This window comes from Micromonospora sp. NPDC004704 (genome assembly GCF_053601675.1).
The window spans coordinates 55,780-229,565 of sequence record NZ_JBSGCD010000012.1 but is presented as its reverse complement, the minus strand read 5'-3'; the positions used below and the strand labels follow the sequence as shown (position 1 = coordinate 229,565).

At 71.2% G+C, this 173,786-nt stretch carries 149 protein-coding genes, 1 tRNA gene and 3 pseudogenes (1 of these 153 running past the window's edge); 72 read left to right on the top strand and 81 right to left on the bottom strand.

The features are described 5' to 3' along the window. The 3 genes and pseudogenes from ACWEFB_RS19215 to ACWEFB_RS19205 all read left to right on the top strand — a co-directional run. Positions 1-95, top strand: a pseudogene (locus ACWEFB_RS19215) (molybdopterin-dependent oxidoreductase); the annotation flags it as partial. Between the two features lies 1 nt (position 96). Then, positions 97-825, top strand: coding sequence for a ferredoxin reductase (locus ACWEFB_RS19210; RefSeq protein WP_452287130.1), 729 nt, complete (start codon positions 97-99; stop codon positions 823-825). Position 826: 1 nt separating this feature from the next. After that, complete coding sequence (locus tag ACWEFB_RS19205; RefSeq protein ID WP_326557043.1) at positions 827-1,108, top strand: DUF6510 family protein; 282 nt, start codon at positions 827-829, stop codon at positions 1,106-1,108. A 10-nt stretch (positions 1,109-1,118) separates the two neighbouring features. Here the strand turns inward: ACWEFB_RS19205 and ACWEFB_RS19200 are convergent, their stop codons facing one another. After that, positions 1,119-1,700, bottom strand: coding sequence for a mismatch-specific DNA-glycosylase (locus tag ACWEFB_RS19200; RefSeq protein ID WP_452287128.1), 582 nt, complete (start codon positions 1,698-1,700; stop codon positions 1,119-1,121). Positions 1,701-1,831: 131 nt separating this feature from the next. On the opposite strand from ACWEFB_RS19200, the gene ACWEFB_RS19195 reads away from it, so the two are divergent. Next, the gene (locus tag ACWEFB_RS19195) at positions 1,832-3,199 is read left to right on the top strand and encodes a class II 3-deoxy-7-phosphoheptulonate synthase (protein WP_452287126.1); all 1,368 of its coding nucleotides are present in this window, start codon (positions 1,832-1,834) and stop codon (positions 3,197-3,199) included. Positions 3,200-3,244: 45 nt separating this feature from the next. On the opposite strand, the gene ACWEFB_RS19190 is transcribed toward ACWEFB_RS19195, so the two are convergent. Genes ACWEFB_RS19190 through ACWEFB_RS19175 form a run of 4 tightly spaced genes read right to left on the bottom strand, consistent with a single transcriptional unit; the run spans position 3,245 to position 8,905 of the window. Next, positions 3,245-6,349, bottom strand: a complete 3,105-nt coding sequence (locus ACWEFB_RS19190; RefSeq protein WP_452287124.1) for an SUMF1/EgtB/PvdO family nonheme iron enzyme — start codon at positions 6,347-6,349, stop codon at positions 3,245-3,247. Positions 6,350-6,402: 53 nt separating this feature from the next. After that, positions 6,403-7,152 carry an SDR family NAD(P)-dependent oxidoreductase gene (locus ACWEFB_RS19185; protein WP_326557040.1) on the bottom strand — a complete coding sequence of 250 codons (750 nt, stop codon included), beginning with the start codon at positions 7,150-7,152 and terminating at the stop codon, positions 6,403-6,405. A 35-nt stretch (positions 7,153-7,187) separates the two neighbouring features. Then, positions 7,188-8,090: a DMT family transporter gene (locus ACWEFB_RS19180; RefSeq protein ID WP_452287121.1), complete on the bottom strand. Its 903-nt coding sequence runs from the start codon at positions 8,088-8,090 to the stop codon at positions 7,188-7,190. Next, on the bottom strand, positions 8,087-8,905 hold the full coding sequence (locus ACWEFB_RS19175; RefSeq protein WP_452287119.1) for a hypothetical protein: 819 nt from the start codon (positions 8,903-8,905) through the stop codon (positions 8,087-8,089). The genes ACWEFB_RS19180 and ACWEFB_RS19175 overlap by 4 nt, the downstream gene beginning before the upstream one ends. Positions 8,906-8,985: 80 nt before the next feature. Between ACWEFB_RS19175 and ACWEFB_RS19170 the strand changes: the two genes are divergently transcribed. Beyond that, complete coding sequence (locus ACWEFB_RS19170; protein WP_326557037.1) at positions 8,986-9,168, top strand: hypothetical protein; 183 nt, start codon at positions 8,986-8,988, stop codon at positions 9,166-9,168. A 3-nt stretch (positions 9,169-9,171) separates the two neighbouring features. Here the strand turns inward: ACWEFB_RS19170 and ACWEFB_RS19165 are convergent, their stop codons facing one another. After that, the gene (locus ACWEFB_RS19165) at positions 9,172-9,678 is read right to left on the bottom strand and encodes a pyridoxamine 5'-phosphate oxidase family protein (RefSeq protein ID WP_452287117.1); all 507 of its coding nucleotides are present in this window, start codon (positions 9,676-9,678) and stop codon (positions 9,172-9,174) included. 458 nt (positions 9,679-10,136) lie between these two features. Here ACWEFB_RS19165 and ACWEFB_RS19160 point away from each other — a divergent pair, with 458 nt between their 5' ends. Further along, positions 10,137-11,120, top strand: a complete 984-nt coding sequence (locus tag ACWEFB_RS19160) for a zinc-dependent alcohol dehydrogenase family protein (RefSeq protein ID WP_452287115.1) — start codon at positions 10,137-10,139, stop codon at positions 11,118-11,120. Positions 11,121-11,569: 449 nt separating this feature from the next. Here ACWEFB_RS19160 and eno read toward each other — a convergent pair whose 3' ends face one another. Further along, a complete protein-coding gene (gene eno, locus ACWEFB_RS19155; protein WP_452287113.1) occupies positions 11,570-12,835 on the bottom strand; it encodes a phosphopyruvate hydratase in 1,266 nt (421 codons plus the stop codon). A gap of 118 nt (positions 12,836-12,953) precedes the next feature. Here eno and ACWEFB_RS19150 point away from each other — a divergent pair, with 118 nt between their 5' ends. Continuing rightward, positions 12,954-13,856 (top strand): MerR family transcriptional regulator, encoded by a 903-nt coding sequence (locus tag ACWEFB_RS19150; protein ID WP_452287111.1) that lies wholly within the window; start codon positions 12,954-12,956, stop codon positions 13,854-13,856. A gap of 87 nt (positions 13,857-13,943) precedes the next feature. Here the strand turns inward: ACWEFB_RS19150 and ACWEFB_RS19145 are convergent, their stop codons facing one another. Then, positions 13,944-14,744, bottom strand: coding sequence for a hypothetical protein (locus ACWEFB_RS19145; RefSeq protein ID WP_452287109.1), 801 nt, complete (start codon positions 14,742-14,744; stop codon positions 13,944-13,946). 63 nt (positions 14,745-14,807) lie between these two features. Continuing rightward, on the bottom strand, positions 14,808-15,170 hold the full coding sequence (locus ACWEFB_RS19140; protein ID WP_452287108.1) for a hypothetical protein: 363 nt from the start codon (positions 15,168-15,170) through the stop codon (positions 14,808-14,810). Positions 15,171-15,324: 154 nt separating this feature from the next. Here ACWEFB_RS19140 and ACWEFB_RS19135 point away from each other — a divergent pair, with 154 nt between their 5' ends. Beyond that, complete coding sequence (locus ACWEFB_RS19135) at positions 15,325-16,239, top strand: AfsR/SARP family transcriptional regulator (protein WP_452287106.1); 915 nt, start codon at positions 15,325-15,327, stop codon at positions 16,237-16,239. Here ACWEFB_RS19135 and ACWEFB_RS19130 read toward each other — a convergent pair. Continuing rightward, complete coding sequence (locus ACWEFB_RS19130) at positions 16,236-17,282, bottom strand: hypothetical protein (RefSeq protein ID WP_452287104.1); 1,047 nt, start codon at positions 17,280-17,282, stop codon at positions 16,236-16,238. The genes ACWEFB_RS19135 and ACWEFB_RS19130 overlap by 4 nt on opposite strands. 252 nt (positions 17,283-17,534) lie before the next feature. Here ACWEFB_RS19130 and ACWEFB_RS19125 point away from each other — a divergent pair, with 252 nt between their 5' ends. The 4 genes from ACWEFB_RS19125 to ACWEFB_RS19110 all read left to right on the top strand — a co-directional run bounded on the left by ACWEFB_RS19125 (position 17,535) and on the right by ACWEFB_RS19110 (position 22,134). Continuing rightward, complete coding sequence (locus ACWEFB_RS19125; protein ID WP_452287102.1) at positions 17,535-18,134, top strand: (2Fe-2S)-binding protein; 600 nt, start codon at positions 17,535-17,537, stop codon at positions 18,132-18,134. 15 nt (positions 18,135-18,149) lie between these two features. Next, the gene (locus ACWEFB_RS19120) at positions 18,150-19,157 is read left to right on the top strand and encodes an FAD binding domain-containing protein (protein WP_452287100.1); all 1,008 of its coding nucleotides are present in this window, start codon (positions 18,150-18,152) and stop codon (positions 19,155-19,157) included. A gap of 1 nt (position 19,158) precedes the next feature. Continuing rightward, positions 19,159-21,366, top strand: coding sequence for a xanthine dehydrogenase family protein molybdopterin-binding subunit (locus ACWEFB_RS19115; protein WP_452287098.1), 2,208 nt, complete (start codon positions 19,159-19,161; stop codon positions 21,364-21,366). Between the two features lie 258 nt (positions 21,367-21,624). Then, the gene (locus ACWEFB_RS19110; RefSeq protein WP_452287143.1) at positions 21,625-22,134 is read left to right on the top strand and encodes a DUF1223 domain-containing protein; all 510 of its coding nucleotides are present in this window, start codon (positions 21,625-21,627) and stop codon (positions 22,132-22,134) included. A 253-nt stretch (positions 22,135-22,387) separates the two neighbouring features. Here ACWEFB_RS19110 and ACWEFB_RS19105 read toward each other — a convergent pair whose 3' ends face one another. The 3 genes from ACWEFB_RS19105 to ACWEFB_RS19095 form a co-directional block, all read right to left on the bottom strand. Further along, complete coding sequence (locus tag ACWEFB_RS19105) at positions 22,388-23,374, bottom strand: helix-turn-helix domain-containing protein (RefSeq protein ID WP_452287096.1); 987 nt, start codon at positions 23,372-23,374, stop codon at positions 22,388-22,390. 9 nt (positions 23,375-23,383) lie between these two features. Then, positions 23,384-24,364 carry an alpha/beta hydrolase gene (locus ACWEFB_RS19100; RefSeq protein ID WP_452287094.1) on the bottom strand — a complete coding sequence of 327 codons (981 nt, stop codon included), beginning with the start codon at positions 24,362-24,364 and terminating at the stop codon, positions 23,384-23,386. Between the two features lie 231 nt (positions 24,365-24,595). Then, on the bottom strand, positions 24,596-25,531 hold the full coding sequence (locus ACWEFB_RS19095) for an NADP-dependent oxidoreductase (RefSeq protein ID WP_452287092.1): 936 nt from the start codon (positions 25,529-25,531) through the stop codon (positions 24,596-24,598). A gap of 279 nt (positions 25,532-25,810) precedes the next feature. Between ACWEFB_RS19095 and ACWEFB_RS19090 the strand changes: the two genes are divergently transcribed. Both ACWEFB_RS19090 and ACWEFB_RS19085 read left to right on the top strand, forming a co-directional pair. Continuing rightward, positions 25,811-26,095 carry a YbhB/YbcL family Raf kinase inhibitor-like protein gene (locus ACWEFB_RS19090; protein WP_452287090.1) on the top strand — a complete coding sequence of 95 codons (285 nt, stop codon included), beginning with the start codon at positions 25,811-25,813 and terminating at the stop codon, positions 26,093-26,095. Between the two features lie 417 nt (positions 26,096-26,512). Then, positions 26,513-29,266 carry a helix-turn-helix transcriptional regulator gene (locus tag ACWEFB_RS19085; RefSeq protein ID WP_452287088.1) on the top strand — a complete coding sequence of 918 codons (2,754 nt, stop codon included), beginning with the start codon at positions 26,513-26,515 and terminating at the stop codon, positions 29,264-29,266. 227 nt (positions 29,267-29,493) lie between these two features. Here ACWEFB_RS19085 and ACWEFB_RS19080 read toward each other — a convergent pair whose 3' ends face one another. Continuing rightward, a complete protein-coding gene (locus ACWEFB_RS19080) occupies positions 29,494-30,504 on the bottom strand; it encodes a zinc-binding alcohol dehydrogenase family protein (protein ID WP_452287086.1) in 1,011 nt (336 codons plus the stop codon). Positions 30,505-30,784: 280 nt separating this feature from the next. Between ACWEFB_RS19080 and ACWEFB_RS19075 the strand changes: the two genes are divergently transcribed. Both ACWEFB_RS19075 and ACWEFB_RS19070 read left to right on the top strand, forming a co-directional pair. After that, positions 30,785-31,510, top strand: coding sequence for an alpha/beta fold hydrolase (locus tag ACWEFB_RS19075; RefSeq protein ID WP_452287085.1), 726 nt, complete (start codon positions 30,785-30,787; stop codon positions 31,508-31,510). Then, positions 31,507-32,313 carry an alpha/beta fold hydrolase gene (locus ACWEFB_RS19070; protein WP_452287083.1) on the top strand — a complete coding sequence of 269 codons (807 nt, stop codon included), beginning with the start codon at positions 31,507-31,509 and terminating at the stop codon, positions 32,311-32,313. The genes ACWEFB_RS19075 and ACWEFB_RS19070 overlap by 4 nt, the downstream gene beginning before the upstream one ends. Positions 32,314-32,686: 373 nt before the next feature. Here ACWEFB_RS19070 and ACWEFB_RS19065 read toward each other — a convergent pair. Next, positions 32,687-32,760 (bottom strand) — tRNA-Met (locus tag ACWEFB_RS19065). Positions 32,761-32,884: 124 nt separating this feature from the next. On the opposite strand from ACWEFB_RS19065, the gene ACWEFB_RS19060 reads away from it, so the two are divergent. Both ACWEFB_RS19060 and ACWEFB_RS19055 read left to right on the top strand, forming a co-directional pair. Continuing rightward, positions 32,885-33,433 (top strand): hypothetical protein, encoded by a 549-nt coding sequence (locus tag ACWEFB_RS19060; RefSeq protein WP_326557022.1) that lies wholly within the window; start codon positions 32,885-32,887, stop codon positions 33,431-33,433. A 175-nt stretch (positions 33,434-33,608) separates the two neighbouring features. Further along, positions 33,609-34,100 carry an Hsp20/alpha crystallin family protein gene (locus tag ACWEFB_RS19055; protein WP_452287080.1) on the top strand — a complete coding sequence of 164 codons (492 nt, stop codon included), beginning with the start codon at positions 33,609-33,611 and terminating at the stop codon, positions 34,098-34,100. A 215-nt stretch (positions 34,101-34,315) separates the two neighbouring features. On the opposite strand, the gene ACWEFB_RS19050 is transcribed toward ACWEFB_RS19055, so the two are convergent. The 3 genes from ACWEFB_RS19050 to ACWEFB_RS19040 form a co-directional block, all read right to left on the bottom strand. Beyond that, complete coding sequence (locus ACWEFB_RS19050; RefSeq protein ID WP_452287078.1) at positions 34,316-35,110, bottom strand: hypothetical protein; 795 nt, start codon at positions 35,108-35,110, stop codon at positions 34,316-34,318. Between the two features lie 239 nt (positions 35,111-35,349). Further along, positions 35,350-36,474: an SPFH domain-containing protein gene (locus ACWEFB_RS19045; protein WP_326557019.1), complete on the bottom strand. Its 1,125-nt coding sequence runs from the start codon at positions 36,472-36,474 to the stop codon at positions 35,350-35,352. Positions 36,475-36,479: 5 nt separating this feature from the next. Continuing rightward, positions 36,480-36,950 carry an NfeD family protein gene (locus tag ACWEFB_RS19040; protein ID WP_326557018.1) on the bottom strand — a complete coding sequence of 157 codons (471 nt, stop codon included), beginning with the start codon at positions 36,948-36,950 and terminating at the stop codon, positions 36,480-36,482. A gap of 119 nt (positions 36,951-37,069) precedes the next feature. On the opposite strand from ACWEFB_RS19040, the gene ACWEFB_RS19035 reads away from it, so the two are divergent. Further along, positions 37,070-38,395, top strand: coding sequence for a serine hydrolase domain-containing protein (locus ACWEFB_RS19035; protein ID WP_452287076.1), 1,326 nt, complete (start codon positions 37,070-37,072; stop codon positions 38,393-38,395). A 40-nt stretch (positions 38,396-38,435) separates the two neighbouring features. On the opposite strand, the gene ACWEFB_RS19030 is transcribed toward ACWEFB_RS19035, so the two are convergent. Next, positions 38,436-39,275 carry a CPBP family intramembrane glutamic endopeptidase gene (locus ACWEFB_RS19030; protein ID WP_452287074.1) on the bottom strand — a complete coding sequence of 280 codons (840 nt, stop codon included), beginning with the start codon at positions 39,273-39,275 and terminating at the stop codon, positions 38,436-38,438. A gap of 67 nt (positions 39,276-39,342) precedes the next feature. Beyond that, a complete protein-coding gene (locus tag ACWEFB_RS19025; protein ID WP_452287072.1) occupies positions 39,343-40,158 on the bottom strand; it encodes a DUF3097 domain-containing protein in 816 nt (271 codons plus the stop codon). A gap of 98 nt (positions 40,159-40,256) precedes the next feature. Here ACWEFB_RS19025 and ACWEFB_RS19020 point away from each other — a divergent pair, with 98 nt between their 5' ends. Continuing rightward, the gene (locus ACWEFB_RS19020; RefSeq protein WP_326557014.1) at positions 40,257-41,048 is read left to right on the top strand and encodes a hypothetical protein; all 792 of its coding nucleotides are present in this window, start codon (positions 40,257-40,259) and stop codon (positions 41,046-41,048) included. 21 nt (positions 41,049-41,069) lie between these two features. Here ACWEFB_RS19020 and ACWEFB_RS19015 read toward each other — a convergent pair whose 3' ends face one another. From ACWEFB_RS19015 to fabG, 4 genes are all read right to left on the bottom strand, one after another. Then, complete coding sequence (locus ACWEFB_RS19015; protein ID WP_326557013.1) at positions 41,070-41,849, bottom strand: HAD-IIA family hydrolase; 780 nt, start codon at positions 41,847-41,849, stop codon at positions 41,070-41,072. A 48-nt stretch (positions 41,850-41,897) separates the two neighbouring features. Then, complete coding sequence (locus ACWEFB_RS19010; RefSeq protein WP_452287069.1) at positions 41,898-42,926, bottom strand: ferrochelatase; 1,029 nt, start codon at positions 42,924-42,926, stop codon at positions 41,898-41,900. Positions 42,927-43,014: 88 nt separating this feature from the next. Further along, positions 43,015-43,782: an enoyl-ACP reductase FabI gene (gene fabI / locus ACWEFB_RS19005; RefSeq protein WP_326557011.1), complete on the bottom strand. Its 768-nt coding sequence runs from the start codon at positions 43,780-43,782 to the stop codon at positions 43,015-43,017. A 61-nt stretch (positions 43,783-43,843) separates the two neighbouring features. Continuing rightward, positions 43,844-44,545, bottom strand: a complete 702-nt coding sequence (gene fabG, locus ACWEFB_RS19000) for a 3-oxoacyl-ACP reductase FabG (RefSeq protein ID WP_452287067.1) — start codon at positions 44,543-44,545, stop codon at positions 43,844-43,846. Between the two features lie 271 nt (positions 44,546-44,816). Here fabG and ACWEFB_RS18995 point away from each other — a divergent pair, with 271 nt between their 5' ends. The 4 genes from ACWEFB_RS18995 to ACWEFB_RS18980 all read left to right on the top strand — a co-directional run bounded on the left by ACWEFB_RS18995 (position 44,817) and on the right by ACWEFB_RS18980 (position 49,097). Continuing rightward, positions 44,817-46,064, top strand: a complete 1,248-nt coding sequence (locus ACWEFB_RS18995) for a sensor histidine kinase (RefSeq protein ID WP_452287065.1) — start codon at positions 44,817-44,819, stop codon at positions 46,062-46,064. Further along, positions 46,061-46,723 (top strand): response regulator, encoded by a 663-nt coding sequence (locus ACWEFB_RS18990; protein WP_452287063.1) that lies wholly within the window; start codon positions 46,061-46,063, stop codon positions 46,721-46,723. The genes ACWEFB_RS18995 and ACWEFB_RS18990 overlap by 4 nt, the downstream gene beginning before the upstream one ends. Positions 46,724-46,842: 119 nt before the next feature. Continuing rightward, complete coding sequence (locus ACWEFB_RS18985) at positions 46,843-47,817, top strand: alpha/beta hydrolase (protein WP_452287061.1); 975 nt, start codon at positions 46,843-46,845, stop codon at positions 47,815-47,817. Beyond that, positions 47,814-49,097: an acyltransferase family protein gene (locus tag ACWEFB_RS18980; protein WP_452287059.1), complete on the top strand. Its 1,284-nt coding sequence runs from the start codon at positions 47,814-47,816 to the stop codon at positions 49,095-49,097. The genes ACWEFB_RS18985 and ACWEFB_RS18980 overlap by 4 nt, the downstream gene beginning before the upstream one ends. A gap of 363 nt (positions 49,098-49,460) precedes the next feature. On the opposite strand, the gene ACWEFB_RS18975 is transcribed toward ACWEFB_RS18980, so the two are convergent. The 3 genes from ACWEFB_RS18975 to ACWEFB_RS18965 are packed head-to-tail and all read right to left on the bottom strand — an operon-like array spanning position 49,461 to position 52,524. Further along, a complete protein-coding gene (locus ACWEFB_RS18975) occupies positions 49,461-50,411 on the bottom strand; it encodes a VWA domain-containing protein (RefSeq protein WP_452287057.1) in 951 nt (316 codons plus the stop codon). Then, positions 50,408-51,436: a DUF58 domain-containing protein gene (locus tag ACWEFB_RS18970; RefSeq protein WP_452287141.1), complete on the bottom strand. Its 1,029-nt coding sequence runs from the start codon at positions 51,434-51,436 to the stop codon at positions 50,408-50,410. The genes ACWEFB_RS18975 and ACWEFB_RS18970 overlap by 4 nt, the downstream gene beginning before the upstream one ends. Then, positions 51,415-52,524, bottom strand: a complete 1,110-nt coding sequence (locus ACWEFB_RS18965) for an AAA family ATPase (RefSeq protein ID WP_326557004.1) — start codon at positions 52,522-52,524, stop codon at positions 51,415-51,417. The genes ACWEFB_RS18970 and ACWEFB_RS18965 overlap by 22 nt, the downstream gene beginning before the upstream one ends. 403 nt (positions 52,525-52,927) lie before the next feature. Here ACWEFB_RS18965 and ACWEFB_RS18960 point away from each other — a divergent pair, with 403 nt between their 5' ends. The 5 genes from ACWEFB_RS18960 (at position 52,928) to ACWEFB_RS18940 (ending at position 56,619) form a co-directional block, all read left to right on the top strand. After that, positions 52,928-53,158, top strand: a complete 231-nt coding sequence (locus tag ACWEFB_RS18960) for a hypothetical protein (RefSeq protein WP_442791990.1) — start codon at positions 52,928-52,930, stop codon at positions 53,156-53,158. 70 nt (positions 53,159-53,228) lie between these two features. Next, positions 53,229-53,792, top strand: a complete 564-nt coding sequence (locus ACWEFB_RS18955) for a PH domain-containing protein (protein ID WP_442791989.1) — start codon at positions 53,229-53,231, stop codon at positions 53,790-53,792. Then, positions 53,789-55,222 carry a PH domain-containing protein gene (locus tag ACWEFB_RS18950; protein ID WP_452287054.1) on the top strand — a complete coding sequence of 478 codons (1,434 nt, stop codon included), beginning with the start codon at positions 53,789-53,791 and terminating at the stop codon, positions 55,220-55,222. The genes ACWEFB_RS18955 and ACWEFB_RS18950 overlap by 4 nt, the downstream gene beginning before the upstream one ends. A 165-nt stretch (positions 55,223-55,387) precedes the next feature. Then, positions 55,388-55,792, top strand: coding sequence for a thioesterase family protein (locus tag ACWEFB_RS18945; protein WP_326557003.1), 405 nt, complete (start codon positions 55,388-55,390; stop codon positions 55,790-55,792). Beyond that, the gene (locus ACWEFB_RS18940) at positions 55,789-56,619 is read left to right on the top strand and encodes an MBL fold metallo-hydrolase (protein WP_326557002.1); all 831 of its coding nucleotides are present in this window, start codon (positions 55,789-55,791) and stop codon (positions 56,617-56,619) included. The genes ACWEFB_RS18945 and ACWEFB_RS18940 overlap by 4 nt, the downstream gene beginning before the upstream one ends. A 29-nt stretch (positions 56,620-56,648) precedes the next feature. On the opposite strand, the gene ACWEFB_RS18935 is transcribed toward ACWEFB_RS18940, so the two are convergent. Then, the gene (locus tag ACWEFB_RS18935) at positions 56,649-57,587 is read right to left on the bottom strand and encodes a carbohydrate kinase family protein (RefSeq protein ID WP_452287051.1); all 939 of its coding nucleotides are present in this window, start codon (positions 57,585-57,587) and stop codon (positions 56,649-56,651) included. Between the two features lie 452 nt (positions 57,588-58,039). Here ACWEFB_RS18935 and ACWEFB_RS18930 point away from each other — a divergent pair, with 452 nt between their 5' ends. After that, positions 58,040-59,131 carry a lytic polysaccharide monooxygenase auxiliary activity family 9 protein gene (locus ACWEFB_RS18930; RefSeq protein WP_452287139.1) on the top strand — a complete coding sequence of 364 codons (1,092 nt, stop codon included), beginning with the start codon at positions 58,040-58,042 and terminating at the stop codon, positions 59,129-59,131. A gap of 91 nt (positions 59,132-59,222) precedes the next feature. On the opposite strand, the gene asnB is transcribed toward ACWEFB_RS18930, so the two are convergent. After that, positions 59,223-61,184 (bottom strand): asparagine synthase (glutamine-hydrolyzing), encoded by a 1,962-nt coding sequence (gene asnB / locus ACWEFB_RS18925; RefSeq protein ID WP_452287049.1) that lies wholly within the window; start codon positions 61,182-61,184, stop codon positions 59,223-59,225. Between the two features lie 111 nt (positions 61,185-61,295). Here asnB and ACWEFB_RS18920 point away from each other — a divergent pair, with 111 nt between their 5' ends. From ACWEFB_RS18920 to ACWEFB_RS18910, 3 genes are all read left to right on the top strand, one after another. Continuing rightward, a complete protein-coding gene (locus ACWEFB_RS18920) occupies positions 61,296-62,795 on the top strand; it encodes an aminopeptidase P family protein (protein WP_452287047.1) in 1,500 nt (499 codons plus the stop codon). Positions 62,796-62,886: 91 nt separating this feature from the next. Further along, positions 62,887-64,614, top strand: coding sequence for a RyR domain-containing protein (locus tag ACWEFB_RS18915; RefSeq protein ID WP_452287045.1), 1,728 nt, complete (start codon positions 62,887-62,889; stop codon positions 64,612-64,614). A 20-nt stretch (positions 64,615-64,634) separates the two neighbouring features. Then, a complete protein-coding gene (locus tag ACWEFB_RS18910; protein WP_326556997.1) occupies positions 64,635-65,117 on the top strand; it encodes a hypothetical protein in 483 nt (160 codons plus the stop codon). 33 nt (positions 65,118-65,150) lie between these two features. On the opposite strand, the gene ACWEFB_RS18905 is transcribed toward ACWEFB_RS18910, so the two are convergent. Beyond that, complete coding sequence (locus ACWEFB_RS18905; protein WP_452287043.1) at positions 65,151-65,861, bottom strand: hypothetical protein; 711 nt, start codon at positions 65,859-65,861, stop codon at positions 65,151-65,153. A gap of 17 nt (positions 65,862-65,878) precedes the next feature. Between ACWEFB_RS18905 and ACWEFB_RS18900 the strand changes: the two genes are divergently transcribed. Further along, complete coding sequence (locus tag ACWEFB_RS18900; protein ID WP_452287041.1) at positions 65,879-66,049, top strand: hypothetical protein; 171 nt, start codon at positions 65,879-65,881, stop codon at positions 66,047-66,049. A gap of 412 nt (positions 66,050-66,461) precedes the next feature. Beyond that, the gene (locus ACWEFB_RS18895; protein ID WP_452287039.1) at positions 66,462-67,241 is read left to right on the top strand and encodes a C39 family peptidase; all 780 of its coding nucleotides are present in this window, start codon (positions 66,462-66,464) and stop codon (positions 67,239-67,241) included. Positions 67,242-67,340: 99 nt separating this feature from the next. Here ACWEFB_RS18895 and ACWEFB_RS18890 read toward each other — a convergent pair whose 3' ends face one another. Continuing rightward, positions 67,341-67,910: a hypothetical protein gene (locus tag ACWEFB_RS18890; RefSeq protein ID WP_452287037.1), complete on the bottom strand. Its 570-nt coding sequence runs from the start codon at positions 67,908-67,910 to the stop codon at positions 67,341-67,343. Positions 67,911-68,157: 247 nt separating this feature from the next. Between ACWEFB_RS18890 and ACWEFB_RS18885 the strand changes: the two genes are divergently transcribed. After that, the gene (locus tag ACWEFB_RS18885; RefSeq protein ID WP_452287035.1) at positions 68,158-70,962 is read left to right on the top strand and encodes an aconitate hydratase; all 2,805 of its coding nucleotides are present in this window, start codon (positions 68,158-68,160) and stop codon (positions 70,960-70,962) included. A gap of 109 nt (positions 70,963-71,071) precedes the next feature. Here ACWEFB_RS18885 and ACWEFB_RS18880 read toward each other — a convergent pair whose 3' ends face one another. From ACWEFB_RS18880 to ACWEFB_RS18860, 5 genes are all read right to left on the bottom strand, one after another. After that, the gene (locus tag ACWEFB_RS18880) at positions 71,072-71,938 is read right to left on the bottom strand and encodes a S1 family peptidase (protein ID WP_452287033.1); all 867 of its coding nucleotides are present in this window, start codon (positions 71,936-71,938) and stop codon (positions 71,072-71,074) included. A 91-nt stretch (positions 71,939-72,029) separates the two neighbouring features. Then, positions 72,030-73,247 (bottom strand): cytochrome P450 family protein, encoded by a 1,218-nt coding sequence (locus tag ACWEFB_RS18875; RefSeq protein WP_452287031.1) that lies wholly within the window; start codon positions 73,245-73,247, stop codon positions 72,030-72,032. Between the two features lie 124 nt (positions 73,248-73,371). Next, on the bottom strand, positions 73,372-75,018 hold the full coding sequence (locus ACWEFB_RS18870; RefSeq protein ID WP_452287029.1) for a pectate lyase family protein: 1,647 nt from the start codon (positions 75,016-75,018) through the stop codon (positions 73,372-73,374). A gap of 4 nt (positions 75,019-75,022) precedes the next feature. Continuing rightward, positions 75,023-76,717, bottom strand: a complete 1,695-nt coding sequence (locus tag ACWEFB_RS18865) for a pectate lyase family protein (protein ID WP_452287027.1) — start codon at positions 76,715-76,717, stop codon at positions 75,023-75,025. Between the two features lie 405 nt (positions 76,718-77,122). Next, a complete protein-coding gene (locus ACWEFB_RS18860) occupies positions 77,123-79,351 on the bottom strand; it encodes a transglycosylase domain-containing protein (protein WP_452287025.1) in 2,229 nt (742 codons plus the stop codon). A 181-nt stretch (positions 79,352-79,532) separates the two neighbouring features. Between ACWEFB_RS18860 and ACWEFB_RS18855 the strand changes: the two genes are divergently transcribed. After that, positions 79,533-79,778 (top strand): DUF2630 family protein, encoded by a 246-nt coding sequence (locus ACWEFB_RS18855; protein ID WP_326556984.1) that lies wholly within the window; start codon positions 79,533-79,535, stop codon positions 79,776-79,778. A gap of 97 nt (positions 79,779-79,875) precedes the next feature. Here the strand turns inward: ACWEFB_RS18855 and ACWEFB_RS18850 are convergent, their stop codons facing one another. From ACWEFB_RS18850 to ACWEFB_RS18840, 3 genes are all read right to left on the bottom strand, one after another. Then, entirely contained in the window at positions 79,876-80,814 is a 939-nt protein-coding gene (locus ACWEFB_RS18850; RefSeq protein WP_452287023.1) for a serine protein kinase RIO, read from the bottom strand. 189 nt (positions 80,815-81,003) lie between these two features. Beyond that, entirely contained in the window at positions 81,004-81,648 is a 645-nt protein-coding gene (locus tag ACWEFB_RS18845) for an HAD family hydrolase (RefSeq protein WP_326556982.1), read from the bottom strand. A gap of 78 nt (positions 81,649-81,726) precedes the next feature. After that, positions 81,727-82,587 (bottom strand): carbon-nitrogen hydrolase family protein, encoded by an 861-nt coding sequence (locus ACWEFB_RS18840; protein ID WP_452287021.1) that lies wholly within the window; start codon positions 82,585-82,587, stop codon positions 81,727-81,729. Positions 82,588-82,669: 82 nt separating this feature from the next. Here ACWEFB_RS18840 and ACWEFB_RS18835 point away from each other — a divergent pair, with 82 nt between their 5' ends. Genes ACWEFB_RS18835 through mug form a run of 7 tightly spaced genes read left to right on the top strand, consistent with a single transcriptional unit; the run spans position 82,670 to position 87,900 of the window. Further along, positions 82,670-83,263, top strand: a complete 594-nt coding sequence (locus tag ACWEFB_RS18835; protein ID WP_326556980.1) for a TetR/AcrR family transcriptional regulator — start codon at positions 82,670-82,672, stop codon at positions 83,261-83,263. 39 nt (positions 83,264-83,302) lie between these two features. Further along, positions 83,303-84,190, top strand: coding sequence for a TIGR04222 domain-containing membrane protein (locus tag ACWEFB_RS18830; protein WP_452287019.1), 888 nt, complete (start codon positions 83,303-83,305; stop codon positions 84,188-84,190). Between the two features lie 42 nt (positions 84,191-84,232). Beyond that, positions 84,233-85,159, top strand: a complete 927-nt coding sequence (locus ACWEFB_RS18825; protein WP_452287017.1) for a TIGR04222 domain-containing membrane protein — start codon at positions 84,233-84,235, stop codon at positions 85,157-85,159. Further along, positions 85,156-85,977 carry a DUF692 domain-containing protein gene (locus tag ACWEFB_RS18820; protein WP_452287015.1) on the top strand — a complete coding sequence of 274 codons (822 nt, stop codon included), beginning with the start codon at positions 85,156-85,158 and terminating at the stop codon, positions 85,975-85,977. The genes ACWEFB_RS18825 and ACWEFB_RS18820 overlap by 4 nt, the downstream gene beginning before the upstream one ends. Next, on the top strand, positions 85,974-86,441 hold the full coding sequence (locus ACWEFB_RS18815; RefSeq protein ID WP_452287013.1) for a hypothetical protein: 468 nt from the start codon (positions 85,974-85,976) through the stop codon (positions 86,439-86,441). Before ACWEFB_RS18820 ends, ACWEFB_RS18815 begins: the two co-directional genes overlap by 4 nt. Positions 86,442-86,473: 32 nt before the next feature. Continuing rightward, the gene (locus ACWEFB_RS18810; protein WP_452287011.1) at positions 86,474-87,235 is read left to right on the top strand and encodes an SDR family oxidoreductase; all 762 of its coding nucleotides are present in this window, start codon (positions 86,474-86,476) and stop codon (positions 87,233-87,235) included. A gap of 2 nt (positions 87,236-87,237) precedes the next feature. Then, the gene (gene mug / locus ACWEFB_RS18805) at positions 87,238-87,900 is read left to right on the top strand and encodes a G/U mismatch-specific DNA glycosylase (protein WP_452287009.1); all 663 of its coding nucleotides are present in this window, start codon (positions 87,238-87,240) and stop codon (positions 87,898-87,900) included. Here mug and ACWEFB_RS18800 read toward each other — a convergent pair. From ACWEFB_RS18800 to ACWEFB_RS18770, 7 genes are all read right to left on the bottom strand, one after another. Further along, positions 87,834-89,795: an ABC transporter ATP-binding protein gene (locus ACWEFB_RS18800; protein ID WP_452287137.1), complete on the bottom strand. Its 1,962-nt coding sequence runs from the start codon at positions 89,793-89,795 to the stop codon at positions 87,834-87,836. The two genes, mug and ACWEFB_RS18800, sit on opposite strands and share 67 nt — an antisense overlap. A gap of 127 nt (positions 89,796-89,922) precedes the next feature. After that, positions 89,923-90,687: an enoyl-CoA hydratase/isomerase family protein gene (locus ACWEFB_RS18795; RefSeq protein ID WP_452287007.1), complete on the bottom strand. Its 765-nt coding sequence runs from the start codon at positions 90,685-90,687 to the stop codon at positions 89,923-89,925. A gap of 45 nt (positions 90,688-90,732) precedes the next feature. Next, positions 90,733-90,960 (bottom strand): helix-turn-helix domain-containing protein, encoded by a 228-nt coding sequence (locus ACWEFB_RS18790; RefSeq protein WP_007462679.1) that lies wholly within the window; start codon positions 90,958-90,960, stop codon positions 90,733-90,735. Between the two features lie 543 nt (positions 90,961-91,503). Continuing rightward, complete coding sequence (locus ACWEFB_RS18785) at positions 91,504-93,108, bottom strand: ABC-F family ATP-binding cassette domain-containing protein (RefSeq protein ID WP_326556972.1); 1,605 nt, start codon at positions 93,106-93,108, stop codon at positions 91,504-91,506. 185 nt (positions 93,109-93,293) lie between these two features. After that, positions 93,294-93,764, bottom strand: coding sequence for an Rv0361 family membrane protein (locus ACWEFB_RS18780; RefSeq protein WP_326556971.1), 471 nt, complete (start codon positions 93,762-93,764; stop codon positions 93,294-93,296). Positions 93,765-93,920: 156 nt separating this feature from the next. Beyond that, on the bottom strand, positions 93,921-94,586 hold the full coding sequence (locus tag ACWEFB_RS18775; protein ID WP_452287005.1) for an acVLRF1 family peptidyl-tRNA hydrolase: 666 nt from the start codon (positions 94,584-94,586) through the stop codon (positions 93,921-93,923). Between the two features lie 130 nt (positions 94,587-94,716). Then, positions 94,717-95,355 carry a LysE family transporter gene (locus ACWEFB_RS18770; RefSeq protein WP_452287003.1) on the bottom strand — a complete coding sequence of 213 codons (639 nt, stop codon included), beginning with the start codon at positions 95,353-95,355 and terminating at the stop codon, positions 94,717-94,719. A 134-nt stretch (positions 95,356-95,489) separates the two neighbouring features. Between ACWEFB_RS18770 and ACWEFB_RS18765 the strand changes: the two genes are divergently transcribed. After that, positions 95,490-97,409 (top strand): S8 family serine peptidase, encoded by a 1,920-nt coding sequence (locus ACWEFB_RS18765; protein ID WP_452287001.1) that lies wholly within the window; start codon positions 95,490-95,492, stop codon positions 97,407-97,409. 1,641 nt (positions 97,410-99,050) lie between these two features. Then, positions 99,051-102,311, top strand: a complete 3,261-nt coding sequence (locus ACWEFB_RS18760; RefSeq protein ID WP_452286999.1) for a penicillin acylase family protein — start codon at positions 99,051-99,053, stop codon at positions 102,309-102,311. A 95-nt stretch (positions 102,312-102,406) separates the two neighbouring features. Here ACWEFB_RS18760 and ACWEFB_RS18755 read toward each other — a convergent pair whose 3' ends face one another. From ACWEFB_RS18755 to ACWEFB_RS18720, 8 genes are read right to left on the bottom strand one after another with little or no spacing between them, the layout of a single operon-like run. Then, entirely contained in the window at positions 102,407-102,847 is a 441-nt protein-coding gene (locus ACWEFB_RS18755) for a metal-sulfur cluster assembly factor (protein WP_326563237.1), read from the bottom strand. Between the two features lie 23 nt (positions 102,848-102,870). Further along, entirely contained in the window at positions 102,871-103,344 is a 474-nt protein-coding gene (gene sufU, locus ACWEFB_RS18750) for a Fe-S cluster assembly sulfur transfer protein SufU (RefSeq protein ID WP_452286997.1), read from the bottom strand. Then, on the bottom strand, positions 103,344-104,648 hold the full coding sequence (locus ACWEFB_RS18745) for a cysteine desulfurase (protein WP_452286995.1): 1,305 nt from the start codon (positions 104,646-104,648) through the stop codon (positions 103,344-103,346). The genes sufU and ACWEFB_RS18745 overlap by 1 nt, the downstream gene beginning before the upstream one ends. A gap of 20 nt (positions 104,649-104,668) precedes the next feature. Then, complete coding sequence (gene sufC / locus ACWEFB_RS18740) at positions 104,669-105,442, bottom strand: Fe-S cluster assembly ATPase SufC (RefSeq protein ID WP_326556964.1); 774 nt, start codon at positions 105,440-105,442, stop codon at positions 104,669-104,671. Beyond that, a complete protein-coding gene (locus ACWEFB_RS18735; protein WP_363602364.1) occupies positions 105,439-105,765 on the bottom strand; it encodes a non-heme iron oxygenase ferredoxin subunit in 327 nt (108 codons plus the stop codon). Before ACWEFB_RS18735 ends, sufC begins: the two co-directional genes overlap by 4 nt. Continuing rightward, positions 105,765-106,907, bottom strand: coding sequence for a Fe-S cluster assembly protein SufD (sufD, locus tag ACWEFB_RS18730; protein WP_452286993.1), 1,143 nt, complete (start codon positions 106,905-106,907; stop codon positions 105,765-105,767). Before sufD ends, ACWEFB_RS18735 begins: the two co-directional genes overlap by 1 nt. A gap of 52 nt (positions 106,908-106,959) precedes the next feature. Next, positions 106,960-108,390, bottom strand: coding sequence for a Fe-S cluster assembly protein SufB (gene sufB, locus ACWEFB_RS18725; protein WP_452286991.1), 1,431 nt, complete (start codon positions 108,388-108,390; stop codon positions 106,960-106,962). Beyond that, positions 108,387-109,076, bottom strand: coding sequence for a helix-turn-helix transcriptional regulator (locus ACWEFB_RS18720; RefSeq protein WP_452286989.1), 690 nt, complete (start codon positions 109,074-109,076; stop codon positions 108,387-108,389). Before ACWEFB_RS18720 ends, sufB begins: the two co-directional genes overlap by 4 nt. A 201-nt stretch (positions 109,077-109,277) precedes the next feature. On the opposite strand from ACWEFB_RS18720, the gene ACWEFB_RS18715 reads away from it, so the two are divergent. After that, positions 109,278-110,237, top strand: coding sequence for a COX15/CtaA family protein (locus ACWEFB_RS18715; RefSeq protein WP_452286987.1), 960 nt, complete (start codon positions 109,278-109,280; stop codon positions 110,235-110,237). A gap of 192 nt (positions 110,238-110,429) precedes the next feature. Here ACWEFB_RS18715 and ACWEFB_RS18710 read toward each other — a convergent pair whose 3' ends face one another. The 3 genes from ACWEFB_RS18710 to ACWEFB_RS18700 form a co-directional block, all read right to left on the bottom strand. Then, entirely contained in the window at positions 110,430-111,338 is a 909-nt protein-coding gene (locus tag ACWEFB_RS18710) for an ATP-grasp domain-containing protein (RefSeq protein ID WP_452286985.1), read from the bottom strand. Between the two features lie 5 nt (positions 111,339-111,343). Next, positions 111,344-111,679, bottom strand: a complete 336-nt coding sequence (locus tag ACWEFB_RS18705; RefSeq protein ID WP_326556958.1) for a hypothetical protein — start codon at positions 111,677-111,679, stop codon at positions 111,344-111,346. A gap of 299 nt (positions 111,680-111,978) precedes the next feature. Beyond that, the gene (locus tag ACWEFB_RS18700) at positions 111,979-112,944 is read right to left on the bottom strand and encodes a heme o synthase (RefSeq protein WP_452286982.1); all 966 of its coding nucleotides are present in this window, start codon (positions 112,942-112,944) and stop codon (positions 111,979-111,981) included. Between the two features lie 269 nt (positions 112,945-113,213). On the opposite strand from ACWEFB_RS18700, the gene tkt reads away from it, so the two are divergent. The 6 genes from tkt to pgl are packed head-to-tail and all read left to right on the top strand — an operon-like array spanning position 113,214 to position 121,591. After that, positions 113,214-115,352, top strand: coding sequence for a transketolase (gene tkt / locus ACWEFB_RS18695; protein WP_452286980.1), 2,139 nt, complete (start codon positions 113,214-113,216; stop codon positions 115,350-115,352). A gap of 14 nt (positions 115,353-115,366) precedes the next feature. Continuing rightward, entirely contained in the window at positions 115,367-116,545 is a 1,179-nt protein-coding gene (gene tal / locus ACWEFB_RS18690) for a transaldolase (RefSeq protein WP_452286979.1), read from the top strand. A 2-nt stretch (positions 116,546-116,547) separates the two neighbouring features. After that, on the top strand, positions 116,548-118,194 hold the full coding sequence (locus ACWEFB_RS18685; RefSeq protein WP_452287135.1) for a glucose-6-phosphate isomerase: 1,647 nt from the start codon (positions 116,548-116,550) through the stop codon (positions 118,192-118,194). 1 nt (position 118,195) lies between these two features. Next, the gene (gene zwf, locus ACWEFB_RS18680) at positions 118,196-119,743 is read left to right on the top strand and encodes a glucose-6-phosphate dehydrogenase (RefSeq protein WP_452286977.1); all 1,548 of its coding nucleotides are present in this window, start codon (positions 118,196-118,198) and stop codon (positions 119,741-119,743) included. 43 nt (positions 119,744-119,786) lie between these two features. Then, complete coding sequence (locus tag ACWEFB_RS18675; protein ID WP_452286975.1) at positions 119,787-120,824, top strand: glucose-6-phosphate dehydrogenase assembly protein OpcA; 1,038 nt, start codon at positions 119,787-119,789, stop codon at positions 120,822-120,824. After that, complete coding sequence (gene pgl / locus ACWEFB_RS18670; protein ID WP_452286973.1) at positions 120,821-121,591, top strand: 6-phosphogluconolactonase; 771 nt, start codon at positions 120,821-120,823, stop codon at positions 121,589-121,591. The genes ACWEFB_RS18675 and pgl overlap by 4 nt, the downstream gene beginning before the upstream one ends. A 52-nt stretch (positions 121,592-121,643) precedes the next feature. Here the strand turns inward: pgl and ACWEFB_RS18665 are convergent, their stop codons facing one another. The 8 genes from ACWEFB_RS18665 to rapZ form a co-directional block, all read right to left on the bottom strand. Further along, positions 121,644-121,982, bottom strand: a complete 339-nt coding sequence (locus tag ACWEFB_RS18665) for an RNA polymerase-binding protein RbpA (RefSeq protein WP_326556951.1) — start codon at positions 121,980-121,982, stop codon at positions 121,644-121,646. A 135-nt stretch (positions 121,983-122,117) separates the two neighbouring features. Further along, on the bottom strand, positions 122,118-122,375 hold the full coding sequence (secG, locus tag ACWEFB_RS18660; RefSeq protein ID WP_326556950.1) for a preprotein translocase subunit SecG: 258 nt from the start codon (positions 122,373-122,375) through the stop codon (positions 122,118-122,120). Positions 122,376-122,423: 48 nt separating this feature from the next. Next, positions 122,424-123,215: a triose-phosphate isomerase gene (tpiA, locus tag ACWEFB_RS18655; RefSeq protein ID WP_452286971.1), complete on the bottom strand. Its 792-nt coding sequence runs from the start codon at positions 123,213-123,215 to the stop codon at positions 122,424-122,426. Continuing rightward, positions 123,215-124,414 (bottom strand): phosphoglycerate kinase, encoded by a 1,200-nt coding sequence (locus ACWEFB_RS18650; RefSeq protein ID WP_326556948.1) that lies wholly within the window; start codon positions 124,412-124,414, stop codon positions 123,215-123,217. The genes tpiA and ACWEFB_RS18650 overlap by 1 nt, the downstream gene beginning before the upstream one ends. Next, the gene (gene gap, locus ACWEFB_RS18645; protein WP_452286969.1) at positions 124,411-125,415 is read right to left on the bottom strand and encodes a type I glyceraldehyde-3-phosphate dehydrogenase; all 1,005 of its coding nucleotides are present in this window, start codon (positions 125,413-125,415) and stop codon (positions 124,411-124,413) included. Before gap ends, ACWEFB_RS18650 begins: the two co-directional genes overlap by 4 nt. Positions 125,416-125,717: 302 nt before the next feature. After that, a complete protein-coding gene (gene whiA, locus ACWEFB_RS18640; protein ID WP_326556946.1) occupies positions 125,718-126,698 on the bottom strand; it encodes a DNA-binding protein WhiA in 981 nt (326 codons plus the stop codon). A gap of 51 nt (positions 126,699-126,749) precedes the next feature. Further along, positions 126,750-127,727 (bottom strand): gluconeogenesis factor YvcK family protein, encoded by a 978-nt coding sequence (locus ACWEFB_RS18635; protein ID WP_452286967.1) that lies wholly within the window; start codon positions 127,725-127,727, stop codon positions 126,750-126,752. Next, positions 127,724-128,596: an RNase adapter RapZ gene (gene rapZ, locus ACWEFB_RS18630; protein WP_452287133.1), complete on the bottom strand. Its 873-nt coding sequence runs from the start codon at positions 128,594-128,596 to the stop codon at positions 127,724-127,726. The genes ACWEFB_RS18635 and rapZ overlap by 4 nt, the downstream gene beginning before the upstream one ends. Before the next feature lie 184 nt (positions 128,597-128,780). Here rapZ and ACWEFB_RS18625 point away from each other — a divergent pair, with 184 nt between their 5' ends. From ACWEFB_RS18625 to ACWEFB_RS18585, 9 genes are all read left to right on the top strand, one after another. Beyond that, on the top strand, positions 128,781-128,990 hold the full coding sequence (locus tag ACWEFB_RS18625; protein WP_452286965.1) for an MbtH family protein: 210 nt from the start codon (positions 128,781-128,783) through the stop codon (positions 128,988-128,990). A 512-nt stretch (positions 128,991-129,502) separates the two neighbouring features. After that, positions 129,503-135,487 carry an amino acid adenylation domain-containing protein gene (locus ACWEFB_RS18620; RefSeq protein WP_452286963.1) on the top strand — a complete coding sequence of 1,995 codons (5,985 nt, stop codon included), beginning with the start codon at positions 129,503-129,505 and terminating at the stop codon, positions 135,485-135,487. 48 nt (positions 135,488-135,535) lie between these two features. Further along, on the top strand, positions 135,536-138,823 hold the full coding sequence (locus tag ACWEFB_RS18615; RefSeq protein ID WP_452286961.1) for an amino acid adenylation domain-containing protein: 3,288 nt from the start codon (positions 135,536-135,538) through the stop codon (positions 138,821-138,823). Beyond that, the gene (locus tag ACWEFB_RS18610; protein ID WP_452286959.1) at positions 138,820-140,202 is read left to right on the top strand and encodes an FAD-dependent oxidoreductase; all 1,383 of its coding nucleotides are present in this window, start codon (positions 138,820-138,822) and stop codon (positions 140,200-140,202) included. Before ACWEFB_RS18615 ends, ACWEFB_RS18610 begins: the two co-directional genes overlap by 4 nt. A gap of 7 nt (positions 140,203-140,209) precedes the next feature. Continuing rightward, a complete protein-coding gene (locus tag ACWEFB_RS18605; protein WP_326556940.1) occupies positions 140,210-140,959 on the top strand; it encodes a DUF6875 domain-containing protein in 750 nt (249 codons plus the stop codon). Beyond that, a complete protein-coding gene (locus tag ACWEFB_RS18600; RefSeq protein WP_452286957.1) occupies positions 140,956-144,270 on the top strand; it encodes an amino acid adenylation domain-containing protein in 3,315 nt (1,104 codons plus the stop codon). Before ACWEFB_RS18605 ends, ACWEFB_RS18600 begins: the two co-directional genes overlap by 4 nt. Then, the gene (locus ACWEFB_RS18595) at positions 144,267-148,733 is read left to right on the top strand and encodes a non-ribosomal peptide synthetase (RefSeq protein ID WP_452286955.1); all 4,467 of its coding nucleotides are present in this window, start codon (positions 144,267-144,269) and stop codon (positions 148,731-148,733) included. Before ACWEFB_RS18600 ends, ACWEFB_RS18595 begins: the two co-directional genes overlap by 4 nt. Beyond that, positions 148,726-150,066, top strand: coding sequence for an MFS transporter (locus tag ACWEFB_RS18590; protein WP_452286953.1), 1,341 nt, complete (start codon positions 148,726-148,728; stop codon positions 150,064-150,066). Before ACWEFB_RS18595 ends, ACWEFB_RS18590 begins: the two co-directional genes overlap by 8 nt. 43 nt (positions 150,067-150,109) lie before the next feature. Beyond that, the gene (locus ACWEFB_RS18585; protein WP_452286951.1) at positions 150,110-151,162 is read left to right on the top strand and encodes a methyltransferase; all 1,053 of its coding nucleotides are present in this window, start codon (positions 150,110-150,112) and stop codon (positions 151,160-151,162) included. On the opposite strand, the gene ACWEFB_RS18580 is transcribed toward ACWEFB_RS18585, so the two are convergent. Together ACWEFB_RS18580 and ACWEFB_RS18575 are read right to left on the bottom strand one after the other, a co-directional pair. Continuing rightward, complete coding sequence (locus ACWEFB_RS18580) at positions 151,163-151,756, bottom strand: GNAT family N-acetyltransferase (RefSeq protein ID WP_452286950.1); 594 nt, start codon at positions 151,754-151,756, stop codon at positions 151,163-151,165. It lies immediately after the preceding gene. A gap of 70 nt (positions 151,757-151,826) precedes the next feature. Next, on the bottom strand, positions 151,827-152,315 hold the full coding sequence (locus tag ACWEFB_RS18575; RefSeq protein WP_452286948.1) for a GNAT family N-acetyltransferase: 489 nt from the start codon (positions 152,313-152,315) through the stop codon (positions 151,827-151,829). 58 nt (positions 152,316-152,373) lie between these two features. Between ACWEFB_RS18575 and ACWEFB_RS18570 the strand changes: the two genes are divergently transcribed. Together ACWEFB_RS18570 and ACWEFB_RS18565 are read left to right on the top strand one after the other, a co-directional pair. Continuing rightward, positions 152,374-152,895 (top strand): GNAT family N-acetyltransferase, encoded by a 522-nt coding sequence (locus ACWEFB_RS18570; RefSeq protein WP_452286946.1) that lies wholly within the window; start codon positions 152,374-152,376, stop codon positions 152,893-152,895. 30 nt (positions 152,896-152,925) lie between these two features. Then, positions 152,926-153,633 (top strand): class I SAM-dependent methyltransferase, encoded by a 708-nt coding sequence (locus tag ACWEFB_RS18565; protein WP_452286944.1) that lies wholly within the window; start codon positions 152,926-152,928, stop codon positions 153,631-153,633. Between the two features lie 148 nt (positions 153,634-153,781). Here ACWEFB_RS18565 and ACWEFB_RS18560 read toward each other — a convergent pair whose 3' ends face one another. After that, a complete protein-coding gene (locus ACWEFB_RS18560) occupies positions 153,782-155,050 on the bottom strand; it encodes an MFS transporter (RefSeq protein ID WP_452286942.1) in 1,269 nt (422 codons plus the stop codon). A gap of 69 nt (positions 155,051-155,119) precedes the next feature. On the opposite strand from ACWEFB_RS18560, the gene ACWEFB_RS18555 reads away from it, so the two are divergent. Together ACWEFB_RS18555 and ACWEFB_RS18550 are read left to right on the top strand one after the other, a co-directional pair. After that, complete coding sequence (locus ACWEFB_RS18555; protein WP_452286940.1) at positions 155,120-155,647, top strand: MarR family winged helix-turn-helix transcriptional regulator; 528 nt, start codon at positions 155,120-155,122, stop codon at positions 155,645-155,647. Then, positions 155,637-156,236, top strand: a complete 600-nt coding sequence (locus ACWEFB_RS18550) for a YdeI/OmpD-associated family protein (protein ID WP_452286938.1) — start codon at positions 155,637-155,639, stop codon at positions 156,234-156,236. The genes ACWEFB_RS18555 and ACWEFB_RS18550 overlap by 11 nt, the downstream gene beginning before the upstream one ends. A 47-nt stretch (positions 156,237-156,283) precedes the next feature. Here the strand turns inward: ACWEFB_RS18550 and uvrC are convergent, their stop codons facing one another. From uvrC to rsgA, 5 genes and pseudogenes are all read right to left on the bottom strand, one after another. Next, positions 156,284-158,281 (bottom strand): excinuclease ABC subunit UvrC, encoded by a 1,998-nt coding sequence (gene uvrC / locus ACWEFB_RS18545; protein ID WP_452286936.1) that lies wholly within the window; start codon positions 158,279-158,281, stop codon positions 156,284-156,286. A 63-nt stretch (positions 158,282-158,344) separates the two neighbouring features. After that, positions 158,345-159,088 (bottom strand): MBL fold metallo-hydrolase, encoded by a 744-nt coding sequence (locus tag ACWEFB_RS18540; RefSeq protein WP_452286934.1) that lies wholly within the window; start codon positions 159,086-159,088, stop codon positions 158,345-158,347. Positions 159,089-159,151: 63 nt separating this feature from the next. Further along, positions 159,152-159,637 carry a Rieske (2Fe-2S) protein gene (locus tag ACWEFB_RS18535; protein WP_452286932.1) on the bottom strand — a complete coding sequence of 162 codons (486 nt, stop codon included), beginning with the start codon at positions 159,635-159,637 and terminating at the stop codon, positions 159,152-159,154. Positions 159,638-159,838: 201 nt separating this feature from the next. Then, positions 159,839-162,823, bottom strand: a pseudogene (uvrA, locus tag ACWEFB_RS18530) (excinuclease ABC subunit UvrA); the annotation flags it as partial. A 270-nt stretch (positions 162,824-163,093) separates the two neighbouring features. Further along, positions 163,094-164,149, bottom strand: coding sequence for a ribosome small subunit-dependent GTPase A (rsgA, locus tag ACWEFB_RS18525; protein ID WP_452286930.1), 1,056 nt, complete (start codon positions 164,147-164,149; stop codon positions 163,094-163,096). 195 nt (positions 164,150-164,344) lie between these two features. On the opposite strand from rsgA, the gene ACWEFB_RS18520 reads away from it, so the two are divergent. After that, positions 164,345-165,061, top strand: coding sequence for a maleylpyruvate isomerase family mycothiol-dependent enzyme (locus ACWEFB_RS18520; RefSeq protein ID WP_452286928.1), 717 nt, complete (start codon positions 164,345-164,347; stop codon positions 165,059-165,061). A 9-nt stretch (positions 165,062-165,070) separates the two neighbouring features. Then, positions 165,071-165,721, top strand: a complete 651-nt coding sequence (locus ACWEFB_RS18515) for an MBL fold metallo-hydrolase (RefSeq protein WP_452286926.1) — start codon at positions 165,071-165,073, stop codon at positions 165,719-165,721. Positions 165,722-165,805: 84 nt separating this feature from the next. Here the strand turns inward: ACWEFB_RS18515 and ACWEFB_RS18510 are convergent, their stop codons facing one another. From ACWEFB_RS18510 to ACWEFB_RS18495, 4 genes are all read right to left on the bottom strand, one after another. Then, entirely contained in the window at positions 165,806-166,261 is a 456-nt protein-coding gene (locus tag ACWEFB_RS18510) for a hypothetical protein (protein WP_452286924.1), read from the bottom strand. Between the two features lie 13 nt (positions 166,262-166,274). Beyond that, on the bottom strand, positions 166,275-166,466 hold the full coding sequence (locus ACWEFB_RS18505; RefSeq protein ID WP_452286922.1) for a type II toxin-antitoxin system HicA family toxin: 192 nt from the start codon (positions 166,464-166,466) through the stop codon (positions 166,275-166,277). Between the two features lie 167 nt (positions 166,467-166,633). Further along, positions 166,634-166,948, bottom strand: a complete 315-nt coding sequence (locus tag ACWEFB_RS18500; protein WP_326556920.1) for a type II toxin-antitoxin system PemK/MazF family toxin — start codon at positions 166,946-166,948, stop codon at positions 166,634-166,636. Then, positions 166,945-167,196 (bottom strand): hypothetical protein, encoded by a 252-nt coding sequence (locus ACWEFB_RS18495; protein ID WP_452286920.1) that lies wholly within the window; start codon positions 167,194-167,196, stop codon positions 166,945-166,947. Before ACWEFB_RS18495 ends, ACWEFB_RS18500 begins: the two co-directional genes overlap by 4 nt. A 172-nt stretch (positions 167,197-167,368) precedes the next feature. On the opposite strand from ACWEFB_RS18495, the gene ACWEFB_RS18490 reads away from it, so the two are divergent. After that, positions 167,369-167,968: a YgjV family protein gene (locus tag ACWEFB_RS18490; protein ID WP_452286918.1), complete on the top strand. Its 600-nt coding sequence runs from the start codon at positions 167,369-167,371 to the stop codon at positions 167,966-167,968. A gap of 19 nt (positions 167,969-167,987) precedes the next feature. Here ACWEFB_RS18490 and ACWEFB_RS18485 read toward each other — a convergent pair whose 3' ends face one another. Continuing rightward, positions 167,988-168,665 carry a class I SAM-dependent methyltransferase gene (locus tag ACWEFB_RS18485; protein WP_326563233.1) on the bottom strand — a complete coding sequence of 226 codons (678 nt, stop codon included), beginning with the start codon at positions 168,663-168,665 and terminating at the stop codon, positions 167,988-167,990. Positions 168,666-168,829: 164 nt separating this feature from the next. On the opposite strand from ACWEFB_RS18485, the gene ACWEFB_RS18480 reads away from it, so the two are divergent. After that, positions 168,830-169,033 (top strand): cold-shock protein, encoded by a 204-nt coding sequence (locus ACWEFB_RS18480; RefSeq protein WP_326556917.1) that lies wholly within the window; start codon positions 168,830-168,832, stop codon positions 169,031-169,033. Here ACWEFB_RS18480 and ACWEFB_RS18475 read toward each other — a convergent pair. Beyond that, a complete protein-coding gene (locus ACWEFB_RS18475; protein ID WP_326556916.1) occupies positions 168,984-169,625 on the bottom strand; it encodes a DedA family protein in 642 nt (213 codons plus the stop codon). The genes ACWEFB_RS18480 and ACWEFB_RS18475 overlap by 50 nt on opposite strands. A gap of 188 nt (positions 169,626-169,813) precedes the next feature. Here ACWEFB_RS18475 and ACWEFB_RS18470 point away from each other — a divergent pair, with 188 nt between their 5' ends. Next, positions 169,814-170,923 carry an NAD(P)/FAD-dependent oxidoreductase gene (locus tag ACWEFB_RS18470; protein WP_452286916.1) on the top strand — a complete coding sequence of 370 codons (1,110 nt, stop codon included), beginning with the start codon at positions 169,814-169,816 and terminating at the stop codon, positions 170,921-170,923. 102 nt (positions 170,924-171,025) lie between these two features. Here ACWEFB_RS18470 and ACWEFB_RS18465 read toward each other — a convergent pair. Together ACWEFB_RS18465 and ACWEFB_RS18460 are read right to left on the bottom strand one after the other, a co-directional pair. After that, positions 171,026-172,261 (bottom strand): annotated as a pseudogene (locus ACWEFB_RS18465) (MFS transporter); the annotation flags it as partial. Then, positions 172,258-172,833 carry an ArsR/SmtB family transcription factor gene (locus tag ACWEFB_RS18460; protein WP_452286914.1) on the bottom strand — a complete coding sequence of 192 codons (576 nt, stop codon included), beginning with the start codon at positions 172,831-172,833 and terminating at the stop codon, positions 172,258-172,260. The gene ACWEFB_RS18460 and the pseudogene ACWEFB_RS18465, both read right to left, overlap by 4 nt. Before the next feature lie 147 nt (positions 172,834-172,980). Between ACWEFB_RS18460 and ACWEFB_RS18455 the strand changes: the two genes are divergently transcribed. After that, a protein-coding gene (locus ACWEFB_RS18455) for an NAD-dependent epimerase/dehydratase family protein (RefSeq protein ID WP_452286912.1) crosses the window boundary here: on the top strand, positions 172,981-173,786 show its 5' portion. It continues 220 nt past the right edge of the window; the window shows 806 of its 1,026 coding nt (coding positions 1-806); the start codon lies at positions 172,981-172,983; the stop codon falls past the right edge of the window.

The window sequence follows — 173,786 nt, the reverse complement described above, 5'->3', positions numbered from 1 at the left end:
AGTTGTTGTTGACCGACGAGCCGGGTTTCTGGGAGACGGCCGGATATCACGACTACGGTGACCCGTGGCGCGAGCAGCGGTACCAGGGCGACTGAGATGGCGACGTGGCGCCTCGCCCACCTGGTCGAACACCGGGAGGAAACCTCCACCGCCAGCACCCTGGTGCTGAAGGTGGACGACTGGCCCGGACACGTACCCGGTCAGCACGTCGACGTGCGCCTGACCGCCGCCGACGGCTACCAGGCGGAACGTTCCTACTCGATCTCGTCTGCCCCGGACCGGAACCTGATCGAGCTGACCGTACAGCGGGTGCCCGACGGTGAGGTCTCGCCGTACCTGATCGATGTTTTCGCCGTCGGCGACCCGGTGGAGATCCGCGGACCGGTCGGTGGCTGGTTCGTCTGGCGTGACACGGACACCGCGCCGGTCCTGCTGGTCGCCGGTGGCTCCGGCATCGCGCCACTGATGGCGATGGTACGAGCGCGACGAGCCATCGGCAGCCGGGTCCCGTTCCGCCTGATCTACTCGGTACGGACCGAGCATGACGTCTACTTCGCCGACGAACTGCGCCGACGGGTCCGCGACGACCAGGGGCTGGACGTCAGTTACGTCTACACCCGGCAGGCGCCCGACGGCTGGCCGGGATCGCCCCATCGACTCGGTGTCGCCGACGTCAACAACCACGGCTGGCCACCGGACCTCGAACCGCAGTGTTTCGTCTGCGGCCCGACCGGGCTGGTGGAGGCCGTCGCCGACATCCTCGTGGCCGTCGGTCACGACGCCCAGCGGGTCAAGACCGAGAGGTTCGGCCCAACCGGAGGTTGAGATGACCGACCAGCAGCAGTACGTCGACGGGAACATGCTCGCCGGCCCGATGCGGGAGATCTTCGCCGTCGACCTCACCGCCGCCATGCAACGGTGCGCCAACTGCGGCTCGACCAAACCACTCGCCACGGTGCGGGTCTACTCGCACGCACCCGGCCTGGTCGGCCGCTGCCCGAGCTGCGAAGAGGTGGTGATGCGACTGGTACGCACACCGACGAGCGCCTGGCTGGACCTGCGCGGGGCGGTCTACCTGCAGGTGCCGATGCCACCTCCCACCCTGTGACGGCGCGCTGTCACGGGGAATTGTCGACAAGCTCGATCCCGGCCACCAGAGCGACCTGACGGTATGCGTCGGCCAGTCCGGCGAGGGTGGCGTGGGCGTTCAGCCCGCTCGGATTCGGCACCACCCAGAGCTGCGCCCCACCGATCTCGTACGGCTGGCGGCCGACCAGCGCCTTCGGACGTTCGAACGCGATCCGGTACGCGGTGATGCCGAGCACCGCCACCACCCTCGGACCGATCCGGGCGACCCGCTCCGCCAACGCCCGAGCCCCCGAGGTCAGCTCCTGCACACTGAGTTCGTCCGCCCGAGCCGTTGCCGCCGCGACCAGGCTGGTGATACCGATCCCCCGCGCACTCAGGTGCTCCCGGTCGTCCGGTAGGAATCCGGCGGAGGCGTCGATGAGCCGGTCCACGATCCCGGCCCGGAACAGCGCCGGATAGAACCGGTTGCCCCGCCTGCCGAAATGGGCCTGTACCGCAACCGTACGCAGGCCGGGATTGACGCCGACGAAGAGCAGCCGCACCCCCGGCTCGACGAGGTCCGGCAGCGTCCCGCCCCGGAAAGCCGCCAACTCGGCGCGGCTGAATCTCACCACCAACACTCTAGGATATTCATCCCTAACCGGACATCGCGGGGACACCCGGGATCGGGAATCGGTGCCGGCAGGTGGGACAACCCGGGACCGCCCACCGTCGACCGCCGGCACTACGTACCGTGACATCCATGGCGATTGGTGAGGCCCGAGTTGGCCTGTCCGGGCAGGTGACGACCGAGGCCGATCTCGGGCTGGACGAATGGCGGGGGCTGCCGCGTGCCCATACGCCACCCTGGCCGGACAGCGCCGCCGTGGACGACGCCACCAAGACGCTGACCAGCGTCGCGCCGATCGTCGCCCCACACGAGGTCGACGACCTGCACGCCCAGCTCGCACGGGTGTGCGCGGGCGAGGCTTTCCTGCTCCAGGGTGGTGACTGCGCCGAGACGTTCGCCGACAACACCGAAAGCCACCTGCTGGCGAACGCGCGGACGATGCTGCAGATGGCGGTGGTGCTGACGTACGGGGCCTCGCTCCCGGTCGTCAAGGTAGCCAGGGTCGCCGGTCAGTACACCAAGCCCCGCTCGGCGGACACGGACTCCCTCGGGCTCCCCGTCTACCGCGGCGACATGATCAACTCCCTGGAACCCAGCGCGGAAGCCAGGGTCGCCGACCCGTACCGGATGATCCGCGCGTACGCCAACTCCGCCGCCTCGATGAACATGCTCCGCGCCCACCTCGGCGGTGGACTCGCCGACCTGCACTCGGTCCACGAGTGGAACAAGACCTTCGTCCGCCACTCCCCCGCCGGCCAGCGCTACGAAGCCATCGCCCGGGAGATCGACCGGGCGATGGCGTTCGTCAGGGCGTGCGGGATAGGCAGCGACCGGACCCTGCGGACCACCACCCTGTACGCCTCCCACGAAACCCTCGCGCTGGAGTACGACCGGGCACTGACCCGCATCGTCGGGACCACGGCGTACGCGCTGTCCGGGCACATGCTCTGGGTGGGCGAGCGCACCAAGCAACTCGACGGCGCGCACGTCGACTTCGTCTCCCGCATCGCCAACCCGATCGGTGTCAAGATCAGCGCGGCGAACAGCCCGGAGCAGGTCGTGGCCCTGTGTGAACGACTCAACCCCGACAACCGGCCGGGACGGCTCACCCTCGTCGCCCGGATGAGCAACCACCACGTACGGGACGCGCTCCCCCCGATCGTGCAGGCGGTCACCGCCGCCGGACACCGGGTCGTCTGGCAGTGCGACCCCATGCACGGCAACACCCACGAGTCGTCCAACGGCTACAAGACCCGCCACTTCGACCGCATCATGGACGAGGTCCTCGGCTACTTCGAGGTGCACCGCCGCCTGGGCACCCATCCCGGCGGCCTGCACATCGAGTTCACCGGGGAGAACGTCACCGAATGCCTCGGTGGTGCCCAGGACCTGAACGACGCCGACCTGGCGGGGCGGTACGAGACCGCGTGCGACCCACGGCTGAACACTCAGCAGTCGCTGGAGTTGGCGCTGGCCGTCGCGGAGATGCTGCGCGGCTGAGAACGCCGCCCGCCTCGACCGCTGCCGCATCCGGCCGCGTTACGGTCACCGGTCGCGAAGGATCCGGAATCCGAGGTCGTCGTTGCGTACGAAGCACTGGCCGCGTCCCCGGTAGGCGGCCCGAGCCCGCAGTTGGTGGTGGCGCCACGACCCGCCGCGACAGACGCGTACCGCGCCGGGGTCGTCGGGTCCGGGCCGCCCGTGCGGATGCGGGTACGGGGTCGCCGGGCTGGCGGTCCACTCGAAGACGTTGCCCGACAGGTCGTCACAGCCCGCAACGGATCGGCCCTGCGGGAAGACCCCGACCGGTGTGGTCGTCCGCACGTGCGACTCGAAGGCGTTCCCGGCCCACGGATCGAACGAGTCCCCGTACGGGAAGACCTGCGCGTCGGAACTCGCCGCCGCCTCCCACTCGTACTCGGAGGGTAGGCGGATGGTCGTTCCCGTGACGTGGGAAAGCCAGGCGCAGTACGCCTCCGCCTCGTAGACGCTGACCCCGACCACCGGCTGACCGCCCTGGTTGAGCCGACTGTCCTCCCAGTACGCCGGCGCCCTGGGAGGTTCGGATCCGTAGATCGCGGTCAGCGCCTCGACGATCTCGACGTCGGACATGGCGGTGAGTTTGACCATGCTGACGGCCTGTTGCAGGGTCGCGGCACCCGTACGGAGCATGTTGACCGGCAGTTGGGGCCGACGACGGAGGTTGTCGCGCTTCTTGACCCACTCCGCGGCGATGAGGGCGGTGAGCCCGTCGCCCCGACGCCAACGACGGGCCGCCTCGGTCCGCCACCAACGGTCGTCCAGGTAGCCGCCGGCCGCGATGAAGCAGCCGTACTCGGCGTTGGTGACGGGAGTACGGGCGAGTTCGAAACGGGGCAGGGAAACCTCGTGCACCGGGCGTTCCAGCGGATACGGGCTGTCCTGCGTACCGATGCGCCAGACCCGTGCCGGGATGGTCACGAACACGGGCAGCAGCGCGATGCCGCCGTCGTGGTCGATCCGGGTCAGCCTGGGGTCGCCGAGCGCGGTGAGGGCGTGAGCCGTCTCGATCCGGGCCCGCAGGTCCTGCTCCGGGTCTTCGACCGCGGCGACGAGCACGTCCGCGACGTGCCGCTTGAGTGCCGGCGTGGCGGCGACATCGCCGGCGGCGGCACACCGGCCGGCGAGCGCGGGATTGACCGCGAGGATCGTACGGATGTAAGCGTCGGGGTCGCGGGTGAGCGCCGCGGCCATGGTCGCGGTCTCCTCCCAACCCGTGGTGGGCAGCGGCGGTAGCGGCTCCCCGGGAGCCAGTTCCGCGATCGCCTCCGGCAGCGAGGGACGCACCTGGTCGCGCCGGGTCGGTACCGCCACCAGGCCCGGTTGGAGTCCCTGGGCCAGTTGGCGAGCGGCGAAGAACTCCTGCAGAAGCTGGTGGAAGAACCGGATCGACTGGTCGCGTTCGTCGAGGATGCCGGTGTCGAGGCCGACCCGCAGGGACGACTCGGCCAGTCGGGCCAGCCCGTTGAGCAGGTCGACGGCCGTGTCGTAGTCGACCACCACCACACCCTTGTCCGCCCCGCTCTTGGCCCGCTGCATCTGGTACGCCAACCGGGTGAGGGCGGGAATGAGCTGACCCCGCTCCGGTAGCCAGTGCGGATCGCCACCGTGTTCGCGCAGTTGCCGCTGCTCCCGGTCGGTGAGCATCGCCGGATCGGTGAGGCGCTGGTTGCCGGCGAGTATCTCCCGGCGGAGCAGTTCGCGGACCATGCTCTGGAAGGCGTCGGCGCGGCCGACGGGCACGGTGCCGACCGCGCGGACCTGGCCGACGAGCAGGCGCAGCATGTACGGGGTGCGGTAGAACGACAGGATCCGCTGGTCCCGGGTGAGGACGCCGGTCACCAGGGCGGCGTGCTCGGGCAGGTTGACCCGGACGTACTCGATGACCTGGGCGGGGCTCATCGGTTCGAGGCGGATGTGCGGCACCCCGACGTCCTTGCTGGAGAGCATGGCCCCGTAGTCGAGGGTGCGGCAACTGAAGACGGCACGGTTGCCGGGGACGTCGCGGATGTGCTCGTAGAGGAAGGCCCGCCAGGCCGCAACCCGGCGGCGCAGGTCGGCCTGGTCGGTGTGCGCGAGTTCGTTGAGCCCGTCGAGCAGCAGCAACAGGCGCCCGCCGGCCAGGTGCTCGCGTAGCGGTGGCAGGTGCGGGTTGCGGGTCGTCCACCGTTGCTCCAGCCACTGCAGGGGCGGGGGTGGTGCGTCGTCGCTGCCGTAGCCGTACTCGGCCAGGGACACACCGAACGGGATCACCGGGTCACTCGGGTCCACCAGCCCGTCGCGGGCGATGTCCATCTCCAGCCGGCGCAGCAGCGTGGTCTTGCCCGCGCCCGGAGCGCCGAGCAGCACGTACGCGAAGGACTCGGCATCGGTGATCAGCTCGCGCAGGTCGGTGCTCTCCCTGGTGCTGGGAGCGGTCGCCCACCGGTCCGCGATGTTGGTGCCCTCGTCGTACACCAGGGTCAACCGGATGAACCGCCGATCGAGCTGGTGGGCGGGTCCGCACCAACGGGCGTACCGGGTGAGGAGGTATTCCCGTACGGAACGCGCCAGGTGCTGGTTGATCTCCTGGAGTTGCTGGTCGCTGAGGGCGACCGGACGTTGCGGGTGTCGCACCGCCTGTTCGAGTGCGACCAGCGCGCCGGGCAGGGACCGGGTCGGCGCGAAGGGCGTGGTGACCACGGGCGCGACATCGTCGGTCGGCCACGTGTAGGTGCCACGCAACTGGCCGACGAGTTCGTCGAGCCGGTCGTGCCACGGTGGTCCGAGCGGATCGGACCAGTCGAGTCGTTGGAACGGCAGGAGTTGGTAGTGCGGCTCGCAGTCGTCGAGGCGGATCAGGTGGAGGGGCTTGTGGTGCTGGTAGAAGTAGAACCACTCGTTGAACACCTCGACCGCGGCGACCGCCCGGTGCGTGAGCAGGACGATCATCCGATCCGCGGCGGCGAGGGCCCGCTGGATGGTGACCGGCCACCGATCGCTGGGCCGGATCTGCTCGGTGTCCAACCAGACGTCGAACCCCTGGGCGATGAGGTCGGCGCGCAGCCGCAACGCGACGGACGCGGACTCCCGCTGGTACGAGACGAAGATGTTGTTGCCCGGCGGTGCCACGTTTTCTTCCCCCTCGGACGCGCGGCGAACCCTCCTGGAGCGGGGCGTTCGACTCAGCCGCGCCCGAGCGTGAACCCGGCGTCGGCGGTCAGGATCGTCCCGGTGACGTACGGCGCCTCGGCGAGGTACACGTACGCTGCGGCGATCTGGTCCGGGTCGATGAACTTCCGCAGCGGGATGTTCTCCAGCCAGGTCCGCTTCATCGTCTCGTCGACGCGATCGAGATAGGAGGTCGCGACGAACCCGGGCGCGACGGCGTTGACCCGGATCCCGGGGGCCAACTCCTTGGCCAGCGTACGGGTGAAGTTGTTCAACGCCGCCTTGGCCGCGGAGTAGGCCATCACGCCCTCGCGTCCGTTGGCGTCGAAGCCGCGGATCGACGACGTGTTGATGATCGCGCCACCACCCCGACCGATCATGCTCTTGGCCGCGCGGAGGGAACAGAGGACCGCGGACATGAGATTGACGTTGAGCATCTGGGTCCAGTGCTCCTGGGTCGATTCGAGAATCGGGACGGCGTCGGTACGCCCGGCGTTGTTGACCAGGACATCCACCGGACCGTAGAGCTGTTCGGTGGTCGCGAACAGGCGTTCCACCTCGGCGCGATCGGTCACGTCGGCCTGGATGAAGCTGGCGGCCCCGCCACGATCACGAATCTCCCGAGCGGCGGTCTCGCCGGTCGCCGTGTCCGAACGGGAATTCAGCACCACGGTGGCGCCCCGGCTGGCGAACGCATCCGCCACCGACCTGCCGATTCCCCGGGACGACCCGGTCACCACGGCTATCTTTCCGGCGAGCGCCACGCCATTCCTCCAGGTCCGGCAAACATGCGTGTGACTTATAGTAATCGACGGGTGACGGGTTTTTGATCCCCGCGGGCCGACATCGTATTGATCGTCACCAGAACACCCGCCACGATCACCAGGGCGGCCCCGAGCACCGTTGCGGGGGTCAGCTCCTCGGCCAGGAACACGGCACCGGCGACCAACGCGGACACCGGTTCGAGGTAGAGCAGCGTGCCGGAGGTGGTCGCCGACAGCGACCGCAGACCCCAGAGATAAACGAGCTGCGCGGCGGCGCTGTACACCACCCCCAGGACACCGAGCAGGAACAGGTCCCCGGCGGTCAACGCGACCGGATCGAGCAGCGCGGCCGGCGCGAGCAGGACACCGACCAGACCGAGCTGGATCGCGGTCACCGTGAGCGGCGGGGTTCCGGCGAGCGCACGCTTGCTGGCCAGGATCGACCCGGCGTACGCCAGCGCGGAGAATCCGATCAGCGTCGCCCCGGACCAGCCGCCGGTCTGCTGTGGCCGGAGGATGAGCACGCTGCCCGCGAGTGCGATACCCAGTGCGACCACCTGCCGGGTGGTGACCCGCTCACCGAGTGCCGGGCGGGCGGCTGCGGCGATGACGAGCGGGGCGAGGTAGATCCCGAGCAGGACGGTGCCGATCGGAATCCGTTGCAGCGCCAGGATGAACGTCCACCAGTGCACGGCCAGCAGCACCCCGGAGACCGTCAACGCCGGCCACCCCGCCGGCCGTCTCCACGACGCCCGGCCGAACGGCGTCAGCAGCCAGGCCGCCAGGGCGAGGGCACCGATCGACGCCCGGGCGCAGGCGATCTGGGCGGCGGTGAGGTCCAGGTATCGGACCAGTACCCCGCTCGTGCCCCAGAGCGTCGCGACGGTCACGGTGCCGGCCACCGGGGCGAGTCCGTACCACCGCCCGATCGGGCTCATGCCGACACGAGGTCCACCGGGTCGCGCTGGTCGCGGACCACCAGGCACAACTTGCGGACAAAACCGGTGACATCCGTACGGTGATAGGTCTGTCGACCGAAGCACACGCCCGCCGCACCGGCCGACATCGCCCCGTACGCGTTGTCGAGCGCCTGCCGGACGGACGTGCGCGGGCCTCCGGCGATGACCACCGGTACGCCCAGCGACACCTCCACCACGGTCGCGAAGCTCTCCGGGTCGCCGGTGTACTGCGTCTTGACGATGTCGGCGCCGAGTTCGACGGCGATCCGGACGGCGTGCCGGACGAGCCGCGCGTAGCCGTCCCGGTTGGTGGCCTTGAGTTCCAGGTAGTTGTCGTCCGTGCCGTCGCGGTGCACCCGGCGCGGATACATGATCGCCAGCAACGGCATGTTCCACTGCTGGCAGGCGTCGCTGACGGCGCCCAGCGTGCCGAGCATCTCCCCCTCGCGCCCGTCGGTGACGTTGACGTGTACGGCCACACCGTCGCAGCCGGCGCGAACCGCCGCCTCCACCGACCCGACCACCGTTTTCCTGGTGTGCGAGGAAAGCACCGTGCTGGCGGTCAGGTTGAGGACGAACGGCACGAACAGCCCGCGTGCCGAACAGCGGTCATGCAGGGCACGGAACCCCATTATCGCGTTGGCACCACCGTCGGCCACCTCGCGCGCTCGGACGACCGTGTCGACGAGGCCACCGTACGGACCGCTGATCAGTGCGTCGTCGAACGGCACCAGCACCGAACGTCGGTCAGGAATGAGTCGGGACAATCGGATCAGTCTGCCGGCACTGGTCACCCGTCCTCCTCTCGACGGCGTCACGATGGAAAAGTGTATAGTGATCGTCATCACTGGACATCCATATTTCGAGAGACGCGATGATCCCCGATCAAGGACGCACCGACTGGGTACGCCGGCTTCAGGACGGCACCCTGCCAGCGGAAATCGACCCGCTCACCGAACTACGTACCCTTGCCGCCGACCTTGATCCGGCGGACAGTTTGGCGGTCTTCGCGAATGTTGACGTACCGGAAATCGACGTCACGGGCGACGAGTCGTGACCGTCAGCGGACCACGGTCGCCTGCAGGTAGTTCCGGCGCCCGAAACGGGGCTCGTCGAGCAACGTCAGATCGTCGACCACGAACCGGTACAACCCCGCTCGTCCCTCGCCGCGCAGGAAGGTCTGCTGCACGTCCGTGGTAGGGGCGAAGTCGGTGAACCGCCGCCGGTAGATCGACAGGGCGGTGGACCGGTGCTCGGGCCGCACCTCGGCGGCCGAGCCGTGCAGTTGCACCCCGCGCAGCTGCTCGCCGTAGACCGGCGGCTCGACGAACACCGCGCCCGAGATCCGGTCATCGGTGGCCAGCCCACCCGTGTGCCGGGTGGTCCGTTCGCCGACGAAGTAGAGCGTCAGGTCGTCGGCGGCGAAGAACACCGGACTGGCGTGCGGGCCCCGTGGGCCGGCCGTGGCGAGCGTGATGAGTCGAGCCTCCGCCAGAATCTCCTCGACGGCGACACGGACGTCGGTCGCCGACACGGCACCCCCGGCGATTTCCAGGTCGTAGCTCACTGCGCCCCCATTCCGGTCAACAGGATTCCTTACCCGCGGCCGCACCCGACAGCCTATGTCAAAGACGGCCGACATCCACCCGACGAAAAGGCTCCGCGATCACGCCCGACGGACCGAATCGTCGGCGGGCGTCCATTTCCGTAGCCTCGGTCATAGCCGTCCCGCAGGGCCAGTGGTGAGATCGCAACAAATGGTCGCGCCGCTTCAGTCACTTACGGTGGTGAGTTTCCGTAGCGGCATTACTGGCGTGGACGCAGGCCCCTGGCTCCGGCAGATCGGTCTTCCAGGGTGCCGCGCACCCCGGAAGACACGCCCTTCTGCCATCCGTACGGCCAGCGGATCGTTGAACGTACGGCGCGTGCCGAAGCCGAGCACCAGGAACTCGGCCCGGCTGCCGCAGGACCGGGCTGTGGTGGATGAGCCGAACCATATCGGAAGCTGGAAAACGAGGTAGTGACATGCGCGCGGTAGTGCTGAAGGAGTTCGGCGGCCCGCTGACCCTCGAGGAGATCGAGAAGCCGGTGCCGGGTCCCGGACAGGTGCTGGTCCGGGTCGCGGCGAGCGGTGTCAATCCGCTGGATACCAAGATCCGCGCGGGAAAGGCCGCGCACGCGCGGGTCCGTCCACCGGCGGTACTCGGGATGGACCTGGCCGGAGTCGTGGCGGAGGTCGGCCCGAGGGTCACCGACCTGGCGCCCGGCGACGAGGTGTACGGACTGACCGGCGGCGTCGGTGATCTCCAGGGATCGCTCGCCCAGTACGCCGCCGTCGATGCCCGGTTACTCGCCCGCAAACCGGAGTCGCTGGGTCCGCGTGAGGCGGCGGCCCTGCCGCTTGCCGTCATCACCGCCTGGGAGGCGCTGGTGGACCGGGCACGGGTGACCGCCGGCCACCAGGTGCTCGTACACGGGGGCGCCGGTGGTGTGGGACAGGTCGCCATCCAGATCGCCCGGGCCCGGGGCGCCCGGGTCTTCGCCACCGGATCACCCCGAAGCCTGGCGACGATCGCACGTCTCGGGGCGACGCCGATCGACTACACCACCACACCGGTCGAGGACTACGTCGCCGAACACACCGACGGCGAGGGCTTCGACGTCGTCTTCGACACCATCGGCGGCGCCACCCTCGATCTGTCCTTCACCGCCGTCCGCACCTACACCGGGCACGTCGTCAGCGCGCTGGGCTGGGGTACCCACAGCCTCGCTCCGCTGTCGTTCCGTGGTGCCACCTACTCCGGGGTCTTCACCCTGATGCCGATGCTGACCGGTCAGGGACGCGAGCACCACGGGGAGATCCTGCGCGAGGCCAGCGCCCTGGCCGACACGCAGGCGCTGCGACCGCTCCTCGATCCCCGACGGTTCACCCTGTCCACCGTCGACGACGCCCACGCCATCGTGGAGAACGGCACCGGTAACGGCAAGATCGTCATCGACGTCGACTGACAGAGATGATGTTCGCGAGCACCTCCGCCGGGGGCTGACCCATCGACTGACTGACTTCGGGTCCTTAACCGGATTTGTCGTCCCCGGTCGGGAGGTGCTCGTGCACTCACCGGACGTGGCGTTGTGACTTCATAGGAGCCTGGCCAGAGGCCCCATCTCTGTCTTGTCCGCGTTGCCCGGCTGGTGCGTGCCGCCCTGCCCCAGTCACGAACGACAGGACGACGATGCCTCCTATTACACCTGACGAAGCCGCGATCGAGATCGTCGGTGGAGTCGACACCCACCAGGACAGCCACACCGCGGCGGTGATCGACCTGACGGGAGGAACCGTCGGGCCCGCTCAGCACCGCCACCGTGGTCGACGTACCGAAGTCGACGCCCAGGCGAAAACCGTCCACGATCACCCGACCCACCCTAGGGACGACGAGCCAGTCCACCCAGCGGCGGTCTCAACGGTGGCCCGGGTAGAGCGCGCGGTCGCCGAGTTCCTCTTCGATGCGGATGAGCTGGTTGTATTTCGCCGTGCGGTCCGAGCGGGACAGCGACCCTGTCTTGATCTGACCGCAGCCCACGCCCACCGCCAAGTCCGCGATCGTGGTGTCCTCGGTTTCGCCGGAGCGGTGCGACATCACCACCCGGTAGCCTGCCTTGTGGGCGGCGTCCACCGTCGCCAGGGTCTCGGTGAGCGTGCCGATCTGGTTGACCTTGACCAGGATCGCGTTGGCGTAACCGCCTTCGATGCCGTCGCGCAGCCGGTTGACGTCAGTGCAGAAGACGTCGTCGCCGACCAGTTGGACCCGCTCACCGGCCAGGGCCGTGAGCCGCTTCCAGCCGGCAAAGTCGTCCTCGGCCATCGGGTCCTCGATCGAGCTGATCGGGTACCGGGAGACCAGGTCGAGAAGGTAGTCGACGTGCTCTTCCACGGTGCGGTCGCGGCCCTCGCCCACGTAGCGGTAGACGCCGTCGCGGAAGAACTCCGAGCTGGCCGGGTCGAGGCAGATCGTGATGTCCCTGCCGGGCTCGTAACCGGTGTCCTCGATCGCGCGCAGCACGAACCGCAGCGCCTCCTCGGCGGTCGCGAAGTTCGGCGCGAAGCCGCCCTCGTCGCCGACGTTGGTGCTGTGCCCGGCCGCCGCCAGGGATCGGCGCAGGGTGTGGAACACCTCGGACCCCATCCGTACGGCCTCGAAGAAGCTCGGCGCGCCGACCGGGGCGATCATGAACTCCTGGAAGTCGAGCGGGTTGTCGGCGTGCGCGCCGCCGTTGACGATGTTCATCATCGGCACCGGTAGCAGGCGGGCACCGACCCCGCCCACGTAGCGGTGGAGCGGTTGGCGGTGGGCGAGCGCCGCGGCCTTTACCGTGGCGAGGGACACACCCAGGATCGCGTTCGCGCCGAGGCGGCCCTTGTCCTTCGTGCCGTCCAGCTCGATCATCGTTCCGTCTACCAGCGCCTGGTCCTCCGCGTCGAGGCCGAGCACCGCCTCGGCGATCTCGCCGGTGACCGCGGCGACGGCCTTGCTGACGCCTTTGCCGTGAAAGCGCGTGGGGTCGCTGTCGCGCAGTTCGACCGCCTCGTTCGCCCCGGTCGACGCGCCGGACGGCACGGCGGCCCGGCCGGTCGAGCCGTCCGCGAGGACCACGTCGACCTCGACGGTCGGGTTGCCGCGGCTGTCGAGGACCTGCCGGCCGACCACTCGGCTGATAGCCGTCATCACGTACTCCCTGCTCTCGTGGTGTCTGTGGGGTCAGACTGGCAGAGAACGGCGGTCGTGCCACCGCGACGATGAACACCTTGACCCGTACCCTGGGGTGCGGGTTTAGGGTGGCCGGATGCGGGTGGGTGAGCTGGCACGCCGGACCGGGACGACCGTGCGTGCCCTGCGGTATTACGAGTCGGCTGGGCTGGTCGTGCCGCGGCGGCTCGGCAACGGCTACCGCGAGTACGACCCGATCGCGGTACGTCTGGTCGCACAGATCCGCGAGCTGATGGCGCTGGGCCTCAGCGTCGAGGAGACCCGCCCGTTCGTCGAGTCGATCGCCGACGGATCCGACGACGCCGATGTGTGCGCGGCGGCGCTGGCGACGTACCGGAGCACCGTCGCCGCCCTACAGGAACGCATCGGGAAGTTGACCGCCCAGCGCGGCGCCCTCGACGCGCGCCTCGACGCGGCCGCGAGCCAGCTGGTGACCGGTGTCCCTGCCGTCGGCGCAGACCCCGCAGACCTGGTCGGCAAGCCGTTACCGCCGCTCGGCTTCTACGCCACCGACGGGCGGCCGGTCGATCTCGGCGCGCTCGGTCCCGGCCGCAGCGTCATCTTCGTCTACCCGCTCACCGGCCGACCGGGCGTCGACCTGCCCAACGGACTGCTGGAGATCCACGGCGCGCGTGGCAGTACCGAACAGGCCACCTGGCTCCGCGACCACCACGCGGAGATCCTCACCGCCGGGGCGGCACGCGTCTACGGGTTGTCCGCGCAGTCGACCGGCTATCAGCGCGAGCTCGTGCACCGGCTGCGGCTGCCGTACCCACTGATACCCGACCCGCGGCTGACCCTGGCCGCCGCACTCGGACTGCCCACCTTCACGGCCGGCGACATGACACTCTACGAACGGCTGACCCTGATCGTCACCGACGACGTGGTGGAACACGTTTTCCACCCGATCCCGGAGCCCGCGTCACACGCACTGGACCTCATGCGATGGCTCACCAAACGACGCCAGACCACCCGATAGTCCGCCCGACGCCCAGTGAGTGAACGAAACGCCCTGGTGGGATGGTTGGTCCACAGCCAGGGCGTTTCGCTTCGGGGCGGCTGTCTGTCAGGTGCCGCCGACCACCACGACCGCGTCCGTTGCTGCCTCGACGCGGTGGATCGGCACGAACCACGAGGCGTTCACTGAATTGCCGCAGGCGTGGCTGCCCACTGCCACGAGATCGGTCGTGTCCGAGGTGCCCGTGTTCCATCGGGTAACGGGGGCCCCGGAATCACCACCGAGGGTGGCACCGTCGTTGGGGTGCCCGGTGTCGGTGTCGATGACGACCATCTGCTCGCCGCCGCAGGTACCGCTGGTTGACGTCACCAGGCCGTAGACCAGTCCGCCGTTGGAGCCGGAGACATAAACCGCCGAACCGACAGCGGGCCAGGTGGTGTTCTTCCCGGAAACCGGGTTTGCGGTCGTGGCGTCCCTGCCACCGAACCACGAGTAACGGCTGAAGTATCGATCGCCGATCGGAGCCAGCATCGCGACGTCGGTGCCGGAGGATTCGTAGTTCGAGCTGACACGGACAGCGTTGCCACCCGGGTGCCAGAACTGCGTTCCGTTGGCGCCACAGTGGCCAGCGGTGGTCACCCAGTTGCTGTTGGTCCCACCCCGGGTCATCCGGAAGCCGGTGGTGCAGTACGCGTTCGCAGTGGCCGGGCTGCCCGTGCTGCCCGCCCAGATCGCCAGGCCGCCGTAGTAGGGAGCCGTATCCGACCGGCGGCTCTGATCAGCCGGGCCGGTCGGCGAGACGACGACCCGCGGGGTGATTCCCGTGGCCTTCGCCGCCGCCGCGGTGAGCGCTTCCGCCGCACCAGCAGCCTCGATGACGATGCGGTCGGCGAGTTCGTCGAGACGCACCTGGTGCACCATCGCGGCCTGCGGACCGGCCCAGCCGCGGTCGTCGTTCAGGCTCCTGGTCGCCTACTCCAAGCGGTGCAGCGAGATGGTGGTCGCCTCGTACCGCACCGGGACATCACCGGCCTGGGCACGCAAGGTGTTGCCTGTCGCTCGCAGCGCGGCACCGTCCTCGTTGTCCACGTACCTGACGACGAGTTGGCCGGTGGCCTCGTCGAAGTACGTGCTCCCCGCGCCCTCCGGGTGAGCGGCACCCATGGCCTTGAGGCGGTGGAACTGCCGGGTCATCGCCTCGGTGTCGACGGCCGCCGCGAAGCCGACGGTCGACATGTTCTCGGCTGCGGCGGTGGAGACTTGCGCCTGGACGGCTGACGTCGTGCCCGTGACCGCTACGAGTACGCAGCTCACGAACGCGATTCGTCTACGCATGAGACCTCCTGTTTCAAGAAGCGCCTGGACGTTACGAACGCCCGTACCTTCGCGTCGCGCGCTTGCAAACCGCTTGCACCCCGGCCCAATGCACTCACCTCCGTCGATGGAACAGGGCATAATGAACGAACGGATGCCAATCGGGGGGTAGCCGATGAAGTTCCAGATCCTGGGCAGCGTCGAGGCATGGGCAGGCAGGAAACAGATCAACCTCGGCTCACGCAAGCAGCGTCTCGTGCTCGCGGTGCTGCTACTGGAGGCCAACCGCCTGGTGTCGATGGACCGCCTGGTCGACCTCGTCTGGGAGCACAACGTGCCCGCTTCCGCGCGGGCCTCGATCCAGACGCTGGTATCGCGCCTGCGTGCGGCGTTTCGGCAGGCAGGCGCCGCTGGGCCGGAGATCGTCAATCAGGGAGCCGGGTACGTTGCCCACATCGACCCGCTGGCGATCGACGCGCACCGGTTCACCGGCCTGGTCGGCGCGGCAGGCGCCGCGGACGACGAGCGCGCCGTCGATCTGCTCGACGAGGCACTCGCCCTGTGGCACGGCGAGCCGCTCGCCGGCGTGGCATCCCCGGATGTCGCGGAGCGGTTGTGCAGCCATCTGCGTGAAGGTCGCTGGGTCGCGTTGGAGGACCGCATGGATGCCCATCTGCGGCTGGGCAGCGGCCGACGCCTGCTCGCCGAGCTCACCGGCCTCGTGGCCGAACATCCCCTCCGGCAACGGCTGGTGGGCCAACTCATGCTGGCCCTCTACCGCGATGGCCGCAGCTCCACGGCACTCGATGTCTATCGCACGCTGCGGACGCGGCTTGCCGGAGAGCTCGGCCTCGACCCGGCACCCGAGCTGGTGCAACTGGAGTCCGCGATCCTGCGTGCGGACGCGTCGCTGGACCCGGTCACCCGGATCGAGGAAGCGGCCGATCCCCGGCTGATCCCGACGGACGTGGGTGACCGGGCCGCCCTGCTCCGCTCGCTCCTGGCAGATGAAAGCGTCCTGCTGATGCTGAGTGGCACACGTGACATCGACCGGGTGACCGCAGTGATCCCGCGGGCGGGCGCGGCCTAGCCGAACAGGTTCATCGCGATCCCGTGGCTGAGCGCGTTCGTGCTCTGCAGACCGTCGATCTTCACCGGCTGGCCCGAGACGTGCGTGACGACGATCCGCATGATGAACAACCGGGTCCCGCAGGTCGGGTCGATCGTCACCCGTGGCAGGCTGAAGTAGGCGGCGTAGTGGTGGGCGTCGTCGCGGATCGTGTGCCGGGTCGTGGCGGTCGCCGTGTTGCGGCAGGTGTGCGCCGTCGGGTCGAGTTGGATCAGCTCCAGCCGGGCGTCGATGACCGCGTTGGTACCACGGGCCTTCTGGTACGGCGCGACGCTCGGCCGCTGGCACGAAGCCGTATTCAGGTAGCAGGTGGTGACGGTCATGTTGGCCAGCGCCTGCACCGCGGTCGCGCCCGGATCCGCGGCCCACTTGTAGACCGGCGTCCCGTCGTTGTAGAACACGTGCACGGTCGAGGCGCCGGCGCCGATGTAGCTGCATGTCGACGACGTGCCGGTGCTGTTGCAGACCGGGTTCTGCCACCAACGTGAGCCGACCTGGTCGGTGTCGCTCATCTCCAGCCAGGTGCTGCCGGGCACCGCCGTCAGATGGTACGAACTGCTGGCGCTGGACGCGGTGTAGCCGTACACACCACAGGTGTAGGTACCCGCGGCCGGCGCGGTGAACAGCAGATCGGCGTAGAGGGGCAGGTGCCCGTCTATCGCGTACGACGTGGTGTCGGATCCCTCGTGGTTGCGCGAGGTGACGCCCTGCACGCCAACCTGCGCGCCGCCGGAGTCGAGACAACGCACATGGTCGTTCATGGCGGCAATCGAGGTCATGCTGCTGGTGGCCTCGAACCGGCCCGTGACATGTCGGGACTCACCGGCGGCCAGCGTGACGGTGCGGCTGACGAGCAGAGTCATCACACCAGGGTTGACATCGCGCGCGCTGCCCAGCGTCACCCGGGTCACCGACCCCTGGTCGGCCTGCGCCACCGCGGGCCAGACGGACAGCAGCCCCGCGGCAACCGCGGTCACCATCGTGGCACGCAGAAATCGGCGCACAGCCCCTCCAAAGATGTTCACCTGCGGCAGCCATGGAAGGGTACCGATCCGCGTCCGTTCACGTGGACCCCGCGCAGTCCGTCGGTCGATGGGGAACGGGCGGCCCGATGTCCGGATCAGAGGTGCTCTCAGTGTTCTTATTCGTTATACCCCTTTTGTTCTACGTTCCGGATATTCTGGCCCTCGTGTGCCGGTCGGGCCAGGGCCGGTCAGCTCCTCGCCGCCCGGGCGACCAAGCGGAGGAAAAGCGGGATGACCAAACCCACGACGGCCACCGTCGACCGGGAGTACGGCGGATCCCCGGCGGACCGGACCGACCCGACGGCGTGGCCCGGGCCAGTCATCGTGGTCGACCTGACGGTGAACGGGGACGCACGGCGGGTCCTCGTCGACGTCCGCAGCACCCTGCTCGACCTCGTCCGCGAACAACTCGACCTGACCGGCTCGAAGAAGGGCTGCGACCACGGCCAGTGCGGTGCCTGCACGATGCGCGTCGGCGGCAGCACGGTCCTGTCCTGCCTCACCCTGGCGGTCGCCGTACGCGAGCCGGTCGAGACGATCGAGTCCCTCGCCGCACCGGACGGAACCCTGCACCCGATGCAGCAGGCGTTCATCGACCAGGACGCCTTCCAGTGCGGCTACTGCACACCCGGCCAGATCATGTCCGCCATCGCCTGCGTCGAGGACGGCAAAGCGGACTCCGACCACGAGATCCGGGACCACATGAGCGGCAACCTGTGCCGGTGCGGCGCGTACCCGCACATCGTCGCCGCCGTGCGGCAGGTCCGGGACGCGACATCGGCACCGGACAAGACGCCGGCCACCCACCGCACCGCGACCGGGCGGGGCTGAACGTTGCGCCCATTCGTGTACACCAGGGTCGACACCGCCGAGCAGGCCGTCGCCCGCGCCGCGGTGGTCGACGGTGCGCTCGGCCCGACCAACTCCCCGATCCAGTTCCTGGCCGGCGGCACCAACATCGTCGACTATCTCAAGCTGTCCTGCTGGACCGCCGACGAGCTGGTCGACATCAACGGGCTCCGGGACGTGCACGGCTCGGTCGAGGTGACCGCGGAGGGGATCCGGTTCGGCTCGCTCGTCCGCCTGCACCAGGCCGCCGACCACCCGGTGGTCGGCCGGGACTACCCGGTCATCGCCGAGACGTTGCAGCGGGCCGCCAGTCAGCAGATCCGCAACATGGCCACGCTCGGCGGCAACCTGCTGCAACGCACCCGGTGCACCTACTTCCGGGACGTCGACTACGACGAGTGCAACAAGCGCCGGCCCGGCTCGGGCTGCGCCGCGATCGGCGGGAAGAACCGGATGCACGCGGTGCTCGGGGTGAGCGACCGGTGCATCGCCAGTTATCCCGGTGACCTGGCCCAGGCACTCGTCGCGTTGGACACCCGGGTGGAGACCCTCGGCCGGGACGGCGTACGGACCTTCCCGCTGCGGGACCTGCACACGGGTGCGGACCGGCCGGAGGTCGAGACCATCCTCGCGCCGGGCGAACTGATCACCGCGCTGTTCGTACCGTCGGGTCCGCACACCCGGCGCTCGACGTACCTCAAGGTACGCGACCGGGAAAGCTACGAGTTCGCGGTCGCCAGCGCGGCGGTCGCGCTCGACCTCGCGGGCGACGGAACCGTCACCGACGTGCGGATCGCCCTCGGCGGACTGGCCTACCGGCCCTGGCGGGCGGACGCGGCGGAGGCGTTCCTGCGCGGCCGGGCGTTGACCACCGACAACGCGGCGCAGACCGGGCGCGTCGCCCTCGCCGGGGCCGTCACCCACGGCGACAACAACCACTCCCCCGAACTCGGCGCCCGCACGGTCGCCCGAGCCCTGATGCAGGCAGCGGAAATGCGGGTGTGACGTGACGGCCCCACCAGACGGCAGGCCCACCCGCATCGGCACGCCCACCTCGCGGGTGGACGGCTGGCTGCGAGTCACCGGCGCGGTCAGGTACGGCTCCGACTTCGCCGTCCCGCACCAGGCGTACGCCTACCTGCGGACCAGCGCGATCGCCCGGGGCCGGATCACCGGCATCGACGAGACCGAGGCACGGAGCCTGCCCGGAGTGCTGGAGATCCTCACCTACCGCAACGTGGGCGACGCGATCAAGCCCGGTCGGGACTTCCAGCGGCAGGGGGTGATGGACTCCACCATCGCCCCGCTCGCCTCCGACCAGGTGTGGTACGCCGGCCAGATCGTCGCGATGGTGATTGCCGAGTCGTTCGAGCAGGCCCGCGACGCCGCCGGCCGGCTCTGGATCGACTACACGGCGGAAACCCCGAAGTCCACCTTCACCGACGACGACTTCGTGGCCGCCGAACAACCGGGCGGGGACCAACGCTCGGGTACGGCCGACCCGGCCGAGACCGATGGCGTCGGTGACCCGGACCGTGCGCAGGCCGACGCCCCGGTGACCATCGACGCGTGGTACCGGACCCCGACCCAGCACCACAACCCGATCGAACTGTTCACCACCACCTGCACCTGGACCGGCGACAAGCTGACCGTCTGGGAGTCGTCCCGGAACGTGACCGGGTTCCGCAACGGGCTGGCCGAGCAACTGAGCATCGACCCCGCCGACCTACGCGTGCTCTCGCCCTACATCGGGGGCGCGTTCGGGTCCCGCGGCTTTCTCAACCAACGGACCGCGATCGTGGCGCTCGCCGCCCGGCGACTCAAACGCCCGGTCCGGCTGGCGGTCACCCGGGCGCAGGGGTTCACCACCACCACGTACCGGGCCGAGACCCGCCAGCACGTCCGGCTCGGCGCGGACCGCGAAGGTCGACTGCTGGCCCTGAGCCACAAGGGCTGGGAGATCAGCAGCCGGGCGGACAACTTCAAGGTCGCCGGTACGGAGTCCTCGACCCGTCTGTACCACTGCCCGAACGTGGGCTCCGCGGTCACCGTCGTGCACGCCGACCGCAACACACCGGGGTTCATGCGTTGCCCGCCCGAGGTGCCGTACCTGTTCGCGATCGAGTCCGCGATGGACGAGCTGAGCTACGCCCTCGGCATGGACCCGGTCGAACTGCGCCGGATCAACGACACCATGGTCGAGCCGGTCAACGGCCGCCGCTACACCTCCCGGAACCTGGTCGCGTGCCTCGACGCCGCCTCCGACGCCTTCGGCTGGGCCGACCGCGACACGCGACCGGCCAGCATGGTCGACGGGGACTGGCAGGTCGGGTACGGCTGCGCCGGCCTGTCACTCATCACACTCGCCGGACCGGCCAGCGCGCGGATCACGGTGTCGTCGCAGGGCTGGGTGCGGGTGCAGACCGGCGGACACGACGTCGGCGGCGGCCTCGGCACGGCGATCGCGATCATCGTCGCGGACCTGCTGGAGGTGCCGCTGGACCGGATCACCGTCGACCTCGGCGACAGTGACCTGCCGCCGGCTTCGATCGCCGGCGGCTCGATGTCCACCGCGAGTGTGTGCAGCGCGGTGGCGAAGGCGTGCGAACAGATCCGGGCCCGCCGGGCCGAGCGGGCAGGCAGTGACGGCGACGGCGCCGTCGAGGAGTACGCGGAGTTCCTGCCCCACGGGGCGCCGCACAACGGGATGCAGTTGCTGTACCAGGGCCGTCGCGTGGCGACCGGTGGTTACCTGATGCCGGACCGGGCCGAGTGCTCGTTCGGAGCCGTTTTCGTGGAGGCGCGCGTCCACCGGCAGACCCGCGAACTGCGCCTGCCCCGGATCGTCGGCGCGTACGCGGCCGGACGGATCATCAACCCGAAGGCAGCCGAGAGTCAACTGATGGGTGCACAGATTTTCGGGGCCGCCATGGCCCTGTACGAGGCGACCGACATCGACGACCGGTACGCCCGCTACACGAACACCAACCTCGCCGACTACCACATCCCGGTGAACGCCGACGTCATCCACCATCAGGCGATCATCATCCCGGAGACCGACGACTCGCTCAACGAACTCGGCGTCAAGGGCATCGGCGAACTCGCCACCAGCGGCGTGAACGCCGCCATCGCCAACGCCGTGCACCACGCCACCGGAATCCGGATCAGGGAACTGCCGATCCGGCTCGAGAAACTGCTCCCCACACACGCCTGACTGCGAGGACGCGGAGGTCATTTCAGTGGCAGTGGGGTGGTAGCTGTGGGCGCGACTCCAAGCTTGACTGGTTTCGGTGCCTTCGAGCGGACTCGTCCGCCCGCTCCAACGACCCGAACACGTCCCCGCCGAAAGCAGTCAGGTCATCCCGAAGGCGGCGTACCTCGACCTTGTTCGCAGCGGTGTCAACGAGGCTGATTCACCTATCCCCACACCCTAACCAAAACGGTGAGAAAGCACTGTCAGGCGGCTGCGGTAATGCGATCCGTGTTGAGGGGACGGGGCACGGCCGCTCGACCTCGGCGGTGCCCCGGGTCAGCCTGCGCTATGACGGACGCTACGCCCACGGGATCGAGTTGTGCCCGTCCGGTGGATTCGCCGGCGGAAGTGGGGGGCGCCTGGGCATCAGACCCCGGCTTCGCCATTATCGAGATGTTCACCTCGCAGGGGTGCTCGAGTTGTCCTCCCGCGGAGGAGGTGCTGAGCGAGATCGAACGCGATGCCCGGGAGCGGGGACAGCGTGTCTTCGCGCTCGGATTCCACGTGGACTACTGGGATTACCTCGGCTGGGCCGACCCGTTCGCCGACGAGGCGTACACCGCCCGGCAGCAGGCATACGCGCGTGCCTTCGGCGCCGGGCAGGTGTACACCCCATCCGGCGCGCCGGTGAAACGCGGTCGAGGTTCGTGTTCACCCGGCGCTGAGCGTTGTCCCCGGGACAGAAACGCAGGCCACCATCCGGCCCGACAGGGTCACGATCATCGATGACGTCTACAACGCCAGCCCCGACGCGATAAGCGCACGGTCTGCTGACCCGTGTCGCCCGGTGGCGTCTCGTGTGCCCGGACTGTGCCCGAAATAGGGATCAAGAGCCGGGTGTCGGCTGCGATTCCGTTCAGGGACGACGCCCCACGCGGTGTCGTCACCGATGTAGTAGCTGTCCACCGTCGACCTGCTCGATGACCCGTCGGACCACGTCGGCGTCAGCCGCGCGGTACAACTTCGGCGCCGCCGCACGAGGCTAGGGCGACGACGGGTGGCGGTGTAGGCGTCGAAGGGTCAGCGCCAACTGCAGGCGCAACCGGCCCTGCGGCTCCCGCACACTCCAGCCAAGCAGGTGCTCCGCGTGCCCGACACGGTCCTGCAGCGTCGAATGATGCAGGCGCAACACCGTCGCCGCCGCACGCAAGCTGACGGTCGACGCCACCGCATGCAGCGTGGTCAGAACCCAGGACGCCCCGCCCGCCGCATGTTCCAGCGCCCGCACGTCCGGCACCCCAGCCGGCTCGGGTACGGAAGCGAGCACAACCAGCCCACCCAACTCCTCGAAGTGCACCAACGTCTCGCCGGGATCCTCGTCGGTGCCTTCGGCCGCGAAGCGCAACGCCGTCCGGGCCGCCCGGTGGGACTCGGGCAGGTCGAGCAGCGGCACCGCCGGACCGATTCCGGCCCGAGCCCGAGTGGTGGGTGGCGGTGTGCCGGCCGCCGCCAGCCGGGACTCCCCCGAGGCCAGAGCCACCGCGTACGCCCTACCATCGGCGGGCAGGCCCAGCCAGCGGGCCGCCTGCAGGCGTACGTCGGCGGGCGCGGACGCTTCCACGACCAGCTCGACCGCCGCCGGGTCGGCGGCGGCCGGGGCCCGGCCGCGGGTACGGTCCAGCACAGCACCGGCGGCGCCCGCCGCCCGCTCCAGCACCATCGCGTCCACCGGACCGGGCGCCCCCGAGCGTTCCAGCCGCAGCATCGCCGTGCCGACCGGCTGGCCGGGCCAGCTCCCGTCCGGTGGGCCCGGCAGCGGGGCGGCGATCCCGTCCGGCAGCATCCGGATGTGCACCCGGCGGGCGTCGTCGTCCAGCCGGGCCGGGCAACCGGCCAGCACGGCCGCCCCACGAACGATGCTCTGCAGCCCGGCGCGCCCCTCTACCAAGCCATCGAAGTAGGCGATGACCTGCAGCGCGGCACCCGCGTCCGCGTCCAGCGCGGCGAGCCGGACAGCCAGGTCTCTCATCAGCTCAGGCTATGCGTTGAACAGCCGGTTCAGCCAAGCAACGCGGGCTCGCTTCGCGTCCTGGGAGATCTGCGCAGTTGGCACCGTCACGTCGAAACCGTGGAAGGCGCCCGGCCAGACGTGCAGTTCGGCCCGCCCACCGGCCTGCCAGATCCGGCTCGCGTACGCCACGTCCTCGTCCCGGAAGGTTTCGGCACTGCCCACCTCGATGAAGGCGGCCGGCAGCCCGGAGAGGTCCTCGGCACGCGCCGGTGCGGCGTACGGCGAGACGTCCGGCCCGCCCGCTGCGTCGCCGAGCAGCGCCCCCCAGCCCGTCTGGTTGGCGGTGTGGTCCCATACCCCCACGCCGGCCATCTGCTGCGTCGACGGGGTGTTGTTGTGGTCGTCCAACATCGGGTAGAGCAGCATCTGCCCGAGCAGCGCCGGGCCGCCCCGATCGCGGGCCATCAGGGCGACCGCCGCGGCCAGTCCACCACCCGCGCTTCCCCCGGCGACGATCAGCCGGTCCGGATCGAAACCGAGGTCGCCAGCGTGCTCAGCGGTCCAGAGCAGCCCGGCGTAACAGTCGTGGACCGGACCGGGGTGCTGGGTCTCCGGAGCGAGCCGGTATTCGACCGACACCACGACGAGATTGAACTCCTCCGCCCAGTCGAGCAACATCTCTCGCACACCGGAGCGGTTGTCACCGAAAATCATGCCGCCGCCGTGGATGTGGTACAGGCATCCCAGGGTGCCGGTGGGGGCGGTGGGCCGGCAGATCAGCAGCGATATGTCCGGATCCCCGTCCAGGCCGGGTACGACCCGCTCCTCGATCTCGAACCGGCCGTCACGCCGCAGTTCCTCGTCGGTGGCCCGTGGCCCGGCGCCGAGTTCGCGCAGGGCCGGAATCATGTCCGGCGTCACCGCAGGCGGGAGGAAATCGGCCATGGCCGCGAGTGCGGCGCCGAGCTCCGGGTCGAACGGCGGCGGGGGAGCCTTGAAGGTAATCATGCGTTGCCTCCGAATGGACAGCGATCACGGGCGTAACCGCTGCTACCAGCATGGCGGCCCGTATCGGCCTGATCGAGCGCCACGTGGCGGAAACCTCCCGCCAGCTGGCGGGTGACCGACCGCGACTGTGGCAACGTCCCCAAGGCGGGTCGACCCCGGCCGTGCCGCAGGACGTCCGGCGTACCCGCAGCCGGATCTCCATCCGCCCCCCGCCGGGGCGGGATTCAGACGTCAGACGCCCGCCGACAGGACGACCTTGTTCTTCACCTTGCCGCTCTCCACCATCTCGTGCGCCCGCGCCGCCTCGCCGAGCGGCACCACCGCGCCCACCTCGACGGAGAGCCGTCCACGCTCGACGAGATCGGTCAACGCCAACAAACTGGAACGGTCGGGTTCGACGAGGAAGTTCATCACTCGAACTCCGGCGGCCGCACCGCGACGGATATCTTCGCTGTCGACGGGGGACGGCACGTGGACAACAACTCCGCCACGGTGCACGAGAGGCACGGAACGCGCCGTGTAGTCGCGGCCGACGAAGTCGAGTACCGCGTCGACCGGATCGACCACATCCTCGAACCGGACCGAGGTGTAGTCCACGATCTCGTCCGCACCCAACGCCCGCAACCGGTCACGGTCACTGCCCTTGGCCACCCCGATGACGTGCACGCCGCGCGCCTTCGCGACCTGCACGGCCAATACACCCACGTGACCTGCGGCACCGTGAATCAACAACCGCTGACCCGCGTCCAACCGGATCGTGTCCGTCACCAACTGCCACGCGGCGAGCCCGGCCAACGGCAACGCAGCCGCCTCGGCAAACGACAGGGATGGAGGCTTCGGGGCGAACTGGCGCGAGGGCGCGGTGACGTACTCCGCGTAACCGCCGGCCTGCCGCGGGAACCACGGCATGCCATAAACCTCGTCGCCCGGCGAAAAGATGGTGACGCCGAATCCAACCTCGGCCACCACACCCGCGACATCCCAACCGAGGATCATAGGAAAGGACGAAAGCGGACCCTGCCCCTGACGCTGCTTCACATCAGCCGGATTGATGCCCGCAGCACGAACCTCCACGAGCACCTCGGTCGGCTGCGGTAACGGCTTCGCCAACTCCACCGATTGGAGCACCTCCGGGCCTCCGTAGCGGTCCATGCTCATCGCAAGCATGTCGCGTATACCTCCGTACCTTCGCCAGTACCACCCAGGCCCGTCGATCAGCCACGGAGGTCTCGCACGAGAGGAGCACATGGGGCCAAAAGTCGCCGGACCACCGGAATCGAGAGCTCTGGCAGTCGGCCCGTTGACTCCCCGAATGATACGCCCCAGCCATCGGAGCACTACGACAACGACAGAATCGAGGCCCTTCGAAACATCTACACGACTCAAATTACTCGAAGCCATCAAGAGTAACGGAATGGCAACGCGTTGGCCTCGGGTGCACCTACGATGACAGACATCCGCGGCGACGTCGGCCGCCATTGGCGCAATGGCCGCGCGAGGTCAGGATACGCGACCCCGGCATGGCAGATGGCCAACGACGCCCGTATGCGTCGCTACATCGGCGCGGCTCCGCCGCCAGGCAGCGGCCGACACGACTACTTCATCGCCGTGCACGCGCTCGACGTCGAAACCCTCGGTGTCGACAAGGACGCCACGCCAGCCTTCCTCGGTTTCAACAGGGCGGGCCACACGCTCGCCCGCGCGGTCATCACACCCTGGCTCGGGGCATAGGGCTACCGGGCTTCCGTACCACGCTGGCGCGACCCGGTGCCGTAACTTCGTTCGCACCGAACCGCCGGTCCCGGCCCGTCGCGGGAACGGCAGTCTCACGTTCCGTGAAACCGCTGCCGCCTTTCCCTTTGTTCCGAGCTTCCCTTACTCCGAGTTGTAGGACGGCCCGCCCGGATCGGAACGGCCGACTGGGACGAGTTGAAACGCGACGTCAAGCCGATTCCACCGTAGTGGATGCCACCACGGGTCGGGGCCGCGCTCGACGACCCGCCGAGCAGTAGGTGGGCCGGACACCCGCAATGATCCGGCTCCGGGGCCAAGGGCGACTCGGGACGGTCCGCCGTGGGTGCGGCCGGACGCCTGGTGGGCTGAGGTGGTCGGATGGGCTCTCCGTGCGGGCGGCATAGGGTGGGCACGGTGAGATCGAGAACGGGGGGCGCGGTGACGGCGTCGGGGGCGCAGGCGGCGACCCGGCCGCTGCGGGGCCGCGCCGCCGAGCTGGACGTCGTACTCCGGACGTTGCGCCAGGCTCGGGACGGCCAGGCGGCCATGGTGGTGATCCGGGGCGAACCGGGCATCGGCAAGAGCGCGTTGGTCGCCGCCGCGATCGAGCAGGCCGCCCGACTCGGCTACACGGTGGGTGCCACCGCCGCGCACGTCGGCGACGACATCGCGCCCCTGGCATCACTCGGCCCGGCCCTGCGCACCGGCACCGCACCGCTGATCGGTTCGGCGGACTTCCTGCGGCTCGCCTCGGTGATCGAGCAGCCGCTCTGGCTCGCCGAGCACATCGCCGCACTCCTGGAACAGCGATCCGGGTCCAACCCACTGTTGATCGTGCTGGACGATCTGCACTGGGCCGACCCGCTCAGCGCTTTCGTGCTACGCATCGTCCCGTCCCGGCTGGCGTCCGTACCGATTGTCTGGCTGCTGGCCACTCGGGACGTCGCCGCTGGCCCACTCGAACCGATCACCTCGACCACGGCCGACCTGCCGGTGCGCCTGATCGAGCTGGGACCGCTGGCAGCCGACGCCGTACGCGCGATCGCGGCCGACCGATTGGGGTACCCGGCCGACCCGGCGCTGGTCGGGACATTGAACGACGCTGGCGGCAATCCCTTCCTCGCCGTCGCGCTGGTGGAGGGCATGCTCGCGTCGGTCGGCGCGGACACCGGGGCCAGCCAGCTGCCCGCCGGACTGCGCGACGGGGTCCGGCACCGGCTCGCGCTCTCCTCCGAGCGGTGCGCCGCCCTGGTCCGGGCCGGCGCGGTGCTCGGTGCGCGCTTCCCCCTCGACGACGCCGCCTGGCTGCTCGGCGAGCCGGCCTCGGCGCTGACCGCGCCGCTGGCCGAGGCGATCCGGGCGGGCCTGCTCGCCGACGACGGCACCGTCGTCAGGTTCCGTCACGAGTTGCTACGCCGGGCCGTCTACGAAGAGGTCCCGCCGTCCGCCCGCCGGGCCACTCACCGGTCGGTCGCCGAGCATCTGCTCGCATCGGGACGTACCTCGGCCGAGGCTGCGCCGCATCTCATGGCGATCGCCGAGCCAGGAGACCCGACCACGATCAGCGTGCTGCGTCGGGCTGCGCACGAACTCCTTGACACCATGGCGGTGACCTCGGTGGCGCTGATCCGGCAGGCGTTTGCCCTGTCGAGCGAGGACGACCCGGAGCGGACCACGATCGGGCGGGAGGTGGTGTCCGTTCTGGTGCACGCCCGTCGCTACGACGAGGCCATGGCGTTCGCCGCCGACCTGCTCCGCACCGAGGTGTCCCCGGACGAGGCGGCCCGGATCCGACTGACGCTCACGGCGCGGATCTGGGCCGCCTACGGGAAGACCGATCTGACCTGCTGGCTGCTTGATGAGCGGGACGACCGGGCGTCGCCGCAGTTGCGGGCGCGGCTGGCCGCGTACGCGGCGCTCGTCGGTGGTCCGACGGCCCACGCGCCTGCCCTGGCCGAGCAGGTGGGCGATCCGGCGGCGCTCGCGGTGGTGGCGTTCGCGGCGGGTGTCCGGTCCGAGTCGGCCGGGGAGTACCACGTGGCGCGGAACAGCTACGCCGAGGCGCAGACGGCGACGCGGGCGGCAGCCGGCGCGATCGGCACCCCGTCCGCCGGCCACATCGGGCTGCGCGAGGTCGTCGTGCAGGCGCAGTCGGACGACATCGACGGCGCCCGCCACCAGCTGGCCGACGGCGCGACGGTCAACCGGCTCACCGACTCGTGGCAGGCACCGGGGTTGGCCTGGGCCGGGGCGTACCTGGACTTCGGCGCGGGCCGGCTGGACGACGCGATCGCGACCGCCCGAGGTGCGCTACGACTGATGGACGAATTGCACGACCACTCCGCCGAGGCCCAGGTCCGGTACATCCTGGGCAGCGTCTCGCTGCTCCGTGGTGACCTGATCGAGGCGCGGATCCAGCTGACCAACGCCGAGCGGCGCGCTGGTCCGATGCCGCTGCTGCGGGCCCTGCTCGCCGGTGCGGAAGGGGAACACGATGCCCCCGCGATCCTGCTCGGCGCGATCGAGGCGGAGGTACTGCCGCCGTGGCGGGAGGATCTGCTCGTACAGGTGGCCTGCGCGGCGGTCCGGAGCGGGGACGCGGCCACGCTCCGGGCCGCGAGCGCCGCGCTGACCGATCTCGCCGCCCGCAATCCCGCAGTGGCCAGCGTGGCGGGTGCGGCGGCGCTCGCCCAGGGGCTCGGCAGCGGCGACCTGGCGCCGGCGGTCGCGCTGCTGCGGCAGGCGCCACGTCCGCTACTGCTGGCGCGGGCCGAGTCCGAGTACGGCCGGGTCGCGCTGGCCGCCGGCGACCTGACCGGCGGCCTCGCCGCACTCGAACGGGCTGAGCAGGTGTTCGAAACCTGCGGCGCGAGCGCTCCGGTCGCCGGGATCCGACGGATACTGCAGGCCGCCGGGGTACGGCGGCCGCGTCGGCCGGCGACCGAACGGCGACCCGAGACCGGCTGGGCGGCGCTCACCGCCACCGAGCGCCGGGTGGCACAGCTGGTGGCGAACGGGCACACGAACAAGTCCGCCGCCGCCGAGCTGTTCCTCTCGCCGAGCACGATCAACTCCCACCTCCGCGCCGTCTTCGGCAAGCTCGGCGTGAACTCGCGAGTCCAGTTGGCCAAGGTGGTGCTACGCACGACCGATGACGCGGGCGGCTGAGCGCCCCACCGAACAAGGCCGCAGGCATTCCCTTGATGTCTCCGTCTGTGGCCGGACCTTCCGGAGGGCTGCGGTCGGACCCGCGTCGACGCCAGTTCCCTGATGAGGTCGGGGCCGGTCAGGGTACGAGGAGCGGGCTCACGTCGTCCGCCCGGCCGGTTACGGTCGCCGGCAACCAGCAGGTCCGGCGCGACCTGTCCAGCCCAACAGGCCGCGCCGGATCCGCCTCACCGGTCGAAGCCGGCGATGACCACCTTGCCGATGGTCGCGGAGCTTTCCACCAGTTCGTGTGCCCGGCGCAGGTTGGCCGCGTCGATCGGACCGAGCTGAGTGGTCAGCGTCGTCCGGATCCGGCCCTCGTCGACCAGCCGCGCGGTCCGCTCCAACAGATCGTGCTGGGTCGGGTCGGTCGGCAGGAACAACGGCCGGGTGAACATGAACTCCCAGTGCCAGCTGATGCTCTTGGCCTTGAGCGGCAGCAACTCCAGGCCCTCCGGCTCGTCGATCGCGACGATGTGCCCCCGGGGACGGACGATCTCGGCGTACCGCTCGATGTTGCCAGCGGTGAACGGGCTGATCAGATAGTCGACCCCGGCCGGGGCGACCGCGCGGACCGAGGCGACCAGATCCCGGTGATCGACCACATGGTGGGCACCGAGATCCTCGGCCCACCGGCGGGACTCCGGCCGGGAGGCGGTGGCGACAACGGTGAGGTCGGTGAGGACCCGCGCCAGCTGGATCGCCATCGAGCCGACGCCGCCGGCCGCCCCGAGCACCAACAGCGTGCCGGTGCTCCCCTCGGTCAGGGCGAACGAGTCGAACAGGGCCTCCCAGGCGGTGATGGTGGTCAGCGGCAGGGCCGCCGCCTCGGCGAAGGTGAGGGTGGTCGGCTTGTGCCCGACCACGTGCTCGTCAACTGCGTGGAACCGGGCGTTGCTCCCCGGCCGGCCGATCGAACCGGCGTAGTAGACCTCGTCGCCGACCGCGAACCGGGTCACCCCGGACCCCACCGCCACCACCACACCGGCCGCGTCGTAGCCGAGCACCTTGACCTCGCCGTCGACCGGACCGACGTTGGCCCGGACCTTGGCGTCGGCCGGGTTCACCGACACCGCCTCGACCCGTACCAGCAGGTCATGCGGGCCCGGCACGGGCACCGGAAGTTCGACGTCGACGAGGCTTTCCGGGTCGCTGACAGGAAGGTTGCGGCGGTAACCCACCGAGGGCATCAGATCCATGCCCCGCACGTTATGCCCTGGTAAGTGGTGGTCGCCAAGTTACCCAGAGTATTCGCTGGGCGGTACGCGCTGCATGCGCGCTCAACGCACACCGGCTCGTGTGAGCCGGGCCACGATTACGCTCGGCAATCTCCTACGTTCGCGTCAGGGCTCCCCGACGCGCCAGGCATCGGCGATCGGGGCCGGAGCCGCAATCCCGACGTTCACGTGATCCGTACCCGTGACGCCTGCGGTTGCATTGCAGGCACCGGTCAAACCGGCACGAGAGAGGTGTACAGCGATGAACGAGAAGAAGCCCACTGCGGTCCTGGTACACGGCGCGTTCGCGGACATGTCAAGCTGGGCCGGGGTGGTGGCGACGTTGCGGGACGCGGGCGTGGATGTCCGCGTCTTCGCCAACGAACTACGCGGCGGGCGGGTCGACGGCGGACACCTCGCCAACTTCGTCCGGGCCATCGACGGTCCGGTGGTCCTGGTCGGGCACTCCTACGGCGGCATCGTCATCAGCGAGGCGGCCAGCCGGGCGGACAACGTAACCGGCCTGGTCTTCGTGACCGCGTTCGCGCTCACGGAGAACGAGACCGCCCTCGGATACCTCGGACAGTTCCCGGCGACCGAGCTGGGTACGTCACTGGTCGAGAGCCACTTCACCACCGCGGACGGCGGCGACGAGGTGGAGCTGTTCATCGCCCCGGACAAGTTCCATCAGATCTTCGCGGCCGACCTGCCAACCGGGGTGACCGACGTACTCGCGGTGAGCCAGCGGCCGATCCTGGCCCGAGCGTTCGGCGAGCCCGCTGGCAAGGCCAGCTGGACCGACCTGCCCACCTGGTACGTGGTGGCCACGCGCGACGGGTCGATCCACCCCGAAGCGCAGCGCGCCATGGCCCGCCGCAGCGAATCCATCACGGTAGAGATCGACGCCTCACACTCCGTCGCCGGCTCCCAGCCGGCCCGGGTCGCCCGCGTCATCATCGACGCGGTCGAGGGCGGTGAGCACAAATGAGTCGACGCACACGCTGGGCGGCGGCGGTCGCCGGCACCGTACTGCTGACGGTCGCGAGCGGCGGGGCCGCCCTCGCCGCGGACCGGGGACACGAGCGGCCGAAGCCGACTGTGGTGCTCGTACACGGTGCACTGGAGGACGCCTCGGCCTGGCACGACGTCATCACCCGGCTGCAGCACGACGGGTACCCGGTGGTCGCGCCGGCCGTGCCGCTCCGCGGTCTGAAGACGGACTCGGAGTACCTGGCCAGCGTGCTCGACAGCATCGACGGGCCGGTGGTCCTGGCCGGACACTCGTACGGCGGCATGCTGATCAGCGAGGTCGGCGCAACCGATCCGGACGTCAAGGCGCTGGTGTACGTCGCCGCGTTCATCCCCCGCGCCGGGGAGAGCGCCGGGCAGCTCAACAACCAGTTCCCCGGCACCCTACTCGGCCCTGACACCACGTTCACCCGTACCACCCCGGACGGCGTGACCGATCTCTACGTCAAGCCGGAGAGCTTCCGGGCGGTGTTCGCCGCCGGCACACCCGCGTCGGAAGCCGCCGCCGCGGCGGCCAGCCAGCGGCCGATCAACGCGGCCGCGTTCGACGACAAGGCGACCAGGACCGTCCCGTCGTCGGTCCGCGAATACGCCCTCGTGGCGACAGAGGACCGGGCGATCCCACCGACCGCCGAGCGGTTCATGGCGAAGCGGGCCGGCGCGACCACGGTCGAGGTACGCAGCGCGCACAACGTTCCAGTCGCCCACCCGGCGGCCGTCGCCGACCTACTGGAGAAGGCAGCCGACTCAACCCGCCGCTGAATCACCGAACGGACGGATCCCGCCGCTCGCTCCTGGAGCGGATCCGGATCCGTCCGTCGGCACTGCTACGCCTCACTGATGCTCGGTGCATGTCCGACTTCGATGAGGCCGCCGCCACGTCCATTGCCACGAGGGGTGCGGCCCAGGTCGCCGCTCGTCACAAGCAACCACTCGAGATGGGCCTGGAGACGGTCGAGATCCTGATCAGCGGCGCGGCACTGGCCGCTGCCGTCGAGCCCTCACCGCCCGCGAGCACCCACCGTCGCCATTTGCCACGTCGTGACGCTCCGTTCGCCCACCTATTGCCCACCGAACAAGCAAGAGCCCGCCTCCCAAACTTGCAGGAGACGGGCTCTGAACTGGTCTTACTCTGTAGCGGGGACAGGATTTGAACCTGCGACCTCTGGGTTATGAGCCCAGCGAGCTACCGAGCTGCTCCACCCCGCGTCGCTGGACTGAACACTAGCGCATCCGTGCCGTTAACCCCGCATCGGGCCTGCCGTTACCCGGCCTCAATGGACCCCGAGGGTCCACCCGCGAGCGGTCCGGACGACGGTTGTACGGTCCCGGGATGCCCGACGTCGAGCGCCTGACATTGATAACCACCACACCGTGGCTCGCCGATCTCCTGGCCAGCCTCTGCGACCTGGACTTTTCCCGTACGGAGCACGGGCCGGTGGAGCCGGTCCGGCTGGCGGGCGGGGAACCGTTGGAGATGTTCGCCGGGGACGCGTCCGGTGGCGCGTTCCTGTTCGCCGGGAGCGGCGGCGAGGAGCGGCCGGTGGTGTACGCCGGGTCGGAGGGCGAGGGTGGGCTGATCGCGATCGGGTTGGCCGACGCCCTGGCCGCCGTGATCGAACTGCCGAGCCTGCACGACGCACTGTCACTGCCGTACGGCACCGATGGCGGCGCCGCCCTGCGGGAGCGGCTCGACGAGGCCGAGAGGGAGATCCGGGAGGACTGGCCGGACCTCGACGCGCAACGGGCACGGTTGCGTGACGCCCTGCACCTGCCACCGCCGGACGGCGTGCTGGAGCGGCTGCACGCGGCTGCCGCCGATCACGCCTACCTCCCGGTCAGCGAGCACGGCACGTACGAGCCGATGCTGGTTACGGCCTAGGTTGTCACGAGGCCAGCCGGAAGGCCGGCGCCGGCGACCCGGCCGACAGTTCGGGTCCGGCCACGATGGAGGGACCGTGACCTGCGCCACGGACAGGAATTGAGTCGGGTCGACTCAAGTTGTACCGGGTGCCGGTCGAAGAGGGACCGGCCCAGTGGCACCCGAGGAGAAACCGATGAGCACTCTCTCGCTGTGGACCCGGCGCGACCCGTTCGCGGAGTTCGACGCCCTGGTCCGTAATGCCTTCGGCCCGGTCGTGACGCGACCCGCCAACCAGCCCGCACGTTTCACGCCGGCCGCCGAGATCAGCCGGGACGGGGACGACGCACTGGTCCGGGTCGAGTTGCCCGGACTGGACATCGCCAACGACGTCTCGGTCGAGGTCGACCGTGGTCTGCTGGTCGTCAGCGGTGAGCGCCGCGACGAGCGGACCGGGGAGCAGGGCGGCCGGAGCCTGCGCGAGCTGCGCTACGGCTCGTTCCGCCGATCCTTCACCCTGCCCACGCACGTGACGGCCGACGCGGTCAGCGCGTCGTACGACGCGGGCGTGCTGAGCGTCCGGGTGACCGGCGCGTACGCCGGGACCGGACCGCAGCGGATCACGGTCACCGCCGCCACCCCGGCCGTCGGGCCCACTGAGGCGCCGGCCGACCAGCCCGGAGTCTGAACCCGGGACGCCGGTGACGTAACGCCGGCAGGGCGGGACAACGGGCCCGGTCACCAGTTGGTGGCCGGGCCCGTTCGTCTGTCCATGGTGACCCAACCGGGCCGGGGCCCGCAGCAACGGCATCGCCGCCGGACCCCGGGCGAGCCCGGCCGTCCGCGAGACCGGAAGTGCCGGCTCTTCGCTGCCGAGCCGGACCGCCGACCGCCCGCGCCCGGTTACGGGCCGGCGAGTTGGCTGCCGGACGCGACCTTCGCCGCGACCGCCTCGGCCCCGTCGGCCATCGCCTCCACGAGTCGGGGCCGACCGACCGGGGGCAGCAACCGGCCGGCCCGCCAGGCGATCCCGATTCCGGCAGCCAGCACCAGCAACGCGCCGAGTGTCTGGAGCAGACCGATCGCCATGCCGCCGACGCCGACCATCGGCGCGGCGAACATCAGCAACCATCCGTCGGAGTAACTGAACACCCCCGAGTGCAGCACCGCCCAGCCGGACAGCACCCAGCCCAGGGTGTAGAAGCTGGCGCCCGTCAGGGCCAGCGCGCGTCCGGCGCCGCCGTACAGCGTGGTTTCTTCGGGCAGTCCGGCGAAGGGCAGCATCAGCATCGCGCCGGCGAGGGCCACCAGCAGGCCTGCGGTCGCGGTGCCCCGGCTGCGCGCGGTCACCAGCAGCCCCGTGATCGCCATCAGTCCCAGCAGGCTCAGCAGGGTCGCGATGACCCACAGGACCAGCGGGAACGAGTGGCCGTCGGCCGAGGCTGGTGTCGGACCGTCCCCGACGAGGGTGACGACGCCGTACAGGACGGCGGATCCGGGCAGGATCCAGACCGCCCCGCGGGCGAATTTGCGCAACGACCAGGCCCAGGTGGTGTCGGTGGCGGGTTGGGGCTCGGCGCCCTCCTCGAAGAAGGGAAGCAGGTCGAACCCGCCGCCCGGCCTGGTCGGGCGGGCCGGTGACCGGCGTACGGACGACGGCCCCGTCACCGATCGCTTGGGCTTCATCGGGTGGCTCATGCGTCACCTCGCTCCACTGGCCGGACGGTCGCGCCGGGGATCGATCCGACTCCGGCGACCCGAACCCGGTCGCCGCCCCCGGCTCCAGCCCGATCGTGACAAACCCCGAAGTAGCGGCGCGCGGCTTCGCCGTTTTCCGCCCCACTCGTTTCCCGGACCGTGCCGGGTTCGTACCACGGTGGGCATAAACGAACCGCCCCGGTCTGGTGACCGGGGCGGTGCTGTCCTGCGGCGAGCGGTCAGGCCCGTTCGTTGGGCTCCTGGCTGGCGGTCGTGTCACCAAGCAGGCTGGCCGGCGGGACCGGCTCCGGGGCGGGCAGCCCCTGCGGCTGGGCGGCCGGTCGGGAACTCACCTGCGCCTCGGCTGCGCGTACCTGGTCGTGCACCTCCTGGGCGGCTGCGGCGGCGGCCCGTGCCGCCTCGGCGGCCTCGCGCTCGACGGCGCTCGCGTCGCTCTCCGCCTCCGGTGTGGGCACGTCATGCGCGGCCCCGGCCAGCCCGCCGAGCGCGCCGCCGAGTCCTTCGAGCGCCTTGGTCAGCTCGGCCGGTACGACCCAGATCTTGCTGGCCTGCCCGTTGGCGATCTGCGGCAACGCTTGAAGGTATTGGTAGGCGAGCACCTTCTGGCTCGGGTTCGACTGGTGGATCGCCGAGAAGACGGTACGGATGGCCTTCGCCTGCCCCTCTGCCTGGAGGATCTGGGCCTGCCGGTTACCGTCGGCGCGTAGTACGGCGGCCTGCTTCTCACCCTCGGCGGTGAGGATCTGGGACTGCTTCTGCCCCTCGGCGTTCAGGATCGCGGCCCGGCGGTCCCGCTCGGCGCGCATCTGCTTCTCCATCGAGTCCCGGATGCTGGCCGGCGGCTCGATCGCCTTGATCTCCACCCGGGTGACCTTGATGCCCCACCGGCCGGTGGTCTCGTCGAGCACCCCGGACAGGTGCCGGTTGATCTCCTCGCGGCTGGTCAGCGCCCGCTCCAGGTCGAGCGAGCCGATGACGTTACGCAGGGTGGTGACGGTGAGCTGCTCGATCGCCTGGAGGAAGTTGGAGATCTCGTAGGTCGCCCGGACCGAGTCGACCACCTTGAAGTAGAGCACCGTGTCGATCGAGACGACCAGGTTGTCCGAGGTGATCACCGGCTGGGGCGGGAAGCTGACCACCTGCTCGCGCATGTCGACCTTGGTGCGTACCGCGTCGATGAACGGCACCAGCAGGTTCAGCCCCGGGTTCAGGGTGCGCTTGTATTTTCCGAGCCGTTCGACCACATCCTGCCGCTGCTGCGGCACGATCCGTACCGCCTTGGCGAACGTGATCACGACGAGCAGAGCCACGGCGGCGAACAGCACCGCTATCGCCACATCCATACCGCTCACCTTTTCGTATCTGGTAGTGCGTCGGTAGATGAATCATCCCGCCAGACCATGGCGGTGACACCTTTGAGCTCGATCACCCGGACCCGTTCTCCGGGCTGGAACACCTGGGTGACGTCGTAGGAGCGGGCGGTCCAGATCTCACCGTCGATCCTGACCACCCCGTGGTGGGTGTCCACCTGCTCCAGCACCAGGGCATCCGACCCCTCGATCGCCTCGACCCCGAACGGCGTCTCGCCGCTCTCCAGCGCCGATCGTCGGTGCCGCCGGATCACCGGCCGGACCGCGACCACGCTCAGCGCCGACACCACGGCGAAGACGAGCACCTGCACCGCGACCGGTGCACCGAGGGCGGCGACGCCTGCGGTGGCGAGCGCGGCGATGCCGAACATGAGGAGGAAGAGCGTCGTGGTGAAGATCTCGGCCACCAGCAACCCGACGCCCAGGATGATCCACAGCAGGGGTTCCACCATTGAATCCTGTCACGGCCGCGCACGTCGTGCCGACCGCCGAAGATCGTCCGGGTCGGTAGGATCACCGCTTGCCGTACCCGGTCGCCGTCCGGCGTCGACCCAGGGAGCCGATGATCATGGCACTGTTGCTCGAGACCACCCGACGCCTCGACAACCTGGTGATCCGTACCCAGGCGGACGCGGCGGTGCCGACGCTCGTCGCCGGGGTGGTCCGCGACGGGGTGCTCACCCACGTGAGCAGCGCCGGTGAACCACCCCAGGACCCGACCACCCAGTTCCGGATCGGCTCGATCACCAAGACCATGACCGCCGTCCTGGTGCTCCGGCTGCGGGACGAGGGCCGGGTGGACCTGGACGACCCGCTCGACCGGCACCTGCCCGGCACCCCCGTCGGCCGGGTCACCCTCCGGCAACTGCTCGGGCACGCCAGCGGCCTGCAACGCGAACCCGACGGGAACGGCTGGTGGGAACGGTCCGAGGGCGTGGACCTGGACAACCTGCTCGCCGGACTCACCCCGGCCAAGCTCGCCCACCCGCCGCACCGCACCTACCACTACTCGAACCTGGCGTACGGGCTCCTCGGCGGCGTACTGGAGCGGCTCACCGGGCAGTCGTGGTGGGAGCTGATCCAGGAACGCCTGCTCGGCCCGCTGGGGATGACCCGCACGTCGTACCGGGCGCAGGAGCCGTTCGCCCGTGGTTACCTGGTCCACCCGTGGCACGGGACGCTGCGCGAGGAACCCCGTACGGACACCGGTGCGATGGCGCCGGCCGGGCAGCTCTGGGCCAGCGTGCCCGACCTGGCCCGGTGGGCGGCGTTCCTGGCCGACCCGGACCCGGCCGTGATCGCACCGGAGACGGTGACCGAGATGTGCGTTCCGGTGGCGATCGGCGACCCGGAGTCGTGGACCTCCGGGCACGGGCTCGGCCTGGAGCTGTACCGCACCGATGAACGGGTCTACGTGGGGCACGGCGGTTCGATGCCCGGCTACGTCGCCGGTCTGGCGGTGCACCGGCGGTCGCGGACCGGGGTGGTCACCTTCGCCAACGCGTACGGCTTCCGCAGCGGCTCGATCGGCGCCACCACCCGTCACCTGCTGACCGAGGTGCTCGACCACGAACCCGAACCGGTCAAGCCGTGGCGTCCCGCCGCCGGACCCCCCGAGCCGACGGTGGCCGAGCTGACCGGCCGGTGGTGGTGGATGGGTCGGGAGTTCGAGGTGTCCTGGGACGGTGCGGCGGAGGAACTGGTGTTCTCCCTGCTCCGCCCGGCCGGGGCGGCGCCGTGGCGGTTCGGCCGGGTCGACGCCGACCACTGGCGGGGCAGGTCCGGGATGAACGACGGCGAGATCCTGGCCGTACGCCGGGACCCGGCCGGCGCGGTACGGACGCTGGACATCGCGACCTTCGTCTTCACCCGCGACCCGGACCGGCTCGACTGACCCAGGCCCGGCTCGGCGCGCCCGGCCGCGACCGCTCGGCTCAGCCGATCGGGGCCGGGTCCGGTTCACGGGCGGTCTGGTCGACCGCCGGGTGCCGGTGCAGCAGGCGGATGGCCACCGCACCCAGGCCGATCGGGATCGTGCCGAGCGCGGCGATCTCCAGCGTCTCCCGGTTGGTGACCGTGACCAGGTCCCAGTCCGGGCCGGCGAGCTGCGCGCAGGTCTGGAACAGCAGGTGGAAGCCGATCGGGGCCCACAGGCTGCCGGTCACCATCCGGATCAGGCCGAGGACGAACCCGAACCCGAGGAAGATCACCGCCCGCCCGGCGTCGGCACCGAGAGCCAGGCCGAAGAGGCTGAACAGGACCGCCTGGGCACACACCGCCAGCCACGCCGGCACCGCGGTCACCAGGTTTCGGTAGAGGTACCCCCGGAAGATCAGCTCCTCGGGCAGCGCCTCGTAGAGGAGGACGAGCAGCAGCAGCCCGGCGGCGGACAGGACCACCTCGCCAACGGAGGCGTGCACGCTCAGCGTCGCCCAGCCGAGCCCCAGGACCACGGCCAGGCCGATCGGGAGCGGGACGAGGTACGCGGCGGCACCGACCAGCAACGGCCGCCAGCCCTGCGACGGCGGGGCGAGTCGCAGGCCGGCCCACGGGCGCCGGTCCAGGAACCGGCGGGCCAGCACCACCATCGGTACGACCAGCGCGGTGATCGCGACCGCCCGGAACACGTGACCGGCGCGGTCGTACCCCGAGCCGAAGATCCACTCGGCGACCCCGTAGACCGATCGCCAGATCACCACCCCGGCGACCAACACGATCAGCACCCGCCACCCGAGGCCGATCCGCCGGTCCCCGCCCACGTCCCCCGTATGCATGGCCATCAGTCTCGGCCCACGGGTCAAGGGGCGACGGTCCCGGTTCGGTTCCGGGGACGGTGACGAATCAGTCCTGCGGGACGGTGACGAAGTCGATCAACCGCTCGACCGCGTTGATCAACGGGGTCTCGACGTCGTGGAAGCTCGACACCCGCGACAGGATCAACCGCCACATCTCCGCCGGCTCGGCCACCCCGAGCGCCGCACAGACGCCCTCCTTCCACGGCTGCCCCGGCGGCACCACCGGCCACGCCCGGATGCCCAGCTTCGCCGGCTTCACCGCCTGCCACACGTCGACGTACGGATGCCCGGTCACCAGCACGTGCGGGGAGGTCACCCCGGCCACGATCCGGCTCTCCTTCGAACCCGCCACCAGGTGGTCGACCAGGACCCCGAGTCGACGCTGCGGGGAGGGCCCGAAGTCGCGTACGTGCGCGGCCAGTTCGTCGATGCCGTCGAGGGGCTCCACCACCACACCCTCGATCCGCAGGTCGTCGCCCCAGATCCGCTCCACCAACGCGGCGTCGTGGATCCCCTCGACCCAGATCCGGCTGGCCTTGGCCACCTGGGCGCGTACGCCGGCCACGGCGACCGAACCGGAAGCGGTGCGTTGGCGCCCGGCCGGAGGCTTGGCCGGCGCTGGCCGGCGCAACGTGACCGGCGAACCGTCGAGCAGGAACGCCGCCGGCAGCAACGGGAAGTTGCGTCGCCGACCCCGCCGGTCCTCCAGCACCACCGCACCCGACTCGAACCCGACCACGGCGCCACAGAACCCCGAGTCGGCGTCCTCCACCACCAGGTCCGGCTCGGCGTCCACCTCCGGCACCGTCCGGCGTCGCCGCCAGTCACCGGCGAGCACATCCTTGCCGTACATCCTCCCCATGCCGGGGACGCTAACCCGATTCGGGTGAGCGGTGATGCAGACGCGCCGCCGGGCCGGGGGCCGAGACAGGGCCGCGGTGAACACGTACCCTTGCCTGCATGTCCCCCGCAACGGGCGCGGCGACCCTTGCGCCGCGCCGGTCGAGCCGGTTCGTGGCCTGGGTACGCGCATGGCGCGCCGGGCTGGTGCCGTATGACGAGGTCGCCGACGAGGTGGCCGGTGACGAGGAACATCTCGTCGCCGACGCTCCCGGCACCTGGACCGACGTGCCGCTCGCCGACGCCCTGCCCACCCTGTCGAAGCTCTCCCCGGACGAGATCCGGCTGGTGCTGCCCGCGCCCGGCGATCCGCGCGGCCTGCCCGGCCCCGGACCGTTCGCGGGTGCGGCGCTGGTCGCGGGCGAGGCGGTGGTCGCCGGCACGCTGGGGCTGATCCCCGAGGTGCGGAATCACACCTCCGGCTCCGGGGTGACCTTCGAAACCGTGCTGTGGCGGGTCTACCCGCTGCCGGAGACCGCGCCCGCCGCGGCACTCGGCAGTCCCGGTCCGGCCGAGGCCGAGGCCGATCTGTCCACCGCCCTCGCCGAGGCGACCGCGGCGCTGACCCGGCTCGACGTGGCCCACTGGCGGCCCGAGCTGGCCGGTGCCCTGGCCGCGCTGCGCCGGCCGGACGGCGGGACCGACCTGCCGCCGGGCTTCGACCCACGGGCCCGCCGGCTGTTCGCCCGGGCCAGCGTGCTCGACCAGGTGTTGGCACTGGCCGAACACGTCGCACCGGGCGGTGCGGTCAACGGGTACGAGGCACAGCAGCGCGACGCCGCCCTGCGTCCGCTGACGGTGGCCTGCCGGCGTGCCCTGGTGGCCGCCTGCAACGCCCCGCTGGCCGCCTGACCCGACCCACCCGCGCTCGGGTCAGATCTCGTCCATCAGGTCGACCACCGAGTTGATGATCCGCGACGGCCGGTACGGGTAACGCTCCGCCTCGATCTTGGTGCTGATCCCGGTGAGCACCAGGATGGTTTCCAGCCCGGCCTCCAGTCCACAGAGGATGTCGGTGTCCATCCGGTCGCCGATCATCGCGGTGGACTCGGAATGCGCGTTGATGGTGTTCAGCGCCGACCGCATCATCATCGGATTGGGCTTGCCGACGAAGTACGGCTCCACCCCGGTCGCCTTCGAGATCATCGCCGCGACCGAACCCGCGGCCGGCAGCAAACCCTCGTTCGACGGCCCGGTCACGTCCGGGTTGGTGCAGATGAAACGGGCCCCGGCCTCGATCAGCCGGACCGCCTTGGTGATCGCCTCGAAGCTGTACGTCCGGGTCTCCCCCAGCACCACGTAGTCCGGGGCGAAGTCGGTGAGGATGTAACCGACCGCGTGCATGGCCGTGGTCAGCCCCGCCTCGCCAATCACGTACGCGGTGCCGCCGGGGCGCTGGTCGGCGAGGAACTGTGCGGTGGCCAGCGCCGCCGTCCAGATCGCCTGCTCGGGCACCTCGAAGCCCATCCGGGCCAACCGGGCCTGGAGGTCCCGTGGGGTGTAGATGGAGTTGTTGGTCAGCACCAGGAACGGCTTGCCGGACGAGCGCAGCCGGTTGATGAACTCGGGCGCCCCCGGTACCGGCTGTCCCTCGTGCACCAGCACGCCGTCCATGTCGGTGAGCCAGCTCTGCACGGGCTTCCGATCCCTCATGCCGTCCCCTCGCTACGCCTCGTCCCGCCCGCGGTCCCGACCCGGTGGTCAGGGGCGCCGGGCAGGCACACAGCAACCCGCCGGGCAGGTGTCCCAGACCGGGAGCGTACCCAGGCGACGTCGCGGCGACGTATCCGGCGGGTTAACCCGCTCGATGACCAGCTCCCGCACCATGGCGACGAACCGGGGATCGGTGCCGGGGGTGGCGGCGCGGGCGTAGTCCAGCCCGAGCTGCTTCGCCGTGGCGGCAGCCTCGGTGTCCAGGTCCCACACCACCTCCAGGTGGTCGGAGACGAACCCGATCGGGCTGACCACCACCGAGCTGACCCCGTCGGCGGCCAGCACCGCGAGGTGGTCGTTGATGTCCGGCTCCAGCCACGGCACGTGCGGCGGGCCGGACCGGCTCTGCCACACCAGGTCGTACGGCAGGTCGGGGGCTGCCGCGGCGGCGACCAGGGCGGCGGTCTCGCGTAGCTGTGCCACGTACCGTCCGCCCTGGGGTCCGGCGGCGGCGGCCATCGCGGTGGGCACCGAGTGGGCGGTGAAGACCAGCCGGGTGCTGGCCCGGCGGGCCGGGTCGAGCGTGCCCAGCGCGGCCCGGACCGCGTCGGCGTGCGGCTCGACGAAGCCGGGGTGGTCCCAGAACTGGCGCAGCTTGTCGATCATCGGCGCCTCCGGCCCGACCGCCGAGCGGGCGGCGACCAGGTCCTCCTGGTACTGCCGACACGAGGAGTAGCCGCCGTACGCGCTGGTGACGAAGGCGAGGGCGGTGCCGATCCCGTCGGCGCGCATCTCGGCCACGGTGTCGGCGAGCAGCGGGTGCCAGTTCCGGTTGCCCCAGTAGACCGGAAGGTCGACCCCGTTCGCGGCGAAGTCGGCCCGGATCGCCGCGAGCAGGTCACGGTTCTGCTGGTTGATCGGGGAGACGCCACCGAAGTGCTGGTAGTGCTCGGCGACCTGGGCCAGCCGCTCGGGGGGCACGCCACGGCCTCGGGTCACGTTCGCCAGGAACGGCAACACGTCGTCGGGCCGTTCCGGGCCGCCGAATCCGACCAGCAGCAGTGCCTCGTACGCCATGGAACGTATTCTCGCGCGGCCACGCGCGCGGCGTGGCAGGACCCCGGGCCGGAGCGAGCGCGGTTACCCCGGGGCCCTACCGGACGCGTCAGGCGCCGAGGGCGTGGTATCCGCCGTCGACGTGCACGATCTCACCCGTGGTGGCCGGGAACCAGTCGGAGAGCAGCGCCAGGCAGGCCCGCGCGGCCGGTTCCTGGTCGGTCAGGTCCCAGCCCAGCGGGGCGCGCTCGGCCCAGGCGTTCTCGAACTGCTCGAAACCGGGGATCGACTTGGCCGCCATGGTGCGCAGCGGACCGGCCGAGACCAGGTTGCTGCGGATCCCCTTCTTGCCCAGGTGCAGCGCCAGGTAGCGGGAGGCGGACTCCAGCCCGGCCTTGGCCACGCCCATCCAGTCGTAGACCGGCCACGCCTTGGTGGCGTCGAAGGTGAGCCCGACCACCGAACCGCCGGACGACATCAGCGGCAGCGCCGCCATCGCCAGCGACTTGTACGAGTACGTGGAGACGTGCAGCGCGGTGGCCACGTCCTCCCACGGGGCGTCGAGGAAGCCCCCACCGAGGCAGCTCGCCGGCGCGAACCCGACCGAGTGCACCACCCCGTCGAGGCCGTCGACGTGCTCGCGTACCCGGTCGGCGAGCCCGGCCAACTGCTCGGCGTTCGTCACGTCCAGCTCGATCACCGGCGCGGGCGCCGGCAGCCGCTTGGCGATCCGCTCGACCAGCGAGAGCCGCCCGAACCCGGTGAGGACGACGGTCGCGCCGTTCTCCTGGGCGAGCTTCGCCACCGAGAAGGCGATCGACTGGTCGGTGATGACACCGGTGACGAGCAGCCGCTTACCGGCCAGGAGTCCAGACACGTGTAGCTCCTCCAAAGGTTGGGTGCGTGTTGTCGAGCGCGTGCGGGTGGTCCCGTCCGGCTCAGTGGCCCATGCCGAGGCCGCCGTCGACCGGGATGACCGCGCCGGTGACGTACCCGGCGGCGTCGCTGGCCAGCCAGGTGACGACGCCGGCGACCTCGTCCGGGGAGGCGAACCGGCCGGCCGGGACCGACTTGCGGAACGCCGCCTTGAGGTCCTCCGACAGCTCGGCGGTCATGTCGGTGTCGACGAAACCGGGGGCGACGACATTGGCGGTGATGTTACGGGTGCCCAGCTCGCGGGTGATGGAACGGGCGACGCCGACCAGCCCGGCCTTGCTCGCCGCGTAGTTGACCTGCCCGGGGTTGCCGGAGAGGCCGGTGACCGACGAAATGAAGATCATCCGGCCCCAGCGGGCCCGGACCATCTTGGTGGCCGCCCGCTTCGCGACCCGGAACGCGCCGGTCAGGTTGGTGTCGACCACGTCGGTGAACTGCTCCTCGGACATCCGCATCAGCAGCGTGTCCTTGGTGATGCCGGCGTTCGCGACCAGCACCTCGACCGGGCCGAACTCGGCCTCCACCGCGGTGAAGGCGGCGTCCACGGCGGCGGCGTCGGTGACGTCGCACTGGACGCCGAAGAAGTCGGCCGGAGGCGTGCCCCGGTAGGTGACGGCCACCCGGTCGCCCTGCTTGGCGAACGCCTGCGCGATGGCCAAACCGATGCCGCGGTTGCCCCCGGTCACCAGCACGGTGCGGGCCATGGTCTCTCCCCCTTGCTCTGCGTACGGGACTGCTCTACGTACGGGTGGTGCACGATCTTGCTTCCGGTACGGGTGGTGCGGGTTGGAGATTAGGCGCTACCGGTAGGTAAGCAGTAACGCGGGCCAGGTCAGAACGGGCCGCGCCACACCGACCCGGCAACTGGTCCGGTCCGGCCACCGACCCGAACCGGTCCGTCATACCTGGGTACGACGAGCAGGATCGCACCCGAGCGTGACGACCGGTCGGAGCCCGCGCCGTAGCGTTCGGGGGATGGAGCAACCCGACGACCCGGTCCGCGCCGCAGTGGGGGACCTGCGCCGGCTGCTCGTCGGCCCGGACGAGCGGCACCGGCCGGGGAAACCGACGCGCCGGTGGGGACGGTTGCGGCGGGTGCTGATCCCGGTCGCCGTGCTGGCGCTGACCGGCCTCACCTTCGTCGCCATCGGGTACCTGATCGACACTCGTGACCTGCCCGGCCCGTACGCGATCGGGCTGGCGATCGGCTCGACGCTGCCGGTGGCGCTGGCGCCCCGCCGATCACTCTGGGCCTGGCGGATCGCCTACCCCCTGCTCTTCCTCGGCACCGTCGACGCCACCCCGGACGAGCCCTGGCCGTGGAACCCGGTCCAGATCGTCGGCTTCCTGTTCGTCCTCGTCGTGCTCGCCTCCCGGGTGCCGACCGGGGTCGCCGCCTGGGCCGGTCTGCTCACCCTGGTCCCGGTCTTCGCGACCGTCCCGGAACGCGGAAACGCGTACGGGGTGGTGGTCCTCGTGGTCGCCGTACTCGTCGTCGGGGACCAGATCCGGCGGCGCCGGATGAGCCAGCAGGCCCTGGCGGAGCAGGCCGAACTCAGCGAGCTGGCCCAGGCGCGGCGGGCGGTGCTGGAGGAACGCACCAGGATCGCCCGGGAGATGCACGACGTGGTCGCCCACCACATGTCGATGATCGCGGTGCAGGCGGAGACGGCGCCGTACCGGCTCGACGCGCTGCCGGAGCCGGCGCGGGCCGAGTTCACCGCGATCGCCGCCTCGGCGCGCAGCGCCCTGACCGACATGCGGCGACTGCTCGGCGTGCTGCGCAGCGAGTCCGGCACCCCGCAGACCGCACCGCAGCCGGGACTCGCCGACCTGCCGGAACTGGTCGACACCGCCGGGCGGGCCGGCATGACGGTGACCCTGGAGCAGGGCACCCCGCCGGCCGGGGCACCGGAGCCGCCGGAGGCGGTCGGGCTGGCCGCGTACCGGATCGTCCAGGAGGCGCTGGCCAACGCCGCCCGGCACGCCCCGGGCGCGCCGGTCCGGGTCACCCTGCGACCGGGCGAACAGGATCTCGGCGTACGCGTCGACAACACCGGCGGTACGCCCGGCCCGACCGAGTCACCGGCCGGGCACGGGCTGATCGGGATGCGCGAACGGGCCCGACTGCTCGGCGGTACGTTCACCGCCGGGCCGACCGTGGACGGCTTCACCGTGACCGCCGTGCTGCCGTACCAGACCACCGAGGGGGAAGCCCGATGATCCGGGTGCTGATCGCCGACGACCAGGCGATGGTCCGGCAGGGCTTCGGCGCCCTGCTCGCCGCCCAGCCCGACCTGCTGGTGGTCGGCGACGCCGCCAACGGTGCCGAGGCGGTCAGCGCCGCCCGCCGGCTCGACCCGGACGTGGTGCTGATGGACGTACGGATGCCGGTCCTCGACGGGCTGGCCGCGACCCGGCAACTGCTCGGCGACCGGGCCGCCGACCGCCCCCGGGTGCTCATCCTGACCACGTTCGACCTGGACGACTACGTCTTCGAGGCGCTCCGGGCCGGAGCCAGCGGCTTCCTGCTCAAGGACGCGCCCGCCGCCGAACTGGTGCACGCGGTCCGGGTGGTCGCCTCCGGTGACGCCCTGCTCGCCCCGGCGGTGACCCGCCGACTGATCGCCGAGTTCGCCGCCCGCCCCGCCCCGGACCGGCCCCGGCCGACCTCGTTGGCCGCGCTCACCGCGCGGGAGACCGAGGTGCTCCGGCTGATCGCGCGCGGCCGCTCGAACGGGGAGATCGCCACCGACCTGGTGGTGGCGGAGCAGACGGTCAAGACCCACGTCGGCCGGATCCTGGCCAAGCTGGGCCTGCGCGACCGCGCCCAGGCGGTTGTCGTCGCGTACGAGTCGGGCCTGGTCGCCGCCGGGGAGTAGCACCGTGGAGGTACGCCGGGAACGGCTCTCCGGAGTGACGCGGAGGCGGTGGCCGAGTCCGCATTCTTCCGGTCCACGCCGACCGATCCGGGTCGGTGACGACCGGACGGGGATTCGCGATGACGCGACGGGCGACGATACGACGACTACCGCTACGCGGGTCGGTGGTGCTGCTGCTGGGGCTGGGACTGCTCGGCTCACCGCCGGCACTGTTGCGCCCACCACCGGCTTCGGCAGCCGGGACGCAGGCAGTCGGGACGCAGGCAGTCGGGACGCAGGCAGTCGTCGGCGGGTTCGTCGGGGCGTACCCGGTGGTGGCCTCGGCGATGCGGGCGGCGGGTGCGCCGTACGCGGGGTGGGTTGACGCGGGACGCCGGTTCCTGGCCTTCGACCCACGCGGCGACGGGCTCGCGGTCGAGGTCCTCGGCGACCTGGCCACCGCCGACCGGATAGTGGTCCTGGTGCCGGGGGTGGACACCACGCTGCGCGACTTCGACCGGGGGTTGGGCGGGGTCGCCCGCCGCGCCCCGGCGACGCAGGCCCGTCACCTGTACGACCAACTGCGCGCCGACGACCCCCGCGCTCGGGTCGCGGTGCTCGCCTGGCTCGGTTACGACCCGCCGGACGGGCTCGGCTGGGCCGCCGTCCGGGAGAGCAGGGCACGGTCCGGCGCGGCGAGGCTGACCGCGCTGACCGAGTCGCTGGCGGCGCACCGGCCGGCGGCGACGATCACGCTGGTCGGACACAGCTACGGGGCGGTGGTGGTCGGCCTGGCCGCGCCCGGCCTGCCGGCCCAGGTGACCGACCTGGTGACCGTGGGTGGCATCGGTATGGGTGCCGATCGCGTGGGCGACCTGCACAGCACGGCCCGGGTGTGGGCGGCCGAGGCACCGGCCGACTGGATCCGCCGCATCCCGCAGGTACGGCTGCTCGGCCTCGGGCACGGCACCAGACCGGCCGATCCGGCGTTCGGGGCCCTGACCCTGCCGACGGACGGGGTGACCGGACATGACGGTTACCTCGTCCCCGGCACCGGTGCCCTGAGCGCGATCGCCCAGGTCGCGCTCGGCCGTGGGGCGGAGGTGTCCCGGTGAGCCGGGACCGGGGCATCGACGGGCTGCGGGCGTACGCGATCGGCGGGGTGGTGCTCGGCCACTGGCTGGTGACCGCGCTGGTACTCACACCGGCGGGAACGCTCACCCAGGCCAGCCCGCTCGCCTCGATGCCGGCGCTGGTGCCGGTCACCTGGCTGCTCCAGACCCTCGGCCTGTTCTTCTTCACCGGTGGTTACGCCTCGGTCCGCTCCCTCGACTCGTCCCGCCCCCACAACGACGCGAGGGGCGGTTACCGGCTCTGGTACGGGCGACGGCTGGGGCGGCTGGTCGGGCCGGTCGGCGTACTGCTCGGCTGCTGGGGTGGCGTACTGGCGGTCGCGGTGCTGGGCGGTGTTCCGGTGGCGACCCTGCGGACCGTGGCGACGCTGGTGGTCAGCCCACTCTGGTTCCTGCTGCCGTTCGTCGCGCTGGTGCTGCTCACCCGACCACTGCGCGGGGCACTGCGGCGGGTGGGCGTGCTCGGCGTGGTGCTGCCGGCGGTCGTACTGGTCGCGGTGGTCGACCTGACCGGGCGGGTGCGCCCCGGTGGCGTACCGGGCTGGGTGGTGCCGCTGGGCGTGGTCGGCGCCTGGCTGGTCCCGTACACGATCGGGGTGGCGTTGGCCGGCGGGGAGCCGCGCGATCGGCGGACCGGAACCCGGTTGATCCTCGGTGGGGTTGCCGGGATGGCCGCGCTGGTCCTGGTCGCCGGCTACCCGGCGAGCGCGGTCGGTGTGCCGGGTGCCGGCCGGTCCAACCTCGACCCGCCGTCGCTGTTCACGGTCTGTCTCGCGCTCGCCCAGGTCGGCTGCGCACTGCTGCTCCGGCCGGGACTGGCCCGGCTGCTGGAACGGCCCCGGTGGTCGGCGCCGGTCCTGGCCGTCAACGGCGCGTCGATGTCGGTGTACCTGTGGCACCAGACGGCCCTGGTGACGGTGACCGTGCTCGGTGCCCGGCTGTCCGGCGGCGCCGCCCTGACCGGCCTGCACACCGTCCCGGACCGTCCGCTCTGGGTGGTCGCCCGGCTGGCCTGGCTGCCGCTGTTCGCCACGGTCCTGGCGCTCCTGGTCAGCCGCCGCCCGGACCGCCCGGCACGGTCCCGGCGCGCGCGTGGGCAGGCCGTTCAGGGAGGGTACGGACCGGATGATCGGCGGAATTCGTCCCAGCGCGGGGCGGGTGTACGATCGTTGCGTTCCGGTCCGGTTCGACAGGTGGAGGTGATCGCTGTGCGAAGTAGCGATCCTCCTAGTCGTGGCCGGGCCGCTCGTCAGTCCCGCTGAGCCACGACTCGGCCGGTGAACTGACCCAGCCCCGCTTCTCGCACCAACCCGTCCACCCCGGCTCCGGCCGGCGGTGGACGCAGTGTGGTGTGAACCCCGCCGCGGTGTGCGTCGGGGATGCGTGGAGCCGCCCGGTCACGACTTCGTGTGTGCGTCCTTTCCCTCAGGCCCCGCCGGCCAGGACTTGCCGGCGCCGGCCGTCTGAGCCGCCACCGGGGAGTCAAGCCATGCACCGTTTTGTTGCCCCACTGGGCTTCACCCTTGCCGCTATGTGGGTCTTGGTCCTGTTCGTCCTGGTCAGCGGAACCCCCTGACCGGCCGGCCGACCGTCAGGTCGGCCAGCCCGTCAGGGACATACCGTCGTCAGGGCAGCCGGGACGTCCACAGCAGACTCATCGCCGCCGCACAGAGCGCGAAGAGCAGGGCGAATCCGGCGTACCACTGGGTGACCTCGCGGGCTTCGGTCCGGAACCCGATCGACGACCCCATGTCCTGGTAGACCTGCTTCAGCTCGGTCACCGACGCGGCCTCGTAGAAGAAACCCCGGGTGGTCTCCGCGAGCTGGGCCAGGGCCATCCGGTCCACCGGCACCCGCTGGACCTGCCCACCGATGTCGACCTGACCCGAGTCGGTGCCGAAGGCGATGGTGGAAACCGGTACGTTCGCCGCCGCCGCCGCCGCGGCCGCCTCCTCCACCGACCGTCCCGAGGTCCGGAAACCGTCGGAGAGCAGCACGATCCGGGCCGGCGGAATCCCCTGAGCCCCGTCGGCCGGCACCGACCGGATCGCCTCCAGGGAGGTGAACACCGCCTCACCGGTCGCGGTCGCCTCGGCCAGCACCAGCCCGTCGATCGCCTGGGTCACCGCCGGCCGGTCCTTCGACGGCGGCACCAGCACGTTCGCCGACTTCGCGAACGCCACCAACCCCAGGTTGTACGACGGCGGCAGCTCGGCGACGAACTGCTTGGCCGCCTCCTGCGCCGCCTCCAACCGGTTCGGTGCCACGTCGTCCGCCTCCATCGACAACGACACGTCGATGGCGAGCATGACGGTGGCCCGTTCGAGCGGCTCCTCGGTGTCGATCGACGGTCGGGCCATCGCGGTCGCCAGGATCGCCAGGCTGAGCAGGAACGCGCTCGCCGCAGCGTGCCGGCGCCAACCCAGACCCTTCGGCGCCAGGGTCCGCAGCAGGTCCACATTGGTGAACCGGACGGCGTACTCGCGGCGGCGCAACTGCCGCCAGACGTACGCTCCGGCGACGGCGAGCACCGGCAGCAACGCCAGCAGCCACAACGGTTGCAAGAAACGGATCATCGAGTCGTCCCCCTGGTACGTGCGTGCCGCTGCGCGGCGACGAAACGCACCATGTCCAGCAGCCAGTCTGAGTCGGTCCGCAGCCGCAGGTGCGCCGCCCCGGCGGCGCGCAGCTGGTGGGCGATCGCCGCCCGTTGGGCCGACGCGGCTTCGGCGTACCGACGCCGCAGTCGGGGATCGGCCGTCTGCACCTCGTGCAGTTGGCCGGTTTCCGGGTCGACCAGCGCGAGCACCCCGACGTCGGGCAGCTCCAGTTCGCGCGGGTCCACCACCTCGATCGCCAGCACGTCGTGCCGGACGGCGAGCTTGCGTACCGGCCGGCCCCACTGTTCCGGCGGCGACAGGAAGTCGGAGATCACCACCGCCACCCCACGGCGGCGCGGGGGCCGGTTGAGCATGTCGACCAGGGCGCCCAGGTCACTGCGACCCGGTTTGATCTCGGTGTGCGCGATCGCCCGGAGCAGGACCTGCGCCTCCTTGCGGCCCGGTCGGGCGGGCAGCCGGAGCACGTTCGGCGGGGTGGGGGTCCCGGTCCGGCCGGCGACCGGACGGGTGGTCCCGCCGAAGCCACCGGTGCCGACGACGGCGCCGATCCGGTTCCCACCGCGTACGGTCAGGTGCGCGACCGCGGCCACCGCCGCGACGACCAGGTCCCGTTTGAGCCACTGCCCGGTGCCGAAGTCGAGGCTGGCCGACAGGTCCACCGCCAGCCAGGTCTCCAGTTCCCGGTCGGCCACCGTACGCCGGACGTGCGGCAGGGTGGTCCGCGCCGTCACCGGCCAGTCCATCCGGCGTACGTCGTCACCCGGGCGGTACTCCCGGGACTCCCCCGCCTCACTGCCCGGCCCCGGCAGCAGGCCGACGTAGTCCCCCTGCAACAGGCCGTCGAGTTTGCGGGTGACCAGCAGTTGCAACCGGGAAAGCACCGCATCGGCCCGCGCCGAGGTGGCCGCCGAGGCCGCCGATCCCGCGCCCGACGTCGCCGGTCCGGCGGCGGCAGGCGTCACGGCAACCGTCCGGGCCAGGCACCGGCCGGTTGCGCGGGGGTGGGCGGCACCGGGGCGGCGTTCTGCCGGGGGGTGACCGAGGGCAGCGGGATCGTGGACATCACCCGGCCGACGATGTGGTCGGCCGGCACGTCGTCGGCGAGCGCGTCGTAACTGAGCACCAACCGGTGGCGCAGGATGTCCGGGGCGATGTCCTGCACGTCCTGCGGCAGCGCGTAGTCCCGCCCGCGCAGCAGGGCCAGTGCCCGGGTCGCCCGGACGATGCCGAGCGAGGCGCGCGGGCTGGCGCCGTACTGGATGAGCTGCGCCACGTCGGGCATCCCGTGCTCCGCCGGCGTACGGGTGGCCAGCACCAGCCGTACGGTGTAGTCGACCAGCGCGTTGTGCACGAACACCTGGTCGGCCTTGCGTTGCAGGGCGATCAGTTCGGTCGGGCTGAACACGGCCACCGGCTCCGGCGGGCTGACCCCCATCCGGTAGACGATCTCGCGTTCCTCGGCGTCGGTCGGGTAGCCCACCAGGATCTTCATCAGGAACCGGTCGCGCTGCGCCTCGGGCAGGGGGTAGACCCCCTCCTGCTCGATCGGGTTCTGGGTGGCCATGACCAGGAACGGGTTCGGCACCTGGTGGGTCTGCCCGCCGATCGAGACCTGCTGCTCCGACATCACCTCCAGCAACGCCGACTGCACCTTGGCCGGGGCCCGGTTGATCTCGTCGGCGAGCAGGAAGTTGACGAACACCGGACCGAGTTCGACGTCGAACTTCTCGCTCGACTGCCGGTAGATCCGGGTGCCGACGATGTCGGCCGGCACCAGGTCCGGGGTGAACTGGACCCGGGAGAAGGTGCCGCCGACGACCTTGGCGAGGGTCTCCACCGCCAGGGTCTTGGCCACCCCGGGCACCCCCTCCAGGAGGCAGTGCCCGCGGGCGAGCAGGGCGACGAACATCCGCTCCACCATCCGGTCCTGACCCACGATCACCCGCTTGACCTCGAACAACGCGCGTTCGAGCAGGGTCGCATCCTCCGCCGGGGTAGTGCCCTTGGCGGGGCCGCCGTTGGCGGATTCGGTCGGTGTCGGGGCATCGGGCGTGGTCGGCTGGGCCACCGGTCCTCCACAGCGGGGTCGCGTGATCGAAAAGTTCGGCGAGGGACTGCCGCACCAAGCCTCGCACGTCCGGCTGAGTGACCGGGTGGCGAGAAGACGTTTTATCGCGGGCCGGTCGCGGCGGAACCGGGGACCGCCGCGCCGCGGCGGTCCGCCGCCCACCGGCGGAACGCGAAACGTCGGGCGCGGGTAGACAGGACGGGGCAGGTGACGTGTACGATTCAGCCGTCGCCGGGCGGCTCCCCCCGTGGTCGCCCGGCGATCTTATTGCCCTTGCCGTGTCCGGGCCGCCTTCCTCGACGCACGCCGTCCCCTTCGACAGGCGCCGTCTTCTTCGACACACCCCGCCGCGACCGGCGCTGCACGCCCCGACCCGTGCGCCGTGCCTCCGTACACTCGCCGGGTGACCGACTCCGAGCCGTCCCCGATGATCCCGGTCTGCTCGGCGAAGGGTTGCCGGGCGACGGCGATCTGGGCCCTGCGCTGGAACAATCCCCGGCTGCACGACGCGCAGCGACGCAAGACCTGGCTCGCCTGTGCCGACCATCGGCAGAGCCTCGGCGACTTCCTTGGCGCGCGCGGTTTCCTGCGTGAGGTGGCACCGGTGGACCCATCGCCTACGCTCGAACCGTGAGCGAGCAAAACGATCTCCTCCGGGGCCGTGCCACGGCCAGCGGCGGTCACCGGCACCGCCTGGTGACCCGGTGAGCCACCCGGGCGGACCCGGCCCGGCACCGCAACCGGCCGGACCGGACCAGCCGGGCCCGTCAGCCGGTCCGACCAGCCCGCTGGAGCCGTGGCCGGAGACCGTACGGTGGCAGCCGGTCTCCGGTGACCTGATCTGGGTCGAGTTGCTGCGGCTGGCCGCCGGCATGGTGGTGGTGCTCGCCGCGCTCGGCGTCGGCTGGGCGTTGACCGGCCACTGGCTCTTCGGGCTCGCCCTGGGCCTGGCCGCGCTGCTCACCGGCTGGCGGGCCATTGCCATCGTCCGGGCCGTACGCGCCTGGGGGTACGCCGAGCGCGACCACGACCTGCTGGTCCGGCACGGCCTGCTGGTCCGCCGGTTGTCGATCGTGCCGTACGCCCGCATGCAGTTCGTCGACGTCAGCGCCGGTCCCCTGGAACGCGCCTTCGACCTGGCCACCGTGCAGTTGCACACCGCCGCCGCGGCGAGCGACGCCCGGGTGCCGGGGTTGCGTCCGGCCGAGGCGTCCCGGCTGCGCGACCGGCTCACCGCGCTCGGCGAAGACCGCGCGGAGGGACTGTGACCGAGCCGCCGGTACCCGAACCGCCGCTCGCCCAGCCACCCGCGACCGCGCCACCCCGCACCGAGCCGTCGTTCACCGAGCAACCGCTGGTCGAGCCTCGGCAGCGGCTGCATCCACTGAGTCCGCTGCTGCACGGCGCGAACTCCCTGGTGGTGATCGTCGCCGCGCTCTCCTGGCAGACCCTGGGCCGGGTGGGACTGGGCTGGTACGCCGGGATGGTCACGGTGCTGCTGCTCGGCGCCGTCGTGCTCTCCCTGGTGAGCTGGTACAACACCGGTTATCACGTGGTCGGCCGGGAGCTGCGGATCCACGAGGGCCTGCTGTGGCGGCGTACCCGGGCGATCCCGCTGGAGCGGCTCCAGTCCGTCGAGGTGGTCCGTCCGCTGCTCGCACAGCTCACCGGCCTGGCCGAACTGCGGCTGGAGGTGGTCGGCGGGGGCAAGACGGAGGCACCGCTGGCGTACGTCGCGGTGGCCGACGCGGTCGCGCTGCGGGAACGGCTGCTCGGCCTCGCCGCCCGTACGCCCGCACCGGCCCGGCCGGGTGTCGAGCGGGTCGAGTCACCGACGCCGGTCGAGATGCCCCGCCGGCACCTGCACTCGGTCGCCAACCGGGACCTGCTGATCAGCCAGTTGCTCACCCCGCAGGCGATGCTGCTCCCGTTCGGGGTGGCGTTCGTCGTGATCCAGTTCCTCAACGAGGGGTCCTGGTCGTTCATCGCGGTGGCCAGCACGCTGACCGCGATGGCCGGTGTGCTCCTGCAGCCCCTGCGCCGGGTCCTCGCCGACTGGAGTTTCCAGCTCGCCCGCGACGACACCGGCGGCGGGGTCGGAGCCGATCAGGGTGGCGACGGTGCCGGGCGCCTGCGCGTACGGCACGGCCTGTTGGAGACCCGCGCGCAGACCGTACCGCTGGACCGGTTGCAGGCGGTCGGGGCGACCTGGCCGCTGCTCTGGCGGATGAAGGGTTGGCTGCGGTTGCGGCTGGAGGTGGCCGGGTTCTCCGTCGAGGCGGACGCGAACCAGCGCGCCGACCAGTTGCTGCCGGTGGGTGACCTGCGAACCGGGCAAATGATCATGGCGGAGGTGCTGCCCGGTGTCGATCTCGGCGTGCCGTTGCCGCCGCCGCCCCGGCGGGCCCGCTGGGTGCATCCGCTGGCCCAGCCGGTGCTCGGTGCCGGGCTGACCGACCGGGTGTTCGCGGTCCGCAGCGGGCTGTTGACCCGCCAGCTCGTCGTGGTGCCGTACGCGCGGATCCAGAGTGTCCGGGTGGTGCAGGGGCCGTTGCAACGGCGGCTGCGGTTGGCGACCGTACACGCCGACACCGCCGGTGGGGCGGGTGCCGCCGCCCTGGACCGGGACCTGGCCGAGGCGTGGGCGCTCGCCGCCGAACTCACCGCCCGCGCACGGGCCGCCCGCAACGCCGGCTGACCGGCACCCGGGTCGCCGGGCCGAGCCGGTCATCCGGCGGCAGGACACGACCGGGCGCCGCTGCGACCGACGGTGGGACACGACCGGCTGTGCCGCTGCGACCGGCGGCGGGACACGGCCGGCATGCCGATCATCCGGCGCCGGGTCACGGCCTAAGCTGCACCCATGGAACAACCGCCGGATCCCGGCTTCGCGCCCGGCCTGACCGCCCGGGTTGAACTCACCGTCACCGACACCGACACCGCCCTGGCGGTCGGCTCCGGTGACGTGCCGGTACTCGGCACCCCGAGGGTGCTGGCGCTGGCCGAGGCGGCCACGGTGGCGGCCACCGCGACCCGGATGCTGCCCGGCATGACCACGGTGGGTCTGCGGGTGGAACTCGACCACACGGTGCCCACCCCGGTCGGCCGGACGGTTGTCGCCCAGGCGTGGCTGACCGAGGTGAGCGGCCGGCGGCTGCACTTCGACGTGAGCGTGACCGACGGCTCGGCGACCGTGGCGAAGGGCCGGGTGGAGCGGGCACTGGTCGACCGGCTCCGGTTCGTGGAAAGGGCGTCGCGCACACCATGACTATCGAATTCGAGGAGATCGGCGAGCGGGTCTACCTGCTGCGCCATCCCGCACTCGCGGTCAACGTGACCCTGGTCGTCGGCGACGGCGAAGCCCTGCTGGTGGATACGTTGTCGAACGCGACCCAGGCCGGGGAGCTGGCGGCGGCGGCACGCACGATCACGCCGTACCCGTGGACCCTGGTCAACACCCACCACCACTTCGACCACTGCTTCGGCAACGCCACGCTGGCCGGCGAGCCGGCCCGGCCGATCTACGCCCACCAGGCCGCCGCGGCCCGGCTGCGGGACCATCCCGAGCTGGTGCGACAGCAGGCGTACGACGAGATGCGCGAAACCGAACCGGTGCTCGCCGCCGAGCTGTCCCGTACCACGATCCTGGCGCCCAGCCACCCGGTGCACCTGGAGTCCACCCTGGACATCGGCGGTCGTACCGTTGTCCTGCGGCACCTCGGACGTGGGCACACCGACGGCGACCTGGTGGTGCACGTGCCCGACGCGGACCTGCTGGTCGCCGGCGACCTGGTCGAGGAGAGCGGCCCGCCGTCGTTCGACGACAGCTACCCGCTGGAGTGGCCGGAGACGGTCGCGGAACTGCTGCGCCTGGCGACCCGACGCACCATGGTCGTGCCGGGGCACGGCGGCATCCTCGGCATCGACGGCGTACGCGCACAACACGAACAGCTCGCCACCCTGGCCTGGCTGATCCGTGACGGGCACGCCGACGGCGCTCCCGCCGAGCGGGTCGCCTCCCGGGCTCCGTTCACCCCGACGGTGACCCTGCCGGCGATCCGGCTCGGCTACGCGGAACTCTCCGGCGACACCTGATCGTCCCCTCCGACCGTCGCCGATCCGGGTCACCCGGTCGGGAACCGGGCGACCACCTGCTCCCGGTTCGGCATGGCGACCGCCCCGCCGGGCGCCTCGCAGACCAGCCCGGCGACCCGGAGCGCGTACGCGACCCGCGCCGGCCAGCCGCCCGGTGCGGGCGGGCCGCTCAGGAGCAGGTCGGCGACGAGGGCGGCCATCACCGAGTCACCGGCCCCGGTCGCGTCGACCGCGTCGACCACCGGCGCGGGCACCGCCACCGGCTCCGTGTCCGCCCCGGCGCAGACCAGCGCCCCCTCCGGCCCACGGGTGAGCACCACCGCGTCGGCGCCGAGCGCCCGCAGCCGCGCCGTCACCCGGTCCACCGGCTCGTCGGGATAGAGCAGGTCGGCGTCGACGGCACTGAGTTTCACCAGGTCGGCGGTGGCGGCGAACTCGGCCACCACGGCCCGGAAACCGTCCAACGCGCCCTCGTCCGGCATCAGCCGGGGGCGTACGTTCGGGTCGAAGACCCGCCGGCCGGTGGCGAGCGACCAGGCCCGCCGGGCGGCGGCCAGTACCGGCGTACGGAGCAGGGCGATCGAGCCGCAGTAGAGCACCGCCGCCTCCCCGATCAGGGTCGGGTCGAGCGCGTCGGCCGTCAGCAGCCCGTAGGACGGCGGTTCGCCGTAGAAGCGGAAGTCGGGTTCGGCCCCGGCGAAGGTGGCGACGGCGAGGGTGGTCGACACCGGTACGGTCACCGTCCCGCGCTGCCCGACGCCGCGATCGCGAAGGAAGTCCCGGATCCGCCCGGCGAGTACGTCGTCGCCGACCGACCCGACGAACTCCACCGGGGCGCCGAGCCGGGCGACCCCGACGGCGACGTTCAGCGGGGCGCCGCCGATCGCCTGGCGGTAGACCGGTTGCCCGTCGGCCTCCCCGTCGAGGAGGTCGACCAGCGCTTCGCCGAGCACCACCGCGTACCCCATGGGTTCCTCCTCGTGTCGAGATCCTGCCCGGACAGCATGCCGGGTCGGGGTCGGGCCGGGTCAACGGCGTCCGGTGGACCGGATTCCAATCGATGCCCACCTATTGCATCGGGTACGGATCCGTGATGCACTGGCGCGTACCGGGACAGCGCGGGGGCTAACGCGCCGTGCCGGATGCCGCCAGGGGGCCGCGCGAGCAGCACACCCGTCCGTGATCGGACCGGGTCCCGTGTCGCCGCCTGCCCGCCGCGTCCTCTCCCATCATCATCACCACCACCGCGAGCGGCTCGCACGACACCACGACCAGCGGTCCGACCCGGGTGCCCGCACCCCGCGGGACCCGCTGGTTGTCCGCAGTACCGGCGTACCCACCCGCCTGCGGCTCTAGCCCGAAAGTTAAGGAGTACTCGGTGAAACCCTTCCGCAGAGTCGCGGTGTTCGCCGCCGCGGCCATGCTCACCGCCGGCATCGTCACGGTGGTGACGCCCAACGCGGCGTTCGCCCACGGTGCCGCGATGGCACCCGGCAGTCGTACCTTCCTGTGCTGGAAGGACGGGCTCAGCCCGCGCGGCGACATCCAGCCCAACAACCCGGCCTGCGCGGCCGCGGTCAACCAGAGCGGGGCCAACTCGCTCTACAACTGGTTCAGCGTGCTGCGTTCCGACGCGGGCGGCCGGACCACCGGCTTCGTCTCCGACGGGCAGTTGTGCAGCGGCGGCAACGCCAGCTTCAGCGGTTACAACCTGGCCCGCAACGACTGGCCGCTGACCCACCTGACCGCCGGTGGCAACTTCAACTTCAAGTACAGCAACTGGGCCCACCACCCGGGCACCTTCTACTTCTATGTCACGAAGAACAGTTGGAGCCCCACCCGGGCGCTGGCCTGGAGTGACCTGGAGGAGCCGTTCCTGACGGTGACCAACCCGCCGCAGAGTGGCGGGGTCGGCACCAACGAGGGGCACTACTACTTCAGCGGGCAGCTGCCGACCGGCAAGAGCGGGCGGCACATCATCTACTCCCGCTGGGTGCGCTCGGACAGCCAGGAGAACTTCTTCGGCTGCTCGGACGTGGTCTTCGACGGCGGCAACGGCGAGGTCACCGGGGTCGGACCGGGCGGTTCGAACCCGCCGAACCCGACCACCCCGCCGCCGAACCCGACCACGCCCCCGCCGAACCCGACCACCCCGCCGCCGAACCCCACGACGCCGCCGCCGAACCCGACCACCCCGCCGCCGGGCACCGCCGGCTGCTCGGCCACCTACCGGGTGACCGGGAGCTGGTCCGGGGGCTTCCAGGGCGAGGTCACGGTACGCAACACCGGCAGTTCGGCACTGAGTGGCTGGACCACCCGCTGGACCTGGGCGAACGGTCAGACGATCGGCAGTCTCTGGAACGGGACCTACACCCAGAGCGGATCGGCTGTGACCGTACGTAACGCCGGACACAACGGGAACTTGGCCGCGAACGGCACCGCCACGTTCGGTTTCACCGGCAGTACCGGGGCCACCAACACCTCACCGACGGTGAGTTGCAGCAGCCCGTAACTCCTCCCCACGGAGCGGCCCGGGCCCGGCGCACATCGCGCCGGGCCCGGTCCGTACTCGTCACCGCCTGCCGTGGTGCTGCCCCGCGGGGTCAGGCCACCATCGAGCCGACCACCGGCTTGGTGAGCAGGGCCGACTGGTTGCGCTGGATGCCCGGGTCGAGCGAGCGCTCCACGAAGATCGCGTGCCAGATGCAGAAGATCAGTACGGTCCACACCTTGCGCGAGTGGTCGGCCTCCTCGCGCTTGTGCTCCTCGAGCAGCCGCATCGCGTACGACAGGTCGAGCAGGTCGCCCGCACCGGAGGTGGACAGGATGTGCCGGGCCCACTCGTACATCTCGCCCCGCAGCCAGACCCGGGTCGGGGTCGGGAAGCCGAGCTTGCGCCGGTTGACGATGGCCGGCGGCACCACGTTGCGCAGGGCTTGGCGCATGGCGTACTTGGTGGCGTCGGAGCGGGGCGGCAGTTTGAGGTCGACCGGGATGCCGGCGGCGACCTCGAACACCTCCCGGTCCAGGAACGGCACCCGTACCTCCAGCGAGTGCGCCATCGAGATCCGGTCGGCCTTGACCAGGATGTCGCCGCGCAGCCAGGTGTAGAGGTCGATGTACTGCATCTTGGTCACGTCGTCGAGCTCGGTGGCCTCGGCGTAGATCGGGGCGGTCACGTCGGTGTAGCGCACGCTCGGGTCGTAGCGGCGCATCAGCTTCTGCTTCTCCTCCTCGGTGAACATCCGCGCGTTGCCGTAGTAGCGCTCCTCGATCGGGGTGGTGCCGCGCTCCAGGAAGCTCTTGCCCTTGACCCCCTGGGGGATCGCCTTGGAGACCGCGCGCAGGCCCTTCTGCATGCCGCCGGGCAGGCCGTTGACCGCGCCGAGCGAGAGCGGCTCGCGGTAGATCGTGTAACCGCCGAAGAACTCGTCCGCGCCCTCGCCGGAGAGCACCACCGTGACGTGCTCGGCGGCCTTCTTGGCGACGAAGTAGAGCGGGACCAGGGCCGGGTCGGCGACCGGGTCGTCCAGGTGCCAGATGATCTTCGGCAGGGCGTCGATCATGTCCTGCGGCCCGATCTTGGTCGGGATGGTGGTCACCTCGAGGTGCCGGGCCGACTCCTGGGCCACGTCGATCTCGGAGTAGCCGGGCACGTCGTAGCCGACGGTGAAGGTCAGGATGTTCGGGTTGAACTCCCGGGCCAGGGCGACCACCGCGGTCGAGTCGATCCCGCTGGACAGGAACGACCCGACCGGCACGTCGGCCCGCATGTGCATCCGTACGCTCTCGCGCAGCGTCTCCCGGATCTGGTCGTAGAGCCGCTGCTGGTCGTCGACCGGGGCGGGCCGGAACACCGGCCGGTACCACCGACGTACGTCGATCCGGCCCCCCGGCACCCAGGTCAGGTACTCCCCCGACCCGATCCGGCGGATCCCGTGGTGGAGGGTGCCCGGCTCGGGCACGTACTGCAGGGTCAGGTAGTGCGACAGGTTCGCCGCGTCCACCCCGGCGTCACCGGCGTGCGCCGCCGGCGCGAACGGGAGCAGCGCCTTCTTCTCCGAGGCGAGGTAGACCCCGTCGTTGGTCTCCAGGTAGTGCATCGGCTTGATGCCGAAGTAGTCCCGGGCGCCGAACGCCCGCCGCTCCTGCCGGTCCCAGATCACGAAGGCGAACATGCCCCGCAACCGGGTGAGCACCTGCTCGCCCCAGTAGTGGAAGCCGGCGACGATCACCTCGCCGTCGCCCTGGGTGGCGAACTGGGCGCCGAAGTCCCGGGCCAGCTCCTCGCGCAGCTCCAGGTAGTTGTAGATCTCGCCGTTGAAGGTCAGCAGGTAGCGGCCGTCGGCGTAGGGCAGCGGTTCGTGGCTGAGCGCCACGTCGATGATCGACAGCCGCTTGTGCGCGAAGACCGCGTCCGCCCGGGTACCGGACGGGTCGGCGATGACTTCCACCCCGGTCTCGTCCGGTCCCCGGTGGTGCAGGCATTCCAATGCGCCGGCAAGGGCGTCTCGGTGCGCGCTGGCGTCGCCGCGCGCGCTGAAAAAGGCCAGGAGTCCGCACATGGCGGTCATCTTTCCACGCGGCTCGGGCGCGCGTGCCGGCACCGCTGGGAGATCTGGACCGCGCTTGCGCGGTACCGTCTTGGAGATGGATCGGCCTGGGAGGAGCGGGACATGAGCGACGAGCGCAACGAGGACACGGCGGAGACCGCGCGGATCGAGTCGCACGATCCCGACTACCCGGAGAAGTTCCTCGCGTTCATGCGGGAGGGCTGGCGGGACTCCGCCCTGTCCGTGAGCCCCCGTCCCGAGGTGCCCAACCACGCCAAGCGCCGGGCCGCCCTGTCTGCCGCGTTCGCCGGCGAGACGCTGGTCATCCCGACCGGGACCGAGAAGGTACGGGCCAACGACACCGACCACCCGTTCCGGCCGGGCAGCGACTTCGCGTACCTGACCGGTGACCACGACCCGGACGACGTGCTGGTGCTGCGCCCGAACGGGTCCGGCCACGACGCGATCCTCTACACCCAGCCGCGCAACTCGAAGGAGACCGACGAGTTCTTCCGCAGCCGCAACGGCGAGCTGTGGGTGGGTCGCCGGCACACCCTGGCCGAGAAGTCGACCGAGCTGGGGGTCGAGACGGCACCCCTGACCGACCTGGCCGCCGCGCTGGCCGACTGCGCGCCGGGGCGTACCCGGGTGCTGCGCGGGCTGGACGCCTCGGTCGACGCCGCCGTCCGCCCGTACGACCCGCCGACCGCCACCGGCGACCAGGCGACGGCGCAGCTCGGCCGGGACCGGGAGCTGGCGGCGGTGATCGGTGAGCTGAAGCTGGTCAAGGACGAGTGGGAGATCGCCCAGCTCCAGGACGCCATCGACGCCACCGTACGCGGGTTCGAGGACGTCGCCCGGGTGCTGCCGGCGGACCGGCCGGTGACCGAACGGCTGCTGGAGGGGATCTTCGCGCTCCGGGCCCGGCACGACGGCAACGACGTGGGTTACAGCTCGATCGTCGGGTCGGCCGAGCACGCGACGATCCTGCACTGGGTCCGCAACACCGGCGTGACCCAGCCGGGCAAGCTGCTGCTGATGGACATGGGGGTGGAGGGGCGCAGCCTCTACACCGCCGACGTCACCCGGGTGCTGCCGGTCTCGGGCACCTTCACCCCGCTCCAGCGCCAGGTCTACGACATCGTGTACGCCTCCCAGCAGGCCGGGATCGAGTTCATCCGGCCCGGTGTGAGCTTCAAGGACGTACACCGCACCTGCATGCGGGTCCTCGCCGAGGGTCTGTCCGACCTGGGGCTGCTGCCGGTGAGCGTGGACGAGGCGATGGACGAGACCTCGACGGTCTACCGGCGCTGGACGCTGCACGGGTTCGGGCACATGCTCGGTATGGACGTGCACGACTGCTCGAACGCCCGCAAGCAGACGTACCGCGACGGGAACCTCGGCGAGGGCTACGTGCTGACCGTCGAGCCGGGCCTCTACTTCCAGCCCGAGGACGAACTGGTCCCGGCGGAGCTGCGCGGGATCGGCATCCGGATCGAGGACGACGTACTGGTGACCCCGGCCGGCGCGGTCAACCTGTCGGCCGGTCTGCCCCGGCGGGCCGACGAGGTGGAGTCCTGGCTGGCCGCCCAGCGCGAGGCGGGTCACCGGCTGCCCGGCTGACGGGTTCCCGCCGCTTGACGATCTTCCGTGGGGTCGAGCCGCAACGGTACGATGACGCTGCGTTCATGCCCGATCCCCCACGGGAGGCGTCGTGCCCGGCAGGAGCCTCGGCGAACCCCCGCGCGCCCCGACCATGGACGTGCTGCGGGTGCTCTTCGCCCTGATCGGGGTGGCCTCCTTCGTCTGCGGCTACCTGGGTCTGCAGGAGTACTTCCTCACCCTCAAGCCGCCCGTACGCGCGCACCCGTCCGACCTGCTCTACTACGACCTGCAACTGTTCGTGCTCGGCTCACCGCCGCTGGACGACGGCGGGCCGTTCCCAGCGCTGCTGAACATCGCCCGGTTCAGTGCCCCCGCCGTCACCGTCTACGCGTTCATCGAGGCCGGCCGCCTGGTCTTCCAGACCGAACTGCGACGGCTGCGGGTCCGCCAGGCCCGCAACCACGTGATCGTCTGCGGTGACGGCCTGATCGCCAACACCCTCGCCCGGCGGCTGCGGGCCGGCGGCGACCGAGTGGTGTCGGTCCCCTCGGGTGCGGTGGCCGCCGAGCCGGACACCCGCCGGATCGCGAGGGCTGCCCGGGACCCCGACGTGCTGGGGGCGGCCGGGGTCGGACGGGCCCGTGCCCTGTACGCCTGCACCGACGACAGCGCGGCCAACACCGCGATCGCGCTCGCCGCCGCCCGGCACGGGCGGTACGGCCGGCGCAGCCCGCTCTCCGTCTACGCTGAGGTCGCCGACCCGGAACTCTGCCTCGCCCTACAGGCCCGGCACCTCGGCCTGGCCGGGCAGCCCGGCGCCCGGGTGGACTTCTTCCACATCGACGACCTGGCCGCGCGCAAGCTGCTGAGCCAGGAGCCGCCGGTGCCGGTCAACGGTGAACCCCCACGGGTGGTGGTGGTCGGCGCGACCAACTTCGGCCGCTCCGTACTGGTCGAACTGGCCCGACGGTGGCGGCTGCGTGATCCGGGCGACGAGCGACCGGTGCCGGTCGCCCTGGTCGACGAGGCGGCCGGTCGGGCACACGACCAGCTCGTCGAACGTTTTCCCTTCCTGTCCCGGATCTGCCGGATCACCGCGTACGACGGAGGGCTGACCGAACTCCTCGCCGCCGGAGGGTTCCCGATGCCGCCCGACCGGGTGTTCATCTGTTACGACGACGAGCAACGGGCGCTCAAGACGGCGCTGACCGCCGAGCAGTTGTGGCACGGCGCACCCGGCTCGGTGGTGGTCCGGCTGGACCGGCTGGCCAGTCTCCGGGAGGCGTTCGGCGGTTCGGGCGAGCGGCTGCTCGACGACCTGTCCGGCACCCTGCGCCTGTACGGCGTGGTCCGGGCGGCGTGCGACCCGGAGCTGATCGGGGACGACCTCGCCCGGGTGATCCACGAGAGTTACGTCGCCGCGCGGCTGCGGCGCGGCGAGCGCCCCGAGAACACCCCGACGCTGGTGGCGTGGGAGTCGCTGACGGAGTCGCTGCGGATTGCCAACCGGGCCCAGGCGGAGGACTTCGGCAGCAAGCTGCGCGAGTTGGGCTGCGTCCTGTCGCCACGGGTCGGGCCGGGCGAGGAGTACACCCTGACCGAGCCGGACGTGATCCGGCTGGCGGTGCTGGAACACCGGCGCTGGATGGCGGAGCGGACCGCCGCCGGCTGGCGCTACGGTGAACCGCGCGACGACGACCGACGGCTGCATCCGGCGCTGGTCGCCTGGGAGAAGCTCAGTACGGAGATGCGCGAGCGCAATCACGACGTCATCCGGGCGATGCCCACGATCCTGGCCGACGCCGGGTTCCGGATCGTACGGCTGCGTGAGGCGTGACGACGAACGGACGGTGTGCCATGCCGCGGATCGGGGTCACCGGTCACGTGATCCTCGCCAACGGCACCGCCGAACTGGTCGCCGCGTGTCTCGCCGAGCATCTGCTGCCGTACGCCGGGCCGGGGTTGCACGGGATAACCTGCCTGGCCAACGGTGCCGACCAGCTCTTCGCTCGGGAGATCCTGGCGCTTCACGGGACCTACGAGGCGGTGATCCCGGCCGCCGACTACCGGCAGTGCGCGGTCGAGCGGGACAACCGGGCCACCTTCGACGAGCTGCTGGAACGGGCGGTACGGGTGGACTACATGCCGTACGACCGGTCGGACCGGCAGGCGTACATGGCCGCGAGCGTGGAGCTGCTGAACCGGTGCGAGCTGCTGTTCGCGGTCTGGGACGGCCGCCCCTCGGTCCACGTCGGTGACACCGCCGACGTGGTACGCGCCGCCCGGGAACGCGGGCTGCCGGTGACCGTCCTCTGGCCCGACGGCGCCCGGCGCGGCTGACGGTCCACCCCGTGGGCGGCAACCGCCGGATCGTCAGCGGGGCGGTATCTCGACGGTGATCTCCGTACCGAGTCGGGAGCCGTTGGCGAGGACGAGGTCGTCGCCGCTCCAGAAACGGCCGGGGTCGTACCAGTTCGGGCGCCGGCCGGTCGGCAGGAGACCCATTTCCTCGTACGTCACGGCCACCACTTCGGCGCAGTAGGCGGTCTCCAGCTCACTTTCCCGGCGACGCGCCTCGGCCGGTCCGTCCGGCTCGATCGGCACGGGCGCCCCATCGCGCCCACCGGCACCGAACACCCCGATCCGGCGTACGTCCGGCACGCGGCCGCGCAGCCAGCGCCAGGCCATCCGGGCGGTGGAGGGGAAGGGGGTGCCGTCGAGCCGGGCGATCGTACGCAGGACAGCGTCCTCCAGTTCGCGACCGGCGGGCGGCTCCAGTTGGCGCAGCCAGGCGCGTTGTCCGTACCGGTTCGCCCAGACGCAGACGGCGTCGCGGAGGTTGTGCAGTTGGACTCCGCGTTGGTGGGTGCCCGACCACAGGTCCGGTAACGACCGGCCCAGCTCGGCGTGCCACATCAGCGGGGGCAGGTCGTCCAGTACGACGGCCATGCCGACGTGGTTGACCGGACTGTTCGTGGTGAGCTGGATGGCCCGGTCCGGCATGCTCCGTCCCCGGAACACCCACAGATCCCCGGTACGGGTCACGTCGACGGCCTCATCGAGGCTGATGCTCGTATCGACCACTCGACTACCCTAGGCGGATGCGCTGGTGGAAGATAGTTGGCCTGGCAAGTGTCGTGGGTGTGGCTGCCACCGGGGTGATGATCGCCCGGGCGGAGCGGCGTCGCCGGGCGTACACGCCGGACCAGATCCGTACCCGGCTGCGTGACCGGCACGCGGAGGCAAACGCCCTGGGAGCCAAGGAAGACTGAGCCGTATCCGACCCAATGTCGGGTATGTCCCGGACCCTCCCCGGCCCGGGACACGGATTGGCTTGATCAACTGGCCGGGGCGGCCATCTCCCGGAATGCCGAGGCCCCCGGATCGGTTATACACACGTACGCCGGAGCACCCCGACCGGGTGATCTCCTGGACCGGCCCCCCGGTGGCCAGCCCCCCGGGAATGATTGACGGGCCGGACCGGTTACATCCCCCTGAACACCGGAGCACCCCGAGCGGGTCGCCTCCGTGACCGGCCCCCGGGTGACGCAACCCCGGAATGCACGACGGGCCGGACCGGTTACATCCCCGAGCACGTCCGACCAGCCCCCACCGGCCGGGCGTGTGGCTCAGCCCCGTGCTTCTCCCCCAGCTACGGGACACCCCCACTGGAAGGCAACCATCATGACTACCTTTAGTCAGTGGCTACCGGCCATCGCAAAGACCTCCGCAGTTCGTAAGGGCGCACTGACCGCCGCAAGCCTCGCGTTCGTCGGCGGCGCCATCGCCGGCCCCCTGGGTGCCACCGCGCAAGCGGCTCCGGCCGCCCAGCCGGCCCCGGCCATGACCACCGTCGCCCACGTGTCCTCGGACCGCGGTCACGACGACAACGGTCACGGCAAGGACGCCGACCGTGACAAGGACAAGGGTCACGGCAAGGACGCCGGTCGCACCATGTCGGCCAAGGAACTCAAGAACGACTACCAGGCGCAGCCGAACTTCTACTGGTGTGGTCCGGCCGCGACCCGGAACGCGCTGAGCGCCGACGGGCACCACCTGACCCAGGACGAGCTGGCCAAGAAGCTCGGTACCACCGTCGAGGGCACCCCCTCGGCCGAGGACACCACCCGGGTGCTGAACGAGGTTGTCGGCGGCGACAAGTACAAGACCACCGCGATCCCGGACAGCAAGGCCAAGCCGGAGCAGATGGACAAGCTCCAGGCTGACGTCAAGCGCGCGGTCGACGACAACCGTGCCGTGGTGGCCAACATCATCGGTACCGGGACCGACACCGACGGGGTCTCGCACTCCTACGAGGGCGGCCACTACCTGGCCGTGGTCGGTTACCGCGATGACGGTCGGGCCGTGAAGATCTCCGACTCGGCCAACCCGAACAACTCGTCGTACTGGATGAGCACCATCGACATGGCCAACTGGATCGCCACCCGCGGTTACTCGGCCTGACGAGGTGACAACCGAATAGCAGGACGGTAGGACCGAGGGGCCAGCTCATCGAGCTGGCCCCTCGGCGTGTCCGCTACGACGCGGAGGTGGCGTTCGGCGCTAGTAGCCGCCGCCACCACCACCGCCACCGTCGCCACCGCCATAGCCGCCGCCGTCGCCGTCAGCGCCACCGACCGCAGGGTTGGCGGTGACGAGCCCGTCGCTCTCGGCACCGGGCTCGCGTACGGCGTCCGGGGCGCAGAGGACGGTGACCCGGTAGGAGAGGCCGACGTTGGACCAGATGTCGCCGTGCACCCACAGGCAGAGGCCCACACCGGTGCCGCCGTCCGGGTGCTCGTAGAACTCCACCACCGGGTCGGCGATCGCCCCGACCAGGCCCTGGGTGCCCTGGGCGGTGCCGGGGATCTGGAGCAGGCCGACGCTGAGCTGCACCTCGACGTCTTCGAGGGCGTCCAGGTCGTACCAGTGGGTGTCCGGCAGGAAGAGCCGGGAGTCGACCTGGCGGCGCTTGTACTCCGGCCCCATCAGCCCGGTGTCGGCGTCGGGCTGACCGCCGATCCAGGCGATGCCGGCGTAGTCACTGCGCAGTCGCCGGGCGTCGGTGAAGAATCCGGTCGCCACGGTGTCGATGCGTGGCTGGGCGGCGAGCTGGACGGTTGCGTCGGTCACTCGCGGCACCCTAGCACCGACGCCTGTACCGGGTCCGACCCTCCGCCGCCCTCCGGTGTCCGGAGCCCGCCACTCGGTGCGGGCCGGCTTGCGTCAGTAGCAAGACGGACGTACGGTTTGAATAGCCGGAGGAGCCGGTTGGTAAGTGTTACCTAAGCCGCGCGTGGCGGTAACACATACGAAAGACTGCTCAGGACTATTCACGGTCGCCCTTCGGCCGGAAGGCATCGGCCGGAACGAACACAGCGTGAAGGAGTACGACGTGGCGAGCCTCGACACCTTCGGTGCGAAGAGCCAGCTACGCGTCGGAGACGCGAGCTACGAGATTTTCAAGATCAGCAAGGTGGCCGGTCAGGACCGCCTGCCGTACAGCCTGAAGATCCTGCTGGAGAACCTGCTCCGCACCGAGGACGGCGCGAACATCACCGCCGACCACATCCGTGAGCTGGGCGGATGGGACCCGGACGCGGACCCGAGCGTGGAGATCCAGTTCACCCCGTCCCGGGTGCTGATGCAGGACTTCACCGGGGTCCCCTGCGTCGTCGACCTGGCCACCATGCGCGAGGCCGTACGCGACCTCGGCGGCGACCCGACCCGGGTCAACCCGCTCGCCCCGGCCGAACTGGTCATCGACCACTCGGTCATCGCCGACCTGTTCGGTCGCGAGGACGCGTTCGCCCGCAACGTCGAACTGGAGTACGAGCGCAACCGCGAGCGTTACCAGTTCCTGCGCTGGGGCCAGACCGCGTTCAACGAGTTCAAGGTCGTACCGCCGGGCACCGGCATCGTGCACCAGGTGAACATCGAGTACCTGGCCCGCACCATCATGGAGCGGAACGGCCAGGCCTACCCGGACACCGTGGTCGGCACCGACTCGCACACCACGATGGTCAACGGCCTCGGCGTACTCGGCTGGGGCGTCGGCGGCATCGAGGCCGAGGCCGCCATGCTCGGCCAGCCGGTCAGCATGCTGATCCCCCGGGTCGTCGGCTTCAAGCTCTCCGGCGAGGCCCCGACCGGCACCACCGCCACCGACCTGGTGCTCACCATCACCGAGATGCTGCGCAAGCACGGTGTGGTCGGCAAGTTCGTCGAGTTCTACGGCCCCGGCGTCGGCGCGGTGCCGCTGGCCAACCGGGCCACCATCGGCAACATGTCCCCCGAGTACGGCTCCACCGTCGCCATCTTCCCGATCGACGCCGAGACCATCCGCTACCTGCAGCTCACCGGGCGCAGCGAGCAGCAGGTCGCCCTGGTCGAGGCGTACGCCAAGGAGCAGGGCCTCTGGCACGACCCGGCCGCCGAGCCGAACTACTCCGAGCGGCTCGAACTCGACCTGTCGACCATCGAGCCGTCGCTGGCCGGACCGAAGCGCCCGCAGGACCGGGTGCCGCTGGGCAACGCCAAGACGATGTTCCGCTCCGCCCTGATCAACTACGTCGGCGAGGACAACCCGGTCGCCCACGGCCCGGCCGACGAGGCCAGCGAGGAGTCGTTCCCGGCCAGCGACCCGCCGGCCAACGGGATCAACGACCCCGACGACGCGCCCCGCGACCTGATCTCGGCCGCGACCGGCGCGAAGGGACGGGCCACCGCCCCGATCACGGTCACCGGCGACGACGGCACCGAGTTCGAACTCGACCACGGCGCGGTCGTGATCGCCGCGATCACCTCCTGCACCAACACCTCGAACCCGCAGGTGATGATCGGAGCGGCCCTGCTCGCCCGCAACGCGGTCGAGCGCGGTCTGAACCGCAAGCCGTGGGTCAAGACCACCCTCGCCCCGGGCTCCAAGGTGGTCATGGACTACTACGAGCGCGCCGGCCTCACCCCGTACCTGGAGAAGCTCGGCTTCCACCTGGTCGGATACGGCTGCACCACCTGCATCGGCAACTCCGGCCCGCTGCCCGAGGCGGTCTCCCACGCGGTCAACGAGCGTGACCTGTCGGTCGTCTCGGTCCTGTCCGGCAACCGGAACTTCGAGGGCCGGATCAACCCGGACATCAAGATGAACTACCTCGCCTCCCCGCCGCTGGTGGTGGCGTACGCGCTGGCCGGCACGATGGACATCGACCTGGCCAACGAGCCGATCGGGCTCGGCTCCGACGGTCAGCCGGTCTACCTGCGCGACATCTGGCCGAACTCGACCGAGATCGAGGAGGTCATCGCGAGCGCGGTGCGCAGCGAGATGTTCACCGCCGACTACGCCGACGTCTTCGCCGGTGACGAGCGCTGGCAGGGCCTGCCCACGCCGACCGGTGACACCTTCGCCTGGGCCGGTGACTCGACCTACGTACGCAAGCCCCCGTACTTCGAGGGCATGGCCCGCGAGCCGCAGCCGGTCGTGGACATCACCAACGCGCGGGTGCTGGCCAAGCTCGGCGACTCGGTCACCACCGACCACATCTCGCCGGCCGGCTCGATCAAGGCAGACTCCCCGGCCGGTAGGTACCTGGCCGACCACGGCGTGGCCCGGCACGAGTTCAACTCGTACGGTTCCCGCCGGGGCAACCACGAGGTGATGATCCGGGGCACCTTCGCCAACATCCGGCTGCGCAACCAGCTCGTGCCGGGCGTCGAGGGCGGCTTCACGGTCAACCACCTGACCGGTGACCAGAGCTCGATCTTCGACGCGTCGGTCGCCTACCAGGAGGCGGGCGTACCGCTGGTCATCCTCTCCGGCAAGGAGTACGGCTCCGGCTCGTCGCGTGACTGGGCGGCGAAGGGCACCATGCTGCTCGGCGTACGGGCGGTCATCGCCGAGTCGTACGAGCGGATCCACCGGTCGAACCTGATCGGCATGGGCGTGCTCCCGTTGCAGTACCCGGTCGACGTGACCGCCGAGACCCTGGGGCTCACCGGCACCGAGACGTTCACCATCACCGGGGTGACCGCGCTCAACAACGGCGAGGTCCCGCGTACGGTCCGGGTCAGCACCGACACCGGGGTCGAGTTCGACGCGGTGGTACGGATCGACACCCCGGGCGAGGCCGACTACTACCGCCACGGCGGCATCCTGCAGTACGTCCTGCGTCGGATGATCGCCAGCTAGCCGTGCCGCAGGCGCGGCCGGTCCAGCCGGCGGCGTTCGAGGCACCGAGTGACCGGGCCCGCCCCATCCGTCGTGATGGGTGCGGGCCCGGTTCCGTAGGACCTGCCGGTCAGGGCAGGGTCACGCCGTACGCGGCGAGAATCTCGGCGATCGGCTGGTAGTAGGTGGTGCCGCCACTGGTGCAGTTGCCACTGCCACCGGAGAGGATGCCGAGTACGTTGCCGTTGGCCGGGTCGTAGAGCGGCCCGCCGCTGTCGCCCGGCTCGGCGCAGATGTTGGTACGGATCAGCCCGTGCACCGAGCCCTGGGAGTAGTTCACGGTCTGGTTGAGCGCGACCACCGTCCCGCACCGGACCCCGGTGGTGGAGCCGCTGCGGCAGACCCGCTGGCCGACGTAGGCGTTGGCGATCCCGCTCGACGGCAGCAGGCCGGGATAGGTGTAGACGGCGCTGGGGTGCGGGATCGCCCCGTTGGTGTACCGGACCAGGCCGTAGTCGTTGCCCGGGAAGCTGGTCCCGACCCGGGTGCCGAGTACGGGCGCCTGGTTGCCCTGGGCGTACCAGGTGCCGCCGAGGATGGTGCAGTGCCCGGCGGTGATGAAGAAGTGGGTGCTGCCGCTGCGCACGTTCGCACCCAGTGAGCACCGCCCCGCGCTGTTGACCTGGATGCCTTGCCCCCCGGCGATCAGGGTGGTCAACCGGCCCGGCTCGTGGCGTACCACCGCACCGGCGCGGTCGGCGGTCGCCCGGAGCGCGGCCACCCGCTCGGCGCCGACCGTGTCGTCGACGGTGAGGGTCATCCGGCCGAGGGCCGGATCGAATCCCCAGACCGTGCCGGCGGTGCGTACGTCGGCGAGGATCGCCTCCGCCCGGGCCGGGTCGACGGCTTCAGGGGCGGCGGGTCGGGCCTGGGCGGCTGTCGGTGCGGCGAGCAGGAGCACCACCGCGAGCAGGGCGAGGAACGGGGAACGGCGCATGCGGACCTCCGCTGATCGACATCGATAGACGCCGTTACAGCATCCACTGTGCTCGATCGAGTTTCAATCGCCCGGCCGCCCCCGGCATCCTTCAGAAAGTGACCGGCAGGCTACGCAGACCACGGGTACGGAAGTTGGGCCGCCAGGCCAGTTCGGCCGGGTCGACCGCGAGCGCCAGCTTCGGGAAGCGCCGCAGCACGGCACCGACGGCGACCTGGAGTTCGAGCCGGGCGAGCGGAGCGCCGACGCAGTAGTGGATGCCGTGGCCCAGGGTCAACTGCCCGTTGTCTGGCCGGGACACGTCCAGCAGTTCCGGGTTGTCGAACCGGCGCGGATCGCGGTTCGCGGCGGCCACCCCGAGCAGCACGGTCGCCCCGTCCGGGATGGTCACCCCACCGATCTCCACCTCGGTGACCGGGAACCGGCGCAGCGCCACCGGCGACGGCGGTTCGTACCGCAGCAGTTCCTCGACCACGGCGGCGGGCACCTCGGGTGCCTCGCGCAGGCCGTCGACCTGCTCGGGGTGGCGCAGCAGGGCGAGGATGCCGGTGCCGATCAGGTGTACGGAGTTCTCGTACCCGGCGAAGAGGACCAGGAAGGCGAGCGAGGTCAGCTCGTCCTCGCTGAGCCGGTCGGTGCCGCCGTCCGAACCGGTGTCCCGGGCGGCGATCATCGCGGAGAGCAGGTCGTCGCCGGGTTCACGGCGCTTCTCGGCGATCAGCCGGACCATGAACTCCTGCAACTGCACCACCACCCGGCCGGCGGCCCGGGGGTCGTCCGCCGGTGGGGTGAGCATCACGTCGGTCCACCCGCGCAGCGCGGCCCGATCCTCGGCCGGCACCCCGAGCAGGTCGCAGATGACCGTGACCGGCAGCGGGCCGGCGTAGTCGGCAACCAGATCGGCCCGGCCGTCGGCGGCGATCCGGTCGAGCAGTTCCTCCGCCGCCGCCTCCACCCTCGGGCGCAGGTCGGCGATCCGCTGCGGGCCGAAGGCCACTCTGATCAGGCGGCGGATCCGGGTGTGGTTGGGCGGGTCCATGTTGAGCAGGTTCGCGTCCAGCGCCGGGGGCAGGGAGAAGCCGCGCCACGTACCGTCCGAGTTCGCCTTGTCCAGGGAGAGCCTCGGGTCGGCGAGGGCCGCGCGTACATCCGCGTAGCGGGTCACCAGCCAGGCGGTCGTCCCGTCCGGCAGTGGGATCCGGTGCACCGGCCCGGCCTCCCGCAGCGCCGCGTAGGTCGGGTACGGGTCGGCGACGAAGGCCGCGGTGAACGGCGAGGACGGCGGGTTCGAGGTGGCTTGTCCGGTCACCGGACGAGGCTAACCCGCCGTACGGACCGACGCTGCCCGCGCCCGCCGGGGCGGAGACGTCCACCACCGGTGACTCCGGCTCCGGCGTACGCGGGGACCTCCCGTACGCCGGAGCCGGACCGGGTCAGCCGCTTATCCGCCCCACCCCCGCGCCCGCGGTGACCGAGGCCGGCACACCCGCCGCCGGACTCAACTGGTACGCGTAGAAGGTGCTCGGCTCGACCACCGTCCCGGACGTCTCCGGTACGCCGGAGTTGACGAAGATGTTGTTGCGTTGCACCGCCCGACCGGGACCGCTGTCGGCGTAACCGCTGGCGGAGTAGATCGGGAAGGGCACGTTCTCGAAGTAGTTCCCCTCCACCAGCACACCCGCGTTCTCGGTCGACGCGACGGCGTACAGGTCGTTGCCGAGGAAGTAGTTGTTGTAGACGTGCACCGGTTCACCGAACCGGACCCGGGGGTGGCGCTGCCGGGAGTGGTCGAAGAAGTTGTGGTGGATGCTCACCTTCAGGTGCCCGATGTCGGTGGAGCCGGCCCCGTCGGAGTGGCTGATCAGCATGCTCTTGTCGGAGTGGTCGAAGTGGTTCCAGGAGACGGTGACGTAGTCGGCTCCCCGGACGATGTCGACCGACCCGTCGACCGCACCGGCGAACCGGTTGTGGTCGATCCAGACGTGGTGCGACTCCTGCCCGACGTTGACCGCGTCGTCCTCGGCGTTGGTGAAGTTGATGTTGCGGATGATCACGTTGTACGACCGGTACATGTCCAGCCCACCGCCGGTGGTCTCGGCGTTCCCGCCGACCCCGATGATCGTCTTGTTCGGGCGTACGCCCTGCTTGCTGCTGATCCGGATCACACCCTGGACCCGGATCACCAGCGGTCCGATGGTGTCGATGTAGTTCAGGAAGTCGGTGGCGTTGGTGGCCGTCACCACCGGGCCGCCCGCCCCACCGGTGGTGCCGTTCAGGCCGAGCGCGTTGACGCCGGCAAAACCGTCCGGCTGGCCCGGAACCGGGTTACCGGTCGGCGGCGGCGTGGTCGGCGCGGGAGTGGTGGGTACGGGAGTGGACGGGATCGGACCGGGCGTGGTCGGGGTCGGTCCGGCGGTGGTGGGCGTCGGCGTGGGGCCGGAGGCGGTCTCCACCAGCACGTCGTCGAAGTGGGCGCTGGCGTAGAAGGTGGCCACCCCGACCTGCCCGGTCGGGTACTGGCCGTCGGTGGCGGTCAGTACCGGGCCGTTGTCCACCCGAGCGGTCAGGGTCGAGCCGCTGACCTGGAGGCTCAGCCCGTACCAGGTGCCGGCGGTCACGGTGACCGAGGCGCTGGCCAGGGTGGTCGACGTACCGTTGCTGAGCTTTTTCAGTTCGACCGTGTTGTTGCTGCGCAGGGCGAGGTAGTAGTAGCTGGTCGCGGACTGGGCCCGGGCGGTGAGCGCGACGAACCGGTTGGCACCGTTGAAGGCGGTCGGCTTGACCCGGGCCCGGACGGTGTAGTCGGTCCAGTTCGTCGCACCGGCCCGGGACCGGGCGTCGGCGCTGGTGCCGGACTGGCGCAGCACCGGGCTGCCGTCGGTGGCCACGCTCCAGCTTCCGCCGGAGGCGGTCCACCCGGTCGAGTTGCCGTCGTCGAAGTTGTCGGTGAACAGGGTCGCCGCTCTCGCGGAACCGGTGGTGACCGCGAGTGCGGTGGCCACCAGCAGGAGGGCGAGCAGGGCCCCGCCCAGGGCGGTGGTGAGCGGTGTCGTCCGTCTGGTGCCGTGGTGGAGGTTCATCGGCTCAGCCCAGCTTTCCCACCCCGGCACCGGCCGGGACGATGGTCGGGATGTCGGCGGCGTTGTCCAGCCGGTAGCTGTAGTACGTGCTCGGCTCGGTGACCGCGCCCCGGGTCTCGATCGGATGGTTGCAGTCCACGAGGATGTTTCCGCGTTCGACGATCCGGCCGAGGTCGCCGCTGAACTCGACCCGGCCCGGGTTGTTCACGCTGTAGAAGTAGTTCCCCTCGACCAGCACCCCGGCGTCGTACGTGGACGCGACCCCGTAGCTGTTGTCGAAGTAGTAGTTGTTGTAGACGTGGGTGAGGTCGGAGAACCGCACCCGTGGATGCCGCTGGTCGGAGCGGTTGAAGTAGTTGTGGTGGTACGTGACGTGCAGCCGGCCGATGTCCTGCGCCCCGGCGTCCTCGTCGTGCGAGAGCAGCAGGGTCTTGTCGTGGTCGTGGAAGTTGTTCCAGGAGACCGTGACGAAGTCCGACCCGCGCTTGATGTCCACCGCGCCGTCGTCGCCGTTGGAGAACTCGTTGTGGTCGATCCAGATGTGGTGGCTGAACATCTGCACGTTGAGCAGGTCGTCGGTCGCCCCGGTGAGGTGCAGGTTGCGGATGATGACGTTGTGGACCGCGTCCGCCGGTGGGGAGGTGATGGTGTCGCTGACCGGCAGTCCGATGTTGAGCCCGCCGCCGGACAGGACCGCGTTGGCGCCCACCCCGACGATGGTCTTGTCCGAGGTGACGTTGTGCATGCCGTCGCTGGTGCCGGTGGGCAGGGTGATCGTGCCGACGACCTGGATCACGTACGGGCCGGGGCGGGCGATGTAGTCCAGGAACTGCGCGGTGGTGGAGGCGGTGACCACCGGACCGCCCGCGCCACCGGTGGTGCCGTTCTGGCCGAGCGCGTTGACGCTGGCGAACCCGTCTGCCCGCCCGGTGACCGGGGCGGTCGGGGTGCCGGTCGGTACCGGGGTGGTCGGCGCCGGGGTGGTGGGCGTCGGGGTGGTGGGTGTCGGTCCGGGGGTGGTCGGTGCGGGGGTGGACGGGGTCGGGCCCGGCGGCCCGGACTCGACGCTCACGTCGTCGAAGTTGGCTGCGGCGTACCGGCCGAACAGGCCGATCTGGCCGTTGGCGAACTGGGTGTCGGTGACGGTCAGCGGGCTGCCGCCGTTGACCCGGCCGGTCAGGGTGCTGCCGTTGACGGCCAGGCTCAGCGCGTACCAGGTGCCGACGGTGACCGGCAGCGGCGCGCTGGCCAGGATCGTGTGGGTGCCGGCGGCGAGCTTGCCGAGGACGGCCGCACCGTCGGCGCGGACACCGAGGTAGTAGTAGCTTCCGCTGCCCTGGGCGCGGGCCGCAACCCCGGCCAGCCGGTCGCCGGTGCCGAAGTCGGTGGGTTTGACCCGCGCGGTGACCGTGTAGTTGGTCCAGCTCGCGGTGCCGGCCCGGACCCGGGCGTCGGCGCCGGTGCTGGCCTGGCGCAGCACGCCGGTGCCGTCGGTGATGACGCTCCAGGAGCCGCCGGAACTGCTCCAGCCGTTGTGGTTGCCGTCGTCGAAGTTGTCGCCGAACAGCGGTGCCGCCTGGGCGGTGCCGGTGGTGACGACCAGGGCGGTGGCGAGCGCGGCTGCCAGCCCGGCCGCGGCCAGGGCAGACCAGCGCGACGTTCGCCGCCGGGTGTTCGGGGTGGGGGTGGGTGCGGTCACGGTTCCGCCTTCCGGGTGGTGGACCGCCCGGCGACGGGCGCCAACCATCGGCCCGCCCGTGGACCCGGCCGTGGGGGCCGTCGGGCGCGCTGCGGGCAGGCCGGAGCCGGCCGCGGGGTCGGCGGCGGGTCCGCGCCGGGCGGGTCACGACTGATGCGGTACGGGCTGCGCGAGTGGCTGATCCGGGGAAAGATCCTTAGGAAAGCGCTTTCCTGTCGCCCACCATAGAAACAAATTTCCGGCGTGTCAACGAGAGATGTCGATACGACAACCGCCCCCACCGGCGAAGATCCACGTACCGGCCCGCGGCGAGCCGTCCGCGCAGCCCGTCCGGCGGTGGACGTGGCACCACAGCAAGCTGCCCGGAGCGGGAGGCTCCGGGCAGCTCTGCCGACGATCGACGGGTCAGCGGTTGCGGCGCCCCGGGTTGCCGGGCTGGTTCGTGTCGGCCGGCGGGGTGTCGTTCCCGTTCGTGGTGGCGCCGTCCGGGTTCGGGTTCGGGTCCGGGTTCTGCTTCGGCGGCTGGTTCGGGCCGTCGCTGCCGTACGCGATCTCCCTGCTCGGCGCGGTGAAGTCCGTCTTCGGCTTGCCCTGCAACGCGGCGGCCATGGTCCGGGCGACCGCGTCGACAACCTTCGACTGGACCGCCGAACCCACGTGGTCGCCCGGGTCGTCGGGGTTGGCCGCGATTCCCGCCACCGCGAGCTGCGGGGTGAAACCGACGAAGGTCTCCGTCGCGTTCTCCTCCGAGCTACCGGTCTTGCCGGCGACCGGACGGCCGCCCAGGATGTCCGAGACCTGTTCCGCGGTGCCACCGTCACAGGTGTTGAGGCTGGACTGGTCGCCGACCGGGCAACGGGCCGCGTCGGCCGCCGCCCGAGCCACGTCCGCGCTCACCACCCGGTTGCACGACGGCCCGATCCCGTCGACCTTGACCCCGTCCGGGCCGGTGACCGAGTTGACCGGCAACGGCTTGCAGTAGACCCCGTCCGCACCGATCGTCGCGTACGCGTTGGCCAGGTCCAGCGGGGTGGTCGAGGCGACGCCCAGGGTGAACGCGCCCCACCCGTCGGCACCGTCCTTGGCCAGGTCGGCGTCGGACTTGGCCCGGAACTGGATCCCGAGCCGCTGCGCCATCTCCACCGCCTTCTCCGCACCGACCTGCTGCTCCAGCCAGACGAAGTAGGTGTTCACCGACCGACCGAAGCCGGTCCACATGTTGCGGTAACCGTCCATCCAGTCCGGGTTCGCGTTCTCCGGGCACCAGACGCCGTTACAGCTGTTCGGCCCGCCGTCCGGATACTTGCTGGGGAACTTCGCCGGGGAGACGAAACCGGTGTCGAGGCTCCGACCGGACTCGAGCGCGGCCAGCATGGTGAACATCTTGAACGTCGAACCGGCCTGGTAGCCCTCGATCGCACCGCCACCGGCGACGAGCTGGTTCACCGTGTTGGGATAGTTCTGCTGCCCGTTGGGGTTCGGGTCGAGGCTGTAGTGCCGGTTGACCGCCAGCGCCAGCACCCGTCCGGTGCCCGGCTGGACCGCCGCGATCGGGGTGGCCCGCTTGTTGCCGTAGCCGTAGACGGTCAGGGTCTGCTGCAACGCGGCGGCCTGGACCTTCGGGTCGAGCGACGTGACGATCGTGTAGCCACCGCGACGCAGCGCCTGCTGCCGCTCGTCGACCGTGGCACCGAACGCCGGCTGGGCGTTCCACCACTGCCGGAAGTAGTCGCAGAAGAAACCCCAGTCGTCGTGCCCGGCCGGCATGCCGCCGCAGTCGTTCGGCGCCTGGGTCGGGTGCAGGACCAGCTCCTCGGCGTCGGCGGTCTTCGCGTCGGCGTCCGTGATGACGTTCATCTTCGCCATCGCGCCCAGGACGTACGACCGCCGGTCCAGCGCCGCCTGCTTGTCCCCGCTGATCGGGTTGTCCGAGTCCGGCGACTGCACCAGACCGGCCAGCAACGCCGACTCGGACAGCGTCAACGCCGAGGCGGCCTTGCCGAAGTAGCGCTGGCTCGCGGCGGCGATCCCGTACGCACCGGCGCCGAAGTAGGCGATGTTCAGGTAGCGGTCCAGGATCTCCTGCTTGGAGATCTTCTTCTCCAGGGCGACCGCGTACCGCATCTCCTGGATCTTGCGACCCTTGGTCTCGGCGGTGGCCGCCGCCCGCTGCTCCGGGGTCAGGTTCGGGTCGGACTTGAGCACGTTGCGGACGTACTGCATGGTCAGCGTGGAGGCGCCCTGCTCGACCTCACCGCTGTTCTGGTTCGCCACGAACGCCCGGACCACACCGCGCAGGTCGACGCCGCCGTGCTCGTAGAAGCGGGTGTCCTCGGCCGCGACGATCGCCTGCTGCATGCTCGTCGCGATCTCGGTGATCGGTACGTCGACCCGGTTCTCGTCGTAGAAGGTCGTCAGCAGCGTCTTGCCGTCGTTGGCGTAGAGGTACGAGCGCTGCGCGGTCGCCGGCACCTTCAGATCCGTCGGCAGATCCTCGTACGAGTCGCTGGCCGCCTTGAGCACCACACCGGCGAGCGCGCTGGCCGGCAGTGCCGACGCGGCAAGCACCGCACCAGCCAGTACGCCGTAGAACAGGAGCTTCGCTGCCTTGCCGAACCGGGTCTTCTCCGTCACCGGTCAACAGTGCCTGCGAGGTCACGAACCATCACCGACCGGGCCGGGATCGTTAGCAAAGTCACGGCCGGCGCCAAGGTTGCGTACAGCGGGGAACCGGACGGCCCGCGCGGCCGGTGGCAAAGCACACCCGGGCCGGGGAATACGGACGCCGCCGCCGGGCCTGTGACAGGCTCTCCGCATGGACGACAGCACGATCCTGAGCCGGATCAACGAACTGGTCGACGAGGAGCACAAGCTCCGCAGCCAGGAACAGGCCAACCACAAGACCACCGACGAGGAGCGCGCACGGCTGCGTGCCCTGGAAGAGTCCCTCGACCAGTGCTGGGACCTGCTCCGTCGCCGGCGGGCCGCCCGCAGCGCCGGCAGCGACCCGGAGACGGTCGGCGACCGGAGCAAGAACGAGGTGGAGAGCTACCTCCAGTAACGGGCGGAGCGGCTACCGCCGGTAACCACTCCCCCGACGATCCGACGGCCGAGCGCCGGACCGGCCACCTGGCCGTCCGGCGCCGGGCCGGGACCGGTCACCGTATCCCCGCCTCCCCGAGCAACCGGGCGGTCAGGCCGACCGGGTCGATCAGGTCGCCCGGCAGCCCCCGCGACCCGAACCAGTTCGACACCACCCGCACGTCGCGGGCCAGGAAGTCCCGGCCCTGCGGGTTCGCGACCACGTCCACGACCTGGGGCAGGTCGATCAGCACCAACCGGCCGTCGTGCACCAGCAGGTTGTACGCCGACAGGTCGCCGTGGGCCAGTCCCGCTCGGGCCAGCACCATGAGTGCGTCCAGGAGCTGGTCCCAGAGGCTGCGCAGTTCGGCCGGTTCCGGCCGGGTCTGGGCGAGCCGGGGTGCGGCCTGCCCCTCCTCGGCGTCGCCGACGAACTCCAGCATCAGCTCGGTGCCGAGCAACTGGACCGGGTACGGCACCGCGATGCTGCCCAACTCCTGGCTGACCTCCCAGAGCCGGACCAGCGCGCCGAACTCGGCGGCGGCCCACTGACCGGCGATCACCTGCCGACCGAACGCGGTCCGTCCCTCCATCGCCCGGTTCTCCCGGGAGCGGCGGACCCGGCGCCCCTCCAGGTAACCGGCGTCGCGGTGGAAGAGCCGGTGGTCGGCGTCCCGGTAGCGCTTGGCTGCCAGCAGGCAGGACCGGTCGGTGTCGGGTACGTGCCGCCGTACGAGGTGTACGTCGGCTTCCTTGCCGGTCTTGAGTACGCCCAGCTCGCTGTCGACCGCGGCCAGCTCGGTGACCAGCCACTCCGGGTGCGGCTCGGGGCCCTGTACCGCCTGGTCCCAGCTCGACCAGCGGTCACCGACGTCGGGCGTGTCGGTGTCGGTGTTGGTGTCGAAGCCGGCACCCGGCACGGGGTGCCGGGACCGCTTCAGGAACTGCGGTTCGTCGTCGTCGAAGCGACGGGTACGGCGCTCACGCGCCGATGGGACATGGTCGTGCTCACGCAAGGTAGGAATCCCTTGATCGAGGTGAAAGAAGGCGGGTAGGGGCGCGCGACAACGACAGCCATTACTCGACCTCCTTCTCTCCCCGACCCGGATTCACCGGGCACCTGCGGGCGTGACGGGAACATGTTCACCGGCAACCGAGCCTGCCGTCAAACGATTTAATTCGGCTCGGCCGGGAGGTGATCCGGTTCAGCCGGCGAGTACGGCGGAGACGGCGGGAATGAGGCCGTCGGCCGTACGGGTCGGCGCGAACCGGGACTCCATCCAGCTTCGGCCACGGTGCAGCCACACGCTGGGCAGGCCGACCGCCGCCGCCCCGCCGATGTCCGCCTCGGGACTGTCGCCGACCACCCAGGCGCCGCGCAGCTGCATCCGTACCCGCTGTGCGGCGAGCACGAAGATCCGGGGATTCGGCTTGCTGACCCCGGCCTCCTCGGAGATGACCCAGTCCGCCACGTACCGGTCGAGCCCGGTCTTCCGGATGATCGCGTCCTGCTGGCGCACGCTGCCGTTGCTGACCACCACCGGGACCCAGCCCGCGTCGTCGGCGATCCGCAGCGCGCAGGCGATCAGCGGATCGAGCCGGATGTGCTCCACCACCCCGTCGTGCAGCGCCTCGACCAGGTCGATCGACGAGGTACGCAGCCGGTAGCGGTCCCGGATCGCGTCCGCCACGTCCCACCGGTCGGTCAGCCCGTCGGCGTCGATCGAGAGCAGCCAGTCGATGTCCGTGTCGGGTGCCCCGATCTCGGCCAGAAAACGCTGCCCCCAGGCACGGAACGGTCCTGCCCGGTCGAGCAGGGTGTTGTCCAGGTCGAGGAGCAGCAGTGGCACTCGCGCACCCTACGGGAATCGGGGTGTCCGACAACAGACCCCATGTGTTAACAGGTTTCCCGGTAGGTGACTGGTGAATCAGCCGATGAGCAGGGCACGTTCGCCGCCGAGTTCGGCCCGCCGGTCGGCGAGCATCCGGTGGGTGGACCGGACCCGGACCAACTCCGCCGGGTCGAAAACTCCGACGATCACCGCCTCCCCGTCGTCGGCGCCACGGCCGAGTACCCGACCCTCCGGGTCGTACAGGGCGGCACCGCCGTTGAACCGCCACGGCTGGTCGCCGCCGACCGAGTTGGCGAAGGCGACGTACATGGTGTTGTCCAGAGCGCGGGCGGCGTAGTAGAGGTCGCGGCGGTGGGCCGAACCGGTGACGTAACCGCTCGGGCAGAGGTAGCCGTGGGCCCGGTCACCGGCGGCGGCGCGGGCGTGCTCCGGGAAGCAGCCGTCGTAACAGACGCCGAGGCCGAGCCGCCATCCGTCGACCGTCAGCGTGGCGCCGCGTCCGCCGGGGACGAACAACTCCCGCTCGTCGGGCCCCCACAGGTGCTGCTTGTCGTAGGCGGCGTGGGCCGTACCGGAGCGGTCGACGACCACCGACGCGCAGGTGCGACGGGTGTCGGCGTACCGGATGGCGGCGCCGACGACCACCACGGCCCGGCGGTCGCGGGCGGCGTCCCGCAGCGGATCGAGCCGGGGGTCGTCGATCCGGCCGCCGTCGACCGCGGCCAGGTCGGTTCCGGCCGGGTCGGCCCGCAGGGTCGGCGGATGGTACGCGGGGAGGAACAACTCCGGCAGTACGACCAACCCCGCGCCCTCGTCGGCGGCCCGGTGGACCAGTCGGGCGGCGGTCCCGGTGTTGCCGGCCAGGTCCCCGGGGACCGGTTGGGCCTGGATCGCGGCGACCGTCAGCGGGGCGGGCGGCGCGTCGGGTGGGGTCATGGGCGGCACCCTATCCCGAACCGCCGAAACCAAGCCGTACGTACGGTTTGCATCGCGCACCGGCACCTGACACGATCGACCGGTGCCCAGAGTGAGCCAGGACCAGCTCGACGCTCGCCGCCACGAGATCCTCGCGGCGGCGCGGGCCTGTTTCGCCAGGTACGGATACGAGGGTGCCACAGTCCGCCGGCTGGAAGAAGCGACCGGCCTCTCCCGGGGCGCGATCTTCCACCACTTCCGGGACAAGGACTCCCTCTTCCTCGCCGTCGCCGAGGACGACGCGGTGGCGATGGTCTCCACCGTCGCCCGCAACGGCCTGGTCCAGGTGATGCGGGACCTGCTCACCAGCGCCAGCTCCCCGGAGACCGCCGGCTGGCTCGGCAGCCAACTGGAGGTGTCCCGGCGGCTGCGTACCGACCCCGAGTTCGCCAAGCGGTGGGCCGAACGCTCGGCGGCGATCGCCGGAGCCACCCGGGACCGGCTGATCCGGCAGCGCGACGCCGGGGTGCTGCGCGACGACGTACCGATCGACGTCCTGGCCCAGTTCCTCGAACTCGCCTACGACGGCCTGGTGCTGCACCTGGCCATGGGACGCCCCGCCGGCGACCTCGGCCCGGTCCTCGACCTCGTCGAGGAGGCGGTACGTCGACCTGCGGGCGGCGGAGGCGCACACTGAGAGCCCTCACCTCCCCGGACGACGAGGAGTAGCTCACCGATGTGGCAAGTCCCCCTCTTCACCTGGTACTACCTCGCCGCGGCGGCGATCATCCTCGTCGGCGCGCTGCTGCACCGGCGCCGGGCCCTCAGCCAGCCTCCCGGCCTACGGCTGACCGACATCACCCCGGCCCAGGCCGCCTACCTCGACAGCGGGGAACGGCTGACGGTCTACTCCTCCCTGGCCGCGCTGCGCCGGACGGACGCCGTCGGCGTGACCACGGACCGACGGCTGACCGTCACCGGCCCCCTCCCGCCCGACGCGAGCCGGCTGGACCGGGCGGTCTACGCGGCGGCCGGGAGCGGGTTGTCCCAGCAGTGGCTGCGGGCCGATCCGGAGGTGCTGGCCGCCGTCGCCGAGGTGAAACGCAGCCTGGAGCAGGCCAACCTGCTGCTCGGCCGCGACGTACGACAATCCGCCCGCCGGGGATCGTGGCTCCTGCTGGGGCTGCTGGCCCTCGGCGTCGCCCGGCTCGCCATCGGGCTCGTCCGGGACGTACCCGCTGACCACCTCTGGGTCGCGCTCCTCCTGGTCATGCTCGCGTACCTGCTGCTGGTCTCCCAGATCCCGCGCCGCAGCCGCGCCGCCGAGGCCATGCTCGTCCAGCTCCGGCGCGGCCACCGGCACCTGGTCACGTCGGCGAACCCGGACCTCGGCGGACAGGACACCCACACGGTCGCGATGACCGTCGCACTGTTCGGCATGTCGGTCATGTCCACTTTGGACCCGGAGATGGCGCAGGAGGCGCAGGACGAGCACGGGTCGGCGTCCGCCGGCTCGACACCCCCCGCACCGAGCGGTGCCATCGGCAGCGACGGCGGTGGACCCCCCGACTACGGATCCGGTGGCTCTGGGTCCGGTGGTGGATGTGGGAGCGGCGGCGGCTGAACGGCTGTGGCGGCAGTGGCGGCCCTGTTCCACAATGACGCCATGCTGATCGACGCCGCGGCCCCGGCGGACACCTGGGGCATCTCCGGGCCCACCTTCCTGTTCCTGTACGTGGCCGCAGCCGGCCTGTTGATCCTCGCTGCCGTCGTACAACGCTCCATCGTCTTCGCCGGCCGGCAGGAACTGGCGACGAGCCAACTGATCCCGGAACAGGCCGCCTACCTCAACGGCGGGGAACGGCTCGCCGTGTACGCCTCGCTCGGCGGCCTGCGAGCCGCCGGCTCGGTCGACACCACCGCCCAGGGCCGCGCCCTCACCACCGCCGGTCCGATGCCGACCGGCGCCACCCAGCTCGACCAGGCCGTCTACAACGCGGCCGGGCGACGGATCCGGCCCCGCGACCTGGGCACCGACGATCGGGTACGGGCCGCCCTGCACGGCATCCGGCGACAGCTCGAACACACCGGACTCGCACCGACCACGGAACAACGCCGGGCGGCCCGTCTCTTCCCGCTGCTGCTGCTCGGCCTGCTGGCGGTCGGGGTGGTCCGGTTCATCGCCGGGGTCACCGGAGGCAAGCCGGTGATCTTCCTGCTCATCGTGCTCATCGCGCTCGCGCTGACCACCCTGATCCTGCTCCGCTCGACACCGAGGCAGACCCGCGCCGCCCGCCGGGCCGTACGGACGATGAAGGGGCAGCACGAGCACCTGTCCCCCAGCTCCCACCCGTCGTACGACACCTACGGCTCGACCAGTGCCGCCATGGGTGTGGCGCTGTTCGGCGGTGCCGCCTTCTACGCCCTCGACCCGAGCTTCGCCGCCGAGGCGGAGGTCCAGCGCAACCTCGCCAGCGGCAGCGGCGGCAGCGGCTACTCCGGCGACGGGGGTAGCAGCAGCGGCGACGGTGGCGGTGGTAGTAGCTGCGGAGGTGGCGGAGGCTGCGGCGGAGGCGGGGGCTGCGGCGGATGAACCTACCCGCGTACGGGGTCGGGATCGGGTGGCGACCGGAGATCTCCGGTTTTGTCGCCGAGCTGCCCGGACTCCGTTTCGTCGAGGTGGTCGCCGAGAGCGTCGCCGCCGAGGGGCCACCACCGGCGGCACTGACCGCCCTGCGCGAGCGCGGGACCGTGGTCGTACCGCACGGGGTGCGGCTGTCGCTCGGCGGCGCCGAGCCGGTCGAGCCGGACCGGGTCACCCACCTGGCCCGGGTCGCCGAACTGCTGGACGCCCCGCTGGTCAGCGAGCACATCGCGTTCGTCCGGGCCGGCGGGGTCGAGGCCGGTCACCTGCTGCCGGTGCCGCGCACCCGCGACGCGGTCGACGCACTGGTGGAGAACGTCACCCGGACCCAGGCGGAGCTGCCGGTGCCGCTGGCGCTGGAGCCGATCGCCGCGCTCTTCGACTGGCCCGACGACGAGCTGGGCGAGGCGGAGTTCCTCACCGAGATCCTCGACCGGACCGGGGCGTTGCTCCTGCTCGACATCGCCAACGTGTACGCCAACGCACGCAACCGGGGCACCGATCCGGTCGACCTGCTCGACCGGCTGCCGCTGGACCGGGTCGCGTACGTGCACGTCGCCGGGGGCGCCGAGCACGACGGGATCTACCACGACACGCACACCGATCCGACCCCCGCGCCCGTACTCGAACTGGTCGGCGAGCTCTGCGCCCGGCACCGGCCACCGGCGCTGCTGCTCGAACGGGACGGGCGCTACCCACCGGCGCGGGCACTGCGCGACGAACTCGACGCGATCGCCGCCGCCGCCGGTTACCCGGCGATCACGTGAGCGAGGTCGAGCGCCCCGGCCGCGACCGGCTCGCCGCCCGCCAGGCGGAGCTGGTCGCGGCCCTGGTGTCCGGTGCGCCGGTGCCCACCGGCTTCGACACCCGGCTGGTCGGGGCGGCCCGTGACGCCCTGCTGCGCAAGCGGGCCGGTGACGTCGGCCGGCACTGGCCGATGCTCGCCGCCGGGCTGGGCGCCGACTGGCTGCCCACGTTCCGGACGTTCGCCGCCACCCGACCGACCAACGGCTCGCTGCGCGACGGCTGGGACCTGGCCCGGGAGTTGGCGACCGGTGGTCGGCTGCCGGAGCCGGCGGCCGAGGAGTTGGCCGTACGGGAGGCCACCTGGCGCTACGACGGCGACTCCAACCCCCGGCTGCGGCGGGCTCCGGCGCTCGGTCGGGCCGGTCGCACCCTGGTGATCCGGGTCGCGGGCCGGGTACGGGTTCTGCGCGGCGGGCTCGGGTAGCACCCGCCTCCGGCGTACGGCAGGATCGTCGCATGGATCTGGGACTCGCAGGCCGGGTGTACGTGCTGACCGGTGCCTCGAACGGGCTCGGCTTCGCCACCGCCGAACAACTGGTGGCCGAGGGTGCCCGGGTGGTGATCGCCGCCCGTGACCCCGGCCGGGTGGCGGCGGCGGTCGAGCGGCTCGGCGGTGCGGAACACGCGACCGGGCTGGCCACCACGCTGGGCGACCCTGACACCCCGCAGCGCCTGATCGACGCCGCCGGTGAGCACTTCGGTCGGCTCGACGGGGCACTCGTCTCGGTCGGCGGACCACCCGTCGCCCCGGCCGGACAGGTGACCGACGAGCAGTGGCGGGAGTCGTTCGAAACCGTCTTCCTCGGCACCATCCGAGCCATCCGTACGCTCGCCGGGGTGCTGCCCGAGGGCGGTGCGATCGGCCTGGTCCTGTCCAGCTCGGTCCGGGTACCGATCCCCAACCTCGGCATCTCGAACGGTCTGCGCCCCGGCATGGCCGCGGTGGCCAAGGAACTGTCCGACGAGTACGGCCCACGCGGCGTACGGTTCGTCAGCCTGCTCCCCGGGCGGATCATGACCGACCGCAACCGCCAGATCTTCGCCGCCAGCGGCGACCCGGAGCGGACCCGCCTCGACGTGGAGGCGGCGATCCCGATGCGCCGCCTCGGTGACCCGGCCGAGTTCGGGCGGGTGGCGGCGTTCGTGCTCTCCCCCGCCGCGAGCTACCTGACCGGGATCACCCTCCCGGTCGACGGCGGCGCGCTGCGGGGCATCTGACCGTGCCGACTCCCGGGAACGGAACGCCAGCGGGCAGGCCCGTCCGGCCGAGCCGGGAGGAGCTGGCGGCGGCGTACGGGCGGACGATCCCCGACCTGGTCGCGCCCGGACTCGACGTGCTGTTCTGCGGCATCAACCCGGGGCTCTACTCGGCGGCGATCGGCCGGCACTTCGGCCGCCCCGGCAACCGGTTCTGGCCGGCGCTGCACCGCAGCGGCTTCACCCCTCGACTGCTCGGCCCGACCGACCAGGAGGAGCTGCTCGGCTGCGGCCTCGGCATCACCGACCTGGTGGAGCGGGCCACCGCCCGCGCCGACGAACTCGACCCGGCCGAACTCGCGCTCGGCGGGCGCCGGTTGGCGGACAAGGTCCGGCGGTACCGGCCGGCGTGGGTGGCGGTGGTCGGGGTGACCGCGTACCGGGTGGCGTTCGGTCGGCGCGGGGCGGCACTCGGGCACCAACCGGAGGGGCTCGCCGGGGCGGGACTCTGGGTGCTGCCGAACCCGAGCGGGCTCAACGCGCACTACACCCCGGACCGGCTGGCCGGTACCTTCGCCGAACTACGGGCGGCGGTACGGGACGGCCGGTCCGCCCCGGATCACTCCGGGTCGTACTCGCGTCGGGCGACGGTGGTCACCGGCTCGGGACCGACCGCGTCGGTGTAGGGCTTCGGGGAGTCGGCCACCGAGAACTGTGTCCGGTACAGCTCGGCGTACAGGCCGCCGACCGCGACCAGCTCCTCGTGCCGGCCCCGCTCGACGATCTTGCCGTGGTCGAGCACCAGGATCTGGTCGGCGTCCCGGACGGTGGAGAACCGGTGCGCGATGACCAGCGCGGTACGCCCGGTCAGGGCCACCGCCAGGGCCCGCTGTACGGCCGCCTCGGACTCCGAGTCGAGGTGTGCGGTCGCCTCGTCGAGGATGACGATGGACGGCGCCTTGAGCAGCAGCCGGGCGATCGCGATCCGTTGCTTCTCCCCGCCGGAGAACCGGTAGCCGCGTTCCCCGACCATGGTTTCGAGCCCCTCGGGCAGCGCCCGGACGAGTTCCTCGACCTGGGCACCGCGCAGCGCCGCCCAGAGTTCGTCGTCGGTCGCGTCCGGCTTGGCGTACCGGAGGTTCTCGGCGATGGTCTCGTGGAACAGGTGGGAGTCCTGGGTGACCACTCCGATCTCGTCCCGCAGGGAGTCGAAGGTGGCGTCGCGGACGTCGACCCCGCCGACGCGTACCTCGCCGTCGGTCACGTCGTAGACCCGGGAGACCAGCATCGAGGTGGTCGACTTGCCGGCACCGGACGGGCCGACCAGGGCGACCATCTGTCCGGGTTCGACGGTGAAGGAGACACCGCGCAGCACCGGTTCGGAGACGGTCCGGTCGAGCGCGGCGACGTCCTCCAGCGAGGCGAGCGACACCTCGGACGCGCTCGGGTAGCGGAACCGCACGTCACGAAACTCCAGCCTGCCCTGACCGCGCGGGATGGTGACCGCGTCCGGCTTCTCCGCGATCGACGGCTTCAGGTCGAGCACCTCGAAGACCCGGTCGAAGGAGACCAGGGCGCTCATCACGTCGACCCGGACGTTGGACAGCGCGGTCAGCGGCCCGTACAGCCGGGTGAGCAGCAGGGCGAGGGTGACGACCGTACCGGCGCTGACGGAGCCGTTGACGGCGAGCCAGCCACCGAGGCCGTACGTGAGCGCCTGGGCCAGCGACGCGACGAGCAGCATGGCCACGAAGAACGTACGGGAGTACATGGCGGTCTGTACGCCGATGTCGCGTACCCGGTCGGCCCGTTCGGCGAACCGGCGGGCCTCCTCCTCGGGCTTGCCGAAGAGCTTGACCAGCAGTGCGCCCGCCACCCCGAACCGCTCGGTCATGGTGGCGTTCATCTTCGCGTCGAGGTTGTACGCCTCCCGCGTGATCTCGGCCAGCCGCTTGCCCACCCGGCGGGCCGGTACGACGAAGATCGGCAGTAGCAGCAGCGAGATGACGGTGATCTGCCAGGAAAGGGTGAACATCACCAGAGCGGTGAGGACCAGTTGGATGATGTTGCTGACCACGCCGGACAGGGTCGAGGTGAACGCGCGCTGCGCCCCCGTCACGTCGTTGTTGAGCCGGCTGACCAGCGCACCGGTCTGGGTACGGGTGAAGAACTGCAACGGCATCCGCTGGACGTGGTCGTAGACCCTGGTGCGCAGGTCGAGGATGATGCCCTCGCCGATCCGGGCCGAGTACCAGCGTTGGGCCAGTGACAGGAGCGCGTCCACCACCGCGAGCCCGGCGATGAACAGGGCCAGCCGGACGACGATGGCGCCCGCCTCACCACCACCCTTGGTGATGGTGTTGATGACGTCACCGGCGAGTACCGGGGTCGCCACGCCGATCACGGCGGAGAGTACGACGGTGATCAGGAAGACCACGATGTCCCGCCGGTACGGCCGCGCGAAGGCGACGATCCGACGGGTGGCTCCCCGACTGAGCTGGTGGCTGCGGACCTCGTCCCGGCTGCGCATCGAACGCAGCGTGCTCCATCCGCCCATGCCGCCCATGCCGCCGCCCGCCATCGGGTTGGACACCCGTCACCTCCGTGTCGCTAATTGTCGCGGACCTTACCGATCCGATTCCACCGACGCTTAAGCTAACCCGAGAGGTAAGTAATCTCTTCCCGCTTGGTCCTTACCATTTGCTTATTTATTCGCCGTGGCCCGCGAGATCGCCTAAACGTCGCATCTGAGCCTCGCGTTCGGCCCGTTGTTGATCGCTGGGCGACCGCCCGGACGCACCGGCCAGCAGCGCCTTGATCTCGACCACCGCGTTGCGGTCCCCCGCCAGTACGGCCGCGGTGAGGTCGGCCACCGCCCCGTCCAGCTCGGCCACGGGCACCACCACCGTGGCCAGCCCCATCCGTTGCGCCTCGACCGCGTCCAACCGGCGGCCGGTCACACAGATCTCCAGCGCCCGCGCGTAACCGACCAGGTCGACCAGGCGTTTCGTGCCGGCCAGGTCGGGCACCAGGCCGAGCGTCACCTCGGCCATGGCGAGGCTGGCGTTGTCGGCCAGCACCCGCAGGTCGCAGGCGAGCGCGAGTTGGAAGCCCGCGCCGATCGCGTGCCCCTGCACCGCGGCGATCGAGATCAGATCGGGGCGGTGCAGCCAGGTGAAGGCGGCCTGGAACCCGGCGATGCGATCGGCCGCCTCCGCCGGAGGCAGCGCGGACAGCGCGGCGAACGAGTCCGGGCCGGTGGCACCGGCGACGGACCGGTCCAGGCCGGCGGAGAACGCCCTGCCCTCGCCGCGTACCACCACGACCCGCACGTCTCCGGGCAGGTCGCGGTCGAATGCGCGCATCGCCCGCCACATCGCGGGAGTCTGCGCGTTGAGCACGTCGGGCCGGCACAACGTCACCGTCGCCACCGGCCCGTCGCATTCCAGCCGCACCCCGCCGTCAGCGGTCACCGTGGGTCCCCACTGCGCGGGGCGCGGACCAGGCTGAGAAGCGACTCACGCCTTCTTGCGACGGCGAGCGCCGCCGCGCTGGCGCAACTGAACGCCGGACTCGGTGAGCACCCGGTGGATGAACCCATAGGAACGGCCGGTGGAGGCCGCCAGGGCACGAATGCTCTCGCCGGACGTGTACCGCTTGACCAGGTCCTTGGCGAGCGTCTGGCGCTCGGCTCCGACGATCCGGCGACCCTTCTCAGTGCTGGTGGCTGTGCCGGTGGCTGCCATGTTGATTCCTCACGTCCCAGACTGTGCGGTTCGATACGGTCCCACCTATTAGACCGCCTCGAACGATCATGCGCCAGATATCAACTCTTCGCCAACCGACACGCACAGCAGTGTCAATTTCCCGATTCAGCGATTGCGCCCAACGGGAAAGGCCACGTACGGGCCGGGGCGGGCGTTCTCGGCGTCTGTCCGTACCGATGCACTCCGTGACCGAGAGTCTCGCCACCACCGCCCCGGTGGGCGCGCTCGGGGACACGGGCATCGACAAGATCCTTCGTCCGGCACGGCCGTTCCCGCCAACCGTCCGTGACCGACTGTTCGTAACCGCACTCTTCGTGACCGACCGTTTGTGACCGCTCGCGGGCACCGGCCGGCCCGGCACTCGTCGCCGACCCGTCGGCGGTCGCGAGCCCTCGCCGCGGTCCACTCGGCTCACTCAGGGCCTGCCGGGGCACGCCTGCACCGACGAGAGACAGTCAGTCGACCCGACGAGCGGAAGCCCGACCGGACGCAGGGCCGCCCGACCCGACGTTGACCGCCGGATCAGGCGAGTTCGACCAGTTCCAGCAGGTCGTCGCTCCAGGCGTCCTCGTCGCCGTCGGGCAGCAGGATCGCCCTGTCCGGCTTGAGTGCCAGCACCGCGCCCGGGTCGTGGGTGACCAGGACGATCGCGCCGGGATAGCGGGCGATCGCGTCCAGCACCTGTTCCCGACTGACCGGGTCGAGGTTGTTGGTGGGCTCGTCGAGCAGCAGCACGTTCGCACCGGAACAGACCAGGGTGGCCAGCGCCAGCCTGGTCTTCTCCCCACCAGAGAGCACCCCGGCCGGCTTGTCCACGTCGTCGCCGGAGAAGAGGAAGGCGCCGAGGATCTTGCGCAGGTCGGTGTCCGACTGCTCGAACGCGGCACTGCGCATGTGTTCCAGGACGCTCCGCTCGACGTCGAGCGTCTCGTGCTCCTGGGCGTAGTAGCCGAGCCGGAGTCCGTGTCCCGGCCGGATCTCCCCGGTGTCCGGTTTCAGTAGACCGCCGAGCATCCGCAGCAGGGTCGTCTTACCGGCACCGTTGAGGCCGAGGATGGCCACCCGGGAACCCCGGTCGACCGCCACGTTGACGTCGGTGAAGATCTCCAGCGACCCGTACGACTTGGAGAGGCCGGCCGCGGTCAACGGGGTCTTGCCGCACGGAGCGGGGCTGGGGAACCGGACCTTCGCCACCTTGTCCGCGACCCGCGAGTCCTCGAGCCCGGACAGCAGCTTCTCCGCCCGGCGGGCCATGTTCTGCGCGGCGACGGTCTTGGTGGCCTTGGCCCGCATCTTGTCGGCCTGCGCCATCAGCGCGCCGGCCTTCTTCTCCGCGTTGGCCCGCTCCCGGCGGCGGCGCCGCTCGTCGGTCTCGCGCTGCTCCTGGTACGTCTTCCAGCCGACGTTGTACAGGTCGACCACCGATCGGGTGGCGTCCAGGAACCACACCTTGTTGACCACGGCCTCCAGCAGCGAGGCATCGTGACTGATAACGATCAGCCCGCCCTTGTGGCCGGCGAGGAAGCCGCGCAGCCAGGTGATCGAGTCGGCGTCGAGGTGGTTGGTCGGCTCGTCGAGCAGCAGGATCCCGCCGCCGTTCTCGGCCGCGTCCCGGAACAGGATCCGAGCCAGCTCGATGCGCCGCCGCTGGCCGCCGGAGAGCGTGCCGATGGTCTGGGCGAGCACCCGGTCGGGCAGCCCGAGGTTGGCACAGATCCTGGCCGCCTCGGCCTCGGCGGCGTACCCGCCGAGCGAGGCGAACTGGTCCTCCAGGGCGCCGTAGCGGCGTACCAGACGGTCTTCGGGGTTGTCGGCGAGTTGGGCCTCGACCTCGGCCATCTGGGCCATCAGCACGTCCAACCCACGGGCGGAGAGCACCCGGTCGCGCGCCGTGACCTCCAGGTCGCCGGTACGCGGGTCCTGCGGCAGGTAACCCACCGCGCCCCGACGGTCGATCTCGCCGGAGTAGGGCTGGCCCTCACCGGCGAGCACCTTGAGCGTGGTGGTTTTGCCCGCACCGTTGCGACCGACCAGGCCGATCCGGTCACCCGGCTGCACCCGCAGCGTGGTGTCGGAGAGCAGGATCCGAGCGCCGGCGCGCAGTTCCAGGCCGGTAACTGTGATCATGTCGTGGACTCACTCTCGGGGTCGAAGGCTGACTCAGGCACACGGATGCACCGGCGGGGACGATGTCCCCCCGGTGCGGGGCGGATCAGCCTTCGCAGAGCAGCACGGCTCCAAGTGTACCGGGCCACCGGCCCGACCCCCGGTGGGATTACCACGCATGATCAGCCCAACGGACCGGTGCCAGGTCAGGCCGGTAGCGGGTCGCCGCAGATCCGCCAGCTCCCCCGGTCCTCGACCACCCGGTACACGTGCGCCTCACTGGCCCCGCTCGGGTCGACCAGGGTCACCCCGACCGAGAACGCCGGGCCGGACCGCTCCATCGTGTCGATCTGGTACGAGCGCACGGCCGGCCGACCTCCCACGTCGGCGGTGAACTGCTCCCGGTCGAACCGCTGCCGGGTGTCCGTACAGAGCTGGTCGTACGCCCCGCCGTAGTTGCCGGTGATCAGGCGCTGGACGAAGGAGTCGATGGCGATCCGGGCCGCCGCCTCCGGCTCCTGGTCCGGCCGGAACCAGAAGAACCCGCCGATGCCCAGGCCGGTCAGGCAGAGCAGCAGCGCCAGCCCGCCGACGAACAGCAGCGGTCGGTGGAGGTCCCGGTCCAGCCGCGGCCACGCGGATGCGGAACGACGACGGTTTCGGGCGCGCGAAGCCATGGCGGGAGGGTAGCCAGTGCCCCGCGCCGACGCCATCCGGGATCACCCGGCGGTCGTCGCAACCCGCCTCCGTCACCCCGGCACCGCCGAGCGTGACGCCCGCGACGACGCCCGGGACGGTCGTCAGGCCGGGGCAGAGCGGGGTTCGGGAGGGAGTCAGGCCGGGGGTGGTGCGGGGTCGGGGTCGCGGACCAGGACGCGTACCGCCCGCGCGGCGGCGATCGCGTCGACCAGCACCGCGTGCCGTGGTTCCGGGACGTCGAGCAGCCGGTTCGCGCGCAGGGCGGCGAGCGGAGCGAGCCGTCTGTCGGCCAGGATGCTGTCGATCGCCCGGCGGTCGCCACCCGCCACGACCGCGTCGAGGCTGTCTGCGACCGGCACCAGCAACCGCAGAGCAAGCTCGGCGGCGTCCCCCATCGCCGCCTTGGCCTGGTTGTCCCTGCGTCGGGCGAAACGCTGTTGGGACCAGCCGCCGGCGGCGGTGCGCCCCTGCACATACCGGGTGTCCACCTTGGAGGTCACCAGGGCGGGACCCTCGGCGACGCCGACCGCCACCGCACCCTTGCGGGCCAGCAGCAGCCCCAGTCGGCGGGCGGCGGTCACCCGGTCCAGGAAGCCGGGCAGGTCCGGCGCGGCGGGGGTGCCGGGTGGGTGGTGCAGTTCGGCGGTGGCACCGTCCGGGGCGGTGAGCAGCAGACCGTACGGCGTGGGAGCGACCTCGGGTGGGCCGTGCCGCGCGGTGAAACCGTCGATCCAGCGGGCCACGCGGGCCGGTTCGACGTCGACCCAACGGCCACCGCCGGCGGCGGGTCGGCTGCTCATGCCCCGACCGTACGCCAGAACGTCGCGGACGGTGCGGCCGGCGGCGCGGTCGGGTACCGCCACCGACCCGGTGGGTGGACGACAACCGGGGGTGGGCGCCGGGCCCGATCCGCGAACACGGGCGGTGGGCTCAGTCCGCGAGCAGCAGCCGCAGGGCGAGCAGGACGATCAGCGCGCTCGACACGAGGGCGGTGCCGAGGCGTCCCCGAGGGCTGGCCAGCACCCGGCCGAGCAGCGACCCGCTGCCCGCGACGACGAGCTGCCAACTCGCCGAGGCCGCCAGCACCGCCGCCACGAAGATGCCCGCGTCGGTGGGGGTGAACGGGGCGGATGCCTGCCGGCCGAGGATGAGCGCCCCGAAGTAGAGGATCGTGGTCGGGTTGAGCAGGGTGAGCGCCAGCACCGCGCCGAACGCCCGGCCGGGTGTGGTCAGGCCCCGGTCGTCGCGGGCCGGGCCCGACCGTGCGCGGTGCTGGCGGACCGCCCGGACCACGGTCCCGGTGGCCAGCAGCAGGAGGATCGCCACGGCGAGCAGCCGCAGCGGGCCGGCGGCCGGCTCGATCACCGTGGCCAACGCGGTGCCGCCGACCACGGCGACGCCCGCGTAGAGGCCGTCCGCCACGGCCACCCCGAGACCGGCCCCGGCGCCGACCCGGAACGAGGTACGGGCGGTGAGAGCGACAACCAGTACGGAGATCGCACCGAACGGGATGGCCACTCCGTAGCCGGCGAGCAGTCCGGCAACCAGGGCGTCGACTGGGGCGTTCACCTGCGCATTGTGTCGTTCGAACCCGACTTCGGGCGATCGGATTTAACGCCCCTGTCGCGATCTTGCAACGGTTCGCGTGCATATGATCATGGCCGCGCCGCACGAAAGCGGCTGATCGTACACAAGGGAGCAGAATGCACAGGAGTTTGCGCTGGCTGCCCGCGATGACCCTGGTCGCCACCATGGTCGGCTTCGTACCGGGTAGCCCGGTCCTGGCCGGCGAGAGTGCCGCCCCCACGGGAAAGACGTACACCGTCACCCTGTTGACCGGGGACGTGGTGACCGTCGAGACGACCGGTACCGGATGCCCGAGGGTCCGGGTCGATCCGGTCGACCCGAACGGGGTGATCCAGCAGAGCTGCGGTCCCGACGGCCACGTACGGGTCATCCCGGCGAGCATCGCGGCGCAGGTCGGCCCCGTCTTCGACCCGACCCTCTTCGACGTCACCGCGCTGATCGAGGACGGGTACGACGACGCCAGCACCCCCGAGCTCCCGGTGATCGTGCAGCCCCGGGCGAACGCGCGGATGGCGACCCTCGGCGACGTACGGCAACTGCCGAGCATCGGCGCGGTGGCCGGTCACGTACCCAAGAAGTCACCCGTCGCCGCGAAGCAGGCCACCGACGGCCTGCTCGGTGGGGCGGCGAAGGTCTGGCTGGACCGCAGGGTCCGGGCCACCACCACGTCCGGCAGCACACTCGACCGCAACCTGCGCCAGGTCTCCGCCCCCGAGGCCTGGGACGCCGGGTACACCGGAAAGGGCGCCCGGGTCGCCGTACTCGACACCGGGGCCGACTTCGGTCACCCGGACCTGGCCGGTCAGATCGTCGACCGGGCCGACTTCACCGTTGCGGGCGGCGACGCCGTCGACCACCACGGACACGGTACGCACGTGGCCACGACCATCGCCGGCACCGGTGCGGCGTCGCACGGCCAGCGCCGTGGTGTCGCGCCCGGCGCCCGACTCGTCGTCGGCAAGGTCCTCGACGACACCGGTTACGGCGAGGACTCGCAGATCATCGCCGGTATGGAGTGGGCCGCAGCCCGCGCCGACGTGATCAACATGAGCCTCGGTGGCACCGACGCGAGCGACGGGACCGACCCGCTCTCCCTCGCCGTCGACGCCCTGTCGAAGCAGACCGGCGCGCTGTTTGTCATCGCCGCCGGCAACAGCGGCGGCGCAATCTCCTCGCCCGCCGCCGCGAGCACCGCGCTGACCGTCGGCGCGGTCGACGACGCCGACAACCTGGCGGACTTCTCCAGCCGGGGGCCGATGGTCAACAGCCACGCGGCCAAGCCGGAACTGGTGGCACCGGGCGTCGGCATCGTCGCCGGCCGGGCCGCCGGCACCCAGATGGGTGCGCCGGTCGACCAGTACTACACCGGCGCCGACGGCACCTCGATGGCAACACCCCACGCAGCCGGTGCCGCGGCACTGCTCGCCCAGCGTTACCCGGACTGGAGCGCGGACCGACTCAAGGCCGGACTCGTCGGTGCCGCCGACGCCCTGCCCGGCGCGGACCCGTACGCCGTCGGTGCCGGTCGGCTCAACGCGGTCCGGGCCCTGTCCGGCCCGGTCAGCAACCAGCCGGTGGTCGCCCTCGGCACGTTCCCGTACCCGCAGCAGGGGTCCAGCACGGCATCGCTGAGCTGGACCGGTGACCCGAAGGCCGCCACGGTCGATCTCGACCTCGACATCACGGTCACCGACCACGCGGGGACGGCCGCGCCGCGGCGCACCGCGTCGCTCTCCGAAACCCGGGTACGCCTCAAGCCGGGCGCCTCCGCCGGCACCACCCTCCGGGTCGACCGAGCGGCGCTGGCCCGGAAAGCCCGGCCTCTACGGCGCCGTGGTGACCGCCCGCGTACGGGGCAGGGTCGTGTCGCGTACGCCGGTGACCTTCTACGTGGAGGCGCCGAGCCACGACCTGACCATCAACACGGTGGCGACGAAGGACCTGCCGCCGAGCGCGGACAACTGGGTAGGTGTGTCGGTGACCAACCTGGACGACCCGACCGTCTACGGCGGGGGCGACTTCACCGTCGCCGGTAGGACCGTCACCCTCCGGGTCCCCGCCGGCCGGTACGCGATCACCGGGGCGTACACCGTCTATGACCCGGAGACCGACAACCAGCAGGGCGCCATCGTCGGCGTGCCGGACATCGCCGTCACCGCCGACCGGACCATGACGCTGGACCCGGCGCGGGCGAAGCAGGTGACCGCGACGATCGACCGGGTCGCCACGAAGACCGGCACGGTCCAGTTCACCAACGTCCACACCTCCCGCACCGGGCTGACCTGGTTCCAGAGCGTCACCGGTTTCGGACCCTCGGCGAGGGTGTCGGTGGAGCCGATGGAGCGTCCCGGGATCGGGACCCTCCGGGCGTACGCGGGCTTCGCCATGGACACCACCGCCACCACGGGCACTCCCGAGCACTACGACCTGGTCCACGCGTACGACCGGGGTGTGCCGGCCGATCCGACCTACCGGGTGAGTACGGCGGAGCGCGCCCGCCTCGCCCGGATCGACCAGCGGTTCAACCAGATCGACTCCCCGGAGATGTTCACCTCGCTGCGGCGTTCCGGCTTCACCCCGGACGGGTCCATTCCGCTGCTGCAGAACCGGACGTACGACCTGCCGGTGCACCGGACGGACTTCGTCACGCCCGGCTACACCTGGAAGGACGAGGGGATCTACGGCGGGCTGAACGCCTCCCAGGGCGACCGCGTCTACCGGGCGGGCAGCCGCCAGTCGACGATCTGGGCCCGGCAGCCCCTGCACTCGGACTGGTACGACGACCCGTCCGGCGCGGAGTTCAGTTGCGCCACCGCACCGTCGCGGACCAGCGGCAACCTGCACGTGGACCTGGTCCTGCTCACCGACGCGCACCAGCGGGCCGACTGCCTCGCGGGCGGGACGATCGGGGTCACCCGCAAGGTGGCCCTGTACCGCAACGGGAAGCTGGTCGAGGAACGGGCGGCGTCGCTGGCCGACTTCACCGTGCCCAGCGCGGCGGCCGACTACCGGTTGACCTTCGACGTCGACACGAGCCTGATCCTGCCGGTCTCGACCCGGGTCAGCACGGCGTGGACGTTCCGGTCGGCCGGTCCGAGCGGCACCCGCAGTGTTGCCCTGCCGCTGCTCTCGGTCGACTACGCGCTGCCGTTGGACGCCGCCAACCACCCGACGGGCGGAGCGGCCAGCTTCCAGGTCCGGCAGGCGAACGGCGTACCCGCCCAGCGGGTGGAGTCGTTCCAGCTCTGGACCTCGACCGACGACGGGGCCACCTGGCGCTCGGCCCGGGTCAGCCGGGACGGTGACGGCTACCGTTCCGACCTGCCCCCGGTCAGGGCGGGACAGGCCGTATCGCTGAAGGTGAAGGCCGACGCGAGCGGTGGAAGCGGCATCGAACAGACGATCATCCGGGCGTACCACGCCGGCTGACGATCATCCGGTGGCGCGTCCCTCGGGGCGCGCCACCGTGGCACAACGGCGACCCGACTGCCGGCTCCGGCGGTCGGGTCGCCGTTTGTCGTGGCAACCCGACCGACCGTCCCATGGGGACGCGGAGCAGGACCGGATGTCGGTGAGGTATCGATGGTGTTAGGTCTTTCCAACGTTCTTCACGAACGGTTACCATCCGGTACCCGAGGTTTCTTCATGTAATGATCCCACCGGCAGGAGGATCAGCCATGCCCCGACATGTCCTGAATCGACGGGTGACGGCGGCCCTCGCCGTCCTGGTCACCACCGCGACCACGCTCGTCGCCGGACCCGCCCCCGCACAGGCGGCCCCCGCACCGGACCGGGTGGGTGCCAGCGCCGCCGCACCGGACGGGGTCGGCACCACCTCCTTCGCCGCCACCGACTACTGCCTCGGCGAGTGCGCCGACATCCTGCCGCCCGGCCAGAACGGCAACGCCACCCTGGTCGACATCCTCGGCAACCAGGCCTTCGGCACCCTGCCCCGACACTCCGGCGACCAGCTCGGCAAGTACGCCAACCTGGTCTACGGCTACGCCGGCCTGCGCGAGGACCAGCTCGGGAACTTCTTCAACGACGCCTCCTTCGGGGTCCCGCCGGGCCAGGCCGAGCGGACCTACTCTCCGCGCGCCGACGTGACCATCGTCCGGGACCGATCCACCGGCGTACCTCACATCACCGGCACCACCCGTGGCGGCACCATGTACGGGGCGGGCTTCGCCGGTGCCGAGGACCGACTGTTCACCATGGACCTGCTCCGGCACGTCGGGCGGGGCACGCTCACCCCGTTCGCCGGTGGCGCCCCCGGCAACCGGGCACTGGAGCAGAGCGTCTGGCGCAACTCGCCGTACACCGAGGCGGACCTCCAGGCCCAGGTCGAGGCGCTGCGCCAGCGCGGCCCGCGCGGCGAGCAGCTCTACACCGACGTACGCGAGTACATCGACGGGATCAACGCGTACATCGGTGTCTGCATGGCCAACCGCAACTGCCCCGGCGAGTACGTGCTCACCGGGCACCTGGACGCGATCACCAACGCGGGCGGCCCGGTCCGGTTCGAGATGACCGACCTGATCGCCATCGCCGGTGTCGTCGGCGGGCTGTTCGGCGGCGGTGGCGGCACCGAGATGCAGTCGGCCCTGGTCCGGATCGCCGCGCGGGCGAAGTACGGCCCGGTCGAGGGGGACAGGGTGTGGGCCGCGTTCCGGGCCGAGAACGACCCGGAGGCGGTGCTGACCCTGCACGACGGGCAGAGCTTCCCCTACGGTGGGGCCTCGCCGGACGCGCCGAGCGTGGTGCTGCCCGACGCCGGCACCAGCCGGGTGGAGCCGGTGGTCACCGGCCAGACCGGTTCGGCGACCAGCAACACCGGCGGCCCGTCCGAACTCGCCGCCGCGCTGTCCGGGCTGACCATCACCCCGGCCAGCCGGGGCATGTCGAACGCGGCGGTGATCTCCGCCGAGCACTCCAGCACCGGACACCCGGTCGCCGTCTTCGGCCCCCAGACCGGCTACTTCTCCCCGCAGCTACTGATGGTGCAGGAGTTGCAGGGTCCGGGGATCAGCGCCCGGGGCGCGGCGTTCGCCGGGATCAATCTCTACGTCCTGCTCGGCCGTGGTCAGGACTACGCGTGGAGCGCCACCTCGTCCAACCAGGACATCACCGACACGTACGCGGTCCCGCTCTGCACCACCGACGGCAGCGCGCCCACCCTGGCCGGCAACCGTTACCGCTTCCGGGGGCAGTGCCTGGCGATGGAGGAGCTGTCGCACGTCAACTCCTGGACCCCGAGCGTCGCCGACGGCACCCCGGCCGGGTCGTACCGGATCATCGCCTGGCGTACCGCCCTCGGCCTGGTCTCCTGGCGCGGGAACGTAGGCGGTCAGCCGTACGCGTTCACGTCGTTGCGGTCGACGTACCGGCACGAGGCGGACTCGGCGATCGGGTTCCAGATGTTCAACGACCCGGCCGCTATGGGCAGCGCCGCCGCGTTCAAGGAGTCCGCCGCCACCATCGGGTACGCGTTCAACTGGTTCTACGTCAACTCCACCGAGGCGGCGTACTTCAACTCCGGTCTCAACCCCGTACGCGCCGCCGGGTCGAACCCGAACCTGCCGCAGAAGGCCGAACCGGCGTACGAGTGGCCCGGTTTCGACCCGGCGACCAACACCGCCACCTACACCCCGGTTGCCGCGCACCCGAACTCGGTCAACCAGGACTACTACGTGAGCTGGAACAACAAGCAGGCGAAGGACTTCGGCGCGGCCGACGGCAACTTCAGCTTCGGTGCGGTGCACCGGGGCGACCTGCTCGACAAGCCGGTACGGGCCGCGCTGGCCGCCGGACAGAAGTTCGACCGGGCGTCGCTCACCACCCTGGTGGAGCGGGCCGGGCTGACCGACCTGCGCGGCATCGAGGTGCTCGACGAGCTGATCCGGGTGCTGGAGAGCCAGCCGGTGACCGACACCAACCTGACCGCCGTGATCGGCCGGTTGAAGAGCTGGCGGCAGGCCGGGGCCCTGCGGGTGGAGACCGCCAGCGGGTCGAAGGTGTACCAGCACGCCGAGGCGATCCGGGTCTTCGACGCGTGGTGGCCGCTGCTGGTCAACGGCCAGTTCAAGGCGCCGCTCGGGGCCGACCTCTACCAGTCCCTGGTGAACGCGATGCAGGTCAACGAGTCGCCGTCCGGTCACCAGCGCGGCGACGTCTCCGACCTGCCGACGTCGGCGAACGAGGCCCAGGCACACAAGGGCTCGTCGTTCCAGTACGGCTGGTGGGGCTGGGTCGACAAGGACCTCCGCGCGGTGCTCGGCGACCCGGTGCAGGGTGGGCTCGGCCGCACCTACTGCGGCGGCGGCAACCTGGCCTCCTGCCGACAGATCCTGCTGGACACGCTGCGCACCGCCGCCGCCCAGCCGGCGGGCACCGTCTACCCGGGCGACGAGAGCTGCTCGGCCGGTGACCAGTGGTGCGCCGACTCGATCATCCAGTCACCGCTCGGCGGGATCAAGCACGCCACCGTCGCCTGGCAGAACCGGCCGACGTACCAGCAGGTGGTGTCGTTCCCGGCCCGGCGCGGCGACAACGTGGGCAACCTGGCCGCCGGCCGTACGGTGACCGCGTCGAGCAGCCAGCTCGGTAACGGTGCCGCCCGCGCGGTCGACGGCGATCCCGGCACCCGCTGGGCGAGTTCCTGGTCGGACAACCAGTCGATCACGGTCGACCTGGGCTCGGTTCGGCCGGTCAGCCGAACGGTGCTGAGCTGGGAGGCAGCGTACGCCCGGTCGTACCGGATCGAGGTCTCCACCGACGGCAACACCTGGCACCCGGTCTGGTCCACCACCACCGGCGACGGCGGCACGGACAACGTCGACTTCCCCGCCACCCCCACCCGCCACATACGCATGTACGCCCAAACCCGCGCCACCACCTACGGCTTCTCCCTCTGGGAGTTCGAGATCTACACCCACTGACGCCGCCTCTTGTAGAGAAAGAGTGGCTATCCGCACCGGGATAGCCACTCTTTCTCTACAACTGCGTCTTGCCGGGGGACGTCAGAGGGAGAGCGTCAGACGTTGAAGCCGAGGGCGCGGAGTTGGTCGCGGCCCTCGTCGGTGATCTTGTCGGGGCCCCACGGCGGGAGCCAGACCCAGTTGATCCGGAAGTCGGCGACCAGGCCGCCGCCGGGGCCGGTGGTCAGCGCCTGGCGGGTCTGGTCCTCGATGACGTCGGTCAGCGGGCAGGCCGCCGAGGTCAGCGTCATGTCCAGGGTGGCGACGTTGTCGTCACCGACGTGCACCCCGTAGACCAACCCGAGGTCGACCACGTTGATGCCCAGTTCGGGGTCGACGACGTCCTTCATCGCCTCTTCGATCTCACCGATCGCGGCCTTGCTGACGGCCGGCGCGGCGGCAAGGGTGTCGCCCGTGCCGGTCGCGGCGGTGTCATCCGCGCCGGTGGCGGCGACCTCGGCCGCACCGGTCGCGCCGACGCTCTCCTCGGAACTCATGTCCAGCACCTCGCTGCGCTCGCTCATGCCTTCACCTCCGGGCTCACGCCCACACCGGCGCGTACCGCGGCGTCCTTGAACGCCATCCACGGCAGCAGCGCACATTTCACCCGGCCCGGGTAGCGGGCGACACCGGCGAAAGCCACCCCGTCACCCAGCACCTCCTCGTCCGGAGTCACCAGCCCGCGACCGGAGACCAGCTCGACGAACGCCGCGTGCACGGCGAACGCCTCGTCGGCACCACGACCGTTGAGCAGTTCGTGCAGCACGCTCGCCGAGGCCTGGCTGATCGAACAGCCCATGCCGTCGTACGAGATGTCGGACAGCACGTCCCGCGCCACCGCCACCCGCATGGTCACCTCGTCACCACAGGTCGGGTTGACGTGGTGGGCCTCCGCGACCTGACCGGACCTGTCGGCCGGGTCGCGCAGCCCGCGACCGTGCGGGTGCTTGTAATGATCCAGGATGATCTCCTGGTAGAGCTGGTCGAGTTGCATCAGCCGAAAACCTTTCGCACCTGCTCGAGAGCAGCCACCATCGAATCGATCTCCGTGGTGGTGGTGTAGAGGTAGAACGAGGCGCGGGTCGTCGCCGGTACGCCGTACCGGACGCACACCGGGCGGGCGCAGTGGTGCCCGACCCGTACCTGCACACCCTGGTCGTCCAGCACCTGACCGACGTCGTGCGGGTGCACGCCGTCGAGCGCGAACGAGATCGTGCCGCCCCGGCCGATCGGCACCACCGGCCCGAAGATCCGCAACCCGGGTACGGTCCCGAGCGCGTCCAACGCGTACGCGGTGATCTCCTTCTCGTGCCACTGGATCGCCCGCATGCCGATACCGGTGAGGTAGTCGACCGCCGCGCCGAGCGCCACCGCCTCGGCGATCGGCGGGGTGCCCGCCTCGAACCGGGCCGGCGGCGGGGCGAACGTGGACCCACCCATGGAGACGGTCTCGATCATCGAGCCGCCGCCCATGAACGGGGGCATCGCCGCGAGCAGCTCCGCCCGGCCCCAGAGCACCCCGATGCCGGTCGGCGCGCACATCTTGTGCCCGGTGAACGCGATGAAGTCGACGTCCAGGTCGACCACGTCGACCGGGATGTGCGGCACCGACTGCGAGCAGTCGAGCATCAGCAGGGCACCGACCTCGCGGACCCGGGCGGTGATCCGGGCGGTGGCGTTGACCGTGCCGAGGATGTTGGAGACGTGCACCAGCGAGACCAGCTTGGTCCGCTCGTTGATCAGGTCGTCCACCCCGGACTCGTCCAACCTGCCCCCCTCGGTGAGCGGGAACCAGCGCAGGGTGGCGCCGGTCCGCTCGCAGAGCAACTGCCACGGGACGATGTTCGAGTGGTGCTCCATCTCGGAGATCACCACCTCGTCGCCGGGGCCGAGGCGGAACCTCGGGTCACCGTGGGCGCCGACGGAGGCGTTCGAGAAGGCGTACGCGACCAGGTTGATCGCCTCGGTGGAGTTCTTGGTGAACACCACCTCGTCCGGGCTCGGGGCGTTGATGAAGGCCGCCACCTTCGCCCGCGCCCCCTCGTACGCCTCGGTCGCCTCGGTGCCCAGGGTGTGCACCGAGCGGGACACGTTGCCGTTGTGCCGCTCGTAGTGCTCCCGCAGGACGTCGAGCACCTGCCGCGGTTTCTGCGAGGTGTTGGCGCTGTCCAGATAGACCAGCGGGTGCCCGTTGACCTGCCGATCGAGGATCGGGAAGTCGGCGCGCACCTTCGACACGTCGAAGCGGGGCACGTCGTCGTACTGCGGCATACCCGGCGGGATCGCGATCGTGGTCATCTCCGGCAGCTTTCTCTCGTTCAGGCCCGAGCCGCGCCGGCTCCGGCCACGTACCGCTCGTAGCCCTCGGCCTCGAGCTTCTCGGACAGTTCCGGGCCGCCCTGCTCGACGATCTTGCCGCCGACGAAGACGTGCACGAAGTCCGGCTTGATGTAGCGCAGGATCCGGGTGTAGTGGGTGATCAGCAGCAGGCCGGTCTCGCCGGTCTCACGGACCCGGTTGACGCCCTCGCTGACCACCCGCAGGGCGTCGATGTCGAGACCGGAGTCGGTCTCGTCGAGGATCGCCACCTTCGGCTTGAGCAGTTCGAGCTGCACGATCTCGTGCCGCTTCTTCTCACCGCCGGAGAAGCCCTCGTTGACGTTGCGCTGGGCGAACGCCGGGTCCATCTGCAGCCGCTCCATCGCGCTGCGCAGCTCGCCGGCCCAGGTGCGCAGCTTCGGCGCCTGACCGTCGATCGCGCCCTTGGCGGTACGCAGGAAGTTGGCCACCGACACGCCGGGGACCTCGACCGGGTACTGCATGGCCAGGAAGAGCCCGGCGCGGGCCCGCTCGTCCACGGTCAGCGACAGCACGTCGACGCCGTCGAGGGTCACCGAGCCACCGGTGATCTGGTACTTCGGGTGACCGGCGATCGAGTAGGCCAGGGTCGACTTGCCCGACCCGTTCGGTCCCATGATGGCGTGGGTCTCCCCCGCCCGCACGGTCAGGTCGACGCCGGCCAGGATCGGCTTGAGCTCGCCCTCGGGCAGCTTGACCGACACCTGCAGGTCACGGATCTCCAGAACGCTCACGGGGTAACTCCATTGCTTGGCGTAAGACTGACGAATACATCGCCGTCGCGGACCTCGACGGGATAAACGGGCACGGGTTCGGTGGCGGGCAGGCCGCTCGGCTCACCGGTACGCAGGTCGAACCGGGAGCCGTGCAGCCAGCACTCGAGCGTGCAGCCGTCGAGTTCGCCCTCGGAGAGGGCGACCGCGGCGTGTGAACACTCGTCCCGGATGGCGTAGAAGGCGTCGTCGTCGGCGTGCACCAGGGCGATCTCGGTGCCGTCGACCTCTGCCCGGACGACGGCGCCCTTCGGCACCTCGTCGACCGCACAGATCCGGACCATCAGGAGCCCGCCTTGACGAGCCGGGACTCGATCGCGTCGCCGAGCCGCTCGCGCAGTTCCGGGACCGGGATCTTGTTGATCAGCTCGGCGAAGAAGCCGCGGACGACCAGCTTGCGCGCCTCCGACTCGGGGATGCCCCGGGCCATCAGGTAGAAGAGCTGCTCGTCGTCGAAGCGGCCGGTCGCGCTGGCGTGGCCGGCGCCGGCCACCTCGCCGGTCTCGATTTCGAGATTCGGTACGGAGTCCGCCCGCGCCCCGTCCGACAGGACCAGGTTCCGGTTGATCTCGTACGTGTCGGTGCCGGTCGCGGCGGCCCGGATCAGCACGTCACCGACCCAGACCGTGTGCGCGCCCTCGCCCTGCAACGCGCCCCGGTAGCCCACGTAGCTGCGGCAGTCCGGCACGGTGTGGTCGACGAGCTGACGGTGCTCCAGGTGCTGCCCGGCGTCGGCGAAGTAGAGCCCGTACAGCTCGGCCTCGCCTCCCCGGCCGGTGTACTCCACGCTGGTGAACTGCCGTACCAGGTCACCACCGAGGGAGACCTGCACGTGCACCACCTTCGCGTCCCGGCCGAGCCGGACCTTCAGATGCTGGGCGTGGACCGCGTCCGGCGCCCAGTCGGTCACCGTCACCAGGGTCAGCTTCGCCCCGTCGGCGACCGCCACCTCGACGTTGTCGGCCAGCGTCGCGCTGCCGGTGTGCTCCAGCACCAGGGTGACCTCGGCGAACCGGCCCACCTCGACGAAGGTGTGCCCGTAGGACACCTGCGCCGCACCGGGACCGACCACCCGGATCAGCGCCGGCTCGGTGACCAGCGCCTCCGGGGCGACCGAGATCAGGAACGCCTCAACGGCCCCACCGTGCGCGAGCGCGCTCACCCGGTCGAACGGGGTGAGCACACTGCCGATTCGAGGGTCGTCGTGGCCGATGGTGGCGGTGGTGACGCCGGCCGGCAGCTCCCCGACCTCGTGGCCGAGCGGGGCGGGCGTACCCGCCGGGTCACCGGCGAGCGCCCGGAGGCGCTTGAGCGGCGTGAACCGCCATTCCTCCTCCAGGCCGGTGAGGGCCGGGAAGTCGGCGACGTCGTACGAGCGGAGTGCCTGCGACTTGGTCGTGGGCGGCGCGAAAGCCTCGGTAGTCATCTCTTCCTTGAGTCTTCTCTGGCGAGGTCCGGCTGGGGGTACGCGGGCGGCGTCAGCCGACCGCGCCCTCCATCTGCAGCTCGATCAGGCGGTTGAGCTCCAGGGCGTACTCCATCGGCAGTTCCTTGGCGATCGGCTCGATGAAGCCGCGGACGATCATCGCCATCGCCTCGTCCTCGCTCATCCCCCGGCTCATCAGGTAGAAGAGCTGGTCCTCGCTGACCTTGGAGACGGTCGCCTCGTGCCCCATCGACACGTCGTCCTCGCGGATGTCGACGTACGGGTAGGTGTCCGACCGGGAGATGGTGTCGACCAGGAGGGCGTCGCACTTGACCGTGGACCGGCTGTGGTGCGAGCCCTCCAGGACCTGGACCAGGCCCCGGTAGGAGGTACGGCCGCCGCCACGGGCGATCGACTTGGAGATGATCGTGCTGGAGGTGTGCGGCGCGGCGTGCACCATCTTGGCGCCGGCGTCCTGGTGCTGGCCCTCGCCGGCCATGGCCACCGAGAGCACCTCACCCTTGGCGTGCTCGCCGACCATCCAGACGGCCGGGTACTTCATGGTGACCTTGGAGCCGATGTTGCCGTCGATCCACTCCATGGTCGCGCCCTCGTGGCAGACGGCGCGCTTGGTGACCAGGTTGTAGACGTTGTTCGACCAGTTCTGGATGGTCGTGTAGCGGCAGCGCGCGTTCTTCTTCACGACGATCTCGACGACCGCGCTGTGCAGCGAGTCGGAGGAGTAGATCGGCGCGGTGCAGCCCTCGACGTAGTGCACGTACGCGCCCTCGTCGACGATGATCAGGGTCCGCTCGAACTGGCCCATGTTCTCGGTGTTGATCCGGAAGTACGCCTGCAGCGGGATGTCCACCCGTACGCCCTTGGGCACGTAGATGAACGAGCCGCCGGACCACACCGAGGTGTTCAGCGCGGCGAACTTGTTGTCGCCGACCGGGATCACGGTGCCGAAGTACTCCTTGAAGAGTTCCTCGTGCTCGCGCAGCGCGGTGTCGGTGTCGAGGAAGAGCACACCCTGCTCCTCCAGGTCCTCACGGATCTTGTGGTAGACGACCTCGGACTCGTACTGGGCGGCCACGCCGGAGATCAGCCGCTGCTTCTCGGCCTCCGGGATGCCCAGCTTGTCGTAGGTGTTCTTGATGTCCGCGGGCAGGTCGTCCCAGCTCGCGGCCTGCTTCTCCGTCGAGCGGACGAAGTACTTGATGTTGTCGAAGTTGATCCCGGTGAGGTCGGCGCCCCAGGAGGGCATCGGCTTGCGACCGAACAGGCGCAGGCCCTTGAGCCGGAGGTCGAGCATCCACTGGGGCTCGCTCTTGAGCGCGGAGATGTTGCGCACCACGGCCTCGGACAGACCACGCTGGGCTGTCGCCCCGGCGGTGTCGGTGTCGGCCCAGCCGTATTCGTACCGTCCCAGGGCGGCGAGGTGCTCTTCCTGGGAGATGGGCGCAACGATCTGCTCGGTCATCTATCTGTCCTCACAGTGGTGACGGGATTACCGGGTTGGGCGCGCCTCGACTGAGCCGGAATGTGCGTGGTGCACACCCCGTCGCCGTGCGCGATGGTGGCCAGACGCTGCACGTGGGTGCCGATCAGACGGGAGATGACCGCCGTCTCGGCCTCGCACAGCTGGGGAAACTCCGCGGCCACGTGGGCCACCGGGCAGTGGTGCTGGCACAGCTGGCCACCGGTGGCGATCGTGGACGCGTTGGCAGCGTAGCCCTCGTCGGTGAGCGCGCCCGCAAGCGCCTCGGCGCGGGCCATCGGGTCGTCGCCGGCGCCCTCCAGGGCAGCCTGGCAGCGGGCCTCCAGGCCCGACACCTGCTCGGCGGCGAAGGCGTCGACCGCCCTCGGCCCGCCCTGCCGGGCGATCCAGCGCAGCGCGGCGGTGGCCATGCCGTCGTAGGTGTGGGTGCCGCAACGGACCTTCGCCGAATCCGTGAGCATGAACACCCGCGCCGGGCGGCCCCGGCCACGGTGGCCGCGCAGGGGCTGCTCACGGGAGGTCACGTCGCCGTCGGCCAGCATCGCGTCCAGGTGCCGGCGGATCGCCGCCGGGCTGAGCCCGAGCGCCGTGCCGAGTTCGGCGGCGGTGGACGCGCCGTGCGCGAGCAACAGGTGGGTGACCCGGTCGCGGGTGCGATCAGCGATCATGGAAGGGTTCTGCGGAGACATGGTGGCACCAGCGGCCGGATCGGCCACCGGATCGTGCTCAGAGAGCGCCGCCATGTTTTTCACTACGCCAACGTTACGTATTTCCCGAGACGACCGCAAACCGTACCGCGAGTGATCCGGACCACCGGTTTGCGCCGGTCGCCGTCGGGGCCCACCACTACGCTACGTAGGATTGCCGCCGTGAACCGATTCGGCCGCCCTACGGTCAGCCTTCCGCTCCTGCGCCGCCTCGCGCTCGCCTCGGTGGTCGCCAACGTCGGCATCGTGGTCACCGGGGGCGCCGTACGGCTCACCGGGTCCGGGCTCGGCTGCCCCACCTGGCCCCGCTGCACCGACGAGTCGTACACCACCACACCGGCGCTGGGCATCAACGGGGCGATCGAGTTCGGCAACCGTACGCTCACCGGTGTGGTCGGGCTGATCGCCCTCGCCGGGCTGATCGCGGCACTGCTGTACCGGCCCCGCCGCCGGTCCCTGGTGCTGCTCGCCGGGGCGGTCCTGCTCGGCATCGCGGCGCAGGCGGTGATCGGCGGGATCACCGTACGGATGCACCTGAACCCGGGTGTGGTCGGCGTCCACTTCATCGTCTCGATGCTCCTGCTGCTCTCCACGTACGCGTTCTGGCGTCGGGTGGGCGAGGAGGACGGCCCGGTCCGGCTGACCGTGCCCCGACCGGCCCGGACGCTGGCCTGGCTCACCACGGCGGTCAGTGGCGCGGTGATCGTGGTCGGTGTGCTGGTCACCGGCAGCGGGCCGCACGCCGGTGACGCCGCCGCCGCCCGCAACGGGCTCGACTCCCAGGCCATCTCCCAGTTCCACGCCGACGTGGTCTTCCTGCTCGTCGGCCTCACCGTGGGCCTGCTGCTGGCGCTGCGCGCGGCCGGCGCCCGGCCGATCGCGGTACGCGCCGCGGCGGTCCTGCTCGCGGTCGAGCTGGGCCAGGGGCTGATCGGCGTCGTGCAGTACCTGACGAACCTGCCCGCGCTGCTGGTCGGCGCGCACATGCTCGGGGCCTGCCTGGTCTGGCTGGCGACGCTGTCGGTGCTCTGGGCGACCAGGGAACGGCTGCCCGCCGTCCCGGCCGTCGCCGTCGACCGCACCGTCGCCTCCGCCACGCCCGCCCCCGCCCTGTCCCGCTGACCCCGGCCGTCCGGCGACCCCCGGTCGCCCGCCCGATCGGTCGGGGTGCCGGTGATCGCTCGCACTCCTGGCGCCCACACTTCCGTACCGGTCGCGCCCGTTGCCCCGCTTTCACGTAAATGAGTGCCCGTCCGGAGCCCGGACGGGCACTCGTTCGACCGTGGCGCGGGCCCGTCGGGCGCGCGTGGTGGGTCAGGTGAGGCGGGTGAGGATGGCGTCGGCGAGGCGGTCGGCGGCGCCGGGGTCGTGGCCCAGGAACAGCGACGGCTCGGTCAGCTCGACCTCGACCAGCACCGGGGCGCCGTCCGGGCCGGGAATCAGGTCCACCCGGGCGTAGAGCAGCCGGTCGGTGCCGCCGGGCAGGGCAGCCAGGACCAGGTCCGCCACGGCCCGCTCGGCCGCGCCGGGGGTGCGGGGAGTGATCTTCTCGGGCCGGAACAGCTCGGGGGTGTCCGGGTCCGGCCCGGTCAGCATCGCGCCCTTGCAGATCGCGTGGCTGAACGAGAGCCCGTCCGGGCCGGCGAGGAACAGCAGCGCCGTCTCCCCGACCGTGTCCACCGCGCTCAGGTACGGCTGCACCATGGTCAGTCGCCCGGCCGCCCCGAGCCGGTCGACGTGCCGCCGAGCCAGGTCGCGTACGCCGGGTTCGGACAGGTCGTACCGGCCGGTGTCCAGGCTGCCGGCGCTGATCGCCGGCTTGATCACGTACTCGCCGGTCGGCGGCGGCTCCCAGGGCCCGCCCGGCTCGACCCAGACGGTCGGCACCACCGGGACACCCACGTCGCTCAGCTCGGACAGGTACCGCTTGTCGGTGTTCCAGCGGACCACCTCGGCCGGATTCGCCAGGTGCGGCACGGTGGCCGCCCAGCCGACGAACTCGTCCCGGCGGGGGGCGTAGTCCCAGGGCGAGCGGAGCACCACGAGGTCGTACGCGGCCCAGTCGACACCGGGGTCGTCCCAGACCGCCGGTTGCGCCCGTACGCCTCGGGCGGCCAGTGGCCCGAGCACCAGCCGGTCGTCCGGATCCAGGTCGCCCAGCTCTGCACAGGTAACAAGAGCGACCCGGGGCTCCCCCCGGGTCGCGCCGTGGATATCGGACAAGGTTGTCAACGGGCCATCACGCGCCGGGCCATCGACCGCCACAGGTCGTTGCTCGGCCGCATCTGGTCCATCAGCTCCCGCTCCCATTCGTTCTCCACCGTCACGCCCGCCTTCTCGCAGGCCAGTCGGGCGACATCGGTGCCGTCCGCGAACTGGTCCGCCCACACGCCGTCCTCGCCGACCAGGACGATGCGTGCTCCCCGCTTGCCGACGTATTCGATGACCGCCTTCGCGCCGCCGTGTCCGGCGGCGAACGTTTTGATGCCGGCTACCAGACCGCTCGGAGCCGGGGTCGCGACGGTCTCTTCACTCGTCAGCGTCGTATCGGAACCATCTGCCATGAGCCGAAGCCTAAGCAGAGGTCGCCTCACATGCTGGTCGGTTGTCAGGAATATGTGATGCCAATTACCTATCAGTTTAAGGAGAAGCACAGGTGGTTTATGCCCATTTATCCGTTATAGGGGTTCATCATTATGGGATGAACCAGGGCAAATCACTGTCGCCCCTGAGTCGACTCGACTCAGCTCGCCAATAGGGTGGTTCTCGGCATACCGGGCGGATCAGATTTAATCAGGTCGATCAGCACGATTCATCATGGTCGATCGGTTGCGTCGACCAATCCGAACGCCGGGCAGCGTGCTCAGACGAGGGCGTCGAGCGCGACCGCGACGAACAGGATCGTCAGGTACGTGGTCGACCAGTGGAACAGCCGCATCGGCTTGAGCGGTTCACCCCGGCGGCCCCGGCTCTGCAACCGGTGTGCCTCGAGCAGGAAGATCGCCCCGACGACCACGGCCGTACCGCCGTAGATCGGGCCCAGCTCCGCGCTCACCGGCCAGGCCGCCAGCGAGGCGGCCACGGTCAGCCAGGAGAAGGCGACGATCTCGATGCCGACCCGCCGGATCGACGCCACCACCGGCAGCATCGGGATGCCCGCCCGCGCGTAGTCGTCCTTGTACTTGATGGCCAGGGCGTAGAAGTGCGGCATCTGCCAGAAGAAGACCAGCGCGAACAGCGCCCACGCGGCCGGCGACAGCGACCCGGTCACCGCGGCCCAGCCGATCAGCACCGGTGCCGCACCGCAGATCCCGCCCCAGAACGTGTTCTGCGGCGTGGTGCGCTTGAGCCACATGGTGTAGACGAGGTCGTAGTAGACGATCGCGCCCAGCGTCAGCGCGGTGGCGAGCCAGTTGGTGAAGACCGCCATCAGGACCACCGACACCACGGCCAGGGTCAGACCGAAAATCAGCGCGCTGCGCGGCGCCACCGTGTGCGTCGGCAGCGGACGCCGCTTGGTACGCCGCATCAACTGGTCGATGTCCCGGTCGATGTAGCAGTTCAACGCGTTGGCGGCCCCCGCTGCCAGCGAGCCGCCGACCAGCACCACCACGATCAGCCAGATCGACCCCAGCCCGCGCGCCGCCAGCATCATCGCCGGCACCGTCGTCACCAGCAGCAGCTCGACGATCCGGGGCTTGGTGAGCGAGACGTACGACCGGACCACCGCGCCGAGGTCACGACCCCCGGTGACCGAGCCGGCCGGCGTTTCGGCCTCCGGCTCCCCCGCAGGGCTGGTGGCGACCGGTCGCTCGGTGATCGTGCTCACGGATTGCCACCTTCCGGCATCGAGGCGGGAGATCGGATTTCGACGGCGACCTGGCAAGGTCAGCACGCCGAGCGACAGCCTACGCGTCGCCCTTTTGGCTGACCGGGCGACCCGTCAAGGGTGCGGGCGGTCACATCTCGCGACGCGCCCGCGCAAGCGAATCGGCCGGGTCGAGAGTATCGGCATCTGGATCCCCGGGCGCACGTTTAGCCCGGGTCGCTAGGGTCATCCCAGAGGGTTCCGACCACTGCCTAGGAGCACAAACGATCGTGGCTGCCAAACGACCCGCGCAATCTCCGCTGAACTGGTCCGACCTCGATCGTCGGGCCGTCGATACCGTTCGTGTGCTGGCCATGGATGCCGTGGAGAAAGCCGGCAACGGCCACCCCGGCACGGCGATGAGCCTGGCGCCGGCCGCGTACCTGATTTTCAACCGGCTGCTGAAGCACGACCCCACCGACGCGGCCTGGCCGGGTCGGGACCGGTTCGTCCTCTCCGCCGGCCACTCCAGCCTCACCCTCTACATCCAGCTCTATCTGAGCGGGTACGGGCTCGGCCTGGATGACCTGAAGTCGTTGCGCCAGTGGGGTTCGCTCACCCCGGCCCACCCCGAGCACGGTCACACCGTCGGCGTCGAGACCACCACCGGCCCGCTCGGCCAGGGAATCGGCAACGCGGTCGGGATGGCGATGGCGGCCCGGCGCGAACGCGGCCTGCTGGACCCGGACGCCGAGCCCGGACAGTCCGTCTTCGACCACCACATCTGGTGCATCGCCTCGGACGGCGACATCGAGGAGGGCATCAGCCACGAGGCCAGCTCCCTCGCCGCGCACCAGAAGCTCGGCAACCTCGTACTGATCTACGACGACAACGAGATCTCGATCGAGGACGACACCCGGATCGCCAAGAGCGAGGACGTCACCGCGCGGTACGCCGCGTACGGCTGGCACGTGCAGACCGTCGACTGGCGCGCCGGTGACGCCGACAAGGGCGACTACCACGAGGACGTCGAGGCGCTCTACGCCGCGCTGAACGCCGCCAAGGAGAACACCGACCGGCCCTCGTTCATCGCGCTGCGGACCATCATCGGCTGGCCCGCGCCGAACAAGCAGAACACCGGCAAGATCCACGGTTCGGCGCTCGGCGCCGACGAGGTCGCCGCCACCAAGAAGATCCTCGGCTTCGACCCGGCGCAGAACTTCGCCGTCGCCGACGAGGTGCTCGCGCACGCCCGGGGCACCGTCGAGCGGGGCCAGGCCGAGCACGCCGAGTGGAACAAGGCGTACGAGGCGTGGGCGAAGGCGAACCCCGAGCGCAAGGCGCTGCACGACCGCCTCTCCACCCGTACGCTGCCGGACGGCTGGACCGACGCGCTGCCGACGTGGCCGGCGGACGCCAAGGGCGTCGCCACCCGGGCCGCCTCGGGCAAGGTCCTGGAGGCGCTCGCCCCGGTGCTACCCGAACTCTGGGGCGGCTCGGCCGACCTGGCCGAGAGCAACAACACCACGATGAAGGGCGAGCCGTCGTTCATCCCGGCCGAGTACGCCACCAAGGACTTCCCCGGTCACGAGTACGGCCGCACGCTGCACTTCGGCATCCGTGAGCACGCCATGGGCGCGATCCTCAACGGCATCGCGCTGCACGGCGGCACCCGCCCCTACGGCGGCACGTTCCTGGTCTTCAGCGACTACATGCGCCCCTCGGTACGGCTCGCCGCGCTGATGAAGCTCCCGGTGGCCTACGTCTGGACGCACGACTCGATCGGCCTCGGCGAGGACGGACCGACCCACCAGCCGGTCGAGCACCTCACCGCGCTGCGCGCCATCCCCGGCCTGGACGTGATCCGGCCGGCCGACGCCAACGAGACCGCCTGGGCCTGGCGGCAGGCGCTGACCAACACCGACCGACCGGCCGCGCTCGCCCTGAGCCGGCAGCCGTTGCCGACCCTCGACCGGGAGGCCCTAGCCCCCGCCGAGGGCACGGCCAAGGGCGGCTACATCCTGGCCGAGGCGTCCAACGCGCAGCCCGAGGTCATCCTCATCGGCACCGGCTCCGAGGTGCAGCTCTGCCTCACCGCGCGGGAGCGCCTGGAGGCGTCCGGCACGCCGACCCGGGTCGTCTCGATGCCGTGCCAGGAGTGGTTCCACGAGCAGGACTCGGCGTACCGCGAGTCGGTGCTGCCGCGGGCGGTACGGGCCCGGGTCAGCGTCGAGGCCGGCATCGGCATGTCCTGGCGTGAACTGGTCGGCGAACTGGGCGAGATGGTGAGCCTGGAACACTACGGTGCGAGCGCCCCGCACACGGTCCTGTTCGAGCAGTTCGGTTTCACTCCCGACCACATCGTCGCCGCCGCACACGCGTCGCTGGCACGGGTCGGCGAGATCACTGGTTACACCACCGGTAACTGAGAGAAGGTCAGCACATGACGGACAGGTTGAGCGAGCTCACCGCGGCAGGCGTCGCGGTCTGGCTCGATGATCTCTCAAGGGTGCGGCTCAGCTCCGGCGGGCTGGACCAGCTGCGACGCGAGAAGCACATGGTCGGGGTCACCACGAACCCGACGATCTTCGCCAAGGCGCTCAGCGACGCCGACGAGTACAACTGGCAGTTGCGTGACCTGGCCATCCGCGGGGTGGCCGTGGAAGAGGCCGTACGCATGCTGACCACGTACGACGTCCGCTGGGCCACCGACGTGATGCGCCCCGCGTACGACAGCTCGGCCGGAGTGGACGGGCGGGTGTCGATCGAGGTCGACCCGCGGCTCGCCCACGAGACCGAGAAGACCGTCGCCGAGGCCAAGGCACTCTGGTGGCTGGTCGACCGGCCGAACCTCTACATCAAGATCCCGGCGACCGAGGCCGGCCTGCCGGCGATCACCGCGACCCTGGCCGAGGGGATCAGCGTCAACGTCACGCTGATCTTCGGGCTGGACCGCTACTCGCAGGTCATGGAGGCCTTCCTGGCCGGCCTGGAGCAGGCGAAGGCGAACGGGCACGACCTGACCAAGATCGGTTCGGTCGCCTCGTTCTTCGTCTCCCGCGTCGACTCCGAGGTCGACAAACGGCTCGAGAAGATCGGGTCGGCCGAGGCGAAGGCCCTCAAGGGCAAGGCGGCTGTCGCCAACGCCCAGCTCGCCTACGAGCGCTACACCGAGGTCTTCTCCTCGGACCGCTGGCAGGCGCTCGCCGACGCCGGTGCGCACCCGCAGCGCCCGCTCTGGGCCTCCACCTCCACGAAGAACCCGGACTACCGCGACGTGATCTACGTCGAGGAACTGGTCGCGCCCGGTACGGTCAACACCATGCCGGAAGCGGTCATCCACGCGTACGCCGACCACGGCGAGACCCGGGGTGACACCATCACCGGCTCGTACGACGCCGCCCGCAAGGTCTTTGCCGACCTGGGCACGGTCGGCATCGACTTCGACGACGTGATCGAGGCGCTGGAGCGCGAGGGCGTGGAGAAGTTCGAGGCGAGCTGGGAGGAACTGCTCGACGGCGTACGCAAGTCGCTCGAAGCAGCCGCCAAGGGCGCCAGCCAGCCCAACGCGGCGGCCCAGGACAACGCCCAGGCAGCCCAGCAGGCGGGAGGCAACGCGTGACCGTGACCCAGGACCTGGGGAGCGCGGAGGCGGCGGCCGGACTGACGGTCCACGGCGCGGAGGCGATCGACGCCTCCGCGCCCGGCTCCACCCGCGCCGCCCTGGTCGCCGACGACGCCCCGCGCCGGCTCGCGACCAAGGACGCCACCCTCTGGGGGCCGGACGCGCAGGCCGAGGCGTCGAAGCGGCTCGGCTGGGTGGACACCCACCAGCGCAGCCGCGAACTCCTCCCCCAGCTCGCCGAACTCAAGGCCGAACTGGCCGACCTCGACCACGTCGTACTGGCCGGGATGGGTGGCTCGTCGCTCGCCCCCGAGGTCATCGCCCGCACCCTGGGACGACCGCTGACCGTGCTCGACACCACCGACCCGGGCCAGGTCCGGGCCGCCCTCGGGGACCGGCTGCTGAACACCGTCGTGGTGGTCGCCAGCAAGTCCGGCTCCACGGTGGAGACCGACAGCCACCGGCGGGCGTACTGGCAGGCGTTCCTGGACGCCGGGCTGACCGAGGCCGAGGCCGGACGGCACTTCGTGATCGTCACCGACCCCGGCTCCCCGCTGGCCGACACCGCCGCCCAGATGGGCGCCTTTGTTGTCCTCGCCGACCCGAACGTGGGCGGCCGGTACTCGGCGCTGACCGCGTTCGGCCTGGTCCCCTCGGCACTGGCCGGGGTCGAGGTGGTCGAACTGCTGGACCAGGCCGAGGAACTGGCCGGGTCGCTCGCCGGGGACAAGGACAACCCCGGCCTCGCGCTCGGTGCCGCGCTCGGCACCGCCGCCACCGTGGGCCGGGACAAGATCGCCCTGATTTCGGACGGCACCGGCATCGAGGGGCTCGGCGACTGGGCCGAGCAGCTCATCGCCGAGTCGACCGGCAAGGGCGGTGTCGGCATCCTGCCGGTGGTGGTGGAGTCGCCGCAGGTACCCGGCGCGACCGGGTCGGACGTACTCACCGTCACCTACGGCGGGGCGCTCACCCCGGGCACCTCCCCGGGCGCCGGAATCTCCCCCGACCTGGCCGTGAACGGCCCGCTCGGGGCCCAGTTCCTCGCCTGGGAGTACGCCACCGCGCTGGCCGGGGTGGTGCTCGGCATCGACCCGTTCGACCAGCCGAACGTCACCGAGTCCAAGGAGAACACCAACCGGATCCTGGACGGCGGACTGCCGGCCGAGACGCCGTCGTTCACCGCCGGCTCCATCGAGGTGTACGCCCCCGCCGGCGCCCCGGGCGACCTGCCCGGTGTGCTCCGCTGGCTGATCGACGGCCTCGGCTCGGACGGCTACCTCGGCGTGATGGCGTACCTCGACCGGTTCGGCGACGCCGACGCGGGCCAGGTACGCCCACTGCTCGCCGGTGCGAGCGGTCGCCCGGTGACCTTCGGCTGGGGACCCCGGTTCCTGCACTCGACCGGCCAGTACCACAAGGGTGGCCCGCAGGTCGGCTCGTACCTGCAGATCACCGGGGCGGTCGCCGAGGACCTGCCGGTGCCGGGCAAGCCGTACACCTTCGGTGAGCTGCAGGCGGCGCAGGCTGCCGGCGACCGGCAGGCGCTCGCCGGCCGCAACCGTCCGGTGCTGCGCCTGCACCTGACCGACCGGGCGGCGGGCGTGAGCCAACTCCTCGACGCGGTACGAGAGCTGCGGAGCTGAGATGAGCCCAGGGCTGAGCAAGGAAGGAGACGCCGTGAATCCGCTGCGCGATCCGCAGGACCGGCGGCTACCTCGCATCCCGGAGCCGGTGGCTCTGGTGATTTTCGGCGTGACGGGTGACCTGGCCCAGAAGAAGCTGCTGCCGGCCGTGTACGACCTGGCGAACCGGGGGCTGCTGCCCCCGGGCTTCGTGGTGCTCGGGTTCGCCCGGCGGGACTGGGGGGACGGCGACTTCGAGTCGCTGGCCTACCAGGCCGCGCGCAAGGGTGCCCGTACGCCCTGGCGGGACGAGGTCTGGGCTCGGCTGGCCGGCAACATCAAGTTTGTCGGCGGCTCGTTCGACGACGACGAGGCGTTCGACCACCTCGCCGAGACCCTGGACGACTTGCGCACCACGCACGGGATCGCCGGCAACGCGGCGTTCTACTTCTCCATCCCGCCGGCCGCGTTCCCGATCGTGCTCAAGCAGCTCGCCCGGACCGGGATGGCGGACAACGCCAAGTCCGGCGGCTGGCGGCGGGTCGTGGTCGAAAAGCCGTTCGGCTCCGACCTGCCGTCGGCGAAGGCGCTCAACGACCTGGTCGACGACGTCTTCACCCGCGAGGACGTGTTCCGCATCGACCACTACCTGGGCAAGGAAACCGTCCAGAACATCATGGCGCTGCGGTTCGCGAACAACCTCTTCGAGCCGTTGTGGAACTCCAAGTACGTCGACTCGGTCCAGATCACCATGGCCGAGGACGTCGGGATCGGCTCCCGGGCCGGTTTCTACGACTCGGCCGGCGCCGCCCGCGACGTACTCCAGAACCACCTGTTGCAGCTGCTCGCCCTGGTGGCGATGGAGGAGCCGACCAGCTTCGACGCCGCCGAGATCCGGGCCGAGAAGCTCAAGGTGCTGCGGGCGATCACCATCCCCAAGGACGTCGCCACCGGAACCGTACGCGGGCAGTACCTGCCCGGGTGGGTGGCCGGACAACGGGCGGTCGGTTACCTGGAGGAGAAGGACATCCCGCCGGACTCGACCACCGAGTCGTACGTCGCGGTCCGGCTGGGCATCCAGAACCGGCGGTGGGCCGAGGTGCCGTTCTACATCCGGGCCGGCAAGCGGCTGCCCCGCCGGGTCACCGAGGTGGCCATCATCTTCAAGCGGGCACCGCACCTGCCGTTCAACGCCACCGACATGGAGATGCTGGGCAACAACCAGCTCGTCGTGCGGGTGCAGCCGGACGAGGGCGTGGTGCTGAAGTTCGGCGCGAAGGTGCCCGGCACCACCATGGAGGTCCGCGACATCGCGATGGACTTCCAGTACGGCGAGGCGTTCACCGAGTCCAGCCCCGAGGCGTACGAGCGGCTGGTGCTCGACGTGCTCATCGGGGACCGGACGCTCTTTCCGGACGCGGCCGAGGTGGAACAGAGCTGGCAGGTCATCGACCCGCTCGAAGCCGCCTGGCGGGGCACCCGGCCGGAGCCGTACCGGGCCGGCGAGTGGGGGCCCCGGGCCGCCGACGAGCTGCTGGAACGAGAGGGCCGGGCATGGCGGCGGGCGTGAGCGTGCGTACCGCCGGGCTCGGCGAGCAGACCAGGAGGCTCCTTTGATCGGCCTATGGGATACCACCGGCAACGAGGTGGTGAAGGCGTTGGCCGCGGAGCGGCGCAGCGCGGGCGGGGTGGCCAGTGGGATGGCGCTCACGCTCATCGTGGTGGTGGACGAGAAGCGGGTCCGCGAGGCCGAGGCGGCGGCCACCATCGCCGCGGCGGCGCACCCGTGCCGGCTGCTGGTCGTGGTCCGCTCGGACGTCGAGCGGGAGCAGAGCCGGCTGGACGCGGAGATCGTCGTTGGCGGCCGGCTCGGTCCGTGCGAGGCCGTCGTGATGCGGATGTACGGCCGGCTCGCGCTGCACGCCGAGTCGGTGGTGATGCCGCTGCTGGTCCCGGACGTACCGGTGGTCACCTGGTGGCACAGCGAGCCGCCGTCGCAGATCGCGAACGACTTCCTCGGCGTGGTCGCGGACCGGCGGATCACCGACGCGGCGCAGGCGATCAACCCGATCGACGCGCTGCGTCAGCGGGCGGTGGACTACGCCCCCGGTGACACCGACCTGGCCTGGACCCGGATCACCCCGTGGCGAACCCTGGTGGCCGGCGCGTTCGACACCACCGCGGCCAGGGTCACCGACGCCACCGTGGTGGCGCCGAGCACCGACCCGACGGCGGCCCTGATGATCGGCTGGCTGACCGCCCGGCTCGGCGTCGCGCCGCAGTGGCAGGACACCAACGAGTACGCCCGGATGCGCTCGGTCGAGCTCGACTGCGCCAACGGCGACCGGCTGGTGCTCACCCGGGAGAACAACACCGCGACCTTCGAGCGGACCGGGCAGGCGGACCGTCACCTGCCGCTGACCCGTCGCCCGCTCGGTGACGAGCTGGCCGAGGAGCTGCGGCGACTCGACGCCGACCAGATCTACGCCGAGGCGCTGAGCGCGAGCACGGGCCTCACCGGCCTGGACGCGCGACCGGGGCAGCGGGTGCACATCTGGAAGGACCCGACGCCGCCGCGTCGGCCCGCCGTACCCGCGGGTGCGCAGGGCAGCACTGCGGCACCGGCCGGACCCGGTGGATCCGCGACGTGAGCGAGACCAGTGTTGAGGTACATGCCGACGCGGCCGTACTCGCCCAGGTGGTGGCGGCCCGGTTGGTGGTCAAGCTGATCGACGCGCAGGCGGACCGGGGCGAGGCCGGGGTGGTGCTGACCGGTGGTCGGATCGCCGCCGCGGTTCTCCTCGCGGTACGGGACCTGCCTGCCCGGGACGCCATCGACTGGTCCCGGGTCGACGTCTGGTGGGGTGACGAGCGGTTCCTGCCGTCCGGTCACCCGGAGCGCAACGAGACCCAGGCACGGGCCGCGTTGCTCGACGTACTGCCGCTGGATCCGAACCGGGTGCACGCGATGCCACCGTCGGACGGGCCGGACGGGCCCGATCCGGAGGCGGCGGCCGCCCGGTACGCGGCAACCCTGGAGGCCGCCGCACGGCCCGGTACGGCCTCCCTGCCCCATTTTGACGTACTGATGCTCGGGGTGGGCGAGGACGGCCATGTGGCCTCGGTGTTCCCGGAGCACCCGGTGGGTTACGAGACCCGCCCGGTCAGCGCCGTACGGGGCAGCCCGAAGCCGCCCCCGATCCGGATCACGCTGACCCTGCCGGCGATCAACACGGCCGAGGAGGTCTGGTTGGTGGCGGGCGGTGCCGACAAGGCACGGGCGGTCGGAATGGCTCTGGCCGGCGCCGGTGCGCTGCAGTTGCCGGCGGCCGGCGTACACGGGGTGGAGCGCACCCGGTGGCTGCTGGACCGGGCGGCGGCGACCGAGGTCAAGCCGACCTTCCGCAGCCTGCGCTGAGCCGACCCGCGGCCGGGCCCGACGGTGTGACCGGGGGCCCGGCCGTGATGGGTCAGTGCTCGCCGCGGCGGCGACGCAGCGCGGCGAGCGCCTCGTCGAGCAGGGCCGCGCCGTCGGCGTCGCTGCGCCGTTCCTTCACGTAGGCCAGGTGTGACTTGTGCGGCTCGGCGCGGAGCCGACCCGGCGGGTTGTGCACGTCCTGCCCGGCCGGCTGGCCGCAGTGCGGGCAGTCCCAGGTCTCGGGCGGTGCCACCTCGGCCGCCAGCAGGATTTCCACCATGTGCTCGTTGGCACACCAGTAGGTGACCGGGCGGCGGGGTGCCGGTTCGGACCGGCCGGTCGGACGGGCGGGCCCGGCGCCGACCCTGGTACCACGGATTGCGCTGCTCACGCTGCTCGCTCCTGTCGTCGGAGGGGAACCACCACCGGTGCCGGTGGCGGCGTGTTGCGACGCGGTGCGACAAAACGGCTGCGCGCGGCCCGTTGGTACGGACCGCGCGCAGTTGTTGCGAGTTGCGGCAGGCAGTCAGCTGGACATGGCGAGCTTGAGCCAGAGGCCCAGGCCGACAATACAGGCAAACCAGACAACGCCCACCAGAACCGTGTAACGGTCGAGGTTCTTCTCCGCCACCGACGAACCGGCCAGGCTGGAGCTCACCCCGCCGCCGAACATGCTCGACAACCCGCCACCCTTGCCGCGGTGCAGCAGGATGAGCATGGTGAGCAGCACGCTCGTGATGACCAGCAACACGATCAACGTGTATGCGAACTGGATCGGAAGCATGGTAAGGGTCAGTCCTCTCGTGACGGGCCCGTCAACAATAGCGGCCGGCTATGCGGTGATGTGCTCCGGGAACCGGCAGATTTTCGCGAACTCCTCGGCGTCCAGGCTCGCGCCGCCGATCAGAGCGCCGTCGACGTCCGGCTGAGCCATGATCGACGCGATGTTGGAGGACTTCACCGAGCCCCCGTAGAGGACCCGAACCTGGTCCGCGGTGGCCCGGCCGAACGACTCCGCGATCCGCTCGCGGACGGCCCCACAGACCTCCTGGGCGTTCTCCGGGGTCGCCGTCTTGCCCGTGCCGATCGCCCAGACCGGCTCGTACGCGACCACGACCTGCGCCACCTGCTCCGGGGTCAGCCCCCGCAGGGCGGCGTCGAGCTGGTCGCAGCAGTGCACCACGTGGCGGGACTCCTCGCGGACGTCCAGCCCCTCCCCGATGCAGAGGATCGGCGTGATCTCGCTGCCGAGCGCCGCCACCACCTTGGCGTTCACCACGACGTCGTCCTCGTGGTGGTACGCCCGACGCTCGGAGTGCCCGACCACCACGTACTGGCAGCCGAGCTTGCTCAGCATCGGACCGGAGATGTCCCCGGTGTAGGCACCCGGCGGGTACGGCGACAGGTCCTGCGCGCCGTACCCGATCAGCAGCTTGTCGCCCTCGATCGCGGTCTGCACGCTGCGCAGCGAGGTGAACGGCGGCAGGACCACCGCCTCGACGTCGGTGAGCTGCTGGGCGTTCAGCCGGAACGCCAGGTCCTGGACCAGCTTGTTGGCCTCGAAGTGGTTCAGGTTCATCTTCCAGTTGCCGGCCATCAAGGGCCGGCGTGCAGGCGTAGCCATCACTGCTCCAGGGCGGCGATACCGGGGAGGGTCTTGCCCTCCAGGTACTCCAGCGAGGCACCCCCGCCGGTCGAGATGTGACCGAACGACGACTCGTCCAGGCCGAGTGCGCGTACCGCGGCGGCCGAGTCACCGCCACCGACCACCGTGAACCCGTTCACCGCGGTGATCGCCTCGGCGACGCCCCGGGTGCCGGCCGCGAACGCCGGCATCTCGAACACGCCCATCGGGCCGTTCCAGAAGACCGTCTTGGCGCCGCTGATCACCTCGGCGAAGGCGGCCACCGTACGCGGGCCGACGTCCAGCCCGAGCCGGTTCTGCGGGATCGACTCCGCCGGCACCGTCTCGTGCTCGGCGTCCGGCGCGAACGCCGTCGCGGCCACCACGTCCAGCGGCAACACGATCTTGCCGTCGGCGCGGGCCAGCAGGTCCCGGCAGGTGCCGACCATCTCCTCCTCGAGCAGCGAGGTGCCGACCCCGTGGCCCTGGGCCTTGAGGAAGGTGAAGCACATCCCGCCACCGATGAGCAGCCGGTCGACCGTCGGCAGCAACGCCTCGATCACCGCGAGCTTGTCGGAGACCTTCGACCCGCCGAGCACGACCACGTACGGGCGGTCGGGCTCACCGGTCAACCGGGAGAGCACCTCCACCTCGCGCAGCACCAGCCGGCCGGCGACGTGCGGCAACCGCGCCGGTACGTCGAACACGCTGGCGTGCTTGCGGTGGACCGCGCCGAACGCGTCGTCGACGTACGCCTCGGCGAACCCGGCGAGCTGGTCGGCGAAGGCACCCCGTTCGGCCTCGTCCTTGCTGGTCTCGCCCGGGTTGAACCGCAGGTTCTCCAGCAGCACCAGTTCACCGGAGGCGATCGTGTCGACGGCGGCGCGGGCCGACTCGCCCACGGTGTCGGTCGCGAAGGTCACCGGCGATCCGAGCAGCTCGGCCAGGCGGTCACCGACCGGGGCGAGGCTGTACTGCGGGTCCGGCGCGCCCTTCGGCCGCCCCAGGTGCGAGCAGACGATGATCGCCGCGCCCGCGTCCCGCAGGGCGGTCAGGGTCGGCAGTACCGCCCTGATCCGCCCGTCGTCGGTGATCGCCCCGCTGGCCTTGTCGAGGGGGACGTTCAGGTCGGCGCGTACGAGGACCCGCCGACCCGACACCCCCTCGGCCAGCAGATCGTCGAGGGTACCGATGCTCACAGCGTGGAACCCACCAGCTTGACCAGGTCGACGAGCCGGTTCGAGTAACCCCACTCGTTGTCGTACCAGCCGACGACCTTCACCTGGTTGCCGATCACCTTGGTGAGGCCGGCGTCGAAGATGCAGGAGGCCGGGTCGGTGACGATGTCGGTGGAGACGATCTCGTCCTCGGTGTAGACCAGGATGCCCTTGAGCGGGCCCTCGGCGGCCGCCTTCAGCGCGGCGTTGACCTCTTCGACGGAGGTCTCGCGGCGGGCGGTGATGGTCAGGTCGGTGGCCGAGCCGGTCGGGATCGGCACCCGCAGGGCGAAGCCGTCGAGCTTGCCCTTCAGCTCCGGCAGGACCAGGCCGATGGCCTTCGCGGCACCGGTCGAGGTCGGCACGATGTTGAGCGCGGCGGCGCGGGCCCGGCGGAGGTCCTTGTGCGGACCGTCCTGGAGGTTCTGGTCCTGGGTGTAGGCGTGGATCGTGGTCATCAGACCCTTTTCGATGCCCACCGTGTCGTTGAGCACCTTCGCCATCGGCGCGAGGCAGTTCGTGGTGCACGACGCGTTCGAGATGATGTTGTGCTTCGCCGGGTCGTACTGGTCGTGGTTGACGCCCATGACGACCGTGACGTCCTCGTTCTTCGCCGGAGCGGAGATGATGACCTTCTTGGCGCCGCCGTCGATGTGCGCCTTCGCCTTGGTGGCGTCGGTGAAGAAGCCGGTCGACTCGATCACGACGTCCGCGCCCAGGTCGCCCCACGGCAGCTTGCTCGGGTCCTTCTCGGCGAACGCCTTGAAGGTGTGCCCACCGACGGTGATCTCGTCGGCGGTCGCCTTCGCCTCGTGCGGCAGGCGGCCGAGGATGCTGTCGTACTTGAGCAGGTGCGCCAGCGTGGCGTTGTCGGTCAGGTCGTTCGCGCCGACCAGCTCGATGTCGGCGCCCGAGGCGAGCACCGCACGGAAGAAGTTACGGCCGATTCGGCCAAAGCCGTTGATGCCAACCCGGATGGTCACAGGCCATCTCCTCGCAGTCTGGTCCGACGGCGTTCAGCCCGATCGCCGTCGGAAGTGTGCGCGCCGACCGCAGGAGTCGGCCGCCGATAGTAATCGGCCACCCCGCCGCGGTCCGAGGACCTGACCGCCCGAGGCGGTGAATACGGCGCGAGTAACCGGTTCCGGCCCCGTCGCCGTACGCTCGGTACCTTATCGGAGCGGGGGTCGCCTCGTTGCGTCGGGGCGTAAACCCACCCCCGTCGGGGGATTTTTCGGGCACTGTCGAGGTGGGACGGCCTGGCCGACCACCCGCGGCCGAACCCTCAGACGGCCAGCATGTCCGGCGTGACCGCCGCCTCGGTGTCCGGGATGCCCAGGTCCCGCGCCCGCTTGTCGGCCAGCGCCAGCAGCCGCCGGATCCGCCCCGCGATCGCGTCCTTGGTCAGCGGCGGGTCGGCCAGCGCGCCCAGCTCCTCCAGCGACGCCTGACGGTGCTCCAGCCGCAACTGCCCGGCCGAGGTCAGGTGGTTGGGTGCCTCCTCGGCGAGGATCTCCAGCGCCCTGGTCACCCGGGCGGCGGCGGCCACCGCGGCCCGCGCCGAACGGCGCAGGTTCGCGTCGTCGAAGTTGGCCAACCGGTTGGCGGTGGCCCGTACCTCGCGGCGGACCCGGCGTTCCTCCCAGGCCAGCACGCTGGCGTGGGCACCGATCCGGGTCAGCAGGGCGGCGATCGCGTCACCGTCCTTGACCACCACCCGGTCGACGCCGCGTACCTCGCGGGCCTTGGCGGTGATCCCGATCCGGCGGGCCGCGCCGACCAGGGCCAGCGCCGACTCAGGGCCGGGGCAGGTGATCTCGAGCGCGCAGGAGCGGCCCGGCTCGGTCAGCGAGCCGTGCGCCATGAACGCACCCCGCCAGGCCGCGACCGCGCAGCAGACGTTCGCCGCCACCACGTGCGGCGGCAGACCGCGTACGGGCCGACCCCGGACGTCGAGCAGCCCGGTCTGCCGGGCCAGCGCCTCCCCGTCCTTGACCACCCGGACGATGTAGTGACTGCCCTTGCGCAGCCCACCGGAGGCGAGTACGTGAATCTCGCTCGGGTAGCCGTACACCTCGGCCACCTCGCGGCGCAGTCGCCGGGCGACCGAGCCGGTGTCCAGTTCCGCCTCCACCACCACCCGCCCGGAGACGATGTGCAGGCCGCCCGCGAACCGCAGCAGGGCGGCCATCTCCGCTCTGCGGCAGCAGGGTTTGGGCACGTCGACCCGGCTCAGCTCGTCCTTGACCGCAGCTGTCATCGCCATTGTCGTCACCTCGTGGCCGGTTCCGGCATGATGCCGGTGATTCGTACGTGCTTAACGATCGGCGCCCAGGACAGGCACCAGCGCGGCTCCCAATGCATCGGGATCGTGTCGTGGGCTGCCGTCCTGGACAGCCACCGGAGCGAGCACCAGCCGCGCACCCAGCGATTCTGCCGCACGATCGACCGGTTCGGGGTCACCTACGGCTTTCCCGTCGGCAAGAACCAGATCGACCCGCAGTTCCGGCAGGTACCAGCGCAGCGCGGCCAGGTGGTCCGCCACCGACAGGCCGAGCGTCTCCTGCTCGCTCGCCAGGTTCAGGGTGACCAGCCGGCGGGCCGGGCTCGCCACGATCGCGGCGGCCAGCTCCGGCACCAGCAGGTGCGGGATCACGCTGGTGTACCAGCTACCCGGACCGAAGATCAACCAGTCCGCCTCGCCGACCGCGACGACCGCCTCCCGGCAGGCCCTCGGTCCGGACGGGGTCAGCCGCACCGACTCCACCCGTCCCGGGGTCACCGCCACCGCGTGCTGGCCGCGTACGGTCTGCACCGCCTCCGGCCGGGTCGGGTCGGTGCCGCGTACCCGCGCCTCGATCCCGATCTGCTGGCAGGACATGGGCAGCACCCGCCCGATCGCGCCGAGCATCGCCCCGGCGTGGTCGAGCGCGGCGACCGGGTCGCCGAGCTGCTCCATCAGGCCGAGCAGGACCAGGTTGCCGACCGCGTGACCGGCCAGCGGGTCCTCGTCGGGCGGCCGGTTGCCCCCGGCGGTGAACCGGTGCTGGAACAGCTCCGCGCTGCGCCGGGTGGCCGGGTACTCGGCGGCCAGGGCGACCAGCGCCTGGCGCAGGTCACCCGGGGGGAGCGCGCCCCGCTCGGCGCGCAGCCGGCCGCTGGAGCCGCCGTCGTCACCGACGGTCACCACCGCGGTGATGTCCAGTTCGAGGTCGGGCGCGCACCGGCGCAGGGCCCGCAGGGACGCCGACAGGCCGTGGCCGCCACCGAACGCGACGACCTTGATCGCCGTCACTCGCGGCCCAGGTCGCGGTGCTGGGCGTTCGCGGCCAGCCGGGCCTGGCGCAGCCGGCTGGCGAGTTCCTCCGCGATCGCCACGCTGCGGTGCTTGCCGCCGGTGCAGCCGACCGCGACGGTCAGGTACCGCTTGCCCTCACGCTCGAAGCCGGGCGCGGTCGCGTTGATCAGGCGGGCGTACGTCTCGACGAAGGTCGTCGCACCGTGCTGGCCCAGCACGTACCGGCTCACCGCTTCCTCCCGCCCGTTGTGCTCGCGCAGCTCCGGTACCCAGTACGGGTTCGGCAGGAACCGGGCGTCGAGCACGAAGTCGGCGTCCGGGGGCAGCCCGTACTTGAAGCCGAAGGAGAGGACGGTGACCTTGAGCCGTCGGGCGTCCTCACCGCCGAAGAGTTCCTCCACCCGGCTGCGGAGCTGGTTGACGTTGAGATGACTGGTGTCGATGATCACGTCGGCCTGCTCGCGGGCCTCCTCGAGCAGGCCGCGCTCGACCGCGATGCCGTCGGCGAGCCGCCCGTCACCCTGGAGCGGGTGCGAGCGCCGGACGCTCTCGAAGCGGCGGATCAGCACCTCGTCGTCGGCGTCGACGAAGACCACCCGGGGCTGGAAGCCGCGCTCCTTGAGCGCCCGGATGGCCCCGGACAGGTCGGTGGAGAAGGCGCGACTGCGTACGTCCAGCACCATCGCGGTCTGCCGGGTGGTCCCGCCGGCCTGGAAGGCCAGCTCGGCCATGTCCAGCATCAGCGCCTGCGGCAGGTTGTCCACCACGTAGAAGCCGACGTTCTCCAGGGCCCGGGCCACCGTGCTGCGACCGCCGCCGGAGACCCCGGTGACCACGACGAGATCGGTCTCGGACCGGCTCGGCACCGCGTCGGCCGCGGTGTCCTCCGAGCGTGATCCGTGCGCGCCGCCGCGCTCGCTCACCTGTTACCCCCAAGCCGCGCGCGTACGACGAACGCCGATCGTCGATCGGCACCGTGCTCGCGGGATCGATGTATAGTCACCTGTCACCGTCCCAGGCCGCCGAGCCCCCCATGTGTGGAGTGTGCCCGTGGAAGAAGCCGAGGATCAGCGTCGCTACCACGTAGTTGTCAACGACGAAGAGCAGTACTCTATCTGGCCGGTCGGGTCCGAGCCGCCACCGGGTTGGCAGCGGGCCGGGGTCGAGGGTGACCGGGCGACCTGCCTGGCCCACATAGACGAGGTGTGGACCGATCTGCGCCCGCGGGGCCTGCGGGAGTGGCTGACCGCCGGGGTGTGATCCGGTTCGCAACCGCGAGCGGGCGTCTCGATTGTTCGAGGCGCCCGTTTTTGTATGCCAAGACGGGAATGAGCAGCGCGCCCGCGAATGCACCCTGGATCCGTACGGAATCATTAATCTTCTTTTGTTTTTTGCAACGAATGGCGGCCACCCGGGCCGACCGGCAACCCCGGTGGCCCCCCGCGGGGTCCGGCATTCTTGAATGGGTACCCCCAACACGGACAGGGCCGGGTAACGACAACTTCGTGGCTTTTTGTCATAGAGAATGTGGTCAAATCGGCTCCTATCTCCCTACCTGACGCCACGCTGGCCCGATCGCGCCCCAGTGTTGACAGATCTGAATGGCTCTCGTATTTTTTTGGGCACCCCCGATACCAGCGCGAAATCTTCCACCTTTCCGACCGCCTCGCGATGCCCTCGTGTGCCCGACCGAGCACCGGCGTGCATTAACCGGCGACATTTCATGGTGCGCCGACAAAGCAGGCCGCATCACTAAAGGAGGAAAGCAGACCGTGCGGTCGACCAGCAGTAGCGCAACCGAGGTCGATGACGACCAACCGAACGCCGCGCAACCAGACGGTGAGTGCTACGACGTACTGGCTTTGCAGCAGGGACTGCTGTTCCACAACCGCTTCGAGCCCGGCTCGGGCGTCGACATCCTCCAGGTCGTGATCGACTGGCCGGAACCGCTCGACCAGGTCGTCATGACCGCCGCCTGGCAGGCCGCGACCCGGCGTCACCCGGCCCTGCGGACCACGTTCAGTTGGCTCGCCCAGGACCGGGCCACCCAGCGGGTGCACCCCGAGGTCACCATTCCGGTGCACCGGTACGACTGGCGCGACGAGAGCACCGACGGCCCTCCGGACCGGCAGGCGCGACTGGACCGGTTCCTCGCCGTCGACCGGTCCCGCGAGTTCGACCCGGCGACCGCCCCCCTGGTCCGGGTCGGCCTGATCGAGCACGCGGCCGACCGGCACACCATCGTGTTCAGCCTGCACCATGTGATCCTCGACGGCCGCTCGGTGCACCTGCTGCTGACCGAGGTGTTCAACGAGTACGCCGCGATCGTCGCCGGGAACACCCCCGTACCCGTGGCCCGCCGGCCGTTCCAGGACTTCGCGGTCTGGGCCGGAGAACGGCCGCTCGCCGCCGACCAGCGGTTCTGGCGTACCCGGCTGAGCGGGGTCACGGTGCCGACGCCGCTGCCACTGCGACCGGCCGCCGACGTCCCGCCGCGCGAACCGGACTCGGTACGGGAACTCACCCGTACGCTCGACCCCGCCGACAGCGCCGCCCTGGAGCGGACCGCGCAGGCGGTCGGCGTACCGCTGAGCACCCTGGTGAACGCCGCCTGGGCGGTGCTGCTGCACCGGTACAGCGGCGAGCAGGACGTGGTGTTCGGCGCGGTCCGGAGCTGCCGCCGGGGCAGCATCGAACAGGCCGACACGATCATCGGCATGTTGATCAACACGGTGCCGCTCCGGATCGACGTGCACCCCCGGCGGACGGTACGGGACTGGCTGGTCGAGGTACGGGCCCAGATCGACGCCGTCCGGTCCCACCAGGTCGCCCCGCTCACCGCCGTACAGCGCTGGAGCGAACTGCCGCCGAGCGAACCGCTCTTCGAGAGCCTGCTCATGTACGAGCACCGCGACCTGCAGACCGCGCTGCGCGGCTCGGTCCCGGACTGGAACGGGCGTACCGCCCGGGTGCTCCGGCACCCCGGTCCGCCGGTGACCGTCTGCGTCTTCGGCGAACCGGTACTGCGGGTGCTGCTCTACCACGACCGGCGCCGGTGCACCGACGCCGCCGCCGACGCGATGCTGCGCCACTTCACCAACCTGCTGGTCGGCCTCGCCTCGGGGCTGGACGCACCGGTGGCCGCGCTGCCACTGTTCGACCCGACCGAGGAACACCGGCTCACCCGCGAATGGGCCGGCCACGACCGGCTCGCCGACACCGCCACCGAGGCGACCGGCACCATCGGTGACCGCTTCACCGAACGGGTGCGGGAACGACCCGACGCGGTCGCGCTGACCGGGGTGGACGGCACCCTCACCTATGCCGAACTCGACGCACGCGCCAACCAGCTCGCCCACCTGCTGATCCGGCGCGGGGTCACCCCGGACCAGCAGGTGGCGGTCGCCCTGCCCCGGTCCGTACGGCTGGTCCTCACCCTGCTGGCCGTGGTCAGGGCCGGCGCGGCGTACCTGCCGCTCGACCCGGCGAACCCGCCGGCCCGGACCGGGGACCTGCTGGCCGCGGCCGGCGACCCGGTGGTGCTGACCGCGACCGGCGTCGGCCCGGCCACGATCGGGGGCGCTCCCCCGCTGCCCGAGGGCGCCCGGACGATCGACCTCGACCGGATCGACGCCGAACTGGCCGGACTTCCGACCACCGCCCCCGAGCGCCCCACCCGGCCGGAGAGCCTGGCCTACGTCAACTACACCTCGGGCTCCACCGGGACGCCCAAGGGTGTGGGCGTCCCGCACCGGGCCGTGCTGCGCCTGGTGCACGAGCCGGGTTACCTGCGACTCGGCCCGGACCAGACGGTCCTGCACCTCGCCTCGGCCGCCTTCGACGCCGCCACCCTGGAACTCTGGGGCAGCCTGCTCAACGGCGGTCGCCTGGTTGTCGCCCCACCCGATCCACTCGGGCCGGCGGAGATCGCCCGGCTGCTGCGGGCCGAGCGGATCAGCGTGCTCTGGCTGACCGCCGGGCTGTTCCACCAGGTCGTCGAGCAGGACCCCGGCGCGCTGGCCGGAGTAGACCAACTGCTGGCCGGCGGCGACGTGCTCGACCCCGGCGCGGTCCGCGCCGCGCTGCGGGTCCGCGCCGGTCGACCCCTGATCAACGGGTACGGGCCGACCGAGAACACCACCTTCACCTGCTGCCACCCGATGACCGACCCGGCGGCCGTACCGGCACCGGTGCCGATCGGGCGGCCGGTGCCCCGCAGCACGGTCTACGTCCTCGACGGACTGCTCCGGCCGGTCCCGGTCGGGGTGCCCGGTGAGCTGTACACCGGCGGCGACGGCCTGGCCCGGGGCTACCTGGGCGAACCCGGCCGGACCGCCGAGCGGTTCCTGCCCGACCCGTTCGACCCCCGCCCCGGCGCCAGGATGTACCGCACCGGGGACCGGGTCCGGTGGAGTCCGGACGGCACGCTGGAGTTCCTCGGCCGGATCGACCGCCAGGTCAAGATCAGAGGCTTCCGGGTGGAGCCGGCGGAGGCGGAGGCGGTCCTGCGGGCCCACCCGCTGGTCGGTGAGGTCGCCGTGGTGGTGCACGGTGACGGCGAGCGCCGCCGGCTGGTCGCGTACGTCAGCCCCGGCTCGGTCGGTACGGCGACACTGGACGAACCGCAACTCGACGCGTACGCGGTAGCGCACCTGCCCGTCTACCTCCGCCCGGCCGGGTACGTCCTGCTGCCGAAGCTGCCACTCAACCGCAACGGCAAGGTGGACCGGAACGCGCTGCCCGCCCCGACCCTGCCCGCCCGGCCGGCTCCGGAGCGGCCGTTGACCGACCCGACCCAGGTCCTGCTCGCCGCCCTCTGGGGCGACCTGCTCGGGGCCGAGGTGGGCCGGGCCGAGGACGACTTCTTCGCCCTCGGCGGGAACTCGCTGCTCGCCACCCGGCTGGCCTTCCTCGCCGCCGAGCGCTTCGGTGTCGACCTGCCGGTGCGCGCCGTGTACGACCAGCACAATCTGGCCTCGCTCGCCGCCGAGATCGACCGCCGGCGGGCCACCCCCGAACCCCCGCCGGTACGCATCACCGCCCGCGACCGGGGCGCCTACCGCACCGGCACCGCCACCCTCACCACCCCGCGACCAGCAGCAACAACCACAATCGCACCAGCGCCAGTACCCACGACCGCGCCGGTCACCGAGCCGGTCGCGGAGACCGTCCCCGGTCCGGCGCACCTGGTCCGGCCCGGCGCCGGGCCGTGGGCCATGTGGCGGTGGGTCGGGCTGCGCGCCGCCGGTTTCCCGGTCGGGCCGCTCACCGGACTCGGCGACCCCGAACACGTACAGCAGACCGATGCCGTACTGGCCGGCGAGGACCGGTTGGCGGAGGTGCGCCGGGCCCTCGCCGACAACCTGCACCGGGCCCGCCGGGGCGCCCCGACCGAGCAACGGTCCCGCTGGAACCGGGCCGACCGGCAGGTCCGCCAGGGGGTGGTACCGGACGAGCTGCCACCGGTGGCCGATCCGTCGCTGGCCGCCCTGCTGGCCGAGAACCGGGCCGCGCTCGGCGACGCCGTCGACCGGGTACGGGCCGACCGGTTGGCCTTCGCCCGGTCGCACGAGCGGGCCAGTGCCCGGCGGAGCGCCGGACTGCGCGCCGCCGCCGCCGACCCACTCCTGCGCGAGGCGGTCACCTGGCAGAACCGGCACGCCCTGCGTACCGGCCTGGACCCGCTGCTGCACCGGACCGGGCCGGTCGACGGCGAACCGCCGGCCGCCCGTGACTCCAAGCACCGGCAGCACGAGGCACTGGTCGCCACCTACCTCCAGCGGTACTGCGTCAAGAACGACACCATCGGCTTCTTCGGCCCGGTCGGCTGGGCCACCGTCGCTCCGGGCGGGACCGGGCTGCGGATCGAACACGGCCCGGTCCCGCTGGCGGCCCGTACGGTCTACTTCGAGAACTGGGCGATGAGCGGGCTCGCGGACGCGCTCACCGAACGCGACCCGCGGCTCGCCCCGTGGCTGATCCCGCGCCGGCTGCCGTTCCTGAGCGTGCTCGACGACCACCTGCTCCTGCCGCTCACCCCACCGGCACCGCTGCCCCCGGTGACCGCCCGGCTGCTCGCCGCCGCCGACGGGACGCGTACCGCGTTGGAGATCGCGGCCGAGCTGGTCGCCGACCCGAGCACCGGGCTCACCTCGCCGGACGAGGTGTACCGGCTGCTGGCCGAGCTGCGCGACGCACACCGGGTGACCTGGTCGCTGGAGGTGCCGAAGGAGGACCTCTTCCCCGAGCGGGCGGTCCGGAACCGGCTGAACGCGGTCACCGACCCCGCCGTACGCGAACCGGCGCTGCACGCCCTCGACGACCTGGTCCGGGCCCGGGACGCGGTCGCCGCGGCGGCCGGCGACGCCGACCGGCTCGGCGCCGCCCTGGCCGGACTCGACACCACGTTCACCGAGCTGACCGGCGCCGCCGCGACCCGCCGGGCAGGCAGGGTGTACGCCGGCCGCACCCTCGTCTACGAGGACTGCCGGGCCGGGGACCGGGTGACCCTCTCCACCGACCTGATGGGCACCCTCTGGCCAGCGCTGAGCCTGCTGCTGGAGAGCGCCCGCTGGTTCACCTTCGCCGGGACCGCCCTGTTCGGCCGCGCCTGCCGGGAGCGGTACACCGAACTGGTAGGCCGGACCGCGCAGACCACGGTGCCGTTCGCCGACTTCTGGCTCTGGGCCAACGACCTCCTGTTCGACCTGCCGGAACGGCTGATCGCACCGGTGATCCGGGGGTTGCAGGACCGGTGGAGCCGGCTGCTGCCGGACCTCGACGGGCAACGGCGGATCCAGCTCGACTCGGCGAGCATCGCCGACCGGGTGGCCGCCGCGTTCGCCGCACCCCGACCGGGCTGGATCGGCGCGTACCAGCACTCGCCGGACGTGATGCTGGTCGCCGACGGCACCGAGGCGATCGCGCGGGGTGACTTCCAGTGGGTCGTGGGCGAGGTCCACCCCGGGGTGAACACGCTGCGCTCCGCCCTGTTCATGGCCCAGCACCCGCAGCCGGAGGAACTGGTCGCCGCGATGCGGGCGGACCTGCCCGGCGCCCGGGTGGTGCTGGCCGCGACCGGCGAGGAGGGCGGGGCACCGTCCCGGCTGACCGACAAGCTGATCACCGACCGGGACCTGCGCCTGGTCTTCGGGCACGACAGCTGCGGGCTGGACCCGCGTACCGCGGTCGCGGTGGCGGACTGCGTACTGGAGTCGCGCGACGGGACCCTGACCGTACGGACCCGGGACGGCAAGTACGCCCTCCCGCTCACCGAGGTTGTCGGCGAAGCCCTGATGCTGCAACTGATCCAGCGTTTCGACCTGCTCCCGCCGGCCGACCACCGGCCCCGCATCACCGTCGACCGGGTGGTGATCGCCCGGGAGAACTGGCGCTTCGCCGCCGCCGGACTCGACTTCGCCCGTACCGCCGACGAGGCGGAGCGGTTCCGCGAGGTACGCCGCTGGCAGCGCGACCGCGGCCTGCCCCGGTACGTCTTCGTCAAGACCCCGGTGGAGAAGAAGCCGTTCTTCCTCGACTTCGCCAGCCTCGCCTCGGTCGACGGCTTCGCCCGCGCCGTGCGGCGCACCGTCGAGGGCGCCGGCCCGGACGCGTCCCTGCGGCTGAGCGAGATGCTGCCGACACCCGAGCAGCTCTGGCTGACCGACCCGACCGGCGGTCGCCGGACCGCCGAGTTCCGGCTGGTCGCGGTCGACACCCGTCGGCCCGATGCGACGGAACCCGGACCGGGAGCGTGACGTGAGCACGGGTGACCACCTCCCGACCACAGGCACCAAGGAGAGCTGATGACCGGTGAGACCTTCGTCCTGCCCGCCTCGTCGACCCAGCGTCGGCTGTGGATGCTGGACCAGCTGAATCCGGGCTCGGCGGAGTACAACATCGCCTGGTCCGTGCGGCTGACCGGCGAGCTGCGGGTGGACGCGCTGGAATCGGCGCTGAGCTGGCTGGTCGAACGGCACGAGGTGCTGCGTACGACCTTCACCTCGGTCGACGGCGAACCGGCGCAGCTCGTCAGCCCACCGTGGGCGGTACGGCTGCCGGTCACCGAACCGGCCGGCGACGCCCCTACCGAGGCGGCCGAGGTGCTGGACGCGGAGAGCCGGGAACCGTTCGACCTGACCGAGGGTCCGCTGCTGCGGGCCCGAGTGGTCCGGCTGGCCCCGGACGACCACCTGCTCGTGCTGGTGGTGCACCACATCATCGCCGACGGCTGGTCGTTCGAGACCGTCTTCGCCGAGCTGGCGCACGGCTACCGGGCGGCGGTCGCCGGGGTGGAACCGGACCTGCCACCACCACCGATCCAGTACGCGGACTTCGCCGTCTGGCAACGCGAACAGGCCGGAAGCTCCGCCTTCGCCGACGACCTCGCCTTCTGGCACGACGAGCTGGCCGGTGCGCCGACCCTGCTCGACCTGCCCGCCGACCGGCCCCGCCCGCCGGAGCAGTCATCGGCCGGTGGCCTGGTCACGTTCGAGATCCCGGCAACCCTGTCCACCGGCGTACGCGGACTCGCCCGGGACGCCGACGCCACCGAGTTCGCGGTCCTGCTCGGCGGGTTCCAGGCACTCCTGCACCGGCTCAGCGGCCAGCAGGACCTGCTGGTCGCCGTACCGGTCGCGGGGCGGAGCAGGCCGGAGACGCAGGGGGTCGTCGGGTTCTTCGCCAACACGTTGGCGCTACGCGGCCGGTTCGAGGAACGAACCACCTTCACCGAGCTGCTGCGCGGCGCCCGGAGCAGCGCGATCGCCGCCCAGTCCCACCAGGACGTGCCGTTCGAGGAACTGGTCGACCTGCTCTCCCCGCAGCGCAGCCTGGCCTTCTCCCCCGTCGTGCAGGTGATGTTCGCGCTGGAGGAGACACCCGCGCCGGTCGAGGTGGCGGGGCTGCGGATCGCCCCGGAACTGCACGAGAACGGCAACGTCAAGTTCGACCTCACGCTCACCATCGAGCAGCGGCCGGACCGGCTGCGGGGGCGGCTGACGTACCGGACCGAGCTGTTCGATCCGGACAGGATCGACCGGTTCGCGAGCGCGTACCTGGCACTGCTGGAGGCGGCGGTCGCCCAACCCGCGACCCCGATCGCCGAGCTGCCGCTGCTCGGCCCGGAGGCCCGGGACGAGATCGTCGCCGGGTGGCGGGCACAGGAGGCGGTGGCGCCGCCGTACGCCTCGGTCGCGGAACTGTTCGCCCAGTACCCGCCGGCGGACCCGGACACGGTCGCGGTGGCCGCGCTGGACGCCACGTTGACGTACCGGCAACTCACCACCGACCGCAACCGCCTCGCCCACCTGCTCCGCGAGTACGGCGTCGGCACCGACGTACCGGTCGGCCTCTGCCTGTCCCGGGGCACCGGCGTGCTCACCGCGATGCTCGCGGTCTGGCAGGCCGGCGGCGGTTACCTCCCGCTGGACCCGGAACTCCCGGTCGCCCGGCTGACCGGGATGGCGACCACCGCCGGCACCTCGGTGGTGCTCACCGACCGGGCCAGCGTCGCGCGGACCGGTGAGTGCTGGCCGGCCGGGACCCGGGTGATCCAGCTCGACGACCACGAGGTGACCGCCCGGCTGCGGACCCTGCCGGCGACCGCGCCCGAGCAGACCGGGCACCCGGACAGCCTCGCCTACCTGCTCTACACCTCCGGCTCGACCGGTGTCCCGAAGGGCGTGGCGGTCACCCACGGCTCGGTGGTCAACCTGCTGGTCGGCTTCGAACGGCTGCTCCGGCTCACCCCCGACGACCGGGTCGCCGCGATCACCACCATCGCCTTCGACATCTCCGTGGTCGAGCTGATTCTGCCGCTGCTCGCCGGCGCCCGGATCGAACTGTTCGACAGCCGGCTCGCGGTCGACGCCGCCGCGCTCCGCACCGAGATCGCCAACCGGGCCGTCACCGTCGTACAGGCCACCCCGGCGAGCTGGCGGATGCTGCTCGCCGCCGGCGGGGTGCCGTCCGGCGTACGGCTGCGGATCAGCGGCGGCGAGGCACTCACCCGCGACCTCGCCGACGCCCTGCTGACCGACGGCGCCACCCTGGTCAACGGGTACGGCCCGTCGGAGACGAGCATCTACTCCACCGCCGGTCCGGTCGGTACGCACGGCCCGGTCGACCTCGGCGACCCGGTCGCCAACACCCGCCTCTACCTGCTCGACCCGGCCGGGCTTCCGGTGCCGGTCGGTGCGGTCGGCGAACTGCACCTGGGCGGGCTCGGGGTGGCCCGGGGCTACCACGGCAGCGCCGCCCGCACCGCCACCAGCTTCCGCCCCGACCCGTGGGGCGGCCGACCCGGTGCCCGCCTCTACGCCACCGGCGACCTCGCCCGCTGGTTGCCGGGCGGCCGGCTGGAGTACCTCGGCCGGGCCGACCAGCAGGTCAAACTCCGTGGCTACCGGATCGAACTCGGTGAGATCGAGGCCGCCCTGCGGGCCCAGGACGCGATCCGGGACGCGGTCGTGGTCACCTGGCGGGCCAGCGCCGAGGACGTCCGGCTGGTCGGGTACGTGGTGCCGACCGAAGCCGAAGCCGACCCGGCGGCGCTCTGGTCCCGGCTGCGCCCCGCGCTCGCCGGCCAGCTCCCCGAGTACATGCTGCCGGCGACGCTGGTTCCGGTGGACCGGTTCCCGCGTACCGGCAGCGGCAAGATCGACCGTCGGGCCCTGCCGGAGCCGGTGTGGCGGGAGACCAGCGGCGCCGGGCAGGTGGCACCGCGTACCGCGGCCGAGGAGGGGTTGGCGGTGCTCTGGCGCGAGGTCCTCGGGCTGGCCGACGTCGGGGTGCACGACAACTTCTTCGCCCTCGGTGGGCACTCGCTCACCGCGACCCGGCTGATCGCCAGGATCCGCGCCACCTTCGGGGTCGACCTGCCGCTGCGCCTGCTCTTCGCCGCACCGACCATCGCCGAACTCGCGCCGCTGGTCGCCGACCCGGCCACCGCCGAGGGCGAAGCGACCGGTACGGCCGACCGGGTCGCGGCCGGTGGGCCGAGCGCCCAGGACCTGCTCGCCTCGCTCGACGACCTCTCCGACCGGGAGATCGACGAGCTGTTGGACACGCTTATCGCCGAGGAGGGCTCATGACGGCCACGCCGTCCCCGACCGACCGCCGGGACCGTGCCGTGATCATCGGTGCCGGCCTGGCCGGCTCACTCGCCGCCGTCTACCTGGCCCGACGGGGCTGGGCGGTGGACGTCTACGAACGGCGCGACGACCCCCGGCTGACCCCGGCCGGTGCCGCCGGACGCTCGATCAACCTGGGGCTCTCCGCCCGTGGCATGCGCGCCCTGCAGGAGGTGGGGCTGCTCGCCGACGTACTCAAACGGAGCGTGCCGATGCGCGGGCGGGTGGTCCACTCACCCGACGGGACGGTGAGCTTCCAGCCGTACGGGGTGCACGGCCACCAGATCCTGCACTCGGTGCTGCGCGACGAGCTGATCGCCGTACTGGTCGACGCGGCCGAGGCCCAGCCCGGTGTGCGTTTCCACTTCGGCTGGCGGCTGCACGGGCTCGACCGGGAGGTGTCGACCGTCGCCGTGACCCGGCTCGCCGACGGCACCACCGAGGAGGTGACCGCGGACCTGGTGGTCGGCGCCGACGGGGCGTTCTCCGCCGTACGGCAGCAACTGCACCACGGGCAGCGGGCCAACCACAGCCAGGAGTTCCTGGACTGGGGTTACAAGGAGCTGACCATCCCGGCCGACGACAACGGCCAACCCCGGGTACGCCTGGAGGCGCTGCACGTCTGGCCCGGCGAGCACGGCCTGATGGTGGCCCACCCCAACGTGGACGGATCGCTGACCTGCACCCTTTTCCTGCCCTTCGAGGGCCCGCACAGCTTCGCCGCACTCACCACCCCGGACACCGTCCGGGCCTTCTTCCGGCAGAACTTCCCGGACGCCGAGGAGCTGATGCCCCGGCTGGTCGAGGAGGTGCTCGAACACCCGACCGGCCAGATGGTGACCGTACGGACCAGCCCGTGGCGGCACGGCGACCGGGTGGTGCTGGTCGGTGACGCCGCGCACGCCGTCTACCCGTTCTACGGGCAGGGCATGAACGCCTCCTTCGAGGACTGCCTGGTGCTCGACCAGTGCCTGGACCGGCACGCCGACCGGGGGGCGGCACTGGCCGCGTACGAGGCGGCCCGCCGGCCGCACACCGACGTGCTCGCCGAGCTGTCCACCCGCAACTTCGTCGAGCTGCGCGACCGGGTGCACCGCCCGGCGTACGCGCTGCGGGCCGGCGCTGACCGGGTGCTCAGCCGCCTGCTGCCGGCGTACTGGACGCCGCTGTACACGATGGTCGCGCACACCACCACCCCGTACGCCGAGGCACTGGCCCGGTCCGGCCGGCAGGACCGGCTGCTCCGCGCCGCCGCGACCGGTGGCGCCCTGGCGCTCGGCGCCGGGCTGCTGCACGCCGTGACCCGGTCGGTACGCGCCCGCCGGACCCCGGGGCGGTGAGGAAAAAGTGCTGATCCATCCCGAACAACCGGCCTGCGTGCTGGTGGAACAGTTCGACCTGACCACCGAGGCGGTCCACCCGCTGCTGGCGGGCGTCGAGGACAAACTCCTCAGCGTGCTCCGGTGGGCCCGCGAGTACCTCTGCCGACCCCATCCGGAGCTGGGACGCAAGGGACCGGTCTGCCCGTTCGCGCAGGCGTCCCTGGACCGGGGCATGTTCTACCTGGCGGTGCACCGGGGCGAGACGGTCGAACCGGGTGCCCTCGACGAGCTGCTGATGACCTACCGCGACTGGTTCCGCCAGCTACCGCCCACCACCGGCCCGGCCGCCCAGTTCAAGACCATCCTGCTGACCCTGCCGGACGTGCCGCAGGCCGAGGCGAACGCCATCGTCGACGCCACCCAGGAACGCCTGAAACCGCAGTACGTCGCCGAGGGCCTGATGATCGGCGAGTTCCACAGTGGTCCGCCGGACAAGGCGGGGCTGTGGAATCTCGACTTCCGGCCGCTGTACAGCCCGGTGCCGCTGCTCGCGATCCGGCACATGGTCTCGTCGGACTTCCCGTTCCTCGCCGACGATCCCGGCTCGGTCGCCACGTATCTGCGCCTGTTCGGCGCCAACACGCCGCCGGCCCTGCGCAGCCGGGTCACCGCCGCGGCGAACGAGTTCGGCCTCCCTGCGCCCCATCCGGCACCGGTGATCCCGCGACCGCCGGTGCCCCAACTGGCCGACCAGCAAGGAGCAGCAGCATCATGAGCGAAGGAAACGGGACGGGTCACACCGGTACCACGCCGAACAAGCGGGCCCTGCTGGCCCGCATGCTGACCGAGCGGGCGAACGCCCCCCGCACGTACCCGGTGTCGTTCGGGCAGCAGCGGCTGTGGTTCCTCGACCGGTTCCAGCCCGGCGACCCGGTCTACAACATCCCGGTCGCGTTCCGGCTGCGCGGCCTGATCGACGTCGACGCGCTGCGGGCCGCCCTGGAGCTGATCGTCCGGCGGCACGGCGCCCTGCGTACCACCTTCGCCGACTCGGGCGGCGAACCGGTGCAGGTCGTACGCGCCGACGCCGGCCCGGTGCTGGAGGTCACCGACCTGACCGGGGCGTCGGCCGACGACGCCGCACGGCTGCTCTGGCAGGAGGCCCGTCGCCCGTTCGACCTGGCCCACGGCCCCCTGTTCCGGGCCCGGCTGGTCCGGACCGCCGACGACGACCACCACCTGTCGCTCTGCCTGCACCACATCGTCTCCGACGCCTGGTCGCTGGGGGTGCTGTTCACCGAGCTGAACACCGCGTACGGGGCCCTGTGCGCCGGCCGGTCGCCACAGCTGCCCGACCTCCCGGCCCAGTACGCCGACTACGCGCTCTGGCAGCGGGAGAAGCTCGCCGGTCCGGCACTGCGGGACCAGCTCGACTACTGGCTGGACCAGTTGCGCGGCGCACCGGCCCTGCTCACCCTCCCCACCGACCGGCCCCGCCCGGCGGCCCAGTCCTACCGGGGCGCGGTGCACTACTGGGACTTCTCCGCCCCGCTGCTGCGCCGGATCCAGGAGTTCAACCAGTCCAGCGGCGCCACCATGTTCATGACCCTGATGGCCGCCTTCACCGCGCTGCTGTCCCGGTCCAGCGGCCAGGACGAACTGGTCGTCGGCACCCCGGTCGCCGGGCGCAACCACGCCGACCTGGAACCGCTGATCGGCTTCTTCGTCAACACGCTGCCGCTGCGGGTGTCGGTTGCCGGTCTACCGAACTTCCGGGAGCTGGTCGACCGGGTCCGCGAGGCCACCCTCGGCGGGTTGGCCAACGGCGACGTCCCGTTCGAGAAGCTGGTCGAGGAGTTGGCGCCGGAACGCAGCCTGGGCCACGCCCCGGTCTTCCAGACCCAGCTGATCGTGCAGAACACCCCGCCGGCCATCCTCGCGTTGGGCGAGGTGACCGCCACCTCGCTGCTGGTCGACAGCGGCACCGCCAAGTTCGACCTCTCCCTGGTCGGCGAGATGACCCCGGACGGGGTCATGCACATGGCCGTCGAGTACGACACCGCCCTGTTCGACGCCGACACGGTGGCCCGGCTGGCCCGCCAGCTCACCACCCTGCTCGACGTGGCGCTCGCCGACCCGGACCGGTCGGTGGCGGAGATCCCGCTGCTCGCCGGGGTGGAGCGTTGGCGTTCGGTGGTCGACTGGAACAGCACCGCCCGTGGGCTGCCACCGGTCGCCTCGGTGCTGGAGCTGCTGCCGACCGACGACTCGGAGGCGGGCGAGGTCCCGGCGGTCAGCGGCCCGGACGGCGCGGTCGACCCGGCCGAGCTGCACCGGCGGGCGGCCAGGTTGGCATACGTGCTGCGGGCCCGTGGGGTGGCGCCGGACAGCCCGGTCGGGATCTGCCTCGAACGCGGGGTCGGGATGCTGGTCGGGGTGCTCGGTGCCTGGCACGCCGGTGCGGGTTACCTGCCGCTGGACCCGAGCCTGCCCGCCGACCGGTTGCGTTACCTGCTCACCGACTCCGGGGCCACGGTGGTGGTGACCCAGCGGTCGGTCCGGGAGAGGCTGGCCGACCTGCTGGCCGACGTACCCGTGGTGGTCTGTCTGGACGACGATGCCGCCGAGCTGGCGGCGGCCCCGGCCGACGCGGACCCGGTCCCGGCGCACCCGGACGGGCTCGCCTACCTGATCTACACCTCGGGTTCGACCGGGAGGCCGAAGGGCGTCGCGGTCCCGCACCGGGCGGTGCTGAACCTGGTCGCCTCGTTCCACGACGACCTCGGCCTCACCCCGGCCGACCGGTTCGCGGCCGTCACCACCCTCTCCTTCGACATCTCCGTGCTCGAACTGCTGGTCCCGCTGCTCAGCGGCACCCCGCTGACCATCGTGGACACCGCCGTCACCGGTGACGGCACCGCCCTGCGGCAACGGCTGGTCGCGGACGGGATCACCGCGATGCAGGCGACCCCGGCGACCTGGCGGCTGCTCCTGGCCACCGGCGGGGTCCCGGAAGGGTTGCGGTTGCGGCTCTGCGGCGGGGAGGCGCTGCCCCGGGACCTGGCCGACGCGCTGATCGCGGACGGGGCGACGCTGTGGAACTGCTACGGCCCGACCGAGACCACGGTCTGGTCGGCCGCGACACCGGTGGCGCCGTCGCCGGCCGCCATCGACCTGGGTACGCCGATCGCCAACACCGAGCTGTACGTGCTGGACCGGATCGGCGAGCCGGTCCCGGTCGGCGTGGTCGGCGAGGTGCACATCGGCGGCCTGGGAGTGGTCCGGGGTTACCCGGGCCGGCCGGGGCTGACCGCGTCCCGGTTCGTCCCGGACCCGTTCACCGGTCGGCCGGGCGCCAGGCTCTACGCCACCGGTGACCTGGCCCGGCAGCGCGCCGACGGGCGGCTGGAGTTCCTCGGCCGGACCGACCACCAGGTGAAGATCCGTGGTTTCCGGATCGAGCTGGGGGAAATCGAGGAGCAGTTGCGGGCCCACGACCTGGTCACCGACGCGGTGGTCACCACCTGGGCGGCCGGCTCGGACGACACCCGGCTGGTCGCGTACGTGGTGCCGTCCGTGGCCGGCACCCCGGACCTCTGGTCGGTCCTGCGCCCGTGGCTGGCCACCCGGCTGCCCGGTTACATGGTGCCGGCGACCCTGGTCACCCTGACCGCGTTGCCGGTCAACGCGAACGGCAAGACCGACCGGGGCGCACTGCCGCAGCCGGACTGGCGGGACGCGGTGACCGTCGAGCGGGTCGCCCCCCGCAACCCGGTCGAGCAGACCCTGGCGGACATCTGGCAGCAGGTGCTGGGGGTGGAGCGGGTCGGCGTACACGACGACTTCTTCCAGCTCGGCGGCCACTCCCTGCTCGCCGCCCAGGCGTTGAGCCGGATCGGGACCGCGTTCGAGATGGACGTGCCGATCCGGGTGCTGTTCGAGGCGCCGACCGTGGCCACGATGACCGACGCACTGGTTGCCCGGGAACCCGTACCGGGGCATGTGGTGACCGTCGCGGAGCTTCGCCGGGACCTGGACGGGATGTCGACCGAGCAGCTCCGCAGCCTGCTGGGTGAGCCGTCGTGACCGAGGTCGACTCCGCCGCCCGCGAGCAGCTCATCCGGGAGCTGCTCGCCCGGCGGGGGGTGACCTTCGCCCGCCGTTCGACCAGCATCCCGGTACGGGCACCCGGCACCCGGATCCCGCTCTCCCCACTACAGGAGGGGCTCTGGTTCCTCGACCGGCTCGACCCCGGCAACGGCGCGTACGCGCTGTCCGTCGCGGTGACGGTCACCGGCACCCTGGACCCCGCCGCCCTGCGTACGGCGGTCGACGCCGTCCAGGACCGGCACGAGGCCCTGCGTACGGTGTTCCACCTCGACGACGGCCGGACCGAGCAGGTGGTGCTGGCGCCCGGTGACCCGCGGATCCGGATCCCGATCGAGGTCAACGATCTCCGCGACGAACCGGGTGACCGGGAGGCGCACGCCGACCGGCTCGCCCGCACCTGCATCGAGACCGGCTTCGACCTGGAACAAGGGCCGCTGGTACGGATCCAGCTGACCCGGATCGAGCCGGACGAGCACCTGCTCGTACTGAGCCTGCACCACATCATCGCCGACGAGCGGTCGCTGTCGACGGTCTTCGGCGAGGTACTGGACGGGCTGCTCGGCGGCACCACCGCGCAACCGCCTTCGGTGCAGTACCCGGACTACGTGCTCTGGCGGCAGCAGGCCCTCGACACCGGCCTGACGCAGCGGCAGCGGGACTTCTGGGCCGGGCAGCTCGCGGGGGCGTCGGGCGCCCTGGAGTTGCCCACCGACCGGCCGCGTCCGCCGGTGCAGACGTTCGCCGGGGCGACCCACCGGTTCGAGGTGCCGGCGGAGCTGACCGGTGCCCTCGACGGGCTGGCCCGGTCCACCGGGTGTACCCGGTTCATGCTGGTCCTGACCGCGTTGCAGGTGCTGCTGCACCGGTGGACCGGCGAGGAGGACATCTGCGTCGGCTCACCGGTCTCCACCCGGTCCACCCCGGAACTGCAGTCCGTGGTCGGGCTGATGGTGAACAGCCTGGCGCTGCGTACCGACCTGTCCGGTGACCCCAGCCTGGCCACCGCGTTGCAGCGGGTACGGCGTACCTGCGTCGACTCGCTCGACCACGCCGACCTCCCGCTGAACCAGGTGGTCGAGCTGGCCGACCTGCCCCGCGACCCGAGCCGCAACCCGCTGTTCCAGGTGATGTGCGTGGTCAACCCGGCGATCGAGGGGCGGCAGTCACCGGGACTCGAGGTCCGGCCGGTGAGCTTCGACCGGGAGACCGCCCGGCTGGACCTCACCGTGCTGTTCTTCGAGACCCACCCGACCCTGTCCGGGGTGGTCGACTACAACACCGACCTGTTCGACCCCTCGACCATCGGCCGGTTCACCGACCGGCTGCAACTCGTACTCCGGGCGCTCGTCACCGACCCGGACCGGCGACTGTCCGAACTGGACCTGCTCGGCCCCGACGACCGGCAGGCCCTGGCCGGTTGGAACGACACCGGGGACGCGGCGGAACCGCCGCACGGGTTGGCGGAGCTGATCCGGGCGCGGGCGGTGGCGGCGCCGGACGCACCGGCGGTGGTCGACGGCGACCGGGTGCTCACCTACGGCGAACTCGACCGGCGGGCCGACCGGCTGGCCCGGCGGCTGCGCCGCGCCGGGGTGGGCCCGGAGGTCCCGGTCGGACTGGTCCTGCCCGCCGGTACGGCGGCGGTCGTCGGCATCCTCGGCATCCTCCGGGCCGGCGGGGCGTACCTGCCGCTGGATCCGGGTCACCCGCCCGCGCGGCTGCTCGGGCTGCTCGCCGACGCGCAGGCACCGGTGCTCCTGGCCGATCCGGCCGACGCGCACCGCTTCGCCGCCCACCCCGGCCCGGTCCTGTCCGTGGACGACACCGACGCGGGCGACGACACCGACGACGCCACACCGTTGCCGGTGACCCGGCCGGACCAGCTCGCGTACGTCATCTACACCTCCGGTTCCACCGGTACGCCCAAGGGCGTGATGGTCACCCACCGGACCGCTGTCAACCTGACCCGCGCCTTCGTCGACCTGCACGCGATCGGACCCGGCGACCGGCTGCTGATGCTGCCGCCGCTCAGCTTCGACGCCTCGGTCGGCGACCTGTTCCCGGCCCTGGTCGCCGGAGCGGCCCTGGTCGTGCACCGGCGACCGGCCGAACTGACCGGACCGGACCTGCTCCGCCTCTGCGCCGAGCAGGGCATCACCCTGGTCGACACCGCCGCCCCGCTCTGGGCCCGGTGGGTGGCGGACCTGGCCGGGGCGGCTCCGCGTACGGACACCGGGTTGCGGGCGCTGATGATCGGCGGCGAGGCGGCCCAGACCGGGGCGGTACGCGGCTGGGCGGAAGCCACCGGCGGCACCGTACGGATCCACAACCACTACGGCCCGACCGAGGCGACCGTCTGCGCCACCACGTACGAGACCGTGGACGCCGCCGAGCTGCCCGGTCTCGGCCAGTTGCCGATCGGGCGCCCGCTGGCCGGGGTCCGGGTGCACCTGCTCGACGCCCGGCTGCGCCCGGTGCCGATCGGCTTCACCGGCGAGGTGTACGTCGGCGGCACCGCACCGGCCCGTGGTTACCTCGGCGCGCCGGGGCTCACCGCGCTGCGTTTTGTCGCCGACCCGTACGGGCCCCCTGGTGCGCGGCTCTACCGGACCGGTGACCTGGCCCGGCACCGGCCGGACGGGACGCTGGAGTTCCTCGGCCGCACCGACCGGCAGGTGAAGATCCGTGGGCACCGGATCGACCTGGGCGAGGTGGAGGTCGCCTGCGCGGCGCAACCGGGGGTGGCGCGGGCGGCGGTGACGGTCCGCGACGACGGGACCGGGCCGCGCCTGGTCGCGTACCTGGTGCCGGCGGGCGTGCCGGCGCCGACGACGGCCGTGATCCGGGCCGGGTTGCGGGAACGGCTGCCGGACTACCTGGTGCCCGCGCACGTGGTGTTCCTGCCCGAGCTGCCGCTGAACTCGCACGGCAAACTCGACCTGGCGGCCCTGCCCGCCCCGGCCGACCAGCCGCTCGACGATGACCATGTGCCGCCCCGGACCCCGACCGAACGCGCGCTCGCCGGCATCTGGGCCGGGCTGCTCGACTCCGACCGGGTCGGCGTCCGGGACAACTTCTTCGACCTCGGTGGACACTCGCTGCTCGCCGGCCCCCTGGCCGCCCGGATCACCGCCGACCTCGGCGTGGACCTACCGCTGCGGGCACTGTTCGAAACCGCGGACCTGGCCGGTCTCGCCGAGCGGATCGACCGGGCCCGCGCCGGGCACGCCGGCCACCGGCTCGACCCCGATCGGGTACGCCGAGACGCCGTCCTCCCCGACGACGTCGCCGACCGCCTGCCGGGAGGACAACCGGCGGCGGTACCGGAGACGGTCCTGGTCACCGGGGCCACCGGATTCCTCGGCGCGCACCTGCTCGCGGACTGGCTCGACCACAGCCGGGCGGAGCTGCACTGTCTGGTCCGGGCCGGCACCCCGCAGGCGGCCACCGACCGGGTACGCGACAACCTGCTCCGCTACGGCCTCTGGCGCGACGAGTACCACGGTCGTCTGGTCGGCGTACCGGGGGATCTCGGTGAGCCGGGGCTCGGGCTGGACCGGGGGGACTTCGCCGCCCTGGCCGACCGTACCGACCTGGTCCTGCACAACGGTGGGCTGGTCAACTTCCTGATGCCGTACGAGCGGCTGCGGCCGGCGAACGTGAACGGCACCCTGGAGGTGCTCCGGCTGGCCGCCGCCGGGCGCCCGACCGCCGTGCAGCTCGTCTCGACCCTCGGGGTGTTCCTCACCCCGGACCGGGTCGGTGGTGTGGTCGACGAGCGGGACGCACCGGACGACTGCACCGGGCTCGGCGACGGTTACAACTCCACCAAGTGGGCGGCGGACGCGCTGGTCCGGGCGGCGCGGGCGCGCGGACTGTCGGTGAGCGTGCACCGACCGGCCAGGATCACCGGCCACGCCGGGACCGGGGTCGGCAACGCCGACGACTACTTCAGCCGGTTGTTGAAGACGTTCGTGCAGCTCGGCGCGGTGCCGGAGATCCCCGACGACCACGCCGACCTGGCCCCGGTCGACTACGTGGGGCGGGCGATCGGGCACCTGTCCCGGCAGCCGGGCAGCCGGAACGACGACTTCCACTACTACAACAACAGCACCATCTCCTTCGGCGACCTGGCCGGTGCGCTGAGCGGTTTCGGTTACCCGGTCGACCTGGTGCCGTACGACCGGTGGCGGGCTGCTCTGCTGGCCCGGCCGGACGTGGCCCTGGCACCGTTCACCCCGCTCTTCGGCGAGCAGGCGCCCCGGCGTACCCAGCCGAATTTCGACTGCACCCGGACCGAGGCGGCGCTGGCGCCGGCCGGCATCACCTGCCCGCCCGCGGACCCGGCGCTGGTCCACACCTACCTGGCCTGGTACGTCCGGACCGGGTTCCTCGACCCGCCACCTGGCTCCACCGATTCCGGGAGTACGCATGGCTGAACGAGTCCGAGCCCGCCTGCTGATCGCGGTCTGGGTCGGTCAGCTCGTCTCCCTGGTCGGCTCCAGCCTGACCGGCTTCGTGCTCGGCGTCTGGGTGTACCAGCAGACCGGATCGGTCACCCAGTTCTCGCTGATCTTCCTGGCCAGCAGCCTGCCCGCGGTCCTGGTCGCCCCGTTCGCCGGGGTGATCGCCGACCGGTTCGACCGCCGCAGGGTGATGCTGCTCAGCGATCTCGGGGCGGCGATCGGCACGGCCGCGCTCGCCCTGCTGGTGGCGACCGACAACCTCGAGGTCTGGCACATCTACCTGGCCAGCGCACTCAGCGCCGCCTCGTCCACCGTGCACCAGGTCAGCTACCAGGCGATGACACCGGCCCTGGTCGGCAAGGCGCACCTGGCCCGGTTCAACGGGCTGATGCAGGTGACCAGGGCGGCCCAGATCGCCGCCCCGCTGATCGCCGGGGTCCTGGTGGTGACCATCGGGATCGACGGGGTCCTCACCATCGACCTGGTCACCTTCGCGGTCGCGTCGCTGACCCTGCTGCTGGTCCGGCTGCCGGTCGAGGCGACCCGCCCGGCCGCCGAACGTACCCGCGAACCGGTGCTGCGGGAGGCCGCCGCCGGCTGGCACTACCTGCGCGCCCACACCGGGTTGTGGCAGCTCATGGTGCTCTTCGGGGCGTACAACTTCCTGTTCGGTTTCGCCGGTGTGCTGGTCCAGCCGCTGATCCTGTCGTTCGCCTCGCCGGACACCCTCGGGGTGCTGATGTTCGCCGGTGGCGCCGGACTCTTCGCCGGGAGCTTGGTGATGACCGCCTGGGGCGGACCGGCCCGGCGGATCCACGCCGTCTTCGGCGGGTTGGCCCTCGGCGGGGTCGCCCTGGTGCTGCACTCGCTGAGCCCGTCGGCGTGGCTGATCGCCGTGGTGGCGCCGCTGTTCCTGTTCACCCTGCCGATCGTGAACAGCTCCACCATGACCCTGATCCAGACCAAGACCGAGCCGAAGGTCCTGGGCCGGGTGCTGGCCGCCGCGCGGGTTGTCGGTGACGCCAGCATCCCGGTCTCGTACCTGCTCGCCGGTCCCCTCGCCGACCAGGTCTTCGAACCCCTGATGCGCCCCGACGGTGCGCTGGCCGGCAGCGTCGGCACGATCGTCGGCACCGGCGACGGCCGGGGAACCGCCCTGGTCTTCGCCGTGGTCGGCACCCTCATGGTGCTGCTGGTGGCGTTCGCCTGGTCCCGCCGCTCGCTGCGGGACGTCGACGACCTGCCCGACGCCCTGGAGCCGGCCGCTCCGGCACCGACCGCCACGGCCGAGCCCGTACGCGGCTGACTCCCTCCCCCGTCGTAGCCCACCGAGTACAAGGAGAAACAGCATGCCGGTGCCGTTGCCGCCCGAGGTCGCCCGCGCGTTCATGGAGACCGACGAGGCCCCCTCGGCCCACCTCGACATGCTGAACGCGATCTCGTTCCGTACCGCCGGAGCCGGTCTGCGGCTCGGGGTGTTCGAGGAACTGGCCAACGGGCCGCTACCGGTCGCGTCACTGGCCGAGCGGATCGGCGCGGACCCGCTGGGGCTGCGCCTGCTGCTCGACGCCCTGGTCGGGTTCGGCTACCTCGTCCAGCCCGGAGACGCGTACGCGAACAGCGAGAACACCAGCCGCTGGCTGCTGCGGTCCACCCCGGACAGTTTCGCCCCGGTCCTGTCGTTCTGGACGACCGTGGTGACCGAACTCTGGGGCGACCTGGAGACCTCGGTCCGCCAGGGCGGGCCGACCGGTGACTTCTACGCCTGGCTGGAGCAGCGCCCGGAGACGCTGGCCGACTTCCAGACCATGCTCCGCCGGCTCGCCGGATGGCTGTCCGAAGAGGTCATCACCCTGGTCCCCGCTCCCCCGTCCGGTGGTCGACTGCTGGACCTCGGTGGCGGGCACGCCGGCTACACGGCCGCGTTCTGCCAGGCGTACCCGGAACTGCGCGCCACGGTGGTGGACCTGCCCGGCGCCCTGTCCCAGGGCCGGGCGGTGGTCGAGTCCGCCGGGCTCACCGACCGGGTCGAGCTGCGACCCGGTGACCTGCTCACCACCGACCTCGGCGCCGGCTACGACCTGGTCCTGCTCTTCAACATCGTCCACGGGTACGACGACAGCCAGGTCGCCGCACTGCTCGACCGGGTCGCCGCCGCGCTCAACCCCGGTGGCCGGGTGGTCCTGCTGGAGCCGCTCGCCGAGGTCCCGGAGCGTCCGCCGGGCGTCGCCGACGCGTTCGTACGCGCGTTCAGCCTCAACCTGTTCCACACCCAGGGGGGCAGGGCGTACGCCTTCGACGAACTGGCGAAGCTGCTCACCGCGGCCGGTTTCGGCGAACCGGAGGAGCGGATGCTGACCCGCTCCGACGCCGACCACCTCGTCATCGCCACCCGTACCTGATCAGTTTTGGATGGTCCGGTGCGCGGGCCACTCGTCGGCGAGCATCGCGAAGTCGAGTTCGGTGCTCCACTCGCCCTTGAAAAACTCGTTGTGTACGAGTCGCGCCTCCTGGCGCATCCCCAACCGTCGGGCGACCCGGGCCGATGGTTCGTTGCGTTCGTCGACCCGGGCGACGATGCGGTGCAGGCCGAGGTCGTCGAAGCCCAGGCGGAGCAGTGCGTGGGCCGCCTCGGTGGCGTAACCGTGGCCGGCGTGGTCGGGGTGCAGGACGTACCCGATCTCGCCGCCACCGTGCTCTCGGCTGTGCCAAAAGAGCACCGCGTCCCCGATGAGTTGATTGGTGCCGGCCAGTTCGATGCCGAGGGTGAGTGCCTGGCCCTCGTGGGTGAGCCCGTGGTTCGCCCACACCGAGACGAGCCGTTCGTTGATCACCTCGCGGGTCATCGGCTCGAACGGCACGTAACGGCAGACGTCGGGCAGGCTCCGGTACGCGAGCAGCGCGTCAACGTCGCTCGTGGTGAGCGGACGCAGCAACAATCGTGGGGTGCGGACGGGATAGGCGGGGTGCAGGGCGGACTGCGAGGGGGTCGGCACCCAGCCATCCTGCCAGTCCACGGTTGAGCCGGCCTGCGTCCGCGTCAGGCGGCCGACGTCCGGTCAGCGATCAGCGGCCGGTCAGCGGCCGAGGCAGGGTGAGGCGGACGATCACCTCACCGCTGGCGTCGTACTCGCCGGTCGGCACGAATCCGAGTCGCCGGTAGAACCCGGCCGGGCCGCCGTCCTCCGGGACGTAGCTGGTCAGCAGTTCTGTGGCACCCTCCGCCTGTACCAGGTCCGCCACTTGCCGGACCACCTCACGCCCGTAGCCGAGGCCCTGGTGTCGCTCGTCGATGAGCAGCTTCCACAGGAACCACGGCCCGATGATTTCCGGCGGCTGCGGCTCCGCATCCCAGCTCAGCATTACGAAGCCGACCGGTTCGGCACCCGCGTACACCGCCCGGTACCAGGGCTTCGCGTACGGGTACTCCGCCGCCTCCGCCAACGATTCCCGTACGGTCCCGACGAACCGTCCCTGCCCCGGTCCGACCCGCAACGCGAGTACGGCATCACGGTTCTGCGCGGTCAACTCGTCCAGCGTCACATTCAGTGCCACGCGGCGCAGCCTACCGGTGGGGCCGCCGAGCACCGGGCCGGTCTGAGATCATCATCGGATGATCACCACCCGGCTCCTCCAGCTCGACGATGTTCCGGTCCTGGCCGAACTGGCACGGGTCAACCGTGACTTCCTCGCCCCGTGGGAGCCGGTCCGGGACGAGGACTACTTCACGGTCGAGGGCCACCGGGTTGTTGTCGAGACCGCGCTCGAACAACATCAGCGAGGCACCGGGCACCCGCACGTGATCCTCGACTCGGGACGGGTGGTCGGCCGGATCAACCTCCAGACGATCGTGCGTGGCCCGTTCCAGTCCTGCAGCCTCGGCTACTGGGTGAATGCCGAGGACAACGGCCGGGGCGTCGCGAGCGCCGCCGTACGCGCCATCATCGCGGTGGCGTTCGAGGAGTTGTGGCTGCACCGGATCGAGGCATCTGTCCTGCTGCACAACGCCGCCTCACAGCGGGTGCTGGAGCGCAGTGGATTCGTCCGCTTCGGCGTCGCCCCGAACTACCTCAAGATCGCTGGGCAGTGGCAGGACCACGCGATCTACCAGTTGCTGACTTCCTCCCCCGCCTGATCCTCGACAGGTTCTGGCAGCATTTCGCTGATGCCGACCGAACGGACCAGCTACGGCGCCGGGCCTGGGCCGATCACTCCTGATGGCTGCGCCGTCGACGTCTACGCTCAACTGCCGCCGAACGGTGAACCCGAAATCATTCACCGCGCGGTACCGCCCGGTGCGCGGATCCTGGAACTCGGCTGCGGAACCGGACGGCTGAGCAACCCGCTCGCCGAACTCGGCCACCGGGTGGTTGGTGTTGACGAGTCGGCGACCATGCTCGCTCGCCTCCGTGGTGTCGAGCCCGTGGCGGCCCGGATCGAAGATCTGCGACTGAACGAGCACTTCGACATCGTCCTGCTGGCCAGCCACTTGATCAATACTGCGAGCGACGAGCAACGTCGACTGTTCCTGCGAACCTGTCGGCGCCACCTCGGACCGGGTGGCCAACTGGTGGCGCAGTGGCACCCGCCGGAATGGTTCGACAGCCTTCGGGTCGGGACCAGCCGCGAGGGCGTTCTCGGCCCCGTCGTCGGCCGCCTGGACGTCCTGGACATGGCCGACGGGCTGCTCACCGCCGAGACCTCGTACCAGATCCGCGAAGACGTGTGGATCCAGCGGTTCACCGCACGCCGCCTCACCGACCGCGAACTCACCGATGAACTCCGCAGCGCCGGCCTCGATCAGGACCAGTGGCTCGACGACGGCCGCCGCTGGTTCACCGCAAGGCGCCTCTCGCCGGTGGTCGATGCTTGATCGCCGGCTGCTGAGCCCTGTGCTGACCGGCGCGTTACCGGGCTGAGCAGCCGTGCATCAACCGGGTACGTGGGCGGGCGGTGACTTCGTCAGGTCGTACATACCCAAGCGAGTACGTACATCGAATTTGATGTAAGACGATGACGCGTTATACGCCTCCGGCGGTCGCTGACCGAGGTCGCTGGTCAGCCGGGGCCGCTTCGGTTGGCGCGCTGGCCGGTTGGGCGGGTGGGGTGCCGATGCGGCGTACGCCGGGGACGGCGGCGGTGCCGAGGCAGGCGAGCGCGACGATGACAGCGGCGGTGACCAGGGGCATCTTCGCCGACCAGAGGCTCGCGCCGAGCGGGGCGAGGGCGTAACCGATCGGTGTGGCGGCCAGCGAGAGCAGCCAGTCGTACGACGTGACGCGGGCCAGGGCGTGCGGGGGAATCTCGGTCTGGACAACCGTCTCCCAGACCGGGTTGAGGAAGCCGAGCGCGGTCAGCGCGAGGCCGTACGAGACGATCACGGCTGGGGCTGGCGCGGCCACCCCGAGCAGCACCAGCGGGACCGCGTACGTCGCCAGCCCGAGGTTCGCCACCAGGATCGGTCGGCGCAGCCGGGCCCGTCCGGCCAGTAGTGAGCCGAGCAGGAGCCCGACCGCCCCGGCCTGGAGCATCAGCACCCAGACGCCCTCGCCGCCGAGCTGGTCGACCGCCACCGCGGGGCCGAGGGTGACCAGGACCGCGGCACCGCCGTTCCAGGCCGCGTGGGCGAGCAGGCTGGTCCAGTACCAGTCGCGGGTGCGTACCTCGGTCCAGCCCTCCATTAGGTCGGCGCGGAGTGACCGGCGTTCGATCGGGGTGCGGCGTACCCGGATGATCGCCAGCAGGGCGGCGCTGGCGGCGAACGACGCGCCGTCGAGGATGAACGCCCAGCCCGGTCCGGCGGTCCAGATCAGCAGCCCGGCGAGCGCCGGCCCGCCGAGTCGGGTGGCGCTGGAGGCGACCCCCATCAAGGCGTTGGCCTGCTGCCGGGCGGAACCGTCGACGGTGCCGGCGACCAGGGGTGAGGCGGTCGGCACGGCGAACGCGGACGCGACGCCGGTGACCGCCGAGGCGGCGGCGATGTGGGTCAGCTTCGGGTCGGCGCCGAGCAGTTCGACGCCGACGACGACCTGGGCGGCGCCACGGATCAGGTCGGTGACGAGGGCGACCCGGCGGGCGTCGAACCGGTCGGCGATCACGCCGCCGAGCGGTAGGAGCAGCAGCTTGGGGACCAGGGCGCAGCCGAGGACGAGGGCGAGCGCCGAGGTCGAGCCGGTGACCCGGAGTACGGCGAGCGCGAGCGCCGCGGGCACGACGGCGTCGCCGAGCGCGGAGAGCGTACGGCCGACGAAGAGCAGCCGGAAGGCACGGAGCCGGAGGGGATGGTCCATGGACCAGAACGTAGTTCGATGTCGAACCTTTCGTCAACGAATAATTCGATGGTGACGTAGAATACTGCCGTGGAGCAGCGCGACGGGACCGACGACCATGTGGACCGCTGGACGCCGGTCCTGCCCGACCTCGACCCCGATGTCGAGGGCGTGGTCACCCGCGCGATCCGGCTGGCCCGGCACCTGCGCCGGGTCAAGGAGCGCTACCTGCTCGACTTCGACTTCCAGCGGCACGAGTTCGACACCCTGCACGTGCTCGCCGGCCGCCGGGGCCGGGCCACTCCCACCGAACTCGCCGCCGACCTCGACATGGCACCGCCCTCGGTGACCGCCCGCCTCGACGCGCTGGAGCGACGAGGTTTCGTCCGCCGCATCCCGTCCACAACCGACCGCCGCCGGGTCGACATCGAACTCACCGAAGCCGGCAACGCCGCCTGGCTCGAGGCGATGGAGGTGCTCGGCCACGAGGACCACCGGCTGCTCGACGCCCTCGACCCGGCCGAGCGCCGGACCCTGGCGGACCTGCTGCGCCGAGTCATGATCGTCGCCGAACAACCTCACCCGACCCCTGACCGAGGAGCCGACCATGGGCGCTGACCAGCCCGAACTGACCGTCGCCGACCAGGACGCGTGGCGGGAATGGCTCGACGCGCACCACGGCGACTCGGACGGGGTCTGGCTGCTGCTGGCCAAGCAGGGCAGCACCGACCCCACCAGCCTCACCTACGCCCAGGCGCTGGAGGAGGCGCTCTGCCACGGCTGGATCGACAGCCAGGCACGCAGCCGCGACGAGACCACGTACCGGCAGCGCTTCACTCCGCGCCGGTCGACCAGCCCCTGGTCGGCCCGGAACGTCACCCTCGTCGCCGACCTGATCGCGACGGGCCGGATGCGTCCGGGCGGACACGCCGAGATCGAGCGGGCCAAGGCCGACGGTCGTTGGGACGCCGCGTACGCCGGACCGGCCACCGCCGAGGTCCCGGCCGACCTGGCCGCCGCGCTGGACGCCGAGCCCCGGGCGCGGGCGATGTTCGACATCCTCACCAAGCAGAACCGGTTCTCCGTGATCTACCGGGTCGACAGCGCCAAACGGGCCGAGACGCGGGCTCGCCGGATCGCCCAGTTCGTCGAGATGCTCGCCCGTGGCGAAACGGTCTACCCGCAGAAACGCCGCCTCGAAGACTGAGCCGGCGTTCCGTGACCGCGCCGATTCGGGCACGGGCACGGCCGGGGTCAGGCCACCGGGTCGGACGGAACGGACGGTTCGGCCGGAACGGACGGTTCGGCCGGAACGGACGGTTCGGCCGGCGTACGGTCCGGGTTCAGCGCGGCGATGATCGCCTCGGCGGTACGGCGGCCGATGCCGGGCACCTCCACGATCTCGTCCACCTCGGCGGCGGCGAGCCGCTTGACCGAACCGAAGTGCCGCAGCAGCGCCTTGCGGCGTACCTCACCGAGGCCGGGGACGTTGTCCAGGCCGGAGACGGTCATCCGCTTCGACCGCCGTTCCCGGTGGAAGGTGATGGCGAACCGGTGCGCCTCGTCCCGTACGCGTTGCAGCAGGTAGAGCCCCTCCGACGTACGCGGCAGGATGACCGGGAACTCGTCGTCGGGCAGCCACACCTCCTCCAGCCGCTTGGCCAGGCCGCAGAGCGCGATGTCGTCGATGCCCAACTCGGCCAGTGCCGCCGAGGCCGCCGCCACCTGGGGCTGACCGCCGTCGACCACCACCAACTGCGGCGGGTACGCGAACTTGCGCGGGCGCCCGGTGGTCGGGTCGATACCCGGCCGGTCCGGGTCGGTGGTGGTCTCCTCGCCCAGCTCACCGGTTTCCGCCCGGGTCTCCAGGTAGCGGGCGAACCGTCGACGCAGCACCTCGGACATGGCGGAGAGGTCGTCGGTGGCCCCGCGCACGATGAACCGGCGGTATTCGCTCTTGCGCGGCAACCCGTCCTCGAAGACGACCATGCTGGCGACCACGTCGGTGCCCTGGATCTGGGAGATGTCGTAACACTCGATCCGCAGCGGTGACGTACGCAGCCCGAGCGACTCGGTGATCTCGTCGAGGGCCTTGCTCCGGGTGGTCAGGTCACCGGAGCGGCGCAGCTTGTGCCGGGTCAACGCCTCACCGGCGTTACGCCCGACCGTCTCCAGCAGCGACCGCTTGTCGCCGCGCTGCGGCACCCGCAGGCTGACCCGGCTCCCCCGCTTGTCGGAGAGCCAGTCGGCGAGCGCGTCGGCGTCCGGCGGGAGGGCCGGCACCAGCAGCTCGCGGGGCACGTCGGACTCCCCCTGCTCACCGCCGTAGACCTGGGTGCAGAAGTGGTGCACCAGGTCGCCGGTGGTCAGGTCCTCGACCTTCTCCACCACCCAGCCGCGCTGGCCGCGTACCCGGCCGTCGCGGACGTGGAAGACCTGGACCGCCGCCTCCAGGGGGTCCTCGGAGAACGCGACCACGTCGGCGTCGGTGCCGTCGCCGAGCACCACGGTCTGCTTCTCCATCGCCCGGCGCAGGGCGGCGACGTCGTCGCGCAGCCGCGCGGCCAGCTCGAACTCGAGCTGCTCGCTGGCGTCGAGCATCTCCCGTTCGAGCCGGCGGACCATGCTGTCGGTCTTGCCGGCCATGAAGTCGCAGAAGTTGTCCACGATCTGCCGGTGCTCGTCGGCGGAGACCCGGCCGACGCAGGGCGCGGAGCATTTGCCGATGTCACCGAGCAGGCACGGCCGCCCGATCTGCCCCGCCCGCTTGAACACCCCGGAGGAACAGGTACGCGACGGGAAGACGCGCAACAGCAGGTCGAGCGTCTCGCGGATCGCCCAGGCGTGCGAGTACGGGCCGAAGTAGCGCACCCCCTTGCGCTTGGCCCCCCGCATCACCTGCAACCTCGGGTACTCCTCGTCCAGCGTCACCGCCAGGTACGGGTACGACTTGTCGTCCCGGTAGCGGACGTTGAACCGGGGGTCGTACTGCTTGATCCAGGAGTATTCGAGCTGGAGCGCCTCGACCTCGGTGCCGACGGTGACCCAGTCCACCGAGGCGGCGGTGGTGACCATCTGCTGGGTCCGCTGGTGCAGGTTCCAGGTGTCGCCGAAGTAGGAGTTGAGCCGGCTGCGCAGGCTCTTGGCCTTGCCGACGTAGATCACCCGGCCGGTCGGGTCACGGAAGCGGTAAACCCCCGGAGCCTCCGGGGTCGTGCCCGGGGCGGGACGGTAGGTCGAGGGGTCAGCCACGTCAGCAAGCCTAGTCCGCACCCCTGTCATTCCCGGCCGAGCCCGTACGGGCCGGGACGGGGGTCACCCGAGATCCACGACCAGGCCGGGCACGGCGGCGGCAACCTCCCCGGCGTACGCGTCACCGGCCGCGACCTGGGCGGCGGGCCGGTCGGTGCCAGGCCAGAAGTGGGTCAGCAGGAGCATCCCGACGCCCGCCTCGGCCGCCTGCCGTCCGGCCTGGCGGGCGCTGGTCAGGTCGCGTACGGAGTCCTGCGGCACCTCGTCGACGTGACTCGCCTCGGCCACCAGCAGGTCGGCGTCGCGGGCCAACTCCACCACCTCCGGACTCGGCCCGGTGTCACCCGTGTACGCGAGCACCCGCCCGCCGGCCGTCAGGCGTACCCCGGCGTTCGGCACCCAGTGCGGCAGCAGCCGCGTCCGCGCCTCGTACGGGCCGATCCGCAGCCGGTCACCGGCGGTGAACTCGTGCAGCACGTACGCGTCGTCGAGCATGCCGGGCCGGTCCAGGGCGAGCACCGGGTCCAGGGCGCCGGGCAGGGCGTACACGGGAAGGGGTGGGGGTTTGTCGGCCCGGAGATGGCGGGCGCGCAGCAGCGGGTTGAGGTCGGCGCAGTGGTCCGGATGGCCGTGGGTGACAAAAACCGCGTCGACCCGCTCGGGGCCGATCCGCTCCAGCAGGCGCGGCAGGGTCGCGTACCCGATGTCGAGCAGCAGGCGGAACCCGTCGTGTTCGACCAGGTAACCGCTGCATGCCTGCCCCGGCTCCGGCCACGCGCCGCACGCCCCGAGTACGGTCAGCCGCATCCCCGGATCCTAAGCCGGACCCGGGCCTGGCGCGGGGTCCTCCGCGCCAGGCCGGCCCGTGGATCAGGCGAGGGTGATGTTCTCGCCCTCGACCTTGACGTCCTTGGCCGCGAGCGGCCGGGTGGCCGGTCCGTTCTTCACCGAACCGTCCGTGATCGAGAACTTGCTGCCGTGGCAGGAGCAGTTGATCGTGCCCCCGTCGACGTTGGTCACCGGGCAGTTCTGGTGGGTGCAGATCGCGCTGAACGCCTTGAACTCGCCCTTGGTCGGCTGGGTCACCACGACGTCCTTGGCCGCGAAGATCAACCCGCCGCCGACCGGCACCTCGGCGGTCTTGGTCAGGACGTCCGCCCCACCGCCGTTGTCCCCACCGGCGTTGGGGTCGCCCGCCGGGTCGCTCCCGGCGGGCGCGCCCGCGTCGTTGGAACCGTCGGTGGAGTTGTCGGTGCCGCAGGCGGCGAGTACCACGGTCGCGCCGACGGCGCCCGCACCCAACAGCAGGGCGCGGCGGGTCTGCACCTGACCGGTCACGATCTGGTCGTCACTCATGCCTAGCCTTTCCTCTCGACTGTGGCGGCCGCGCCCGGACTGGTACTGCGGCCACGACAGTAGACACGCAAGATCGCCGGCAATGGTTCAGTTGGGCACGAATCAGACCGCGGACGCGGCCCGCCGCCCCCGAGCCGCCGGTGTGGTGGACTTGGCCGCGGCGGTCTTGCCCGTGGGCGTACCGCTCTTGGCCCCGGTGCCCTTCGCCGACGTGGTGGCCTTGGTTGCCGTGGTGGCCTTGGCCGCGGCCGTCTTCGACTTCGCGGCGGCACCGTTGGCCTTCTCCGCCCGCGCGGTCGCCGCCTCGGAGCCCTTCGCCGCACCCTTGAGCCCGAGCACCGGCCGCAGGAACTGCCCGGTGTGGCTCGTCGGCACCTCGGCCAGCTCCTCGGGGGAGCCGGCGGCGAGCACCAGGCCGCCGCGGTGGCCACCCTCCGGGCCCATGTCGATGAGCCAGTCGGCGGTCTTGATCACGTCCAGGTTGTGTTCGATCACGATCACCGTGTTGCCCTTGTCGACCAGGCTCTCCAGCACACCGAGCAGCTTGCGGATGTCCTCGAAGTGTAGGCCCGTGGTCGGCTCGTCGAGCACGTAAACGGTCCGGCCGGTCGAGCGTTTCTGCAGCTCGGAGGCGAGCTTGACGCGCTGCGCCTCGCCACCGGACAGGGTCGGCGCCGACTGGCCCAGCCGTACGTAGCCGAGGCCGACGTCGACCAGCGTCTTGAGGTGCCGGTGGATCGCCGGGATGGCCGAGAAGAAGTCGGCCGCCTCCTCGATCGGCATCTGCAGCACGTCGGCGACCGTACGTCCCTTGTAGTGCACGTCCAGGGTCTCCCGGTTGTACCGGGCGCCCTTGCAGACCTCGCACGGCACGTACACGTCGGGCAGGAAGTTCATCTCGATCTTGATCGTGCCGTCACCGCTGCACGCCTCGCAGCGTCCGCCCTTGACGTTGAACGAGAACCGGCCAGGGCCGTACCCGCGCACCTTCGCCTCGGTGGTCTCGGCGAACAGCTTGCGGACGTGGTCCCAGACCCCGGTGTACGTCGCCGGGTTCGACCGGGGCGTACGCCCGATCGGCGACTGGTCCACCCCGACGACCTTGTCCACGTGTTCCAGTCCGGCGACCCGGGTGTGCCGCCCCGGAACCATCCGCGCCCCGTTGATCTGGTTCGCCAGGACCGCGTACAGGATGTCGTTGACCAGGGTCGACTTGCCCGAGCCGCTGACCCCGGTGACGGCGGTGAACTGGCCCAGCGGGAACGGCACGGTCAGGTTGCGCAGGTTGTGCTCACGGGCACCGTGTACGACCAGTTCCCGGCCCGGCGTCTGCGGCCGGCGCTGCTTCGGGGTGGGGATCCTGCGTCGCCCGGACAGGTAGGCGCCGGTGACCGACTCCTGGTTGCCCAGCAGGTCCTTCACCGAACCGCTGTGCACGATCTGGCCGCCGTGCTCACCCGCACCCGGACCGATGTCGACGATCCAGTCGGCGACCCGGATGGTGTCCTCGTCGTGCTCGACCACGATCAGGGTGTTGCCCAGCTTCTTGAGCCGGACCAGGGTCTCGATCAGCCGGTGGTTGTCCCGCTGATGCAGGCCGATCGACGGCTCGTCCAGCACGTAGAGCACCCCGACCAGGCCGGAGCCGATCTGGGTGGCGAGCCGGATGCGCTGCGCCTCGCCGCCGGAGAGGGTGCCGGCCGGGCGGTCCAGGGAGATGTAGTCCAGCCCGACGTCGACCAGGAAGCGGAGCCGGGCGTTGATCTCCTTGAGGACCCGCTCGGCGATCATCTTCTGCCGGTCCGTCAACGTCAGTACGCCCAGCAGCTCGGCGCACTCACCCACCGACAGGGCGCAGACCTCGGCGATGCTCCGGCCGCCCAGGGTGACCGCGAGCACCTCCGGCTTGAGCCGGGCGCCACCGCAGGCGGCACAGGGCACGTCGCGCATGTAGCCCTCGTACTTGTCCCGCGACCAGTCCGACTCGGTGTCGGAGTGCCGGCGCTCGATCCACTGCACCACGCCCTCGAAGCCGGTGTAGTAGGAGCGCTCGCGGCCGTACTTGTTGCGGTAGCGCACGTGGACCTGGTCACCGGAGCCGTGCAGGATCGTCTTCTGCGCCCGCGAGGGGAGCTTGCGCCACGGGGTGTCGAGGTCGAAGTGCTCCGCCTCGCCCAGCGCCTCGAGCAGGTGCAGGAAGTATTCGAGGGTCTGTCCGGAGGACCAGGGCTGGATCGCGCCCTCGCGCAGGGTCCGCTCCGGGTCCGGCACGATCAGCTCCGGGTCGACCTCCTTCTTGGTGCCCAGGCCGGTGCACTCGGGGCAGGCGCCGTACGGGGCGTTGAAGGAGAAGACCCGCGGTTCCAGGTCCTCGATCGCGAGGGGGTGGTCGTTCGGGCAGGCCAGGTGCTCGGAGTAGCGCCGCTCCCGGTCCGGGTCGTCCTCGGCCAGGTCGACGAAGTCGAGCAGGACCAGCCCGCCGGAGAGGGTCAGCGCGGACTCCACCGAGTCGGTCAGCCGCTGCTTGGCGGAGGCCTTGACGGTGAGCCGGTCGACCACCACCTCGATGGTGTGCTTCTCCTGCTTCTTCAGCTTGGTCGCCGGTGCCTCGCCGATGAACTCGGTGAGCGGCTGGACCACGCCGTCGACCCGGGCCCGGGCGTAGCCCTTGCCCTGGAGCTCGGCGAACAGGTCCAGGTACTCGCCCTTACGGCCACGGATCACCGGCGCGAGCACCATGAACTTGGTGCCCTCCTTCATCGCCAGCACCCGGTCGACGATCTGCTGCGGGCTCTGCTTGGAGATCCGCTCGCCGCAGACCGGGCAGTGCGGCTCGCCGACCCGGGCGTAGAGCAGGCGCAGGTAGTCGTAGACCTCGGTGATCGTGCCCACGGTCGACCGGGGGTTGCGCGAGGTGGACTTCTGGTCGATCGACACCGCCGGGCTGAGCCCCTCGATGAAGTCGACGTCCGGTTTGTCCATCTGACCGAGGAACTGCCGAGCGTACGACGACAGCGACTCCACGTAGCGCCGCTGGCCCTCGGCGAAGATCGTATCGAAGGCCAGGCTCGACTTGCCCGAGCCGGAAAGCCCGGTGAAGACGATCATTGCGTCCCGCGGCAGGTCGAGACTGACGTCACGCAGGTTGTGCTCGCGCGCGCCGCGGATGATCATGCGGTCGGCCACTGTCCGTGTACTCCCGGGAGAAGAAAGCGAGAACTCGTCCGTTCGGACAAGCTACTGCGGCTTGAAAGACGTTCTGCGGTTAGGTCGAGCTTCTGCGGTTATGTCCAGCTTCCGGGCTTCGCCCCGTTTCGGTGATCTTGCCACCGAAGGTCACTGGTCTTGCAGACGCCAAGAATGCGCCTCGGCAACTTTAGCCCCGAGGTACGACACTTTCTCCCACCCGTACGTTCCCCCTGGTCAACGCCGTGGCACCGCCGAACGGTCCCCAGCCTACGGACGGATCCGCCGGTCCGACCGGGCCCGCCGCCGCCCGGCCCGCGCCTCGGCCGCCAACCGGGCGTCCCGGCGTCGGGTCTCGAACGCCACCTCACGTTGCAGCTTGCACCAACTCTCCCACCGGCGCGGGGTGAGCCCGCCGTCCTCCAGCGCGGCCCGGACCGCGCAACCGGGCTCGACCTGGTGCGCGCAGTCGTCGAACCGGCAGGCCGCGGCCAACTCCGCCACGTCGGCGAAGGCGTGGTCCAGGCCACCGGCCGCGTCGAGCAGCCCGACCGCCCGGATCCCCGGGGTGTCCAGCACCGCTCCCCCGCCGGGAATCGGGATCAACGCCCGGTGCGTGGTGGTGTGCCGGCCCTTGCCGTCCACCCCCCGGATCCCCTGGGTGACCATCACGGTCGTCCCCGCCAGCGCGTTGACCAGCGTCGACTTGCCCGCACCGGACGGGCCGAGCAGCGCCAGGGTGCGGCCGTACGCCACCTGCGGGCGCAGGTCGGACAGGCCGGCGCCGGTCTGCGCGCTCACCGCCAGCACCCGTACCCCGGGCGCCACCTCGGCCACCTGGGCGGCCACCGCCGCCGGATCGGGAACCAGATCACACTTCGTCAGCACCACCATCGGCTCCGCCCCGGACCCCCAGGCCAGGGCGAGCAGACGCTCGATCCGCGCCATGTCCGGCGTCGGATGCATCGGCTCGACCACCGCCGCGGCGTCGAGATTCGCGGCCAGGACCTGGCCGGTCGCGGCCTTGCCGGCGGTCCGGCGCACGATCGCCGTACGCCGGGGCAGCACCGCCTCGGCGGTGGCCCGGTCGTCCGGCCAGACCCGGACCAGCACCCAGTCCCCGGCACACGGCAGGCGGGCCGGATCGGCGGCGGCACCGGCCAGGACCGCCCCGGCCAGACTCGCCCGGTACGTCCCGTCCGCGCACAGTACGGTGCACACCCCGCGGTCCACCCGAACCACCCGGCCCGGCCGCAGGTCATCGTGCCTGGAGTACGCGCTGTGAAGCGCGGCGTCCCAGCCCAGGGACGCGAGATCAAACCTCATGTCAACCCTCGTCAGAATTGGTGAACCGGGATGCGGGAGACGCGCACGGCGACCGGCATGATCCCCACCTCCCTCCAACTCCCGGGTGACGCGTTCAACTCGAACGGTAAGGGCTGCCGACGATCCACCGAAAGCCATTTCCGGGTCCGGCCCGCCGACGACCACCGGCGGGGTGCGGACGACTAGGGTCGAAACGTGACCGTTGACCCATTGGTTCTGATCGCCGAGGTGGACCGCGCCACGGAGCGGCTGCTCCGTACCGCCGGCACCCTCGACCGGTCCACCCTCGACGAACCGTCCCGACTGCCCGGCTGGAGCCGCGGACATGTGCTGACCCACCTCGCGCGCAGCGCCGACGCGCTGGTCAATCTGCTCACCGGGGCCCGGACCGGCCAGCACGTCCCGGCGTACGCGAGCGTCGCCGCCCGCGACGCGGACATCGCCGCCGGTGCCGACCGCCCCCTCGACGCCCACCTGGACGACCTGCGGGGCGGCGCGAAACGGTTCGCCGAGGCGTGCGCCGCGATGCCGCCGGAGGCCTGGGCGGCGGTGGTCAGGTCGCACCGCGGCGACCGGGTGGCGGCGGTGCTGGTCTGGACCCGCCTGCGTGAACTCGAGGTGCACCACGTCGACCTCGGCGCCGGTTACGACCCGGTCGACTGGCCCGAGGGGTTCGCCCAGCGGCTGCTGAACGAGGCCGCCGGTGACCTGGCCACCCGCGAGGACGTACCCGCCCTGGCGCTGCGCCCGACCGACGCCGGCCGCGCCCTGACCATCGGCCCGGCCGGAGCCGGACCGACCGTCGCCGGACCGGTGCACCTGCTCGCCGGCTGGCTGATCGGTCGGTCGACCGGCGCCGGACTCACCGTCACCCCGAACGGCCCCTTGCCCACCCCACCGGACTGGATCTAGAGGTACGAGATGAGTTACCGCGGAGATGTCTCGCCCGGCGGGGCGCCCGACGTACGGGACCTGGACGACCTGACCATCACCAAGGTGTCGGTCGGGCCGATGGAGAACAACGCCTACCTGGTCCGCTGCCGCACCACCGGCGACCAGGTGTTGATCGACGCGGCCAACGAGGCGCCCCGGCTGCTGGAACTGGCCGGCGAGACCGGGCTGAGCCACGTGATCACCACCCATCGGCACATGGACCACTGGGTGGCACTGGAAGAGGTGGTGGCGGCCACCGGCGCGATCAGTCTCGCGCACACCGCCGACGCCGACGGGCTGCCGATCGACTCCGAGACGCTGGTCGACGGGGACACCGTACGGGTCGGCGGCTGCGCGCTGGAGGTGATCCACCTGGTCGGGCACACCCCCGGCTCGATCGCCCTGCTCTACAGCGACCCGGCCGGGATTCCGCACCTGTTCACCGGCGACAGCCTGTTCCCCGGTGGCCCCGGAAAGACCACCGACCCGGCCCACTTCGACAGCATCATGAACGACCTGGAGACCAAGATCTTCGGGCGGCTGCCGGACGAGACCTGGTTCTACCCCGGCCACGGCCGGGACTCCACCCTCGGTGTCGAACGCCCCTCCCTCGAAGAGTGGCGGGCCCGCGGCTGGTAGGCGTCGCGCTTCAGGCTCCGGTTTCCAACCACGAACGCCCCGACCTTCGAGAAGGGTACGGGGCGTTCGTGGTTGGAAGCCGCCTCAGGCGGCGACCCGCTGTTTGGATCCGGAAACCCGCTTAGCACTGCGCTGGGGCACCTTGCGCACCTTCGGTTTCGGCTTTGCCGCCTGCTTCTGCGTAGTGAGCTGCGAAACCCGCTGCGGGGAGATCCCCAACAGGCTTCCTGCGTCCCGCACGGTGTAGCCCTTCTCCAGCAGCGCCTTAGCTGCCTTCAGCGTGGCCTGCTCCGCTGATTGTTCTGCCTCCGCCAGCTTGGCTCGTGCACGACGTGCCGTGGTGACCTCGCTCGGAACATCGGGGTGGATCTCGATATCGAAGCTCTTCGGTGACACGTCGAGGAGTACGGCGATGGCATCCCTTGCCATCGCCTCCACCTGGTCGAGTCTGCGCGCCTGGGTAAAGACGCCTGGCAGTTCCGGGACGGTGATCGACCACCAGTTTCCGGAGCGTGTGCATGTGGCGGTATACGTAGTCATAGCTGGTAGTCCCTTACCTGAGACCGAGGTTGCGCAGAATGCCCCGCGCGGTCAGTTCGTTGATCTCCTTGTGGCGGGGCACGGTGAATTGCTTGTTGTCATACCGAAAGACCGTATGGCTGGCACCCTCTCGCACGAGGGTGAAGTCGCAACCTGCCTCAGCAGCAGCCTTGCTGATGACCGTGATGAGGTCGGCGCGCTTCATGACCCACGCGTCTAGTGTAGTAGACGAATTCAGTCTAGGAGGCTAGACGCCATGGCCCAAATCAACGTTTTGCCTGGTCAGGGCCTTATATTTCCGGGTCCCCCGGGAATACGCTGTCGCCGCCGAACAGCTGTAGATGCTGGCGGTCGGGACAGGATTCGAGAGGGTCAGAGTTCGAAGAGGTCCTTCAGCGCCTCGACGATCCGGGACATGCTCGCCCCGGTGGCCATGCCGACCCGCTCGACACCGGCGGCGGCCGGGACCCGGCGCATCCGGTTGACCACCACCACCCCGGTCATCGGGTCGGTCTCGGCCAGCGGTACGACAAACGGCGGCAGTTCCGCGCTACCACGCTGGCGGACGATCGGCGCGCAGTACGGCGACGCGCTCGGCCGGTCGTTGTGCGCGTCGCCGGAGAGCACGATGACGCGGTAACGCACCTTGCTGGGATCGCCGACAGTCCAGATCTCACCGCGGTTCACGCCGCCTCGGCCAGGTCATTCCAACCCGCTTCGAGATTGTCGGCGAGCCGGTCGAACCCGTCGAGCTCGTCGCGTACGTCCGGGTTGGCGGCCAGCCACTCGTCCTGCCGGCGGGCGGCGTCGCGCATCGCCTCCCGACGGGCGGCCCGGTCGATCCAGGCGGACAGGGACATGCCGGCCTGGCCGGCGGCGGCACGCGCCCGGGCGAGTGTGTCCGGGTTCAGACTCAACGTGACCTTGTCTGCCATACGGGCCACCATACTCGTGGTGGTACGGCCGGTGGTACGTCTCACACCATGCCGGTACCCCCGCGTGTCACCCCTGCGCCCGCCATGGCGACGACAACCACGCCCGGTCCGCGCGCTTCACCACCTGCGTCCGATTTTGGGCAGGTCAGCGGGCAGGGGCTAACCTCGGCGGGTGAACTGGCTGGACATCATCGGTTGGATCGGCTCCGCGGTACTGGTCTGGTCCCTGCTGCAGACCCGCGTACTGCGGCTGCGCGCGCTGAACCTGGTCGGCTCCCTGATCCTGATCGGTTACAACACCGCCCTGCAGGTCTGGCCGGGGGTCGGGCTGAACGTGGTGATCGCGATCATCAACGTCTGGTACCTGCGCCGGATGCTCGCCACCCGGCACGACGAGCGGACCTACGAGGTCGTCGAGGTCGGCACCGACGACGGGTTCCTGGCCCACACGCTGCGCGTACACGGGGCGGACATCGCCCGGTTCAACCCGGGGTTCGAGTGGCACGGCGCCGACCCGGACCGGACGGCCTTCCTCGTCGTACGCGCCGACGAGGTGGTCGGGGTGGTACTGGTCGACGGCAGCGGCGGGGAGGTGGCCCGGGTGGAACTGGACTACGTGACCCAGCGGTTCCGGGACTTCACCCCCGGCGAGTTCGTCTACCGGCGCAGCAGTCTCTTCACCGACCGGGGCTTCCGCCGGGTGGTCACCCCACCGGGCATGGTCGCCCCGTACTACGACCGGCTCGGTTTCCGGCGCGAGGGCGACTCGTAGGTCCTCGACCTTCCGGTGGTCAGCTCAGGAGCTGGAGCACGTCCATCCGACTGATCTCCGCGTCCTCGACCGAGTCGCTGGCCGAACCGTGGTAACTGGCCACCACCCGGAACCGGTCGGCCGGTAGGAACACCCGCCCGGGGTCGCCGACCAGCACCCGCGCACCGCGTGCCGCCGCCCGCTCCAGGAACGGCAGCATCCTGTCCGCCAGTGCCCGGCGGTAGAAGACGTCACCGGCCAGGATCAGGTCCGCGTCCAGCCCGTCGCCGTCGAGCAGGTCACCGTCGGCCTGGCGTACGTCGATCCGGTTCGCCCGCGCGTTCATCCCGATCACCGCCAGGGCGTACGGATCGATGTCGTTGGCGGTCACCGTGGCCGCCCCGGCCAGCGCGGCGGCGATCGCGGCCAACCCGGAGCCCGCGGCCAGGTCGAGTACGCGCAGACCGGCGACCGCCTCGGGATGGTCGAGCACGTACCGGGCGAGTGCCTGCCCTCCCGGCCACGCCGACGCCCAGTACGGTGGCGCCAGCACCGCCCCGGCCTCGGCCTCCATCCTGGCCCACCAGACGATGGCGTCCTCGGCCAGATGCAGGCGTACCTCGGGCACGAACGGCACCTCGACGAGCCGGAGCCGGTCCAGGCCCCCGGTGTCGGTCGCGGAGATCTTGGTTTCGAGGTCGGCTAGCGGGCCCGCCATCCGTCTCGTCACGGGTCCAGCATGCCGTAGAACGGCTCTTCCGGCCCCGGTTATCGCCCCGACTGTCGCCGAGCCGCGACTTCGCCGCGCATCATCCGGGTCGGAACGCTAGTGTCGGTGTCGTGTGGGACGACCACCGTCGCACACCTGTTAAGGAGATTTGAATGGCAACCGGCACCGTGAAGTGGTTCAACTCAGAAAAGGGCTTCGGCTTCATCGAGCAGGACGGCGGAGGACCGGACGTCTTCGTCCACTACTCCGCCATCGACAGCCAGGGTTACCGCGAGCTCAACGAGGGCCAGAAGGTCGAGTTCGAGGTCACTCAGGGGCAGAAGGGCCCGCAGGCGGCGAATGTCCGGCCGATCTGAGCCAGCTGCGCCGGGCACCCAGCAGCACGACCCAGCCGACGGTCAGGCCGATGCCGACCGTGGCCACCATCGTGAACGACTCTCCGGGCAACAGTCCACCCAGTGAGTTCGCCGCTGTGCCCAGCAGCACGTACAGCCCGGCCCAGAGCGCGGCACCGAGTGCCGCACAGGAGACGAAGCGGCGGTAGGACATTCGTAGGCCGCCGGCGGCCAGTGGTAGCAACGCGTTGAACACGGGCAGGAACGGGGCCACCATCACCATCCGGCCGCCACCGCGGTTCAGGATGCCCTCGGCGGCGGCCCACCGGGCCTCGCCGATCCAGGCTCCGATCCGACCCTGCCGGATCCGGTCGCCGAAAAGCCGACCGGCGAGGAAGCTCAACGACCAGCCGACCACGCAACCGGCTATCACGCTGAGGTAGGCACCGGCGGGTCCGCCCGGTCGGCCGGTGCCCACCACGGCGAGCACCGCGATGTCGCCGGGTACCAGCACGCCCACCAACGGGATCGCGTCGAGCAGCATGACCACGCCGAGCCCCGCCAGGTACAGGGCGCTCGGGAGCTCCCCCAGTTGCGCCAGCCAGTCAGCCACGCCCACACCCCCGCTGCCCCATGGCTACACCGTAGGCGGGCCGACCAACTTTTCCCTCCGGGACAGTCCCCTCGATCGTGTCCGAAACCCCTGATCCCACTCAGGGTCGTCCCCGATTTCCTGTTTGGACCCGAAACTGTCTCGCCATTGATTGCCGTCTCCGCCTTGACCGACTACGGTCAGCGGCCGTGGACGCTGACTTCCTCATCATCGGCGGTGGGATAGCCGGCGCCAGCGCGGGCTACCACCTGGCCGCGTACGGGCGGGTGGTCCTGCTGGAGATGGAGAAGGTCGCCGGCTACCACGCCACCGGCCGTTCGGCCGCACTGTTCTCGGAGTACTACGGCGGACCGGTGGTGCGGGCGTTGACGTCGGCCAGCCGCTCCTTTCTGGATGACCCGCCGCCGGGTTTCAGCGCCGCGCCTCTGCTCACCCCGAGGGGGGTGCTGGCGCTCTCCCCGGCCGGTGAGGACGCGAGCTTCGACGCGGCGCTGGCCGACGAACTCGCCGCCCCGACCCCCGCCCGCGAGATCGACCTGGACGAGGTCCAGCGCTACTGCCCGATCGTCCGTCCGGGCCGCTACCACCGGGCGATGGTCCGCCCGGCGGCGCAGGACATCGACGTGGACGCGTTGCACCAGGGGTTCCTGCGGGGCATCCGGGCGGGCGGTGGTCGGGTGGTCCGGTCCGCCCGGGTCCGGTCGTTGACCCGAGTCGTCGGCGGTTGGCGGGCGGAGACCGACGCCGGGCACTTCACCGGTGGGCTGGTGGTCAACGCCGCGGGTGCCTGGGCCGACGAGGTGGCGGAACTCGCCGGGGTACGGCCGGTCGGCCTGACCCCGCTGCGGCGTACCGCGTTCCTGGTGGACCTGCCGGACGGGGTCAGCGCGGAGCGGTGGCCGATGGTGTCGGACGTGGCGGAGACGTTCTACTTCAAGCCCGAGTCGGGGCGGCTGCTGATTTCACCCGCCGACGCCACCCCGACCCCGCCCGGTGACGTACGCCCCGACGACCTCGACATCGCGATCGGCGCGGCCCGGGTCGAGGAGGCCACCACCCTCACCATCCGCCGGGTGCACCACGCCTGGGCCGGGCTGCGGACGTCCGCCGCCGACGACGTGCCGGTGGTCGGCCGGTCCGCGGACGCGGAGGGTTTTCTCTGGCTGGCCGGCCTGAGCGGGTACGGCATGCAGGTCGCGCCGAGCCTCGGCCGTCTGCTGGCGACGCTGGTCACCGGGGCCACGCCGCCCGAGCCGGGGATCGACCCCGCCCACGTCACCCCCGACCGCTTCCACTGAGGCGACCGCTTCAACTGGCCCGACCGCTTTCACTGGCCCGGCCGCGTCCACCGCTTGGTCGCGGTCGTCGCCCGGCGGGAGGGTCGGCAGGTCGCGGCGTTGCCGCAGCGGGCCGACGAGCAGGATCAGGCTGCTCAGCGGCAGGAGCGCCGTCATGATCCACATTGTCGGCCGGATCCCCGCCGTGGTGCCGAGCGCACCGGCGAGCAGCGCACCGAACGGGATCGAGCCGAAGTTGAGCAACTGCATGCTGACCGTGACCCGACCGAGCAGGTGGTGCGGGGTGTACGTCTGCCGGAAACTTCCCTTGATCACGTTGCCGGCGACGATCCCGGCGCCGACGACGACGCCCCCGGCGACCAGGAAACCGAGCCGGGGACCGGGCGCGGTGAGCGGGATGAGCAGGGCGAACGGTGCCGCGCCCAGCTCGGACAGGAGCAGTCCACGGGCGGTGCCGAAGCGCCGAGCGAGCCAGCCGGCGGCGGTCGCACCGAGTACCCCACCGAGGCTGGTCAGGGCGATCAGGGCGCCGACCAGGCCCGGACTCACCCCCACCTCGCGGACCAGGAAGACCACCAGGATCGCCTGGTAGCCGACCAGGGCGATGTTGCTGGCCGCGCCGAAGACCGTCATCACCCGCAGGTAGGGGTCGAGGGCCACGAACCGGATTCCGGCGCGGATCTGCCGGCGCAGGTTCTCCCGGTGCGGGTCCGGCGCAGGCCGGGCTTCGGGCGTACGGATGGACCAGAGGCACAGCACCGAGACCAGGAAGCTGGCCGCGTCGGCGAGCAGCGCGGACGCCGCGCCGACCAGTTGGGCGAGCAGCCCGGCGAGACCGGGGCCGACCACGTGCGCCGCCGACTCGGTGCCCTGCAGCTTCGCGTTGCCCTCGGCCACCTCCTCCGGCCGCAACAGCGTGGGCAGGTAGACCTGGTAGGACGTCTGGAAGAAGACGCTGGCCGTCCCGGTGCCGAGGGCGACCGCGAGCAGTTGCCCGATGCCCAGTACGCCGAACCAGGCGGCGACCGGCACGCTGAGGAACAGCACCAGGCAGGCGAGGTCGGCCAGGATCATCACCGGTCGGCGCGGCAGCCGGTCCACCCACGCGCCGGCCGGTAGCCCGATCACCAGCCAGGGCACCCAGGCGGCCGCGGCCAGCAGGGCCACCTGGAAGGTGGTCGCATCGACGGTGGCGACCGCCACCAGCGGCAGCGCCACGCCGGTGACGCTGCTGCCGAGCTTGCTGGTGGTCTGTCCGATCCAGAGCAACCGGAAGTCCCGGTGCCGCAGCAGACTCCGGCGGGGTGCGACCGTCTGCCCGGCCGAGTCGCCGGTCACGGCTGCGCCGGTACGCCGTGGGCGAAGACGAAGACCGGCTCCCGGTGCTCGCCGTCGTCCGGGACCTCCCGGTTGGCCCACCGGTCCAGCACCCCGATCAGCTCGCCGCTGAGCTGGGTCAGCTCGGCCGGGGTGAGGTGCAGCCACTTGTCGGCGGAGAACGGTCCCTCGGTCCACCCGCCCGCCCCGGTCTCGGTCGCCGCCCACCAGGCCCGGACCAGGCTGGCGTGCCGGTCGAGGTTGAGCGAGAGCGAGGCGTTGAAGACCGCCATCGCGGCCGGGTCGTCGGCGAAGTCGGCCTGCGACCACCGCACCCCGGCGGAGACCGGGCGCCACCATCGTTCCCGCCGGTCGCGGGCCAGTTCGGGTGCCTCCTCGACCAGTTCGCTGGCGGCCAGCACCTTGAGGTGGTGGCTGACGTTCGCCACCGCCTGGCCGGTCCGCGCGGCGAGCGCACTCACCGTGGACGGCCCGTCGACCTTCAACGCGTCCATCAGCCGGCGCCGCAACGGGTGTGCCAGCGCCGCCAGCACCCGCGAGTCGGTCACCTGCCGGATCTCTGCTCTGTCCATGAGAGGAGTCTGGCATCAGCAACAGGCATTGCGCAAGAGCTGTTGCACAATGCCTGTTGCCGATCCCTGGACGGGTTGAGCTCTCGGCTTATTCGCCCTCGGCAGAAGGGGCGCAGGTCGGGCCGCCCGCCCGCCTACCGTGGGCGTATGGAGAGGACTGCGTTGGTCATCGGAGCAACCGGCCAGGTCGGCCGGGCGACCGTACGCGCACTGGTGCGTGACGGGTGGCAGGTCCGGGCCGGTTCCCGGGGCGGACGGGGCGGGCCACTGTGGCCGCTCGACTGGCACGTGCACCCGGTCGCCCTCAACCGGGAGAACGACGACGAGCTGGTCGAGGCGGTCGGCGACGGCTGCGACCTGGTGGTGGACACCGTCGCGTACGGCGCCCGGCACGCCCGACAACTGATCGAACTCTCCGACCGGATCGGCTCGGCCGTGGTGCTCTCCAGCGCCGCGGTCTACCTCGACGACCAGGGGCTGGGCTTCGGCGCCGACGGGGTGACCTTCCCCGTGCCGATCGCCGAGACCCAGCCGACCACCATAGCCGGCACCGGGGACTACGCGGCCGACAAGGCCGCCCTGGAGCGCGAGTTGCTCGATGCCGGCGCGACCCTGCCCACCACCGTGTTGCGCGCCGGGGCCATCCACGGCCCGCACACCGTGCACCCCCGCGAGTGGCACTTCGTGAAGCGGGCACTGGACCGCAGGCCCGCCAGGGTGCTCGCCTACGGGGGCGAGAGCCGGTTTCACCCGGTGTCCACCGCCAACCTGGCCGAGCTGATCCGACTGGCCGCGTCCGAGCCGGGAGCCAGGGTGCTCAACGCCGCCGACCCGGAGGCGCCGACCGTACGGGAGATCGGCGCCGCCATCCACTCCGTGCTCGACCACTCCGCCGACGAGGTGCTGATCGACGGACCCTCGCCGGCACCCCCGGTGGGCGAGACACCGTGGTC

Excerpts from the sequence above, each read along its gene's own strand:
- ACWEFB_RS19210 (WP_452287130.1), top strand. The coding sequence starts at position 97 with ATGGCGACGTGGCGCCTCGCCCACCTGGTCGAACACCGGGAGGAAACC.
- ACWEFB_RS19205 (WP_326557043.1), top strand. The coding sequence starts at position 827 with ATGACCGACCAGCAGCAGTACGTCGACGGGAACATGCTCGCCGGCCCG.
- ACWEFB_RS19195 (WP_452287126.1), top strand. The coding sequence starts at position 1,832 with ATGGCGATTGGTGAGGCCCGAGTTGGCCTGTCCGGGCAGGTGACGACC.
- ACWEFB_RS19180 (WP_452287121.1), bottom strand. The coding sequence starts at position 8,090 with ATGAGCCCGATCGGGCGGTGGTACGGACTCGCCCCGGTGGCCGGCACC.
- ACWEFB_RS19170 (WP_326557037.1), top strand. The coding sequence starts at position 8,986 with ATGATCCCCGATCAAGGACGCACCGACTGGGTACGCCGGCTTCAGGAC.
- ACWEFB_RS19160 (WP_452287115.1), top strand. The coding sequence starts at position 10,137 with ATGCGCGCGGTAGTGCTGAAGGAGTTCGGCGGCCCGCTGACCCTCGAG.
- eno (WP_452287113.1), bottom strand. The coding sequence starts at position 12,835 with ATGACGGCTATCAGCCGAGTGGTCGGCCGGCAGGTCCTCGACAGCCGC.
- ACWEFB_RS19150 (WP_452287111.1), top strand. The coding sequence starts at position 12,954 with ATGCGGGTGGGTGAGCTGGCACGCCGGACCGGGACGACCGTGCGTGCC.
- ACWEFB_RS19140 (WP_452287108.1), bottom strand. The coding sequence starts at position 15,170 with ATGCGTAGACGAATCGCGTTCGTGAGCTGCGTACTCGTAGCGGTCACG.
- ACWEFB_RS19135 (WP_452287106.1), top strand. The coding sequence starts at position 15,325 with ATGAAGTTCCAGATCCTGGGCAGCGTCGAGGCATGGGCAGGCAGGAAA.
- ACWEFB_RS19125 (WP_452287102.1), top strand. The coding sequence starts at position 17,535 with ATGACCAAACCCACGACGGCCACCGTCGACCGGGAGTACGGCGGATCC.
- ACWEFB_RS19110 (WP_452287143.1), top strand. The coding sequence starts at position 21,625 with ATGCGATCCGTGTTGAGGGGACGGGGCACGGCCGCTCGACCTCGGCGG.
- ACWEFB_RS19105 (WP_452287096.1), bottom strand. The coding sequence starts at position 23,374 with ATGAGAGACCTGGCTGTCCGGCTCGCCGCGCTGGACGCGGACGCGGGT.
- ACWEFB_RS19100 (WP_452287094.1), bottom strand. The coding sequence starts at position 24,364 with ATGATTACCTTCAAGGCTCCCCCGCCGCCGTTCGACCCGGAGCTCGGC.
- ACWEFB_RS19095 (WP_452287092.1), bottom strand. The coding sequence starts at position 25,531 with ATGCTTGCGATGAGCATGGACCGCTACGGAGGCCCGGAGGTGCTCCAA.
- ACWEFB_RS19090 (WP_452287090.1), top strand. The coding sequence starts at position 25,811 with ATGACAGACATCCGCGGCGACGTCGGCCGCCATTGGCGCAATGGCCGC.
- ACWEFB_RS19080 (WP_452287086.1), bottom strand. The coding sequence starts at position 30,504 with ATGGATCTGATGCCCTCGGTGGGTTACCGCCGCAACCTTCCTGTCAGC.
- ACWEFB_RS19075 (WP_452287085.1), top strand. The coding sequence starts at position 30,785 with ATGAACGAGAAGAAGCCCACTGCGGTCCTGGTACACGGCGCGTTCGCG.
- ACWEFB_RS19070 (WP_452287083.1), top strand. The coding sequence starts at position 31,507 with ATGAGTCGACGCACACGCTGGGCGGCGGCGGTCGCCGGCACCGTACTG.
- ACWEFB_RS19060 (WP_326557022.1), top strand. The coding sequence starts at position 32,885 with ATGCCCGACGTCGAGCGCCTGACATTGATAACCACCACACCGTGGCTC.
- ACWEFB_RS19055 (WP_452287080.1), top strand. The coding sequence starts at position 33,609 with ATGAGCACTCTCTCGCTGTGGACCCGGCGCGACCCGTTCGCGGAGTTC.
- ACWEFB_RS19050 (WP_452287078.1), bottom strand. The coding sequence starts at position 35,110 with ATGAGCCACCCGATGAAGCCCAAGCGATCGGTGACGGGGCCGTCGTCC.
- ACWEFB_RS19045 (WP_326557019.1), bottom strand. The coding sequence starts at position 36,474 with ATGGATGTGGCGATAGCGGTGCTGTTCGCCGCCGTGGCTCTGCTCGTC.
- ACWEFB_RS19035 (WP_452287076.1), top strand. The coding sequence starts at position 37,070 with ATGGCACTGTTGCTCGAGACCACCCGACGCCTCGACAACCTGGTGATC.
- ACWEFB_RS19030 (WP_452287074.1), bottom strand. The coding sequence starts at position 39,275 with ATGCATACGGGGGACGTGGGCGGGGACCGGCGGATCGGCCTCGGGTGG.
- ACWEFB_RS19025 (WP_452287072.1), bottom strand. The coding sequence starts at position 40,158 with ATGGGGAGGATGTACGGCAAGGATGTGCTCGCCGGTGACTGGCGGCGA.
- ACWEFB_RS19020 (WP_326557014.1), top strand. The coding sequence starts at position 40,257 with ATGTCCCCCGCAACGGGCGCGGCGACCCTTGCGCCGCGCCGGTCGAGC.
- ACWEFB_RS19015 (WP_326557013.1), bottom strand. The coding sequence starts at position 41,849 with ATGAGGGATCGGAAGCCCGTGCAGAGCTGGCTCACCGACATGGACGGC.
- ACWEFB_RS19010 (WP_452287069.1), bottom strand. The coding sequence starts at position 42,926 with ATGGCGTACGAGGCACTGCTGCTGGTCGGATTCGGCGGCCCGGAACGG.
- fabG (WP_452287067.1), bottom strand. The coding sequence starts at position 44,545 with ATGGCCCGCACCGTGCTGGTGACCGGGGGCAACCGCGGCATCGGTTTG.
- ACWEFB_RS18995 (WP_452287065.1), top strand. The coding sequence starts at position 44,817 with ATGGAGCAACCCGACGACCCGGTCCGCGCCGCAGTGGGGGACCTGCGC.
- ACWEFB_RS18990 (WP_452287063.1), top strand. The coding sequence starts at position 46,061 with ATGATCCGGGTGCTGATCGCCGACGACCAGGCGATGGTCCGGCAGGGC.
- ACWEFB_RS18985 (WP_452287061.1), top strand. The coding sequence starts at position 46,843 with ATGACGCGACGGGCGACGATACGACGACTACCGCTACGCGGGTCGGTG.
- ACWEFB_RS18975 (WP_452287057.1), bottom strand. The coding sequence starts at position 50,411 with ATGATCCGTTTCTTGCAACCGTTGTGGCTGCTGGCGTTGCTGCCGGTG.
- ACWEFB_RS18945 (WP_326557003.1), top strand. The coding sequence starts at position 55,388 with ATGGAACAACCGCCGGATCCCGGCTTCGCGCCCGGCCTGACCGCCCGG.
- ACWEFB_RS18940 (WP_326557002.1), top strand. The coding sequence starts at position 55,789 with ATGACTATCGAATTCGAGGAGATCGGCGAGCGGGTCTACCTGCTGCGC.
- ACWEFB_RS18935 (WP_452287051.1), bottom strand. The coding sequence starts at position 57,587 with ATGGGGTACGCGGTGGTGCTCGGCGAAGCGCTGGTCGACCTCCTCGAC.
- ACWEFB_RS18930 (WP_452287139.1), top strand. The coding sequence starts at position 58,040 with ATGCTCACCGCCGGCATCGTCACGGTGGTGACGCCCAACGCGGCGTTC.
- asnB (WP_452287049.1), bottom strand. The coding sequence starts at position 61,184 with ATGTGCGGACTCCTGGCCTTTTTCAGCGCGCGCGGCGACGCCAGCGCG.
- ACWEFB_RS18920 (WP_452287047.1), top strand. The coding sequence starts at position 61,296 with ATGAGCGACGAGCGCAACGAGGACACGGCGGAGACCGCGCGGATCGAG.
- ACWEFB_RS18910 (WP_326556997.1), top strand. The coding sequence starts at position 64,635 with ATGCCGCGGATCGGGGTCACCGGTCACGTGATCCTCGCCAACGGCACC.
- ACWEFB_RS18900 (WP_452287041.1), top strand. The coding sequence starts at position 65,879 with ATGCGCTGGTGGAAGATAGTTGGCCTGGCAAGTGTCGTGGGTGTGGCT.
- ACWEFB_RS18895 (WP_452287039.1), top strand. The coding sequence starts at position 66,462 with ATGACTACCTTTAGTCAGTGGCTACCGGCCATCGCAAAGACCTCCGCA.
- ACWEFB_RS18880 (WP_452287033.1), bottom strand. The coding sequence starts at position 71,938 with ATGCGCCGTTCCCCGTTCCTCGCCCTGCTCGCGGTGGTGCTCCTGCTC.
- ACWEFB_RS18870 (WP_452287029.1), bottom strand. The coding sequence starts at position 75,018 with ATGAACCTCCACCACGGCACCAGACGGACGACACCGCTCACCACCGCC.
- ACWEFB_RS18855 (WP_326556984.1), top strand. The coding sequence starts at position 79,533 with ATGGACGACAGCACGATCCTGAGCCGGATCAACGAACTGGTCGACGAG.
- ACWEFB_RS18840 (WP_452287021.1), bottom strand. The coding sequence starts at position 82,587 with ATGACCCCACCCGACGCGCCGCCCGCCCCGCTGACGGTCGCCGCGATC.
- ACWEFB_RS18830 (WP_452287019.1), top strand. The coding sequence starts at position 83,303 with ATGTGGCAAGTCCCCCTCTTCACCTGGTACTACCTCGCCGCGGCGGCG.
- ACWEFB_RS18825 (WP_452287017.1), top strand. The coding sequence starts at position 84,233 with ATGCTGATCGACGCCGCGGCCCCGGCGGACACCTGGGGCATCTCCGGG.
- ACWEFB_RS18820 (WP_452287015.1), top strand. The coding sequence starts at position 85,156 with ATGAACCTACCCGCGTACGGGGTCGGGATCGGGTGGCGACCGGAGATC.
- ACWEFB_RS18810 (WP_452287011.1), top strand. The coding sequence starts at position 86,474 with ATGGATCTGGGACTCGCAGGCCGGGTGTACGTGCTGACCGGTGCCTCG.
- ACWEFB_RS18800 (WP_452287137.1), bottom strand. The coding sequence starts at position 89,795 with ATGGCGGGCGGCGGCATGGGCGGCATGGGCGGATGGAGCACGCTGCGT.
- ACWEFB_RS18790 (WP_007462679.1), bottom strand. The coding sequence starts at position 90,960 with ATGGCAGCCACCGGCACAGCCACCAGCACTGAGAAGGGTCGCCGGATC.
- ACWEFB_RS18785 (WP_326556972.1), bottom strand. The coding sequence starts at position 93,108 with ATGATCACAGTTACCGGCCTGGAACTGCGCGCCGGCGCTCGGATCCTG.
- ACWEFB_RS18780 (WP_326556971.1), bottom strand. The coding sequence starts at position 93,764 with ATGGCTTCGCGCGCCCGAAACCGTCGTCGTTCCGCATCCGCGTGGCCG.
- ACWEFB_RS18775 (WP_452287005.1), bottom strand. The coding sequence starts at position 94,586 with ATGAGCAGCCGACCCGCCGCCGGCGGTGGCCGTTGGGTCGACGTCGAA.
- ACWEFB_RS18765 (WP_452287001.1), top strand. The coding sequence starts at position 95,490 with ATGCACAGGAGTTTGCGCTGGCTGCCCGCGATGACCCTGGTCGCCACC.
- ACWEFB_RS18760 (WP_452286999.1), top strand. The coding sequence starts at position 99,051 with ATGCCCCGACATGTCCTGAATCGACGGGTGACGGCGGCCCTCGCCGTC.
- ACWEFB_RS18755 (WP_326563237.1), bottom strand. The coding sequence starts at position 102,847 with ATGAGTTCCGAGGAGAGCGTCGGCGCGACCGGTGCGGCCGAGGTCGCC.
- sufU (WP_452286997.1), bottom strand. The coding sequence starts at position 103,344 with ATGCAACTCGACCAGCTCTACCAGGAGATCATCCTGGATCATTACAAG.
- ACWEFB_RS18745 (WP_452286995.1), bottom strand. The coding sequence starts at position 104,648 with ATGACCACGATCGCGATCCCGCCGGGTATGCCGCAGTACGACGACGTG.
- ACWEFB_RS18735 (WP_363602364.1), bottom strand. The coding sequence starts at position 105,765 with ATGGTCCGGATCTGTGCGGTCGACGAGGTGCCGAAGGGCGCCGTCGTC.
- sufD (WP_452286993.1), bottom strand. The coding sequence starts at position 106,907 with ATGACTACCGAGGCTTTCGCGCCGCCCACGACCAAGTCGCAGGCACTC.
- sufB (WP_452286991.1), bottom strand. The coding sequence starts at position 108,390 with ATGACCGAGCAGATCGTTGCGCCCATCTCCCAGGAAGAGCACCTCGCC.
- ACWEFB_RS18720 (WP_452286989.1), bottom strand. The coding sequence starts at position 109,076 with ATGATCGCTGATCGCACCCGCGACCGGGTCACCCACCTGTTGCTCGCG.
- ACWEFB_RS18705 (WP_326556958.1), bottom strand. The coding sequence starts at position 111,679 with ATGGCAGATGGTTCCGATACGACGCTGACGAGTGAAGAGACCGTCGCG.
- tal (WP_452286979.1), top strand. The coding sequence starts at position 115,367 with ATGACGGACAGGTTGAGCGAGCTCACCGCGGCAGGCGTCGCGGTCTGG.
- zwf (WP_452286977.1), top strand. The coding sequence starts at position 118,196 with ATGAGCCCAGGGCTGAGCAAGGAAGGAGACGCCGTGAATCCGCTGCGC.
- secG (WP_326556950.1), bottom strand. The coding sequence starts at position 122,375 with ATGCTTCCGATCCAGTTCGCATACACGTTGATCGTGTTGCTGGTCATC.
- tpiA (WP_452286971.1), bottom strand. The coding sequence starts at position 123,215 with ATGGCTACGCCTGCACGCCGGCCCTTGATGGCCGGCAACTGGAAGATG.
- whiA (WP_326556946.1), bottom strand. The coding sequence starts at position 126,698 with ATGGCGATGACAGCTGCGGTCAAGGACGAGCTGAGCCGGGTCGACGTG.
- ACWEFB_RS18615 (WP_452286961.1), top strand. The coding sequence starts at position 135,536 with ATGACCGGTGAGACCTTCGTCCTGCCCGCCTCGTCGACCCAGCGTCGG.
- ACWEFB_RS18610 (WP_452286959.1), top strand. The coding sequence starts at position 138,820 with ATGACGGCCACGCCGTCCCCGACCGACCGCCGGGACCGTGCCGTGATC.
- ACWEFB_RS18600 (WP_452286957.1), top strand. The coding sequence starts at position 140,956 with ATGAGCGAAGGAAACGGGACGGGTCACACCGGTACCACGCCGAACAAG.
- ACWEFB_RS18590 (WP_452286953.1), top strand. The coding sequence starts at position 148,726 with ATGGCTGAACGAGTCCGAGCCCGCCTGCTGATCGCGGTCTGGGTCGGT.
- ACWEFB_RS18585 (WP_452286951.1), top strand. The coding sequence starts at position 150,110 with ATGCCGGTGCCGTTGCCGCCCGAGGTCGCCCGCGCGTTCATGGAGACC.
- ACWEFB_RS18570 (WP_452286946.1), top strand. The coding sequence starts at position 152,374 with ATGATCACCACCCGGCTCCTCCAGCTCGACGATGTTCCGGTCCTGGCC.
- ACWEFB_RS18565 (WP_452286944.1), top strand. The coding sequence starts at position 152,926 with ATGCCGACCGAACGGACCAGCTACGGCGCCGGGCCTGGGCCGATCACT.
- ACWEFB_RS18560 (WP_452286942.1), bottom strand. The coding sequence starts at position 155,050 with ATGGACCATCCCCTCCGGCTCCGTGCCTTCCGGCTGCTCTTCGTCGGC.
- ACWEFB_RS18550 (WP_452286938.1), top strand. The coding sequence starts at position 155,637 with ATGGGCGCTGACCAGCCCGAACTGACCGTCGCCGACCAGGACGCGTGG.
- ACWEFB_RS18540 (WP_452286934.1), bottom strand. The coding sequence starts at position 159,088 with ATGCGGCTGACCGTACTCGGGGCGTGCGGCGCGTGGCCGGAGCCGGGG.
- ACWEFB_RS18535 (WP_452286932.1), bottom strand. The coding sequence starts at position 159,637 with ATGAGTGACGACCAGATCGTGACCGGTCAGGTGCAGACCCGCCGCGCC.
- rsgA (WP_452286930.1), bottom strand. The coding sequence starts at position 164,149 with ATGAGGTTTGATCTCGCGTCCCTGGGCTGGGACGCCGCGCTTCACAGC.
- ACWEFB_RS18515 (WP_452286926.1), top strand. The coding sequence starts at position 165,071 with ATGAGTTACCGCGGAGATGTCTCGCCCGGCGGGGCGCCCGACGTACGG.
- ACWEFB_RS18510 (WP_452286924.1), bottom strand. The coding sequence starts at position 166,261 with ATGACTACGTATACCGCCACATGCACACGCTCCGGAAACTGGTGGTCG.
- ACWEFB_RS18505 (WP_452286922.1), bottom strand. The coding sequence starts at position 166,466 with ATGAAGCGCGCCGACCTCATCACGGTCATCAGCAAGGCTGCTGCTGAG.
- ACWEFB_RS18495 (WP_452286920.1), bottom strand. The coding sequence starts at position 167,196 with ATGGCAGACAAGGTCACGTTGAGTCTGAACCCGGACACACTCGCCCGG.
- ACWEFB_RS18485 (WP_326563233.1), bottom strand. The coding sequence starts at position 168,665 with ATGGCGGGCCCGCTAGCCGACCTCGAAACCAAGATCTCCGCGACCGAC.
- ACWEFB_RS18480 (WP_326556917.1), top strand. The coding sequence starts at position 168,830 with ATGGCAACCGGCACCGTGAAGTGGTTCAACTCAGAAAAGGGCTTCGGC.
- ACWEFB_RS18460 (WP_452286914.1), bottom strand. The coding sequence starts at position 172,833 with ATGGACAGAGCAGAGATCCGGCAGGTGACCGACTCGCGGGTGCTGGCG.